The sequence below is a fragment of the Klebsiella sp. OBRC7 genome, from assembly GCF_000293135.1.
In the GTDB taxonomy this organism is placed as follows: domain Bacteria; phylum Pseudomonadota; class Gammaproteobacteria; order Enterobacterales; family Enterobacteriaceae; genus Klebsiella; species Klebsiella michiganensis.
The window spans coordinates 56,105-225,599 of the sequence record NZ_ALNJ01000024.1; the positions used below are offsets into that span (position 1 = coordinate 56,105).

The 169,495-nt window shown below is 57.4% G+C and carries 145 protein-coding genes, 1 other RNA gene and 3 pseudogenes (1 of these 149 only partly in view); 80 read left to right on the forward strand and 69 right to left on the reverse strand.

Annotated elements, in window-relative coordinates; translation table 11 throughout:
• A protein-coding gene (gene purT / locus HMPREF1144_RS04885) for a formate-dependent phosphoribosylglycinamide formyltransferase (protein WP_004852102.1) crosses the window boundary here: on the reverse strand, window positions 1-453 show its 5' portion. 726 nt of this gene lie to the left of the window's left edge; the window shows 453 of its 1,179 coding nt (coding positions 1-453); its start codon is at window positions 451-453; its stop codon lies beyond the left edge, outside the window.
• A gap of 135 nt (window positions 454-588) precedes the next feature.
• Between purT and HMPREF1144_RS04890 the strand changes: the two genes are divergently transcribed.
• The 3 genes from HMPREF1144_RS04890 to ptrB all read left to right on the forward strand — a co-directional run bounded on the left by HMPREF1144_RS04890 (window position 589) and on the right by ptrB (window position 3,967).
• Window positions 589-948 carry a YebG family protein gene (locus HMPREF1144_RS04890; RefSeq protein ID WP_009652029.1) on the forward strand — a complete coding sequence of 120 codons (360 nt, stop codon included), beginning with the start codon at window positions 589-591 and terminating at the stop codon, window positions 946-948.
• A gap of 144 nt (window positions 949-1,092) precedes the next feature.
• Window positions 1,093-1,773 carry a tellurite resistance TerB family protein gene (locus HMPREF1144_RS04895; protein ID WP_009652017.1) on the forward strand — a complete coding sequence of 227 codons (681 nt, stop codon included), beginning with the start codon at window positions 1,093-1,095 and terminating at the stop codon, window positions 1,771-1,773.
• Between the two features lie 133 nt (window positions 1,774-1,906).
• Window positions 1,907-3,967, forward strand: a complete 2,061-nt coding sequence (gene ptrB, locus HMPREF1144_RS04900) for an oligopeptidase B (RefSeq protein WP_009652043.1) — start codon at window positions 1,907-1,909, stop codon at window positions 3,965-3,967.
• A 6-nt stretch (window positions 3,968-3,973) separates the two neighbouring features.
• Here ptrB and exoX read toward each other — a convergent pair whose 3' ends face one another.
• Both exoX and HMPREF1144_RS04910 read right to left on the reverse strand, forming a co-directional pair.
• Window positions 3,974-4,633 carry an exodeoxyribonuclease X gene (exoX, locus tag HMPREF1144_RS04905; protein WP_004852093.1) on the reverse strand — a complete coding sequence of 220 codons (660 nt, stop codon included), beginning with the start codon at window positions 4,631-4,633 and terminating at the stop codon, window positions 3,974-3,976.
• A 78-nt stretch (window positions 4,634-4,711) separates the two neighbouring features.
• On the reverse strand, window positions 4,712-4,942 hold the full coding sequence (locus HMPREF1144_RS04910; protein ID WP_004103351.1) for a DNA polymerase III subunit theta: 231 nt from the start codon (window positions 4,940-4,942) through the stop codon (window positions 4,712-4,714).
• A gap of 135 nt (window positions 4,943-5,077) precedes the next feature.
• Between HMPREF1144_RS04910 and yobA the strand changes: the two genes are divergently transcribed.
• The 3 genes from yobA to HMPREF1144_RS04925 are packed head-to-tail and all read left to right on the forward strand — an operon-like array spanning window position 5,078 to window position 6,681.
• The gene (gene yobA / locus HMPREF1144_RS04915) at window positions 5,078-5,452 is read left to right on the forward strand and encodes a CopC domain-containing protein YobA (protein WP_004852090.1); all 375 of its coding nucleotides are present in this window, start codon (window positions 5,078-5,080) and stop codon (window positions 5,450-5,452) included.
• Window positions 5,453-5,456: 4 nt separating this feature from the next.
• Window positions 5,457-6,326 (forward strand): copper homeostasis membrane protein CopD, encoded by an 870-nt coding sequence (gene copD, locus HMPREF1144_RS04920; protein WP_004852088.1) that lies wholly within the window; start codon window positions 5,457-5,459, stop codon window positions 6,324-6,326.
• A 16-nt stretch (window positions 6,327-6,342) separates the two neighbouring features.
• Complete coding sequence (locus HMPREF1144_RS04925; protein ID WP_004103344.1) at window positions 6,343-6,681, forward strand: YebY family protein; 339 nt, start codon at window positions 6,343-6,345, stop codon at window positions 6,679-6,681.
• 384 nt (window positions 6,682-7,065) lie between these two features.
• Here HMPREF1144_RS04925 and HMPREF1144_RS04930 read toward each other — a convergent pair whose 3' ends face one another.
• The 7 genes from HMPREF1144_RS04930 to HMPREF1144_RS04955 all read right to left on the reverse strand — a co-directional run bounded on the left by HMPREF1144_RS04930 (window position 7,066) and on the right by HMPREF1144_RS04955 (window position 14,027).
• Window positions 7,066-8,025, reverse strand: coding sequence for a spore coat protein U domain-containing protein (locus HMPREF1144_RS04930; RefSeq protein WP_009652026.1), 960 nt, complete (start codon window positions 8,023-8,025; stop codon window positions 7,066-7,068).
• 14 nt (window positions 8,026-8,039) lie between these two features.
• On the reverse strand, window positions 8,040-10,370 hold the full coding sequence (locus HMPREF1144_RS04935; RefSeq protein ID WP_009652022.1) for a fimbria/pilus outer membrane usher protein: 2,331 nt from the start codon (window positions 10,368-10,370) through the stop codon (window positions 8,040-8,042).
• Between the two features lie 305 nt (window positions 10,371-10,675).
• On the reverse strand, window positions 10,676-11,137 hold the full coding sequence (locus tag HMPREF1144_RS33470) for a molecular chaperone (protein WP_009651980.1): 462 nt from the start codon (window positions 11,135-11,137) through the stop codon (window positions 10,676-10,678).
• 18 nt (window positions 11,138-11,155) lie between these two features.
• Entirely contained in the window at window positions 11,156-11,674 is a 519-nt protein-coding gene (locus tag HMPREF1144_RS04945; protein ID WP_004852079.1) for a spore coat U domain-containing protein, read from the reverse strand.
• A 22-nt stretch (window positions 11,675-11,696) separates the two neighbouring features.
• A complete protein-coding gene (locus HMPREF1144_RS04950; protein ID WP_009651998.1) occupies window positions 11,697-12,248 on the reverse strand; it encodes a spore coat U domain-containing protein in 552 nt (183 codons plus the stop codon).
• A 579-nt stretch (window positions 12,249-12,827) separates the two neighbouring features.
• Window positions 12,828-12,971 carry an Ecr family regulatory small membrane protein gene (locus HMPREF1144_RS32855; RefSeq protein ID WP_009651986.1) on the reverse strand — a complete coding sequence of 48 codons (144 nt, stop codon included), beginning with the start codon at window positions 12,969-12,971 and terminating at the stop codon, window positions 12,828-12,830.
• Between the two features lie 111 nt (window positions 12,972-13,082).
• Complete coding sequence (locus tag HMPREF1144_RS04955; protein WP_009651984.1) at window positions 13,083-14,027, reverse strand: VirK/YbjX family protein; 945 nt, start codon at window positions 14,025-14,027, stop codon at window positions 13,083-13,085.
• Window positions 14,028-14,191: 164 nt separating this feature from the next.
• Here HMPREF1144_RS04955 and pphA point away from each other — a divergent pair, with 164 nt between their 5' ends.
• Window positions 14,192-14,845 (forward strand): protein-serine/threonine phosphatase, encoded by a 654-nt coding sequence (pphA, locus tag HMPREF1144_RS04960; protein WP_009652051.1) that lies wholly within the window; start codon window positions 14,192-14,194, stop codon window positions 14,843-14,845.
• 11 nt (window positions 14,846-14,856) lie between these two features.
• Here the strand turns inward: pphA and HMPREF1144_RS31035 are convergent, their stop codons facing one another.
• The 5 genes from HMPREF1144_RS31035 to yebS form a co-directional block, all read right to left on the reverse strand.
• Window positions 14,857-15,033 carry a YebW family protein gene (locus HMPREF1144_RS31035; protein WP_009651991.1) on the reverse strand — a complete coding sequence of 59 codons (177 nt, stop codon included), beginning with the start codon at window positions 15,031-15,033 and terminating at the stop codon, window positions 14,857-14,859.
• A gap of 97 nt (window positions 15,034-15,130) precedes the next feature.
• The gene (locus tag HMPREF1144_RS04965; protein WP_004852069.1) at window positions 15,131-15,370 is read right to left on the reverse strand and encodes a YebV family protein; all 240 of its coding nucleotides are present in this window, start codon (window positions 15,368-15,370) and stop codon (window positions 15,131-15,133) included.
• A 115-nt stretch (window positions 15,371-15,485) separates the two neighbouring features.
• Window positions 15,486-16,919 carry a 16S rRNA (cytosine(1407)-C(5))-methyltransferase RsmF gene (gene rsmF, locus HMPREF1144_RS04970; protein ID WP_071532241.1) on the reverse strand — a complete coding sequence of 478 codons (1,434 nt, stop codon included), beginning with the start codon at window positions 16,917-16,919 and terminating at the stop codon, window positions 15,486-15,488.
• Between the two features lie 78 nt (window positions 16,920-16,997).
• A complete protein-coding gene (locus HMPREF1144_RS04975) occupies window positions 16,998-19,631 on the reverse strand; it encodes a PqiB family protein (protein WP_004852064.1) in 2,634 nt (877 codons plus the stop codon).
• Window positions 19,600-20,883, reverse strand: a complete 1,284-nt coding sequence (gene yebS, locus HMPREF1144_RS04980) for a membrane integrity lipid transport subunit YebS (RefSeq protein WP_032721497.1) — start codon at window positions 20,881-20,883, stop codon at window positions 19,600-19,602. Before yebS ends, HMPREF1144_RS04975 begins: the two co-directional genes overlap by 32 nt.
• Window positions 20,884-21,015: 132 nt before the next feature.
• Here yebS and HMPREF1144_RS04985 point away from each other — a divergent pair, with 132 nt between their 5' ends.
• The 4 genes from HMPREF1144_RS04985 to htpX all read left to right on the forward strand — a co-directional run bounded on the left by HMPREF1144_RS04985 (window position 21,016) and on the right by htpX (window position 25,481).
• Window positions 21,016-21,513, forward strand: coding sequence for a GAF domain-containing protein (locus tag HMPREF1144_RS04985; RefSeq protein ID WP_014229825.1), 498 nt, complete (start codon window positions 21,016-21,018; stop codon window positions 21,511-21,513).
• Between the two features lie 97 nt (window positions 21,514-21,610).
• On the forward strand, window positions 21,611-22,294 hold the full coding sequence (gene proQ / locus HMPREF1144_RS04990; RefSeq protein ID WP_004852059.1) for an RNA chaperone ProQ: 684 nt from the start codon (window positions 21,611-21,613) through the stop codon (window positions 22,292-22,294).
• A gap of 19 nt (window positions 22,295-22,313) precedes the next feature.
• Window positions 22,314-24,362: a carboxy terminal-processing peptidase gene (prc, locus tag HMPREF1144_RS04995; protein WP_009651971.1), complete on the forward strand. Its 2,049-nt coding sequence runs from the start codon at window positions 22,314-22,316 to the stop codon at window positions 24,360-24,362.
• A gap of 237 nt (window positions 24,363-24,599) precedes the next feature.
• Window positions 24,600-25,481 (forward strand): protease HtpX, encoded by an 882-nt coding sequence (gene htpX, locus HMPREF1144_RS05000; protein WP_004122003.1) that lies wholly within the window; start codon window positions 24,600-24,602, stop codon window positions 25,479-25,481.
• A gap of 71 nt (window positions 25,482-25,552) precedes the next feature.
• On the opposite strand, the gene HMPREF1144_RS05005 is transcribed toward htpX, so the two are convergent.
• Window positions 25,553-26,926 carry an MFS transporter gene (locus HMPREF1144_RS05005; RefSeq protein WP_009651974.1) on the reverse strand — a complete coding sequence of 458 codons (1,374 nt, stop codon included), beginning with the start codon at window positions 26,924-26,926 and terminating at the stop codon, window positions 25,553-25,555.
• A 177-nt stretch (window positions 26,927-27,103) separates the two neighbouring features.
• On the opposite strand from HMPREF1144_RS05005, the gene kdgR reads away from it, so the two are divergent.
• The gene (gene kdgR / locus HMPREF1144_RS05010; RefSeq protein WP_004103314.1) at window positions 27,104-27,895 is read left to right on the forward strand and encodes a DNA-binding transcriptional regulator KdgR; all 792 of its coding nucleotides are present in this window, start codon (window positions 27,104-27,106) and stop codon (window positions 27,893-27,895) included.
• 44 nt (window positions 27,896-27,939) lie between these two features.
• Here kdgR and HMPREF1144_RS05015 read toward each other — a convergent pair whose 3' ends face one another.
• Entirely contained in the window at window positions 27,940-28,179 is a 240-nt protein-coding gene (locus HMPREF1144_RS05015) for a YobH family protein (protein ID WP_004122000.1), read from the reverse strand.
• Between the two features lie 159 nt (window positions 28,180-28,338).
• Here HMPREF1144_RS05015 and mgrB point away from each other — a divergent pair, with 159 nt between their 5' ends.
• From mgrB to rlmA, 6 genes and pseudogenes are all read left to right on the forward strand, one after another.
• Entirely contained in the window at window positions 28,339-28,482 is a 144-nt protein-coding gene (gene mgrB / locus HMPREF1144_RS05020; protein ID WP_002911375.1) for a PhoP/PhoQ regulator MgrB, read from the forward strand.
• 74 nt (window positions 28,483-28,556) lie between these two features.
• Window positions 28,557-28,847 (forward strand): YebO family protein, encoded by a 291-nt coding sequence (locus HMPREF1144_RS05025; protein WP_004103312.1) that lies wholly within the window; start codon window positions 28,557-28,559, stop codon window positions 28,845-28,847.
• Window positions 28,848-29,455: 608 nt separating this feature from the next.
• Window positions 29,456-29,601, forward strand: a pseudogene (locus HMPREF1144_RS31045) (DUF2627 domain-containing protein).
• 12 nt (window positions 29,602-29,613) lie between these two features.
• The gene (cspE, locus tag HMPREF1144_RS05030) at window positions 29,614-29,823 is read left to right on the forward strand and encodes a transcription antiterminator/RNA stability regulator CspE (RefSeq protein ID WP_001062678.1); all 210 of its coding nucleotides are present in this window, start codon (window positions 29,614-29,616) and stop codon (window positions 29,821-29,823) included.
• Between the two features lie 188 nt (window positions 29,824-30,011).
• Complete coding sequence (gene ftsI, locus HMPREF1144_RS05035; protein WP_004852050.1) at window positions 30,012-31,757, forward strand: peptidoglycan glycosyltransferase FtsI; 1,746 nt, start codon at window positions 30,012-30,014, stop codon at window positions 31,755-31,757.
• Between the two features lie 60 nt (window positions 31,758-31,817).
• The gene (gene rlmA, locus HMPREF1144_RS05040; protein WP_004852048.1) at window positions 31,818-32,612 is read left to right on the forward strand and encodes a 23S rRNA (guanine(745)-N(1))-methyltransferase; all 795 of its coding nucleotides are present in this window, start codon (window positions 31,818-31,820) and stop codon (window positions 32,610-32,612) included.
• Between the two features lie 3 nt (window positions 32,613-32,615).
• Here the strand turns inward: rlmA and mntP are convergent, their stop codons facing one another.
• The 5 genes from mntP to manX all read right to left on the reverse strand — a co-directional run bounded on the left by mntP (window position 32,616) and on the right by manX (window position 36,812).
• Window positions 32,616-33,182, reverse strand: a complete 567-nt coding sequence (gene mntP / locus HMPREF1144_RS05045) for a manganese efflux pump MntP (RefSeq protein ID WP_004852046.1) — start codon at window positions 33,180-33,182, stop codon at window positions 32,616-32,618.
• Between the two features lie 424 nt (window positions 33,183-33,606).
• On the reverse strand, window positions 33,607-34,065 hold the full coding sequence (locus HMPREF1144_RS05055) for a DUF986 family protein (RefSeq protein WP_004852044.1): 459 nt from the start codon (window positions 34,063-34,065) through the stop codon (window positions 33,607-33,609).
• A gap of 53 nt (window positions 34,066-34,118) precedes the next feature.
• A complete protein-coding gene (locus HMPREF1144_RS05060) occupies window positions 34,119-34,970 on the reverse strand; it encodes a PTS mannose transporter subunit IID (RefSeq protein ID WP_004103307.1) in 852 nt (283 codons plus the stop codon).
• Window positions 34,971-34,982: 12 nt separating this feature from the next.
• Window positions 34,983-35,783 (reverse strand): PTS mannose transporter subunit IIC, encoded by an 801-nt coding sequence (gene manY, locus HMPREF1144_RS05065; RefSeq protein WP_004103305.1) that lies wholly within the window; start codon window positions 35,781-35,783, stop codon window positions 34,983-34,985.
• A 60-nt stretch (window positions 35,784-35,843) separates the two neighbouring features.
• Window positions 35,844-36,812: a PTS mannose transporter subunit IIAB gene (gene manX, locus HMPREF1144_RS05070; RefSeq protein ID WP_004103303.1), complete on the reverse strand. Its 969-nt coding sequence runs from the start codon at window positions 36,810-36,812 to the stop codon at window positions 35,844-35,846.
• Between the two features lie 446 nt (window positions 36,813-37,258).
• Between manX and yoaE the strand changes: the two genes are divergently transcribed.
• Window positions 37,259-38,818, forward strand: coding sequence for a CNNM family cation transport protein YoaE (gene yoaE / locus HMPREF1144_RS05075; protein WP_004852040.1), 1,560 nt, complete (start codon window positions 37,259-37,261; stop codon window positions 38,816-38,818).
• 38 nt (window positions 38,819-38,856) lie between these two features.
• Here yoaE and HMPREF1144_RS05080 read toward each other — a convergent pair whose 3' ends face one another.
• The 4 genes from HMPREF1144_RS05080 to pabB all read right to left on the reverse strand — a co-directional run bounded on the left by HMPREF1144_RS05080 (window position 38,857) and on the right by pabB (window position 44,018).
• The gene (locus tag HMPREF1144_RS05080; RefSeq protein ID WP_009652015.1) at window positions 38,857-40,422 is read right to left on the reverse strand and encodes an EAL domain-containing protein; all 1,566 of its coding nucleotides are present in this window, start codon (window positions 40,420-40,422) and stop codon (window positions 38,857-38,859) included.
• A gap of 131 nt (window positions 40,423-40,553) precedes the next feature.
• Window positions 40,554-41,918 carry an L-serine ammonia-lyase gene (gene sdaA / locus HMPREF1144_RS05085; RefSeq protein ID WP_004852036.1) on the reverse strand — a complete coding sequence of 455 codons (1,365 nt, stop codon included), beginning with the start codon at window positions 41,916-41,918 and terminating at the stop codon, window positions 40,554-40,556.
• A gap of 162 nt (window positions 41,919-42,080) precedes the next feature.
• A complete protein-coding gene (locus HMPREF1144_RS05090) occupies window positions 42,081-42,659 on the reverse strand; it encodes a CoA pyrophosphatase (RefSeq protein ID WP_004852034.1) in 579 nt (192 codons plus the stop codon).
• A gap of 3 nt (window positions 42,660-42,662) precedes the next feature.
• On the reverse strand, window positions 42,663-44,018 hold the full coding sequence (pabB, locus tag HMPREF1144_RS05095) for an aminodeoxychorismate synthase component 1 (protein ID WP_009652066.1): 1,356 nt from the start codon (window positions 44,016-44,018) through the stop codon (window positions 42,663-42,665).
• Window positions 44,019-44,108: 90 nt separating this feature from the next.
• Here pabB and HMPREF1144_RS05100 point away from each other — a divergent pair, with 90 nt between their 5' ends.
• On the forward strand, window positions 44,109-44,288 hold the full coding sequence (locus HMPREF1144_RS05100) for a YoaH family protein (RefSeq protein ID WP_004103292.1): 180 nt from the start codon (window positions 44,109-44,111) through the stop codon (window positions 44,286-44,288).
• A gap of 14 nt (window positions 44,289-44,302) precedes the next feature.
• Here the strand turns inward: HMPREF1144_RS05100 and HMPREF1144_RS05105 are convergent, their stop codons facing one another.
• A complete protein-coding gene (locus HMPREF1144_RS05105) occupies window positions 44,303-46,315 on the reverse strand; it encodes a heparinase II/III family protein (RefSeq protein WP_009651966.1) in 2,013 nt (670 codons plus the stop codon).
• The gene (locus tag HMPREF1144_RS05110) at window positions 46,315-47,553 is read right to left on the reverse strand and encodes an alginate lyase family protein (protein WP_004852026.1); all 1,239 of its coding nucleotides are present in this window, start codon (window positions 47,551-47,553) and stop codon (window positions 46,315-46,317) included. The genes HMPREF1144_RS05105 and HMPREF1144_RS05110 overlap by 1 nt, the downstream gene beginning before the upstream one ends.
• Before the next feature lie 525 nt (window positions 47,554-48,078).
• Between HMPREF1144_RS05110 and HMPREF1144_RS05115 the strand changes: the two genes are divergently transcribed.
• From HMPREF1144_RS05115 to HMPREF1144_RS05135, 5 genes are read left to right on the forward strand one after another with little or no spacing between them, the layout of a single operon-like run.
• Entirely contained in the window at window positions 48,079-49,368 is a 1,290-nt protein-coding gene (locus tag HMPREF1144_RS05115) for an ABC transporter substrate-binding protein (RefSeq protein WP_009652007.1), read from the forward strand.
• Window positions 49,369-49,379: 11 nt separating this feature from the next.
• Complete coding sequence (locus HMPREF1144_RS05120) at window positions 49,380-50,321, forward strand: carbohydrate ABC transporter permease (protein ID WP_004852022.1); 942 nt, start codon at window positions 49,380-49,382, stop codon at window positions 50,319-50,321.
• A 9-nt stretch (window positions 50,322-50,330) separates the two neighbouring features.
• Window positions 50,331-51,170 carry a carbohydrate ABC transporter permease gene (locus HMPREF1144_RS05125; RefSeq protein WP_009651976.1) on the forward strand — a complete coding sequence of 280 codons (840 nt, stop codon included), beginning with the start codon at window positions 50,331-50,333 and terminating at the stop codon, window positions 51,168-51,170.
• Between the two features lie 10 nt (window positions 51,171-51,180).
• The gene (locus HMPREF1144_RS05130) at window positions 51,181-52,275 is read left to right on the forward strand and encodes an ABC transporter ATP-binding protein (protein WP_009652005.1); all 1,095 of its coding nucleotides are present in this window, start codon (window positions 51,181-51,183) and stop codon (window positions 52,273-52,275) included.
• 7 nt (window positions 52,276-52,282) lie between these two features.
• Window positions 52,283-53,422 carry an alginate lyase family protein gene (locus HMPREF1144_RS05135; RefSeq protein WP_042927067.1) on the forward strand — a complete coding sequence of 380 codons (1,140 nt, stop codon included), beginning with the start codon at window positions 52,283-52,285 and terminating at the stop codon, window positions 53,420-53,422.
• Window positions 53,423-53,593: 171 nt separating this feature from the next.
• Here the strand turns inward: HMPREF1144_RS05135 and HMPREF1144_RS05140 are convergent, their stop codons facing one another.
• Entirely contained in the window at window positions 53,594-53,938 is a 345-nt protein-coding gene (locus HMPREF1144_RS05140) for a RidA family protein (RefSeq protein WP_004113724.1), read from the reverse strand.
• Window positions 53,939-54,070: 132 nt separating this feature from the next.
• On the opposite strand from HMPREF1144_RS05140, the gene HMPREF1144_RS05145 reads away from it, so the two are divergent.
• From HMPREF1144_RS05145 to rnd, 5 genes are all read left to right on the forward strand, one after another.
• A complete protein-coding gene (locus HMPREF1144_RS05145; RefSeq protein WP_004852011.1) occupies window positions 54,071-55,981 on the forward strand; it encodes an ATP-dependent DNA helicase in 1,911 nt (636 codons plus the stop codon).
• Between the two features lie 67 nt (window positions 55,982-56,048).
• Window positions 56,049-56,744: a tRNA (adenosine(37)-N6)-threonylcarbamoyltransferase complex dimerization subunit type 1 TsaB gene (gene tsaB / locus HMPREF1144_RS05150; protein WP_004852009.1), complete on the forward strand. Its 696-nt coding sequence runs from the start codon at window positions 56,049-56,051 to the stop codon at window positions 56,742-56,744.
• A 43-nt stretch (window positions 56,745-56,787) separates the two neighbouring features.
• Entirely contained in the window at window positions 56,788-57,372 is a 585-nt protein-coding gene (locus HMPREF1144_RS05155) for a Slp family lipoprotein (RefSeq protein WP_004852007.1), read from the forward strand.
• 208 nt (window positions 57,373-57,580) lie between these two features.
• Complete coding sequence (gene fadD / locus HMPREF1144_RS05160; protein ID WP_014229806.1) at window positions 57,581-59,266, forward strand: long-chain-fatty-acid--CoA ligase FadD; 1,686 nt, start codon at window positions 57,581-57,583, stop codon at window positions 59,264-59,266.
• Window positions 59,267-59,347: 81 nt separating this feature from the next.
• The gene (rnd, locus tag HMPREF1144_RS05165) at window positions 59,348-60,463 is read left to right on the forward strand and encodes a ribonuclease D (RefSeq protein WP_004852003.1); all 1,116 of its coding nucleotides are present in this window, start codon (window positions 59,348-59,350) and stop codon (window positions 60,461-60,463) included.
• Window positions 60,464-60,527: 64 nt separating this feature from the next.
• Here the strand turns inward: rnd and minE are convergent, their stop codons facing one another.
• The 3 genes from minE to minC are packed head-to-tail and all read right to left on the reverse strand — an operon-like array spanning window position 60,528 to window position 62,335.
• Complete coding sequence (minE, locus tag HMPREF1144_RS05170) at window positions 60,528-60,797, reverse strand: cell division topological specificity factor MinE (protein WP_002910902.1); 270 nt, start codon at window positions 60,795-60,797, stop codon at window positions 60,528-60,530.
• A gap of 3 nt (window positions 60,798-60,800) precedes the next feature.
• Complete coding sequence (gene minD / locus HMPREF1144_RS05175; protein WP_004103267.1) at window positions 60,801-61,613, reverse strand: septum site-determining protein MinD; 813 nt, start codon at window positions 61,611-61,613, stop codon at window positions 60,801-60,803.
• Between the two features lie 23 nt (window positions 61,614-61,636).
• On the reverse strand, window positions 61,637-62,335 hold the full coding sequence (gene minC / locus HMPREF1144_RS05180; RefSeq protein ID WP_004852000.1) for a septum site-determining protein MinC: 699 nt from the start codon (window positions 62,333-62,335) through the stop codon (window positions 61,637-61,639).
• A gap of 126 nt (window positions 62,336-62,461) precedes the next feature.
• Here minC and HMPREF1144_RS05185 point away from each other — a divergent pair, with 126 nt between their 5' ends.
• The 3 genes from HMPREF1144_RS05185 to HMPREF1144_RS05195 all read left to right on the forward strand — a co-directional run bounded on the left by HMPREF1144_RS05185 (window position 62,462) and on the right by HMPREF1144_RS05195 (window position 63,961).
• A complete protein-coding gene (locus tag HMPREF1144_RS05185) occupies window positions 62,462-62,743 on the forward strand; it encodes a YcgL domain-containing protein (protein ID WP_004138522.1) in 282 nt (93 codons plus the stop codon).
• Window positions 62,744-62,760: 17 nt separating this feature from the next.
• Complete coding sequence (locus HMPREF1144_RS05190) at window positions 62,761-63,420, forward strand: fumarylacetoacetate hydrolase family protein (protein WP_004851997.1); 660 nt, start codon at window positions 62,761-62,763, stop codon at window positions 63,418-63,420.
• Between the two features lie 94 nt (window positions 63,421-63,514).
• A complete protein-coding gene (locus HMPREF1144_RS05195; protein WP_004851995.1) occupies window positions 63,515-63,961 on the forward strand; it encodes a YcgN family cysteine cluster protein in 447 nt (148 codons plus the stop codon).
• Window positions 63,962-63,969: 8 nt separating this feature from the next.
• Here HMPREF1144_RS05195 and HMPREF1144_RS05200 read toward each other — a convergent pair whose 3' ends face one another.
• The 3 genes from HMPREF1144_RS05200 to nhaB form a co-directional block, all read right to left on the reverse strand.
• Window positions 63,970-64,314 (reverse strand): DUF1971 domain-containing protein, encoded by a 345-nt coding sequence (locus HMPREF1144_RS05200; protein WP_009651999.1) that lies wholly within the window; start codon window positions 64,312-64,314, stop codon window positions 63,970-63,972.
• Between the two features lie 116 nt (window positions 64,315-64,430).
• Window positions 64,431-64,961, reverse strand: a complete 531-nt coding sequence (gene dsbB / locus HMPREF1144_RS05205) for a disulfide bond formation protein DsbB (protein ID WP_004851991.1) — start codon at window positions 64,959-64,961, stop codon at window positions 64,431-64,433.
• Between the two features lie 128 nt (window positions 64,962-65,089).
• Window positions 65,090-66,643, reverse strand: coding sequence for a sodium/proton antiporter NhaB (nhaB, locus tag HMPREF1144_RS05210; RefSeq protein ID WP_009652052.1), 1,554 nt, complete (start codon window positions 66,641-66,643; stop codon window positions 65,090-65,092).
• A gap of 245 nt (window positions 66,644-66,888) precedes the next feature.
• Between nhaB and fadR the strand changes: the two genes are divergently transcribed.
• A complete protein-coding gene (fadR, locus tag HMPREF1144_RS05215) occupies window positions 66,889-67,608 on the forward strand; it encodes a fatty acid metabolism transcriptional regulator FadR (RefSeq protein WP_004851987.1) in 720 nt (239 codons plus the stop codon).
• 60 nt (window positions 67,609-67,668) lie between these two features.
• Here the strand turns inward: fadR and HMPREF1144_RS05220 are convergent, their stop codons facing one another.
• A complete protein-coding gene (locus HMPREF1144_RS05220; protein ID WP_004138526.1) occupies window positions 67,669-69,201 on the reverse strand; it encodes a SpoVR family protein in 1,533 nt (510 codons plus the stop codon).
• 321 nt (window positions 69,202-69,522) lie between these two features.
• On the opposite strand from HMPREF1144_RS05220, the gene HMPREF1144_RS05225 reads away from it, so the two are divergent.
• Entirely contained in the window at window positions 69,523-70,821 is a 1,299-nt protein-coding gene (locus HMPREF1144_RS05225) for a D-amino acid dehydrogenase (RefSeq protein ID WP_004851984.1), read from the forward strand.
• 12 nt (window positions 70,822-70,833) lie between these two features.
• Window positions 70,834-71,904 (forward strand): catabolic alanine racemase DadX, encoded by a 1,071-nt coding sequence (gene dadX, locus HMPREF1144_RS05230; RefSeq protein WP_009652041.1) that lies wholly within the window; start codon window positions 70,834-70,836, stop codon window positions 71,902-71,904.
• 16 nt (window positions 71,905-71,920) lie between these two features.
• Here dadX and HMPREF1144_RS05235 read toward each other — a convergent pair whose 3' ends face one another.
• Both HMPREF1144_RS05235 and ldcA read right to left on the reverse strand, forming a co-directional pair.
• Complete coding sequence (locus tag HMPREF1144_RS05235; RefSeq protein WP_004851981.1) at window positions 71,921-73,654, reverse strand: potassium/proton antiporter; 1,734 nt, start codon at window positions 73,652-73,654, stop codon at window positions 71,921-71,923.
• A gap of 92 nt (window positions 73,655-73,746) precedes the next feature.
• Window positions 73,747-74,661 carry a muramoyltetrapeptide carboxypeptidase gene (gene ldcA, locus HMPREF1144_RS05240; RefSeq protein WP_009652020.1) on the reverse strand — a complete coding sequence of 305 codons (915 nt, stop codon included), beginning with the start codon at window positions 74,659-74,661 and terminating at the stop codon, window positions 73,747-73,749.
• 95 nt (window positions 74,662-74,756) lie between these two features.
• On the opposite strand from ldcA, the gene emtA reads away from it, so the two are divergent.
• A complete protein-coding gene (gene emtA, locus HMPREF1144_RS05245) occupies window positions 74,757-75,368 on the forward strand; it encodes a membrane-bound lytic murein transglycosylase EmtA (protein WP_009651970.1) in 612 nt (203 codons plus the stop codon).
• Window positions 75,369-75,472: 104 nt separating this feature from the next.
• Here the strand turns inward: emtA and HMPREF1144_RS05250 are convergent, their stop codons facing one another.
• The gene (locus tag HMPREF1144_RS05250) at window positions 75,473-77,221 is read right to left on the reverse strand and encodes an alpha,alpha-trehalase (protein ID WP_004851976.1); all 1,749 of its coding nucleotides are present in this window, start codon (window positions 77,219-77,221) and stop codon (window positions 75,473-75,475) included.
• A 518-nt stretch (window positions 77,222-77,739) separates the two neighbouring features.
• Here HMPREF1144_RS05250 and HMPREF1144_RS05255 point away from each other — a divergent pair.
• The 8 genes from HMPREF1144_RS05255 (at window position 77,740) to HMPREF1144_RS05290 (ending at window position 88,518) form a co-directional block, all read left to right on the forward strand.
• Complete coding sequence (locus HMPREF1144_RS05255) at window positions 77,740-79,098, forward strand: glycoside-pentoside-hexuronide (GPH):cation symporter (protein ID WP_004851975.1); 1,359 nt, start codon at window positions 77,740-77,742, stop codon at window positions 79,096-79,098.
• 102 nt (window positions 79,099-79,200) lie between these two features.
• Window positions 79,201-80,592 carry a carbohydrate porin gene (locus HMPREF1144_RS05260; protein WP_004851973.1) on the forward strand — a complete coding sequence of 464 codons (1,392 nt, stop codon included), beginning with the start codon at window positions 79,201-79,203 and terminating at the stop codon, window positions 80,590-80,592.
• An 83-nt stretch (window positions 80,593-80,675) separates the two neighbouring features.
• A complete protein-coding gene (locus tag HMPREF1144_RS05265) occupies window positions 80,676-83,453 on the forward strand; it encodes a glycoside hydrolase family 3 protein (protein ID WP_009651982.1) in 2,778 nt (925 codons plus the stop codon).
• Window positions 83,454-83,474: 21 nt separating this feature from the next.
• Window positions 83,475-84,365: an alpha/beta hydrolase gene (locus tag HMPREF1144_RS05270; RefSeq protein WP_009652006.1), complete on the forward strand. Its 891-nt coding sequence runs from the start codon at window positions 83,475-83,477 to the stop codon at window positions 84,363-84,365.
• A gap of 207 nt (window positions 84,366-84,572) precedes the next feature.
• Complete coding sequence (locus HMPREF1144_RS05275; protein ID WP_009652002.1) at window positions 84,573-86,012, forward strand: circularly permuted type 2 ATP-grasp protein; 1,440 nt, start codon at window positions 84,573-84,575, stop codon at window positions 86,010-86,012.
• Complete coding sequence (locus HMPREF1144_RS05280) at window positions 86,006-86,935, forward strand: alpha-E domain-containing protein (protein ID WP_004103215.1); 930 nt, start codon at window positions 86,006-86,008, stop codon at window positions 86,933-86,935. The genes HMPREF1144_RS05275 and HMPREF1144_RS05280 overlap by 7 nt, the downstream gene beginning before the upstream one ends.
• A complete protein-coding gene (locus HMPREF1144_RS05285; protein ID WP_004851963.1) occupies window positions 86,932-87,747 on the forward strand; it encodes a transglutaminase family protein in 816 nt (271 codons plus the stop codon). The genes HMPREF1144_RS05280 and HMPREF1144_RS05285 overlap by 4 nt, the downstream gene beginning before the upstream one ends.
• A gap of 18 nt (window positions 87,748-87,765) precedes the next feature.
• Complete coding sequence (locus HMPREF1144_RS05290) at window positions 87,766-88,518, forward strand: proteasome-type protease (protein ID WP_004851961.1); 753 nt, start codon at window positions 87,766-87,768, stop codon at window positions 88,516-88,518.
• Here HMPREF1144_RS05290 and HMPREF1144_RS05295 read toward each other — a convergent pair.
• Window positions 88,503-89,270, reverse strand: a complete 768-nt coding sequence (locus HMPREF1144_RS05295) for an AraC family transcriptional regulator (RefSeq protein ID WP_009652031.1) — start codon at window positions 89,268-89,270, stop codon at window positions 88,503-88,505. The two genes, HMPREF1144_RS05290 and HMPREF1144_RS05295, sit on opposite strands and share 16 nt — an antisense overlap.
• Before the next feature lie 94 nt (window positions 89,271-89,364).
• On the opposite strand from HMPREF1144_RS05295, the gene HMPREF1144_RS05300 reads away from it, so the two are divergent.
• Window positions 89,365-90,504 (forward strand): Bcr/CflA family efflux MFS transporter, encoded by a 1,140-nt coding sequence (locus HMPREF1144_RS05300; RefSeq protein ID WP_009651988.1) that lies wholly within the window; start codon window positions 89,365-89,367, stop codon window positions 90,502-90,504.
• Between the two features lie 119 nt (window positions 90,505-90,623).
• On the opposite strand, the gene HMPREF1144_RS05305 is transcribed toward HMPREF1144_RS05300, so the two are convergent.
• Both HMPREF1144_RS05305 and HMPREF1144_RS05310 read right to left on the reverse strand, forming a co-directional pair.
• Window positions 90,624-90,944, reverse strand: a complete 321-nt coding sequence (locus HMPREF1144_RS05305) for an AzlD domain-containing protein (protein WP_004851955.1) — start codon at window positions 90,942-90,944, stop codon at window positions 90,624-90,626.
• Window position 90,945: 1 nt separating this feature from the next.
• A complete protein-coding gene (locus HMPREF1144_RS05310) occupies window positions 90,946-91,689 on the reverse strand; it encodes an AzlC family ABC transporter permease (protein WP_004851952.1) in 744 nt (247 codons plus the stop codon).
• A 129-nt stretch (window positions 91,690-91,818) separates the two neighbouring features.
• Between HMPREF1144_RS05310 and HMPREF1144_RS05315 the strand changes: the two genes are divergently transcribed.
• Window positions 91,819-92,643 carry an AraC family transcriptional regulator gene (locus HMPREF1144_RS05315; protein WP_004851951.1) on the forward strand — a complete coding sequence of 275 codons (825 nt, stop codon included), beginning with the start codon at window positions 91,819-91,821 and terminating at the stop codon, window positions 92,641-92,643.
• Here HMPREF1144_RS05315 and HMPREF1144_RS05320 read toward each other — a convergent pair.
• Both HMPREF1144_RS05320 and HMPREF1144_RS05325 read right to left on the reverse strand, forming a co-directional pair.
• On the reverse strand, window positions 92,640-93,326 hold the full coding sequence (locus HMPREF1144_RS05320) for an RluA family pseudouridine synthase (protein ID WP_042927055.1): 687 nt from the start codon (window positions 93,324-93,326) through the stop codon (window positions 92,640-92,642). The genes HMPREF1144_RS05315 and HMPREF1144_RS05320 overlap by 4 nt on opposite strands.
• Window positions 93,327-93,385: 59 nt before the next feature.
• Complete coding sequence (locus HMPREF1144_RS05325; protein ID WP_004851947.1) at window positions 93,386-94,279, reverse strand: LysR substrate-binding domain-containing protein; 894 nt, start codon at window positions 94,277-94,279, stop codon at window positions 93,386-93,388.
• Window positions 94,280-94,594: 315 nt separating this feature from the next.
• Between HMPREF1144_RS05325 and pckA the strand changes: the two genes are divergently transcribed.
• Together pckA and HMPREF1144_RS05335 are read left to right on the forward strand one after the other, a co-directional pair.
• Window positions 94,595-96,235 (forward strand): phosphoenolpyruvate carboxykinase (ATP), encoded by a 1,641-nt coding sequence (gene pckA, locus HMPREF1144_RS05330; RefSeq protein ID WP_009651996.1) that lies wholly within the window; start codon window positions 94,595-94,597, stop codon window positions 96,233-96,235.
• A 234-nt stretch (window positions 96,236-96,469) separates the two neighbouring features.
• A complete protein-coding gene (locus HMPREF1144_RS05335) occupies window positions 96,470-96,955 on the forward strand; it encodes a hypothetical protein (protein ID WP_004851943.1) in 486 nt (161 codons plus the stop codon).
• Window positions 96,956-97,051: 96 nt separating this feature from the next.
• On the opposite strand, the gene HMPREF1144_RS05340 is transcribed toward HMPREF1144_RS05335, so the two are convergent.
• Complete coding sequence (locus tag HMPREF1144_RS05340) at window positions 97,052-97,579, reverse strand: lipocalin family protein (RefSeq protein ID WP_004851942.1); 528 nt, start codon at window positions 97,577-97,579, stop codon at window positions 97,052-97,054.
• Between the two features lie 273 nt (window positions 97,580-97,852).
• Between HMPREF1144_RS05340 and uraH the strand changes: the two genes are divergently transcribed.
• On the forward strand, window positions 97,853-98,227 hold the full coding sequence (gene uraH, locus HMPREF1144_RS05345) for a hydroxyisourate hydrolase (protein ID WP_194247315.1): 375 nt from the start codon (window positions 97,853-97,855) through the stop codon (window positions 98,225-98,227).
• 80 nt (window positions 98,228-98,307) lie between these two features.
• Here the strand turns inward: uraH and HMPREF1144_RS05350 are convergent, their stop codons facing one another.
• Together HMPREF1144_RS05350 and HMPREF1144_RS05355 are read right to left on the reverse strand one after the other, a co-directional pair.
• Entirely contained in the window at window positions 98,308-98,742 is a 435-nt protein-coding gene (locus HMPREF1144_RS05350; protein ID WP_004851939.1) for a PTS sugar transporter subunit IIA, read from the reverse strand.
• Window positions 98,717-100,178, reverse strand: a pseudogene (locus HMPREF1144_RS05355) (sugar porter family MFS transporter). The gene HMPREF1144_RS05350 and the pseudogene HMPREF1144_RS05355 overlap by 26 nt, the downstream one beginning before the upstream one ends.
• A 989-nt stretch (window positions 100,179-101,167) precedes the next feature.
• Here HMPREF1144_RS05355 and HMPREF1144_RS05360 point away from each other — a divergent pair.
• The 3 genes from HMPREF1144_RS05360 (at window position 101,168) to HMPREF1144_RS05370 (ending at window position 105,523) form a co-directional block, all read left to right on the forward strand.
• Window positions 101,168-104,380: a molybdopterin cofactor-binding domain-containing protein gene (locus tag HMPREF1144_RS05360; RefSeq protein WP_009652016.1), complete on the forward strand. Its 3,213-nt coding sequence runs from the start codon at window positions 101,168-101,170 to the stop codon at window positions 104,378-104,380.
• A 12-nt stretch (window positions 104,381-104,392) separates the two neighbouring features.
• The gene (locus tag HMPREF1144_RS05365; RefSeq protein WP_009651983.1) at window positions 104,393-104,851 is read left to right on the forward strand and encodes a (2Fe-2S)-binding protein; all 459 of its coding nucleotides are present in this window, start codon (window positions 104,393-104,395) and stop codon (window positions 104,849-104,851) included.
• Window positions 104,852-104,917: 66 nt separating this feature from the next.
• Window positions 104,918-105,523: an NTP transferase domain-containing protein gene (locus tag HMPREF1144_RS05370; protein ID WP_004851932.1), complete on the forward strand. Its 606-nt coding sequence runs from the start codon at window positions 104,918-104,920 to the stop codon at window positions 105,521-105,523.
• A 65-nt stretch (window positions 105,524-105,588) separates the two neighbouring features.
• Here HMPREF1144_RS05370 and fdhF read toward each other — a convergent pair whose 3' ends face one another.
• Window positions 105,589-107,736 (reverse strand): formate dehydrogenase subunit alpha, encoded by a 2,148-nt coding sequence (gene fdhF, locus HMPREF1144_RS05375; protein ID WP_077598898.1) that lies wholly within the window; start codon window positions 107,734-107,736, stop codon window positions 105,589-105,591.
• 136 nt (window positions 107,737-107,872) lie between these two features.
• Entirely contained in the window at window positions 107,873-109,345 is a 1,473-nt protein-coding gene (locus HMPREF1144_RS05385; RefSeq protein ID WP_004851923.1) for a nucleobase:cation symporter-2 family protein, read from the reverse strand.
• Between the two features lie 512 nt (window positions 109,346-109,857).
• Between HMPREF1144_RS05385 and ygfT the strand changes: the two genes are divergently transcribed.
• Window positions 109,858-111,798 carry a formate-dependent uric acid utilization protein YgfT gene (gene ygfT, locus HMPREF1144_RS05390; RefSeq protein WP_009651992.1) on the forward strand — a complete coding sequence of 647 codons (1,941 nt, stop codon included), beginning with the start codon at window positions 109,858-109,860 and terminating at the stop codon, window positions 111,796-111,798.
• Window positions 111,795-112,271: a 4Fe-4S dicluster domain-containing protein gene (locus HMPREF1144_RS05395; protein ID WP_009651981.1), complete on the forward strand. Its 477-nt coding sequence runs from the start codon at window positions 111,795-111,797 to the stop codon at window positions 112,269-112,271. The genes ygfT and HMPREF1144_RS05395 overlap by 4 nt, the downstream gene beginning before the upstream one ends.
• Before the next feature lie 104 nt (window positions 112,272-112,375).
• Here the strand turns inward: HMPREF1144_RS05395 and ssnA are convergent, their stop codons facing one another.
• Both ssnA and ygfK read right to left on the reverse strand, forming a co-directional pair.
• Window positions 112,376-113,713, reverse strand: coding sequence for a putative aminohydrolase SsnA (ssnA, locus tag HMPREF1144_RS05400; RefSeq protein WP_009652038.1), 1,338 nt, complete (start codon window positions 113,711-113,713; stop codon window positions 112,376-112,378).
• Entirely contained in the window at window positions 113,710-116,814 is a 3,105-nt protein-coding gene (gene ygfK, locus HMPREF1144_RS05405; RefSeq protein WP_009651995.1) for a putative selenate reductase subunit YgfK, read from the reverse strand. Before ygfK ends, ssnA begins: the two co-directional genes overlap by 4 nt.
• A 533-nt stretch (window positions 116,815-117,347) precedes the next feature.
• On the opposite strand from ygfK, the pseudogene HMPREF1144_RS05415 reads away from it, so the two are divergent.
• Window positions 117,348-118,124, forward strand: a pseudogene (locus tag HMPREF1144_RS05415) (XdhC family protein); the annotation flags it as partial.
• Window positions 118,125-118,236: 112 nt separating this feature from the next.
• On the opposite strand, the gene arcC reads toward HMPREF1144_RS05415, so the two are convergent.
• The 5 genes from arcC to ygeW form a co-directional block, all read right to left on the reverse strand.
• Window positions 118,237-119,169, reverse strand: coding sequence for a carbamate kinase (gene arcC / locus HMPREF1144_RS05420; protein ID WP_009652037.1), 933 nt, complete (start codon window positions 119,167-119,169; stop codon window positions 118,237-118,239).
• Between the two features lie 12 nt (window positions 119,170-119,181).
• Window positions 119,182-120,588 carry a dihydropyrimidinase gene (gene hydA / locus HMPREF1144_RS05425; RefSeq protein WP_009652061.1) on the reverse strand — a complete coding sequence of 469 codons (1,407 nt, stop codon included), beginning with the start codon at window positions 120,586-120,588 and terminating at the stop codon, window positions 119,182-119,184.
• A 50-nt stretch (window positions 120,589-120,638) separates the two neighbouring features.
• The gene (locus HMPREF1144_RS05430; RefSeq protein ID WP_004851906.1) at window positions 120,639-121,850 is read right to left on the reverse strand and encodes a YgeY family selenium metabolism-linked hydrolase; all 1,212 of its coding nucleotides are present in this window, start codon (window positions 121,848-121,850) and stop codon (window positions 120,639-120,641) included.
• Window positions 121,851-121,913: 63 nt separating this feature from the next.
• Window positions 121,914-123,113 (reverse strand): diaminopropionate ammonia-lyase, encoded by a 1,200-nt coding sequence (gene dpaL, locus HMPREF1144_RS05435; protein ID WP_004851905.1) that lies wholly within the window; start codon window positions 123,111-123,113, stop codon window positions 121,914-121,916.
• Window positions 123,114-123,177: 64 nt separating this feature from the next.
• Window positions 123,178-124,365 (reverse strand): knotted carbamoyltransferase YgeW, encoded by a 1,188-nt coding sequence (ygeW, locus tag HMPREF1144_RS05440; RefSeq protein ID WP_004851903.1) that lies wholly within the window; start codon window positions 124,363-124,365, stop codon window positions 123,178-123,180.
• Window positions 124,366-124,854: 489 nt separating this feature from the next.
• On the opposite strand from ygeW, the gene HMPREF1144_RS05445 reads away from it, so the two are divergent.
• A complete protein-coding gene (locus tag HMPREF1144_RS05445; RefSeq protein ID WP_004851901.1) occupies window positions 124,855-126,645 on the forward strand; it encodes a sigma-54 interaction domain-containing protein in 1,791 nt (596 codons plus the stop codon).
• 71 nt (window positions 126,646-126,716) lie between these two features.
• Here HMPREF1144_RS05445 and ychF read toward each other — a convergent pair whose 3' ends face one another.
• Together ychF and pth are read right to left on the reverse strand one after the other, a co-directional pair.
• Window positions 126,717-127,811, reverse strand: coding sequence for a redox-regulated ATPase YchF (ychF, locus tag HMPREF1144_RS05450; protein WP_004851898.1), 1,095 nt, complete (start codon window positions 127,809-127,811; stop codon window positions 126,717-126,719).
• A gap of 117 nt (window positions 127,812-127,928) precedes the next feature.
• Entirely contained in the window at window positions 127,929-128,513 is a 585-nt protein-coding gene (gene pth / locus HMPREF1144_RS05455; RefSeq protein ID WP_004121831.1) for an aminoacyl-tRNA hydrolase, read from the reverse strand.
• A gap of 271 nt (window positions 128,514-128,784) precedes the next feature.
• On the opposite strand from pth, the gene ychH reads away from it, so the two are divergent.
• Entirely contained in the window at window positions 128,785-129,060 is a 276-nt protein-coding gene (gene ychH, locus HMPREF1144_RS05460) for a stress-induced protein YchH (RefSeq protein WP_004103160.1), read from the forward strand.
• Window positions 129,061-129,269: 209 nt separating this feature from the next.
• Window positions 129,270-130,316 carry a MerR family transcriptional regulator gene (locus HMPREF1144_RS05465; RefSeq protein ID WP_009652010.1) on the forward strand — a complete coding sequence of 349 codons (1,047 nt, stop codon included), beginning with the start codon at window positions 129,270-129,272 and terminating at the stop codon, window positions 130,314-130,316.
• Here HMPREF1144_RS05465 and dauA read toward each other — a convergent pair whose 3' ends face one another.
• The 4 genes from dauA to lolB all read right to left on the reverse strand — a co-directional run bounded on the left by dauA (window position 130,317) and on the right by lolB (window position 134,835).
• Window positions 130,317-131,996 carry a C4-dicarboxylic acid transporter DauA gene (gene dauA, locus HMPREF1144_RS05470; protein ID WP_071532240.1) on the reverse strand — a complete coding sequence of 560 codons (1,680 nt, stop codon included), beginning with the start codon at window positions 131,994-131,996 and terminating at the stop codon, window positions 130,317-130,319.
• Window positions 131,997-132,245: 249 nt separating this feature from the next.
• Window positions 132,246-133,193: a ribose-phosphate diphosphokinase gene (prs, locus tag HMPREF1144_RS05475; protein ID WP_004103157.1), complete on the reverse strand. Its 948-nt coding sequence runs from the start codon at window positions 133,191-133,193 to the stop codon at window positions 132,246-132,248.
• 182 nt (window positions 133,194-133,375) lie between these two features.
• Window positions 133,376-134,224 (reverse strand): 4-(cytidine 5'-diphospho)-2-C-methyl-D-erythritol kinase, encoded by an 849-nt coding sequence (gene ispE, locus HMPREF1144_RS05485; protein ID WP_009651969.1) that lies wholly within the window; start codon window positions 134,222-134,224, stop codon window positions 133,376-133,378.
• Window positions 134,224-134,835: a lipoprotein insertase outer membrane protein LolB gene (lolB, locus tag HMPREF1144_RS05490; protein ID WP_004851888.1), complete on the reverse strand. Its 612-nt coding sequence runs from the start codon at window positions 134,833-134,835 to the stop codon at window positions 134,224-134,226. The genes ispE and lolB overlap by 1 nt, the downstream gene beginning before the upstream one ends.
• Window positions 134,836-135,108: 273 nt before the next feature.
• Here lolB and hemA point away from each other — a divergent pair, with 273 nt between their 5' ends.
• The 6 genes from hemA (at window position 135,109) to kdsA (ending at window position 140,636) form a co-directional block, all read left to right on the forward strand.
• Window positions 135,109-136,365, forward strand: a complete 1,257-nt coding sequence (hemA, locus tag HMPREF1144_RS05495; RefSeq protein WP_004851885.1) for a glutamyl-tRNA reductase — start codon at window positions 135,109-135,111, stop codon at window positions 136,363-136,365.
• 42 nt (window positions 136,366-136,407) lie between these two features.
• Entirely contained in the window at window positions 136,408-137,490 is a 1,083-nt protein-coding gene (gene prfA, locus HMPREF1144_RS05500; RefSeq protein WP_004851884.1) for a peptide chain release factor 1, read from the forward strand.
• Window positions 137,490-138,329 carry a peptide chain release factor N(5)-glutamine methyltransferase gene (prmC, locus tag HMPREF1144_RS05505; protein ID WP_009652054.1) on the forward strand — a complete coding sequence of 280 codons (840 nt, stop codon included), beginning with the start codon at window positions 137,490-137,492 and terminating at the stop codon, window positions 138,327-138,329. The genes prfA and prmC overlap by 1 nt, the downstream gene beginning before the upstream one ends.
• Window positions 138,326-138,718 carry an invasion regulator SirB2 gene (sirB2, locus tag HMPREF1144_RS05510; RefSeq protein ID WP_009652064.1) on the forward strand — a complete coding sequence of 131 codons (393 nt, stop codon included), beginning with the start codon at window positions 138,326-138,328 and terminating at the stop codon, window positions 138,716-138,718. Before prmC ends, sirB2 begins: the two co-directional genes overlap by 4 nt.
• A 3-nt stretch (window positions 138,719-138,721) precedes the next feature.
• On the forward strand, window positions 138,722-139,534 hold the full coding sequence (gene sirB1 / locus HMPREF1144_RS05515; protein ID WP_004851879.1) for an invasion regulator SirB1: 813 nt from the start codon (window positions 138,722-138,724) through the stop codon (window positions 139,532-139,534).
• Window positions 139,535-139,781: 247 nt separating this feature from the next.
• Window positions 139,782-140,636: a 3-deoxy-8-phosphooctulonate synthase gene (gene kdsA, locus HMPREF1144_RS05520; protein WP_004851877.1), complete on the forward strand. Its 855-nt coding sequence runs from the start codon at window positions 139,782-139,784 to the stop codon at window positions 140,634-140,636.
• A gap of 87 nt (window positions 140,637-140,723) precedes the next feature.
• Here the strand turns inward: kdsA and chaA are convergent, their stop codons facing one another.
• Window positions 140,724-141,824 (reverse strand): sodium-potassium/proton antiporter ChaA, encoded by a 1,101-nt coding sequence (gene chaA, locus HMPREF1144_RS05525; RefSeq protein WP_004121802.1) that lies wholly within the window; start codon window positions 141,822-141,824, stop codon window positions 140,724-140,726.
• A 265-nt stretch (window positions 141,825-142,089) separates the two neighbouring features.
• Between chaA and chaB the strand changes: the two genes are divergently transcribed.
• Together chaB and HMPREF1144_RS05535 are read left to right on the forward strand one after the other, a co-directional pair.
• Window positions 142,090-142,320 carry a putative cation transport regulator ChaB gene (gene chaB / locus HMPREF1144_RS05530; RefSeq protein WP_009651994.1) on the forward strand — a complete coding sequence of 77 codons (231 nt, stop codon included), beginning with the start codon at window positions 142,090-142,092 and terminating at the stop codon, window positions 142,318-142,320.
• A 150-nt stretch (window positions 142,321-142,470) separates the two neighbouring features.
• Window positions 142,471-143,151 carry a gamma-glutamylcyclotransferase gene (locus HMPREF1144_RS05535; RefSeq protein WP_004851874.1) on the forward strand — a complete coding sequence of 227 codons (681 nt, stop codon included), beginning with the start codon at window positions 142,471-142,473 and terminating at the stop codon, window positions 143,149-143,151.
• A gap of 35 nt (window positions 143,152-143,186) precedes the next feature.
• Here HMPREF1144_RS05535 and HMPREF1144_RS05540 read toward each other — a convergent pair whose 3' ends face one another.
• The gene (locus HMPREF1144_RS05540) at window positions 143,187-143,429 is read right to left on the reverse strand and encodes a DUF1883 domain-containing protein (RefSeq protein WP_002910387.1); all 243 of its coding nucleotides are present in this window, start codon (window positions 143,427-143,429) and stop codon (window positions 143,187-143,189) included.
• A 238-nt stretch (window positions 143,430-143,667) separates the two neighbouring features.
• A complete protein-coding gene (locus HMPREF1144_RS05545; protein ID WP_004851872.1) occupies window positions 143,668-144,021 on the reverse strand; it encodes a DsrE/DsrF/TusD sulfur relay family protein in 354 nt (117 codons plus the stop codon).
• Between the two features lie 68 nt (window positions 144,022-144,089).
• Between HMPREF1144_RS05545 and nasR the strand changes: the two genes are divergently transcribed.
• From nasR to HMPREF1144_RS05580, 7 genes are all read left to right on the forward strand, one after another.
• Window positions 144,090-145,280, forward strand: coding sequence for a nitrate regulatory protein NasR (gene nasR, locus HMPREF1144_RS05550; RefSeq protein WP_009652036.1), 1,191 nt, complete (start codon window positions 144,090-144,092; stop codon window positions 145,278-145,280).
• A 246-nt stretch (window positions 145,281-145,526) separates the two neighbouring features.
• Entirely contained in the window at window positions 145,527-146,783 is a 1,257-nt protein-coding gene (locus tag HMPREF1144_RS05555) for a CmpA/NrtA family ABC transporter substrate-binding protein (RefSeq protein ID WP_009652009.1), read from the forward strand.
• Window position 146,784: 1 nt separating this feature from the next.
• Entirely contained in the window at window positions 146,785-147,669 is an 885-nt protein-coding gene (gene ntrB, locus HMPREF1144_RS05560) for a nitrate ABC transporter permease (RefSeq protein ID WP_004851866.1), read from the forward strand.
• Window positions 147,670-147,679: 10 nt separating this feature from the next.
• The gene (locus tag HMPREF1144_RS05565) at window positions 147,680-148,468 is read left to right on the forward strand and encodes an ABC transporter ATP-binding protein (protein ID WP_009652065.1); all 789 of its coding nucleotides are present in this window, start codon (window positions 147,680-147,682) and stop codon (window positions 148,466-148,468) included.
• Window positions 148,469-148,477: 9 nt separating this feature from the next.
• On the forward strand, window positions 148,478-152,548 hold the full coding sequence (gene nirB, locus HMPREF1144_RS05570; protein WP_009652008.1) for a nitrite reductase large subunit NirB: 4,071 nt from the start codon (window positions 148,478-148,480) through the stop codon (window positions 152,546-152,548).
• Window positions 152,548-155,148 (forward strand): nitrate reductase, encoded by a 2,601-nt coding sequence (locus HMPREF1144_RS05575; RefSeq protein ID WP_009652070.1) that lies wholly within the window; start codon window positions 152,548-152,550, stop codon window positions 155,146-155,148. The genes nirB and HMPREF1144_RS05575 overlap by 1 nt, the downstream gene beginning before the upstream one ends.
• Window positions 155,149-155,250: 102 nt before the next feature.
• Entirely contained in the window at window positions 155,251-156,630 is a 1,380-nt protein-coding gene (locus tag HMPREF1144_RS05580) for a YchO/YchP family invasin (protein WP_004851859.1), read from the forward strand.
• Here HMPREF1144_RS05580 and narL read toward each other — a convergent pair.
• Window positions 156,627-157,277, reverse strand: a complete 651-nt coding sequence (narL, locus tag HMPREF1144_RS05585; protein WP_004103129.1) for a two-component system response regulator NarL — start codon at window positions 157,275-157,277, stop codon at window positions 156,627-156,629. The genes HMPREF1144_RS05580 and narL overlap by 4 nt on opposite strands.
• Before the next feature lie 10 nt (window positions 157,278-157,287).
• Window positions 157,288-159,066, reverse strand: coding sequence for a nitrate/nitrite two-component system sensor histidine kinase NarX (gene narX / locus HMPREF1144_RS05590; RefSeq protein ID WP_009652001.1), 1,779 nt, complete (start codon window positions 159,064-159,066; stop codon window positions 157,288-157,290).
• Window positions 159,067-159,377: 311 nt separating this feature from the next.
• On the opposite strand from narX, the gene HMPREF1144_RS05595 reads away from it, so the two are divergent.
• From HMPREF1144_RS05595 to narI, 5 genes are all read left to right on the forward strand, one after another.
• Entirely contained in the window at window positions 159,378-160,766 is a 1,389-nt protein-coding gene (locus tag HMPREF1144_RS05595; protein ID WP_009652012.1) for a NarK family nitrate/nitrite MFS transporter, read from the forward strand.
• A 396-nt stretch (window positions 160,767-161,162) separates the two neighbouring features.
• A complete protein-coding gene (locus HMPREF1144_RS05600; RefSeq protein WP_009651977.1) occupies window positions 161,163-164,906 on the forward strand; it encodes a nitrate reductase subunit alpha in 3,744 nt (1,247 codons plus the stop codon).
• The gene (gene narH, locus HMPREF1144_RS05605) at window positions 164,903-166,438 is read left to right on the forward strand and encodes a nitrate reductase subunit beta (protein ID WP_004851850.1); all 1,536 of its coding nucleotides are present in this window, start codon (window positions 164,903-164,905) and stop codon (window positions 166,436-166,438) included. The genes HMPREF1144_RS05600 and narH overlap by 4 nt, the downstream gene beginning before the upstream one ends.
• Window positions 166,435-167,145, forward strand: coding sequence for a nitrate reductase molybdenum cofactor assembly chaperone (gene narJ, locus HMPREF1144_RS05610; RefSeq protein WP_009652069.1), 711 nt, complete (start codon window positions 166,435-166,437; stop codon window positions 167,143-167,145). The genes narH and narJ overlap by 4 nt, the downstream gene beginning before the upstream one ends.
• Window positions 167,145-167,822, forward strand: a complete 678-nt coding sequence (narI, locus tag HMPREF1144_RS05615; RefSeq protein ID WP_004103123.1) for a respiratory nitrate reductase subunit gamma — start codon at window positions 167,145-167,147, stop codon at window positions 167,820-167,822. The genes narJ and narI overlap by 1 nt, the downstream gene beginning before the upstream one ends.
• Here the strand turns inward: narI and HMPREF1144_RS05620 are convergent.
• Window positions 167,819-168,715: a DMT family transporter gene (locus HMPREF1144_RS05620; protein WP_009652042.1), complete on the reverse strand. Its 897-nt coding sequence runs from the start codon at window positions 168,713-168,715 to the stop codon at window positions 167,819-167,821. The genes narI and HMPREF1144_RS05620 overlap by 4 nt on opposite strands.
• Window positions 168,716-168,823: 108 nt before the next feature.
• Between HMPREF1144_RS05620 and HMPREF1144_RS05625 the strand changes: the two genes are divergently transcribed.
• On the forward strand, window positions 168,824-169,267 hold the full coding sequence (locus tag HMPREF1144_RS05625) for an Lrp/AsnC family transcriptional regulator (RefSeq protein WP_042927072.1): 444 nt from the start codon (window positions 168,824-168,826) through the stop codon (window positions 169,265-169,267).
• A gap of 175 nt (window positions 169,268-169,442) precedes the next feature.
• Here HMPREF1144_RS05625 and HMPREF1144_RS31065 read toward each other — a convergent pair.
• Window positions 169,443-169,495, reverse strand: a non-coding RNA gene (locus tag HMPREF1144_RS31065) — RtT sRNA; the annotation flags it as partial.

Consider the following 169,495-nt stretch of genomic DNA (forward strand, 5'->3'; position numbering starts at 1 on the left):
CGGCAGGCCTATCCCGGCGACGGCTTCGCGGAAGGCGGGTTCGCTGTCGGCAAAACGGTAGGCGGAGGTCGGCAGCTTCAGCTCTTCAGCGGCCAGGCGGCGGATCCCTTCGCGATTCATGGTGAGCTTTGCCGCGCGCGCGGTGGGGACGACTTTCTGCCCGGCCTGCTCCAGCGCGACCAGTGTATCGGTGGCGATGGCCTCGATTTCCGGTACGATAAAGTCAGGCTTTTCCTGCTCAATCAGCGCCTGCAACGTTTCGCCGTGCAGCATATTGATGACGTGCGAACGGTGTGCGACCTGCATGGCCGGAGCGTCAGGGTAACGATCGACGGCGATGGTCTCAATTCCCAGGCGCTGGCATTCAATGGCCACTTCTTTACCCAGTTCGCCGGAACCTAACAGCATTACCTTTGTTGCCGCAGGGCGCAGCGCCGTACCTAATACAGTCATAACTCTCTTCCGCAGTAAAAAAACATGCGCCGCATTATAAACGAAAACGTTTGCGCATGTCTTTATGCGCGTCATTTGAGTTCGGGGAAGAAATTTGATATACTGTATAAAAATACAGTACTGAGAGGCTGCATCATGGCGGTTGAAATTAAATATGTAGTGATTCGCGAAGGTGAGGAAAAAATGTCTTTTGCCAGCAAAAAAGAGGCCGATGCTTATGACAAAATGCTCGATCTGGCGGAAGTACTGAACGACTGGCTGGTTGAATGTCCGCTAACGCTCGAGGAAGAGCAGCGCGATAGCATGGCGATGTGGCTGGCCGAACGTAAAGACACCCTCAACCATATTTTGCGCTCCGGTAAGCTGCCGGAGGCCGAGGGCACCGCCGAGGCGCCAGCCGATCGCGCAGAAGCAGAAGAGGGCGACAAGACCGACGACGTCGTCGAATCTGAAGCCCCGGCCCCGGCGAAGCCGCGCAAAGCGAAAGCGGCCTGAGTTACGCTGCCGCCGCCAGCGCTTCTGGCGGCAGGCTCCCGCGCTTCCCGGCGCGACATTTGCTCATCTTTAGCTGCCGATAACGTTTCCTGACGTCGCGTCGTTTAGGCTGGTGGTATCGCTTATCGCGCAACGAGGAAATGTATGGCTAACTGGCTTAATCAACTGCAGTCTCTGCTGGGTCAGCAGGGGCGGTCTTCTTCATCTGACGAACAATCAAGCGGCAAAAATTTACTCCTGCCGGGCGCGCTCGGCGGGCTGGCCGGGCTGCTGGTCGCCAGCAAATCATCGCGCAAGCTGTTAGCCAAATACGGCACCGGTGCGCTGCTGGTCGGCGGCGGCGCGGTTGCGGGTAGCGTTTTGTGGAATAAATATCAGCAGAAGATGCGCGCCAGCGCGCAGCAGGCATCGGGTGATGTCGCGCCCGCACAGGCGCCATCTCCCGCACCAGCCGAACTCGACGCCCGCAGCGAACGGCTGATTATGGCGCTGGTCTTCGCCGCCAAAAGCGATGGACATATTGACGAACGCGAGCGGGCAAATATCGAAGAGCAGCTGCGTGCGGCAAACGTCGACGTCCAGGGCCGGGTGTTAATTGACCGGGCGCTGGCGCAGCCCCTCGACCCGCAGAGCCTGGCGCAGGGCATCAGCAGCGAGCAAGAGGCGCTTGAAGTTTACTATATCAGCTGCGCGGTCATTGATATTGACCACTTTATGGAACGCAGCTATCTGAACGCCCTCGGCGAAGCGCTGAAGCTCCCGCAGGAAGTGCGTGAAGATATCGAGCGGGATATTCAGGCGCAAAAACAGTCCGTAACGCTCTAAATCCGCACGTTTCGCTTGCATCGCTGGCGACTTTTGCCACCCTTATATATTGTGTAGTCACGTCACCCTTCAGGCTGCTTTGAAGCAGCCTGAAAATTTTAGTACTCAATACAAGCCGCAGAAGAATAAGCAGATGCCACCAAAAGCGAAACGGATCCCCCATGCCATGACATTACATGGCGACACGCGAATCGATAATTACTACTGGCTGCGCGATGACGATCGCTCGCAGGCGGAAGTGCTGGATTATCTGCGCCAGGAAAATGAGTACGGCAAAAAAGTGATGTCTTCGCAAAGTAGCCTGCAGGACAGGGTACTCAAGGAGATTATCGACCGTATTCCGCAGCGCGAAGTATCAGCCCCCTACAGCAAAAATGGCTATCGCTACCGTCAGGTCTACGAGCCGGGCTGCGAGTACGCGATTTATCAACGCCAGCCGGTAGTCAAAGAGGAGTGGGATGAATGGGACGTCCTGCTTGACGGCAACCAGCGTGCGGCCGGCAGCGAATTCTATACCCTCGGCGGATTAGGCGTTTCGCCCGACAACAGCCTGATGGCGGTGGCGGAAGACTATCTCTCCCGACGCCAGTATAGCCTGCGCTTCTTTTCCTTAAACGACGACCGGCAATTTGCGGAAGTGCTGGAGAACGTCTCGCCTGATTTTGCCTGGAGTAACGATTCGCAGACCCTGTGGTACGTGCGTAAACATCCCACCACGCTGCTGCCGTATCAGGTCTGGCGCCACCGTCTGGGGACGCCAGCCAGTGCGGATGTTCTGGTGTATGAAGAGCAGGACGACACTTTTTACGTCAGCGTGCACAAGACGACTTCCCAGCAGTTTGTGGTGATCTATCTGGCCAGCGCGACCACCAGCGAAGTGCTGCTGCTCAATGCGGAAATGACCGACGCCGAGCCGGTCTGTTTTCTACCGCGGCGTAAAGATCATGAATATAGCCTCGATCACTATCAGCACGCTTTCTATCTGCGCTCTAACCGTGAGGGTAAGAACTTCGGCCTTTATCGTACCACCCTGCGCGATGAGCAGCAGTGGGAGACCCTGATCGCGCCGCGTCACGAAGTCATGCTGGAAGGATTTACCCTGTTTACCGACTGGCTGGTTGTGGAAGAGCGCCAGCGCGGGCTGACCAGCCTGCGTCAGATCAATCGTAAGACAAGAGAGTCCCAGGGCATTGCCTTTGACGATCCGGCCTATGTGACCTGGCTTGCCTATAATCCGGAGCCGGAAACCGCCCGCCTGCGCTACGGCTACTCCTCTATGACGACGCCGGATACGCTGTTTGAGCTGGATATGAATACCGGCGAGCGGCGGGTGCTGAAACAGCAGGAAGTCAAAGGGTTCGATGCCAGCCACTACCGCAGCGAGCATCTGTGGATCAACGCCCGCGACGGCGTGGAAGTCCCGGTCTCGCTGGTCTACCGTCATGAACATTTCCGCAAGGGCGCCAGCCCTCTGTTGGTGTACGGCTACGGCTCCTATGGCGCAAGCATGGACGCGGATTTCAGCGCCAGCCGCCTGAGCCTGCTCGACCGCGGTTTTGTGTTCGCTATCGCCCATATTCGCGGCGGCGGCGAGCTGGGCCAGCAGTGGTACGAAGACGGTAAGTTTTTGTGCAAGAAAAATACCTTCAACGATTATCTCGACGTCTGCGATGCGCTGCTGGCGCATGGCTATGGCGATCCGCGCTTTTGCTACGGCATGGGCGGCAGCGCCGGCGGCATGCTGATGGGCGTCGCGGTGAACCAGCGGCCGGAGCTCTTCCACGGCGTGGTAGCCCAGGTTCCCTTTGTCGATGTCCTCACCACCATGCTCGATGAGTCGATTCCGCTGACCACCGGCGAGTTCGAAGAGTGGGGGAATCCCCAGGATGAAGCCTACTACCGCTATATGAAAAGCTACAGCCCGTATGACGGCGTGCAGGCTCAGGCGTATCCGCATCTGCTGGTTACCACGGGCCTGCATGACTCGCAGGTACAATACTGGGAGCCGGCAAAATGGGTAGCAAAACTGCGCGAGCTGAAAACCGACGATAACCTGCTGCTGCTGTGTACCGATATGGATTCCGGCCACGGCGGTAAATCCGGCCGCTTCAAAAGCTATGAAGGCGTGGCGCTGGAGTATGCGTTTCTGATTGGCTTGGCGCAGGGGACGCTGCCGGGCCAGGCGGAGGTATAGCGCCGGTTACTCCCCGAGATAGTGCTTCAGCGTCAGGCGCAGCTCGGGGCTCATGCGATCCAGGTTATTAAACAGCCAGCGTAAATAGCCAGGATCGTTTTCCGCCACTTCCGAGACCGGCTTGCCGCGGTATTTGCCAAAGGTAAAGGTGGAGAGCAGCGCCGGGCGGCCGGTAATGGTCGCCATCTCCTCAGGCGTCCAGCCGGAGGTGTTGATGATATCGAGCAGCAGGGCCGCGGTGATATAGCAATCGTACAGCGCCCGGTGATGATGCAGTCCCGGTGGCGTCGCAACGCTGAGCTTGCGCGATTTATACAGCCCCATATTGCTGTACTTGATGCCTGGCCACAGGCGGCGCGCCAGCTTCATCGTGCAGATCCACTCGCCCTGCATTTCCGGCAACACCCGGCGGTCAAAGCTGGCATTATGGGCGACATACCACGGACTGCCCATATACAGCGGCACAATCTCCTCGATCCACGGCTTATCGGCGACCATCTCTTCGGTGATATGGTGAATCGCCATCGCCTGCGGGCTGATAGGCCGGTCGGGGCGAACCAGGTGGCTCATGGGATTGGTGATGTGTCCGTCGATAATATCTACCGAGGCGATTTCAACAATGCCTCCCTGCAATCCGCAGGTTTCTGTATCGATTACGCGCAGCATGGCTCGCTCCAGGCCAAAGAAACCAGCGTAATAGAATGCGCGGGTCTTGCCAACGTGGATGTCCTCAGGGGACGGGAATTATTTCTGTTTCGGTTCATAGGGCAGGCGAGAGAGCGAAACGGAGGCCAGTCGATGGGCAATCAGACGTTCGCGAAACCAGCCGCGCAGATGCTCGGGCTGTTCTCTTTCGACTAAATCAGCCACCACCGGCATATTGTAGCGTTCTTTAAACGCGACGCCCGCCGCGGCGAGATCGACATTCACTTTGTCCATCTCCTCCTGGGATAGTTTAGCCAGGTTCTTTTCCATCGGTTTCTCCTCTGATAATGCCGCAAAAAGTACTAAGCACGCGGCAAAAAGGCAAGTCTCAGACGCTTAGCTCGACTGCGTCATTATACAGGGTTATCCTCTGTGCTACATACATAACAAAAAGGAATGACAACGATGCCAATCATCGCCGGGCGCGCGCTGCGTCTGTCTCTGTTTCTCGCCGGTTGCCTGACCGCAGCAGGCGCATCGGCCCACGCCCATCTACAACAACAGCTTCCGGCGGCCAATACCGTGGTGAACGCTTCACCGCAGGCGCTGACCCTGAACTTCTCCGAGGGCATCGAAACGCAGTTTAGCGGCGTAACCCTCACCGGGCCGCAGCAGAAGACCATCACCCTCGGTAAACCCGTCCGCAGCGACAGCAATAAGGTTCAGCTGACGGTACCGGTTGAGCAGGCGTTGACGCCGGGCGAATATACCGTTAACTGGCACGTGGTCTCCGTAGATGGCCACAAGACGAAAGGGCAATACACCTTTACCGTGAAGTAAGCCGATGCTGAGTGGAGTCTATGTCAGTTTACGCTTTATCCATTTCATTTCGCTGATCGTCGCTTTCGGCTGCGTCCTCTACGGCGCATGGTGGGCGCCGGTGGCCTTACGTCGTCTGATGATGCAGCGCTTCTATCCGCTGATGCGCTATTTATTATCAGCAAGCGCGCTGTCGGCGCTGCTGATGCTGATGGCGCAGGGCGGCTTGATGGGCAACGGCTGGCCGGACGTCTGGCAGCCGGCTATCTGGCAGGCGGTGGCCGGGACGCAGTTTGGCGGCGTGTGGGTATGGCAAATTTTACTCGCCTTTGTGGCGCTGGCGGTGGTCTGGCTGAAGCCCCGGCGACCGGGACGTTTGCTGCTGGTGCTGTTTTGCGCTCAGCTGCTGCTGCTGGCCGGCGTCGGGCATGCCGCAATGAACGATGGCTGGCTGGGGATAGTGCAGCGAACCAACCATGCGCTTCATCTGTTTTGCGTGGCCAGCTGGTTTGGCGGTCTGCTGCCGTTTATCTACTGTCTTCGCCTGGCGCACGGTCGTTGGCGGCAGGCGGCCATCTGCACCATGATGCGTTTTTCGCGCTATGGGCATCTGGCGGTTGCCGGCGCCATCGCCAGCGGCGTGGTAAATGCGCTGCTGATCCAGGGCGGACTTATCAGCGCCTCGCCCTGGGGGCGTATGCTGTTGTTCAAATGTGCGCTGGTGGCGGCAATGGTGGCAATTGCGCTGGTGAACCGGTATGTTCTGGTGCCACGCATGTCGGCAGGCGGAACGCGAGCGGAGCAGCTCATCGTGCGCAGCACGCAGATAGAAATTGCGCTGGGGGCGCTGGCGCTGTTTGCCGTCAGCCTGTTTGCCACCTGGGAACCTTTCTGAATAAACTGGTTAAATCATGAAAAAAATCGTTCTGACAATGTTGTTACTGGCAAGTTCTGGCGCTGCGCTGGCGGCACCGCAGGTGATTACCGTAAGCCGCTTTGAGGTGGGTAAGGAGAGCTGGGCGTTTAACCGTGAAGAGGTGATGCTGACCTGCCGTCCGGGCAACGCGCTGTTCGCCATCAATCCCAGTACCCTGGTGCAGTACCCGCTAAACGACATCGCCGAACAGCAGATGAAGGACGGTAAAACCAACGCGCAGCCGATTTCTGTGATCCAGATTGACGATCCGCAGCAGCCGGGACAAAAAATGAGCCTGGCACCCTTTATTGAGCGCGCGCAGAAGCTCTGCTGATCGCCGCCTGCATCCCGCTGTATTTACATGAAAAAAACCGCCATCCCCCGATACCGGGCGTGGCGGTTTTTTGTTGGCATCAGCAATTTTGATACGAATTATTCGTCCACTTTTGTCGCGGACTGGAAAACCTGACACGGTAAACTATTCTTATAAGGCAAGGCGACTTAGCCTGCATTAATGCCAACTTTTAGCGCACGGCTCTCTCCCAAGAGCCATTTCCCTGGACCGAATACAGGAATCGTGTTCGGTCTCTTTTTATCTGTTTTTCACAAACCGCAGATTCCATTGCAAAACCCCAGTCGCTTTTTTCGGGGCCTTTTTCTTATACCACAACAATAATTTCCTAAACATTTCTTTTACAAAAAATCGCCTGCTAACGTTTTAGTAGCTCACGGTCACCAGTACGGTATCGCTGTAGGTTCCCGCAGGCTGGTTGCTCTGGGTCGGGTTAATCTTGAGGGTGTAGTTCGCGGACTGCGCGGCGCCGGAGCCGGTTACGCTGAGATTGTTGCTTTCCGTCCAGGCGCTGCCGTTGGGCTGGTAAAACTGATACTGCAGCCAGGCGGTTGGTTGGTTCGCAATGGGCTGGCTCATCTGCCGCCAGTCGCCGACGCTGGCGTTAGTGCTGGTGAGGTTGACGGTGTAGGCCGCGTTTTTAGTGCAGCGGATGGCAAGCTGGCCGCTGTAGTGGCTAAAACCGGACGGAAGGGCGGCAGAGGCAAATTCGACGTCCGGCGCGCTGTCGATATAGCAAACATTGGTCACCTTCACCGACACGTTGACCGTAGAGGTCAGGGTTCCGTTATTCGGAATACATATCTTAATGCCCAGCAGATCGAGCCCGACGTAGCAGAATCGGTACACCCAGGTGATGGTTAACACATCGGTATAGGTACCGGCGGGGACGTTGGCTCCCGGTGTGGTTCTGAAGTAGAGCGGCATGGTGCCATCGCTTGAGTTAAATAAACCCAGCAGTTCGAGCAGCGTTGTTCTCGACCAGCTAATCACGCTGCCGTCCTGATAGGCCGGCGAGCACGAGGCGTCAGAACAGACGCTATAAGGGATGGCGTCGCCCGCGCCATTAAGCAGCCGCGGAACGCCGTTGCTCTTGTTGGCCGACGCCAGAGTGGCGCTTAACGTATTGGTTGAGTTCAGCGCCACCAGCTCCGGGGTGCAGTAAAACCCCGCGCCGGCCATCACGCCCTGAGGCGCGCTGTTGAGCGCAAAGGAATCGACCGGGCCGATCGCTGGCGCACTGGTTTTGATGCTGCAGGCGGCCAGCGCGGTGCTGGCTTGCCCGAGCGCTAAGAGCATCGCGAATACGAGAATAATACTTTTCAACGTTATCTCCGCTGTTAAGAGGGGCAGCTAACCGGACCTATCCGCTGCGGAACCGGCGTTGAGGACGGAAGTTCGAACTGGACGCTGCATCGAAGCTCTCCGGCGTTTATTTTGACTTCGTTGTGGCGTCCAAGGTGCGAGAACCAGACCACGCCGTCATAGCCCACCAGGCCGCGCTGCTTGCTGTTAACCTCCTCGACCGGCGTACCGACCGGCAGCGGTTGCCCCCTGGCATCGACGAAGACGAGGGTTGCCGAGCGCACGCGGTTCACCGGGAAATCGACCAGCGCGCCGCTGCCTTCGCGCACGGCCATGCGTTTCTCCACCGTGACGGCTTCGGTGTCCGTTGGCAGCGGTAGCGTATCGAGGGTGACTTTCCCCGGATACCACGCCGTCGCCCACGGGATCAGCAGATGACCATTTTTATCGGTCACGCCGACTTTGCGATTTTCATAATTCACCGCAATATTCGGGTAGTTGCCGGTGGAGACGACGATAAAGGCGTCGTTAATTTGCCGGGCGAAAAACAGACTGTTATCCATCAGCACCACCGAGCCCGCGGCCTCAAACCAGCTGTGACGATCGTCGCGCGACCCGTAGTAGCCTCCGCTCAGCGTTGACACGCGGTTGATCCAGGTCAGATCCGCCTGACTATAGTTATCGCCGCCGATCGAATGGGCGAGGTTCCAGCCCAGCCCGCCTTCTGCCGGAGCAGAGCGGCTGACGCTGATATTTTCTCCCCATTGTCCGGCGCTGGCGCGCTGGCCGCTTAGCTGGACAGAGGTTTGCGAATCGAAAGGGATGATGACCTGCAGCATGCTGGCGTAGCTACCTTCCTGCAGATCGCGGTTGACGCTCAGGCTGAGGCTGCTGCTGAGCCACAGGCCGCGGCTCCAGGAGAGGTTCAGCAGCCGGGTGCGCGAATTATCCTCGGCTTTGATATCAAAGTAGCCAATGCTAAAAGAACCGAGGGTTCGTCCCCACGGACTCAGGCTCAGCGTGGCCTGGTCTGACTGACGGCTGAGCGTGGCGGTAGACCCATAGGTGCTGAGGTTGTCGTAGCCGGCGCTGCGGCGGATATGTTGATAGCTCACTCCCCAGCTACTGCCATAGTAAGAGTAACCCGAGGTGAACTGGTTTCCGTCTCCCTCGCCACGGCTGGCGCTGCCCGACAGGCTGAGGGTGCCCAGATTCCCCACGCCGATATCGCTGCCAATGCCGGCATTGGTTAACCCTTCGCGGTCTTCAGTATGCGTCGAAAGCGTGAGCCAGTTGTTGAATCCGTAGCGATAAATAGCGCTTACCGCGCCGGCGCCATAATCGGCACTCCTGATACCGTAGTTGTTGCGCAGGGCGCCGAGGGTGAAATCAAAATCGCTCAGTCCTTCCCGCAGCAGGGTATTGGAGACATAAAAAGGGATGCTGGTGGAGACCTGGCGACCCAGAGCGTCGGTGGTCACCACGGTAGCTTCGCCGGCGCCGCTGATCCAGGGAACGTTGGTCAGCGTATAGGGGCCGCCATTGATTTGCGCAGAGCTGCTCTTATAGCCGTTAATAAACAGATCGACGCTTGAAGGAACCGCCGCGCTGCCGGATAAGTTAAGCAGCGGATATGTCACCAGATCCGGGCGAACGCTGAAGTTGCGGCTCAGGCGTAGCCCCCCCATGCGCACGGAACTGCTCCACGTCAGGGCGTTACTGACCACGTCCCCGGCCTGGTAGCTAATCATTTGGTCGCTATCGCTGTACTTCCACAGGGTGTCGTAGCGCATATAGCCCTGCTGCTCGTAGCCCGTCGAAGACCAGTTTTGCCGAATCACGGCGTTATTGGAAAGGACCCCCGGCGGGCCGAAAAGGCGCGTTTCGGTGAAGGTGCTGGTGGTTTGCGAACCGCCGGATGAAAAGAGGCTGTAAGCGTCGTAGTTAAATAAAATTCCCGGGCTGCTTATCGCGGTCTGGCCAGGTTGTTCCGTGATCCCCCCGATGTGCTGCTCGGGGAGCCATTTGTCCGGAACCTGGAGCTTGAGGATCTGACCCGGCTGGTCATATTCCACTTTCACCGAGGGGAGCGTCGTCACATCAACCAGCGCGTCGCCGGTTTGCAGGGGAATATGCGCTTGCTGCAACACGCTGGCCGCGATCCAGTAGTGGCCAGCGTTGACCTTTACCGGAACGGCGCCGGCCAGAATATTGCCGTTGACCGATACGCTGAGGTACAGCTCGTACTCCTGCTTTTCGCCGTAGGATGCTGCAGGCGCAGGCAGGGAATCATAGGTCGCGGCGCAGGCCGTTACCGACGCTATCGCCAGCAGCCCCCCGGACGCCGTCCTTCTCAGATCTCTCATTTTTAACGATTCGCCGGAATTTCCACCGCCTGACCGTTATCCGTTAATTTCGCGAACAGATGCATTCCTGACGGCACGGAAGCGTTTCCGGCGCTCGGGAAACAGCTCTTTTTCTGCGCCAGAACGTAGCCGAGAAGACCATTAGCCTGGGGAATGCGCCCCTTGCCGCTCGCGTTCGCCCAGTAAACCGCGCTGAGGCGCGCGTGCTGATTGCCTCTGTTATCGATGCACAGCGTCTGGCGGTTATTTTGCTGCGAGAGCGACCAGCGCAGCGTGGCCCTTACCGGTTCGACTGAACCCGCGTTCTATAGCGGCATGACGCCCTGCCCATAGGTAAACAGCGGCAGGACATAGCGCATGCGCATTTTCAGCCCGGCGGCGTTCTGTTCCGTCTGCGCCGCGGGTTGCGCGGCAGGGATCTCATCGATAACAATGCGGTAGGACTGCTCTTTGCCGTTTGCGATGGGGGCGACGCGCATGAGCCGCACAAGCTGGCGCTGCCCCGGCGCTACCGTGGTAAAAGGCGGGCTGGCGACAACATCCCGCTGATCGGCGTAGACGTCCGCTGACGCTTTTTGATCCCAGGCAAACACGCGCAGCTGCAAATTAACCGGCGCGCTGCCGCGATTCTCCAGCCACAGTTCGGACCCTGTTTCGTGGCTTTCGATCGTTTGAAATATCGGCCATACCAGAACGGAGCTGGCGGCCAGTACGGATGAGGGAAGCAATAAAGCGAATATAAACGGCGCAAATCTACAGCGAATCATAGTTAACCTGTGAATTATCTAATAGGTCAGCGTGACGGTGACCGTGTCGGTATAGGAGCCCACCGCCGGGAAGCCATTCGTGGCAAAAAGGCGGCCATAAACCGTGTAGGTTTGCGTGGTGCTCGGAAAGGATGCGACGCTCAGGGCCAGCGTACTGCTGCCCCAAACGTTAGCGCGGTTGGCGTCCTGATAGAGCTGGTACGCCAGCGTGCTGCTGTTGCCGTTCGACATGTAGCGCTGAGTGGCTGAGCCGCCGTTGACGCCATAGTCGAGGGCGATTGAAATAGCGGTGCCGGGCGTGCAGGTCACGATGATGGAACCTGCGCCGGCGGTACTCGCGACATCCACGTTGCTGTAAAGCGAAGACAGGGTGCCAAAATTCAGCGTGCCGAAGTCCGTCGTTTGGGAGCCGTCCCCGGCGCCCAGCGCGCAGCCTGCGGTTATCTGCGCGGAGACTTTGAATGTCTTTTGGGCAACGGCGGCATGGGCGCCCGAGGTAAAAAGCAGAAGTAATGTAAGCCACTCTGGTCGAAGCATGACGCCCATTTTCCTTATGCGGTTACCAGGCTAAGGTCGCGGTGACAATGTCGTCATACACATCGGCTGTCGGCGCGTTGACGCTCTGGTCTTCGGGGCGAATGCGGGCAAAAACAGGAATCGCCTGTGGATTCCCTGTGCCAACGATAGGTATCGTGCCGCCAGGCAGGATTTCGTTATTGCGGGCGGCATCCGAATAGAGCCGATAGGCAATCTGCTGGGTGCCAGCGGCGTTTTTCATATAGCGCAGGGCAGCATCGCCAGACTGACCGCCGTCAAGCGTCAGGGTCGAGGCAAGATCCTCGGTGCAGGTCACGGTTAGGGCGCTTCCGCCGCCGCTGCCGGTGATCTCCGCATCAATGGAGTTGGCTAAATCGCCATAGGAGCCGAAATTAATGTTGCCCCAGCGGTTGTTTTCGCCATTGCGGACATTCGATACGCTGCATCCGCTGCCGAGCGTCACCTGGACGCCAATCTGGCCGCTTAAGGTTCCCGCTGCAGAAGCCGGTTGAAGAATGACTATGGCGCTCAGTAAGCCGCCCAGGAGACTGCGCGAGATCGTTGTGACGTTCATAGAGAACCTCTTAGTGGAAAGCCGCTGAAGAAAAACAACAATGTAGCGATAGACGTTGGTCACCGATTAAGTGCCGCGGTTTTGTTGGTTAACGTATAACTACTCCTGCAAGATATGTGTAATTTTGTATTTATGGCTGGTTATGTATTTTTTATTGGATTGTTGTTCTGTATTTATGCCTTTTATGTGGATGCAAACTCTTTTTGTTAATTAATTGTTGGTGTTATGTTTTTTAATTGTGTTTTGAAGGGGCGTGAAAATAGGGCGATTTTTTCTTAAATCACTATCTGGCGCAAAGTTTGCAACAAAAAACCTGGACAAAAAGGCGGGTATAGACACTGGAGGCGCCGTTGAGCAAGGGCGAGGAGAAAACACCTGCACAAAATCAGGCCCATAGTGCAGGTGAACTTTACGGGCCAACATCGGAAGTGACCCAGTATACACATTTGTATGACAAATTAAATAATAGATAAGAGACAGTTTTTCACTTTTTTGGCGGTTATTCTTCTGACCGCGCTATGGGTTATTGTCAGGGAGGCGAAGGGGGCCAACGGCGGCGTGAAAATAATGGGCAACGATTTATTCTGGCGCCACAAAAGAGGGATACAGCCATGTTTCCAGAAAGCTCACCAGAAACCATATTTGTCCGCTAAAAATAAACCACAGAGCAGCGGTCAAAATAATCAACAGGATAGCCAGCAGGAGTAATTCTGTTTTGCTCATAACTTCTCTAGCCGTCCGCAAGGAGTACAACGAAGTTATGATAGTAACTAAAGCGCCGTTGAAGATGCAAACGCCGTTGTGCTAAACGGCGTTGGCGAAGCGGCGGGAGAGCTAATCCATGAGTATCGCCATCTGAGCGGCCATATCATCCAGCAGCTGGAAGCGGCGACGATATTCGGCGCGTTTCTTACTGGCGATGCTCTCAAGCGTCTTTCTTTCCAGCTGCAGCGGCAGACGCCAGCGCCAGGCGCCGTCGGCGACCCCATCGATAGAGTGCCAGAACTCATTATAGCTGGCGTGAAAATGGCGCCCTTTGCTCAACCGATAGCGCAGCGCGCGGAAGACGTGGCCGCTGTCGCTGACCCCGTAAATGTGATGAATGTTGCAACGCGCCGCCATTAACCAGATAAATTCCATCAGCAGGCGTTTCGGGAACAGGCCGTAACAGGCGCGGGTCGCCCGTTTAATCACTTCGTGCGGAACGGTGCTGCGCGGCCCCTGCAGGCCGCCGATAGTCAATTGCCATTGCTCCTGCTGGCGGGTGACGCTAAAGGTCGCGCTGGCAAGCACAATCTCATCGCTATCACGCAGCCACAGCGTCGTTTCGCCCTCGCGTTCGGCTTTGCCCGCCGAGGAAGCGGAGAGCGTAAACCGGCTGTCGTCTTTGCCTTTCAGCTCAAGCAGCGGCACATCTTTCGCGGCGGTCATGGCCCCGGCGAGGCGCGAGGCGCCCAGGGAATCAACGAACTGATAGTGGCTGATAATGGCCTGAGCGCGCTGGCTGGCGTTTAACCCGCGGGTTAAATACTGGCGATGGACTTTACCCGGCAGCGTCACCTGAGCGGCGAGCAGCTGATTGAAATCCGCACGCGCCGACAGGTTCTCCAGCATGCTGCGCGTTGGCGCATAAAATAATGCCGTGCGCAGTAAAAACTTAAGCCGGTAATGCCGTTGTTGCCAGATGGGGGCGGGGGTGATCCGGCCCATCACCAGATCGGCAATGAGATTTGGGCGTCGCTCAACTACGCTTGCTGAATGCAGGCTGTTATCCGTCACGATGAATACCTCGGTGTTATTTAGCCTCTATTCTATGGATATATCGTGGGGAGCTTAATGCCCGGCCAGACTATATTTGGCTTTCGTTTAAAATCGATTGAGGTGCCAATTTACGGGCGGTGAAGCCGCAGGGTTTTCCTATAATTATGCGAGGAGGACGAAATATGTATCAGCGTATTTACGGTTGCGACTGGCGTAATATCTGGCTGGTGGGTGACCTGCACGGCTGTTTCGCACGCCTGATGGCGGCCCTTCGTGAGCGCAAGTTTGACCCTTACCAGGATCTGCTCCTTTCGGTGGGCGATCTGATCGATCGTGGGCCACAAAGCGCGGAGTGTCTGGATTTACTGCGCTATCGCTGGGTTTACGCGGTGCGTGGAAACCATGAACAGATGGCGCTGGAGGCGCTTGCCGACGGCGATATGAGGCTCTGGGAGATGAACGGAGGCGACTGGTATACGCAGCGTGCGGCGAGCCAAAAGCAACGCCTTACGGCGCTCATTGCCCGCTGCCGCCGCCTGCCGCTGATTATTGAACTCCACAGCGGTGAGCAGGTGCACGTGATTGCCCACGCTGATTACCCCGCCGCGGTTTATCGCTGGCAGCGCGTTGTTGATGAGCAACAGGTGATGTGGCGTCGGCAGCGTCTTACCGACCACCTCGCCGGGCGTCACGGCGCGATTGCCGGCGCTGATCATTTCTGGTTCGGCCATACGCCGCTGAAACGACGCTACGACAGCGATAACCAGCACTATATCGATACGGGGGCCGTGTTTGGTGGAGAGCTAACCCTGGTGGCGCTACAGCTGGCAGACTAAAAATCGCTGTATTATCGGGCGGGAAGCCAGAAACTATCGATAAAATCTTCTACCGGAAAGCAGCCGCCGTGGCGTATCCGCTGATCGTCCATGGCCGTTGTGCACTGCCGCTCGTTATCGTAAACATCGACAACGATATCTTCACAGCCGCCGTCCAGGTAACAAATAAACAGCACTAAGGCAAACATCCGAGTCTCATATCCTGAAAAACATAGCGTTAAGTGTAGGAGATGACGGAGAAGCGGGGAAATAAATAACCCGTCTCAGGCGACGGGTTCAATTGAGTCAGGCGAGGCGCATGACCCAGGCATCGGACTGGCGATCGTAGTGCTTACGGTAGAGGACGGAATGTTCACCATCAAGTATGGCGGGTACGCTGGTGTCCGCGTCCCATGCATCAAGCTGCATGCATAAATCCGGATCGGATTTGCAGGGGATGCTTAACGTTCGCTCTCCCTGCTGTTCGCCGTGCAGTTCGGCGTCGTCTATCTCAAACGCGCCGATACGTACGTTAGTTTTGGCCATAAATTCACCCCGTTTGTCTGCTGAATTGTGGTACGACCAGTTAAGGCCGCCATTTTTCAGCGTAGACAACCGGGCGTAAAGCGCCAGTGAAAAAATGCTGTTTTTCGATGCGCCATCACGCTTTTTTGCTAAAAAGCTTACCGTCACGCACCAGTTCGCGGGGATAGCTATTTTTTAAACGCGACCCGACTTTTTTCGCCAGCCCGATCGGCGCGCCCTGATAGGTGACAATCGCATCATCCTTCTGCGGGAGCGTTTCAGGGTAGATATCGCGACCGCGATACCACGCTTCCGCTTCGGCCTCCGTCAGCGCCAGGGGAGCGGTCGGCGCGGCAAGCGCAATCACCGCTTCGTGCTGCCAGCGGTAGCCTTTGTTATGGGTTTCGGCGAGCCGGATGCCGATACGGGAAAAGCGCACTTTGCCGAATAACGCTTCGAGCGCCTGTGGGAATAACCAGATTTCTTTATCGCGCTGCCAGAGCGTATGGTCGGCGGTCCACTGCAAACCGACGGCGGCGGCGGCGGCAATCACGGCGGCGGATTCGCGGGTTTTAAGCGGCGTGAAGGGAAATTTCCCCACTTTATAACCCGGCGCCGGGAGCGGGTCGATGGCCGCAGTTTTACGTAAACGGGCGACGAAGAACCCTTCGCAGTCAAAAATCTGCGGGAAGACGTGCAGGAAGCCCTCCTCGGTGAGGGCTTCGCTGGCCTGCGGGAACAGTGAGCCGAGCGGCAAGACTTCTACCGCCTGCGGATAGCGCGCCAGCAGCCCGTTGACTACCTCTTCGTTTTCTTGCCGGTTCAGGGTACAGGTGGAGTAAACCAGCGTCCCGCCGGGGCGAAGGGCGTGAAACGCGCTGTCAATCAGCTCGCGCTGGGTCACCGCAATTTCCGCGTTGCTTTCCGGCGACCAGTTTTTCAGCGCATCGGGATCTTTACGTACTACCCCTTCGCCGGAGCAGGGGGCGTCGAGCAGGATCGCGTCAAAGCATTCCGGCAGCGCGGCGCCGAATACCCGACCATCGAAATGGGTCAGCGCCACGTTGCTGATTCCACAGCGGCTGATGTTGGCGTGCAGGACTTTAACCCGGCTGGCGGAATATTCATTGGCCAGAATGCCGCCTTCATTGCCCATGCGGGCGGCGATTTGCGTGGTTTTAGAACCCGGCGCGGCGGCGACGTCCATCACACGCTTCGGCATCTGGCCGTCGGCAAACAGCGCGGCGACCGGCAGCATGGAGCTGGCTTCCTGAATGTAAAACAGCCCGCTAAGGTGCTCGGCCGTGCTGCCCAGCGGCAGGTCGTCTTCATCTTCACGCTCGATCCAGAAACCCTCTTCGCACCACGGAACCGGCGTGAGCTGCCAGCGATAGGGGGCGACCAGCTGCAAAAAATCAGCCACCGTGATTTTCAGCGTATTGACGCGAATGCTTCGCCGCAGCGGGCGCTGGCAGGCGGCGATAAAGTCGTCAAAAGAGAGATGCGTCGGCATTGCCGCACGCATTTGAGCGAGGAATTCTTCAGGAAGATAGACAGCGTTTTGAGCCACGGGGAGCGCACCACAACGAAAAAAGGGGGCGTAGTTTACCATAAAGGCTCCGGCGGCGGACACCGGAGCCTGTTATGCTTAGCGCGGCAGGGCGGTGCCCCATTCGCGCCACTCTTTCGGTTCGCTCTCCAGCAGCAGGAAGTGTTTGCCATCCTGCGCTTTCGGCGCCAGCGGCGTACCCGGAGGCGTCGCAAACGCGATGCCGCCGCGAATGAACTGATTAAAGGTACCGGTTTTCACCACCCCGCCAATCAGGCCAAAGTCGAGGCTATAGCCGGAAGCCAGCCAGAACACCGAGTTGTTGCGCACCAGATACTGATAACGCTTGCTGATACGCAGCTGTACCATCACGCGATCCGACATCGAACCGAGCATCAGACCGGTCACCGTGCCGACTTCGAGCCCGCGGAACAGCACCGGCGTGCCGATACCCAGCGAACCCGCTTCCGGTACTTCGACGATAATGCTCAGGCCGTCGATATAACGTGAATCGCTGATCGTGGTTTCCTGTATTTCGAAATCACGGCGCGGCGCACCGCGTCCCGGCTCGACGTTGATATAGGCCTGGAAAAGGGTATCCAGATGTTCAACGCCCGCCGCGGATATCTGCGGCGTAATCACCGAGAAACGCGTCCCGGCGCGGGCAAAGGTATTGACGTATTCCGGGTAGAGAACCGCTTTCGCCTGCACTTCGTTTTTCGCGGTAATTAAATTCAGCGACTGGATCTGGCCAATATCAATCCCCAGGTAGCGAATTGGCATCCCTTCGGCGATTTTACCGGCGTCGAAGGCGTGCAGGGTTATCTGCCCACCCACCGCGCGGGCGGCGGTTTCTGACGCATACAGTACGCGTTTGTTATCGATCCGCGCGCTGGCGCTGGCGCCGCTGAGGTTATCAAAGCTAATCGCGCCCTTCAGCGCGCGGGAGAGCGGGGATGCCTGCACCGTCAGGCCGCTGCCGTTAAGCTGCACTTTTGCGCCGCCCTCGGCCCAGAACACGCTGTTGCTGGTCAGCAGATGGCGATACTCCGGCTTGATATGGATATTGATCTCAAAGGCGTTCTTGCGCGGCTGCACGGTGATGATTTCCCCGACCGCAAATTTACGGTACAGCACCACGGAGCCTGCCTGCACGTCCGGCAGCGTCTCGGCTGAGAGCGTAAGCGTGGTGGTCGGCAGATCGCTCATGCTGTTTTCCAGCGCCTTTTCCTGGTTCGCATACAGCGGATAGCGGCTTTGCATCGCCCCTTTGTCGCCCGGGATAATGCGGATCCCGCCGCTGACCCATTCGCTGGCGCTGGCCCCGAGGAACTCCACGCCATCGATGCCGACTTTAACGTCGATGCGGCTGTTGACCACGAATTTGCTATCGCCGCGTACCAGAGAACGGTACTCCGGCATCACCGCCACCTGGAACGTGACGCCATCGGCGTTCAGCTTGCGCTCCAGAACCTGGCCAATCTGCACGCCGTGCAGAATCAGCGGCTGCCCGGCGTCGATGCCGTAGCTTTCCGGCGCGGTGAGCGTGACGGTCGCGACATCCGGCTCTTCCAGAATGGATTTATCGGCAGGCAGCACGGCAAACTGGTTGCGGGGTTCACCCTCGCCGGGGACCAGCTCGAAGGTGGTGCCGGTCAGCAGGGCGCTGACGCTGGGGTTATCCAGCGAGATTTTTGGCTTCTTCATCTGAATCAGCGTCTTCTCGCGCAGCAGGCTGACGACGCTCGGGTCGACGGTCATTTCGCCGGTCACTTTCCCGTCGCCATTGAGATTCAGCTTACTGAGCTGGCCAACCTCGAGTCCCTGGTACATCAGCGGCGTAGAGCCCGCTTTTAAGCCTGCGCCATCCGGGAGATCCAGTTTAACCACCACGCCGCGCTGGCTGTGCGCCAGGTCTTCGTATAAGTGATAATCCGCGTTTTGCTGAGCCTGTGGAGAATCATCCGGGGAATCAAAGGCGATAGCGCCGTTCACCAGCGCCGAGAGGCTGTCCAGCTGGACTTTCGCTCCGCTCAGGCTGACGTCCGCCTTCACGCCGGATACGTTCCAGAAACGGCTCTCTTTTTTAACCAGGTTGGTGAAACGCCGCTCGATCAGCACATCAATGGTGACGCCCTGATTGTTCGGATTAATGGCGTAGTCATACACCCGGCCGACCGGAATTTTGCGGAAATAGACCAGCGAGCCGCTGGTTAAAGAACCCAAATCCGCTGACTTGAGATGAATCATCAGCTCGCCGTTATTGATGTGGTATTTCGGCTGGGTATCGAGGGCGACAAAGTGATCCTCGGGCTCACCCTGGCCGGGCATCATGCCGATATAGTTACCGCCCACCAGCGCATCCAGGCCGGACACGCCGGCGAGAGAAGCCTTCGGCGTTACCAGCCAGAACTGCGTCTCCTTGCGCAGCGCATCTTTCATATCGCCCTTGACGCTGGCGGAAACCTCAATTTTGCTCAGATCTTTACTTAGCGAAATGTTCTCCACCGTACCGACTTCTACCCCCTGATAGCGGATAGGCGTGCGGCCAGGGACGATACCGTTAGCGGACTGGAAGTCGATAACGATCGTTGTACCGCGATCCTGGTAGCTGGTCCATATCAGCCAGCCGGCAATCAGCAGCGCGATGACCGGCAGCAGCCAAAATGGCGAGATACGGCGTTTAGTTTTAATTTTGGCTTCAGTCGGCGAAGCGGGCGTTTCCTGACTCATGTGCGTCCCAAAGTAAGCGGCTGTCCAGCCATTCAACAGCAAGGATAGTTAATATTACCGCGGCGCCAAAATAGACCGCGGCGGGCCCCATCGTAAACGCGAGGAGCTGATCGCGGTTGATCAGCGACATGGTTAATGCGATGACAAAAAGATCCAACATAGACCAGCGGCCGATCCAGGTAATCAGCCGCAGTAGCAGGATGCGGGTACGTAATCCCTGTTCACACTTGAATTGTATGCTGACCAGCAGCGTAAACAATACAATTACTTTGGTGAATGGCACCAGAATACTGGCGATGAACACGACGCCGGCGATAGCGACGTTGCTGCTGGCCAGCGACATAATGCCGGAAAGGATGGTGTCATCCTGACGCGCGCCGTTGACGTAGATAATCGAGATCGGCAGCAGGTTGGCAGGCAACAGGAAAACCATTGACGCAATCAGCGCAGCCCAGCTCTTTTGCAGGCTCTGGCGGCGTCTGTGGCGCAGGGGAGTGTGGCAGCGACGGCAGCGGCCGCGCGAATCGCGATGGCCGGTATAATGGCAGCCGAGGCAAACCTGCAGGTTTTCATCCGGCCGCAGCGCCGGGCGCTGGGGGTAAAAACGCTCCCAGAGCTCCTCCACGTTCATATGGATAAGCGTCAGGATACTGAGCAGGGTGAGGGAGATATAGGCGATAAGCCCGATGCCCGGCTGCAGGAAGGCGTAATCCTGCACCTTAATGGAGGCGACGCCGATGCCGACCAGGTAAATATCCAGCATCACCCACTCTTTGAGCCGCTCCAGCATCAGCAGTATCGGGCGCAGATTCATGCCCAGCACGTTGCCCAGCCACAGATAGGCGATTGAGGCCACCAGCAGCACCGGCGCCACGACCGCGCAAAATAGCACCATCGCTGCCGTGAGCGGATCGCCCTGGCCGGTCATTTGCCAGATGCCCTGAAGGACGTTAGCGTCGATACGCACGCCCAGCAGATGCAAACGCAGCAGAGGTTCGCTCCAGGCAAAAGGCATCAGCAGCAGCATCGCGATTGCCATGCTGCCCAGCCGGGTAAGCGACCAGTCGCGGCCATCGCGCACTTTGGCGTTGCAGCGGGGACACCAGGCGCTTTGATTCTTTTTAAGGACCGGTAAACGAAACAGCAGGTCGCACTGCGGACAGCGCTGATAGTGAGCGTGCTCAACGGGGGCGCTGACCGAGTAGACGATCATTTTTTTTGCTGGCGTAATCCTGGGTGTTTTTAGTGGCATTTATAGCTTACAGAAATGAGTGTATCTCTCTATCTTAACTCAGGAATGAATTCATCTTGAGCATGAATGCATTTAAAGCTTATTTTATTAGGCTGTAAGTGTAAGGTAGTAAGACAACTAAGCGACCAAATAATGAACAAATCAGAATTCTACGCGGATTTGAACCGCGATTTTCAGGCGTTAATGGCAGGCGAAACCAGTTTTCTGGCGATGATTTCAAATACCAGCGCGCTGCTGTTCGAGCGGCTGACCGACGTGAACTGGGCCGGTTTCTATCTTCTGGAAGGTGACACGCTGGTGCTTGGCCCGTTCCAGGGCAAGCTGGCCTGCGTGCGGATTCCGGTCGGACGCGGCGTATGCGGGACTGCCGTCGCGCAGAATCGCGTGCAGCGGGTAGAGGATGTTCACGCGTTTGATGGGCACATCGCCTGTGACGCCGCCAGTAATTCGGAAATTGTCTTCCCGTTACGGGTGAACAATCAAACTATCGGCGTCCTGGATATCGATAGCACGGCGCATTCCCGCTTCACCGCTGAAGATGAGCAGGGACTGGCAGAACTGGTCGCGCATCTGGAAAAACTCATTTCTGCGACTGATTATCAAAAAATATTCACCCGCGTCGCAGGATAATCAACGGATAACGTAGCATTTACCGATGACGTCATTATAATGACGCCTGTTCATGCCTGCGGCTTGTTGGCTACGTCCGTTGTAATCAGGAAATTTCATGGAAAATCAACCTAAGTTGAATAGCAGTAAAGAAGTCATTGCGTTTCTGGCCGAACGTTTCCCTCAGTGTTTTAGCGCTGAAGGCGAAGCTCGCCCCCTGAAAGTCGGTATTTTTCAGGATCTCGTTGAGCGCGTTGGCGGAGAGATGAATCTCAGCAAAACCCAACTTCGCGCTGCTTTGCGTCTTTATACTTCGAGCTGGCGCTACCTGTACGGCGTTAAGCCTGGCGCAGTCCGCGTTGACCTTGACGGCAACCCGTGCGGCGAACTGGAAGAGCAGCACGTCGCTCATGCCCGTCAGCAGCTTGAAGAAGCAAAAGCCCGCGTTCAGGCGCAGCGCGAAGCGCAGCAGGCCAAAAAACGCGAAGCCGCTGCCGCAGCAGGCCAGCCGGAAGAGGGGGCACGTCGCGAGCGTAAACCGCGTCCTCAGCCTCAGGCGCGTCGTAAAGACGGCGCTGAGCAGCGTAAACCTCGCCCGGCAGCAGCAGCCAAAGCGCCGCGCGAAGAGCGTCATACCCCTGTATCAGATGTGTCTGTATTGACCGTTGGCCAGGCACTGAAGGTGAAAGCAGGCAATAATGCAATGGACGCCACCGTCCTGGAAATCACCAAAGATGGCGTTCGTGTACAGCTGACTTCTGGTATGTCAATGATTGTACGCGCAGAACACCTGGTGTTCTGAAACGGAGGCCGGGCCAGGCATGAACAAATTCTTTAAGCTCACCGCGATGGCGGGCCTGCTGGTAATCGCAGGCCAGTCGTTCGCCGTGGACGATATCACCCGGATCGATCAAATCCCCGTGCTGAAAGAAGAGCCGCAGCACGCGACGGTGAGCGAGCGCGTCACATCGCGCTTTACCCGCTCTCACTACCGGCAGTTCGATCTTGATAATGCCTTTTCGGCAAAAATTTTCGATCGCTACCTGAACCTGCTCGACTACAGCCATAACGTGCTGTTAGCCAGCGACGTGGCCCAGTTTGCCGCGAAAAAGAATCAAATCGGCGATGAGCTGCGCAGCGGGAAGCTGGACGTTTTTTACGACCTGTATAACCTGGCGCAGAAGCGTCGATTTGAGCGTTATCAATATGCATTGAAAGTGCTGGAACGTCCGATGGACTTTACCGGCACTGACAACTTCAACCTTGACCGCAGCAAGTCTCCCTGGCCGAAAGATGAGGCCGAGCTGAATGCGCTGTGGGATGCCAAGGTGAAGTTTGATCAGCTCAGCCTCAAGCTGGCTGGCAAAGATGATAAAGAGATTCGCGAGACCTTAACCCGTCGCTACAAGTTTGCCATTCGTCGCCTGGCGCAAACCAATAGCGAAGATGTTTTCTCGCTGGCGATGACCGCCTTTGCGCGTGAAATCGACCCGCATACGAACTATCTCTCACCACGCAATACCGAACAGTTTAACACCGAAATGAGCCTGTCTCTCGAAGGTATCGGCGCGGTACTGCAGATGGATGACGACTACACGGTGATCAACTCACTGGTGGCCGGTGGTCCTGCGGCGAAGAGTAAATCCATCAGCGTGGGCGACCGTATCGTTGGCGTTGGCCAGCCGGGTAAAGGCATGGTTGATGTCATCGGCTGGCGTCTTGATGATGTCGTGGCGCTGATTAAAGGTCCCAAGGGCAGCAAGGTTCGTCTGGAAATTCTCCCGGCGGGTAAAGGCGCGAAAACGCGGATTGTGACCCTTACGCGCGAACGCATTCGTCTTGAAGACCGCGCGGTTAAGATGTCAGTCAAAACCGTCGGCAAAGAGAAGGTTGGCGTGCTGGATATTCCGGGTTTCTATGTTGGCCTGACGGACGACGTCAAGGTTCAGCTGCAGAAACTGGAGAAACAGAACGTTAGCAGCATCGTTATCGATCTGCGCAGCAACGGCGGCGGGGCGCTGACCGAAGCGGTTTCGCTTTCTGGCCTGTTTATTCCATCCGGCCCGGTTGTCCAGGTTCGCGATAATAACGGTAAGGTGCGTGAAGACAGCGATACCGACGGCGTGGTGTACTACAAAGGCCCGCTGGTGGTGCTGGTCGACCGTTTCAGCGCCTCGGCTTCTGAAATTTTCGCCGCCGCGATGCAGGACTATGGCCGCGCGCTGATCGTCGGTGAGCCGACCTTTGGCAAGGGGACCGTCCAGCAGTATCGTTCGCTGAACCGCATTTACGATCAGATGCTGCGCCCTGACTGGCCGGCGCTGGGGTCCGTACAGTACACCATCCAGAAATTCTACCGTATTAACGGCGGGAGTACTCAGCGCAAGGGTGTGACGCCGGACATCATGATGCCGACCGGAACTGAAGAGCGTGAAACCGGCGAGCAGTATGAAGATAACGCGCTGCCGTGGGATAGCGTCAATGCGGCAACCTTCGTGAAGTATGGTGACCTGACGCCGTTTGGACCTGAGTTACTGAAGCGCCACGATGCGCGTATTGCCAGGGATCCTGAGTTCCAGTACATCATGAAGGACATTGCTCGCTATAACGCGATGAAAGACAAACGCAACATCGTCTCCCTGAATTACGCGCAGCGTGAAAAGGAGAATGAAGAAGATGATGCGATTCGTCTGGCCCGCGTTAACGATCGCCTTAAACGCGAAGGCAAGCCGCTACTGAAAAAGCTGGAAGATCTGCCGAAGGATTACCAGGAGCCTGACCCGTATCTTGATGAAACGGTTCATATTGCGCTCGACCTGGCCCATGAGGAAAAGGATCGGCCCGCGGTAGAGCCCCCGGCCAGTAAATAAATCCCCAACGGGCACAACAATTTGTGCCCGTTTTCTTTTCCGTCCTTGCCCGCTCCTGACGGCCTGAATTCAACAAAATGTCAACGCTTTTGCCCAGCGTCAGCAATATGCTACAAAATGTAAAGTTGTGTCTTTCTCGTGACTTAGCGGGGCCTGATGGTTGAAAATTGGCGTCCTACCCATACCATGTGGGTAATCGCATAGTGCGTTTTGTTAAATCGAGGTTAAAAGAAAATTATGATGCGAATCGCGCTTTTCCTGCTGACCAACCTGGCAGTGATGGTGGTGTTCGGGCTGGTGCTAAGCCTGACGGGAATTCAGTCAAGTAGCATGACCGGGCTGCTGATCATGGCGCTGTTGTTTGGTTTCGGCGGTTCAATCGTTTCGCTGCTGATGTCGAAATGGATGGCGCTGAAATCAGTGGGTGGGGAAGTCATTGAGCAGCCACGTAATGAAACCGAGCGCTGGCTGATGAATACCGTCGCGCAGCAGGCACGGCAGGCGGGCATTGGTATGCCGCAGGTAGCTATTTACCATGCGCCGGATATTAACGCCTTTGCGACCGGCGCGCGCCGTGACGCGTCGCTGGTGGCGGTCAGCACCGGGCTGCTGCAGAACATGAGCCGTGATGAAGCGGAAGCGGTCATTGCGCATGAGATTAGCCACATTGCCAACGGTGACATGGTTACCATGACGCTGATTCAGGGGGTGGTGAACACCTTCGTTATCTTTATCTCGCGCGTTATCGCGCAGATTGCGGCAGGCTTCCTCGGCGGCAACCGCGATGAAGGTGAAAACAGCAACGGCAACCCGCTGATCTATTTTGCGGTCGCCACGGTGCTGGAGCTGGTATTTGGTATTCTGGCCAGCATCATTACCATGTGGTTCTCCCGCTACCGCGAGTTCCATGCGGACGCCGGTTCAGCGAAGCTGGTAGGGCGTGAGAAAATGATCGCCGCGCTGCAGCGTCTGAAAACCAGCTATGAGCCGCAGGAGGCCAGCAGCATGATGGCGTTCTGCATTAACGGCAAAGCGAAATCCATGAGTGAGCTGTTTATGACTCACCCGCCGCTGGATAAACGTATTGAAGCCCTGCGCAGCGGCGAATACCTGAAATAACCGTCGCGCCTGGCCCTGAAAACAAAAATCCGCAACCTTCGGGCTGCGGATTTTTTTATGCCGGCTTTGCGTTACAGCCTGACGCGCGGCTGCGTGACGCGTAGCCCGCTGACGGCGGCCGCGACGACGGCAAACGTTCCGGCCAGCAGAAGCGCGGTGTGGGTTCCGCTATCGCCCAGCAGGTTAAACAGCAGAGCCACCAGCGCGGCGCCAGTGCTCTGTCCAAGCAGGCGCGCGGTCCCCAGCATGCCGCTTGCGCCGCCGCTGCGATGAGCCGGCGCTGACGAGACGATGGTGTGATTGTTGGGGGACTGGAACAGACCAAAGCCCGCGCCGCAGAGCGCCATTCGCCAGATAATATCCAGGTCCGACGGCGCGGAGGGCAGTAAAGCCAGGCCGAACAGGCCGCAGGCCATGATGATTAGACCCATCGCGCCCAGCAGCCCGGCGTGAACTTTCTCAATCAAATATCCCGCCAGCGGCGCCATGACCATAGTGGCCAGCGGCCACGGCGTCAGGAGCAGACCGGTTTCCACCTCGCTGCGTCCCATCATTGACTGCAGGAAGAACGGCAGCGAAACCATCGCCAGCATCTGGGCGCAAAAAGAGCATATCGACGTACAAATTGACAGAGAGAATAGCGGAATGCGCAGCAGGTCAACCGGCAGCAGGGGGACCGGCATTTTGAGCTGGCGGCGGACAAAAAAGAACCCGACGACCAGCACGGCCATAACCTCCGCCGCAACCAGCGCGCCTGACTGGCCCTGAGCGAACCCGCCAAGGGCGGTAATCAGTAAGCCAAAAGTGAGAGCATTCATGATGGCGCTCGGCAGGTCGAAGCGGGTGACCTTGCTGCGGCCGGTGTTAGCAGGCAGATAGCGCATCGCGAGAAGCAGTGAAATAATCCCCAGCGGAACGTTAATCAGAAACAGCCATTGCCATGAAGCCATTGAGAGAATCGCGGCGGCAATGGTCGGCCCCGCCGCGGAAGAGACGGCCACCACGAAAGAGTTGATCCCCATCCCGCGCCCGAGAAAACGCTGAGGATAAATCAGGCGAATCAGCGCGGTGTTCACGCTCATCAGCGCCGCGCCGCCGAGCCCCTGCGCCACGCGCGCCAGGGTCAGCATTTCCAGGCTTCTGGAGAGCGCGCAGGCCAGTGACGTGAAGGTAAAAAGCACCAGGCCGATTTTATAAATACGCCGGTAGCCGACCATATCGCCGAGGAAAGAGAGCGGCAGCAGCGCGATAACGATAGCGATTTGGTAGGCATTGACTATCCAGATTGAAGAGGCCGGGGATGCGTTTAAATCACTGGCGATGGTCGGCAGGGCGACGTTGGCGATAGCGCCGTCCAGCACCGCCATCGCCAGGCCTAATACAATGGTCAGAATGGCGCCGTAACGCTGCGGTAAAGGCAGGCCATCGGAGATGTTTTTATCCATGTGGAGTCTGTATCTTATCGGGAACTATTAACTGGTTAATAATTTTAGCATTGATTATTCAGCGGCATGTCGCAGATTTGTAACGAATCGGCAGAAGAACGATTGCGGGTAACGGGATGCGAATTTATAATAAAAACCGGTTCTAATTTTTATAAAACAGTTGCGATGAGGTGATAAATGGCAGTTGCAGATTTGGATAAACAGCCAGATTCTGTCTCTTCGGTCTTGAAGGTTTTTGGCATTCTGCAGGCGCTTGGCGAAGAGCGTGAAATTGGCATTACCGAACTGTCCCAGCGCGTCATGATGTCAAAAAGCACCGTTTATCGCTTTTTGCAGACCATGAAATCGCTGGGATACGTAGCTCAGGAAGGTGAGTCCGAGAAATATTCTCTGACCCTGAAACTCTTCGAACTTGGCGCGCGGGCTTTGCAGAACGTTGATTTGGTGCGCAGCGCTGATATTCAGATGCGCGAGCTTTCACGCCTGACGAAAGAGACCGTCCACCTGGGCGCCCTGGATGAAGACAGTATTGTTTACATCCACAAAATCGACTCAATGTACAATTTGCGCATGTATTCGCGCATCGGGCGTCGTAACCCGCTGTACAGCACCGCGATCGGTAAAGTGCTGCTGGCCTGGCGCGATCGTGCCGAGGTTGAGCAGATTCTGGAAGGGGTGGAGTACAAACGCAGCACCGACCGGACTATCACCAGCACCGAAGAGCTGCTGGCGGTTCTCGATAAGGTCCGCGAGCAGGGGTATGGCGAAGATAACGAAGAGCAGGAAGAGGGGCTGCGCTGCATCGGGGTTCCGGTTTTCGACCGCTTCGGCGTGGTTATCGCGGGTCTGAGTATCTCTTTCCCGACGCTGCGTTTCTCGGAAGAGCGCCTGAACGAGTACGTCGCGATGCTGCACACGGCGGCGCGTAAAATTTCAGAACAGATGGGCTACAACGATTATCCGTTCTGACCTTGTGCGTAAATCGGGCTACAGCGTCTGTAGCCCGATCGTGACTAGCCGTTATCGACTACCGTGGCGCTTTTTCGCAGGATAGGGCAATCGGTAATGCCGATAATACCGCTGCTGGAATGAACATATTGTGCGGTACTGATGCCGCGAGCCGTGAGATATTTACACTGCAATCCCAGCCCCCCGGCATTCTCACTGCTGCCCATTAATACGCCGTAGCCGCTTAATAATACGCCAATCCACAAGATAGCCAGCACCACAATGGTACGAATGATCAATCGCATTGTTGCCTCATTATTTGTATTATCCTTGCGTCCATTCTGGCATGAACATCGTTTGAAACAAGTCTATGATTCCTAAACTTGCCTTTCGTATTACAGTTAGCCGCGGTTTAAGAAGGTCATGTTATCCTGGCGACATCTGGTACTGATGCGGAGTGTGGAGTGAAAAAATTACGCTGGGTTTTGCTGATAGTCATCATCGCAGGTTGTTTACTGCTATGGACTCAGATGCTTAACGTAATGTGCGATCAGGATGTACAGTTCTTCAGCGGCATCTGCACTATCAATAAATTTATTCCCTGGTAAGACATTTTTAATATGACTGATTTTCTTCTGCCGCGCGGGTGGTAGAATAAACGCCTTCTCTTTGAGGTGGTGAAATGAGTGAGTTACTAAATCCTGGGATTGTAAGCCTGGCATCCGTGGCGCTTTCAGTTGTGCTGTTGCTTGTCGGCCTGTTGTTATGGTTTTTTGTTAATCGCGCCAGCTCGCGCGCTAATGAGCAGATAGCGCTGCTGCAGGCGCTGCTGGATCAGCAAAAGCGGCAAAACGCGCTGCTGCGCCGTCTCTGCGAGGCCAATGAGCCAGAGAAGGAGAGTGCCGCAGAACCTTCCATCGCCGAGAAGGGGAAAGGCGACGACGACTTCATTCGTCTGGTCGCAGAGCGCTAATCTGATTGTCAGGTGTACATCGTGACGGTGTGCGCCTGTATCTCCCCCGGTGTATAACGTATCCTTATCGATAAATTCTCTTCCGAACGTAAACCTGCCCACCGGCAAGCGGAGGCGGCGCGTTTATGCTCTCTTTAATTAGATTGTTTAATTCATCAAATAAAAGAACAGGAAAGACCTGACTGTCATCAGGCGTTCATTATTGCGGTGAAGTATAGACAATATTTTAAGTACTTCAATTAACGCGCTTCGATATTATGCCATGGGCCGGTAAAGCTTTTTTTCAACTATCGATATGAGCTTTTAAATGCATCTTTATGCAATGCTTTCTGACTCCCCCTAAAATTGGCAGTTTGGCTCTACGCGGGGCCCGGCAAGCTGAAGTCATTGAGCAATGGCGGATAAACTCCCAGGCTGGGGGCCGTCTCAGCGGCGCCAGCGCGGGGAGAAGGATAAGCCAGAGGAAGCAAAGTCGCATAAATGTGCAGGTGATCAAATGATTCCCTTATAATTTGTGCGAGCGATCGAGAGCCGTCTAAAAATGGCTTGCCATTATTTACGTAGTATGTGATAACACGTTTCGGGTTAAACGAGGTACAGTTCTGTTTATGTGTGGCATTTTCAGTAAAGAAGTCCTGAGTAAACACGTTGTCGTTGAATACCGCTTCTCTGCCGAACCTTATATTAGTGCCTCATGCAGTCATGTGTCAGTTTTATCTATGTAAGCGCCCCACGGGCGAAGAAAACAGTCTAAGGAATTTTGCAAATGGCAAAGATTAAAGGTCAAGTTAAGTGGTTCAACGAGTCTAAAGGTTTTGGCTTCATTACTCCGGCTGATGGCAGCAAAGATGTGTTCGTACACTTCTCCGCTATCCAGGGTAACGGCTTCAAAACTCTGGCTGAAGGCCAGAACGTTGAGTTCGAAATTCAGGACGGCCAGAAAGGTCCAGCTGCAGTTAACGTAACTGCTATCTGAGTAGACCACTGAATCTTGTAAGAAAGCCTCGCAGCCGCGGGGCTTTTTAGTTTTTATTGCAAATCATGTCATTTTACCTCCCTCTGTTGCGCTTTGTTGCAAAACAACATCCTTATTAGCACTGTTTAGCAACCTGTTTTGTATATATCTGTTAAATCAGGTGGTTGCAAAATAATGATGGAGCTAAGGTGCAAAAGAACAAACTTAAGTCAGCCGCCAACTTTACCCCTCTGCGGTTTGGGTTGTTATGCGTGGCCATTCTTTGCTGTATGGGGCTGCTGCTGGCCCGGGTAGGCTGGCTGCAAATTGTCTCTCCCGACAATTTGGTTAAACAAGAAGATATGCGCTCCTTGCGTGAAGAGCCTATCGACGTGCAGCGCGGTATGATTAGCGATCGCGAGGGCCGCCCGCTGGCGGTTAGCGTGCCGGTGAGCGCCATCTGGATCGATCCGCAAACAACTCTCGCAAAAGGCGGCGTCGGATATGGCCCGCGCTGGCAGGCGATGGCGCAAGCTTTACACCTCAACCTTAGCGAGCTTGCCCATCGCGTGCAGGCGCATCCTCATGCGCGTTTTCTTTATCTGGCGCGCCAGATAAACCCGGAGCAGGCGGAGTGGATCGACAAGCTGCACCTGCCGGGGATTAATCTGCGCGATGAGTCGCGTCGTTTTTATCCCGCGGGGCACGTTGCGGCTAATCTGCTGGGCTTTACCAATATCGATAATCAGGGGATCGAGGGGGTAGAGAAAAGCTTTAATGCCCAGCTAACCGGTCAGCCCGGACGCCGTCTGGTGCGCAAAGACCGGCATGGTAACGTCATCGAAAATATCACCGAAGTCCCGGCGGTCCCGGCCCACAATTTGCAGCTCAGTATTGATGAGCGTCTGCAAACGGTAACCGAGGACGCGCTGGATAACGCCGTGCGCTGGAACAAAGCGGAATCAGGGGCGGCGGTATTAATTAAAATTGATACCGGGGAAATCCTGTCGATGGCAAGCTACCCCGATTTCAACCCTAACAATCGCGATGACGCGAAGCTGGATGATTTCCGCAATCGCGCGATTAGCGATACTTTCGAGCCGGGGTCGACGGTTAAGCCGCTGGTGCTGATGACCGCGCTCCAGCAGGGCATTGTTCAGCCGGATAGCGTGGTGGATACCCATCCGTTTACCCTCGACGGTCATCGTATTCGCGACGTTGGTTACTACCCTGAGCTGTCCCTCACCGGCATTCTGCAAAAATCCAGCGATACCGGCGTTTCACATTTGTCGCTGGCCATGCCGATTCAACATCTTATCGATACCTATAAAGCGTTCGGTTTCGGCGACTCTACCGGTCTGGGATTAACCGGTGAAAGCGCCGGGCTGATGCCGCAGCGTCGCTACTGGGGAGAGCTGGACCGGGCGACATTCGCCTTCGGCTACGGCCTGATGGTTACGCCGCTCCAGCTGGCGCACGTTTACGCAACTATCGGCAGCTACGGTATTGAGCGTCCGCTATCGATCACGCGCATCGATCCGCCTGTCATGGGCACCCGGGTGATGCCGGAGCAGATTGTGCATGAAGTCGAACATATGATGGAGAGCGTTGCCTTGCCGGGCGGTGGGGGCACCAAAGCGGCGGTGCGCGACTATCGGGTGGCGGTAAAAACCGGTACCGCCAAGAAAATTGGCCCTGACGGGAAATATATCGACAAATATGTGGCCTACACCGCAGGGGTGGCGCCCGCCAGTAACCCAAAATTTGCGCTGGTAGTGGTGATGAACGACCCCAGCAACGGTTCGTATTACGGTGGGGCAGTGTCGGCGCCGGTATTCAGCCAGATCATGGGCGATGTCCTGCGCCTGGAAAACGTGATGCCAGATGGGATGCCGCAGGGTTCTGAAAACCTGATCGTCATGCATCATGACGGCGTGCTGCCGCCTGCGCTGTAACGGTGGCCTGGAGGGGCGAATAGCGCTACACTTTCGCCCTTTCAGCATACCGGAGTTGCCATGTCTTACAGTTGCCCACTTTGCCACGCGCCGCTTGAGCGCCGCGATAATAGCTTTATCTGCCCGCAGCGGCATCAGTTCGATCTGGCGAAGGAAGGGTACGTCAATTTACTGCCGGTGCAGTTTAAGCGCTCCCGCGATCCGGGCGACAGCGCTGAAATGATGCAGGCCCGGCGGGCGTTTCTCGATGCGGGTCATTATCAGCCGCTTCGCGACGCGATCTGCGCTTTTCTGCACACCTTCGCGCCGACCGATTTACTGGACATCGGCTGCGGGGAAGGCTACTACACCCACGCTTTTGCCGCCATCGCCAGCCGCAGCTGGGGGCTGGACGTGTCGAAATCCGCTATCCGCGCGGCGGCAAAACGGTACCCGCAGGTCAGCTTTTGCGTCGCTTCCAGCCAGCGTTTACCGTTTGAAGATGCAAGCCTCGATGCGATAGTACGTATTTACGCCCCCTGCAATGCCGTTGAGCTGGCGCGCGTTGTCCGGCCCGGCGGCTGGGTCATCACCGCGACGCCGGGGCCTCGTCATCTGATGGAGCTGAAAGGGTTGATATACGACGAAGTGCGTTTGCACGAGCAAAACGCGGAAGAGATGGCAGGGTTTACGCTACGTCACCAGCAGCAGCTGGCCTATCCGATGCAGCTTAACGGCAGCGAGGCGGAAGCTTTACTGCAAATGACGCCGTTTGCGTGGCGGGCTAAGCCGCCGGTTCGGGAAGCGCTGCGTCAACAGGTGGGATTTGACTGCCAGACCGATTTTGCCATTCACTGCTGGCAGCGCGACGCCTGAGGATCAGCCGGAGAAATGGCTCCAGAGGATCTGAGCGCCGATGCCAATCAGCACGATACCGCCGAGGATTTCCGCCCGTTTGCCGAGCAGCGGGCCGATAAAACGTCCCACCATCATACCGAGCGTCGACATTATCAGCGTGGCGCAGCCGATAGCCAGCGCGGTGGCGATAATGTTGACCTGCAGAAACGCCAGGCCAACGCCGACGGCCATGGCGTCAAGGCTGGTAGCGAAGGCGGTGGTCACCAGCAGCCAGAAACCGTGGCGTCGCGGAGTTTCGCAGTCGTCGTCGTTGCCGCCGCGAAACCCTTCGATAACCATTCGACCGCCGAGAAACACCAGCAGCACAAAGGCAATCCAGTGGTTCCACTCGAGAACGAACTGGCTGGCTAGCATCCCCATTCCCCAACCGACCAGCGGCGTGAGCGTTTCGATAGCGCCAAAGATGAGACCCGTGCGCAGGGCTTCAGAAAATTTAGGTTTATGGAGAGTGGCGCCTTTGCCAATAGAGGCCGCGAAGGCGTCCATGGACATGCCGAAGGCAAGAAGAATTGTAGCGGATACATTCATGAGAGCGTCCTGACCGGGGATAATCCATATGACACATCGCCGCCCCCAGTAAAAATACGCGGCCCATCCTGAAGATGAGGCGCCGCGTACAGCAGCGATGCGTCTATGGTCTCGCCTGATTGAAGACGTACTTCTTCAACCCGTACGTGCCACGTTTTGCAACGAGTATGTTGACACGTACATTTTCTGGCAGGCAGAAAATTGGCTACTCCCCAACGACGGGCGCAACCTTAACATAATTTTAGAATATAAAACAATAACAGAGTCAGGTTATTTTGCTAACCAAATGATAACGATTTTCATTTAAATTTGGAAGTGAATAATTCGTTAATAAATATCGGCGAATTAAACGAATGGAATATAGCCGCGGCTATATTCCATTCGCCGGGGAATGACAAAATATAGCGTAGGCTATATTTGTAACTCATTGAGTTGAAATGAGAAGTTTGTATATCTTTTCCAGATCGTCGATATTTTGTACGCGAATTAGCAGGCGACGCTGCTCTAATTGCATGACCAGCACGCCATCTTCCGATAAATTCATCTCTTTAATACGCTTATATTCGATCCAGATATTGGCGAAAAAAAAGCCTTCTTTTTTGAAGATGATTTTGGGTGAACGGATCCAGAAAAGATATAACCCCATCAAGGCCAGGGCAGATAATAGCCAGGTGGTGATAAGTTCGCCCTGGCTGGCAATATTGTTATAAATCAGGATAGCAATGAGGCCGACGAAGATAATGCCATCGACGCGATTGCGGCGGAGCAGGGGGATAGCCAGCAAAACGGGGCCATTGCGGCGCGGCATGATGAATTGATCGTAAATCGCAAACGCGAGCAGAACGAGAATAAACAGGATTAACACCAGGTCCGTGATTGTCATCCATCCTCCAAATAAAAAAGCCGGGGGCAAGCCCCCGGCGCACAGCGTGTAGATTACTGGCCCAGCAGGCCGACAGCGTAGCCCGCGATACCGATGACGAAGAAGCCAACGATGATCCACAGGGCGTTAACTTTCTTGCGCAGCAGCCACATACAGGCGAAGGTCAGCAGCAGCGGCACCAGGCCCGGCATCAGCTGGTCAAGGATAGTCTGCACGGTGGTCACGCGCGTCTGGCCATCCTGACCGGTGATGGTGGAAACCACCAGCGGGATGTTCACGTGCGTCCACTTGTTAACCAATGCCCCCATGACAAACAGGCCGAGAATTGACGCCCCCTCGGTCAGTTTCTGCAGGAAGCCGCCGCCCATATCTTTAACGATATCGATACCTTTACGATAACCGTACGCTACGCCGTAATAACGGGTCAGCAGACGCACCGCGTTAAACAGGATAAAGAACAGCAGAGGCCCGAGCAGACTGCCGCTCATGGCGATACCTGCGCCCAGCGCGGCGAACACCGGACGAACGGTACCCCAGAAGATAGGGTCGCCCACGCCGGCCAGCGGGCCCATCAGACCAACTTTGATACCGTTGATAGCACCATCGTCGATCTCTGCGCCGTTAGCACGCTGCTCTTCCATCGCCAGCGTTACGCCGAGAACCGGCGCCGCAACGTAGGGATGGGTGTTAAAGAACTCAAGGTGACGCTTAATCGCCTGTTTACGCGCATCGTTGTTCTCCGGATAGAGGCGACGAATAGCCGGCACCATGGAGAAGCAGAAGCCCAGCGCCTGCATACGTTCGAAGTTCCATGAACCCTGGAACAGGTTAGAACGAATGAACACGCCACGAATATCACTCTGAGTCAGTTTTTTCTCGGTGGTATTTTTAGTCATATCAACCATTTCGCTCACCTGTTAGTCCAGTTCGTTGTCGAGATCGTTATTACCAGCAGCCTGCACAGGCGCACCCGCTACGCGGTTGTATTTCGGGCTCAGCTGGATGTAGAGCACCGCCATCACGGTACCAATCACACCCAGAGCAACCAGGTTGAAATCGGTGAACGCGGCGGTAACAAAGCCCAGGTAGAAGAACGGCATCAGGTAGCCTGCGCGCATCATGTTGATGACCATCGCGTAACCGACGACCACGATCATGCCGCCCGCGATGTTCAGACCGCCGGTAACCACTTCTGGAATGGCGTTCAGCATACCCTGTACTTCGCTGGTACCGACGGAAATCGCCACGATAACGGCAGGGATAGCGATACGCATGGCCTGCAGGAACAGCGATGAAACGTGCAGCCAGGATATGGCCGTCAGGTTTCCATTCTCCGCGGCCTTATCCGCCGCGTGCTGGAAGGCAACGGTGATGGTACGAACGATAATGGTCAGAACCTGGCCTGCCGCGGCCAGCGGGATTGCCAGCGCGATACCGGCACCGATGCTTTGATGGCCGGCGATAACCAGAACGGTAGAGATGATGGAAGCAAGGGCGGCATCCGGCGCAACGGCCGCACCGATGTTCATCCAGCCCAGGGCGATCATTTCCAGGGTACCACCGATAATAATACCGGTTTTCATATCCCCGAGAACGGCGCCAATCAGCGTACAGGCCACCAGAGGACGGTGGAACTGAAATTCATCAAGTACCGACTCCATACCCGCAATACACGCGACGATGAACACCAGCACAATCTGAAGAAAGGTAATCTCCATTGTACTTCTCCTGTTGATTAAGTCTTAAGTTGAAAATTGCGTTGCGATCCGCAGGGTGACTTATTTCACCTTGGCGATCAGATCCATCATTTTCAGTTTCTGGTCGGTGGAAACTTTGCGGGCCTCCAGTTCGATACCGCGGGCATTCAGCTTTTTGAACGCTTCGATATCTTTCTCATCGACCGAAATGGCGTTGTTCACCTGCGTTTTACCCTGGCGGAAAGCCATGCCGCCGATGTTGACGCTGGTGATTTTCACACCGCCTTCAACCACGCGTTCAACGTCCGTTGGGTTAGTGAACAGCAGCATAATGCGCTCGCCTGCGTATTTGGGGTTGTTATAGACGCGGATCATTTTCGCGACGTCTACAACGTGGGCGGTAACGCCCGGAGGAGCAACCTGAGTCAGCAGCGTTTTACGTACGGTATCCGCCGCAACTTCGTCGCTGACAACGATAATGCGGGAAACGTTGGTTTCTTTAGTCCAGCGAGTGGCGACCTGGCCGTGAATTAAACGGTCATCGATACGCGCAAGCCCGATAACCATGTAGTCGTTTGGACCCATTGGCTTCAATGGCGCAGCCGCTTTCGGTGCAGCCGCCTGAACCGGAGCAGGGGCGGCCTTTTCCACCGGCTTCGCTTTCAGCGCCTTAACGCCTTCGCGACCGGTTTCTACCGCCAGGGCAACCAGCTCATCGAACGACGGGTTGTCGTCACGCGCCATTAGCGTTTCGACCAGCATGGGAATATTAACGCCCGCGATCACTTCATAATGTTCTTTATCGACGACAATGCGGCTGGCCGCGTTAAACGGGCTGCCTCCCCATGTATCGACGAGAAATAACACGCCTTTTGCTGTATCCAGCTTTGCCAGCTGAGCGTTGTACTTTTCGATTAACGTTTCTGCGTTTTCGCCAGGGACGAAATCAATCCAGCCAACGTTTTCCTGTTCGCCCAGCAGCATTTCTGCCGTTTTTAACAGCTGTTCTGCAGCCCAACCATGTGTGCCTATTACAATAGCAATCGTCACTTGCTACCTCCTTTATAATCGTGAATGCATCATCTGTTCTGATACATCCTGAATCACTCTTGCGAACAAAATCGATTCAGTAAGGGTGTAAGATATAAAGTAATTACTACAGCGAATTATTTTAGACAGTGAAAAAATAATTAATGTGATGAAGCTCCGCTAATTATGCATCTGTTGGTAATTATTTTGCAGCGCAAAAAATAGTCTTAGCTATTGCAAAGACAGGTAAATTTTTTCCAATTATGCTCTATATTTTGCTATGTTTACGTTCCGTTTAATTACTCAGGAGTATAGGGCATAGCCCGCTATATGGACCGTCACCGACGTCTTTTCACCTTCCGGCACGCGTTTGCCGCCGCCACCTGCTACGTCTTTTCACCAGCAACAAGTGTCTCGTCTGTGCATGACACAGCGATGACTACGCCTGTCGTTAACTGGAGCTGCTCATGGAATTCTTAATGGATCCCTCTATTTGGGCCGGTTTGCTGACGCTTGTCGTCCTTGAAATCGTACTGGGTATCGACAACCTGGTGTTTATCGCCATCCTTGCCGACAAGCTGCCGCCAAAGCAGCGGGACAAGGCGCGCCTGATCGGCCTCTCGCTGGCGCTGTTTATGCGCCTGGGTCTGCTGTCGGTTATTTCGTGGATGGTGACCCTGACGAAACCGCTTTTCAGTGTTGCCGATTTCTCGTTTTCCGGACGCGACCTGATCATGCTGCTCGGGGGGATATTCCTGCTGTTTAAGGCGACCACCGAACTGCATGAACGGCTGGAGAACCGCCAGCATGACTCCGGTCATGGTAAAGGCTATGCCAGCTTCTGGGTGGTGGTACTACAAATCGTGGTACTGGACGCCGTGTTCTCGCTGGACGCCGTGATTACTGCGGTCGGGATGGTTAACCACCTGCCGGTGATGATGGCGGCGGTGGTGATCGCGATGGCGGTGATGCTGCTGGCTTCGAAGCCGTTGACTAATTTTGTCAACCAGCATCCGACGGTGGTAGTGCTCTGTCTGAGCTTCCTGCTGATGATCGGCCTGAGCCTGGTGGCTGAAGGTTTTGGTTTCCATATACCGAAAGGTTACCTGTACGCTGCGATTGGCTTCTCGATAACCATCGAGTTCTTTAACCAGATTGCGCGCCGTAACTTTATTCGTCATCAATCGACCCTGCCTCTGCGCGCGCGCACTGCCGATGCGATCCTCCGTCTGATGGGCGGGCGTAAGCAAAGCGCCGCGGCGCATGATAGCGATAGCGCGTCGGTCGTGCCGATCCCCGAAGGCGCGTTTGCGGAAGAAGAGCGCTATATGATTAACGGCGTGCTGACCCTGGCCCAGCGTTCGTTGCGCAGCATTATGACCCCGCGCGGGGAAATTAGCTGGGTAAACGCCGAGCAAAGCGAAGAGGAAATTCGCCGTCAGCTGCTCTCTTCACCGCACAGCCTGTTCCCGGTATGCCGCGGCGAGCTGGATGAAATCATCGGTATCGTGCGGGCGAAAGAGATGCTGGTGGCGCTGGAAGCGGGTGACAACGTTGCCGCTCTGGCTTCCGCCTCGCCGGCGATTGTGGTCCCGGAAACGCTGGACCCGATCAATCTGCTGGGCGTGCTGCGCCGCGCCCGCGGTAGCTTTGTCATCGTGACTAACGAGTTTGGCGTCGTACAGGGGCTGGTCACGCCGCTGGACGTACTGGAGGCGATTGCCGGCGAGTTCCCGGACGCTGACGAAACGCCGGAAATTGTCATCGACGGCGACGGCTGGCTGGTGAAAGGTTCAACCGACGTGCATGCGTTGCAGCAGGCGTTGGGGGTAGACGATCTGGTCGATGAGGACGAAGATATTGCTACGGTTGCCGGCCTGGTGATTGCCGTCAACGGCCATATTCCGCGTCCGGGCGACGTGCTTGAGCTGTCACCTCTGCAGTTCACGATTGTTGAAGCCAACGACTATCGCGTCGATCTGGTACGCGTCGTCAAGCTGCGACAGTATAACGACGAAGAAGAGTAACGGCTGATGCCCGTCGGCCCTCGGGCCGACGGGCATTTTTACGCGTTCAGTTCCCGACGCTTTTCCGCCGCCAGCCACTGCGGAAAGTCCTCTACCGGCATCGGCCGGGCGTAGTAAAATCCCTGCAATAAATCGACGCCGTTGCCGCGCAGATACTCTTCCTGATCCCGGGTCTCTACCCCTTCCGCGACCGTCACAATCTTCAGCCGATGGGCGAGAGCAATGATCATGTCGGTCACCGTTGCGTTGACGCTATCAATCCCAATTGCGCTGGTGAAGGATTTATCGATCTTCAATACGTCAGGACGCAGCTTTTCCAGCCAGGAAAGGGAGCTGTTGCCTGTGCCGAAATCATCGATAGCCAGCTGCACCCCTTTGAAATGAAGATGCTCGGCCATATGGTGGTCGCCATCCTGAAGTACGTCGCGTTCGGTGAGCTCCACCACCAGCTGCTGTACCGGATGGGCGCTGAACCAGTAGTGATGCAGATCGCGCAGCAGTTCGCCGTTGGCGAAATGGCGGGCGGCGACGTTGATGCTGATGTGAAAATGTTTGTCCTGCGGAAAAAGAGCTAATCTGTGGGCCGTCTGGGAGATGACATAGCGGGTGAGGGGAACGATCAGATTATAACCTTCGGCTATGGGGATAAATACCTCCGGCGAAATAGCGCCTCTGCGTGGATTATTCCACCGCAGCAGTATCTCCACGCCGCAGCACTGACGGGTGCGCAAGTCCTGCAGAGGCTGGCACCAAAGCGTGAACTCGTGGGCGGCAATACCGAGATTAATTTCCCGGGAAAAGCTCATTCTTCCCGCGGTCGCCAGCCAGGCGATGCCGGTCATTAACAGGCTGATTATCAGCGCCAGCGGCAGTTCGGCGGGTAGCTCATTGAGGGCGACCGCTGAGGCGCCCGGCCCGCTGACGTTAATGGTGAAGGGAAACTGCGTCGACGACTGGCGGTAGATGATTTGCTCGCCCGGCAAGGATTCCTGTTTAATCAGCCCGGAACCGCTAATAAAGCTTTTATCGCCGATGCTGAGGCCAATTCCGGTAATTAATGGCGATTTTGCGTTAAAAATTAACTCGCCCAGCAGCTCGATATTGATCACCAGCAGCACGCCGTCGGCGCCGCTAAGCGAAGCGGGATACCACTGGATAAGCACCGGCGTCCCTTTAAGCAGCGATGCGTCGTAACTGAAGGTGAGCAGGGCGTGATTGGCGGGGAGCGCCGGCTGTAACTGGTGAACCGGAATATTTCGTTGGCCAAAAATACTCGAGCAATAGAGCAGGTTTGACTGGACCAGCGCGATGGAACGTACCGTTTGCAGCGATGCCGCCAGTTTACGTAACGTGAGGTGGACGTCCTGACAGGGCTGGTTCACAAGTTGCAGCAGCGTGGCGTGCTGGGCCGCCAGGGGCCGCAGAATATTATCCATCGCGGCCACCATTTTATTGGTGCTGAGCTGGACGCGCTGCTGATTTAAGCTACGCTGCGAAATAAATCGTATCACTAATGTTGTCGTCAGGGTCAGTAGCGCGACCAGCAAGCAAACCAGGATACGTTTCCTGCGGTAGGTTGTGATAACTTTTTGTGCAGTGTGCATGCGCGACGCCCTGTCGGCTAAAAGTGTTAATGAGAGTAACAGCCGTTATAGAGCAAGTGTAGAGGGCGCAGATAATAATATAGCGTCGAAAAAGGAGAATGCGCCCTTGGGCGCATTCTGTTGAGTCATGTTTAGTCGCACTGAACTTTAATCGCCAGGCCGCCGCGCGACGTTTCCCGGTATTTGGCGTTCATGTCTTTACCGGTTTCATACATGGTCTCAATGACCTTATCCAGCGAGACGCGCGGCTCGCTGGTGCGGCGCATGGCCATTCGGCTGGCGTTAATCGCTTTGACGGAGGCAATGGCGTTACGTTCAATGCACGGAACCTGTACCTGTCCGGCCACCGGGTCGCAGGTTAGTCCCAGATTATGCTCCATGCCGATTTCCGCCGCCACGCAGACCTGCTCCGGGCTGGCACCAAGGATTTCAGCCAGGCCCGCGGCCGCCATTGAGCAGGCCACGCCCACTTCACCCTGACAGCCCACTTCCGCGCCGGAAATGGAAGCGTTCATTTTGTACAGCGTGCCAATAGCCCCTGAAGCCAGGAAATAACGAATATAGATATCCGGACTGACGGGCTCGATAAAGTGGTCGTAGTAGGCCAGCACCGCCGGTACGATGCCGCAGGCGCCGTTGGTGGGGGCCGTCACCACCCGGCCACCGGCGGCGTTTTCTTCGTTGACTGCCAGCGCAAACATATTGACCCAGTCCACCACGTTCATCGGGTCGTTAGAGAGCTTATCGCTGGCAACCAGCATCCGCCGCAGCGCCGAGGCGCGACGAGGAACGCGCAGCGGACCAGGCAGAACGCCTTCGGTATTCATTCCGCGATCGATACAGGCGCGCATGGTCTGCCAGATATTGGCAAAATAGTCTTCAATCTCTTTTTTGCTGTGCAGCGCCAGCTCATTCTGCATCACCATGCCGGAGAGCGACATGCCGGTCTGTTTGCAGTAGCCCAGCATCTCCTGAGCGGATTTAAACGGATACGGAACGGCGAGTTCGCTGGCGCTCTCTTTGCCGAAATGCTCTTCATCGACGATAAAACCGCCGCCGATGGAGTAATAGGTTTTGCTGTAGATTTCTTTCTCGCCAGCCCAGGCATGAATGGTCATGCCGTTTTCATGCAGCGGCAGGTTGTCGCTGCGAAAACGCATGCCGTCATTCTGCGGGAAATCGACTTCATGCTGCCCCTGGGCCAGCAGCAGGCGACCGCGCGTTTCAACGTCGCGGATAAATGCCGGTATCGCGTCAATATCGACCGTATCGGGCTGATTGCCCGCCAGTCCCATAATAATGGCGATATCCGTATGGTGGCCTTTGCCGGTTAATGACAGTGAGCCGTAGACGTCAACCGCCACGCGCGTCACTTCATTAAGCAATCCCTTTTCGACCAGGTCATCGACGAACTGTTTACCGGCCTTCATCGGCCCTACAGTATGGGAAGATGAGGGGCCGATCCCCACCTTGAACATGTCGAATATACTAATCACGCTAACACTCCTGACAGGGTTGTCGCGGGTGCGACAACGATGTAATCACTGCGCATAGTGTAAGAGGGAACCGGGTCATCAGCTTATCTATTCACATGAATTAAACTAATGGATAACCCCGGATTTACTAATGCTGAGAACGCCGTCTCAGTTTGAGTATAGCTAAGGACGGGCGCCTATCTGTAGCGCCAGCTCGCGAATAATGCCGGCGGTCATTCCCCAGACAAAATAATGCTGGTACCAGGAGAGCCAGACGCGATGTGAATTGCCGCGGCGATGGATATCCAGCGGATGGTAGCGCCCCAGGCGCAGCGCTTCGGCCAGCGGCATTTCGAAGACCGCGGCCACTTCATCCTGGCTGGCGTGATAGTGCAAATTGGGTGGGATAATCCCTACCACCGGAGTAACCTGAAAGCCGGTCACGCTATCGACCGGCGGCAGAACACCAATCACCTCAACCGACTCCGGCGGGATCGCCACCTCTTCCTGCGCTTCACGCAGCGCGGCGGCGATTAGCGTTGCATCGCTGTTATCCACCGCGCCGCCGGGGAAGGCCACCTGACCCGCATGCTTGCGCATCAGCGGCGAACGCTGGGTCAGCAGCAGCCCCGGCTGCGGGCGGCGAACTATTGGTACCAGCACCGCGGCCTGGCGCTGGTTGAGCGCGTGGCGCGTGGGCTGCGGACGCAGAAGCTGAAAACGCGAGAGGAAATCGTCAAGTTCGAGGGCGCTATCCGCCATGTTCTAGCTCTCCAGTTGATGCAGGATACGATTAACTTTATCAAAAGTTTCCTGATATTCCGCTGCCTCTTCGCTATCGGCGACAATTCCGCCGCCGGCGGAGCAGTAGAGGTGTCCTTGCCAGGCCGTCAGAGTACGGATAGTGATACTGGTATCCATGTTGCCGCAGAAGCTGAGATAGCCGATGCTGCCGCACCACGCGTTGCGCCGCTGCGGTTCCAGTTCATCGATGATCTCCATCGCTCTGACCTTCGGCGCGCCGGTGATTGAGCCGCCGGGAAAGGCCGCGCGCAGCAGGTCGGCGGCGTGCAGATGAGTGGGCAGCCTGGCGGTGACGGTGCTTACCAGATGATGCACGGCGGGGAAGGGCTCGACCACAAACAGCTCAGGAACGCGAACGCTACCGGGTACCGCAACCCGGCCAATATCGTTACGCATTAAATCGACGATCATCAGATTTTCGGCGCGGTCTTTTGGCGAGTTCGCCAGCTTTTGCGCCTGCAGCGCGTCCTGCTCAGGGTCGGTCAGCCTGGGTAATGTCCCCTTGATGGGCCGGGTCTGAATGTCGCCTTGCCGGAGCTGAATAAAACGCTCGGGCGACAGGCTTAATACTGCCCCTTCATCCAGGCGAATAAAGGCGCTGAACGGCGCGCGATTGGCGCGGTTAAGCTGACGGAAGGCCTGCCACTCATCCCCGCGATAGCTCGCCGTAAACCGCTGCGCCAGGTTGACCTGATAGCAGTCGCCGCTGTGCAGATAAGCCTGAATCTGGCGGAACTTCTCGCCATACTCCTCGCGGCTCATATTAGCGCGCCACGCTGAGGTCAGGGTAAAGGTTGCAGCGACAGGCGCAGTCTGCGCTTCCAGCCACGCCAGGCGCGCCTGCGGATCGTCATAGCTGAATAACGACACCTCCCGGCGCTGATGATCGACGATTAACGCCCAGTCATAAATACCTACCGCCATATCCGGCAGTTCGATATCCGCGTCGGCCCGTGCCGGCAGATGTTCAAAACGACGACCCAAATCGTAGCCGAACAGCCCCAGCGCCCCGCCGAGAAACGGCAGATGCGGATGAGGCTGCGGCTGCAGGTTACAGCGCGCCAGCTGCTGATGCACCAGCGTCAGCGGATCGGCGGCGGAGGTTGAGACGGTTTCCCCTTCGCGTAGGGTGGTCAGTTGACCGTGAGTCACCAGCGTGGCGCGCGGCTGGGCGACAATGATGTCAAAACGGTTATGCGCATGTTCGGCAAAACCGGAATGCAGCAGCATCGCCCAGGGCTGGGAACTTAACGGGCTAAAATAGTATTCAGCGGCATCCGGACGCCAGGGCAGGGAAATCATTGCGGGGGACAACATCGTCTTCTTCAATCCTGATCGTTACCGTCCGCTGGTATACGCGCGGACGGCGTGAAATAATTACGCCCCACAATGTAGCAGGAGTCAGTCATGTTTGCAGGTTTACCTTCGCTGAGCCACGAGCAGCAGCAAAAAGCAGTGGAACGAATTCAGGAGCTGATGTCGCAGGGCATGAGCAGCGGCCAGGCGATTGCTTTAGTGGCGGATGAACTGCGCGCCTCGCATACCGGAGATCGGATTGTGGCGCGCTTTGAGGATGAAGACGAGTAAATCCCCCGTTGCGATCAGATGCCGCTTTCCGGGAGCGGAAGGATCGCATCAGGTTTTTTCCCGGGATCGTCGTACAGCGTCACGTGCGTTACGCGATCGCCGCGCCAGAAGGTAATGTGCGTACCGGCTGGCGTATGATGCACATTCACCTCCGTCAGCGGCGCGCGGTTAGCGAAATCCCACAGGCAGACGAAACGCGCCTGCGGCAGGTGATTACGCATCACCAGATAGCTGAGATCGCGAATCGCCGGGTTATCGGGCGCCAGCCCTTGCCAGAGTTCACCATCGCCGGAAAGCCAGAGCGCAACGGTCTCTTTGTCGCGCGCAAAGTGGCGCGGCTGGCAGCCGTTCAGCGGGGTCATGGTGGCATTGGCCATGTGCCGCAGCGGTCCGCTAAGCGAAAAAGGCTGCGGCGTACCGCTCTGGTCCAGCGCCCGCGCCGCCAGGTGCAGTGTCCAGTCGAGCTGCTGGCGATGCGGATTTTCCACGGTAGAGAGATCGATCAGCACCTCTTCAAGCCACAGCAGGCGACGGCGAAAGCGCACGCCTCGCCAGGCCGCCGCGTCCCACTCGACGCGGCTATGGCTGTTGAGCTCCGGCGGCGGCTTCCCCCAGTCAACCTCGCTATCCAGCCACAGAGAGTCGCTATCCATATGCCAGCCTAGCACCTGCGGATTGGCCGGAGGCTGGTTGGTCTGATTGACCGAAAGCGTATTGTGGGTGGCGCTGTTTTTGTAATAGTCATAGTGCATTTTCGCACCGTAGCCGGTGGTGCCCATATCCGTGAGCAGCCAGCCGTCGCGATGCCAGAGCATCAGCCCCAGCCTGTCGTAATGGTCGTGCTCGCCGCCCCAGGGGCTGTGCTTAATCAGCAGCGCCTGCTGCGGTCGCCGCCATAACGTCAGGCCGGCGCCGGCTGCAAACAGCGACTGCTGCGGGATCAGCGGCAGGGGCGTTTCCGGCAGGGGGTGTTCGCGCCACAGTAAGGTTTCACGCTCGTCGGGCGTCGTTTCGGTAAACTGCAGCACCGCGGCGTACTGCGGGTCACGCCAGATAAACCAGGCGAACTCGTAAATATCCCGATGGTTGAGCTTCTCCTGCCCGGCGAGGCAGTCATTAAGCCGCGGGAAGGTGCCGTCCGGCAGCAGCAGCGACAGCGGAAACGTCAGCATCGCCTGATACCACGGGCCGTCCAGCAGGCTCCAGCGGGTGCCGCGCGCCAGCTTCTCAAAGGCCAGAAAGCCCTGCAGCGCGTAGTAGTGATAGTGAATGGAGCCTTCAAACCATAGCCCCTCCGCCAGCAGGCCATTTTCCAGCTGCCAGCGCAGGCCGTACGGTTGGTTCACGGCAAACTCCAGCAGCGTCTCATCTTCGAGGATAAAACCCAGTACCCCAAGCGCCGCGCTGATTTTAACCTCATGGTTATGGATCTGCGGGCTACGATGGTCGCGCAAAAACGTGGCCGCACAGCGCAGCAGGTTTTCACTGATATGCCGCTGCTCGCCAGGCGCCAGGCTGTCGCGAATGAAGTCATAACCCAGCGCCATTTCCAGAATGCAGTTGGCTTCGCACAGCGTCTGGGCGTTCATCTTACCCGGTCCGTTGTTGGGAATATCGCCGTGGATCTCGTAGCCGGGATAGACATCCGCGTAGCCCATCAGCAGCGTGCGAACTTTATCGCGATACGCCGTTTCGCCGGTCAGCCGCCATAACAGGCCAAGCTGCTGACAGGCGCTGGCGTTACGGCCATTCATCTCGCGCCACCATGCGCCATCCCACGGTTCACCGCTAAATATTTCCCCATCGACCGGGCAGGCATGCTGGTGGGGCGTATCCGCCCGCCATGCCAGGCGCACGCCGTGGTGCGCACAAAAGTAGTAGAGATTCCAGCTGGCGATCCCTGACTGCGGAATGTGAACCGCTGCATCTAATACCGGCTGAGCATCCTTCACCAGCCGTTCAAGCAGTCCGCTATTCGCGGCTGCACGTCCGACAATGTCGGGCCAGAGCCCGGAGAATTGTTTCATTAGCGGTTATCCCTGACCTCTGACGATGCGGAAAGCGGGGCGATGAGCGTGGTGATATCGTCGGGGTATTTCGCCCGCAGCCACTGCGCTTTGTCACGGAACAGCGGATCTTCCGGCCAGGCGTGCGCGGCGGTGGCGATATTGCGCAGCGCTTTCTTGTCATCCATTTTATCCAGGTCCTTCCAGGGCCACGGCGTATCGCTGTTAATAAACCCGGCGATGTATTGATAGCCTTTGCGCAGGCTATGGTCGTCGAGGGTGAAGTTCCAGATATCGACGCCCGCCTTCTCGCCGAGCCTTCCGAGGCGGTTGTAGGCTTCAAGGTTAAAATTGCTGTAGTGCCACGGGCGCGTGCGTTCCAGTTCGGCCATCTGGCGGCCTTCAATATCAAATTGCCCCGCAATACGCCGCAGCTGGGTGATGTACAGGCGCTTCTTCGCCTCGTCGACTTTCCCGCTGAACAGGGCGAAGGCGGCGGCCTGCATATCGAAATAGCTGCCGTGATTGTTATGCCAGTTCTCTTCTTCAAAGCCGTTCTGGCTGGTGGTCATCCAGTGATAATAGTCACCAAACCACTGCTTCAATGCGCTAACGTCGTTTTCGCTCAGCGCATTGGAGGATTGCAGCAGGGCGATGGCGTCAACGACGTCAACCAGCGCGCGGCTATCAATAATGCCGATACCGCGTCCGGTATTGATGCCGGGAATGGCCTGGGCATGCTGCAGGTTGGGGGTCATGCGCGTTTTGGGATCGAGGAACCAGGTTTTTAACTGCGCCGCCGCCTTTTGCGCGTAGCGATCGTCGTGAGAGAAGTACCACGCCAGCGCCAGCGTTGACACGTCGTTACTCATCTTCACCAGCCGGTTCTTATCGGTAGCGTCGCTATTGGCGTCAGGGTTGGTTTGCCCATCTTTGCGGATATAGGGAAGCCCGTCCTGGGTATCAGGGTTTGGCCACCAGTAAGGTGGAAAACTGTAGTAGTCGTGCTTGTTGCCGCTGGCGGCGACCAGCGTTTTATCCATCACCGAGAACAGCGGATGCTTGAGCGCCAGATCGGCTTTTTTTAGCAGCGCCGCTTGCGCCTGAACAAATAGCGGATCTTTCGCGGCGATCTGCTGCCGGCTAAAGGCTAAATCCTTTCCATCTAGCGTGTACGGCTCGGCGGCATACGAGACGGCGCTCAGGCCGGAACAAAACAGCGCAATGCCTAACAAACCTCGGCGAGGTATTGAGTTCATCGTGATAACCCTTCTGCAAATATGAGAAAAGATAACAACAGAATTATACCTGACGCGTATTTCAAGAACGCGCGAAACAGGCGGTGTAATTAAAAATAATATATTTAAATATTCGATGGCGAGCAGTGTAAAAGACAAAGTGATTTTTTTTGTGATGCCCTTCAAGTTTAACGTTTTGGATAAATAATGACGCTTTTAATGCAGCGTACATCACGTTTTTTGCCGTTTTTCTCTATTTTTTGAATCTTTTAACAAAATAAGTAAAATTATAATCAATTGATTTTTATGATAATTTATTTTATGTCACTTTTTTTGTCACTTCTCTGTGTGATCTGTCTCAATTTTCTTGTTTTTGAAACGCAATTTCTTTTTTATACGGTTGTATTGGGAAATACATTTCTATCTAATGAGTGGAAATAATTCTTGCGCCAGCTGTATTAACGCCTGAGCGATATTCAAATTCTTTTTCGTGTATTAATTGAGAATTTAATTACCTTTGTGCCCTACAATAAAGGATATGCCATCATGTCTGCCTGTAAATTACGTTCACTGTTACTTCTCACCGCACTCGGGCTCGGCGTTAGTCAAAGTTACGCCGCCACCACTCTCAACGTCTGGATCCGCGCCAGCAATGACTCGAAGAATATCTACAAACAAGAGGCGGAAAAATTTGAAGAAAAAACCGGTATCAAAATCGCGTATTTCAACGCCACCACCGACTTTGAACAGCGGCTGGCGCGCGCCACGGCGGGCAACGCCTTACCCGATTTGATTTTTAACGATGCGGCGTCGCTGGGGCAGTTCATCCAGCTGGGTATTGCCGAAGAAATTGACCCGCAGGCGATCGCGGGCGGCGACCAACTATTCCAGACGGCATGGAAGAGTACCCGCTATATCGACGGTAAGTACTACGGCGTGCCGACCTCGGCGCAAACTTTCGCGCTCTTCGTGCGTAAAGACTGGCGTGAAAAACTGGGACTGCCGCAGCCTAAGAGCTGGGATGATATCCAGACGCTGGCGAAAGCCTTCACCACTCAGGATCCCGATGGTAACGGCAAAAATGATACCTACGGCTTTATCGTTCCCGCTTCCACGACGCGCGGCTACGCCAGCTGGTTTATGAGCAGCTTTATCTGGCAGGCGGGTGGTGATTTCGTTAAAGAAGAGAACGGAAAATTCAGCGCTTCGCTCAATACGCCGGAAGTGGCTCAGGCGATGACCTTTATGCGCACCATGATGTGCGACAAAGTCACCCAGCCGGGCGCGATTAACGCCACCACCGCCGACGTTATTCCCTCCTTCCGCTCCGGGCAAAGCGGCATGTTCTTCAGCGGGCCGTACCATATCGCGCTGTTCGATAAAGACCCCGGTAAAGATAACTTCGAAGTGATCCCGGTGGCGGGGCCGAAAGGCGAAGCCACCCTTGCCGAGGGCACCACGGTCTTTATGATGAAGAGCAGCATACAGAAAGAGGCCGCGCGAAAATTTATCGAATTTATGATCTCTTCGGAAGGCCAGGAGATCGGCATGGGTAAAGGCAGCCAGCATATTCCGGTAGTGCGTCTGCCGGTGAATAAGAACGTCGACGTCAAAGCCGTGTATCAGGATGCGCGCTGGGAAACTTTCGCCAGACTTTACAATGAACAGGGACGCTACGTGCCGCAAATTCCCAACTGGACGCCGGTGCGTCAGGTGGCCGCCGAGGGCTTTAACCGCATTTTTGCCGACTGCGGCAGCGATATTCCCGGCGAGCTGAAGACGCTCGACGGCAAGGTGAACGTTGAGCTGAAAAAACAAAATGTGCTGGCTAACTGAGGACATAGGTTATGACGCTGCATGAGACGAAGTCCTCGCCGATAAAGCAGGCCGCTTCGCCTGACTCGACCGGGTGGCTGAGCGCAAAGCGTAAGCGGGCGCTGATCCCGTGGCTGTTTTTAGCGCCTGCGCTGATTATTTTTAGCTGGTTTAAGTTTATCCCCATGATTCAGGGTCTGGTGATGAGCTTTTACAAGGTTAACTTTAATCAGCCCAACGAGTGGGTAGGGCTCGATAACTTCACCCGCGCTTTTGCCGACGCTGAGCTGCACGCGGCGGTGGTGAATACCCTGCTTTACGTGGTGGTAACAATGTTCGCCGCGGCTATCCTGGCGTTTTTCCTCGCCATGCTGCTGGAAGGCCCGGCGCGCCATCTGCGCTTTATTCGAACCGCCATCTTTTTACCGGCGGTTACCAGCGCGGCGATCGTCGCCGAAATGTGGCGCATTTTGTTTAACCCGACGCCCAACGGCGTGGTTAACCACATCCTCAGCTGGTTTGGCGTCGCCGATCAGGGCTTTCTTGCCAGTTCCGATCAGGCGCTGGGCGTCATCATGCTGCTGCATATCTGGAAAGCGGTGCCCTACAACATGGTGATTTTTATTGCCGGACTGGCGGGAATCAGCCGCGATTTATACGATGCGGCGAACGTCGACGGCGCCAGCTGGTGGAACCGCCTGCGCTACGTCACGCTGCCCGGCATGATCCCGGCGCTCTCGGTGGTACTGATGCTCTCCTTCATTCGTGGTTTCCGCGTGTTTGCCGAGGTGTACGCCACCACTGGCGGGGGACCTTCTAACGCCACGGAAATGGTTATGACCCACATCTACAAGCTGGGCTTTGAGCAGTTTGACTATGGCTACGCTTCGGCGGTGTCGTTCCTGCTGTTTACCTTCACCGTAATCTTAACCATTTGTCATTTGACGCTGAAAAAACGTATCGCCCGTTACTAAGGAGCCGCGATGTTAAGCAAACGTTGGGATACAGCAGGGCGCTGGTGCATCTACGCGCTGCTGCTGATTGTCTTTGTCGGGCCATTCTGGGGCATCGTCGCCACGGCATTCAGCGGCGCGCCGGTGAAGCCGGGCGAGCTGCTGGCCTGGCCGCATCAGTTCTCGTTGGAAAACTTCATCTTCGCGTGGATGGATATCGGCGTCTGGCAGTATCTGCTGAACTCCATTCTGGTGGTGTTCTTCGGCACCGTTCTGCAGGTGTCGGTCAGCGCGCTGGCGGCGTACGCCCTGGCGCGGAAGAAGTTTCGCGGCGTAGCGCTGGTGAGCCTGGTGATTTTGTCCACCATGATGCTGCCGGAAGAGGTCATCGCCATTCCGCTGTACATGATTATCAACTGGCGGCTGCCGCTGATCGACGCCTCGCTCTACAACAGCTATCTCGGAATGATTTTACCGGTCGTCGGCTGGGCGTTCTCCATCTTTGTCCTGACCGAATTTATGTCAGCGATACCGAAAGAGCTGGAGGAGGCGGCGCGGATTGACGGCGCGAACGAATGGCAGATTTTCTTCCACGTCATTCTGCCGCTGGTAAAACCGGCGCTCGGCACGGTGGTGACCTTCGGCTTTATTATGATTTGGGACCAGTACCTGCTGCCGCTGATTGTGGTCAACCAGGACAGCCTGAATACCATTCCGGTGATCCTCGGCACGCTGCGTACCGATGAGAGCATCACGCCGAACATTTTTATCGCCATTACGCTGCTGGCGATGCTGCCCAGCATCATCGTCTATCTGGGTCTGCAAAAACATTTCAATCGCGGGATTATGTCCGGCGCGGTCAAAGGATAAGGGGTTAACGATGGGATCGGTTGTATTAAATAGCGTGCGCAAATCATACGGGGATGCCCACGTCATTAAAGATGTGTCGCTGACGATTCCGGACGGCGAATTCTGCGTCCTCGTTGGCCCCAGCGGCTGCGGCAAATCCACGCTGCTGCGCATGATTGCCGGGCTGGAGGAGATCTCCGGCGGCGAAGTGCATATCAACGAGCGTAACGTCACCGAGGTGGAGCCGAAGCTGCGCGACATTGCGATGGTGTTCCAGAGCTATGCGCTCTACCCGCAGATGACGGTGCGTGAAAATATGGGCTTTGCCCTGAAGATGGCTAAGTTGCCGAAAGCGGAAATCAGCCAGAAGGTGAATGAAGCGGCGGCGCTACTGGGGCTGGAGCCGCTGCTGGAGCGCCTGCCCAAAGATCTCTCCGGCGGCCAGCGCCAGCGCGTGGCGATGGGGCGGGCGATCGTGCGTAAGCCGCAGGTGTTCTTGTTCGATGAACCGCTCTCCAACCTTGACGCCAAGCTGCGAACCCAGGTACGCGGTGAGATCCGCGAACTGCATCGTCGGCTGAAAACTACCTCGGTGTACGTCACCCACGATCAGATTGAAGCCATGACTATGGGGCAGATGATTGTGGTGCTGCGCGACGGGCGAATAGAGCAGGCGGGGACCCCGCTGGAACTGTACGACCGGCCGGCGAATCTGTTTGTCGCCGGGTTTATCGGCTCGCCGGAGATTAACCAGCTGCCGGGCGTCGTGGTCTTGAACGGTAGCGCCACCAGCCTGCGTCTGAAAGATGGCTCCCTGCTGGCTTTGCCCGCCGGTTTACGGGTCACCGACGGCCAGCAGGTGGTGTACGCCATTCGCCCCGAACAGGTCAACGTGGTTCATGAAGCGCGGGACGATGCGCTGGCGGCGAAGGTGACGGCGCTGGAGAACACCGGCTCGGATATGCAGCTGTTCTGCGATACCGGCGGCGGGGCGTTTACCTCGGTGTTCAAACAGCGTCTGGCCGTAAAAGAGGGCGATAAGATCTGGCTGCAGCCGAAGCTCGCCGGCGTGCACCTGTTCGATGCGCAAAGCGGCCAGCGCATAGCCTGCCGGGAGGGAAATTAAGGTGGCGATGAAGCTGTACACTCTTGACGAAACCTGCCTGGAAAACGCCCGGGCGGGTCTGAAGCAGCCCTTCTCGCCGCTGCAGCTGGCGCTAAGCAAGCTGGTATCGGAGGCGGATATCCTGCGTCGGGAAGCGCCGGAAAGCGTGGTACATAAAAAGCTGCGCCCGGCGAGCGGCGACGCGCACGATTACTACAGCCTGGGGACCTACTGGTGGCCAAACCCGCGGCGGCCCAACGGGCTGCCCTATATTCGCCGCGACGGGCATATTAATCCGCAGTGTGAGAACAACGACACGGATACCTCGCGCATTATCCGCATGTGCGAACGGTGCCTGACCCTCGGGCTGGCGTGGTACTTCACCGGTCAGCGCCAGTACGCGCAGGCGGCGGCTGCGCAGATCCGCTGCTGGTTCCTTGATGCGGAAACGCGGATGAACCCGCATCTGAACTATGGCCAGGCGATCCCGGGGATTGTTTCCGGTCGCGGTACCGGGCTTATCGATACCCGCTTAATTTGGATGGTGGTGGACACCATCGGTTTGATTAACGCGGCGAGCGTGCTTGATACCGACGATATCATCGGCCTGCACCAGTGGTTCCGTGACTTTAACCACTGGATGTACTATAGCGACATCGGCCACTCGGAGTACGTCTGGCACAACAACCACGGCACCTGGTACGACGCTCAGCGGACGGTTAACGCGCTATTTTATGGCGATAAAGGGCTGGCGGCGCGGATCGTCGAGCAGGGGATCACCCAGCGGATGGCGGCGCAGATTGACCAGGATGGCAGGCAGACGATGGAGCTGGAACGTACCATTCCGTTCCACTACTCGCTGTTTAACCTGGAGGCTCATCTGCTGCTCAACCGCTACGCCGAACACGTTGAGTTCGATCGCTGGAACGCCATCCGCGATGGGCGAGGCGTGAAGCAGGGGATTGATTACCTGGTGCCGTTTATCCGGGAACCGGATCTCTGGCCCTACAGCGACCTGCAGGGAATCGTGTGGGATAGCGCGCTGCGCGTGCTGCTGCAGTCGGTGCGGGGCTATGCAAAACAATCTGCCAGCTATCGTGAAGCGCTGAAATGTATGCCGCAGGAGACGCTGCAGCTGAAGGAACAGCTGATGTGGTGTCCGGGCTGATAGAACAATGCTTCTTGCCTCCCGACGGCGCTGTGCCCGATCGGCCTGGCTGCTATGTAGCCCGGATAAGGCGTTTATACCGCTATCCGGGGAATGCGCCGGATAACGGCTTTGGCGCGGCTTCTTCCCGGGCGGCGCTACGCTTGCCCGGGCTACGGGGCCACGGCTGTCTTACACGGCGGCGATGATTTTAATCTCGACTTTGTACTTAGGATTCATCAGCTTCGCCTGTACCGTACAGCGCACCGGGGCATGACCGGCGACGACCCACGCATCCCAGGCCTGGTTCATCGCCGCGAAGTCTGCGCCGTCGGCAAGAAAAATCGTCGCATCAAGAATACGCGACTTGCTGCTGCCCTGTTTCTCCAGCACGGCGTCAATCTGCGCCAGGGTATCGGCGGTTTGCGCGCAGGCATCGGCATCGAGGTTGGACGGAACGCCGGTGTAGTACAGCGTCTGGTTGTGAATCACCACATCAGACCAGCGGGCTTCGGCATCAATACGCGTAATGGTCATGTTTATTTCCTCTTTGTTCCGGTTCATTAAGCTGCGGCAAGACTGCCATAATGTTTCACCTGCGTCACTACCCGCACTGGCGAAAACGACTCCACCCTGACATAATCACTGTCCAAATAACCAGGGGGTAATGTGATCGACGATTTTGCAGCAGACGGCCAGCTGGCCAGCGCGATTGCGGGATTTAAACCACGCGAGCCGCAGCGTCAGATGGCTTTCGCCGTCGCCAGCGCGATTGAAGAAACCCGTCCGCTGGTGGTTGAGGCGGGGACCGGGACCGGGAAAACCTATGCCTACCTGGCGCCTGCGCTACGCGCGAATAAGAAAGTCATTATCTCCACCGGCTCGAAAGCGCTACAGGATCAGCTCTACAGTCGGGATTTACCCACTGTCGCCAAAGCGCTGAAGTACACCGGTAAGCTGGCCCTGCTGAAAGGGCGTTCGAACTACCTGTGCCTGGAGCGTCTGGAACAGCAGGCGCTCGCCGGCGGCGACCTGCCGGTGCAAATCCTCAGCGATGTCATTTTGCTGCGCTCGTGGTCTAACCAGACCGTTGATGGCGATATCAGCACCTGCGTTAGCGTGGCCGAAGATTCCCAGGCCTGGCCGCTGGTCACCAGCACCAACGATAACTGCCTCGGCAGCGACTGCCCGTTATATAAAGACTGTTTTGTGGTGAAGGCGCGGAAAAAGGCGATGGATGCCGACGTGGTTGTCGTCAACCACCATCTGTTCCTCGCCGATATGGTGGTCAAAGAGAGCGGATTTGCCGAGCTGATTCCCGAAGCGGAAGTGATGATCTTCGACGAAGCGCATCAGCTACCGGACATCGCCAGCCAGTACTTCGGCCAGTCGCTCTCCAGCCGCCAGCTGCTGGACCTGGCGAAAGATATCACCATTGCTTATCGCACCGAACTCAAAGACACCCAGCAGCTGCAGAAATGCGCCGACCGCCTGGCCCAGAGCGCGCAGGATTTTCGCCTGCAACTGGGGGAACCCGGCTATCGCGGCAATCTGCGCGAGCTGCTGGCGGATAATAACATTCAGCGTGCGCTGCTGCTGCTTGATGATGCGCTCGAACTCTGTTACGACGTGGCAAAGCTATCGCTGGGCCGCTCGGCGCTGCTCGACGCCGCCTTTGAGCGGGCCACCGTCTACCGCGGCCGCCTGAAGCGGCTCAAAGAGACCAATCAGCCCGGCTTTAGCTACTGGTATGAGTGCACTTCGCGTAATTTTACTCTGGCGCTGACTCCGCTGACGGTGGCAGATAAGTTTAAAGAGGTGATGGCGCAAAAATCGGGGAGCTGGATTTTTACCTCGGCGACGCTCTCGGTCAATGACGATTTGCACCACTTTACCGATCGCCTGGGAATTGGCGAAGCGCAAACGCTGCTGCTGCCCAGCCCCTTTGATTATGCCCATCAGGCGCTGCTGTGCGTACCGCGCAATTTACCTTTGCCGAACCAGCCCGGCGCGGCGCGCCATCTGGCGGCGATGCTCAAACCGCTGATTGAGGCCAACGACGGGCGCTGCTTTATGCTCTGCACCTCGCACGCCATGATGCGCGATCTGGCGGAACAGTTCCGCGCCACCATGACGCTGCCGGTGCTCCTGCAGGGAGAAACCAGCAAAGGTCAGCTTTTGCAGCAGTTCGTCAGCGCCGGGAATGCGCTGCTGGTGGCGACCAGCAGCTTCTGGGAAGGGGTGGACGTGCGCGGCGATGCGCTTTCGCTGGTGATTATCGACAAACTGCCGTTCACCTCGCCGGACGATCCGCTACTCAAAGCGCGGATGGAGGATTGTCGCCTGCGCGGCGGCGATCCTTTTGACGACGTCCAGCTACCGGACGCGGTGATTACCCTTAAACAGGGCGTGGGGCGTCTGATTCGCGACATCGACGATCGCGGGGTACTGGTTATCTGCGACAACCGTCTGGTGATGCGTCCCTACGGCGCGGTCTTCCTCGCGAGCCTTCCGCCTGCGCCGCGCACGCGCGATATCCGCCGGGCGGTGCGTTTTCTTGCGGTGCCGCCGGCGAGGTAATCCGGCGCAAAATGTGGTAAGCTGCGCGCCATTTTGTCAATCTGCTAGAGCGAGAGCGCGACAACCCATGCGAATTTTAGCTATCGATACCGCCACGGAGGCCTGCTCCGCGGCGCTGTGGAATGATGGCACCCTCAGTGCTCATTTTGAAATCTGCCCCCGTGAACATACCCAACGTATCCTGCCCCTGGTGCAGGATGTCCTCAATGAAAGCGGAACGCTATTGACCGAGCTTGATGCACTGGCCTTTGGCCGCGGGCCGGGGAGCTTCACCGGCGTGCGTATCGGCATAGGTATCGCGCAGGGGCTGGCGCTGGGGGCCGGGCTGCCGATGATCGGTGTATCTACGCTGGCGACCATGGCGCAGGGCGCGTGGCGGAAAAACGGCGCCACCCGCGTGCTGGCGGCCATCGACGCCAGAATGGGCGAAGTCTACTGGGCGGAATATCAGCGCGATGAGCAGGGCGTCTGGCACGGCGAAGAGAGCGAGGCGGTGCTGAAGCCGGAAGCGGTTCGCGAGCGTCTTCAGCGGCTGGAAGGCGAGTGGGCCACCGTGGGCACCGGCTGGCAGGCGTGGCCGGATATGGCTCGCGACTGCGGTTTAACGCTCGTCGATGGCGACATTCAGCTGCCTGAAGCGCAGGATATGCTGCCGCTGGCCTGCCACCTGTTTACGGCGGGAAAAACCGTGGCCGTCGAACACGCTGAGCCAGTTTATTTACGTAATGAAGTGGCGTGGAAGAAACTTCCTGGCCGCGAGTGAATCTCAGTAACTATATGTCTGAGAAGAAGGAAGGAGTCGCGTCATGGCGGGTCAAAAAAGGGTAGTGCGTTGGTTAGTCGCGGCAGCAGTCGTTGCTGCGCTGAGCGGGTGCGCTTCGGTGCCGGATGCCATTAAGGGCACCACCCCGACGCCGCAGCAGGATTTAGTCCGCGTGATGAACGCGCCGCAGCTGTATGTCGGCCAGGAGGCGCGTTTTGGCGGTAAGGTCGTCAGCGTGCAGAATCAGCAGGGTAAAACTCGCCTGGAAATTGCCACCGTTCAGCTTGACGACGCCGCGCGTCCGGAGCTGGGCGAAGCGTCGCGCGGGCGTATTTTTGCCGACGTGAACGGCTTTATCGACCCGGTGGATTTTCGCGGACAGCTGGTTACCGTGGTTGGCCCGATCGTCGGCGTCGTCGACGGCAAAGTGGGCAATACGCCGTATAAATTCATGCTGATGAACGCCACCGGCTACAAACGCTGGAACGTAGTCCAGCAGGTGGTCATGCCGCCGCAGCCAATGATGGACCCGTGGATGTTCGGCCCGCGCCCGTGGGGCTACGGGTACGGCGGCTGGGGCTGGTATAACCCCGGTCCTGCCGAAGTCAGAAACGTTGTAACCGAATGATTTTGTAGTCTTTGTAAGCAAAAAGAAACAGCGGCTGGTCCGCTGTTTCTTCGTTTTCAGTCAAATAAGAAAAATAAATAGTGACGCGCTTCGCAACCTGTACAACGGCTAATTAATAAACTGGTACGCTGAGTTAATATAATGTTAACAAAATGTTTGTTGATCAGGGGCTGTGATGACGACGAATAACTATTTCAGAGGTGATGCAGTGAAAAAGGTTTGGCTAAACCGTTATCCCGCGGACGTTCCTGCGGAGATAAACCCTGACCGCTATCAATCCCTGGTTGAACTGTTTGAACACGCCGTCCGCCGCTATGCCGATCAGCCGGCCTTTATCAACATGGGCGAGGTGATGACCTACCGTAAGCTGGAGGAGCGTAGTCGGGCGTTCGCCGCTTATCTACAGGAAGGGTTAGGCCTGCAAAAAGGCGACCGCGTCGCCCTGATGATGCCTAACCTGCTGCAGTATCCGGTGGCGCTGTTTGGTATCCTGCGCGCCGGCATGATCGTGGTGAACGTTAATCCGCTCTACACCCCGCGCGAACTGGAGCACCAGCTCAACGACAGCGGCGCCGCCGCCATTGTGATCGTTTCCAACTTCGCGCATACCCTGGAAAAGGTGGTTGATAAAACCCAGGTCAAGCACGTGATCTTAACCCGCATGGGCGATCAGCTTTCCACGGCGAAAGGGACGCTGGTTAACTTTGTGGTGAAGTACATCAAACGGCTGGTGCCAAAATATCATCTGCCGGACGCCATCTCGTTTCGCAGCGCGCTGCAGCACGGCTACCGTATGCAGTACATTAAGCCGGAAATCGTCTCTCAGGATCTCGCTTTTCTCCAGTACACCGGCGGGACCACCGGCGTGGCGAAGGGGGCGATGCTGACTCATCGTAATATGCTGGCGAACCTTGAGCAGGTCAACGGCACCTACGGGCCGCTGCTGCACCGCGGTAAAGAGCTGGTTGTTACCGCGCTACCGCTGTACCACATTTTTGCGCTGACTATGAACTGTCTGCTGTTTATAGAGCTGGGCGGGCAGAACCTGCTGATCACCAATCCGCGCGATATTCCAGGCCTGGTCAAAGAGCTGGCGAAATATCCCTTCACCGCGATGACCGGGGTCAACACCCTGTTTAACGCGCTGCTCAATAACAAAGAGTTTCAGCAGCTCGACTTCTCTTCACTGCATCTCTCCGCCGGCGGCGGAATGCCGGTACAGCAGGTGGTGGCGGAGCGCTGGGTTAAGCTGACCGGGCAATATCTGCTGGAAGGCTATGGCCTGACGGAGTGCGCGCCGCTGGTGAGCGTCAATCCGCACGATATTGACTATCACAGCGGCAGTATCGGCCTGCCGGTGCCCTCCACCGAAGCGAAGCTGGTGGATGATGACGATAATGAAGTCGCGCCGGGAGAACCGGGGGAGCTGTGCGTGAAAGGGCCACAGGTGATGCTGGGCTACTGGCAGCGTCCGGACGCGACCGCTGAAATTATCAAGGACGGCTGGCTGCATACCGGCGATATCGCGGTGATGGATGAAGAGGGCTTCCTGCGTATCGTCGATCGCAAAAAAGATATGATTCTTGTCTCGGGCTTCAACGTCTATCCGAATGAAATCGAGGATGTGGTGATGCAGCACGCCGGGGTTCAGGAAGTGGCCGCGGTCGGCGTGCCGTCCGGCAGCAGCGGTGAAGCGGTGAAGATTTTCGTGGTCAAGAAAGATCCGGCGCTGACGGAAGAGATGCTGATCGCTTTCTGCCGTCGCCAGCTAACCGGCTACAAGGTGCCGAAGCTGGTGGAGTTTCGCGATGAGCTGCCGAAATCCAACGTCGGGAAAATTTTACGTCGAGAACTGCGTGACGAAGCCCGCGCTAAAGTAGACAATAAAGCCTGAGCTAAGAGTGAATCGCCAGACGCCGGCTAAGCCGGCGTTTTTTATGGGCGCAAGTTAAGAGAGTATGATTTGAACTATCAGATGATCACCACCAACGATGGCCTTCGCGCCGTCTGCGACGCGGCAAGCGCGGTTTCCGCCATCGCGCTGGATACGGAATTTGTCCGTACTCGTACCTACTACCCGCAGCTCGGTCTGCTCCAGCTATTCGACGGCAGCCAGGTTTCGCTGATTGACCCGCTGGTCATCACCGACTGGGAACCGATGCGTGAACTGCTGCTGAATAAAGATGTGACCAAATTTCTGCACGCCGGCAGTGAAGATCTGGAAGTATTCCTCAATGCTTTTCATTTGATGCCGCAGCCGCTGATTGACACGCAAATTCTCGCCGCTTTTTGCGGCCGCCCGATGTCGTGGGGCTTTGCGTCGATGGTGGAAGAGTTTACCGGCGTGGCGCTGGATAAGAGCGAGTCCCGCACCGACTGGCTGGCGCGCCCGCTGACCGAACGCCAGTGCATTTATGCTGCCGCTGACGTCTGGTACCTGCTGCCGATTGCCGGAAAGCTGATGGCTGAAACCGACAGCGCAGGCTGGCTCTCCGCCGCCCTGGATGAATGTCAGCTGATGCAGCAGCGGCGTCAGGAGATTCAGGATCCCGCCGAGGCGTGGCGCGATATCGGTAATGCCTGGCAGCTGCGTACTCGTCAGCTGGGCTGCCTGCAGCTGCTGGCGGAGTGGCGTCTGCGCAAAGCGCGCGAGCGCGACCTGGCCGTTAACTTTGTGATCCGGGAAGAGCATTTGTGGAACGTGGCGCGCTATATGCCCACCAGCCTCGGGGAGCTTGACAGCCTCGGACTCTCGGGCAGCGAAATTCGTTTCCACGGCAAGACGCTGATCGGCCTCGTCGAGAAAGCGCAGGCGCTGCCGGAAGAGGCGCTGCCAGAGCCGCTGCAGAACCTGATCGACATGCCGGGCTACCGCAAGCTGTTTAAGGATATCAAAGCGCTTGTGCAGACCGTGAGCGCCGAGAAGGGCGTCAGCGCGGAGCTGCTGGCCTCAAGAAGACAGATTAACCAGCTGTTGAACTGGCACTGGGGGCTTAAAAACGGCAACGGGCAGCCTGAACTGGTTTCCGGCTGGCGCGGAGAATTGATGGCCGATCGCCTGAATGCGCTATTGAGCGACTACCCGCGCTAGCGCCGAACGGCATAATGAAAAACCGGCTTCGCACAGCGTTGCCGGTTTTTTTATACCTTCAGGCTCAGGACTTCGACTCTTCAGTTTCCGGCAGGGTCACGTTCAGCTCCAGAATCGAAATATCACCGTCCCTCTGCTCCAGCTGTACGCTGACCATTTCCGGGTCGATTTGCACATACTTGCAAATCACTTCGAGAATGTCTTTGCGCAGCTGCGGAAGATAGTGCGGTTCAGCGTCGCCGCGGCGGCGCTCCGCGACGATAATTTGCAGGCGCTCTTTCGCAATGTTGGCCGTGTTCTTTTTCCGCGAGAGAAAAAAGTCGAGTAATGCCATAATTTATCCTCCGAACAGGCGTTTGAGGAAACCTTTCTTCTCTTCTTCTACGAAGCGGAAAGGGCGTTCTTCTCCGAGCAGACGTTCAACGGTATCGGCATAGGCTTTACCCGCATCCGAGGCGTCATCCAGAATAACCGGTTCGCCCTGGTTAGACGCGCGCAGCACGGACTGATCTTCCGGAATCACGCCCACCAGATTGATGCGCAGAATTTCCAGCACGTCTTCCATGCTCAGCATGTCACCTTTGTTCACGCGGCCTGGGTTATAGCGCGTCAGCAGCAGATGCTCTTTAATCGGATCTTCGCCTCTTTCCGCGCGGCGGGATTTGGAGGCCAGAATGCCGAGGATACGGTCGGAGTCGCGAACGGAGGAGACTTCCGGGTTGGTGGTGATGATGGCTTCATCAGCGAAGTACAGCGCCATCAGCGCACCGGTTTCGATGCCTGCAGGGGAGTCACAGACGATAAAATCAAAATCCATTTTTTTCAGTTCTTCGAGAACTTTGTCTACGCCTTCGCGGGTCAGGGCGTCTTTGTCACGCGTCTGGGAGGCCGGAAGGATGTAGAGGTTCTCCGTGCGCTTGTCTTTAATCAGCGCCTGGTTCAACGTGGCATCGCCCTGGATGACGTTGACGAAGTCATAAACGACCCGGCGTTCACAGCCCATGATCAGATCGAGGTTACGCAGGCCGATGTCGAAGTCGATAACGACCGTTTTCTTTCCCTTCTGGGCCAAACCAGTAGCGATGGCCGCGCTGGAGGTGGTCTTGCCAACGCCTCCTTTACCCGAAGTCACAACAATAATGCGTGCCATAGAAATTCCTTGTTAAAAAGGGATTAATTCAACGATTGAATCGTCAAAGCGCTGTCGTCTAAACGTAGACGGGCCGCTTTGCCATAAAATTCGGCCGGAATGTTATCACTCAGCCAGTATTCCCCTGCGATGGAAACCAGTTCCGCCGAGAGGTTGCTGCAAAATATTTGGGCGTCTCTGTCGCCACCGGCGCCGGCAAGCGCACGTCCCCGCATCATGCCATATACATGGATATTACCATCGGCAATAAGTTCAGCCCCGGCACTCACATGGTTTGTAACAATTAGATCACAGTGTGGCGCATAAATACGCTGACCGGAACGTACCGGCTGATCGATTAAGCGCGTTTTTGTGATCTGATTAACAGCTGGCGGCGGGGCAACGGGTTCTGGCGCGGCCTGACGGGTAATTTTTTCTTTCCCTTCGGTTAATAAAGGGATCCCGGCGCGGTCAATTTCGGTTTTCAGCCGAGGAAGTTTACATCCGCTTACGCCCATAATACGCAGGCCGGTGGCCGCGATAGCCTCATGAAGAGGGCGCCAGTCGACGTCATCTTCAATGCTGCTGATATTCACCACCACGGGGGCATGACGTAAAAAGGCGGGAGCCTGGGCGATTTTGTCTTCTAACGCCTGACGAATAACCTCGGGATTTGCATCGTGCAAATGAATCACAGATAAGGTGAAGCTACTGCCCTTAAGTTCGATTGGCGTATTTGACATCCTGGCCTTACTCAATTTGCTGTTTATCACTCGCTGAAGTGCGGTGATATTCCGAAGACTAAAAGGCATGTTATAGTCACTCATATATAGAGGCAAGTGACCACAGGTCTAATTCCGAGTAAAACTATGTTTTGTGTGATCTATCGAAGTACTAAACGTGAGCAAACCTATTTATATGTCGAAAAAAAGGACGATTTCTCCCGCGTTCCTGACGAATTAATGTATAGCTTCGGTACGCCCAAACTGGCAATGATTTTACCGCTCGATGGGCGAAAAAAACTCATCCACGCCGATTTGGATAAAGTGAAACAGGCGCTGGCCGATCAGGGCTATTACCTTCAGCTCCCTCCTCCGTCTGAAAATTTACTCAAGAAACACCTGGCGGAACAGGGGAATAAATCTGATTAACCCATAGAGGGAAAACAATGTACCAACATCATAACTGGCAGGGTGCGCTACTGGATTATCCGGTAAGCAAAGTGGTGTGCGTGGGCAGCAACTACGCAAAACACATCAAGGAGATGGGCAGTGCGACGCCGGAAGAGCCGGTGCTGTTTATTAAACCTGAGACGGCGCTATGCGACATCCGCCAGCCGTTGGTGCTTCCTGAGGGGCTGGGGTCGGTGCATCATGAGGTTGAGCTGGCGGTGCTGATTGGCGGCACGCTGCGTCAGGCGACGGACGATCATGTGCTCAAAGCCATCGCCGGCTATGGCGTGGCGCTGGACCTCACCCTGCGCGATCTGCAGGGCAAAATGAAAAAAGCCGGGCAGCCGTGGGAAAAGGCGAAAGGCTTTGATAACTCCTGCCCGATTTCGGGGTTTATTCCCGCCGGCGAATTTCACGGCGACGCGCAGAATACGCCGCTGAGCCTGAAGGTAAACGGCGAGGTGCGCCAGCAGGGCACGACGGCCGACATGATTCATAAAATTGTGCCGTTGATCGCCTATATGTCGCGCTTCTTCACCCTGAAAGCCGGTGATGTGGTGCTGACCGGCACCCCGGAAGGCGTGGGGCCGCTTGCCAGCGGCGACGAGCTGGAAGTTGGTTTTAACGGGTTTTCGCTGACCACCCGCGTGCTGTAACGACCGCTTGCCGCCTTCTCCGGGCGGCAAAACTTGCATCGGCGTGCCAGACTGGTTATAAGGTGCACCCTGAACTGCAATGACGGACATCCCAATGAGCGAACAACCTTTCTGGCAACACAAAACACTGGATGAAATGAGCGATGCGGAGTGGGAATCACTTTGCGACGGCTGCGGACAGTGCTGCCTGCATAAGCTGATGGATGAGGATACCGACGAAATCTACTTCACCAACGTCGCCTGCCGTCAGCTTAATATCAAAACCTGCCAGTGCCGTAACTATGAGCGCCGTTTCGAATATGAACCGGACTGCATTAAGCTCACCCGCGACAATCTGCCTACGTTTGAATGGCTGCCGCCGACCTGCGCCTATCGTCTGCTGGCGGAAGGTCAACCGCTGCCGCACTGGCACCCGCTGTTAACCGGTTCGAAGGCGGCGATGCATGGCGAACGCATCTCCGTTCGCCATATTGCAGTGAAAGAATCCACGGTGGTTGACTGGCAGGATCATATTTTAAATAAACCAGACTGGGCGCAGTAGGCGCTCAGTTAGCCTTTCTTCGCGCGGAATAGCCCGCTTTCACCGTCGGCGTCATCTGCAACCCAAAAGTTAATATTGAACTGCGCGTCGTCGCTAAGCTCAATGCGGTGCCAGTACTGCGGCGGGCTGGTCGCGAACTGGCCGGCGTTGATAACGACCTTTGCTTCAGGCTCTGTCGCCTGTTCGTCGGCAAAACCATAATAGGTTACCGTACCTTCCATCACGCAAAGCTGGCCGAAAACACCCGCAGCGGTGTTGTGGTGCGTCAGCAGAGCGGCAGGGACGTTCTGTTTGGTAAAGAATGGGGTGGAGCGTTTTACCTTCCAGCTAGCGGGAATACGCAAATGAGACATCATGTGCTCCTTAGTTAACACCTGTAAGTTGCATTTAATATGCAACTTTATGTGACCGACGTCAACGTGCAGGCAAAAAAAACGCTCCCGGAGGAGCGCTTTATCAGCAATCGTTCTTAGCGGCCAAACAGATCGCGCTTTTTAGGTTTAAACGGCTGTGCAATAAGCACCAGCACGCCGACAACCAGATAGGCGGCGAAGATGCCGACCAGCCATTGCGGCATTTCCAGCGTCAGGAATTCCCACTGGCGCACGGAGCAGTCACCGGTTGCGACAAATACCTGAGGCAGCCATTTATCCAGCGGCAGCCACGTGGGAAAACGAGCGGCAAAATCGCAGGTCTGGAAGGGGGAAGGGTGAAGCTGAATCATGGTGTGTTCCCATGACAGCTGCAGTCCGCGCAGGGCGCTGTAGAGCCAGATAATAATCGCCACATAGCGCAGAGGCGATTTTGGCGCGATGGCGCCGACAATACCTGCCCCCATAATGCCAAAGAGCGCGCAGCGTTCGTAAATACACAGTACGCAGGGTTGCAGCAGCATGACGTGCTGGAACCACAAAGCAACCAATTCAAGAACAAACGCGGTAAGCGCCATCAGGAGCCAGGCACCGCGTCCCCTTGAGCACTGGTTTAAATATCGCAACATAATCATTTCCCTGGAACATGCTAAATCATGGCAGTGTAAACGAAAACCGAAGCGACGCCAGCAGCTAGTCTGAAAATATTACGTAAGCGAATATGGAATACCCGGATTTTTGATCCGGGTATTGCTTTTTATTTCAGCAGCTGAGGCGTCACCAGCCAACCCTGCTCCAGCATCCACTGGGTCGCCGGCATCAAGGTAAACTCGACGCATGCCAGGCCCACCAGAGTCAGGACGAGAGTATACGGCAGCGCCATCCACACCATACGGCCATAGGAGAGGCGAATCAGCGGGGCCAGCGCGGAGGTGAGCAGGAACAGAAACGCGGCCTGACCGTTCGGCGTGGCGACGGATGGCAGGTTAGTACCGGTATTAATGGCCACCGCCAGCAGCTCAAACTGCGGCAGGCCGATCGTCCCATGCTCCAGGGCCGCTTTCACTTCGTTGATGTACACGGTGCCGACGAAGACGTTATCCGAAATCGACGATAGCAGGCCGTTAAACAGATAGAACAGCGATAGCTGGGCGTGCGGCGAGGCCTGGAGAACAAATTCGATCACCGGGGCAAACAGGTGCTGATCGATGATCACCGCCACGACGGCAAAAAAGACCGTCAGCAGCGCGGTAAACGGCAGCGCTTCGGTAAACGCTTTGCCGATGGCATGTTCGTCGGTGACGCCGGAAAAAGTCGTTGCCAGAATGATGACCGACAGGCCAATCAGGCCGACTTCCGCCAGATGCAGCGCCAGCGCAACGATCAGCCAGAGGCCAATAACCCCCTGAGCGATAAGACGCAGGCGATCCTGACGGCTGCGGCTCTGACGGCTACGATCGTCGAAATCCTGTAGCACTTTGCGCACCGTAGGCGGCAGCGGTTCGCCGTAGCCAAACAGGCGGAATTTCTCCAGCAGCAGGCAGGTGAGCAGGCCGCATACCAGCACCGGTAAGCTTACCGGCAGCATGCGTATGAAGAATTCACCGAAGTGCCAGCCCGCGGCTTTGGCAATAATCAGGTTCTGCGGTTCTCCGACCATCGTCATTACGCCGCCGAGCGCGGTGCCGACCCCGGCGTGCATCATCAGGCTGCGCAAGAAGCCGCGAAACTGCTCCAGAACATCGCGATAGTGCTGCTCGATATGGCTGTCGTCGAGCATGTTGTCATCGTCCGGACGCGCCGAAGCGGCTTTGTGATAAATACCGTAGAAGCCAACGGCTACGCTGATCACGACGGCGACAACGGTCAACGCGTCGAGGAAAGCGGAGAGGAAAGCGGACGCGACGCAAAACGCCAGCGACAGCAGCATCTTGCTGCGAATGCCGAGCAGCAAACGGGTGAAGATGAACAGCAGCAGCTGCTTCATGAAGTAGATACCCGCCACCATAAACATCAGCAGCAGCAGGACTTCAAGATTACTGGCCACTTCTTCACGAATATGCCCGGGCGTGGTCATACCGATAAATACCGCTTCAATAGCCAGCAGACCGCCCGGCAGCAGCGGATAACATTTAAGCGCCATCGCCAGGGTGAAGATAAATTCGATAACCAGCAGCCATCCGGCAATAAACGGATGAAGATAAAAGACCAGCGGATTAACGATCAGGAAAATGATGAGGGTGAGTTTGTACCAGTCCGGGGACTGACCAAGAAAGTTGCGCCACAGGGCGCGGCCATACGACATTTCCACGACAGACATCCTTTCTCCGTCAAATTCTGAAACATGATTTTATGCGTAACTATACGCAAGATTACCAGTTGCGCAAAACGAGACGCAACTTTCTTCGCATCACGTTCTTTAGCCACAGAAAGTGTGAAATGAAAAGTTGAAAATGAAACGGCGATCCCTTTTTAATTACTTTCTGGCGCTATCTGCCTTATGGCCGCTCTGGTATGATGAGTCGAATAGCAACGCTGTGTAATGGAAATCTTATTATGGTCATTAAGGCGCAAAGCCCTGCGGGTTTCGCTGAAGAGTACATCATTGAAAGTATCTGGAATAACCGCTTCCCTCCTGGTTCAATTCTTCCCGCTGAACGTGAACTTTCTGAACTGATTGGTGTTACCCGTACAACCTTACGTGAAGTGTTGCAGCGTCTGGCCCGCGATGGCTGGTTAACCATTCAGCACGGTAAGCCTACCAAAGTGAACAACTTCTGGGAAACGTCAGGTCTGAATATTCTTGAAACCCTCGCGCGTCTCGATCACGACAGCGTTCCGCAGCTGATTGATAATCTACTGTCCGTGCGTACCAATATTTCGACTATTTTTATCCGCACCGCTTTCCGTCAGCACCCGGATAAGGCGCTGGAGGTTCTGGCGAGCGCGCGTGAAATTGAAGATCACGCCGATGCGTTTGCCGAGCTGGATTATAATATCTTCCGCGGTCTGGCCTTTGCTTCAGGTAACCCCATCTACGGCCTGATCCTCAACGGCATGAAAGGTCTGTACACCCGCATAGGTCGTCACTATTTTGCCAACCCGGAAGCGCGCAGCCTGGCGCTCGGTTTCTATCATCAGCTGGCGAAAGTATGTGAAGAAGGGCTTCATGAACAGGTTTATGAAATCGTTCGCCGCTACGGGCATGACAGCGGTGAGATTTGGCATCGTATGCAGAAGAATTTGCCGGGTGACCTGGCGATTAATATGCGCTAGACCCCGCCAACGAATAAACAACGCCCGGTGCTGTCACCGGGCGTTTTGCTTTTTTACGCGCTACAGCGGATTGGGCCGCGGCGGCGTGCGTTCCAGCAGCTCAACGCTACCATCGGCGTTTTGCTGTTCCAGAAGAACGTCAAATCCCCACAGGCGGTGGACGTGCTTCAGCACCTCGCGGCGGCCTTTATCCAGCGGCACGCGGTTGTGTGGCACGTAGCGCAGGGTGAGCGAACGGTCGCCGCGCAGGTCCACATTCCATACCTGAATGTTCGGCTCAAGGTTGCTCAGGTTGTACTGCGCTGAAAGCTTCGAACGAATCTCACGATATCCCTCTTCATTATGAATGGCGGATATTTCCAGATAGTTGTTGTGATCGTCATCGAGCACGGTAAAGAAGCGGAAATCGCGCATGATTTTCGGCGACAGGAACTGGCTGATAAAGCTTTCATCCTTGAAGTCGCGCATGGCGAAGTGCAGGGTTTCGAGCCAGTCGGATCCGGCAATATCCGGGAACCAGTACCTGTCCTCTTCCGTCGGCGACTGACAAATACGTTTGATATCCTGGAACATGGCGAAACCCAGCGCGTAGGGGTTAATGCCGCTGTACCACTGGCTGTTATAGGGCGGCTGGAACACCACGTTGGTGTGGCTGTGCAGAAACTCCAGCATAAAGCGCTCGGTGACTTTTCCTTCATCATAAAGATGATTCAGGATGGTGTAGTGCCAGAAGGTCGCCCAGCCTTCGTTCATCACCTGAGTCTGCTTCTGCGGATAAAAATACTGGCTGACCTTACGCACGATACGCAGGATCTCACGCTGCCATGGCTCCAGCAGGGGCGCGTTTTTCTCCATAAAGTAGAGCAGGTTTTCCTGCGGCTCAGAGGGATAACGGCGCGCCGCTTCAATGGTCTTTTCCTCTTCACGCTTCGGCAGGGTGCGCCACAGCATATTCACCTGACTTTGCAGATACTCTTCCCGGCTTTTTTGCCGCGCCTTTTCCTCCTGCAGCGAGATTTTCTGCGGGCGTTTATAGCGGTCAACGCCGTAGTTCATCAAGGCGTGGCAGGAGTCGAGCAGCTTCTCGACTTCATCAACGCCGTAGCGCTCTTCACATTCGGTGATGTATTTACGCGCGAAGATGAGATAGTCGATGATGGAACTGGCGTCGGTCCAGCTGCGAAAGAGGTAGTTATTTTTGAAAAACGAGTTGTGCCCGTAGCAGGCGTGCGCCATCACCAGCGCCTGCATAGTGATGGTGTTCTCTTCCATCAAATAGGCGATACAGGGGTTGGAGTTAATGACGATTTCATAGGCCAGCCCCTGTTGACCGTGCTTATAGGCCTGTTCGGTCTCAATGAATTTTTTACCAAACGACCAGTGCGGATAGTTAATCGGCATCCCGACGCTGGAGTAGGCATCCATCATCTGTTCGGAAGTAATGACTTCGATTTGGTGCGGATAGGTGTCAAGACGATACAGCTTCGCCACCCGATCGACTTCTGCCAGATAGGTCTCAAGTAGCTCAAAAGTCCAGTCGGGTCCATCGCTTAAACGGGTTGTGTCCTTGTTCATGGAATCAATCGTAGCCATTAGCGCGCCCTCGTTGTTGATGGTTCTCTCTGTACGGAAAACCTCTTAACAAGCATAGAACACGGCGCCGCAAACTGCGTGCATCCACATTTTCTTTTCTTCGCGATTTCACAATCTTAAAGGCGTTTTTTTACGGTTTAAACAGGATTTTATTCTGTAGAAAAATGAGGCGCAGCAGGAGATGGTAAACCGACGGGGGCAGCGCTGGCGCAGAACCCTGTGAGATAAGTCACCATAAATAAAGCGTATGTTGAATAATATTTTCATCTGAGTTATCAATTTGTAATCAGATGATTGTTCTTTAACGATTACGGAGCCGCTATGCGCGTCGTCATACTGGGAAGTGGGGTAGTTGGAGTCGCTAGCGCCTGGTACTTAAGCCAGGCAGGACATGAAGTGACGGTTATCGATCGTCAGCCGGGGCCGGCCGAAGAGACCAGCGCCGCTAACGCCGGGCAGATCTCTCCCGGCTACGCTGCGCCGTGGGCGGCGCCGGGCGTACCGTTGAAGGCGATTAAGTGGATGTTCCAGCGCCACGCGCCGCTGGCTATCGGGCTGGATGGCACGCCGTTCCAGCTGAAATGGATGTGGCAGATGCTGCGCAACTGCGACACTCGCCACTATATGGAAAACAAAGGGCGTATGGTGCGCCTGGCGGAGTACAGCCGCGACTGCCTGAAGGCGCTGCGCGAGAGCACAGGTATCCAGTATGAAGGCCGGCAGGGCGGCACGCTGCAGCTTTTCCGCACCGACAAGCAGTTCGAAAACGCGACCCGCGATATCGCGGTACTGCAGGAGGCGGGCGTGCCTTACCAGCTGCTGGAGGCAAACCGCCTGCTGGACGTTGAACCGGCGCTGGCGGAAGTTAGCCATAAACTGACGGGCGGTTTACGTTTACCTAATGATGAAACAGGCGACTGCCAGCTTTTCACCACGCGTCTGGCCCTGATGGCGGAACAGGCGGGCGTGACTTTCCGTTTTAATACACCGGTGGATGAACTGCTCTATGAAGGGGATCTCATTTCCGGTGTGAAGTGCGGCGCTGAAATCATCAAAGCCGACGCTTACGTGATGGCATTCGGTTCATATTCGACGGCCATGCTGAAAGGGCTGGTGGATATTCCGGTCTACCCGCTGAAAGGCTATTCGCTGACGATTCCGATCGCGGAAGAAGACGGCGCGCCGGTTTCGACTATCCTTGATGAAACCTACAAAATCGCCATCACCCGTTTCGACAGGCGTATTCGCGTTGGCGGAATGGCTGAAATTGTTGGATTTAATAAAGAACTGCTGCAGCCGCGGCGTGAAACCCTGGAGATGGTGGTGCGCGATCTGTTCCCGCGCGGCGGCCACGTTGAACAGGCAACCTTCTGGACCGGACTGCGTCCGATGACCCCGGACGGTACGCCGGTGGTGGGCCGCACGGCGTATAAAAATCTGTGGCTCAACACCGGACACGGCACGCTGGGATGGACCATGGCCTGCGGTTCAGGCCAGCTGATCAGCGATCTGATCTCCGGGCGTACGCCGGCGATCCCGTATGACGATCTTGCCGTCGCCCGCTACGGCCGCGGCTTTACGCCGGCCCGCGCTCAGCATCTGCATGGCGTTCACAATTAACAAGGAGCTTTCATGTCTCGTCCTGTAAAGGCCAGCATTGATATGTCAGCCTTACGCCAGAATCAACACATTGTTCGCCGCGCGGCGCCCGCCTCGCGCCTGTGGGCGGTGGTCAAAGCTAATGCTTATGGCCACGGCCTGGCAAGGGTCTGGAACGCGCTTAGCGCCGCGGACGGTTTCGCGATGCTGAATCTTGAAGAGGCGATCCTGCTGCGCGAGCTCGGCTGGAAAGGGCCGATACTGATGCTGGAAGGGTTCTTCCATGCCGATGAGCTGGCGCTGTTTGATAAATACCGATTGACTACCAGCGTGCACAGTAACTGGCAAATCAAGGCGCTCCAGCAGGCGAAGCTGCACGCGCCTCTCGATATTTACGTCAAGGTGAATAGCGGGATGAATCGGCTGGGTTTTATGCCGGACCGTTTGCACATCGTCTGGCAGCAGCTGCGAGCGCTCGGTAACGTCAGCGAAATGACGTTAATGTCGCATTTCGCTGAAGCGGAAAACCCGGACGGCATTGTCGAGCCGATGCGGCGCATTGAGCAGGCGGCGGAAGGGCTGGATTGCCCGCGCTCGCTGGCGAACTCGGCGGCAACCTTGTGGCATCCGGAGTCGCATTTTAACTGGGTTAGGCCGGGGATCGTGCTGTACGGCGCCTCGCCTTCCGGCCTGTGGCAGGACGTGGCCAACACCGGGCTGAAACCGGTGATGACGCTGAGTAGCGAAATTATTGCCGTACAGAACCTGAAAGCCGGTGAAGCGGTCGGCTACGGCGCAACCTGGCGCACAGCGGAGGAGCGGCGTATCGGCATCGTTGCCTGCGGCTATGCTGATGGTTACCCGCGGCTGGCGCCGAGCGGTACGCCGGTGCTGGTTGACGGCGTACGCACCGTGACGGTCGGGCGCATCTCAATGGATATGCTGACCGTTGATTTAACCCCATGCCCGCAGGCAGGGATAGGCGCGCCGGTCGAGCTGTGGGGCAAAGAGATCAAAATTGACGATGTCGCGGCCTCCTGCGGCACCGTCGGATATGAATTAATGTGCGCGCTCGCGCCGCGCGTACCGGTTGTGACGGTGTAACTTAGCCTGAGGCGGATCACTCCGCCTCATCTTCCGCCATCCGTACGCCGACCCGCAATACGTGATCTTCTTCTTTTTCCGCCACCGTCCACACCATCCCGGCAAATTCCACCTGGTCGCCGACCACCGGCGCGGCGCCTAACAGATGCTGTATGACATCACCCAGCGACTGCTGACGATCGCGAAACTCTTCTCCCCCGTCAATGCCGTAAATCTGCGCGACGTCGGCAAATCTGGCGCTGGCATCGAGGATAAAATCACCGAAGAAGCGCTGATCCAGCGCCACCGGCGGCGACTGGCTGAACAGTTTACCCAGCGCGGGCAGGTCACGTTCGCGGCCAATCACGCAGAGAATATCGCCTTCCAGCAGCCGGGTACTGCCGGTAGGGTGCAGGAGTACGTTGTCGCGAAACAGCGCGGCAATCCGCGTCTCCGGCGGCATATGCAGGTCGCGCAGCGCCGCGCCGACGCACCATTTTTCGGCGCTAAGCTGATAAACGAACTGCTCCCACGGGTTTTCCGGATGGATATCCAGCCCGACGCGGGAGATGGGCGAGCCGACCGGCGGCACCACCACTTTGGCTTTCTTCGCCGCCCAGGAGAGCGAGGTCCCCTGTAAAAGCAGCGAGACCAGCACCACGAAGAAGGCCACGTTAAAGAACAACCGCGCATTCTCCAGGCCCGCCATCATCGGGAAGACGGCGAGAATAATCGGCACCGCGCCGCGCAGGCCCACCCAGCTGATAAATATCCGCTCGCGCAGGTTGAAGCCGCGAAACGGCAGCAGACCGGCAAACACCGATAGCGGACGGGCGATAAAGATCATCCACATCGACAGAATGAGCGCCGGGATGGCGATAGGCCACAGGTCGGACGGGGTGACCAGCAGGCCGAGCACCAGGAACATGGCGATCTGCGCCAGCCACGCCAGGCCGTCGAAGTTTTGCAGGATACCGTGGCGGTTGCGAATCGGCCGGTTGCCGAGCAGGAATCCGCACAGGTAGACCGCGAGGATGCCGCTGCCGTCCAGCGAGGTGGTGGCGGCGAAAATCATGATCCCGCCGCTCAGCGCCAGCAGAGGATAAAGCCCGGCCGGCAGCACAATGCGGTTAATCATCTGCAGCAGCAGATAGCCGCCGCCGAGGCCGATAGCGATACCCAACCCAAACTGCTGCACGATATGCACCGCGAACATCCAGCTCAGGCCGGTCTCGTGCTGCTGAATCATCTCGATAAGGGTTATGGTCAGGAACACCGCCATCGGGTCGTTGCTGCCGGATTCAATTTCCAGCGTCGAGCCGACGCGTTCGTTCAGCCCTTTACCGCCGAGGAGTGAGAATACCGCCGCGGCATCGGTTGAGCCGACGATAGCGCCGATCAGCAGCCCTTCAATCAGGTTGAGATGAAACAGCCAGGCCGCCATCAGTCCGGTCAGGGCCGAGGTGATCAACACCCCGACCGTGGCGAGCGAGAGGGCGGGCCACAGCGCCACGCGAAAAGAGCTGGCCTGAGTGCGCATCCCGCCGTCAAGCAGGATAACCGCCAGCGCCAGGTTGCTCACCATGTAGGCGAAAGGGTAGTTGTCAAACGGAATGCCGCCGATACCGTCAATGCCCGCCAGCATCCCAATCGCCAGGAAGATAACCAGAATCGGGATACCGAGGCGTGAGGAAAAGGAACTTAATAAAATACTACAGGTTACTAAAACAGAACCCAGGATAAACAGACTGATGACCGCAGCGGCGTCCAATGTTGACGTACTCCTTACCGGCGTGAAGATAAATTAAAAACTACACCATTTTAACAATCTGACGCCGATCGGGATATGCGTTAGAGGAATTTTTATTCCGCCAGAACCGGGTGGCCGCTGATGCTTAGCGTGGTGATGGATGCGTTATTGACCAGCAATGCTCTGGCGCCAAGCGGCAGGGTGACCGTACGCTGCTCGTGACCGAAATCCAGGCCGCTGATGACCGGAATGTTAAGCTGCTGGCGAAGGTAGTCGTATACCATCGGCAGATCGTATCCGGCATCGTAGTCGTTGGCGTTTGCGCCGGTAAAACTGCCGAGGATAATCGCCCGCTGGCGCGCGAGAATACCGCTGTTGAGCAGCTGTAATAGCATGCGTTCGACGCGGAACGGGTGTTCGTTAATATCTTCCAACACCAGAATTCCATCGCTAATCTGCGGCATCCACGGGGTGCCGATAAGCGAAGTCAGCATCGCCAGGTTGCCGCCCCACAGCGTGCCGTCGGCGCGACAGTCCGGACCTTCACCGTGCCATTCGAGCGTAAACGCCGGGTTGTGCAGCGCCTGCCAGAAATGGTGCTCGGTAAATTCGTTCAGCGTTTCAGCGCCGAAGTTTCCCGCCAGCATCGGCCCGCTAAAAGTGATTATGCTACCCTTTGCCAGCAGCCCCAGCTGGATGGCGGTGAAATCGCTGTGGCCGCAAATAAGCAGCGGATCCTGCTGCTGGCGGGCGATCAGCGCCTGCCAGTCAATCTGCGGCAGCAGGCGAGTCGCGCCGTAGCCGCCGCGTACCGCCAGCACAATGCGGTTTTTACCGGCGAGGGCGGCGAGCTGGTTGATATCGGCAAGGCGTTCATTCTCAGTTCCGGCAAAGCGCAGCGCCCGGCGGGGAATGACTTCCTGGTGCGCGACCTGGTGCCCGGCCTCCTGCAGACGCTGTACGCCGCGAAACGCCGCCTCCTGGTTGATGCAGTAACCGGAAGGGGCGACGAGATAAAACTGAGACATGACAATTCCTTGCTAAGAATGAAAGGGTTATCATGCCGCCTGGAGCGTTTATTGTCATCTCCGTGCGGCAAACTTCAGCCAATAAGGATAGATGTGTGAAATTGAGATGGTGTGTTTTTTTATGTGTATTGTTGGCCGGTTGTAGTTCAAAACACGATTATCGTAACCCGCCGTGGAACCCGGAAGTCCCGGTTAAGCGGGCGATGCAGTGGATGCCAATCAGCGAAAAAGCCGGTGCGGCGTGGGGCGTCGATCCCCAGCTGATTACCGCCATCATCGCCATTGAGTCCGGCGGTAACCCGACGGTGGTCAGCAAATCCGGCGCGGTTGGCCTGATGCAGCTGAAGCCCTCGACCTCCGGTCGCGATGTTTACCGGCGGATGGGCTGGAGCGGGGATCCTTCGGTGAGCGAGCTGAAGAATCCCGAGCGCAATATTTCGATGGGGGCGGCCTACCTTAGCATCCTCGAAAACGGTCCGCTGGCGGGGATTAAAGACCCGCAGGTGATGCGCTATGCGGTGGTGGTGTCCTATGCCAACGGCGCGGGCGCGCTGCTGCGGACGTTCTCGTCCAATCGCCAGGATGCGATTGAAGAGATTAACGATATGGACGCCGATGATTTCTTTGAGCACGTGGTGAAAAAGCACCCGGCACCGCAGGCGCCGCGCTATATCTGGAAGCTGCAGAAGGCGCTGGACGCCATGTAAAGGGCGCTCCCCGCAGGCTCAGCTTGCCGGGGAGCCATCGGCCCGGCCGATTCTGGAACTGCAAATTGATAAAGACGCGCGGCGGGCCCCCGCCGCGCGGAGGTTTACGGCGCGACTTTTTTCTCCTCTACCGCAGCCGGCTGCTGAGCGGCAGGCTGCGCCGGGACGTCCGTCGCTTTGCCGTTGTCGTCATTCGCCGCCGGGCGCGCGGTGGGGACGGAGTCACACGGCTTCTCTTTCGGACACACCAGGTCCAGCATCTTCAGGGTGACGCCGTTGGTCCAGCCAAAGCCGTCCTGTAGCGGATACTCTCCGCCACCGCCGCCTGTTCCGGTCGAGCTGACATCATATTTTTCCACCAGCTTCTGTTCGCTGTTGTAGGTGTGCTGAACGTTGCTGAGGAACCGCCAGCTCACCTCCATCGCGATTTTCTGCTGGCCATACTTTTGCAGGCCTTCAGCGGCAACCCACTGCAGCGGCGCCCAGCCGTTCGGCGCATCCCACTGCTGGCCGCTATTGACGGTCGTGGTGGTCAGGCCGCCGGGCTTGAGCAGCCGCGCTTCGGTGGCGGCGGCGACCTTCGCGGCGCGTTCGCTGGAGGCGGCGTTGACGTACAGCGGGAACAGCGCCGCGGCGGTCAGCTGATTGCGCACCTTATGACTTTTCAGATCGTAATCGGCGTACCACCCCTCTTTATCGTTCCACAGATATTTCTCCAGCGCTTTCTGACGGGCGTTGGCTAATGCGTCATACTGCGCGGATTTAGCGCTATCTCCTGCCGCTTTACTGGCGCGGGCGATGGTTTTTTCCATGTGGAACATCAGCGAGTTCAGATCGACCGGAACAATCGAGGTGGTGCGGATGGTGCCGAGCTGCTGCGGGTTATCCATCCAGCGGGAGCTGAAGTCCCAGCCGGATGCCGCGGCGGAGCGAAGATCGCGGTAGATTTCAGTGGCCGGGCGGTTGGGATTGTTTTTGGCGGTCGTGACGTCGTCCAGCCAGGATTCCGGACGCGGCGTGTCGTTATCGTCCCAGTAGCGGTTGAGCAGGGCGCCGTCGGCCATCCGCACCACGCGCTTACTGGCGCTGCCGGGCTCAAGCGCCTCAGCGCCATCCATCCAGTACTGGTACTCTTTCTCCATCTGCGGCAGCCATTTTTTGAGCGCCTCATCGCCCTCGTGCGTAGCCAGCAGTTCAACCATAAACGGGAAGAACGGCGGCTGCGAGCGGCTCAGATAGTAGGTGCGGTTGCCGTTGGGAATATGGCCCCAGGCGTCGATCTCCGCGGCGAAGTTGGTCACCATATCTTCAATTTTATCCCAGTGGCCGCTCTCAGCCAGGCCGAGCATGGTGAAGTAGCTGTCCCAGTAATAGACTTCGCGAAAGCGTCCGCCGGGCACCACGTAGGGCTTAGGCAGCGGCAGCAGCGAATCCCATTTTTCGACGTCGACGGTACTGCGGGTCAGTACGGGCCATAATCCGTTGATATGCTGGCGCAGCGTTTGTCCTTTTGGCGGAACGTACTGGTCGTTTTCGCGAGGCAGGGTAAAGTTGAGTTCGACGAAGTGCCGCAAATCAAAGCTGGTCTGGCTTTTCTGCATACGATAATCGGCAAGGATCATCAGCGGGTCGCCGTTCGGAATGGCGTCAGCAAACGTTTTCTGGTCAGAAAAAAGTTTTGCGCTTTGCACATCGTTAAATAGCGGACCGAGCAGGATATCGGGTGATTGCGGGGTGGGACGGGTTTCTTCAGCCTGAGCCGTCAACGTCGCCAGGGCGACAAATGCGCCCCCTAGCGCCAGACGAAGAGCAAAAGGCAGGGTAGCGGGGCGACGGGAAACGGGACTCGTCATAGATTGTTCTCCTTATCATTGCAGACTATGTGCCACTGCATTCGGCCATCAGAAAACCTTAGACGAATATCCGCCGCTGCGCGTGTCCGAGGTAACATTTTACGTGAAAACAGAGTATTTACCGCCCACTGGCCGGCACCCAACCGGCACTATTACGCTAAGCACAATATTATAATCTTAATCATATGAAACTGACATGACGTTATTTGCGTTATGAATGTTTTTGCGCAAATAAAAAACACCATTCAATAGTGATGCCAGTAAATAGAAAACGGAACTGAAGTTTATCTGTGACAATAATGGTCATATTTATCACCTTTTAAGCATTGCGCAAAGGATGAAAACCTGTGATCTGTCGGGCAAAAACGCCGGGATTAATATGACTGAAGGCTGACAGGATCACATAAATTAAAAAACATAAATAATTAATTAAAAAACATAATGGCGCCCGCATAGCGGATAAGTAAAAAATGCAGACATTACAGGAACCGGTTTCATTTTGCATAAAGGAGTGGTGTATGTCTGCTGGCGACAAAATCTCTGTCAGAGAGAAAATAGGCTATAGCCTGGGGGACGCGGCCAGTCACATTGTATTTGACTCGTCCGTGGCTATTCTGGCTTATTTTTATACCGATATTTATGGCCTGCCGCCCGCCGTGATGGGGACGATGTTTTTGCTGGTTCGTCTGCTGGATGCGATTACCGATCCGATTATGGGCGCGATTGCTGACGCCACCTCAACCCGCTGGGGCCGCTTTCGCCCCTGGCTGCTGGCGATCTGCGTCCCCTTTGCGGTGAGCTGCGTGCTGGTGTATTCCATTCCCTCTTTCTCCGACTCAGGAAAAATTGCCTACGCCGTGGCGGCTTATATATTTATGACCCTGATGTATACGGCGATTAATATTCCTTACTGCTCGCTGGGCGCGGCGCTGACCTCCGATCCGCGCGAAAGCCTCTCGCTGCAGTCCTGGCGATTCGCTATCACCCCAATCGGCGGCGCGCTCGGTACCGCGTTTATTTTACCGCTGGCGGACTTTCTCTATCCCGGCGACCGCGCGACCGGCATTCAGGTTTCGATGGCCCTGTTTGGCGTTATCGGCTGCCTGATGTTTATCACCTGCTTTGCCACTACCAAAGAGCGCGTGCAGCCGATTAAAGAAGAGAACCTGAACGTAGCGCGGGACGTGAAAATACTTTTTCGTAACGATCAGTGGCGTATTCTTTCCGTTTACAATTTTATGATGCTGGTCGCCGTAGTGATTCGCGGTGGCGCCGTCGTTTACTATGTGAATAGCGTGCTGCATAAAGGCGCCGACGTGATAACGATATTCATGCTCGGCGGGATGTTTGCTTCCATGCTGGGTTCGGTGCTGGCCAAGCCCTTCGGGACGCGTTTTTGTAAGGTCCGACTCTCTTTCTGGATTAACCTGCTCACCGCCGCGCTGGGCGTGGTTTGCTTTATGGTTCCGGTGCAATACTGGATTGCGGTGCTCGGCGTGCATATTCTGATTTCTATTATTCAGGGCGGCAACGGCGCGCTGCAGTGGTCGATGATTACCGACGTGAATAACTATGGCGAATGGAAAACCCAGCGGCGTATTACCGGTATGAACGTTGCGGCAAATATCTTTGTTATCAAGCTGGGCGTCGCCGTTGGCGGGGCGATCCTCGGCTGGATATTGGCCTATTACCATTACGCCGCTAACACCGCGGTGCAGCCAGCTTCAGCGGTGCAGGGCGTGGTGCTGTTGTTCACCCTGGTTCCTTCTGTTTTTTATGTTCTTACCGCCGTCTCTATTAAATTCTATGGCTTAACGGAAAAGAGAATGAACGGCATCGTCGATGATTTAAACCACGGAACCTTCGCTGAATCCTGATTATTCAACGCCGTATTTAAAGGGCTGTACAGACTATTTCTCTGGATAGCCCTGGTTTTACCCTGGATGAAACAAATAATAATGTAATTAGGGATGTTGATAATGAAAGTAAAGTATATAGCTCTGGTTATTAGTGGCCTGTTCTCCTCTGGCCTTTGGGCAGCGACAAATAATGCTCCTGCGGATATTGAAAAGCGTTTAGCGCAGCTGGAACAGCGCTTAATAGATGCTGAGCAACGGGCGGCCGATGCGGAAGCGAAAATTCAGACCTTAACCCGGCAGCAGGCCGCTGTGGCGAAAAGCACGCCAACCGTAAAAGTGGAATCCGCCGAGCCCGTCGCTCCGGGCGCTGAGCCGACGAAACTGACGCTCTCCGGCTACGGCGATATCAAGTTTTATGGCGATGTGGAGTTCAACATGGATGGCGCCAGCAGCAGCGGCAGCCTGACCTCGGTAAAAACCACGGCGAATAAAGACTGGGCGCCAGGCAATAACGAACGCTGGGATATTAACGGCCGACTGCTGTTAGGTTTTGACGGCATGCGTAAAATGGATAACGGTAATTTCGCCGGTTTTTCCGTCCAGCCGCTGGCGGACCTGAACGGCAAAATGAACCTTGATGATGCGGTATTCTTCTTTGGCCAGGAGAACGACTGGAAGGTGAAGGTTGGGCGCTTTGAAGCTTACGATATGTTCCCGCTGAATCAGGATACGTTCGTGGAATACTCCGGGAACACCGCCAACGATCTCTACAGCGACGGCTACGGCTATATCTACATGATGAAGGAAGGCCGCGGCCGCAGCAGCAGCGGCGGCAACTTCCTGATGAGCAAAACCCTTGATAACTGGTATTTCGAACTCAATACCCTGCTGGAAAACGGCAGCACGCTGTTCCAGGACCAGCAGTATCACGGTACTGAACTGGAAAATGAGAAAAATGTCGCCTATTTACGCCCGGTTATTGCGTGGAACAGCGGCCGCTTCTCCACCGCCATCGCCATGGAGAGCAACGTGGTGAATAACGCCTATGGCTATCACGATGCGAAAGGGCGCTGGGTCGACCAGTCCAGCCGCACCGGCTATGGCTATACGATGACGTGGAACGGGCAAAAAACCGATCCGCTGGATGGCGTGGTGACCAACCTTAACGTCGCTTATATGGATGCCGAAGATGAAACTGACTTTACCGCGGGGGTGAACTCCCTGTGGCACGGTGTTGAGCTGGGCTACATTTACGCGCATAACAAGATTGAAAGCTTTAATACCGCTAACTTTATCGCTAACTGCGACGATAACTGCTGGATCGCCGATCCGGGGAAATATGATATCCACACCATTCACGCGTCGTATCTGTTTCCGAACGTGATGAATATGAAGAATTTCAACATCTATCTGGGTGCCTACGCATCCTGGATTGAATCCCACCCGAACAACGGCGACGGCCAGGAAGATTCCCGCTACGGCGGCCGGCTGCGCTTCAAGTATTTCTTCTGAGCACTGCGGAGCCCGCATTGCGCGGGCTCTGTTCATTATGCTATTAAGCCTCCTGTCGGGGCATGAGTTAACAGGACAACGCCATGTATGACAGTCAAGCGGGGACGCCGCTGGAAGGGTTTGCCGAATTTGCCGCCGCCGCCGCTGCCGAAGGCGCGGTGCTGTTGAGAAACGATGGCCAAATGCTACCGCTCGCTCCCGAACGGCCGCTATCGTTATTTGGCCGTACGCAGATTAACTACTATCGCAGCGGTACCGGTTCCGGCGGGGCAGTTAACGTAGTGAGCAGCACAACCTTGCTGCAGGCGATGCGTGCGCGAAACGGGGTGAGGCTGAATACGCAGCTGGCCGGACTCTACGAGCGCTGGGTTGAACAACACCCCTTTGATAATGGCGGAGGGGGCTGGGCAGCGGAACCCTGGTACCAGCAGGAGATGCCGCTGAGCGATGAGCAGATTCGTCAGGCGCGCGCTTTCTCCAGCCAGGCAGTGATTGTTTTCGGGCGTACCGCGGGAGAGGATCGGGACAACGCCGACGTGGAAGGTGGCTATCGGCTCACCGCCGACGAAATGAACCTGCTGCATCAGGTCTGCGGCGAATTTGATGACGTGGCGGTGGTGCTGAATACCGCCGGGCTTATCGATCTCTCATGGGCTGACGATCCGCTGCTGCGTCAACGCATTCGCGCGCTGCTCTACGTCTGGCACGGCGGCGCCGACGGCGCTCAGGCGGCCACTTCGCTGCTCTATGGTGAGGTGACGCCATCCGGCAAGCTGGTAGGCAGCATCGCGATCTCTCTCGACGACCATCCGGCATCGCCCTGCTGGGGGGCGGAAGCGCAAAGCCTCTATCAGGAGGATATTTACGTCGGCTATCGCTACTTCGAAACCTTTTGTCCGCAGCGTCTGCAGTTCCCCTTTGGCTTTGGTCTCTCATACACCTCTTTCACCCTGCAATCGGCGCGGGCGGAGGCCTTTGGCGACCTGATCAAGGCGACCGTCACCGTGACCAATCGCGGGGAGCGCTTCGCGGGCAAAGAAGTGGTGCAAATCTACCTCCAGGCGCCGCAGGGCGCGCTCGGCAAACCGGCCAAAGTGCTGGTGGCTTTTGCCAAAACTCGCCTGCTGCAACCGGGGGAAGGCGAAACCTTAACGTTATCGATCCCGCTGGAGCGTTTTGCCTCCCTGGACGATAGCGGAGCTACCGGACATCCACACTGTTATGTAATGGAGCCAGGGCTTTATCGCTTGTTGCTTGGTAACAGCGTGCGCGATCTACAGCCGCTGCCGGTTGACGGCGAGGCGGGGTACGCGCAGAAAACGCTGCGGATCCTCTCCTGCCATCAGCAGGTGCTGGCCCCTACGGTGCCTTTTGTGCGCATTAAACCCGCAGCCGGCGGCGATGGGCGCTATCAGATCGAGTGGGAGGACGTGCCGCGGCGGGAGATTAATCTGCGAACGCGCATTGAGGAACGCCTGCCGGAGAGTATTCCCCTTACCGGCAACCAGGGGCTGACTCTCAACGACGTGGCTGAAGGGCGTACCACGATGAACGCGTTTGTTGCTCAGCTGTCTGTTGAGGAGCTGGCCTGCCTGGTGCGTGGAGAAGGCATGTGTAGCCACAAAGTGACCCCCGGCGTCGCGTCGGCTTTTGGCGGCGTGGCCGACAGCCTGCTGGAAAAAGGTATTCCTCTGGCATCGACCGCCGACGGCCCATCCGGGATTCGCATGGATAACGGCGCGAAGGCCACTTTGCTTCCCAGCGGTACATTATTGGCCTCCAGCTGGGACCCGATCCTCGTGGAACGCTTATACGTGATGGAAGGTAAAGAGCTGCTGCGCAACGGCATTGATCTGCTGCTGGGGCCGGGGATGAACATCCAGCGCCATCCGCTGAACGGGCGTAATTTTGAGTACTTTTCCGAAGATCCGCTGCTCACCGGGATGATGGCGGCGGCGGTGGTTCGCGGCATTCGCAGCGGCGGCGGGATTGCCACCCTCAAGCACTTTGCCTGCAACAATCAGGAGTTCGCCAGAGCCAAAGCGGATTCGGTGGTGTCAGAGCGCGCGTTGCGTGAAATCTATCTCAAAGGTTTTGAGTATGCGGTCAAATCCGGCGGCGCAAATGCGGTAATGACCGCTTATAACCCGGTCAACGGCCATCACGCCGCATCCAACTACGATCTCACCACCACCGTACTGCGCGAGGAGTGGGGCTTTCGCGGGATCGTGATGACCGACTGGTGGGCAACGATGAACGATCCCGTCGATGGCGGCGCGGCGAGCACCCACAACACCGCGGCGATGATCCGCGCGCAGAACGACCTTTACATGGTGGTCAATAATAACGGCGCGGAAGTTAATGCGGGGGGAGATAACACCCTGGCGGCGCTGGCGACAGGCGAGCTAACGCTCGGTGAGCTTCAGCGCTGCGCGATAAACATCCTCGACTTTATGATGCAGACGCAGGTCTTTAAGAGCGGGGAGATGCCGCGGGCGGGGATTATTCGCCTGGCGGCGGATCCTGCGTGCGATGGGGCCTGTCCTGGCGCAATTAAAATTGCCGAGCAGTCGCGGCTGCGCTACGACGAGGAACTGGTGCTGAGCGTTGAGCGAACAGCGGTTTATGACGTGCTGGTGAGCGTTCACGCTAATGGTGCGCCGCTCGCACAAACCGCCTGCAATCTGCTGCTTAATGAACAATTTGTGGCGACGATCCAGACCAACGGTACGCTCGGTCGTGAGATTGTGCAGAAGCTGTGTCGGATTGAGCTACAGTCGGGGAAATATCGCGTAGGCTTTGATTTTATCAAGCCGGGTCTGGTGGTGGACTGGCTGGAGCTCAGGCTCGTTAATGACTAATTTCCGTCTCAGGAACCGCCGATGAACCGACGCCATTTTTTGTTTTTAAGCGCCGCCGCGCTGCTGGCGGGCGGCCGTCTTCGCGCCGCTGAAAGCCAGCAAACGATCCGCCTGTGGCCTGGCGTGCCTCCCGGCGGCGGCGGACCGGACGGCCCCGTCCGCTTATCGACACGCGGAGCGCTAAGCCATATCGCCCAGCCTGAACTGACGGTATGGCGTCCCGCAGCGCCACGCGGCCACGGCGTATTAATTGCTGCCGGCGGCGGCTATCGATGCATTGAAATGGCGAAGGAGGCCTGGCCCGCCGCGCGCTGGCTAACGATGCGCGGCTATACCGCGTACGTGCTGACCTATCGTCTTCCCGGGGAGGGATGGCAAGCGGGCGGCCTTGCTCCGCTGCAGGACGCTCAGCGGGCGCTGCGCCTGATTCGTCAGCGGGAAGCCAAAGTCAGCCTTCTGGGGTTTTCCGCCGGCGGACATTTGTCGGGAATGGCTGCCTGTCGCGCCGATTTTGCCTCTTACTCGCCGGTCGACGGCGTGGACGACGCCCCGCCCCGGGCCGACGGCGCCGCGCTGATTTATCCGGTGATTTCCCTCGAACCTCCGTACACCCATACCGCCACCCATCGGCTCCTCGCCGGGCCTCACGCCGCGGAGGAGGTCGATCGCGCCTGGTCGGTACAAACCTGGGTCAGCGCGCGGACGCCGCCCTGTTTTCTGGTTCAGGCGGAGGACGATAATGTCTCCGATCCGCACAATACGTTGATAATGGCCGCCGCCTGCCGTCAGCATCAGGTCCCGGTCACCCTGTATCGTTACGCCAGCGGCGGTCACGGTTTTGCGCTGGGCCGGGCCGGTACGCCCAGCGTCGAGTGGCCCGAGCGCTACGCAGCGTGGCTCGCGGTGCGTTAGTATCGCGTGAATCGACTTGCCCCAAATTGGTGCGCTTTAAGCGAAAAACAGGCCATAAATAAGCAAAGCGTCTGATTGTTTTTTATTCAATTCAGCGTCATGGCATAACAGCGTAACGCCGCGCCGCCGCGCTGCGTTACCTGGCATAATTAATGCTTATCTCTTACCGGGATTACCTCAAAGTGAGTACAACCGGAGGAGACGGCCATGATAAAAATAACGCTTCCTGACGGGCATTATTATGATGAGATGCTTACCGCACAGGGAGAGCAGCGTCAGCACTATAACGCCTGGTGGCAATGGTTTCGCAGTACCGATCAATTCTCTATCCGGCAGAAGAAAGAGCAGGCGGAGCTGCTCTTTCACCGCATCGGCATCACCTTTAACGTCTACGGCGAGGATGAGGGCACCGAACGACTGATCCCTTTCGACAGCGTGCCGCGTATTATTCCCGCCGGCGAGTGGCAGCGGATTGACCGCGGCATCCGCCAGCGGGTGAAAGCGCTCAACGCTTTTCTTTACGATATCTACCACGATCAAAATATCCTTCGCGCGGGGCTGATCCCGGCCGAACAGGTGCTGGCGAACGAACAGTATCAACCCTGTATGCAGGGGATAAATTTACCCAATAACACCTACGCCCATATCACCGGGGTCGATATGGTGCGCAACAGCGACGGCCAGTATTACGTGCTGGAGGATAATCTGCGCACCCCCTCCGGCGTCTCCTATATGCTGGAAAACCGCAAAATGATGATGCGGCTGTATCCCGAAATGTTCGAACAGCACCATATTGCGCCGGTAGAACGCTACCCCAGCTATCTGCTGCAAACGCTGCGCGAAAGCTCGCCGGTGGACGATCCGTGCGTGGTGGTGATGACCCCGGGGCGGTTTAACAGCGCCTATTTTGAACACAGCTTTTTGGCCCAGCAGATGGGCGTTGAGCTGGTGGAAAGCGCGGATCTGTTTATTAAAACCGGGGCGGTGTACATGCGCACCACCGAAGGACCGCGGCGCGTGGACGTCATTTACCGGCGTATCGACGACGCATACCTTGACCCGCTGGCCTTCAAGGCCGACTCCATGCTTGGCGTTCCGGGCCTGCTGTCGGTGTATCGCGCCGGGGGCGTGGTGCTGGCCAACGCCATCGGTACCGGCGTTGCCGACGATAAATCGATCTACCCCTTCGTGCCGGAGATGATCCGCTTCTACCTGGGCGAGCAGCCGATCCTGAGCAATATTCCCACCTGGCAGTGCCGTAAAGCGGAGGATCTTAGCTACGTGCTGAGCAATCTTGAACTGATGGTGGTGAAGGAGGTTCACGGCGCGGGCGGCTACGGCATGCTGGTTGGCCCGCGCTCGACCAAAGAGGAGCGCGACGCGTTTCGCCATCGCCTGCTGGCGAATCCGGCCAACTATATCGCCCAGGACACCCTGGCGCTGTCGACCTGCCCAACCTTTGTCGATGAGGGGCTGGCGCCGCGCCATATCGATTTACGTCCCTTCGTGCTCTCCGGCCAGGAGATCCGCCTGGTTCCCGGCGGCCTGACCCGGGTGGCGCTAACCGAAGGCTCGCTGGTGGTGAACTCGTCGCAGGGCGGCGGCACCAAGGATACCTGGGTGATGGAGGATGATGAATCATGTTAAGCCGCACAGCGAGTGAACTCTTCTGGATGGCGCGCTACCTTGAGCGCGCGGAAAGCTATGCCCGGGTGCTGGACGTGACCTGGAAGCTGTCGATGATACCCCGCCACAGCCAGCAGTCGCGGGATTTAGCCTTGCCGCTGAATCTGTCGCTGACCCATGAGCTGTTTCAGGCGCGCCACGCGCGTTTCACCATGAGCAACCTGCTTAATTTTTTCGCGCTCGACGGCAACAACCCGTACAGCATTTTCAGCTGCGTCGAGATGGCGTGGAACAACGCCCACGCGGTGCGCGGCAGCCTGTCGGCGGAGGTGTGGGAAAGCATCAATGCCACGCGCATTGAGCTGCGAAAGCTGCGTCAGCAGGGGATCGGCGAGCTGGGCAACGACGCTTTCTTTGAGTGGGTAAAAGAGCGGGTACATCTGTTTCGCGGAGCGATCCTCGGCACGCTGCTGCGTAACGACGCCCTGAGCTTTATCGGGATCGGGACGCTGATCGAGCGGGCATCCGCCACCGCGCAGCTGCTGTTGATTAAGGATCAGCAGTTGAACAGCGATCCCGATCCGGTACGCGAGTACTACCGTCTGGATACGCTACTTAATGCGGTCAGCGCCCGCGAGGCCTACAACAGCATTTACCGCCAGCCGGTCAGCCGCGAAACGGTGATGGAGCTGCTGATCCTGCGCAACGATGTGCCGAGATCGCTGAGAGCGAGTATTTCCGACCTCGTCGGGCAGCTGGAACAGATTGCCAACGACCGCTCGCACCTGCCGCTACGCCTGGCACACCAGCTCAACGTCGACCTGCGTTTCAGCACCCGCGACGATCTGGCGCAGGCCGATTTACAGGTCACCCTTAATGCACTGCTGGCGCGGATTAACGCGCTTTCCGACAGCATCAGACAAACCTATCTGGAGGCGTTATGAAACTGGTTATCGATCACCTGACCCGCTACGGCTACGATGAAGAAGTGAAGTTTTCGACCCAGTATCTGCGCCTGACGCCGCGCAGCAGCGGTCGGCAGAAGATTACCGCCTGGACATTAACCCTGCCGGACGGTTCCGCCGTCGCCACCACCGACGCGTGGGGCAACGTATTGCACGTGCTGACGCTGGATAATCCGCATAAAGAGATAACCATTCGCGCCAGCGGGATCGTCGATATCGCGGAAGAGGGGGACGATATCGGTGCGGAGCCGCAGGAGCTGCTGTCGCCGCTGGTTTTCTTGCGCTGTACGCCGCTTACCCGCGCCGACGGCCCGATCCGCGAATTCGCTCAGCGCTGGTATCAGCCGGAGGCGCAGGAGGAGAGCCTGAACCGGTTAATGGCCGAGCTGCTGCTGAGAATGCCCTATTCGCCGGGAGCCACCCAGGTGCAGGACTCCGCCGCCGATGCTTTTGCGCGCGCGAAAGGGGTTTGCCAGGATCACACCCACGTGTTTCTCGCCTGCTGCCGGGCGCTGGCGATCCCGGCGCGCTACGTCAGCGGCTACGTTTACAGCGATAACGCCGAGCATGTCGCCATGCACGCCTGGGCCGAAGTGTGGCTCAACGAGCGCTGGCAGTCGTTTGATATCACCAATAACACGCGCAGCCTGAATCAACATTTGCGGCTGGCGACCGGGCTGGACTATCTTGATGCGTGCCCGGTTCGCGGCACCCGCCTCGGCGGCGGGGGAGAAATCATGTTAACTAACGCTGAAGTGCGCGAGCATTCGCAGCAGGCGCAGCAGCAATAACGGCAGGAACGAAAAACGATGACCTACTGTGTGGCCATGTGTTTGTCAGATGGACTGGTATTTGCCTCAGACTCCCGCACCAACGCGGGAGTGGACCATATTGCAACGTTTAAAAAACTGCACGTTTTCCATCAGGATGGCGAACGGGTCATGGTGCTGCAGTCGGCGGGCAACCTGGCCACCACGCAAAGCGTGATTAGCCTGCTCAGCGCCCGCATTCGTACCCAGCAGGAGCCCAATCTCATGCAGGTGACCTCGTTATACGACGCGGCGATGCTGATCGGTAAAACCTTGCAGGAAGTGATTCAGCGCGACAGCAGTAATCAGCAGAACTGCGGCAATACCAACTTCAACTGCAACCTGCTGCTCGGTGGGCAGATCGCCGGGGAAACGCACAGGCTGTTTCATATCTACCCGGAAGGCAACTTTATCGAAGCCACGCGCGACACGCCCTATTTCCAGATTGGCGAGAGCAAATACGGCAAGCCAATCATCGACCGGGTTCTGACCATCGATACTCCGCTGGAGCAGGCGATGTGCTGCGCGCTGATCTCGATCGACTCCACCCTGCGCAGCAATCTTTCTGTGGGGTTGCCGCTGGACACCCTGCTGTACCGCAGCGGTAGCCTGAGCAGCGCCGAACAGCATCGGATCACCGAAAACGATCCCTATTTCAATACCATTCGCAAAGCGTGGTCCGAGGGGCTGCAAAGCACCTTTCTCAAGCTGCCGCCGTTTACGCCGGGCGGCCAGAATCAAGCGGAAAAATAACGCCCCGGGGTCATGCCGGTCATGGTGCGGAAAAAGTAGATAAAAGCGCTATCGCTGGCGAAGTCGAGCGCCTGTGCCGTATCGGTGATGCGCTCCCCGGTTGCCAGCATCTCGACCGCTTTCATTAATCGCCACTGTTGACGCCACTGCTGGTAGGACATTCCGGTATCGCGGCGAAACAGTCGGCTGATGGTTTTTTCGCTGGCGCCGCAGCGGGCAGCGAGCGCCCCAAGCGGCGGCGGCAGTGCGTCGCCGCAAATCATCGCCAGCCGTTTATCCTGCGGCAGCGCGAGCATCATCGGCTCCCGCGCGGCGGCGCGAATTTCCGCCTGGCACAGGGCGGCGAGATGCCGCGCCGGCTCGGCATCCCAGTCGGTATCCCAGGGGCTGGCGCTGATGCGCTCTAATAGCTCGCGCAGCAGCGGCACCACGTTGAGTATCGCCGACTGCGTTGGCAGCTGAGGGTAACGCTGCGGCTGAAACCAGACGGAACGATAGTCGACAATGTTTTTCATCTCTGCGCGATGGCTGACCTGGGCGGGGATCCACGCCGCGCGCCCCGGCGGAAGCAGGCACAGAAGGGCGCCACCGTCGAGCGTTAAACGCACGCATCCCTGACGGGTAAACAGGATCTGCGCCATCTTATGCCGGTGGCTGCCGGAGTCGTGGTTACCGAGCGCCGACTGCACGCCAATCAGGCTACTTTTCAACGCATCAGGATCGAATGCCGCGTCAGCGTCAAGCCAGGCCATAATGTCTGATTTCCGATATTTAAAGTCATTATGTTTATAATGTTCGATAAACGGCTTCCCTACAATAGCGCCTCTTGTTAATCAGGAGGTGGATATGTTGGGACGTGCCGCGCTGGTGCTGGTGACCGCGCTACTGATGTTTCCGCAAATAGCGGAAACGATTTATAGCCCGGCGCTGACCGATATCAGCGCCCAATTTTCCGTGAGCGCGCCGCAGGCGGCGCAAACCCTCTCCGTCTACTTTATCGGTTTTGCCGTCGGCGTTTTGCTGTGGGGCGGATTCAGCGATCGCTACGGCCGGCGTCCGGCGCTGCTGGCGGGGTTAGGGGTTTACGCATTGGGATGCCTGATGGCGCTGTGGGTGACGGATTTTTCGCTGCTGCTGGCGGCGCGGATCGTCACGGCCGCTGGCGCGGCAACCGGTTCAGTGGTGACGCAGACGGTCCTGCGGGACTGCTATAGTGGGCGGCAGCTGGCGGGGATTTTTTCGTTTATTGGCCTGGCGCTGGCGGTGAGCCCGGCCGTCGGAGTCTATATCGGCGGCGGGTTGACCGCCATCTGGGGGATGCGCGGCGTCTTCAGCGCGCTGGCGCTTCTGGCCGCCGCGCTCCTGCTGGGCTGCCTGGCATTGATGCCGGAAACGCGTCCGCAAAACCTCAGGAGAGGGCCGTTTCTTCACGTGCTGCGGCGGATGATGGGCGATACGCGTATCGCCCTGGCGGCAATCCTGGTGGCGGCATTTAACGTCAGCCTGTTCAGCTATTACAGCCTGGCCCCGTTTCTGTTCGCCCGATTCGATCTTGATGCCCTCACCTTTGGCTACAGCGGCATGGCGCTTGCGGCCGGTTCGCTGCTCGGCGCGCTGCTTAACCACCGGCTGCTGCGTCAGCATGTCCCGCTGGGGCGGATACTCGCCATCGCCTGCATTCTGCACTTCGTCGGCGGCGTCGCGGTGTACGTGCTGCGGGAATCAATCTGGTTTGTGGCGCCGGTGGCGCTGGTCACCCTTGCCTGGGCCATGGCGATCCCGCTGGTGCTGGGGTCGGCGCTGAGCGCCTACGGCGACTGTCGGGGCACCGCCGGCGCCTTTTTCGGCCTGTTTTATTATGTGCTGATTGGCGCCGGTCTGCTGGCGGCCGGGTGGGGGCAATCGCTGGGAACGTCGCTGCTGGTTTGCGCAGGCGTGAGCATGCTCGCCGGGTGGCGATATATCATCGTGCTCAACGAGGGCTAAGGTGATTTTCTGGCAAAGCTAAGCGATTTAACTTCTTTGTTATTTAATGCGTTATCTCACATCTTCGGAGGATCAAACGATAACGCGAAAGGCAGTGGCAGATGACCACTGCCCGGAGTCTAGAGCAGGAAATAGCTGAAGGATGAAAAGGCTACCATACCTACGATCACGGTGGCGAAAAGACTGCGCGTGACCAGCCCAACAAGCGTCGCGGCAAGAGCGGCCAGCGCTGAAATACTGATACCAGACGAGGTTAATACCGGCTTGCCAACCAGTTCTGCCGTCACAATAGCCGCCATAATGGCAGACGGAATAAAGCTAAGCCATTGCTGCTGAGCTGATGGCAGACGAAAGCGTGAAAGGAGAAGAATCGGCGCCGTACGCATGAGTGCGGTTACCAGCGCTGAAGCAAGAATAGCCAGGATAATATTGCGATCCATTTTATTTCCCCTCTTTGTTACTGAACAGATACAACCCAGCGGTAGCCAGCGTTGCCGCTACAGAGGCTGCGGCGATAACGACGAGACTCATATCGATATGTCCGGAGGTAAATAGCGTGATGAGTACCGCGATACTAATGCTGAACATTTCCAGCATTTTGCGCTGGCTGGCAAACCACAGGGCCAAAACCAGGCCGATGAACATCGACACCAGACTAAAGCTCAATCCTTCCATCAACGATGATGGAAGCGCTGAGGCTAATATGGCGCCTGACACGCAGGCGAGGATCCAGTTTAGCCATGCAGTCAGATTGAGTCCGAGCATCCATGGGTAAGTGATAATGTTTTTCCCTCCACCATGTTGTACCGCTACGCCGAAGGTTTCATCCGTCAGCAGCAGTCCGCTGATGATTTTTTGCAGCACCGTGTAGGGACGAAAGAAGATGCTTATGGCTGAACTCATCAACAGATAGCGCAGGTTAACCAGCAGTATGCTTAACACAACGGATGCAATTTCTGCACCGGTCGCCCAAAGCGAATAAAACAGGAACTGCGCCGAACCTGCATACAGGGCGCTGGCCAGCAGCGCCGTTTGAAGAGTGGAAAAACCGGATAGTGTCCCGATAGCGCCGGCGGCGAAACCGATGCTCCAGTAACCGGGAATGGTGGGGAGACAAGCGATGACGCCCTCACGGAATTGCGCTGATGCCCCATTCTTTGCCGAAGTTTTGATTGTAATTAACATTGATGACTTCCATTTTATGCGTTGCTGAATGGTAATCTTAAGAATTGGCCAGGAGCGCGATAGTAAAATCCTGCGCATTTGCGCAACGATCACGATATATATGGGAAAGGTACAACGTGGGGAGATGAGATGCGTGACGATATCAAACTCTGGCGGGACAGCAAACTCCACGGTGGGATGGAGATCCTGCGAGCATCCTGCTATGAACATAGCTATCCCCCGCATTTCCACAATGAATATGTGATCGCTGCTTTTGCACGCGGCGCACAGCGTACCCGTATTTGCCGTGAACGAGGCGTTGCGGCTGCGGGTACGGTGATGGTCATCATGCCTGGCGAGGTGCATACCGGTGAAGCAGTGCAGCGCGATGAGGGGTGGGATTACTGCGCTATTTATCCCTCCGCAAGCCTGATTGACGAAGTCGCGGAAACGGTGATGGGTGGAAAGGGAGAAGTCAATTTCGGCGGTGAAGGAATGCGATACGATCCGCTTATGGCACGGAGCGTACTTAAGGCTTCCGCCGTGCTGGGCGCCAGCCGCGATTCGCTGGAAAAAGAGTGCACTCTCTATCAGGTGCTTAATCAACTAGTGGGGCGCTATGCTGAACGCAGCGTGCGCGGAGGGCGAAGACCCGCTGTGAGGGCTGATATTCGTCGGGCGATAGATTTTTTGCACTGCGCATATCCGCAGTCGCTGTCGGTCAAAGAGATCGCGACGGTCGCCGGGCTGAGCGAGTTTTATTTTATGCGCACTTTTCAGGCACAGACGGGGTTATCGGTGCATCAATATTTGACCCAACTGCGACTGGTCAGAGCAAAAGGATTATTAGCGAAAGGTGCAGGAGCTGCGCAGGTCGCAACGGAGGTCGGTTTTTATGACCAAAGTCATTTGATTAAGTACTTCCGCTTGCATTTTGGCACCACTCCGGGCCTCTTCGCCGCCGCGTCTATTTAAAACCCGCTGGGGCTTATCGCATCAATTCGCTCCCCGCTAACCGGATGCACGAAATGCAGTTCGCTGGCGTGCAGCATCAGGCGCGGCGCCTGTTCTGTTCCCGGAAGCAACAGACCGCCGTACAGATCGCAGCCCAGAATAGGGTGGCCAAGCCACTGGCAGTGAATACGCAGCTGGTGGGTGCGGCCAGTTTCCGGCGTCAGCTGGACCCGCGTCACCGGCACGCTACCTTGATAGCGCAGGCGCTCAGCCACCCGATAGCCCGAACGGGCTGGCTTGCCGCGGCGCGGGCAAATCGCCATCAGCGGAAACAGCGCCGGATCTTTGGCTATCGGGGCGTCAATGGTACCTTCGTCGTCCGCCAGATGCCCGCACAGCAGCGCGCTGTAGACTTTGCTCACCGCACGCTGGCTGAACTGCTGGCAGAGGGCGGCGTTGATGGCCTTGTTGCGCGCAATCACCATCAGTCCGGAGGTGCCGAAATCAAGACGATGCGCCAGAGTGCAGCCGGGAAACTGCCGTACCAGCCGATAATGTACCGAGTCGAGATTACGCGGATTTTTCCCCGACAGACTCAGCAGGCCTGAGGGTTTATCGATTAGCAGCAGATGGTCATCCTCGTAGAGGATGTCGATTTCAGCGTGGCACGGCGGGGCGATAAAGTTATCGATAATCGTAGACATCAGGCTGCACGGAGAGAGAGTGGAGGCGGATGATAGCGAATTTCCCGCCGCCATGCGAGTTATGCGGTCACGGTATTCATAGACTTAATATGCTGCCAGAAGCGCTCGGCTGACTGGTTGAGCCGCGCGCCGGAACGGTAAATATAGGCGCCGATCGGCAGCGACAGGCTCTCATCCATAATCGTCAGGCGGCCCTCCTCAAGCTCGCGCTTGATAGAGTACTGCGGCAGCCAGCCCACGCCGTCGCCGTTGAGGATCATGCGTTTTAACAGCTCGCTCATCGAGGAGACAAAGGTCAGCGAGAAGGTGATCTCCGGCTTGCGGTCGATCACCTGATTCACCTGGCGCCCCATATAGCTGTCGTTGGCGTATTTCATCAGCGGCAGCACCCCGCGGTGTAAATGAAAAAGCGGCCTGCCGTGTTTATCGCAGGGAGAAACGAGGTGCAGCGCCGAGTCAAAAATTTTGTGATTGATAAACGGATAGTTCATCAGCTCTTCATTATAAAACGACAGGATAAAATCACTTTTGCCTTCTTTCAGGTTGAACACCGCATCGTTGACGTTAATCGATTCAACATGAAAAGTTTTATTCTTTCGGTCGGTATAACCGGCGATGATTTCCGGAAGTAATAAAACGGAAAGTGACGGCGCCGCGTCGATTCTTATTTTCTGGGTGGTGTTGTTCAGCCCTTTAATTCGGCTAATCTGGAAGTCCATGTCGTCGAGCATATTTCGCGCATAGCCGACAAAAATCTTCCCGCGGTTGGTCAGCTGCAGCGGGTTTGCCGAACGATCGAAGATGCTGAAGCCCAGCGACGCCTCGAGCGCCTGGATGCGGCGGCTGAAGGAGGACTGGGAAATATTGCGGCTTTTTGCCGCCAGGGTAAAGCTTCTGGATTCCTCAAGGGCAATCACATCGTAAAGCCATTTTACTTCAAGATTCGCCAGCACCGATCCGTTCCTCTGCCCTGCAATAATAGCTATGCAATTTTAGCATGACGTATAGAAACTATGCAATTAACATAATTATCTACAGGTGTTAACATTTTTTGCAGAGTTAGCTTATGACTTATTCGTGCAAACGATATTTCTAAAGTTCAGGCGACACCCTACACGAGCACGATTTTACATCGCCGGCTCTGATCTGTTCATCCTGTTTATTTAATTTCACGATGGTTTTTTTATTAAAATAAATCCATCCGCTTAGCTGACAGGTTGAAATAGCCTAATAGCATCTTATCCAGCCAATAGTTTGTCAGGAGTGCCATGTCACGTATTGAATCAGTAAAAGACGCTCTTCTTTCGCTCGGTATTCAGGAGAGCAGCGAGCTGTTTTATAACCCCGATTACGACTTGCTGATTGCGCATGAAACCAGCCCGGAATTAACCGGCGCGGCGCGCGGCGTCATGACCGAGTCCGGGGCCGTTGCCGTGGATACCGGGATCTTTACCGGGCGCTCGCCGCGCGACAAATATATTGTCAGGGACGATCTGACGCGTGATACCGTCTGGTGGGCCGACTCCGGCCTTGGCCGCAACGACAATAAGCCGCTATCCACCGAGATATGGGCAGATCTGAAGGCGCTGGTCGCCGGACAGCTGAGCGGCAAGAAATTATATGTCGTTGATGCGTGGTGCGGCGCCAGCCCGGCAACGCGCCTGGGCGTCCGCTTCGTCACCGAGGTGGCCTGGCAGGCGCACTTTGTGAAAAACATGTTTATTGCGCCGAGCGCAGAGGAACTGGCTGAATTTACGCCGGACTTCGTTGTCCTCAACGGCGCCGGCTGCACCAACGATAAATGGCAAGAGCAGGGGCTTAACTCCGAAAACTTTGTCGCGTTTAACCTGAGCGAAAAAATTCAGCTGATCGGCGGCACCTGGTACGGCGGCGAGATGAAGAAAGGCCTCTTCTCGGTGATGAACTATCTGCTCCCGCAGCAGGGCATCGCCTCGATGCACTGCTCGGCGAACCGCGGCGAAGCGGGCGACGTGGCGCTGTTCTTCGGCCTTTCCGGCACCGGTAAGACCACGCTTTCCACCGATCCGCTGCGTCAGCTGATCGGCGATGACGAGCACGGCTGGGATGATGATGGCGTGTTCAACTTCGAAGGCGGTTGCTATGCCAAGACCATTAATCTTGACCCGCAGGCCGAGCCGGAAATCTATCGCGCGATTCGCCGTAACGCGCTGCTGGAAAACGTGGTGGTCAGAGCCGATGGCAGCGTGGATTACGCCGACGGCAGTAAGACTGAGAATACCCGCGTCTCTTATCCGTTATCGCATATTGAAAACATCGTGAAACCGGTGTCGCGCGCGGGCCATCCGTCGAAGGTGATTTTCCTCGCCGCCGATGCGTTTGGCGTGCTGCCGCCGGTATCCCGCCTGACGACCGATCAGATGCAGTATCACTTCCTGTCCGGTTTCACCTCGAAGCTGGCCGGCACCGAGCGCGGCATTACTCAACCGACGCCGACGTTTTCCGCCTGCTACGGCGCGGCGTTCTTGCTGCTGCACCCGACGCAGTACGCCAGCGTTCTGGCGGCCAAAATGGCGGAGGCCGGCGCTGAAGCCTGGCTGGTTAACACCGGCTGGAACGGCGAAGGCAAGCGTCTTTCGCTGCGTGATACGCGCAATATCATCAGCGCGATTTTAAACGGGACCACCGGCGAGCTGCGCGAAGAAACGGTACCGGTATTCGGTCTCGCTATCCCGCAAAGCGTGCCTGGCGTCGACAGCACGCTGCTCGACCCGCGTAGCGGCTGGCCTTCTGCCGACAAATGGCAGGAGAAGGCCGAGAGTCTGGCGCAACTGTTTATGGATAACTTTAAGCAATATAGCGATACCGATGCCGGCGCCCGGCTGGCGTTAGCCGGCCCAACGCTGGTCAAATCCGCCGTCTCCGCATAAGCTATTTTTTCAGCGTACAAGCCCGGGCAACCGCCCGGGTTTTTTACGTCAGCCCTCGCCGGGGGAGTGGCGCAGGAACTTGACTCTGCCTGGTTAGCGATTATAAATAAAGGGATGCAGGGCTAAGTATTGGGGCTAAATAATTTCATGACATCATTGTTATGCGAATTATCCTGGCAACCCTGCGGCGATGACTTCCCCGATACGCTGATATTAATAAATAAAGGAATGACTATGAAACTCTGGAGTAAAACGCTGATCGCTTCTGCCGTTTGCTTAATTCTCGCCGGCTGTGATGATTCATCAAAAGTTGATGCCAATCTGGATAAAGCTAAAGATAACGCGCAGCAAATTAAAGAGGCGGCGTCCGATAAAGCCGAAGCAATTAAGGATCAAGCCGATAAACACATCGACGCGATAAAAAAACAGGCGGCGGACGAGGCGAACAATCTCAGCAGCCAGGCCTCCAGCATCAAGGCGGAAGCGGATAAAAAAGCGGAGGCTATAGCCCAACAGGCGCAAGCCCAGGCTGATGCGGTTAAGCAGGATGCCCGACAGAAAAGCGACCAAATTGTCCAGGAAGCGGGAAAAATTAAAGACAGCGCGATTGTTGATGCCAATAACCTGGCCAACGATGCGGCGAATAAAACCAAAGAGATTAAAGAGAGCATCGCTCCCGCGAAAAGCGCTGACGATGCGGCTGCAACTCCCCAACAATAACTCTGTCATCATCACCACCTTTTACGACATTATCTTCAGACCTCAGGTTGGCTGAAGATAATGTTCGTAAAAGAGGCCCGCGAACTATCCCCGGCGTTATCGATGATTCACCCAGACGAGCTTTTCGACCGGGAAACCGAGTTCCCGCGCAATGCTGAGATACTCCTGCTTCACGGATTCCGGGATGGTCGGCGTGCGCGACAGGATCCATAAATAGCCGCGATCGGGACCGCTGACCAGTGCATACTGATACCGGCTATCCAGCGCGATCACGTTGTAGCCGCCGTAAAACGGGCCAAAGAAGGAGACTTTCAGCGCGGCGGTGGTCGGCGCGCCGGTGAAATACGCTTTACCTTCGCTCTCGCTCCATTTCTGTTTCCGCGGATCGTAACCGCGGTTGAGAACGCTGATTCCGCCGTCTTTCCGTTGACCGTAGGTCGCGGTAACCCGCTCCAGGCCCCGTTCAAAGCGATTTTCTAGCCGGGCAACCTCATACCATTTCCCCAGATAACGGCTTGCGTCAAAGTTATTTATCGGCTGGACGCCCTTGGGGGGCGTAGGGGATTTACAGGCGACGAGCGTTAATGCGATAGCCACACCCGTCAGAACTGGCCATATCTTCATGTGAATTCCTTTTTGAACGCGGTGGAACATAAGTATAGCGCAAGCGAGCGGGCCTTTATTCACACCCCAGGGATGCACCTTATATTCAGATAATTCTATCACTTCGAATGGGCTGTTGCCCTGCTCGCTATTTTCCTCGTTCTGTTTGCGTTAAGGCGATTATCACAAAAAGTTGAATATATTTTAGCGGCCCAGGTGCTAACGTTTGAACGTTATTATTCACAACGGGAAAACATCGTGAAAAAATTATCCAGTCTGATTCTGTTATCTGCTATGTCTGTCGCTCCAGCCGCATTTAGCGCCCCCGTCGGGACGCTCAGCGTACATATTCTCAATCAGCAGACGGGTTTGCCTTCATCGGGCGTGACGGTTACCCTTGAAAAACAGCAGGCGAATAAATGGACAGCGCTGGCCACCGGCGTTACCGACAACGATGGTCGTATTAAATCGCTCTATCCAACTGAAGGGGATATGCAGCCGGGGATTTATAAAGTGACCTTCAAAACCGGAGATGATTTCAGCAAACAGAAGCTGGCCTCGTTTTTCCCGGAGATCCCGGTTCTCTTCACCGTCACGCGCACTAATGAAAAGCTGCATATTCCACTACTGCTCAGCCAGTATGGTTACTCCACCTATAAAGGCAGCTAATCGCTACGTCCATCCTGAATAAGCAAAAAGCCTGCGCGAAAGCAGGCTTTTATCGGGCGACTATCGGGCGATAGCCGTGCTTAGTGATTCTGCTGGAGGATCCTTAAAAAATCCTCTTTATTGGCAATCAACGACAGCGCTCTGGCGATGACTTCGTCGCTAAAGATCGACGCCACCTCTCTCAGCACATCAATATGCTCACTCTCTTTGGCGATCACGCCAATGGCAATAAACATGACGTTATTTCTGTCCCAGATCACGCCGTCAGGGAATTGATAAATCTCCACCCCCGTTTTGACAATGATGCTGGTGGCTGATTTAGGCAGGTGCGGCAGCGTAATGCCATTGCCTAAAAAGGTGGAGACCTGACGCTCTCTTTCAGCAAGAAACGCCACGCAATCTTCGCTGACGTACCCTCTGGACTTAAAGTCCGCGCCAATCATGGCCAGCACTTCTGCTTTATTTTTCGCCCGGCACGACAGATGGAGATTATCCTGCGTAATAGTATCGATCATAATCCGTTTTCCTTGGTGGCCGTATTGAATCCTGCAGTAGATTTATTTGCCGACAGCTCCTCTTCCAGCTGCTCCAGCGATTTATTCGATGTTTCTGGCAGCGCTGTTATCACAAAGACAATCGCCAGGTAGTTGATCGCGGCAAAAATCAGGAATACCGGACCTAAACCGAGCTTGGCCTGCAATAATGGGAACAGATAGCTGACGATGGCGTTCATCACCCACATGAAAAATACCGATATGCCCATCGACAGTCCGCGGAACTTGAGCGGGAACAGCTCAGCCAGCACCACCCAGGTGATAAAGCCCATCGTTCCCTGCATAACGCCAACGAACATCGCGCCGAGCAGCCAGATGGCCGTGGCTTTGACGTCGCCGACCAGCGTGTAGTCTACGCCGGCAATGATAAGGTGCAGGGTGGCCATCAGCGCGAAACCATAAATAATGATGGTTTTACGTTTAAAACGATCGACGAGGTACAGCACGCCAAATAGCATGCCGCCGACGGAGAACACGCCATTGAGTACGTTGCAGATGAGGGAGGTTCTTTCTGAGAATCCGGCGCTGCTGAGGATCTCAGTACCGTAGTACATAATGACGTTGACCCCGGTGGTCTGCTGCAGCGCCGCCCAAATGATGCCCACCAGCAGGAGTTTGAAAATCCACGGCGTCTGAAGAATGGTGATAAAGGCGTTCTGGGAATGCAGCTTTTTGTCCGCCTCGGCCTTAATCAATGTAGTGATATCGTTGAACTCTTTGGTTGCACGTTCAAGCGGGCGGATTTGCTTTAATATTTCCAGCGCTTCTTCATGACGGTTTTTACTGATTAACCAGCGCGGGCTTTCCGGTGACCGCAGCATACCGATAAACAGGCAGATGGCGGGAATGGTCTGCACCATCAGCATATAGCGCCAGACGTCGGGGAGATGGCCCCAGAGGATGCCAATAATGGCGTTGATGGCAAATGCGGCGAGCTGCCCGATAACAATGGCGACTTCGTTTAAGCCGGTCAGTTTACCGCGCATTTCGGTTGGCGCCACTTCGGAAATAAAGGTGGGGGCGGTCACCGAGGCGCCACCCACGGCATAGCCGAGGATGAAACGTGAAATAAGCAGTACGGTGATATCCGGCGCCAGAGCGGACATTAATGCGCCGATGAAAAAGATAAAGGATAAAAAGAGCAGGTACTTTCTTCTGCCAAAGAAGTCCGCGAATTTTCCCCCGAATACGCTGCCTAACGCGGCGCCGATCAGCAATACGCTCATGACCAGACCTTCTGTGGTCGGGGTCAGGGCCATATATTGTTTCAGAGAGGAAAATGCGCCATTAATAACGCCGGTGTCATAACCGAATAGCAGGCCGCCAAATGTCGCAACCAGGGTTATCTGGTGTAATCGTTTTCTCTGCTGTAGGTTCAGATTCATAATAAGAGACATTTTTATACCTTTTGTTTTGATTAACGGCACGAGATAAAAACGTGTCATCCCATCCTTGTCACGGCCTGCCTTTGCGCCTGGCGAAGCACGGCCGGGATGAAATAATTTTTGTTCTTAGTGCAACTATTTAGCGCGATTGCTATGCGCTAAATAAAACCGATCAAAGAGGTTTCTTCTTGCTTAACGATGAATCATCGGTAGATGCGGGGCTGGGGCCTCCGGGGTGGTTGACGTTCAGAAAGTCCCCGGCAGCGTGAGGGTGGAAAAGGGGCGGGCCAATATAAACGGTTCGGATAAGTCCTGATCTCACTTCCTTCATTGCATCCTCCGGGGGGTTAGGATTTCTGCTGCGCCATCAAGGCGGGCAGAGTGCGTTTAGTGAGAGGTGATTATTACCGCTATAAGTGAAATAAAAATACAAACAGATCACATTTTGAAAGTTTTATTTCGGTTTGGTTTTGTGGGCTATGTGTAACAGTCATGTGTATAGAATAGCTATTTTTATAATTAATTGATATATATAGCAATTTTTAGGATTGTTTAAGCGGTTCTGGCCCGGTGGCAGGAAAATGAATTGTTAAAATTATGATATATATCACATTTGTTAATATACCTGTTTATGAAATTTAAATTTCATTAATGTGTTGTTTTTATTTTTTATTCGAAATTGGGGCGCCAAAAAGCTTCATCACCTCGATACGCGTTTTGCCGCAGGGTGACGGTTGCGCTCAATGCCCGGCGGCGGCATGAGCTGCGGATGTACCGCTGGCGTCACCCTGGAAACACAATTGAGAACCGCCAATTATCATTGTGATACGCATGCTCTCGTTTTGATAATCAGCGGCGACCTCATTCGCTTTTTATTCTTTAACCGGCCGCTATTTTTAGATACGCCTCACATAACTCAGCCTGAAATAACCCTTTATTTATAGGTGGCATAGCCATTGCTTTAATCCGTTATCTTTCTTTGTGAGTGGAGACTGAAAAATATGGATACATTGCTGGTTGGCAGTGAGGTGCCCCGCGTAGACGGGCTCGCCAAGGTGACGGGTAAAGCGGTCTACGGCGATGACATTATTATGAACAATATGCTGTATGGCGTCTGTCGCTACGTGGATATTCCTGCCGGGCGCATCGATGCGCTCGACCTGTCGGAGGCGGAAAAAGTACCCGGCGTCGTACGTATTGCCACCTGGAACGATATCCCCGGTCAGCGCAAACTGGGAGCGATTGTTCCCGATCATCCGCCGATTATCGACAAGGAGATCGCCTACCGCGGCGACGTGGTTGCCGTTGTGGCGGCGGAAACCTACGAGGCAGCCTGCATCGCCGTCGATAAAATCAAAATCACCTACAACCCGTGGGAGCCGATTACCTCCCCGGAAGAGGCGATGAAGCCCGGAGCGCGCCTTATTCACAGCGAACTCGATAGTAATATCATCAACCGCCACCACACGGCGAAGGGCGATATTGATGCCGGTTTTGCCGCCTCCAGCCATATTTTTGAACGTGAGTATGAGGTGGGGTTCCAGGAGCACGGCTATATTGAGCCGGAATCGATTACCGCCTACCTGGACAATAATGAACAGATCATGACCATCGAAGGGTCGATTCAGAACGCTCACCGCACCCGGGCGGTGATTGCCAAATATCTCGACCTGCCCCAGGCGAAAGTCAACATTAAGCGCTCCGTCCTCGGCGGCTCCTTCGGCGGTAAAGATGACATTATCGATAACGTCTCCTGCCGCGCGGCGCTGCTGGTGCACCTGACAGGGCGGCCGGTTAAGATCTCCTATAACCGCGAACAGTCGATGCGCGAGAGCTACAAGCGCCATCCCTATAAGATGAAATACCGCATTGGCGTGGACGACGATGCGCGCATTCAGGCGATTAAAATTGACATTATCGCCGATGGCGGCAGCTACTGCGGCCAGACGGTGTTTGTCACCTGGCGCAGTTCCGTGCAGGCGGCGGGCCCCTACAACATTCCTAACGTACGCGTCGATCTGGTGGGCGTTTACACCAACAACAACTATACCTCGGCCTACCGCGGCTACGGCGCGCCGCAGGTCATTTTCGCCAACGAATCGCTGATGGATGACGTGGCGGGCGAACTGGGCCTGTCGCCCGTTGAGTTCCGCCTGCGCAATATTCTCAAGCAGGGCGATACCAGCATGGCCGGGCAGGTCTTCAGCGAGCATACCGTCTCCGCGCAGGAGGTGCTGGAGAAGACGCTGCTCAAAGCCGAATACGAGGCCAAACGCGAGCACTACAAAAAGCTTAACGCGGAAGGCGGCCCGATCCGCTACGGGATTGGCTTCGCGCTGAGCCATCGCGGCTGCTCTCTGGGGGCCGAGGGGCTGGATGCCTCCTCGGCGCTGATTCAGGTGAATGCCGACGCCAGCGTGAACATCTCCACCTCGGTATCCGAGAACGGGCAGGGGCTGCAGACCACCATGTCGCTGCTGGCGGCGGAAGCCTTTGGTATTGGGCTCGACCGGGTGATGTTTAGCGAACCGGCCACCGCGATGATCGCCGACGGCGGCTCAACGGTCGCTTCACGCGGTACCCTGATGGGCGGGCAGGCGATTCTGAGCGCGGCGAACAAAATTAAACAACGTATGGCGGACGCCGTCAGGGAAACGCTGAAAGCGCAGAGCATCGACGATATCGCCTGGCAAAATGGCAAGGTGTTCAACCGCCACAGCCCGGCGCTGAGCCTCAGCTTCCAGCAGGTGTGCGATATGACCCGGGCTACCGGGGCAAACCTCTCCGCCTACGGCTGGCACGTGGCGCCGAATATTCATTGGGATGAAGAGAAGGGCTGCGGCAGCCCCTATTTCACCTGGGTGTACGGCTGCCAGCTGGCCGACGTGGCGGTGGATATGCGCACCGGCAAAATCACCGTCAAAAACGTCGTCGCCACCCACGATGTCGGTAAAGTCATTAACCCGGTTGGTTTTAGCGGTCAGGTCTACGGCGGCGTGCTGCAGGGGATGATCGGTTACGGCATGCTGGAGGATTTCAACACCGAGCACGGCGTGGTGAAATCGGAAAACTTCGATACCTATCTGCTGCCGACCATCAAGGATATGCCGCACATCGATATTATTGCGGTGGAAAACTACGATAAAGCGGGCCCGATGGGGGCGAAAGTTATCGGCGAACCGGTACTTGAACTGGGCGCTGCGGCTCTCAATAACGCGGTGAGCTTCGCCATCGACCGCCCCAACCGGATCCTGCCGCTGACTCTCGAGCAGGTTCGCCTGGGTTATAACCTCAAGAAGCCGGAGCGCCAGAGTGAGCAGATGCTGGAGTCTGGCGATAAGAAACAGGTTCACCGCCTCAACACCCTGTCGCTGAGCGTCCCGCAAACCCTGAAAGAGGCCCTGACGCTGATGGCCGAGAAGGGGGCAATGCCTATTGCCGGCGGCACCGATGTGCTGGTGCAGGCCCGGATGCTGTCCGGCGAGGTGCCGCTTGTCAATATCGCCGGGCTGGCGGAGCTGAAAGAGATTTTTGACGTTGAGGGCGGGATCTCCATTGGCTCCGGCGTCTGCTTTACCGACCTGGTTAAGCATCCGTTGATTCAGCAGCGCTATCCGCTACTGGTTACGGCCTGTAAAACCGTCGGCTCCCTGCAGCTGCGCAACCGGGCAACGATCGGCGGCAATATCGTCAACGCCGCCCCGTGCGCGGACTCCATGCCGCCGCTCATTATCTACGATGCGGAAGTAGAGCTGCGCAGCGCGCGCGGAACGCGCCGGATGCCGGTCAGCGAATTTGTCGTGGGCGGCTATCGCACCCTTCTTGAACCCGATGAGCTGGTTGTCCGCTTTATCCTGCCGGCGCCGACGCAGCAGCCGCTGATCAATCGCTATCTGCAGCTTGGCCGGCGCAATGCGTTGAACATTACGCGCCAGAGCCTGACCGGCCAGTTCATGGTCGATAAGGGCGTGGTTCGCCTGTGCCGTCTGGTGGATGGTGCGCTGATGGCCAAACCGCAGCGGTTGACTGAGGTTGAGCAGGCGCTCACCGGGAAGGCGTTAGACGCTGCCGCCATTGACTATGCGGCCGGGGTACTGCACGACAAGGTAGAAAAAGCCATCGGCGGACGCTGGTCTGCGCCTTATAAAGTCCCCGTATTTATCGATATGTTCCGGCAGATGCTGCAGGAAGTTATGACAGAGCAGAAAAAATAAGGAGCCATGAACATGAACCATATTGAGCTAAAAGTGAATGGCATCCGCATTGCCCGCGATGTGAAAGACAATGTCCGCCTGATCGATTTTCTGCGCGAGGAGCTGAAGCTCACCGGCACCAAAGAGGGCTGCTCGGTGGGCGAGTGCGGAGCCTGCACCGTGATTATGGACGGCAAATCCGTCTGCTCCTGCCTGCTGCTGGCCGCCCAGTGTAACGGGGCGGAGGTCACTACCGTCGAAGCGCTGCATCACGATCCGGTCGGTAAAAAATTGCAGAACGCCTTTATTCGTCACGGCGGCGTTCAGTGCGGCTTCTGCACGCCCGGCGTGTTGATGAGCGCCAAGGCGCTGCTGGATGCCAACCCGGCCCCCAGTGACGATGAGCTGAAAGAGGCGCTGGAGGGGAACATCTGCCGCTGTACGGGATATCAGCCGATCATTACCTCGATTAAAGCGGTGCTGAAATCCTGATCGCCGCAAGCGCCGCCGTCGCCAGCCGACGGCGGCGTTGTATTCGGCTTCAGGGGGAGGATGACGATGAGCAAAAAAATGGATAAACAGTGCGTTATGCTGGCCGCCGGGCTCTCCAGCCGGATGGGCAAATGGAAAATGATGATGCCGTGGGGCGAGGGAACGATTCTCGATAGCGCCCTTGCCAGCGCCCTGGCGTTCTGCGATCGGGTGGTGCTGGTGACGGGATTTCGCGGCGACGAACTGGCCGCGTGCTATCGGGATCATCCGGGCGTTGAGGTGGTCTTTAACCCGCAATATCAGGACGGTATGTTCTCTTCTATTCAGTGCGGGGTAGGCCATATTCGCGCTTCGCGCTTCTTTCTGGCGCTGGGCGATATGCCGGAGGTCACGCCCGGCGTCTACCGCCGGCTGTGGGCCAACGCCGACGCCGGGAGCTGCATTATTCCAGCCTACGATCGCGGTAAAGGCCATCCGGTTCTTCTGCCCCAGCGGGCGATTTCTCTGATTCGTCGCGCGCAGCAAGGGGCCACCCTGCGGGACGTTATCGGTCAGATGGCGGCGCGCGTTATCCCCGTGGCGAATCAGGGGATTCACTGGGATGTTGACACTCCGCAGCAGTATCTTGAGGTCGCGCGCCGCTGCCGCAAAGATCTGGCCGCCGTCGGTTAGCGCTGGCGGAGGGAAGAAGCAGAAACAATATCGCCCCGGGGCGCACAGCGCCGGGGCGATATTTTTTACCCCGCGGCGCTTTCACGCAGACGGGCTTTCAACTGGCTGTATTCCTCACTGACGTACCGTTCGGCGGCTCGCTGATCGGCAATACGCTCAACGTTAACGGCGCAGTACTTGTACTCCGGGGTTTTGGTTATCGGGCTGAGATTCTCCGTGACCAGCTCGTTGCAGGCGCCGATCCACCACTGATAGGTCATGTAGACCGCCCCTTTATTCGGCCTGTCGCTGATTTTCGCCCGGGAAATCACCTTGCCTTTGCGCGAGTTAACCCACACCAGCTCTTCGTCCTCGATGCCGAGCCGTTTGGCGTCGGCGGTGTTGATCTGGATGTAGCCCGGTTCGTCCGCCAGTTTGGCCAGCGCAGCGCAGTTGCCGGTCATCGAACGGCAGGAGTAGTGGCCCACTTCGCGCACCGTGGAGAGCACCAGCGGATAGGCATCGCTCAGCTTATCGACCGGCGCCTGCCATTCGCAGGTGAAGAACTGCGCCAGCCCGTTCGGCGTGGAGAACCGTTCCGCAAACAGATACGAAGTGCCCTGGTCCGCCTCGGACTCGTCGCGGCACGGCCACTGCACGTAGCCCAGTTCTCCCATCTTCTCGTAGGTTGCGCCGAAGAAGTTGGGGCACAGATGGCGGAGTTCATCCCAGATCTGCTGCGTGTTGTCGTACTTCATCGGATACCCCATCCGGGTGGCGATTTCGCAGATGATTTGCCAGTCGGTCTTCAGATCCCACTTCGGCTCCACCGCCTTGAAAAAGCGCTGGAAGCCGCGGTCCGCTGCGGTATAGACGCCCTCATGTTCTCCCCACGAGGTCGAGGGCAGAATCACATCGGCCGCCGCGGCGGTTTTGGTCATAAAGATATCCTGGACGATGACCAGCTCCATCTCTTCGAAGGCCTGACGCACGGCGGAAAGCTCGGCATCGGTCTGGAGCGGATCTTCCCCCATGATATACGCCGCCCGCACTTCGCCGTGCGCCACGCGGTGCGGCAGCTCGCTGATGCGGTAGCCAGGGTTCTCCGGCAGGCTCTCAACGCCCCAGGCGTTGGCGAACTTCTCCCGGTTTTCCGGGAATTTCACGTACTGATAGCCGGGATAGGTGTCCGGCAGTGCGCCCATATCGCAGGCGCCCTGGACGTTGTTCTGGCCGCGCACTGGATTGACGCCGACGTGCGGTTTCCCCAGATTCCCGGTAAGGATCGCCAGGCTGGTCAGGGAACGCACCGTTTCGACGCCCTGCCAGAACTGGGTTACGCCCATCCCCCACAGAATCATGGCGTTTTCGGCGCGGGCGTACAGCCGCGCGCATTCGCGGATCTGCCTGGCGCTGATGCCGGTGATGGCTTCCACCGACTCCGGCGTATAGCCTTCGACGATGTTGCGATACGCTTCGAAGCCTTCGGATCGCCCGGCGACGAAGGATTTATCGTAGAGATCTTCTTCGATAATCACCTGCCCGATGGCGTTGAGCAGCGCAATGTTAGAGCCGTTTTTCAGAGCCAGATGCAGGTCGGCGATGCGCGCGGTTTCGATTTTACGCGGATCGCAGACGATGATTTTGGCGCCGTTGCGTTTGGCATTGAGGATATGATTCGCCACGATCGGGTGCGAATCCGCCGGGTTATAGCCGAAAATAAACACCAGATCGGTATTATCGATCTCGGTGATGGCATTACTCATCGCGCCGTTGCCGACCGACTGGTGCAGACCTGCAACCGAAGGGCCGTGTCAGACGCGTGCGCAGCAGTCGACGTTATTGGTACCAATAACGGCGCGCGCAAATTTTTGCATGATGTAGTTGGTTTCATTGCCGGTGGCGCGCGAAGATCCGGTGGTCTGAATCGCATCCGGCCCGTACTTCGCTTTTATGTCGCTGAGGCGGTTTGCCACGTAATCGAGCGCTTCCTCCCAGGAGACGGATTCCAGCTTACCGCCGCGCCGGTGGCGGATCATCGGCGTTTTCAGGCGCGGGGTGAGGATCTGCGGGTCGTCAATAAAATCCCAGCCGTAGTAGCCCTTCAGGCACAGGGTGCCCTGATTATTTTTCCCCATCGCAGCGTCGGCGCGGGTAATTTTTCCCTCTTCTACCGTGAGCTGCATTTTGCAGCCGGAGGCGCAGTAGGGGCAGACGGTCGTGACTCTTTTCATAGCAGTGGTCCTTAAACTTAGAACAGCAGGGCATAGCTAAAACGGCCGTTCAGGCCCTGCGCGATACCCTGCTGCACGACGGGAATCGCCAGCAGCAGCAGGGTGATCAAGGCAAACAGGAGTCTGGTGAGCATCATTACCCCTCCTGCGCTTCTTCAGGCTGTCTCTCCTTCTGAACTTTGCGCAGCAGGAGCCACATTCTGACGGTTCTGACGGCCATGTTGCGCGCCGCCGAGCTTGGCGGGGCCGGATCGGGGACCGGCGTTTCGTGGTTAACGCGGAATGGCACGCTGCCGTTGAGGGTGAGGTTGGCGACGATAGCCGTCAGGGTGCCAATCGTAATCCCGCTGTGCAGAAACAGCTGAACCATCGGCGGAAACTGGGTAAACAGATTGGGCACCAGCACCGGCATCATGCCGAGGCCGAGCGTTAATGCCACCACCATGCCGTTATTATTGTTGCGGTAGTTCACCTGTCCCAGGGTACGAATACCCGACACCGCCACCATACCGAACATGACAATGCCCGCGCCGCCGAGGATCGGTTTCGGTATCAGCACCACCAGCGCCGCCATCCTCGAGAACACGCCCATCAGAATCAGAATGATGCCGGAGACCGACACCACAAAACGGCTGCGCACCCCGGTTAAACCGATCAGGCCAACGTTCTGCGCGAACGCGGCGTAGGGAAACAGATTGAAGAAGCCGCAGATAGTGGTCGCGATACCGCAGGTGTTGAGGCCGTTGCGCAGCATCTTCGCGTCCACCTTTTTCCCGACGATATCCCCGGTCGCCATCATCGAGGACATGGTTTCCACCATCACCACCACCATCACCATCGACAGCAGGGCGACGGGGATAATATGAAATTCAGGTTTGGCGAAGGGCATCAGGGTCGGCAGATGGAGCCAGGGGGTGGCGTGGACGAGGCTAAAGTCGAGAGGCTTAAAGCAGCTCCAGAGTACGGTGCCGATGATAAGGCCGATCAGCACCGACGTGTTTTTCACGACGCCGGAGGCAAAGGTGTAAATATTGAGAATAATCACCAGCGTGATTGCCGCCATCAGCAGCGAGAAGGGGGCGCCAAAGCCGCTCATTTCGCTGCTCCCGCCGCCAATCCACCCGCCTGCCACCGGCATAATAGACATGCCGATAAGCGTGACGATGCTGCCCATCACCACCTTGGGAAAGAAGCGGATGAGCTTGCTAATCCACGGCGCGCAGCAGAGGATAAAAATACCGGACACGATCACCGCCCCGGAAATACCGCCGATCCCGTACTCCTTACCGATCAACACCATCGGGATCAGCGCGGCGAAGGTACAGCCCTGGATAAGCGGCAGCCGACAGCCGAGCCACTTACCGACCCCCAGCGACTGCACGATGGTGGCCGCGCCGCAGATAAACAGGTCGGCGCTGATCAGTAAAATAATGTGCTCCGGCGGGAGCCCTACCGCATTACCCACAACGAGCGGAACCGCCACGGCGCCCGCGTACATCACCAGCACGTGCTGAAGCCCATAAAGAATCATTTGCGTAACGGGTAATATTTCATCGACCGGTGCGGTCGAGCTCCCGTTATGTGAGGCGGAATTGGCGATATCTTTCATGAAGTTGTTATCTCCTGTACGACTTCACTCTGTATAAACATGAACAGAGCCGAAGTTACGATTCGAAGGCCGCTGCCTCCCTGAGCCGATGCGTTCATCAGCGTGTTGCGCGCACGAGAAGTAATATGCGTAAGCTGTGCCAAAAATAAGCGCCTGGAGAATTGAAGGAGAATTGTGTGAAATAACTCACGAGAAAAAGGCGGGAATATCGACGCGCTGCGAAACTTCACAAATAAATCTCGTGGTGAATAAACGCGCGCTATCACATTGAGACAGGGAGCGTCTCATTTTGGTATCACGCGCGATACGTTGAATTATCAACATGATTAAACCCTGAGCGCGGAGAATCATTTTTGTTCAGCGAGAGCGGATATATATCGCGCCGCTAAGCGGGAGTGGGCCTGTTTTTTTGAGACGGCTCGCAAAAATAAGCACCATATGAATACCCTGAACAAAAGCGCCTGATTATTGCATTGCTTCCCGGTGAGTCCTGGAATAATAAAGGGAAGCAAATGAATAAATTTATTGTTGCCGATTCTGCAAACTGTATTGGCTGCCACGCCTGTGAAGTGGCCTGCGTCACCTCTCATCGCCAGGACAGCTGGCCCCGGCAGCGCAGCGACTTTCTGCCGCGCATTCGGGTGTTCTTCCACCGCCACGCCAGCAGCGCGACGACCTGCCGCCACTGCAACGACGCGCCCTGCGTCGGCTCCTGTCCGACCCAGGCGCTGCGCGTGGCGAACGACAGCGTTCAGTTTACAGAGGCGCTGTGCATCGGCTGTAAAAACTGCGTCATCGCCTGTCCCTTTGGGGCCATTGAGATGGTGGCCAACGATGACGACGCGCCGCAGCTGGCGCAGAAATGCGATCTTTGCAGCCAGCATCCTTCCGGTCAGCAGGCGTGCGTGGCCAGCTGTCCAACCCAGGCGCTGCAACTGATGGATGAGGCCGCCGTTAACCGGCTGCGTAGCGCGCGGCAGATTCGCTCCGCGCTGGAAACCCCGCTGGGCGCCGTTCGCGGCGCCAGACGCAGCGCGATACTCAATAAACCTCCGCGGGTGGGCGCGAAAAAAGTGCCCGCCGATGACCGCATGCAGCACTTCGGCGAAATCTATCAGCCGCTGAGCGAGTGCGATGCGGAGTATGAGAGCGAACGCTGTCTCTACTGTGCGCAGAAAGCGTGGTGCAACTGGACCTGTCCTTTACATAATCATATTCCCGATTTCATCCGCCTGGTGAGCGAGGGCAAGATTATCGAGGCGGCGGAACTATGCCATCAGAGCAGCTCCCTGCCGGAGATTTGCGGCCGCGTCTGTCCGCAGGACAGGCTGTGCGAAGGGGCCTGCACCTTAAAGAACGAAGGCGGCTCGGTCGCCATTGGCAACCTTGAGCGCTATATCACCGATACCGCGCTGGCGATGGGCTGGCGACCGGCAATCGGCACAGTGGCCCCGCGCCCGGAGCGGGTGGCGGTGATTGGCGCCGGGCCCGCCGGACTGGGCTGCGCCGATATTCTCGTGCGCGCGGGCGTGCACGTTGACGTGTTCGATCGCCATCCGGAAATCGGCGGCCTGCTGACCTTCGGTATTCCGCCGTTCAAGCTGGATAAAAACGTGCTTGAGAAACGACGCGACATTTTTAGCGCCATGGGCGTCAATTTTCATCTCAACCAGGAGGTGGGGCGCGACGTGGCTTTTGCCGATCTGCTGAAAAACTATGACGCTGTCTTCCTCGGCGTGGGCACCTACGGTCTGATGGCCGCCGGCCTGGAGGGAGAGAACGCCCCCGGCGTGATTCAGGCCCTGCCGTTCCTGATTGCCAGCACCCGCGAGGTGATGGGGCTCGAAGAGAGCCCTGAGTATCCGCTGACCGACATTAAGGGGAAACGGGTGGTGGTGCTTGGCGGGGGAGATACGGCGATGGACTGCCTGCGCACCGCCGTTCGCCGCGGCGCAGCGAGCGTGACCTGCGCCTATCGTCGCGATGAGCTGAGCATGCCCGGGTCGAAAAAAGAGGTGGTGAACGCCCGGGAAGAGGGGGTGAAATTTGAGTTTAACGTGCAGCCGCAGCGCATTCAGCTCAACCGCAAGGGGCAGGTCTGCGCGGTGGAGATGATCCGCACGAAGATGGGCGAGCCGGGCCCGGACGGCCGCCGCCGGCCGCAGCCTATCCCGGATTCCGGGTTTGAACTTAAAGCCGATGTGCTCATTATGGCGTTTGGCTTTCAGGCTCACGAGATGCCGTGGCTGCGCGGCCACGGGATTAAGCTGGACCGCTGGGGGCAGATAGTGACCGGCGGCAAAGGGCGCGGAACGACGCAAACCAGCCATGACAAAATCTTTGCCGGCGGCGATGCCGTGACCGGCGCGGACCTGGTGGTCACCGCCATGGTTGCCGGGCGGCAGGCGGCCAGCGAGATGTTGATGCAATTCACGGCCCGGGAGGAGATATGACTCGTTTTATCGTTGCCAGTTCGCAGGCCTGCATCGGCTGCAGGACCTGTGAGGTAGCCTGTGCGCTGGAACACGTGGCGCCGGGGGCGGAGTTTCATCCCCGCCTGAAGGTGATGCGCCTCAACGAGCTTAGCGTGCCGGTGATGTGTCATCAGTGCGAGAATGCGCCCTGCGTGGGCGCCTGCCCGACCGGGGCGCTGAGCATGGGGGCGGAGAAAGTGGAGGCCGACGGCGGGCGCTGCATTGGCTGCCAGAGCTGCGTGGTCGCCTGCCCGTTTGGGGCGATTACCATTGAGGTAGAGGCCGGTGTGACGCCGGTTATCGTTAAGTGCGATCTTTGCGGTAACCGGGAGCGCGGCCCCGCCTGCGTTGATGTCTGCCCGACGGCGGCGCTGAGTATCATGACCGAAGAGCAGCTCAGCGCGCTGCAAAAGCAGCGCAATATCGCCACCGCCGCGCTGCTGTCGCTGTAAACCTTGCGTCCGGCGGCGCGGAAGCTGCCGGGCAATTTCATACGCCCGCGTTCTGTCAGCAAAAAAAACCGGCCTGCCAGGCCGGTTTAGCGTTTTTACGCGGGCTACGCGGGGAGCGCATCCATTCGCGCCCACATTTTTTTCGCCACTTTCTGCGCTTCGCGGAATATCGGCCCGCAGTCGAAGCTGAACTGGCGATCCTCGTAGATCATCACGCCGTTCACCATGACGCTGCGCACGCTGTTTGCCCCCAGGCCGAAGGCGATATGTCCGGCGATGTTTTCCGCGATCAGCGGCGTCGGCGCCATATAGTCGCAAATGGTGAGGTCCGCTTTATAGCCCGCCTCAAGGCGGCCAAAGCGGGCGCTGAAGTTGCGATTCAACAGTTCATTGCCGTTGCTCAGCGCCTTCGCGAAGCTGTCCGGCCACAGCGGCCCGCCGGCGTCGCGGTGTTTAAAGAAGGCAAACTTCATCTCCTCGAACATGTCGGAACCGATGCCGTCGGTGCCGAGCGCCAGATTGCGCATCTGCGGCAGGCGGGGGTTGTAGCCGACGTGGTTGTTCATGTTGGAGCGGGCGTTGTGCACCAGGAAGCCGTCCTGCGCGTTGAGCAGCTCGACGTCGGCATCGGAGATGTACAGGCCGTGGGCAATCAGCGTCTTACTGTTGATAAGGTCGAACTCCGCCAGCCGCACCAGCAGGTCCTTGCCGTAAAGGTGATGGCTGTGAGAGACATCGTAGCGGTCTTCCGCCGCGTGGATATGCAGGCCGCGGCCGGTGGCTTTTAGCGCTTCGCGCAGCATCGCCAGACCTTCATCCGGCACGGTGAACGGCGCATGGGCGCCGATATGGGCCTCGACCAGATAAGGCTGGTCGCCTTTTTCGCGCGCGGCGTCGATCTCTCTCGCGAAGCGAATGTTCTCCTCAACGCTGTCGCGCAGCTCGCGGCTGCCAAAGTTGCGGTCGGTGGTTTCGAAGCAGGTCATCCCGCGCAGCCCGATTTTGAGGAAGGCGTTGCGCAGCTGGCTCAGGGAGCCCGCGATATAGTGGGGCGACGCATGATGATCGACAACCGCCGTGCAGCCGCTGCGCACGGCCTCCATGGCGCAGATCAGCCCGCTGTAGTAGAGCGACTCTTCGTCCAGCGCCCGGTCGAGGCGCCACCACAGGTTTTTCAGCGTGGAGATAAAGTCCGGGCTGGGGGCGATATTGGCCTGAATCCCCCGGGACAGGCCGGAATAAAAGTGATTGTGGGAGCAGACCATGCCGGGCATTACCAGCTGCCCGCGCATCTCTTTCACCTGCGCCTGCGGATAGCGCTGGCACAGGCCGGGGCCGACAGCGAGAATTTTATCATTCTCAATGGCGATATCGACGTTCTCCCACACTTTCGCCGGATAGATCTGCGCGGCGGTGGCATTTTTCAGGATCAGGACACTCATACTTCAACGCCTCCCAGAAGATAGCTTTGGTGCTGATGAATATGGCTTATGATGCGGCACATGGCGTCCAGCTGGGCCGGTACCTCGTTAAACTGGCCGCGGTCGTTAATTTCCAGCTGCCACGTCTGGTCGTCCTGACGCACTTTGACGCTGGCGCCCGCGACGAAGAAGCCCGGATTGGTGCTGTTGACAAAATCCTGCTCCAGGCTGAACACGGTGATTTTGTCTTTATACGGTTTTCCCTGCCACGGGCAGAACTGAGCGCAGTTGCCGCATTCGTTGCAATAAGCGTCCAGATGCAGGGTCTGGAAGCGATTCTGGAAGCCCGGCACGGCCACGGAAATATTGGCGCGGTTCGGACAGACGTCGACGCACTTGCTGCACACGTAGTTGCACTCCAGGCAGCGGCTGGCTTCCTGCTCGACAAAAGCCTCGCGCTGGTTTTTATCCACCAGCGTGATGGCGATAGCGCCTTTACGCTGGTACACCTTCGCCGGATCGACGTTGTTCCAGACTTTGTTTCCGTAGCTGCTGGCGATATTTTCCCGCGCCAGGATCGCGTCCGTGGCCCGTCGCGCGTTGCCGATAGCGGAGACGATAGAAGAGGGGCCGCGCTGAACGTCGCCGATCAGGAAGACGTTCGGCTTGCTGGTCTCGCCATCGGCGTTGACCACCGGCCAGCCCTGCGGGTCGAGCGGGATCCCCATTGCCGACAGCGCTTCGCCGTCCTGCTGCTCGCCGATGGCGGTAATCAGAGAGTCGACTTGCAGGGTGCGAATCTCATCGGTTTCCACCGGGCGGCGGCGGCCTTTCTCATCCGGCTCGCCCAGCTTCATCACGCGTACGACGAGCGTTCCGTCGGCGTTAAACTGTTCCGGGTTGCATAGCCATTCGAAGTCGACGCCGTCGAGCAGCGCCTCATCGTACTCTTCGCGCCAGGCGGGCATCTCTTGCTGCGAGCGGCGATAGACGATGGTCGCGCTCTGCACGCCGGGTACGCGCAGCGCCGCGCGGGCGCAGTCCATGGCGGTGTTGCCGGCGCCGACCACGGCCACGCGTTTGCCCAGGTTCAGCTCGGCGCCGCGGTTAAACTCGCGCAGGAACTGCAGCGACTTATGCACGTTCTGGTTATCGCCACCCAGCTTCACGCCGCTGTTTTTATCGGTACCGGTGCCGACCAGCACGTAACGAAAACCTTTCGCCTGCAGTTTTTCCACGCTCAGATGCGGATCGCAGCCGTACTCAATTTTGACGCTGTGGGCGACGACAAAATCGATATCGTGCTGGATAAGCTCGCCGGGAATGCGGAACTGCGGAATGATATTCTTCACCACGCCCCCGGCGCTGGCTTCGCGTTCAAAAACCGTGACCGGATGCCCGGCGCGGGCGAGGAAGTAGCCGGCGGCGAGACCGGCAGGGCCCGCGCCGATCACCGCTACCGGGTGCCGGGAGCCGGATCCCGCGGGCTTATGCCAGCGGCTGCGGTACTCGTCCCAGCCTTTCTCCAGCGCCACTTTTTTCAGCTCACGGATGTTGAGCGCGCTGTCGTAATCCAGACGCGTACAGTTGTACTGGCACTGGTGGTCGCAGATATGACCGGTGATGGCCGGCAACGCGTTGCGCTGATAGATCAGCTCCAGCGCGTCGGCGTAGCGATGCTCGCCCAGCAGGCGGATATACTCTGGAATATCCTGCTTGATGGCGCAGGCCGTCACGCAGGGGGCGACGTAGCAGTCCAGCAGCGGCAGCGGCTCGCCGGTATCAATGCGCTCTTCCGGCTTCCACTGTTTCTGGGTGTAGTCCATGCTCACCGCTTTTTCCGCCAGCGCGTTGAGGCGCTCGACGTCGATCTGCGTCATGTTCCAGCCGCCGGCTTTCTCCAGCTCGCGCATGCACTCGCTCAGGCGTAGATATCCTCCCGGCTTCAGCAGGTCGGTGGCCATGGTGATAGGGCGAATGCCGGTGTCGAAAATTTCGCGAATGTTGAGCTGGCTGGCGCCGCCGGAGTAGGAGATCGGCAGCTTGCCGTCAAACGCCCGCGAGAGCAGGGCGGCTACGTTGATCGATAGCGGGAATAGCGCGCGGCCGGACATATACATTTCATCTCCCGGCAGCGCGCCTTTGTTGTTGACGGTGCCGAGGGTGTTGGTCAGCTTGACGCCAAAGCCGAGGCTGCGCGCTTTCGCCAGCGCCATCAGGCGCGTCAGCATCTCCAGCGCCCGGTCTATCTTAAGGTCGTGGTCAAACGACGCTTCGCTAAGGCCGATATAGCCGAAGCCGCAGGCGTCGAGGATCTGGCGAACGCGCGGATAGCCGAGCAGGGTCGGGTTGAGCTTCACAAAGGTATTGAGATTTTTCTCCGTCAGCATATAGCGGCAGATGGCTTCGATCTCGTCCGGCGGGCAGCCGTGCATGGTTGAGAGGGTGACGCCCTGAACCAGCCTGGCCGGCACGCGTTGAGCCAGATTGTCCAGCCCGTCTTTGCGCGCGCAAGTTGGCAGGCTGTCGATAAAGGTTCTATTTTGCAGCCAGCGGTTCAGGGTGTCGCGGTACTGGGCGAATTTAGGATGGGCGGAGGCGTCCATCATGTTGTCGATAAATTCCTGCATTGGCGGCTGCTTAATACCGTCAAGGTTGTAGCCGACGCTCATATTGAAAATAAACGACTTGCTCTCTTTATGGGTGCCCAGCGGAAAGACCTGCTCCAGCAGATGCAGCGTGAACCAGGCTTTCAGGTACTCATCCCAGGCTTTTTTGAGGGTAAATTCGGTGGACCACTCGGTGTTGAAGCACTCATCTTCGGCATCGATGCAGGGCTTTTCCAGCTCCAGGCGGTCAAGGATCTGTACGGTTTTCAGCTCAATAAACCGCCCGCCGGTTAGCCAGGCGGTAATAATGTTCTGCGCCAGCTGGGTATGCGGCCCGGCTGCCGGGCCGAGCGGCGTCGCGCAGCTTTCGCCGAATACGCCGATCGACCGCTGCGCCTGCGGCGTATAAAACTGTTGCTCGGGAATGCCAAAAATAGTCCGCTGACTCTGGTACTCGTCGAAAATGCGCGTTAAAAGCTCCTCAAACGGCACGGGACGCATTATATCTCCCATAACCCTCTCCTTAGATATCATTGTAAGATCGACATTGCCGGTGGTAATCATCCCGACGGATAACGAAAGAGGAGCAACAATCACACCAGTTATTCAAACGGCGGCGGCGGAATAATTAATTTGTGAACCAGGTCGAAACTCAACGCCGCGGCGTGAATAATTCCATAGCGGGTAAATGAGAACTCAAATCAATACGCTTTATCATTCGGCGAGATTTCTCAAAATCAGATCCGGAATATCAGAATGATAATTTATGTCGGCTATTCGGCGGTGATTTCAGCGGGCGGCGGGAATTTGGCCCGGCGGTTGACGAAATAATCGGCGCGATAGCCCAATTTCAACGTCGCCAGGGCTAACAAAATGACCTGATTCACAATTCGCGATAAAAAACGGCGGGGCAGTATAAATATTGCATAGCCATAATCGGTCGCTGCGACGGTATTCTCAACGGAGGGTGAGCTCTCAAACTGAGAAGCCGGGCGACATCGCAGACAATCCCCAAAACCGTAAAAGAAATTGCCTTTGAGGTTGGTATGAATATTTTCGCAGAAGCAGCACGGCTTGAAGAACAGAACCGCCCCTTTGCCCTGGCGCAGATTGTCGAAAGTCGGGGCTCCACCCCCCGACACTCCGCTCAGATGCTTATCCGGGAGGACGGCTCGATTGTGGGCACCATCGGCGGCGGGATGGTGGAGCGTAAAGTCATCGATGCGGCGCTGGAAGCGCTGCGCGAACGGGCGTCGCGAATGTTTCACGGCCGCATGGCGCGCACCGGCAGCGACGCCGTGGGCTCCGACTGCGGCGGCGCGATGTCGGTTTACATCAGCGTGCACGGCCTGCGCCCGCGCCTGCTGCTGGTCGGCGCCGGGCACGTCAACCGCGCGGTTGCCCACGCCGCGGCGCGGGTGGATTTTGACATCTGCGTCGGCGATATCTATTCCGCCAGCCTTTGCCCCGACGCTTTTCCGCTTTCGGCGCGGCTGGTGCACGCTGCCAGCTTTACGGACGTGGTGGAGGCGATGGCGGTCAGGCCGCAGGATTTCGTGCTGATTGCCACCAACAACCAGGATCGGGAGGCGCTGGACAGGCTGATAACCCAGCCGGTGGCGTGGCTGGGGCTGCTGGCCAGCCGGCGGAAAGTGCAGGCCTTTGTCCGCCAGATGCGGGAAAACGGCGTGACGGAGGCGGATATCAGCCGTCTGCGGGCGCCGATTGGCTATGACATCGGCGCCGAGACGCCAAACGAGATTGCCATCAGCGTGCTGGCGGAGATCCTGCAGGTGAAAAACGGCGCGCCGGGGGGGCTGATGAACCAGGTGAGGCAAGCGTGCCAGCCGGATTGTCTGGCTGAGGCGGTGGAGGTCTGAGCTTCTGCGAGGGGAAATGTTGCCGGGAGGTTCCCGGCAACCCGTGGCGTACAGCTTATTGGCTAATAATGGTGCCCGTTTTTCCTTCAATCCCCTCTTTGGCTTTGCTCAGCATCGTGATCAGCGCTTTACGCCCCGGCCCTGAGCGGGCGAAGGCGGCGGCGGCTTCCACTTTTGGCAGCATTGAGCCTTTGGCAAAGTGCCCCTCTTCGATAAAGCGTTCGGCATCGCGCAGGGAGAGGTTATCCAGCCACTGCTCGTCAGGTTTACCGAAGTTGATCGCCACCTTTTCTACGGCGGTGAGAATGATCAGCAGGTCGGCGTCGATCATCTCCGCCAGCTTCGCGCTGGCCCAGTCCTTATCGATAACCGCGCTGGCGCCGCGCAGATGGTTACCCTCGCGAATCACCGGAATGCCGCCGCCGCCGACGGTGATCACCACGTGGCAGTCATCCATCAGCGCTTTTACCGTTTGCTTCTCGATAATATCTACCGGCATGGGCGACGCGACGACGCGACGGTAGCCGCGCCCGGCGTCCTCTTTCATGATGTAGCCGTTTTGGCTCAGCTTTTCGGCCTCTTCTTTGCTGAAGAACGAGCCGATGGGCTTGGTCGGATTTAGAAATGCCTTATCGTTAGCATCCACTTCCACCTGGGTTATCAGGGTCGCCACCGGGATATCCAGCTGGCGCGACAGCAGTTCTTCACGAATCGCGTTCTGCAGGTCGTAGCCGATGTAGCCCTGGCTCAGGGCCACGCAGACCGACATCGGCAGCATGGGCGTATGGGTCTCGGTTTTTGCCGCGGCCTCGAAGGCCTGGTTGATCATGCCCACCTGCGGACCGTTGCCGTGAGTGACCACCACCTGGTGGCCAAGGGCGATAAGATCGACGATCGTCCGGGCGGTGTGTCGTACGGCCTGCATCTGTCCGGCGAGATCGTCGCCCAGCGCATTCCCGCCGAGAGCGAGAACAATTTTTTTACTCATAGCTTCCTCTCATTACGTTTCTGTTCCGCTGACGGCCCGGTGAGCGGTGGAAAAGGGTTGTCGGCGTAAAAAGCGGCCCTGTCCGGCGATGCCGGTAAAGGTGCCGTTATCAAAGATCACTCTGCCGTGGGAGAGCGTCTGGCGAATCGCGCCCTGACAGATAAAGCCTTCATAGGGTGAATAGTCGGCGTTGTCGTGCAGCATGGCATGACGGATGGTGGTGGTACGCTGCGGATCGATGATAACCACGTCGCCATCGGCGCCGGGCGCCAGCAGCCCTTTCTGCGGCCACAGGCCAAACAGCTTCGCCGGGTTGGCGCTGGTGAGCGCCACAAAGCGCTCAGGGGTGATGCGCCCGGTCATCACGCCGTGCGAGAACAGCAGCAGTAGCCGGTTTTCCACCCCAGGCAGGCCGTTCGGGCAGCGGCTAAAGTCGCCGCCGGAGATCTGCCTGCGCTGCTGCGCAGAGAACGCGCAGTGGTCGGTGGCGACCGTGTCAATATCTCCATCATGGATACCGCGCCATAGCGCATCGTTGTTGCTGGCGTTGCGCAGGGGAGGGCTGAGCAGATAGTTAAGCGCGTCTTCGCGCTCGTAGCAGCGCTCGTCCAGCAGCAGATACTGCGGACAGGTCTCCACCCACACCGGCTGGTGGCGTCTTCTGGCCAGGCGCAGGTACTCCAGGCCCAGGGCGTTGGAAAGATGCACGATATACAGCGGCGCGTTTCCCGCCAGCTGAGCGAGGTTGATCGTTCGGGCGATGGCTTCCGCCTCGCACTCCAGCGGGCGGCTCAGGGCGTGATAGCGCGGCGCGGTTTTACCGGCGTTGATAAATTCCGCCCGGCGCTGGGCGATGGCGGCATCGTTTTCCGGATGCACCGTCGTCAGCGCGCCGGCGCGCTGCAGGTGGCGCATCGCCTGCAATATCTCATCATCACTGAGTTTGTACTGGTAGGTCAGATAGAGCTTAAAGCTGCTGATGCCGCTATCCACCATCATCGGGATCTCGTCGAGAATGCCGTGGTTAACGTGCTGGATAACGCCGTGAAAACTGTAGTCTATAACGGCTTTATAGGCGGCATAGCCGCGATAGACCTCGAACTGGTGGCGCAGGTGGCAGCCGACGGGCCCGAAGCCCATATGATCAACAATGGTGGTGGTACCGCCGCAGGCCGCGGCCCGGGTGCCGGTAAAGAAATCATCGCAGCTGCGGGCGAGACCCACATCAATATTGAAATGCGTATGAACGTCGACGCCGCCGGGCATCACGTAGCAGCCCTCGGCATCAATCACTTCGCAGGGGCGTTCTGCCTCAATAGAACTGGCAAGGCGCTTGACGAGGCCATCTTCAATGAGCAGGTCCTGCTTTACCTGTCCGTCGGCGTTGACGACGAGGCCATTTTTAATCAGTACGCGCATAGAAACCTCAACATACCGCCGCAGAGCGCGGCGGCAGACAGGACAAACAATTACTCCGTGGCCAGCCAGCTCAGCGGGATAGCGGCATACATCGCGGCGCAGGTTACCAGGTGCGATTTCCAGGTTTTCTCATTCGGCGCATGCGCCTCCGGCTCTTTCCCAGGCCCAAAGCCGATAACCGGAATACCGTGGCGGCCCATAATTGACACGCCGTTGGTGGAGAAAGTCCACTTATCCACCACCGGCGCTTTGCCGAACAGACCTTCGTAGGCGTTGCTCAGGGCGCGGACGGTGAAGTGGTTCTCTTCCACTTTCCAGGTCGGGAAGTAGCATTCGGTCGGGTAGACCAGGCCGGTCCAGGAGGGGCGCTCGTAGTTGTACATCGAGACCACCGCGGCGGCTTTTTTCACGGCCGGCAGCGCGCGGATCTCTTCCAGCGCGCCTTCCCAGGTTTCGCCCCAGGTCAGACGGCGGTCAATGGAGACGGCGCAGCTATCCGCTACCGCGCAGCGGCTCGGCGAGGTGAAGAAAATCTCTGACACGGTCAGGGTGCCTTTGCCGAGGAACTCGTCATCGCCCAGCTTGTGCGAAAGCTGTTCCAGCTCGGTGAGAACGGGCGCCATTTTGAAGATGGCGTTATCGCCGCGCTCCGGAGCGGAGCCGTGGCAGCTGACGCCCTGAACTTCCACGCGGATCTCCATACGCCCGCGCTGGCCGCGGTAAATCTGGCAGTCGGTAGGTTCGGTGCTGACCACGAATTCCGGACGTATGCCGGATTGTTCAATAATGTACTGCCAGCACAGGCCGTCGCAATCCTCTTCCTGAACGGTACCGGTTACCAGCAGGGTATACTCATCTTCCAGCCCCAGATCTTTAATGATTTTACCGGCGTAAACCATGGAGGCCATTCCGCCCTCCTGGTCAGACGCGCCGCGTCCGCCGATCAGCTCATCGGTCTCCATACCTTCGTACGGGTCGAAGTTCCAGTTCTTGATGTTGCCAATGCCGACGGTATCAATGTGCGCGTCCATGGCGACCAGGCGCGGGCCGTGGCCGATGTAGCCCAGCACGTTACCCATCGGATCGATTTCCACTTTGTCGAACCCGACTTTCTCCATCTCCTCTTTGATACGGTGCACCACGCGCTTCTCATCGCTGCTTTCGCTGGGGATGGCGATCATATCGCGCAGGAAGCGGGTCATCTCTTTTTCGTATTGTTTTGATTTTTCCAGGATCGCGTTGAACGGAATTTGCTTAGCCATAAGGATGTTCTCCAGTTCTGAATACGGGGGTCCCGCCGGGCGGGAGGAATGTTGATCAATCGGCTACTGCGCGGCCGGATGTTTGCCTTCCCAGACGACTTCCCGATAGTGCTTAACGTCGGTGTCGCCTTCGGTGCTAATCACCAGCACCACGGAATCGCTATCCAGCTTGAGCTTGTGCATCAGCGCTTCGCGCTGCGGATGGAAATGAATCGCCGCCAGCAGGCCGAGACCGACGGCGCCGGATTCGCCGGAAATAACGCGCGGATCCTGGCCCGCCGGGTTTCCCAGCACCCGCATGCCGAGGGCGGCGACGGCGTCCTGACAGGAGACGAACTGCGTGGCGCAGTTGCGCAGCACTTCCCAGCCCAGCGGGTTGGGCTCACCGCAGGCGAGACCGGCCATAATGGTGGCCATATCGCCGCTGACGTTGACGATCTGGCCCTTCAGCGCAGAGCGGTAGAGACAGTCGGCCAGCTCCGGCTCGACGATAATGGAATGGAGATGCTTCGCGCCGTAGACATCGGCCAGGTAGCCCAGCACGCCGCCCGCCATCGCCCCCACGCCGCCCTGCAGAAGCACGTGCGTCGGACGGGCGATACCCATTGAGGAGAGCTGTTCTACCGTTTCATCGGCGAGGGTGGCGTAGCCCTGCATAATCCAGGTCGGAATTTTTGTGTAGCCTTCCCAGGCGGTGTCCTGCACCACCTCCCAGCCGTTTTTCTGCGCGGTCTGCATGGTAAAGCGGACGGTGTCGTCGTAGTTCATGTCGGTGACGATACACTCGGCGCCGAGGCGCAGTATGGCGTCAACCCGCTCCTGCGCGGAGCCTTTCGGCATATAGATGACGGCGTTCTGGCCTAACTGGCGGGCTGCCCACGCCACGCCGCGGCCGTGGTTGCCGTCGGTGGTGGTGGCGAACGTCATCTTCTCTTTGATGCTGGATTTAAGCGTTTCGAAGGAGAGATCGTTGATATCTAAATGATATTTTTCACACAGCAGCCGGGCGATAGCATAAGAGCCGCCGAGCATTTTAAAGGCATTGAGGCCAAAGCGCCGGGATTCATCTTTAACGAGGATTTTTTGTACCCCAAACAGCGCGGAAAGTTCGTTCAGCGCCACCAGCGGTGTAGGCTGATAGCCGGCGATTTTTTGATGAAAGCGGCGAGCCTGCTGCGCCTGCTGGCGTGAAAACAGCGGTGAAGTCTCTCCGTTAAAAAAACGGTTTTCGGCAATATCCATTTTCAGTGAGAAAGCAGACATACTCGATCCTTATCCTTTTTGAAATGCGAAAGTCGTGGGGCTGGCCCGCAGGCCAGCCTGGGGATTATTTGATGCGTTTCTGCGCTTCCTTGAGCAGCTGCTCCAGCACCTTGCCCGGGTTCGCGTATTTGCGGCAGACGATCATCGCGGCGATGATGTACGGTTTCCAGCTGGCCTCTTTGTAGGTCGGGATCCGGTACTTCTCGAAGACTCCCTCGGTGACTTCGCCCGCGTCGCAGGAGACGCCGGTGATATCCGCCGGCAGGCAGTGCATATACAGCGCGTCGCCGTCGCGGGTGTGCTTCATCATCTCTTCCGTACAGTGCCAGTCTTTATGGCCGGCGTTCTGCTCAAGGCAGGCTTTCTCCAGCGCCTTCAGCCCTTCATGGTCATTTGCGCGCAGCAGCTCGGTGCGTTTTTCCATTACCTTGTACGGCGCCCAGGATTTCGGATAGACGATATCGGCGTCTTTAAAGGCTTCCTCCATGCTGTTCACCTGGCGGAAGCTGCCGCCGGAGGCCTGGGCGTTGTTTTTTGCCACCTCGATAACGTCAGGGATCAGGTCGTATCCTTCCGGGTGGGCGAGGGTGACGTCCATACCGAAGCGGGTCATCAGGCCGATAATGCCCTGCGGTACCGAGAGGGGTTTGCCATAGCTCGGCGAGTAGGCCCAGGTCATGGCGATCTTCTTACCTTTCAGATTCTCCAGCGAACCGAAGTGCTCGCGCAGCCAGGCGAGATCGGCCATGGATTGCGTCGGGTGGTCGATATCGCACTGCAGATTGATCAGCGCCGGTCGCTGCGGCAGGACGCCCTGCTTGTGGCCGTCGTCCAGCGCTTCGCCGACTTCGCGCATGTAGGCGTTGCCCGCGCCAAGGAACATGTCATCGCGAATGCCGATGGCGTCGGCGCAGAAGGAGATCATGTTGGCGGTTTCACGGACCGTTTCGCCGTGGGCAATCTGTGATTTCCCCTCATCCAGATCCTGTTGCGCCAGCCCTAACAGATTAAGCGCGGAAGCATAGGAGAAGCGGGTACGGGTTGAGTTATCGCGGAACACGGAAATGCCCAATCCGCTGTTAAACACTTTGGTGGCGATATTTTCAGCGCGTAGCGTTTTTAGCGCGGCGGCGACGTCCAGTACCTGTTTCAGCTCATCCGGCGATTGTTCCCAGGTCAGCAGAAAGTCTTTCTCGCTGAGATGAGAGTTAAGTTTATTGATATCCTTAATCAGTTCGTTAACAGTTTTCATGTTTCAATCCTGGTCGTGAATGACGGCTTATTGATTGCTGTGCGGTCGGATATGCAGAGTTGCCGAATTAGCGACTGCCAGCGCTGTATTACCACTAACAATAAGCGTGCCAAATCCTCCGGGGGAGACGGCGGAGAGGATTGAATCGTTAAGATTATGCCAGGTCTGTCACGAATTCAGGCGAGTTATCCCGGGAAGAGAAAGGTGAAATTTTCCCCCCGCCGTCCATTTCAGCGGGACAGGCGCGAGTTGCCGCCGTAAATAATGCGATTATCATCTTCACATTGCGCCAATATGATAAAAACCGCTGCAAATTTATCATAATGATAAGAAACTGTGATAGCTCTTGCATATTTAAGATAAGGTGGGGGAATTGGCCCTATCTATATCAACGCGGGTGGCTAAAAGGAGTGGTATCATTCCCCGCAGATAAATAAAGCCGCTTCGCTTGACGCCGAACAGGTGAGCAATAATAGAAGGCCGATAGACATGATACCGTCCAAAGCACCCTCCATTTTAATGCAGATTCAGCCTACAATTCAAAAGTTTGCAAGGATGTTATCCAGCGTGCTGCAGCTGGAGGTCGAGATTGTTGATAACGAATTATACCGGGTCGCCGGAACTGGCGCTTATAGTAAACAGATTGGCTATAAATTAAATTCAAATTCACGGCTTCTGCGTTACATTATTGAAACGCAGACCGAGAAGGTCGTCACCCATTCCCGCTTCGACCCCCTGTGTAAAGACTGTAACAATAAGGAGAAATGCGAAGAGAAAGCCTTTCTTGGCACGCCGGTGATGTATCACGACCGCTGCGTCGGCGTTATTAGCCTGGTTGCGCTGACGCGTGAGCAGCAGGAACGTATAAATGCGAATATCCAGGAGTTTTCTGATTATGTTCGTCATGTCTCAACCATATTTGTTTCCCGCTTTTTGCAGGAGCGGGCGGTCGGCGACAATATCCATAAAATATTTTTAACCATGATCGAAAATATGGATCAGGGCGTTCTGGTCGTTGGCAACGATCAAAGAGTCAAATTTGCCAACCAGGCCGCTTTGAAAATAATGAGCGTCACTCAGGGACAGGTGATTGGTAAGTCAATCCAGTTTCAGCCGTTGACCTTCGAAGATAATTTCAAGCACGGCCATATGCAGCACATTATCTCCTTTGACGATCGCAAGGAGCTCATTATCGGCCAGCTGCACGCGGTGCAGGATCAGTGGTTATTTTTAATGGCGTTCCATCAGTCGCACTCTTCGGCCGATTTCAGCTGCGGGCAGGAAGGGCCGCAGATTGAGGCGATGGTGGGAGAATGTCGACCTATGCGGCAGCTTAAAAAGCTGATCAGCCGCGTGGCCCCGAGCCCCTCCAGCGTGATGATTGCCGGTGAAAGTGGGACCGGGAAAGAGGTGGTTGCCCGCGCTATCCATAAGCTCAGCGATCGCCACGCGAAGCCCTTTATCGCGATTAACTGCGCCGCGATACCCGAGCAGCTGTTAGAAAGCGAACTGTTTGGCTACGTGAAGGGGGCGTTTACCGGCGCATCGGCAAACGGTAAGACCGGCCTGATTCAGGCGGCCAATAGCGGGACGCTGTTTCTTGACGAAATTGGCGATATGCCGCTCACTCTGCAGGCCAAGCTGCTGCGGGCCATTGAGTCACGTGAGATTCAGCCGGTGGGCGCCAGCCATCCGGTTCAGGTCGATATTCGTATCATATCCGCGACTAACCAAAATCTGGAACAGTACATCGCGGAAGGGAAGTTCCGCGAAGATCTCTACTATCGTCTGAACGTGATTCCTCTGCGTCTGCCGCCGCTGCGCGAACGTCAGGACGATATTGAGCTGCTGATTCACTATTTCCTGCATTTGCATACCGGTCGTCTCAATCTGGTTTATCCGGGCGTCGCGCAGGACGTGATCGATTTCCTTAAGCGCTATCGCTGGCCGGGCAATATTCGCGAACTCAGCAACCTGATGGAGTACCTGGTCAACGTGGTGCCCTCGGGAGAAATCATCGATATGTCGCTGCTGCCGCCGAATCTGTTAAGCAGCGGTGGAGCGGCGAGCCAGGCGACGTCGTCGGCTTCAGCGCCAGCGACAGCGACCCTCACTCAGGAGGAGAACGTGACGGCGCTGGAGGAGATGGAGCGGCAGATGATCCGCGATGCGCTCTCTCGCTACAGTAATAAAAAGCAGGCGGCGGATGAGCTGGGCATCGGCATTGCCACGCTGTATCGCAAAATAAAGAAATATTCGCTGGCGGCGGGTCAGAACTGACGGGAACAGCGGGCAATAAAAAATCCACGCGAGCGCGTGGATTTTGTGGATGGCATGACGCGAAGAAACGCTTAGACGTTGAACAGGAAGTTCATCACATCGCCATCTTTCACGATGTAGTCTTTACCTTCAGCGCGCATTTTCCCGGCTTCTTTGGCACCCTGTTCGCCTTTATAGGTAATAAAGTCTTCATAGGCGATGGTCTGCGCGCGGATAAAGCCTTTTTCAAAGTCGGTGTGGATTTTACCCGCGGCCTGCGGGGCAGTGGCGCCGACGGGGATAGTCCAGGCGCGCACTTCCTTCACCCCTGCGGTAAAGTAGGTCTGCAGGTTCAGCAGCTCATAGCCAGCGCGGATAACGCGGTTCAGGCCCGGCTCTTCGAGACCCAGCTCAGCCATAAACTCATCGCGGTCGGCATCGTCCAGCTCGGCGATATCGGACTCAACGGCGGCGCAAACGGCGACCACCACAGAACCTTCGGCGGCGGCAATTTCGCGAACTTTATCGAGATAAGGGTTGTTCTCAAAGCCGTCTTCGTTGACGTTGGCGATATACATGGTCGGCTTCAGGGTCAGGAAGCTCAGGTATTTAATCGCCGCTTTGTCTTCTTCGGTCAGGTTCTTCAGCGAACGCAGCATGCCGGCGTTCTCAAGGTGCGGCAGGCATTTTTCCAGCGCCGCCAGCTCGGCTTTCGCGTCTTTATCGCCGCCTTTGGCTTTCTTCTGCACGCGGTGGATAGCGCGCTCGCAGGTGTCCAGGTCGGAGAGCGCCAGCTCGGTGTTGATAACGTCAATATCGTCAGCCGGATCCACTTTATTGTTAACGTGGATGATGTTGTCGTTTTCGAAGCAGCGCACCACGTGACCGATAGCTTCGGTTTCGCGGATGTTGGTCAGAAACTGGTTGCCCAGGCCTTCACCTTTCGACGCGCCTTTAACGAGGCCTGCGATATCAACGAATTCCATCGTGGTCGGCAGAATACGCTGTGGTTTGACGATTTCAGCCAGTTTGTCCAGACGCGGATCGGGCATCGGCACGACACCGGTGTTCGGCTCAATGGTACAGAAGGGGAAGTTGGCCGCTTCAATACCCGCTTTTGTGAGCGCATTGAACAGGGTGGATTTGCCAACGTTAGGCAAACCGACGATACCGCATTTGAATCCCATGATTTAAATCACCTTAATCTTTGGATAATCAACCTGTTACAGTGAACAGATTGCAGAAAAGTAAATAGCTTCGCCTATTATACACGGTGCGTGACAAAAATTCCGCACGCCGACCGGTTATTGCGCTTTAAAAGCGTGTAAACGGTTGGTCGCCTTAGTCAGGCCATCCTTCAGCCACACCTCGGTGCAGCGTGCCGCTTCGTCAACGGCCTCATCAATCAGCTTCTGTTCGCTGGCGGGGGGCTTGCCCAGCACAAAACCGACAACTTTATTTTTATCGCCCGGATGGCCGATTCCCACGCGTAAGCGGTGAAAGTTCGGGTTATTGCCCAGCTTGCTGATGATGTCTTTCAGGCCATTATGGCCGCCGTGGCCGCCGCCCAGCTTGAACTTAGCCACGCCTGGGGGTAAGTCGAGCTCATCGTGGGCGACCAGGATTTCGTCCGGGTTGATGCGAAAGAAGGTCGCCATCGCGCCGACGGCTTTGCCGCTCAGGTTCATAAAGGTGGTCGGCACCAGCAGGCGGACATCCTCGCCGGCAAGGTTAATCCGCGAGGTGTAGCCGAAGAATTTGCTCTCTTCGCGCAGCGGCGCGCGGTGGCGTTCAGCCAGTAAATCCACGTACCAGGCGCCGGCGTTATGTCGGGTCGCTGCGTATTCAGCGCCGGGGTTCGCCAGGCCGACAATTAATTTTATGCTCACTTTTTTATCCTGCTTGGTCGTTCTCTGGCGCGTAGTGTACTGTCTGCGCGCGCGGTTGACAAAGTTCTGCCAGCGAAGCGTGGCTAACAGAGGTAATAACAGGTTTGAATAATTAGAATTTGATGTTGTTCAGTGGGTTATTTGTAAACTTTTGTTGGCAAGATGTTCGCTTCTGTGATCGTCCACGCAATCGCTATATTGGCCATTGTCTATACTACACCTATAAGATTTGGGGATATTCCCATGCAACCCAAGGTTCCGGAGGTGACATATGAAACGCAGAAACGCTTCGTTACTCGGTAATGTGCTGATGGGGTTGGGGTTGGTCGTCATGGTTGTCGGCGTTGGTTATTCTATTTTAAACCAGCTTCCGCAGCTTGACCTGCCGCAGTTTTTCGCACACGGCGCGATCTTGAGTATCTTTGTCGGCGCGGTACTGTGGCTGGCTGGCGCCCGTATCGGCGGTCATGAACAGGTTAGCGATAGATACTGGTGGGTTCGCCACTACGATAAACGCTGCCGCCGCGATCAGCATCGCCACAGCTGAGTGAATTCCAGACCGCCAGCCGTTGTGAACGGCTGGTGCGTTTTCATGCCGCCCGTTCAGGCTGCCCGCCTGTTGGTGTCTCAAATCCTCCTTTCTCTCTTCGTCTTTCTTCGCCACCGTCTGCCTAATACAATTCCTGTACAGAACGCTTGACCCTGACGTCACGTCAGGCAGCAGAGTGGCGCCACTGGTAAACGAAAGGAGCAGTCATGTTAATTCAGGTGGGTGAACTGGCGAAGCGCGCCGGCATAACCGTCCGCACGCTACATCACTATGAACAAACGGGACTGCTGACGCCTTCGGCCAGAAGCGCGGCGGGTTACCGGCTCTATAATCTGGCGGCCGTTCAGCGACTGCATATGATCAAAGCGCTGGCGCAGGCCGGGCTGGAACTCGCCACTATCAAGGACTATCTCGACCGGGACGCCTTCTCGCTGTCCGACCTGCTGGTCAAGCAGATCGCCACCCTCGACCGGCAGCTACAAACCCTCTCCACGCTGCGCCAGCGCCTGGCGCTGCTGCGTGAAGAGCTGGACAGCGGAGACGAGCCCGACCTGGAGTCCTGGCTACAAACGCTGGAGCTGATGAAAATGTACGATCGCTGGTTTAGTCAACAGGAATTACAGGTGCTGCCGTTCGCAGAGCAGGATGCGCAGCGTAACCAGATATGGCTGAAGCTGGTAGGTGAAGCGCAGCAGCTTATGGGCGAACGATGTCCGGCCGATGAGCCTCGGGCGATTGCGCTGGCCACCCGCTGGATGGCGCAGCTGGAGCAGGATACCGCCGGTAAGCCGGAGTTTCTGACTCGCCTGAATGAGATGCACGCCGCCGAACCGCAGATGCGCGAACAAACCGGGGTGACGCCGGAGATGATTGATTTCATTACCCGTGCTTTTGCCGAAAGCAAGCTGGCCATCTGGGCGCGCTATCTGAACGCCGAAGAGCTGGCTTTTACACGGCAGCACTATTTCGATCGCCTGATGGAGTGGCCGGCGCTGGTTGCCGAGCTGCATCGGGCCTGTCGTGAGAAGCGGGAGCCTGCCTCCGCGGAAGGTCAGCAGCTGGCGCAGCGCTGGCTGGCGCTGTTCCAGTCTTACGCGGGAAAGGATCCGCACACGCAGCAGAAGTTTCGTTATGCCATGGAGCGGGAGCCGCATTTGATGAAGGGAACCTGGATGACGCCGGAGGTGCTTGGCTGGCTTCAGCAGGCGATTGGCGTAATGATGCGGCAGGCGCCGGGGCCTGCCGCCGGGTAATTAAATATCCGCCAGCGCGGCGCTGCGGTCCGGGTAGAAGCTCAGGCGGCCCGGAATCGGCTTAACGCCTGCCCGCGCCAGGGTACGCAGGGGCTGAAATTCCAGGTTCGACACGCGTAGCTCACAGCCTTCCGGCAGCTTATTCACGAAGCGCTGGAAGGCATCCAGTCCGCCGGCATCCAGCACCGGCACCGCATCCCACTTCAGCACGACGATACGCTTGCCAGCAATCCGCGTTTCCAGATCGGTAAACAACCCTTCCGCGGCGGCGAAAAACAGCGGACCAATGACGCGCAGCACCAGTACGTCATCGGGAACCTCGACGTTGACCGGCGCGAGGCGGGTCATCCGCGCGATCCGGCGCATAAACAGCAGGGAAGCCAGCACAATACCGACGCTAATAGCGATGACCATATCAAACAGGACGGTCAGCGACATACACATCAGCATGACGATAATGTCGTCTTTTGGCGCATAGCGCAGCAGGTTAACGACCTTGTGCGCTTCGCTCATATTCCATGCCACCATCAGCAGCAGCGCCGCCATCGCGGAAAGCGGCAGCCAGGAGAGCAGAGGGGCAAGCACCAGCAGCGCCATGATCACCAGCAGCGCGTGGATCACGGCGGAAACCGGTGAGGTCGCCCCGGCGCGAACGTTGGCCGCCGAGCGGGCGATAGCGGCGGTGGCGGTAATGCCGCCGAAGAACGGCGCGACGATATTGCCGAGCCCCTGGCCAATCAGCTCGCTATTGGCCTTGTGTTTGGTGCCGGTCATGCCGTCCAGCACCACGGCGCACAGCAGGGACTCAATCGCCCCGAGCATGGCCATGGAAAACGCCGCCGGCAGCAGCGCCTGCAGCGAGGACCAGCTGAGGGTGAAGTCTGAACCGGGCATATCCCACGGCAGCACCAGCTGCGGCAGCAACTGCGGGATACCGTTGCCCTGGCTGCCGTCGGCGAGGATATAGTGGAACTGAGAGCCGATGGTGGCGACGTGCCCGCCAAACAGGTTGACCACGCCCATCACCGCGCAGCCCGCCAGCAGGGCCGGCAGGTGGCCCGGCAGACGAATCCCCAGACGCGGCCAGATAATCAGCGTGCCCAGCGTGACAACGCCGATGGCGGCATCGCCGGGGTTAATGGTCGGCAGCGCCATCGCCAGCGCGCCGACTTTCTGCAGATAATGTTCAGGCACGTGGGCCATCTGCAGACCGAGAAAATCTTTAATTTGCATGGTACCGATGGTGATACCGATCCCGGAGGTGAAGCCGAGGGTGACCGATAGCGGAATATACTCAATCAGGCGGCCAAAGCGCGCCAGGCCGAAAAGAATCAGGAAGATCCCCGACATCAAGGTGGCGACCAGCAGCCCGGCGAGCCCGAACTGCTGCGAGACCGGGTAGAGGATCACCACGAAAGCGGCGGTTGGCCCGGACACGCTGAAGCGCGAGCCGCCGGTTAACGCAATTACGATCCCCGCCACCGCGGAGGTATAGAGACCGTACTGCGGCGCCACCCCGCTGCCAATTGCCAGCGCCATCGCCAGCGGGATAGCGATAATCCCGACGGTAATTCCGGCAATCACATCACGAGTAAACCGCGAAGCGGTATATTTTTCTTTCCAACAAGCGTCGATGAGGGCGCGGAAAGGCATCACATGTGAGGAAAATAATCTGTTCACAATAATGTTTCATCCATGAGCGCATCATCTGTCAACTAAATGGCAGGTGAAGGAGGCATCGGTCATTTCCACGTCATCCTTCGGGATGCCTCTGTGTTGGCTGCGTTCATTTACCCCGATCTCGTACTACCTGTACGCTGCCGGAGATTCATTCACTTGCCGCCTTGACGCATGCCGAATGATTTTGTGGAGAATAAAAGGTTCAGAGACAAAAAAACCCGCCGCAGCGGGTTTTTGAGCCGGGCTCGATTAATGTTCGAACATAGCAGAGATAGATTCTTCGTTGCTGATACGACGAATCGCTTCGGCCAGCATACCAGACAGCGTCAGAGTACGTACCTTTTCCAGCGCTTTGATTTCCGGCGTCAGCGGAATGGTATCGCAGACGACGAATTCGTCAATCACAGAGTTTTTGATATTCTGGATGGCGTTGCCGGAGAAGATCGGGTGCGTGGCGTAGGCGAATACGCGTTTCGCGCCGCGCTCTTTCAGCGCTTCCGCAGCTTTACACAGGGTACCGCCGGTATCGATCATATCGTCAACCATTACGCAGTCACGGCCGGCGACGTCACCGATGATGTGCATCACCTGAGAAACGTTAGCGCGCGGACGGCGTTTGTCGATGATTGCCATATCGGTATCGTTCAGCAGCTTGGCGATAGCGCGAGCGCGAACCACGCCGCCGATGTCCGGAGAAACCACGATAGGGTTATCCAGGTTCAGCTGCAGCATATCTTCCAGCAGGATCGGGCTGCCGAATACGTTATCCACCGGAACGTCAAAGAAGCCCTGAATTTGTTCTGCGTGCAGGTCAACGGTCAGAACGCGGTCAACGCCGACGCTGGACAGGAAGTCAGCAACCACTTTCGCGGTGATAGGCACACGAGCAGAACGAACACGACGGTCCTGGCGAGCATAACCGAAGTAGGGGATAACAGCGGTGATACGACCTGCCGAAGCACGACGCAGAGCATCAACCATAACAACCAGTTCCATCAGGTTGTCGTTGGTGGGAGCACAAGTGGACTGGATGATGAAAATATCACCACCGCGTACGTTTTCATTGATTTGTACGCTGACTTCGCCGTCGCTAAAACGACCTACAGCGGCGTCGCCAAGAGAAGTGTACAGGCGGTTGGCAATACGTTGTGCTAGTTCCGGGGTGGCGTTACCAGCAAAAAGCTTCATATCAGGCACGAGAAGAACCTCAGGCATGCGTCCAGTGGTGGATGAAATGGGCCAAAAACGGTGCGGGTGGGCACGATTTCATCCAGGCGGTGTATTTAAAGAGCCCGATGCAACGTCTGGAACAGGGTGACGTTGTCACCGTAACTCAGTTTCCCCGGCGTTTTCACCAAATTTGCTATAAGGAGCAGAACTTAGCGTAGCGCCTGCTTGAGCGGAGAGATATTAACACCTCGCGCTACGAAGCCATGCAGCCATGCCGGGGCTTTTTCAAGCACCTGACGAGCGGCGGATTCAGTGTCAAATTCAGCAAACACACATGCACCGGTGCCAGTCAGGCGCGACGGCGCATATTCTAACAGCCAGGAAAGCGCTGCATCAACCTCACGAAAACGTTTTCTTGCGATAACCTCGCAATCATTGCCGAATTTACATTTTAATAACGTATTAATTGACCTTGACGGGGTGTTGCGCGGGAGTTCCGGATCGCGAAAAATGATCGGCGTGGGAATGCTCACTCCCGGATGGGCCACCAGATACCATTTTTCCTCCGGTTCGGCCGGGGTGAGAATTTCCCCGACGCCTTCAGCAAAGGCCGCATGGCCGCGCACGAACACCGGCACGTCGGCGCCCAGCTGCAGACCCAACGCCGCCAGCTCATCTTCCGAGAGATGGCAGCCCCATAAGTGATTCAGCGCCACCAGTACGGTCGCGGCGTTGGACGAACCGCCGCCGAGGCCGCCGCCCATCGGAAGAACCTTGTCGATGCTGATATCGGCGCCGCTGCCCGCAGGAAGCTTCCCGGCCTGTGCTGCGGCCTGCATTAAAAGCCTGGCCGCGCGAATAATCAGGTTCTCTTCATCCGGCACGCCGTCAACCGGCGTCAGCAGACGCAGCTGGCCATCGTCGCGCGGTTCAATCGTCAGCGTGTCGCCATAATCCAGAAACTGAAACAGCGTCTGCAGGGTGTGGTAACCATCGGCGCGCTGCCCGGTAATATACAAAAACAGATTCAGCTTTGCGGGAGAAGGCCAGCGGGTCATCATTTCACAATCCAGTTATCCATTTTCAGCTTGATGCGCTGACTGCCGTCGTTAAGCTCCATATTGGCCGGTAGCGAAGGTTTGGTGTCCGAGGTGTAGCCACCGTAAGTGACGTGCCAGGTTTTGCCGTTTTGCGTGTAGTTCAGCTCGCGCAGGCGGTACTGGTCATCAAGCGAGTAGTCGGTGGCCTCGCCCGGCAGGCCAATAATCCACTGGCGCAGGCTGTTGAGCGGAATCGGCATGCCGGTTAGGCGGCCAATCATCTCTTCGGCGTCGGTCGCCGTGTAGGTTTGTCCTTTATTGTCAATCAACTGCACGCTGCCCGGCTGGGCGGTTAACGACAGTTCGGTGCTGCCGAGGGGGTTAGTCAGCAGCAGGCGGTAGCGGTCCTGGCCGGTTTGCTGCCAGAAGAAGCGGGCATACACCTTTTGCTCATCCGAGAGATAGGCAAAAGCGCCGCGCGTCTGGAATTGATTAAGATTGCGGACATCTTGCTGGTGCTGACGCCACTGTGGAGAATCCGGGCTTTTACCCGGCCCTTTCGGAGCATTAATCGCACAGGCGGTCAGAACGAGGCTTGCCAGCGGCAACAGGCGGAACAGTCGATTCATAATGATGACAAATCCTTGATGTCTACAGTGAAATGCGGCGAATGAGAGAAACAGGCGGCCGATTTGTGTAGCGGGTTACAATTATAACCATTAATGCTAGCGTTGCCGGACGGTAGCGTCTACGTTCAAGTTGTCTGAAATCAAAAAATTACCGTTAATGGCTATTACAGATTAGCTATTACTCCAAAAGGGGAGCCTCTCTTTTATTGATTACGCGCATCCTGTATGATGCCTGCAGACTAACCTTAGCAACGCTGGTACTACTCCCTCACAATGACGCTTTTAGCTCTTGGCATTAACCACAAAACAGCTCCTGTAGCGCTGCGAGAACGCGTAACGTTTTCGCCGGATACGCTCGATCAGGCGCTGGAGAGCTTGCTGGCCCAGCCAATGGTGCAGGGCGGGGTGGTGCTGTCGACCTGTAACCGCACGGAACTCTATCTCAGCGTCGAAGAGCAGGATAACCTTCAGGAAGTGCTTATCCGCTGGCTGTGCGACTACCACGGTTTAAATGAAGACGACCTGCGGAAAAGCCTCTACTGGCATCAGGATAACGAGGCGGTTAGCCATCTGATGCGCGTCGCCAGCGGCCTGGATTCGCTGGTGCTGGGCGAGCCGCAGATCCTCGGGCAGGTAAAAAAAGCCTTTGCCGACTCCAGCCGTGGTCACCTGAACGTTAGCGAGCTGGAGCGCATGTTCCAGAAGTCGTTCTCGGTGGCCAAACGCGTGCGTACCGAAACCGATATCGGCGCCAGCGCGGTCTCCGTGGCGTTTGCCGCCTGTACCCTGGCGCGACAAATCTTCGAATCACTCTCCAGCGTGACCGTGCTGCTGGTTGGCGCCGGTGAGACTATCGAGCTGGTGGCCCGCCATCTGCGCGAGCATAAGGTGCGCAAGATGGTGATTGCTAACCGCACCCGCGAGCGCGCTCAGGCGCTGGCCGATGAAGTCGGCGCGGAGGTGATCGCCCTGAGCGACATCGACGAACGGCTAAAAGAAGCGGATATCATTATTAGTTCTACCGCCAGCCCGCTGCCGATTATTGGCAAAGGGATGGTGGAGCGCGCGCTGAAGGCGCGCCGCAATCAGCCGATGCTGCTGGTGGATATTGCCGTTCCGCGCGATGTCGAACCGGAGGTTGGCAAGCTGGCGAACGCCTATCTCTACAGCGTGGACGATCTGCAAAACATCATTCAGCACAATCTGGCACAGCGTAAAGCCGCGGCGGTGCAGGCGGAAACCATTGTCGAGCAGGAAGCCAGCGAATTTATGGCCTGGCTGCGCGCTCAGAGCGCCAGCGAGACTATCCGCGAATATCGCTCCCAGGCCGAGCAGGTCCGCGAGGAGCTGACGGCAAAAGCGCTGGCTGCGCTCAATCAGGGCGGCGATGCGCAGGAAATCATGCAGGATCTGGCGCGTAAGCTGACTAACCGCCTGATCCACTCGCCAACCAAATCTCTTCAGCAGGCCGCCCGTGACGGGGATGATGAACGCCTGCATATTCTGCGCAACAGCCTCGGGCTGGAATAGCGCACCTTTCTCTCTTTTTTAGGACAGGGTGAATTCACGCCTATGAAGCCTTCTATTGTTGCCAAACTGGAAGCCCTTTACGAACGCCATGAGGAAGTTCAGGCGCTACTCGGCGATGCCGCAACCATCGCCGATCAGGATAAATTTCGCGCATTGTCGCGCGAATACGCACAGCTGAGCGACGTCGCCCGCTGCTACACCGACTGGCGTCAGCTGCAGGATGATATCGAAGCCGCGCAGATGATGCTCGACGACCCGGAAATGCGCGAAATGGCGCAGGAAGAGCTGCGCGAAGCGAAAGAAAAGGGTGAGCAGATGGAGCAGCAGCTACAGGTTCTGCTGCTGCCAAAAGACCCGGACGACGAGCGTAACGCGTTTGTTGAAGTTCGCGCCGGTACCGGCGGCGATGAAGCGGCGCTGTTCGCGGGCGATCTGTTCCGTATGTACAGCCGTTACGCGGAATCACGCCGCTGGCGCGTGGAAATCATGAGCGCCAACGAGGGCGAGCACGGCGGCTTTAAAGAAGTGATTGCCAAAATCAGCGGCGACGGCGTCTATGGGCGACTGAAGTTCGAATCCGGCGGCCATCGCGTACAGCGCGTACCGGCCACCGAATCCCAGGGGCGTATCCATACCTCCGCCTGCACCGTGGCGGTCATGCCGGAGCTGCCGGAAGCCGAAATGCCGGATATCAACCCGAGCGATCTGCGCATCGATACCTTCCGCTCCTCCGGCGCGGGCGGTCAGCACGTTAACACCACCGACTCGGCTATCCGTATTACCCACCTGCCGACCGGCATCGTCGTCGAGTGTCAGGACGAACGTTCTCAGCACAAAAACAAAGCCAAAGCGCTGTCGGTGCTTGGCGCGCGTATTCGCGCCGCGGAAGTCTCCAGGCGCCAGCAGGCGGAAGCCTCAGAGCGTCGTAACCTGCTGGGCAGCGGCGATCGCAGCGATCGTAACCGCACCTATAACTTTCCGCAGGGCCGCGTGACCGATCACCGCATCAACCTGACGCTTTACCGTCTGGACGAAGCGATGGAAGGCAAGCTGGATATGCTGATTGAGCCGATCGTTCAGGAATATCAGGCCGATCAGCTGGCCGCCCTTTCCGAGCAGGAATGATGACTTTTCAGCAGTGGCTGACGCAGGCCATCGTCCGCCTGAGCCAAAGTGAAAGCCCGCGCCGGGATGCCGAAATCCTGCTGGGTCACGTGACCGGCAAAGCGCGGACCTATATTCTCGCCTTTGGCGAAACGGCGCTGACGGCGGCGCAGGCCGCCGAGCTGGAAACGCTGCTCAGCCGTCGCGCCCGGGGCGAGCCGGTGGCTTATCTGGTGGGCCAGCGCGAATTCTGGTCGCTGCCGCTGTTCGTTTCTCCCGCCACGCTGATCCCGCGTCCGGATACCGAATGCCTGGTTGAACAGACGCTGGCGCGGTTATCCGACAAGCCGTGCCGCATTCTCGATCTCGGCACCGGCACCGGCGCCATCGCTCTGGCGCTGGCCAGCGAACGCCCCGATTGCCACGTCACCGCCGTTGACGTGATGCCCGACGCGGTGGCGCTGGCGGCGCGTAACGCTGAACATCTCGCTATCCCTAACGTCAGGGTACTGCAAAGCCACTGGTTTAGCGCGCTCGCCGGGCAGCAGTTCGACATCATCGTCAGCAATCCGCCCTATATCGATGAAACCGACCCGCATCTTGCGCAGGGCGATGTGCGCTTTGAGCCGAAAACGGCGCTGGTCGCCGCCGATGGCGGTCTGGCCGATCTGGCGCATATCATCCGCGAAGGCCGCCGCTATCTGGCTGCCGGCGGCGTGATGCTGCTGGAACACGGCTGGACGCAGGGGGAAGCGGTGCGCGCAATCTTTCGCGCGGCGGGTTATGGCGATATTGCCACCTGTCGCGACTACGGAGACAACGAGCGTCTGACGCTCGGGCAATATCAGGGAGGCGTATGAATCTGTTTAACGCGGTACTGTATCTGCATATCGCCTGCGTGGTGGTTTCGGTGAGCCTGTTCGTGCTGCGCTACTGGTGGAGCTGGAGCGGTAACCGTCTGCTCGACCAGCGCTGGGTTCGTATCGCGCCGCACTGTAGCGATACGCTGCTGTTTCTCAGCGGCGCCGGATTAATGGCAATAACGCACTATCTGCCGTTTACCGAAGAGGGTACATGGCTGACTGAGAAGCTGTTTGGCGTTATCATTTATATCGCATTGGGATTTATCGCGCTGGGCCGTCATCGCCAGCGCAGTCAGCAGAGCCGGTTTGTCGCCTTTCTGCTGGCCCTGGTGGTGTTGTTTATCATTATTCAACTCGCCATCACAAGAACACCGTTACTGGGGTAAGGCATGAGGTCGTTAGCTGATTTCGAATTTAATAAAGCGCCGTTATGCGACGGCATGGTCCTCATTTCTGAATTAATCCGCGATGATTTTCCGACGCACTATGTGCAGGATGAGCTGGAGCGGCTGCTGGGCCTGGCGCGTGAGGAGATTGCCGCTTCGTGGGACCAGGAGCGCCAGATAGAACGTCTGCTGGAGCTTTTCTATCATGACTGGGGCTTTAGCGATTCGCGCGGCGTTTACCGCCTGTCCGACGTGCTCTGGCTTGATAAAGTCCTGAACAATCGTCAGGGTAGCGCGGTATCGCTAGGCGCAATCCTGCTGTGGATTGCTCAGCGTCTGGCGCTGCCGGTGGTACCGGTGATTTTTCCGACCCAGATGCTGCTTCGCGCCGACCCTGAAGAGAGCGAAGAGATGTGGCTCATTAATCCATTTAACGGCGAAACGCTTAACGAGCATACGCTGGAAGTGTGGCTGAAGGGCAATATTAGTCCGGTCGCCGAGCTGTTTAACGAAGACCTTGATGAAGCCGACAACGCGGAAGTGATCCGCAAGCTGCTCGACACGCTCAAATCGGCGCTGATGGAAGAGCGGCAGATGGAGCTGGCGTTACGCACCAGCGAAGCGCTGCTGCAGTTCAATCCGGAAGACCCGTACGAAATTCGCGACCGGGGACTGATATACGCCCAGCTGGATTGCGATCACGTGGCGCTGCAGGACCTCAGTTACTTCGTTGAACAGTGCCCGGAGGATCCCATCAGCGAGATGATCCGCGCGCAGATCAACACCATTTCGCACAAACAAATTACATTGCATTAAAGCCAATCCCAGCAGGCGTTCTTGGCGCAGCCAGTTTGGACACGGACAGCGCGCGGAAACCGGAGCGTACACGTAGTACGTGAGGATTGACTCGCGACGCTCGCCCTCCGGGCCGCCCTGAAGGGCGTTCAAAATACTTTCGTATTTTGTCGAGCACTGCCCAGGTCCAAAATGGCAAGTAAAATAGTCCTGATTGGATAGGCTTTAGTCTGAAACCATTCCGGTTACACCCTGATAAGGCGAACTTATGAAACAAAAAGTGGTTAGCATTGGTGATATCAACGTAGCAAACGACCTGCCATTCGTGCTGTTTGGTGGCATGAACGTGCTCGAATCCCGCGACCTTGCGATGCGTATCTGCGAACACTACGTGACCGTCACGCAGAAGCTGGGTATTCCTTACGTGTTTAAAGCCTCTTTTGATAAAGCTAACCGTTCTTCCATCCACTCCTATCGCGGGCCGGGTCTGGAAGAAGGGATGAAGATTTTCCAGGAGCTGAAACAAACGTTCGGCGTGAAAATCATCACCGACGTTCACGAAGCCAGCCAGGCTCAGCCGGTCGCTGACGTGGTGGACGTTATTCAGCTGCCTGCGTTCCTCGCCCGTCAGACCGATCTGGTTGAAGCGATGGCGAAAACCGGCGCGGTGATCAACGTGAAAAAACCGCAGTTCGTGAGCCCGGGCCAGATGGGCAATATCGTCGATAAGTTCATCGAAGGCGGCAACGATAAAGTGATCCTTTGCGATCGCGGCGCGAACTTCGGCTACGATAACCTGGTGGTCGACATGCTGGGCTTTGGCGTGATGAAAAAGGCCTCCAATAACTCACCGGTTATCTTCGACGTTACTCACGCTCTGCAGTGCCGCGACCCGTTTGGCGCCGCTTCCGGCGGACGCCGCGCGCAGGTTGCCGAACTGGCGCGCGCCGGGATGGCGGTGGGTATCGCCGGCCTGTTTATTGAAGCGCACCCGGATCCGGAACACGCGAAATGCGACGGTCCGTCCGCGCTGCCGCTGGATAAACTGGAGCCGTTCCTCAAGCAGATGAAAGCCATCGACGATCTGGTTAAAGGCTTTGATGAGCTGGATACCAGCAAGTAACCGTCGCTGAAATGACAAAAGCCTGCCCGTTGCAAAACCGGCAGGCTTTTTTTATCTCCCCGACAGGCGGACGCCGCCGGGGGAGGTTCAGGCAAAAATGGTCATCAGGTAGGCGGCGAACAGCGCCAGGTGCGCCGCGCCGTTCAGCACGTTGGTACGCCCGGTAGAGAACGATATCTGGCACAGCAGCAGCGAGGCGACCATCACCACCATTTCCGGCGCGCCAAGGCCAAAGCGCAGTTCGTTGCCGGTGAGGAAGGCGATAAGCGTCACCACCGGTACCGTCAGGGAAATGGTGGCCAGCACGGAGCCGAAGAACAGGTTCATCGCCCGCTGGACCTGATTGTTCAGGACCGCTTTCAGCGCGCCAAGGCCTTCCGGAGAGAGGATCAGCAGCGCGACCAGGAAGCCGGTAAAGGCGACGGGGGCATTCATGCTGGTCAGTAGCGTCTCCAGCGGATTGGCGTTCATTTTAGTCACGGCGATAACCGCAACCAGGTGTACCAGCAGCCAGGCGGTGTGCCACTTGCTGCTATGGGCCGACGGTTTGCCGTGATGCGGGTCATCGTCGTCGCCGTCATCCTCGTGTTCGTAAACAAACAGGCTCTGGTGCGTTTTCGTTTGAATCAGCAGGAATACGCCGTACATGGCGGCGGAGATCAGCGCAACCAGCAGCGCCTGGCCAGTGGTGAAATTAGCCCCGGGCAGCGCCATGGGAAAGACCAGGACGATGATCGCCAGCGGAAAGAGGGCGATGAGGTACTGTTTAAGGCCGAACAGATTCATATACTGGGTGGCGAATTTGCGCCCGCCCAACAATAAAGAAAAACCTACCAACCCGCCGGTAACAATCATGATGATTGAATAAAGCGTATCTCGCATCAGGGTCGGCGCGGCGTCGCCGGTGGCCATTAATGCGGAAATCAGGCTGACTTCAAGAATAACCACTGAAAGGCTTAAAATTAACGAACCATAGGGTTCGCCAAGGCGGTGCGCCAGAACGTCGGCGTGGCGAACAACGCTGAACGCGCTGCTCAGAATCCCGACCAGCGCCAGGATATTAATGGCAACAACCACTGGCAGTGACTGGCTGCTTCCCCAGAAAAACAGCACCGCCAGCGCCAGAACCGGAAAGGCGAGGGTGGTCTCCTTATGGCGGGTTTTCACCGCCTCATGTGCATCGGTCATGAATTATCTCCAGGTATGCAGGTGTTATAATTATAGATACTGTAAGTTAATAAAATAACAGACATTGCGGGGATTATTTTGTTTTTTTACTTAAATTTACCACTCTGGCTCTATAAAAGTGGTAGATTGCCATAAAATGCGGTTACTATTTTTTTGTATTTATTATTCAGATAATTACTAAAACATCTTTCTCATTTATCTGTCGCCTTGCCAGCCGATTGAACCTCTACCAGACTCACTATTCACCCTTAAACCGGAGGTTGCCATGCCCTATAGCAACAAAAGTGAATTGCCCGATAGCGTTCAGCACGTTCTGCCTGCGCATGCCCAGGAGATTTACAAGGAAGCCTTTAACAGCGCCTGGGACCAGTATAAGCATAAAGAAGACCGACGCGATGACGCCAGCCGTGAAGAGACGGCGCACAAAGTCGCCTGGGCGGCGGTGAAAAATGAGTACCAAAAAGGCGATGATGATAAGTGGCATAAGAAGAAGTAATCGCTTTTGCTACGCTATGTGCTGCCTGAGCCCTTGCCCGCGGCTCGTTCATTGCTTATTGTCAAATAAAGCTGGATAATAATTCGGCAATACTTCACGGATGGCACCAGATCATCGCCGGGAAGCGGGCAGTGGCGGAGGTAGTAGAAAGTGTTAACGCGTGATTTCTTACTGAATGCGGATTGTAAAACGGCGTTTGGCGCTATTGAGGAATCGCTTCTTTGGTCGGCAGAGCAGCGGGCAGCCTCTTTAGCGGCGACCCTGGCCTGTCGTCCGGACGATGGCTCGGTGTGGATCTTTGGCTACGGTTCGCTGATGTGGAACCCGGCGCTGGAGTATCGTGAATCCTGTACCGGTACCCTACCGGGCTGGCACCGTGCGTTTTGCCTGCGGCTCACCGCCGGGCGCGGTAGCGCCACTCAGCCGGGTCGAATGCTGGCGTTGAAAGAGGGTGGACGCACCACAGGCGTTGCCTACCGCCTGCCTGATGACACTCTCGAAGAAGAGCTAACCCTGCTGTGGAAGCGGGAGATGATCACCGGCTGCTACCTGCCGACATGGTGCAAGCTGGATCTGGACGATGGCCGCACCGTCAATGCGTTAGTTTTTATTATGGACCCGCGTCATCCGCTGTTTGAGGCGGACACCAGCGCGCAGGTGATTGCGCCGCTGATAGCGCGCGCCAGCGGCCCGCTTGGTACCAACGCTCAGTATCTGTTCTCGCTCGATCAGGAGCTGCGCAAACTCGGGATGTACGATGCCTGCCTCGACGATTTAGTCGGCAAGGTGCGTCATCTGCTGGGGGAAAGCAGCCAGCCCGGGCTGGCTTAAGAGTATATCGCCCGGGTTTCCCCGGGCGTTTGCTATCAGGCGGGAACGTAGCTGATGGAGTGCTCCAGCGACTGGCTGTGGCTGTCGATGAGAACGTTCCAGGTGCCGCTGTAAGGCACGGTCAGATACGCGCTATCTCTGTCCTGCACACTCAGAATATCCGCATGACTATCGCCAGGCACTTTGGCGCTCATCAGGTGAATGTGGCAGCGTTCGGAACAACGTACCACCAGCGTATCACCGCCAAACAACGTTAAACTTGCTTTTACCATTGCCATTTAATCTCGACCCCGTTTCTGTCTACAGCATCCTGCCAGCCCATTAACCCGCGTGATATTGTTCACACTTTGCTCTGTGCATAACACCAAAGGGGAGGGGGGCAGATGCTGATTTTGATCAAAAAAAGGAATAAAGATTAAACAAAAATGACGTTGTGCCTGAAAGCATTCAGCTGACATTGTTTTCGGTTAACAAACGCCGCCAGCTTAATATTTAATCCCGTTGAATAGCGGATTTTTAGAAGGTCAGGACTTTATCCGCCGCCAGCGTCCACTGCGCCAGCTCGACGAGGGTACCAATCTCCACGCCGTCAATCAGCGGCAGCGCACCGATTCCCCGACCGTCAGCGCAGGTTTTACACAGCTTCACCGGCACGTTTTGCGCGGTGAGGATCTCCAGCATCTGCTGAATGTTGTAGCCTTCCGCTGGCTTCTGTCCGCGCAGGCCGGCGGTCACCGCATCGGACATTAAAAACAGCTTCAGTTCGAGGTCTGCCTGCTGCTCGCGCAGGGCGATAGCCAGACGCAGGCTATTAAACAGGGATTCACTGCCGTAGGCGGCACCGTTAGCGATAATCACAATACGTTGCATAAGGACTCCTTCTATAAGGCACGGTTATTGCTTGGCTCAAGTATAAAGCGTTAACCCGGGGGAAGGGTATGAATAATATGGCGGGTAATACGCCTGAGGTGGTCGACTGGTTTGCGCGCGCGCGTCGCTTACAGAAGCGGCAGCTGCACCAGCTGGCGCAGCAGGGAGCGCTGGCAGGCCAGATAAGCGCGCTGGTGCATATGCTGCAGTGCGAGCGCGGCGCGTCAAATATCTGGCTATGCTCGGGTGGCAGACTATACGCGGCGGAGTGCCGGGCGGGCGCGGCGCTGGTTGATGAGCAGCTCACGCGGTTTTATGCGGCGCTGGAACCTGCCCGCGATGCCGCCAGCAGCGCGCTCTGCTGGCGCATTGCCTGCGCGGTGTGGTATCTGACGCAGCTTGTCGCGTTGCGTAAACGCGTGCGCGGCCTGGAGATTGCCGCAGAAGAGGCCACCGGGCAGTTTAGCCGCATTATCCGCCACCTGTTGAATATCGTTCCGCAGCTCAACGACAGTATCGACGATCCGCAAATCGCCGGGCGGATGGTCGCGCTTTACAGCTTTATGCAGGGGAAAGAGCTGGTCGGACAGGAGCGCGCGCTGGGCGCGCTGGGCTTTGCCCGCGGACAGTTCAGCGATGAGCTGCGCCAGCAGCTGGTGGACCGCATTGACGGCCAGCAGCCCTGTTTTGACACTTTTCAGGCTTTAGCCAGTTCGCCGCAAAGCGTTATGTTTGTTGAGCAGTGCCAGGCCGGCCTGGAAATAGAACAGCTGCGGCGGGTCGCCTGCACCCGCCAGCCGCCGCCGGACGAGGGAGAAACGGCGCTGCGCTGGTTTTGCGTTCAGACCCAGCGTCTTGAGCAGCTGCGCGGTGTGGAAGAGCGGCTGATCGCAGACCTGCTCAACGCGGCCGATGGGCTGCTGGAGGGCAAAGATCGGGAGGTCCAGGTACCGCCCGCCGACTGGCAGGAGGACGGTATAGCCCTGCGGCTGGATAAGCAGCTGTTGCCGCTGGTGCGCCAGCAGGCCCATGAGCTACAGCAGCTCTCCGCCCAGCTCGCGTCGTTAAAAGATGCGCTTGAAGAGCGCAAGCTGATTGAAAAAGCCAAAAGCGTGCTGATGACCCACCAGGGAATGCAGGAGGAGCAGGCCTGGCAGGCGCTGCGTAAAATGGCGATGGACAAAAATCAGCGCATGGTTGAGATAGCCCGCGCGCTGCTGACGGTGAAGTCGCTATGGCAAGTACCCCCTAAGGAGTAGATGCACAATCAGCGGGCATATATTGCCAGCCGACGGTGCAGTTTTTGCCTCAAACGCCCCCGACAAGTGAGCCAACGCGCGTGAACCGGGCCTCTGCAAATCTGGCATTGGCTTTGCATTAAATAAAACGAGTGAATAAAGGTTTTGGGCAGCGGGCCAACGGCGGCACGTATGTCTAAGGATAAAGGCGTCCAGCGGTGCGTAAGCACCGCCGGGCGCTTTTTTTTGCGCGTTTCTGGAGCGGGTATGGGCGATACGTTTTCAATTTCACGGCGGCGTTTATTACAGGCAGGGGCGGCGCTGGGCGGCGCGATGCTGCTCCCCGGCATGATGCAGGCGGCATGGGCGGCAGGGTCGGATAAGCCGGAACAGACTACCGTGCGGGTCGGTTTTATTCCGCTGACCGACTGCGCCCCCTTAGCTATCGCTTCCCTGAAGGGATTCGATAAAAAGTACGGCATCACCCTCGTCCCGAGCAAGGAGGCCAGCTGGGCGGCGGTGCGCGATAAGCTGGTTGCCGGGGAGCTGGACGCCGCGCACATTCTGTACGGCATGCTCTACGGCCTTGAGCTGGGGATCGCCAGTAAACCGCAGGCGATGGCCAATCTGATGACCCTTAACCGCAACGGTCAGACGATAACGCTCTCCAGCGAGCTGCAGGAGAAGGGCGTCACCGACCTGGGCGGGCTGAAAAAACTGATCGACCTGCAGGCGCCGGGCAGCTACACCTTCGCCCACACCTTCCCAACCGGCACCCACGCGATGTGGCTCTACTACTGGCTGGCGAGCGGTGGAATTAATCCCTTTGACGATATTCGCACCGTCGTTGTGCCGCCGCCGCAGATGGTAATGAACATGCGCATCGGCAATATGAGCGGCTTTTGCGTCGGCGAACCGTGGAACGCGCGCGCGATTAACGATCGTATCGGCTTCACCGCCGCCACTTCTCAGGATATCTGGCCGGAGCACCCGGAAAAAATTCTCGGCACTCGCAGCGAATGGGTTACGCGTCATCCCAACACCGCGCGCGCGCTGGTGGCGGCGCTGATAGAGGCCCAGCGCTGGATTGACGCATCCGCCGAGAACACTCGCGAAACGGCGCGCCTTCTCGCCAGACGCGCATGGCTGAACACCAAAGAGCAGTACCTCAGCGGGCGCATGCTCGGCGAATACGACAACGGTATCGGCCGCCGCTGGCAGGACGCGCACCCGATGCGCTTCTACGAACGGGGAGAAGTGAGTTTTCCGTGGCTCTCGGACGGCATGTGGTTTTTAACCCAGTTTCGCCGTTGGGGATTGCTGAAGTCGGCGCCGGATTATCTGGCGGTGGCCCAGCGCATTAACCGGATTGACGTCTGGAAAGAGGCCGCGCAGGCGGTCGGCGGCATCAGCGCGCCGACGCAGGCGATGCGCAGCAGCACGCTGATCGATGGCAAGGTCTGGAATGGGGCCGATCCGGAAGGCTACGCCCGCAGTTTCGCGATTCAACGTAAGGGGGCATGAGATGAAACACGCATATAAACCGCAACCGCAGGCCGGCGCCGACAGCGCGCCCGGCGAAGTCATTACCCTGCCGCCGCTGCAGGTGCGCAAAACCACGCCTCCGCTCAGCCGCTGGCTGCGCGATGTTACCCAGCGTCTTCTGCCGCCGCTGCTCGGGCTGGGATTACTGCTGCTGGGCTGGCAGCTGGCGGCGATGAACAGCAAAGGTTTCCCGACACCGCTTAGCACCCTGGATTCGGCGTTGACCATTTTTGCCGATCCGTTTTATCAGGACGGGCCCAACGATATGGGCATCGGCTGGAACGTGCTGGCGTCGCTGCAGCGGGTGGCGGTGGGATTTGGCCTCGCCGCGCTGGCGGGAATTCCGCTTGGCTTCCTGATTGGCCGCTCGCTGTTTTTCGCCCGCATGTTTAACCCACTGATCGCGTTGCTGCGCCCGGTGAGCCCGCTGGCCTGGCTGCCCATCGGCCTGCTGCTGTTCCAGAAAGCGGAACCCGCCTCCAGCTGGACCATTTTTATCTGCTCGATCTGGCCGATGGTGATTAACACCGCCGAGGGCGTGCGGCGTATTCCGGAAGATTACCTCAACGTCGCCCGGGTGCTGCAGCTTTCCGAATGGACGGTGATGCGCAAGATCCTCTTTCCGGCGGTATTGCCGGCGGTGCTGACCGGGGTTCGTCTCTCCATCGGTATCGCCTGGCTGGTGATTGTCGCCGCCGAAATGCTCACCGGCGGCTTAGGGATCGGCTTCTGGATCTGGAACGAGTGGAACAACCTCAACGTCGAAAACATCATCATCGCCATCGTCATTATCGGCGTGGTCGGGCTGCTGCTGGAACAGGGGCTGATGCTGCTCGCCCGTCGTTTTAGCTGGCAGGAAAAATAGGGAGTCGCAGATGAAACCATTAATTCAGGTCCAGGGCGTCAGCCAGCGTTTTAACACCGCCAGCGGCGAATTCCTGGCATTGCAGAACGTCTCCTTCGACATCTACGAAGGGGAAACCATCAGCCTGATCGGCCACTCCGGCTGCGGTAAATCAACCCTGCTGAATCTGATAGCCGGGATAGCCCTGCCGACGGAAGGCGGCCTGCTGTGTGATAACCGTGAAATCGCCGGGCCGGGGCCGGAACGCGCGGTGGTGTTTCAGAACCACTCCCTGCTGCCGTGGCTGACCTGCTTTGACAACGTGGCGCTGGCGGTGGACCAGGTCTTTCGCCGCAGCATGAGCAAAGGCGAGCGCCAGGAGTGGATTGAGCACAACCTCGAACGGGTACAGATGGGACACGCCCTGCACAAGCGCCCGGGAGAAATCTCCGGTGGGATGAAGCAGCGCGTTGGCATTGCCAGGGCGCTGGCGATGAAACCGAAAGTGCTGCTGCTGGATGAACCCTTTGGCGCCCTTGATGCCCTGACGCGGGCGCATTTACAGGACGCGGTGATGCAGATCCAGCAATCATTGAATACCACCATCGTCATGATTACCCATGATGTGGATGAGGCCGTGCTGCTTTCCGACCGGGTGCTGATGATGACCAACGGACCGGCGGCGACGGTCGGGGAGATCCTCGACGTCAATCTGCCGCGACCGCGCAATCGCGTGCAGCTGGCGGACGACAGCCGCTATCACTATCTACGCCAGCAGATCCTGCACTTCCTCTATGAAAAACAGCCGAAAGCGGCATAGGGGGCGGCGATGACGCGGCAACTGGTGATTATCGGCAATGGCATGGCGGCCACGCGTCTGGCGCAGGCGCTGGTGGAGCGGGATGCGCGGCGGTTTAGCATCACCATTATCGGCGATGAACCTTGCCAGGCCTATAACCGCATTCAGCTCTCGCCGGTGCTTGGCGCGGAGAAAACCGCAGGCGCGACGCGACTGCTGCCCGCAGAGTGGTATTCGCAACAGAACGTCACGGTACGTGCCGGTGAAACGGTTACGGCGGTGGATATGGCGGCGCGTACGCTGCAAACCAGCGCAGGCGAACTTGGCTGGGATGAACTGGTGTTTGCCACCGGTTCGCTGCCGTTTCTGCCGCCGCTGCCGGGCATCACGCTGCCGCACGTTTTTGCTTTCCGCACCCTGGCGGACGTTGAGGGCATCCTGGCCATCGACGGCCCGGCGGTGGTTATCGGCGGCGGCATTCTCGGTGTGGAGGCCGCCGCGGCGCTACGCCGTTATGGTGACAGTGTCACTTTACTGCACCGCGGAAACTGGCTGATGGAGCAGCAGACTGATGCCTTTGCTGGCGAACAGCTGCAAATACTGCTCGCCGAGCGTGGGATCGGCTGCGTGATGGAGAGCCGTATCGCCGCCATTGATGAACGTCAGGTACTGCTGGAGGACGGACGCGCGTTTGCCGCCTCGCGGGTGGTACTGGCGACCGGCGTGCAGCCGAACAAAGGGCTGGCCGAGCGCAGCGGGCTGGCGTGCGGTCGCGGAATTCTCGTCGATCGCCGGCTGGCAACCGCGCAGCCGGGGGTTAGCGCCCTCGGCGAGTGCTGTGAAATTGACGGTCAGACCTGGGGGCTGGTGGCGCCGTGTCTGCGCCAGGCGGAGGTGCTGGCGGACCGCCTGTGCGCGATCCCAGGCGAGGATTTCAGCTGGCAGGACAGCGGCACCCGCCTGAAGGTCACCGGCATTGAACTGTTCAGCGCCGGCGCGCTGCGGGCCGATGAGCAGGATGACGTATATACCAGTTGGGATCCGCTGGACCGCCACTACCGTCACCTGCTGCTGCGCGACGGCAAGCTGCGCGGCGTACTGCTGCTGGGTGATTGCAGCAGCGCCGCGCCCCTGACCGCTCTGCTGGGGGCGCATGCGCCAGCGCCGGCAGAGTGGCTCTTCAATCCCTCTTCAACGATGCAGCCGCGCGCTGCGGGACAAACGACGATGACAAAACCTGTATTAGTGCTGGTCGGACACGGTATGGTCGGCCACCATTTTCTTGAGCAATGCGTCAGCCGTGACCTTCACCAACAGTACCGGATTGTGGTGTTCTGCGAGGAGCGCTATGCCGCCTACGACCGGGTTCATCTGACGGAATATTTCGCCGGACGCAGCGCGGAATCGCTGTCGCTGGTTGAGGGCGATTTTTTCGCTCAGCACGGTATTGAGCTGCGCCTGAGCGAATCGGTCGCCAGCATCGACCGCGAAGCGCGGGTGGTGCGCGATGCCTTCGGCCACGAAACCCACTGGGATAAGCTGGTGCTGGCGACGGGCTCTTACCCGTTTGTTCCGCCGGTGCCGGGCCATAATCTCGAGGGCTGTTTTGTTTACCGTACGCTGGACGACCTAGACCAGATTGCCGCCCGCGCCGCAACCGCCCGACGGGGTGTGGTGATCGGCGGCGGCCTGCTCGGGCTGGAAGCGGCCAACGCGCTGAAGCAGCTGGGGCTGGAAACTCACGTTGTCGAGTTTGCGCCGAACCTGATGGCGGTGCAGCTGGACAACGGCGGCGCGGCGATGCTGCGGGAAAAAATCAGCGAGCTGGGCGTCGGAGTGCATACCAGCAAGGCGACGACGGAAATTGTTCGCAATGAGCAGGGGCTACAGCTGAACTTCGCCGACGGCAGCTCGCTGGCGACCGATATGCTGGTGTTCTCCGCCGGTATTCGCCCCCAGGACGCGCTGGCGCGCAGCGGCGGACTGAGCGTAGGCGAACGCGGCGGGATTTGCATCGACAACCAGTGCCGTACCTCCGACCCGGACGTGCTGGCGATCGGCGAATGCGCCTTGTGGGACAACAAAATTTATGGTCTGGTGGCGCCCGGCTATCAGATGGCGCGCGCCGCGGCGGCTACCCTGGCGGGCGAAGCGGGCAGCTTTAGCGGCGCGGATATGAGCACTAAGCTGAAGCTGCTGGGCGTTGATGTCGCCTCGTTCGGCGACGCCCAGGGGCGCACGCCGGGCTGTCAGAGCTATCAGTGGACTCACGGGCCGCAGCAGATCTACAAAAAAATCGTGGTCAGCGCGGATGGCAAAAACCTGCTCGGCGGGGTGCTGGTCGGGGATGCCAGCGACTACGCCACGCTGCTACAGATGATGCTTAACGGGATGGCTTTACCCAAACACCCGGAAAGTCTGATCCTTCCGGCGCTGGAGGGCAGCGCGCCGAAGGCGCTCGGGGTCGCGGCGCTGCCGGACGGCGCGCAGATTTGCTCCTGTCACAACGTCAGCAAAGGCGATATCTGCCAGGCGGTGAGCGGCGGCGCGGGCGACATGGCGGCGATAAAAAGCTGCACCAAAGCGGCGACCGGCTGCGGCGGCTGTAGCGCGCTGGTGAAACAGGTGATGGAGTACCAGCTTGCCGGGCAGGGCGTCGAAGTCAAAAAGGATATCTGCGAGCACTTTCCGTGGTCGCGGCAGGAGATCTATCACCTGGTACGCGTCAACCATATCCGCACCTTCGAACAGCTGATTGCCCGCTATGGACACGGCCACGGTTGTGAGGTCTGTAAACCTCTGGTGGCCTCGGTGCTGGCCTCCTGCTGGAATGAATATCTGCTGAAGCCGGCGCATCTGCCGCTTCAGGACACCAACGATCGCTACTTCGCCAATATTCAGAAAGACGGCACCTATTCGGTGGTACCGCGCATGGCGGCAGGAGAGGTGACGCCGGACGGGCTGATTGCGATCGGCCAGATCGCCAAACGCTATCAGCTATACAGTAAAGTGACCGGCGGCCAGCGTATCGACCTGTTCGGCGCGCGCCTGGAGCAGCTCCCGGCAATCTGGCGCGAGCTGGCCGAGGCGGGATTTGAAACCGGCCACGCCTACGGCAAATCCCTGCGGACGGTGAAATCCTGCGTCGGTTCGACCTGGTGCCGCTACGGCGTCCAGGATTCCACCGGCCTGGCGGTCACCCTCGAACATCGCTACAAGGGGTTGCGCGCGCCGCACAAAATTAAAATGGCCGTCTCCGGCTGTACCCGCGAATGCGCGGAAGCCCAGGGGAAAGATATTGGGGTTATCGCCACGGAGAAGGGCTGGAACCTGTACGTTTGCGGCAACGGCGGTATGAAGCCGCGCCATGCCGACCTGTTCGCCAGCGATCTTGATGAAGCCACGCTTATCCGCAGTATTGACCGGCTGCTGATGTTCTACATTCGTACCGCCGATCGCCTGCAGCGCACCAGTACCTGGATGGACAATCTTGAGGGCGGGGTCGACTATCTGCGCGAGGTGATCCTCGAAGACAGCCTTGGCATCGGCGAAGAGCTGGAACAGGAGATGGTGCGGGTGGTCGAGAGCTACCAGTGCGAATGGCAAACCACCCTTAACGATCCGCAGCGGTTGGCGCTGTTCCGCTCCTACGTGAACAGCGATGAGCCGGACGAAAGCGTACAGCGGCAAACCCTGCGCGGCCAGCCGCAGCTGGCCGCCTTCGCGGCGCAGGGCGAACCGGCGCTGCCGTCCCGCCCGTGGCAGGCCATTTGCGATCTCGACGCCATTCCACAGCAGGCGGGGATTGGGGCGCGGCTCGGCGAGCGGCAGATTGCGCTGTTCCGCTTTGGCGATCAGGTGTATGCCCTCGATAACCTCGAACCGGGCAGCGAGGCCAACGTTTTGTCGCGCGGCCTGCTTGGCGATGCGGGCGGCGAACCGATAGTGATTTCGCCTCTGTATAAGCAGCGTATCCGCCTGCGCGATGGCCGCCAGTGCGACGGCGGCGAACAGGCGGTACGCGCCTGGCCGGTTAAAGTGGAGAACGGTAAAGTGTGGGTTGGCAACCAGCAGCTGCTGGCGCGCGCGGAGGCCTCCTGATGACGGAAACCAGGACCACGTGTCCCTATTGCGGAGTCGGCTGCGGCGTTATCGCCAGCCTGAATGCCGATGGCCAGGTTACCGTACGCGGGGATGAGCAGCATCCGGCAAACGTTGGCCGTCTGTGCGTGAAGGGGGCGGCGCTGGGCGAAACCGTCGGCCTGGCGGGAAGATTGCTCTTCCCGGAAGTCGACGGCGAGCGCGCAACCTGGACCCAGGCGCTGGCGGCGGCGGGTTCGCGCCTGCGGGAGATTATCGACCGTCACGGGCCGCAGGCGGTGGCGTTTTATGCCTCCGGCCAGCTGCTGACCGAAGACTATTACGCGGCGAATAAGCTGATGAAGGGGTTTATCGGCGCGGCAAATATCGATACCAATTCGCGGCTGTGCATGTCTTCAGCGGTCACCGGCTACAAACGGGCGCTGGGCGCTGATGTGGTGCCGTGCAGCTATGAGGACGTGGAAAACAGCGATCTGGTGGTGCTGGTCGGGTCGAACGCCGCCTGGACGCATCCGGTACTCTATCAGCGGCTGGCGCAGGCGAAGCGCGACAATCCGCAGATGCGGGTGGTGGTCATCGATCCGCGTCGGACCGCCACCTGCGATATCGCGGACCGGCATCTGGCGCTGGCTCCCGGCAGCGACGGCGGGCTGTTTGTCGGCCTGCTGAACGCCATTGCCGCCAGCGGCGCTATCAGCGGTGATTTCAGCGATGCGCCGCAGGCGCTGGCTATCGCCCGGAACTGGGACCTCGACAAAGTAGCGCAGTTCTGCGGCCTGCCGCGACAGCAGGTCGCCGATTTCTACAGCGAGTTTATCGCCGCTCCGCGCGCCATCACGCTCTATACCATGGGGATTAATCAATCCGCCAGCGGCAGCGATAAATGCAACGCTATCATCAACGTTCACCTGGCGAGCGGGAAATTTGGCCGCCCGGGCTGCGGGCCTTTTTCGCTGACCGGACAACCTAACGCCATGGGCGGGCGCGAGGTGGGCGGGCTGGCGACCATGCTGGCGGCGCATATGAATTTTGAAACCGATGATTTACGGCGTCTGGCGCGCTTCTGGGGGACCGAACGTCTGGCGCAAACGCCGGGGCTGGCGGCGGTGGATCTGTTCGCCGCCATTGGCCGCGGCGAGGTGAAAGCGGTGTGGATTATGGGCACCAATCCGGTGGTGTCGCTGCCGGACAGCCATGCGGTAAGCGAAGCGCTGGCGGCCTGTCCGCTGGTCATCGTTTCCGACGTCGCCGCCGCTACCGATACCGGACGCTTTGCCCATATCCGCTTTCCCGCGCTGGCGTGGGGAGAGAAGAGCGGCACGGTAACCAACTCCGAACGGCGGATCTCACGCCAGCGCGCTTTCATGCCGCCGCCGGGGGAGGCCAGAGCCGACTGGTGGATCGTCGCCCGCGTGGCCCAGGCGCTGGGCTTCGGCTCCGCCTTTGCCTGGCAGCATCCGCACGAGGTGTTCAGCGAACACGCCGCGCTTTCAGGATATGAAAACGATGGCCAGCGGGCGTTTGATATCGGCGGACTGGCGGAACTCAGCCGCGAAGCGTGGGATGCGCTGGAACCGGTGCGCTGGCCGGTGAGCCGCAGTGAAGCAGCCTGGAGTGTGCATAAGGGCTGGCATCGCGACGGTACACTGCGGATGGTACCGGTCGCGCCGCAACCTACCCGGGCGACCACCGATGCGTTCTATCCGCTGATCCTCAACAGCGGGCGGATCCGCGATCAGTGGCACACCATGACCCGCACCGGCGCGGTGCCGCGTCTGATGCAGCATATTAGCGAACCGGTGGTGGAAGTCGCGCCAGCGGACGCGTCGCGCTATCAGCTGGTGGAGGGTGAACTGGCACGGGTCCGCTCACCGAATGGGGTGATGGTAGCAAAAGTGACGATCGGCGATGGCCAGCGTCCCGGGTCGCTGTTTGTGCCGATGCACTGGAATAATCAGTTTGCTCGCCAGGGACGGGTGAATAACCTGCTGACGGCGGTCACCGACCCGCACTCCGGGCAGCCGGAAAGTAAACAGGCGGCGGTAGCGATAGCCGCCTGGCTGCCGGCGTGGAAAGGCGAGCTTTTTGCTCGCCAGCCGGTTCCGCTCCCCGCCTCGCTGCACTGGCGGCGGCGGGCGGCAGAGGGCGTTATCCATCTTTCGCTGGCGGGGGATATCCGCTCCCGCGACTGGCTTGTGGGCTGGTGCCAGCGGCAGGGATGGCAGATGCAGGTAGCCGAAGGCGGCAACGTCTGGAACCTGCTGGCGTGGCAGGGGGGAGAGCTGATGCTCGGCTGGTGGAGCGACGCCAGCGAGCCGGCTATCGATGCCGAGTGGATTCACGCCGCGTTTCGCACCCCGCCGCAGAACGCCGCCCGGCGTCATGCACTATTGAGCGGCAGAAAAGGCGGTGACGAGATGCCGCGCGGGCGCATTATCTGCAGCTGCTTTAGCGTGGGCGAACGAGCGATAGGCGAAGCGATTGCCAGCGGCTGCCGTACGCCTGCCGCGCTGGGGGAGAAACTCAAATGCGGCACCAACTGCGGTTCTTGTCTCCCGGAGCTTAAGGCGCTGCTGGCGGCGAAGCGGGTTCAGGCCTGAGATTCAGCATATTCCTGGAATCGCGCCAGAGGCTGCGAGGGCGGGCAAAAAACGATAAACTTAGCTTTTGCCGCCACCACTTCGTGAGTAGACGTAACCGATTTGAGCTCCTTGTCGTTCCGCATAACCCCGTATTTACCGCTTCTCCTGCTGCTGGCAGGCGCGCCCGCGCGCGCGCTGCAGGATAATCAGGCGTTCTCCGGCGCGCCTGAGAGCTTACCCGACCTCGGCCTGGCGCCGCAGGTCGACGACGACGCAAAGCACTTTGCCGAGATGGCGAAGAAATTTGGCGAAGCCAGTATGAGCGATAACGGGCTGACAACCAGCGAACAGGCGCGAGTATTTGCCATCGGTAAACTGGGGAACGAGGTCAGCCACCAGCTGGAGAACTGGCTTTCGCCGTGGGGCAACGCCAACGTCGATCTGCTGGTGGATAAAGAGGGCAATTTTACCGGCAGCAAAGGGAGCTGGTTTGTCCCTCTGCAGGATAACGGCGACTACCTTACCTGGAATCAGTACTCAGTCACCCAGCGGGATACGGGTCTGGTCGGCAATATTGGTCTCGGCCAGCGCTGGCGGATGGGCTCCTGGCTGCTGGGCTACAACTCTTTCTACGATAAAGCCCTGGACGATCGGATGGCGCGCGGCAGCGTCGGGGCCGAAGCCTGGGGCGAGTCGCTGCGCCTGTCGGCGAACTACTACCAGCCGCTCGGCGGCTGGCAGCAGGGGAGTAGCCTGACCCAGCAGCAGCGTATGGCGAGCGGCTACGATGTCACCGCCCAGGCGCGGCTGCCGTTTTATCAGCACATTAATACCAGCGTCAGCGTGGAGCAGTATTTTGGCGATAGCGTCGATCTGTTCCATTCGGGTACCGGCTACCATAACCCGGTCGCGGTGTCGGTGGGGCTGAATTACACTCCCGTTCCGCTGGTCACGGTGACGGCTAAGCATAAGCAGGGCGAGAGCGGCGTCAGCCAAAATGATGTCGGGCTGAAGCTGAACTATCGGTTCGGCGTCCCGCTGAAGCAGCAGCTGGCGGCCGATGAAGTCGCCGTTAGCCGATCGCTTCGCGGCAGCCGCTACGACAGCCCGGAACGGGATAACCTGCCGGTGGTTGAATATCGGCAGCGTAAAACGCTGTCGGTTTATCTGGCGACGCCGCCCTGGGATCTTCAGCCCGGGGAGACGGTGCAGCTGAAACTGCAGATTCGCAGCCTGCACGGCATTAAGTCGCTGAGCTGGCAGGGGGATACCCAGGCGCTAAGCCTGACTTCGCCAATTGAGGCGAACAGTACGGACGGCTGGACCGTGATTATGCCGCGCTGGAGCAGCGAAGCCGGGGCGAGCAACCGCTGGCATCTTTCGCTGGTGGTGGAGGATAAAACGGGTCAGCGCGTCTCATCCAATGAGATCGCACTGGTGCTGACTGAGCCGTTGGTACGGGTACCGGCCGAGGGCGTGTCGTGGCAGCATCAGCCCTAAAATACGCGCTCCTGATGGACCCAAACCGCCGCTTCCACGCGCGATTTCAGCTTCATTTTCTTGAGCATATGCTTGACGTGGACTTTGACGGTACTTTCGGTGATATCCAGACGGCGGGCGATCATTTTGTTCGGCAGGCCTTGGGCAATCAGCTTGAGAATATCGCGCTCGCGCGGGGTCAGCTGGCTGATGTCGCGGTCCGAGGTGGCGCGATTAGCGCGCAGGCTGGCAGCCAGCACCGGGGTTAACGCTTCGCTGAGCACCATTTCGCCTGCCGCGGCCTGCTGCAGCGCCTTCAGCAGATCTTCCGGTTCCATATCCTTCAGCAGATAGCCGTCGGCGCCGCGTTTCAGGGCGGTCACCACATCTTCTTCATGATTGGAGACGCTAAATACCACCACGCGGCCGGAAAGCGACTTTTCGCGCAGCTTGTCGAGGGTTTCCAGACCGTTCATGCCCGGCATATTGAGATCCAGCAGAATCAAATCGGGATCTAATGATTCCGCCATCGCAATCCCTTGCTCGCCGTTGCTGGCTTCACCGATAACCTGGATGTCCGGGGCCATGCTGATCAGCTGTTTGACGCCGGTGCGCAGCATCGGGTGATCGTCGATGAGAAGGATGGTTGCCCGTTCCTGTTGACTCATGAAGTTCTCCTTATTGGATTGAAAACGATTTTTCAGGGATAAAAGTGACCACCACTTCGGTACCGCCGGTTTCCCGACGCCGAACCTGACAGTCCCCGCGCAGGCTCTGCGTGCGATCGCGCATGATAATCAGGCCGTAGTGGTTGCTGCGCTCCGCATGGTCCGGTACGCCGCGACCGTTATCGGCCACCGTCAGCCGGACCTGATTGTCCCGCAACGCCACGGTAACGCTGACGTCGGTGGCATTGGCGTGTTTCAGCGAGTTGCTGAGCGCTTCCCGGGCGATTTGTAGCAGATGAATGGCCTGATGCGATGGAACAAAACGCGGCGGCAGCTGATAATCCAGGCGTACCGTAAAACCAAAGTGGGCGCTGTATTCCCGGCAGCTGGCCTCCAGCGCCGGGCGCAGCCCCGGTTCGGTGAGCTGTAGCCGGAAGGTTGTCAGCAGTTCGCGCAGCTGGGCCCAGGAGGTATTGAGTTCATTACGGATTTGCCCCAGCAGCTGGCGGCTCGCTTCCGGCAGATCGTCGCCCTGCATCTGCAGGCAGCTAACCTGCATTTTCATACAGGAGAGCGACTGGGCGATGGAGTCGTGGAGCTCGCGGGCGATAGTGGCGCGCTCCTCCATCACGATAAGCTGCTGCTGGCGCTCCTGATGGCGATCGAGGGCGAGGGTGCCGGTGAGTTGTTCAACCAGCGTATCCACCAGCTGCTGCTGATCGTGGCTCAGATGCCGCCCGGCGGGCAGAGTGGCCAGCAAAATACCGTACTGATTATGGGCATCCGACAGCCGCCATTTTAAGGTGGTGCCGGTATCCGGCAGCGGCGGCAGATCGCGCGGACACAGATAGCAGCCTCTGTCGTCGCACTGAATATCGGAGTGGCAGGAAAACTCCTGATGGTTGTCTTCATCTTCCATATCGTAAACGCGAACTTCAATATCGCGCAGCAGGGTTAGCCCCTGTAACCCGTTAAGAACGGGCGAAATGCGCTCGCAGAGCGGCGCGTTCGAGTGCAGTCGGCGGTTGGCCTGCCACAGGAAGGCGAGGATCTCGTTTTTCTGCTCCAGGCCCGCGGTTTTTTCCTGCACCCGGCGTTCCAGCACCGAATAGCTCTCCGCCAGCTCTTCAGACATATTGTTCAGCGCCATACCGAGCGTCGCCATCTCGTTGCGTCCGCTAATCTGCGCGCGGTGGGTAAAATCGCGTCGGCTCACCGCTCGGGCCATGCCGAGCAGCTGTTTCCACGGGCGCAGCAGGCGGGCGCGCAGCCAGACGATGGTAAACACCAGCAGCAGCGCCATCCCCACGGCCATGATGCGCTGGATCCAGACCACGTGTTTAATCCGCTCCTCGGTGGTGTGATCGAAAGCGGTCACCAGCTGGTCGATGCGATCGACAAAGCCGGCGACATCCGTCGCGACCGAGGCCTGATTTTGCGCCCTGCGCATTCCCGGCGCCAGCTCCAGCTGCCAGTAGTGCTGTAACGCCTGAAGCTGGCGCTGCTGATCGTCATGGCGAGCGGCGTACTGCAGTTCCGGGCTAAAAACGGTTGCCGTCATTTCATCAAGCAGCTTTTGATCGTTTTCGCCCAGCGGTACTGCCGCCAGCAGGCGGTAGCTCTGCATGCGCAGCGAGCCGGCTTTGTTAATCGCATGCGCGCTGCCCTGAACGCCGTGCACCAGGCGAGAAGAGATCGCCATTCCGGCGACGCCGATGACCGTGGCTAACAGAACGATTAACGCGAGTTGATTAACCAGCGTTAGCGGCGTAAAAAGACGTTTCAACATGGGGTATGAGGCTCCTGACCGGCAAATCATCCGGGAGTGGCGCTTATTCTCGGACATCCCCTGGAGTATACCCATACCCCTAAAGGATTACCCCTTAATTGTCAGGGTGTGATGGTCTGGTGGCAGACGTTCGGGCAATGCCAGCACTGGCGTGAAAAACCACACTTTTTTACGCAGAAATAGCTACTCACTTCGGGTGATGCGTTTTTTTTAGCCAAATTAGCGCCAACTTTTCCTTTGATTTATATCAACTTACCGCCGCCTGTAACCCATAAGGTAGCCAGGGTTAATATGAATTATTAGAGGTGTCTATGAGTCACTCTTCAATCCCGGAGAAGACTAACAGTTCAGTCATTAGCGACTGGCGTCCCGAAGATCCTGAATTCTGGCAGCAGCGCGGTCATCGCGTCGCCAGCCGTAATCTGTGGATCTCCGTCCCGTGTCTTTTGCTGGCATTCTGCGTCTGGATGTTGTTCAGCGCCGTTGCCGTCAACCTGAATAAAGTCGGATTTCAGTTTACCACCGACCAGTTGTTTATGCTGACCGCGCTCCCGGCGCTTTCCGGCGCGCTGCTGCGGGTGCCTTACGCGTTTATGGTACCGCTGTTCGGCGGACGTCGCTGGACCGCGTTCAGTACCGGGATCATGATCGTGCCCTGCGTCTGGTTAGGCTTTGCGGTACAGGATACCTCTACGTCCTTCAGCGTTTTCGTGATTATTTCTCTGCTCTGCGGTTTTGCGGGGGCGAACTTTGCTTCCAGTATGGCTAACATCAGCTTCTTCTTTCCGAAACAGAAGCAGGGCGGCGCGCTGGGCATCAACGGCGGCCTCGGGAATATGGGCGTCAGCGTAATGCAGCTGGTTGCTCCTCTGGTGATTTCGCTGTCGATCTTCGCCGTCTTTGGCGGTACCGGCAGCGAGCAGCCGGACGGTTCCATGCTGTATCTGGAAAACGCGGCGTGGATCTGGGTGCCGTTCCTGATTATCTTCACTCTGGCGGCGTGGTTCTTTATGAACGATCTGTCGGCGTCGAAGGCGTCGCTGAGCGAGCAGCTACCGGTACTGAAGCGCGCCCATCTGTGGATTATGGCGCTGCTCTATCTTGCCACCTTCGGATCGTTTATCGGCTTCTCGGCGGGCTTCGCAATGCTGTCGAAAACCCAGTTTCCGGATGTGCAGATTCTGCACTATGCCTTCTTCGGGCCGTTCATCGGCGCACTGGCGCGCTCAACCGGCGGGGCGATCTCCGACCGCCTTGGCGGGACGCGCGTGACGCTGGTTAACTTTGTGGTGATGGCTATCTTCTGCGGCCTGCTGTTCCTGACGCTGCCGACCCACGGCGAGGGCGGCAACTTTATTGCCTTCTTCGCGGTATTTATGGTGCTGTTCCTGACCGCCGGTCTGGGCAGCGCATCTACCTTCCAGATGATCTCGGTTATCTTCCGCAAAATGACCATGGATCGCGTTAAGGCGCAGGGCGGCAGCGAAGCGCAGGCCATGCGTGAAGCGGCGACCGATACGGCGGCGGCGCTGGGCTTTATTTCGGCGATTGGCGCGATTGGCGGCTTCTTTATTCCAAAAGCGTTTGGTATTTCGCTGGATTTAACCGGCTCACCGGCCGGCGCCATGAAGGTCTTCCTGGTGTTCTATATCGCCTGCGTGGTGATTACCTGGGCAGTCTACGGACGCAAGCAGAAATAATATTTCTTTCTGAGTTTCTGCAAAGGGCGCAACGGTATTTGCGCCCTTTTTAGCGTTTATTTGTTAGTTACAACATACTAATGGTGTGGGGTAATTTTAAAAGCCGCCTGAAGTCACAGAAAAAATGACTTCAGGGGTATCTACCCCTTAATACCATGGCGGATCGCTAATCCTTATTTTTCGCAGGCTTTTATAAAAAATATCTTTGTTAATCAATAAAATAAAAAATAGAAATAAATACTACTTTGGTGGTAATTACTGTGTTAACCCGTTTTTATAAGCCATATCGTCTTGATCGTTATCAATTCTCACCCTCTTTCATAGCGTTACCTTCGCTGCAAATCCAGCAATGTCGATTTATCAGAGAGCCGTCAGGCTCCACACAGGAGAGACCCGATGAGTAAATTCCTGGACCGGTTTCGCTACTTCAAACAGAAGGGTGAAACCTTTGCCGATGGGCACGGCCAGCTTCTAAAAACCAACCGGGACTGGGAGGATGGATACCGTCAACGTTGGCAGCACGATAAAGTTGTGCGCTCCACCCACGGTGTCAACTGCACCGGTTCGTGCAGCTGGAAGATTTATGTCAAAAATGGCCTGGTTACCTGGGAAACCCAGCAGACCGACTATCCGCGCACCCGTCCGGATATGCCAAACCACGAGCCTCGCGGTTGCCCGCGCGGCGCCAGCTACTCCTGGTATCTTTACAGCGCCAACCGCCTGAAGTATCCGCTGATGCGCAAACGCCTGATGAAAATGTGGCGTGAAGCGAAAGTTCAGCACAGCGATCCGGTGGATGCCTGGGCCTCTATTATTGAAGACGCCGACAAAGCGAAAAGCTTTAAGCAGGCGCGCGGCCGCGGCGGTTTCGTGCGTTCGTCCTGGCAGGAAGTGAACGAGCTGATTGCCGCCTCAAACGTCTACACCGTCAAAACCTACGGCCCGGACCGCGTGGCGGGCTTCTCGCCTATTCCGGCGATGTCGATGGTCTCCTATGCCTCCGGCGCGCGCTATCTGTCGCTGATCGGCGGCACCTGCCTGAGCTTCTACGACTGGTACTGCGACCTGCCGCCTGCGTCACCGCAGACCTGGGGCGAGCAGACCGACGTGCCGGAATCCGCCGACTGGTATAACTCCAGCTATATTATCGCCTGGGGTTCCAACGTTCCGCAGACCCGTACCCCGGATGCCCACTTCTTTACCGAAGTGCGCTACAAAGGTACCAAAACCGTTGCCATCACCCCTGACTACGCCGAAATCGCCAAGCTCTGCGATCTGTGGCTGGCGCCGAAGCAGGGTACCGATGCGGCGATGGCGCTGGCGATGGGCCACGTCATGCTGCGTGAGTTCCATCTCGACAAACCGAGCCAGTATTTCACCGATTACGTGCGCCGCTACACCGACATGCCGATGCTGGTGATGCTTGAAGAGCGCGACGGCTATTACGCGGCGGGCCGCATGCTGCGCGCGGCTGACCTGGTGGATGCGTTAGGTCAGGAAACGAACCCGGAATGGAAAACCGTCGCTTTTGATGAGAAGGGCGAAATCACCGTACCGAACGGCTCTATCGGCTTCCGCTGGGGCGACAAAGGCAAGTGGAACCTGGAACAGCGCGACGGCAAAACCGGCGAAGACGTTGAGCTGCGCCTGAGCCTGCTGGGCGGCCACGACGATATCGCCAACGTCGGCTTCCCGTATTTTGGCGGCGAAGGCACCGAGCACTTTAATAAAGTCGAGCTGGAAAACGTGCTGCTGCACAAACTGCCGGTCAAACGCCTGCAGAAGGCCGATGGCTCTAGCGTGCTGGTCACCACCGTCTACGACCTGACCATGGCGAACTACGGTCTGGATCGCGGTCTTGGCGATGAAAACTGCGCCAGCAGCTACGATGACGTCAAAGCGTATACCCCGGCGTGGGCGGAGAAAATCACCGGCGTTTCCCGGGCGCACATTATCCGTACCGCGCGGGAGTTTGCCGATAACGCCGATAAGACCCACGGCCGTTCGATGATCATCGTCGGCGCCGGTCTGAACCACTGGTTCCACCTCGATATGAACTATCGCGGTCTTATCAATATGCTGATCTTCTGCGGCTGCGTCGGTCAGAGCGGCGGCGGCTGGGCGCACTATGTTGGCCAGGAAAAACTGCGTCCGCAGACCGGATGGCAGCCGCTGGCGTTTGCTCTCGACTGGCAGCGTCCGGCGCGTCATATGAACAGCACGTCGTACTTCTATAACCACTCCAGCCAGTGGCGCTATGAAACCGTGACCGCGCAGGAGCTGCTGTCACCGTTAGCGGATAAATCCCGCTACAGCGGCCACCTGATTGACTTCAACGTGCGCGCTGAACGTATGGGCTGGCTGCCGTCGGCGCCGCAGCTGGGCACCAACCCGCTGCGCATCGCGGAAGAGGCGAAGAAAGCGGGCATGACGCCGGTCGATTATACCGTCAAATCCCTGAAAGAGGGTTCCATTCGCTTTGCCGCAGAGCAGCCGGAAAACGGTAAAAACCATCCGCGCAACCTGTTTATCTGGCGTTCTAACCTGCTGGGCTCTTCCGGTAAGGGTCACGAGTACATGCTGAAGTACCTGCTGGGTACGGAAAACGGTATTCAGGGCAAAGATCTCGGTAAGCAGGGCGGCGTGAAGCCGGAAGAAGTGGAGTGGAAAGACAACGGTCTCGACGGCAAGCTGGATCTGGTGGTGACACTCGATTTCCGTCTGTCGAGCACCTGCCTCTATTCCGACATCGTGCTGCCGACCGCCACCTGGTATGAAAAAGACGACATGAATACCTCGGATATGCATCCGTTTATTCATCCGCTGTCAGCCGCCGTCGACCCGGCCTGGGAATCGAAAAGCGACTGGGATATCTACAAAGATATTGCGAAGAAATTCTCTGAAGTCTGCGTGGGGCACCTCGGCAAAGAGACCGATGTGGTGACGCTGCCTATCCAGCACGACTCCGCCGCCGAACTGGCGCAGCCGCTGGACGTTAAGGACTGGAAAAAAGGCGAATGTGACCTGATTCCTGGGAAAACCGCGCCGCATATTCTGACCGTCGAGCGCGATTATCCGGCGACATACGAACGCTTTACTTCTATCGGTCCGCTGATGGAGAAAATCGGCAACGGCGGTAAAGGCATCGCCTGGAATACCCAGAGCGAAATGGATCTGCTGCGCAAGCTCAACTACACCAAAGCGGACGGCCCGGCGAAAGGCCAGCCGATGCTTAACACCGCGATTGATGCGGCCGAGATGATCCTGACCCTGGCACCGGAAACCAACGGCCACGTGGCGGTGAAAGCCTGGGCGGCGCTCAGCGAATTTACCGGTCGCGACCATACGCACCTCGCGACGAATAAAGAAGAGGAAAAAATCCGCTTTCGCGATATTCAGGCCCAGCCGCGCAAAATTATCTCCAGCCCCACCTGGTCAGGCCTCGAAGATGAGCATGTGTCCTATAACGCCGGCTACACCAACGTTCACGAACTGATCCCGTGGCGTACGCTGTCCGGTCGTCAGTCCCTGTATCAGGATCACCAGTGGATGCGCGATTTCGGTGAAAGCCTGCTGGTGTACCGTCCGCCAATCGACACCCGCTCCGTGAAAGCGGTGATGGGGGCCAAATCCAACGGCAACCCGGAGAAGGCGTTGAACTTCCTGACGCCGCACCAGAAGTGGGGTATCCACTCCACCTACAGCGACAACCTGCTGATGCTGACCCTGTCGCGCGGGGGGCCGATTGTGTGGATGAGCGAAGCGGACGCTAAAGATCTGGGGATTGAGGATAACGACTGGATCGAAGTGTTCAACAGCAACGGCGCGCTGACCGCCCGCGCGGTGGTCAGCCAGCGCGTGCCGGCCGGGATGACCATGATGTACCACGCTCAGGAGCGTATCGTAAACCTGCCGGGTTCCGAGATCACCGGGCAACGCGGCGGGATCCACAACTCCGTGACCCGTATTACGCCGAAGCCGACCCATATGATCGGCGGCTATGCCCAGCTGGCCTACGGCTTTAACTACTACGGCACGGTAGGGTCTAACCGCGATGAGTTTGTGGTGGTACGTAAGATGAAGAATATTAACTGGTTAGATGGCGAAGGTAACGACCAGGTACAGGAGAGCGTAAAATGAAAATTCGTTCACAAGTCGGCATGGTGCTGAATCTCGATAAGTGCATCGGCTGTCATACCTGCTCGGTCACCTGTAAAAACGTCTGGACCAGCCGCGAGGGTATGGAGTACGCGTGGTTCAACAACGTTGAAAGTAAACCGGGCATCGGTTTCCCGAACGACTGGGAGAATCAGGAAAAGTGGAAGGGCGGCTGGATCCGTAAGATCAACGGCAAGCTGCAGCCGCGCATGGGCAGCCGCGCGATGCTGCTCGGTAAAATCTTCGCTAACCCGCATCTGCCGGGCATCGACGACTACTACGAGCCGTTTGACTACGACTACCAGAACCTGCACAACGCGCCGGAAAGCAAACACCAGCCGATCGCCCGTCCGCGCTCGCTGATCACCGGCCAGCGGATGGATAAAATCACCAGCGGTCCAAACTGGGAAGAAATTCTGGGCGGCGAGTTCGAGAAGCGCGCCAAAGACCAGAACTTTGAGAACATGCAGAAGGCGATGTACGGCCAGTTCGAAAACACCTTCATGATGTATCTGCCGCGCCTGTGCGAGCACTGCCTGAACCCGGCGTGCGTGGCGACCTGCCCGAGCGGCGCCATCTACAAACGTGAAGAAGACGGTATCGTACTGATCGACCAGGACAAGTGCCGCGGCTGGCGTATGTGCATCACCGGCTGTCCGTACAAGAAAATCTACTTCAACTGGAAGAGCGGGAAATCGGAGAAGTGCATCTTCTGCTACCCGCGTATCGAATCCGGGATGCCGACCGTTTGCTCGGAAACCTGCGTGGGGCGTATTCGCTACCTCGGCGTGCTGCTGTACGACGCGGACGCCATTGAAAATGCCGCCAGCGCGGAGAATGAGAAAGACCTGTATCAGCGTCAGCTGGACGTATTCCTCAACCCGAACGACCCGAAAGTGATTGAGCAAGCGCTGAAAGACGGCGTGCCGCAAGGCGTTATCGACGCTGCCCAGCAGTCGCCGGTGTACAAAATGGCGATGGACTGGAAGCTGGCGCTGCCGCTGCATCCGGAATATCGCACCTTGCCGATGGTCTGGTACGTGCCGCCGCTGTCGCCGATTCAGTCGGCCGCCGACGCGGGGGAACTGGGCAGCAACGGTATTCTGCCGGACGTAGAAAGCCTGCGTATCCCGGTTCAGTATCTGGCCAACCTGCTGACCGCGGGCGATACCCAGCCGGTGCTGCTGGCGCTGAAACGCATGCTGGCGATGCGCCACTTCAAACGCGCGGAAACCGTCGATGGCGTACTGGATACCCGGGCGCTGGAAGAGGTAGGCCTCACTGAGGCGCAGGCGCAGGAGATGTATCGCTATCTGGCTATCGCTAACTACGAAGACCGTTTCGTGGTGCCGAGCAGCCATCGCGAACAGGCCCGCGACGCCTTCCCGGAGAAAAACGGTTGCGGCTTTACCTTCGGCGACGGCTGCCACGGTTCTGACAGCCAGTTCAATCTGTTTAACAGCCGCCGTATCGATGCTATCGACGTCACCAGCAAAACGGAGCCGCACCCATGATTGAACTCGTCATTGTGTCGCGCCTTCTCGAGTACCCTGACGCTGCCTTATGGCAGCATCAGCAGGAGCTGTTTGACGCTATCGCCGCTTCGGAAAAGCTCGCGCCGGAGGATGCCCATAAGCTGAGCGTTTTCCTGCGTGACCTGACCGCTCAGGATGTGCTGGACGCGCAGTCTCGCTACAGCGAACTCTTCGATCGCGGCCGCGCGACCTCGCTGCTGCTGTTTGAGCACGTGCACGGCGAATCCCGCGATCGCGGCCAGGCAATGGTTGACCTGATGGCGCAGTATGAACGCCACGGCCTGCAGCTGGATAGCCGCGAATTGCCGGATCATCTCCCGCTGTACCTGGAGTATCTGGCGCAGCTGCCGGAAGCGGAAGCGCTTGGCGGATTGCAGGACGTCGCGCCGATTCTCGGCCTGCTCAGTGCTCGCCTGCAGCAGCGCAAAAGCGGCTACGCGGCGCTGTTTGAGCTGCTGCTCAAGCTGGCTAACGCGCAGGTCGATAGCCAGAAAGTGGCGGAAAAAATCGCCGATGAAGCCCGCGACGATACGCCGCAGGCGCTGGACGCCGTCTGGGAAGAAGAACAGGTGAAATTCTTTGCCGATCGGGGCTGCAATGATTCGGAGATCTCCGCTCACCAGCGTCGTTTTGCCGGAGCCGTTGCCCCGCAATATTTGAATATCTCTAACGGAGGACAGCAATAATGCACTTCCTGAATATGTTCTTCTTTGACATCTATCCGTATATCGCCGGTACGGTGTTCCTGGTCGGCAGCTGGCTACGCTACGACTACGGGCAGTACACCTGGCGTGCGGCCTCCAGCCAGATGCTGGACCGTAAAGGGATGAATCTGGCCTCGAACCTGTTTCATATCGGGATTCTGGGGATCTTTGCCGGTCACTTTCTCGGTATGCTGACGCCGCACTGGATGTACGAATCCTTCCTGCCGGTCGACGTGAAGCAGAAGATGGCGATGATTGCGGGCGGCGCCTGCGGCGTGATGACGCTGGTGGGCGGTCTGCTACTGCTGAAACGTCGTCTGCTGAGCCCGCGCGTGCGCGCCACCACCACCGGAGCGGATATTCTGATCCTCTCCCTGCTGATGGTGCAGTGCGCCCTGGGCCTGCTGACTATTCCGTTCTCCGCTCAGCATATGGACGGTAGCGAAATGATGAAGCTGGTCGGCTGGGCACAGTCGGTGGTGACCTTCCACGGCGGGGCTTCGCAGCATCTGGACGGCGTGGCGTTTATTTTCCGCGTGCACCTGGTGCTGGGCATGACGCTGTTTGTGCTGTTCCCGTTCTCCCGTCTGGTGCATATCTGGAGCGCGCCGGTCGAGTACCTGACGCGCAAATACCAGATTGTTCGCGCCCGTCGCTAATTCGCTGTTTTGATACCCACCCCGCATTGGCGGGGTTTTTTTTCGCCCCAGCCCAGGTTATTGCCCGCCGCGGCAAACAGAATCAGCGCGCCGCCCGCCAGCTGCGTCAGGTTCAGCGAGTGTCCGAATACCAGATTATCGACAATAATCGCCACCACCGGATAGATAAACGACAGCGAGCCGGTAATGGGCGTAGGCAGCTTCTGAATCGCGCTATAGAGGAGCTGATACATAATGCCGGTATGGACGATGCCCAGCGTCAGCAAGACAGGCCATGGAAAATCACCGGAAAATGACGGCATGCGGGCAAACGGCAGAAGCATCGCGACGCCCGTCAGCACCTGAATAAAGGCAATATGCTGCGGCGCAATGGATTTGAGCTTGCGGGCAATCATCGCCGTTAGCGCATAGAAGAAGGCCGCACCCAGCGCCAGACCGATACCGGTGAGCCAGCCAGCGCGATGTGAACCCGTCAGCTCGCTGGACAGTAAGATGACCACGCCGGCAAAGGCGAGAACCAGCCAGCCCCATTTCACCAGACTCACGCGCTCACCTGACAGCATTCCCATCATCACCAGCATAAACGGCTGCGTGTTGTACACCACGGTAGAGAGGCCAATCGAGAGGCGCTCGTAGGCGGCAAACAGCAATAGCCAGTTCACCACTAAGGCTATGCCGCCAAGAATAGCCAGCAACAGCGTGGCGGTTGTCAGCGGGCTGAATGGCTGTTTACTGAACCGAATAAAAATCAACAGCGCAACAGCCCCAATCAGACAGCGCCAGAACACGACTTCCGTCACCGGCAGGCCGGAGAGTAAAACAAACGCGCCAATCGAGCCGGAAATTAACATCGCCAGGCTCATTTGCCAGACGCCTTTTTGTCTTTCACGCATCGCACACCTCCTGATTGAGAGAGGCTATTGTCGGAAAAGAGTGTCGGGTTTTACAGTCATGATATAAGGTTGAATAGTCCAATCTCTTATTAAAGTTAGGTGAAAATGATGGATTACCTTATTGATGATATCGACCGACAAATTTTGGCCTGCCTGGTGGAAGATGCGCGCGTATCGCTGAAGGTGCTGAGCGGTCGTATTGGCCTGACATCGCCCAGTACCGCGGAGCGTCTGAAAAGGCTTGAGGAGCGGGGCGTGGTTCAGGGTTACGGTGCGCGGGTGAATCTGGCGGCGCTGGGGTATACCTTACAGGCGCTGGTACGCGTGCGGCCGCTGCCCGGGCTGCTGCATAAAGTGGATAAATATATCCAGGCGATGCCGGAGTGCATTGAGAGCGACAAGGTGACCGGAGAGGACTGTTTTGTGATCAGGCTGGTGGTGCGGTCGATAGAGCAGCTGGATCAGCTGCTGGACGGGCTGGCGGAGCATGCCCAGTGCAATACGTCGATTGTGAAAAGCTCGCCGGTGAAGCGCCGGCTGCCGCCGATGTAGCCGCGCGTCGCCGGGGTACGGCTGCGCCTTACCCGGCCGACAACGGTGGTAAGGCCTGCGGCAACGCTTTCTCGCTTCGCTCGAATCGAACCTTAGTCGAAGCTTCTCATCCTTCCCGCATGGGATGAATATGGGGCACTGAGCGAAGTGTGAATCCAATACGATATAGAAGTGATGGTGGTGGGGGAAGGATTACTCGGCGCGTTGCGCCTCGCCCTTCGGGTCGTT

What these genes read in the sequence shown, in the direction of transcription:
- pckA (WP_009651996.1), top strand. Translation starts at nt 94,595, where the DNA reads ATGTCACGTATTGAATCAGTAAAAGACGCTCTTCTTTCGCTCGGTATT.
- rnd (WP_004852003.1), top strand. Translation starts at nt 59,348, where the DNA reads ATGATCACCACCAACGATGGCCTTCGCGCCGTCTGCGACGCGGCAAGC.
- uraH (WP_194247315.1), top strand. Translation starts at nt 97,853, where the DNA reads ATGTCTGTCGCTCCAGCCGCATTTAGCGCCCCCGTCGGGACGCTCAGC.
- HMPREF1144_RS05300 (WP_009651988.1), top strand. Translation starts at nt 89,365, where the DNA reads ATGTTGGGACGTGCCGCGCTGGTGCTGGTGACCGCGCTACTGATGTTT.
- yoaE (WP_004852040.1), top strand. Translation starts at nt 37,259, where the DNA reads ATGGAATTCTTAATGGATCCCTCTATTTGGGCCGGTTTGCTGACGCTT.
- HMPREF1144_RS05385 (WP_004851923.1), bottom strand. Translation starts at nt 109,345, where the DNA reads ATGAAAGATATCGCCAATTCCGCCTCACATAACGGGAGCTCGACCGCA.
- prmC (WP_009652054.1), top strand. Translation starts at nt 137,490, where the DNA reads ATGACTTTTCAGCAGTGGCTGACGCAGGCCATCGTCCGCCTGAGCCAA.
- HMPREF1144_RS05090 (WP_004852034.1), bottom strand. Translation starts at nt 42,659, where the DNA reads ATGGCGGATAGCGCCCTCGAACTTGACGATTTCCTCTCGCGTTTTCAG.
- HMPREF1144_RS05105 (WP_009651966.1), bottom strand. Translation starts at nt 46,315, where the DNA reads ATGAAACAATTCTCCGGGCTCTGGCCCGACATTGTCGGACGTGCAGCC.
- narX (WP_009652001.1), bottom strand. Translation starts at nt 159,066, where the DNA reads ATGTTGAAACGTCTTTTTACGCCGCTAACGCTGGTTAATCAACTCGCG.
- narH (WP_004851850.1), top strand. Translation starts at nt 164,903, where the DNA reads ATGAAAATTCGTTCACAAGTCGGCATGGTGCTGAATCTCGATAAGTGC.
- HMPREF1144_RS05305 (WP_004851955.1), bottom strand. Translation starts at nt 90,944, where the DNA reads ATGGATCGCAATATTATCCTGGCTATTCTTGCTTCAGCGCTGGTAACC.
- ptrB (WP_009652043.1), top strand. Translation starts at nt 1,907, where the DNA reads ATGCCACCAAAAGCGAAACGGATCCCCCATGCCATGACATTACATGGC.
- narL (WP_004103129.1), bottom strand. Translation starts at nt 157,277, where the DNA reads ATGAGTCAACAGGAACGGGCAACCATCCTTCTCATCGACGATCACCCG.
- HMPREF1144_RS05620 (WP_009652042.1), bottom strand. Translation starts at nt 168,715, where the DNA reads ATGCGTGAAAGACAAAAAGGCGTCTGGCAAATGAGCCTGGCGATGTTA.
- sirB2 (WP_009652064.1), top strand. Translation starts at nt 138,326, where the DNA reads ATGAATCTGTTTAACGCGGTACTGTATCTGCATATCGCCTGCGTGGTG.
- yebS (WP_032721497.1), bottom strand. Translation starts at nt 20,883, where the DNA reads ATGCCACTAAAAACACCCAGGATTACGCCAGCAAAAAAAATGATCGTC.
- HMPREF1144_RS05060 (WP_004103307.1), bottom strand. Translation starts at nt 34,970, where the DNA reads ATGGTTGATATGACTAAAAATACCACCGAGAAAAAACTGACTCAGAGT.
- ychH (WP_004103160.1), top strand. Translation starts at nt 128,785, where the DNA reads ATGAAACGCAGAAACGCTTCGTTACTCGGTAATGTGCTGATGGGGTTG.
- HMPREF1144_RS04895 (WP_009652017.1), top strand. Translation starts at nt 1,093, where the DNA reads ATGGCTAACTGGCTTAATCAACTGCAGTCTCTGCTGGGTCAGCAGGGG.
- HMPREF1144_RS05295 (WP_009652031.1), bottom strand. Translation starts at nt 89,270, where the DNA reads ATGGCCTGGCTTGACGCTGACGCGGCATTCGATCCTGATGCGTTGAAA.
- HMPREF1144_RS05225 (WP_004851984.1), top strand. Translation starts at nt 69,523, where the DNA reads ATGCGCGTCGTCATACTGGGAAGTGGGGTAGTTGGAGTCGCTAGCGCC.
- HMPREF1144_RS05055 (WP_004852044.1), bottom strand. Translation starts at nt 34,065, where the DNA reads ATGACAATCACGGACCTGGTGTTAATCCTGTTTATTCTCGTTCTGCTC.
- minD (WP_004103267.1), bottom strand. Translation starts at nt 61,613, where the DNA reads ATGGCACGCATTATTGTTGTGACTTCGGGTAAAGGAGGCGTTGGCAAG.
- HMPREF1144_RS05340 (WP_004851942.1), bottom strand. Translation starts at nt 97,579, where the DNA reads ATGAAGATATGGCCAGTTCTGACGGGTGTGGCTATCGCATTAACGCTC.
- ygeW (WP_004851903.1), bottom strand. Translation starts at nt 124,365, where the DNA reads ATGAAAACTGTTAACGAACTGATTAAGGATATCAATAAACTTAACTCT.
- HMPREF1144_RS05370 (WP_004851932.1), top strand. Translation starts at nt 104,918, where the DNA reads ATGAGCAAAAAAATGGATAAACAGTGCGTTATGCTGGCCGCCGGGCTC.
- narJ (WP_009652069.1), top strand. Translation starts at nt 166,435, where the DNA reads ATGATTGAACTCGTCATTGTGTCGCGCCTTCTCGAGTACCCTGACGCT.
- HMPREF1144_RS05265 (WP_009651982.1), top strand. Translation starts at nt 80,676, where the DNA reads ATGTATGACAGTCAAGCGGGGACGCCGCTGGAAGGGTTTGCCGAATTT.
- HMPREF1144_RS05250 (WP_004851976.1), bottom strand. Translation starts at nt 77,221, where the DNA reads ATGACGAGTCCCGTTTCCCGTCGCCCCGCTACCCTGCCTTTTGCTCTT.
- HMPREF1144_RS05285 (WP_004851963.1), top strand. Translation starts at nt 86,932, where the DNA reads ATGAAACTGGTTATCGATCACCTGACCCGCTACGGCTACGATGAAGAA.
- HMPREF1144_RS05465 (WP_009652010.1), top strand. Translation starts at nt 129,270, where the DNA reads ATGTTAATTCAGGTGGGTGAACTGGCGAAGCGCGCCGGCATAACCGTC.
- pphA (WP_009652051.1), top strand. Translation starts at nt 14,192, where the DNA reads ATGTATCAGCGTATTTACGGTTGCGACTGGCGTAATATCTGGCTGGTG.
- prc (WP_009651971.1), top strand. Translation starts at nt 22,314, where the DNA reads ATGAACAAATTCTTTAAGCTCACCGCGATGGCGGGCCTGCTGGTAATC.
- kdsA (WP_004851877.1), top strand. Translation starts at nt 139,782, where the DNA reads ATGAAACAAAAAGTGGTTAGCATTGGTGATATCAACGTAGCAAACGAC.
- tsaB (WP_004852009.1), top strand. Translation starts at nt 56,049, where the DNA reads ATGCGAATTTTAGCTATCGATACCGCCACGGAGGCCTGCTCCGCGGCG.
- sirB1 (WP_004851879.1), top strand. Translation starts at nt 138,722, where the DNA reads ATGAGGTCGTTAGCTGATTTCGAATTTAATAAAGCGCCGTTATGCGAC.
- HMPREF1144_RS05555 (WP_009652009.1), top strand. Translation starts at nt 145,527, where the DNA reads ATGGGCGATACGTTTTCAATTTCACGGCGGCGTTTATTACAGGCAGGG.
- HMPREF1144_RS05015 (WP_004122000.1), bottom strand. Translation starts at nt 28,179, where the DNA reads ATGCGATTGATCATTCGTACCATTGTGGTGCTGGCTATCTTGTGGATT.
- HMPREF1144_RS05195 (WP_004851995.1), top strand. Translation starts at nt 63,515, where the DNA reads ATGAGCGAACAACCTTTCTGGCAACACAAAACACTGGATGAAATGAGC.
- dpaL (WP_004851905.1), bottom strand. Translation starts at nt 123,113, where the DNA reads ATGTCTGCTTTCTCACTGAAAATGGATATTGCCGAAAACCGTTTTTTT.
- HMPREF1144_RS05540 (WP_002910387.1), bottom strand. Translation starts at nt 143,429, where the DNA reads ATGGCAATGGTAAAAGCAAGTTTAACGTTGTTTGGCGGTGATACGCTG.
- dsbB (WP_004851991.1), bottom strand. Translation starts at nt 64,961, where the DNA reads ATGTTGCGATATTTAAACCAGTGCTCAAGGGGACGCGGTGCCTGGCTC.
- HMPREF1144_RS05100 (WP_004103292.1), top strand. Translation starts at nt 44,109, where the DNA reads ATGTTTGCAGGTTTACCTTCGCTGAGCCACGAGCAGCAGCAAAAAGCA.
- HMPREF1144_RS05290 (WP_004851961.1), top strand. Translation starts at nt 87,766, where the DNA reads ATGACCTACTGTGTGGCCATGTGTTTGTCAGATGGACTGGTATTTGCC.
- narI (WP_004103123.1), top strand. Translation starts at nt 167,145, where the DNA reads ATGCACTTCCTGAATATGTTCTTCTTTGACATCTATCCGTATATCGCC.
- pabB (WP_009652066.1), bottom strand. Translation starts at nt 44,018, where the DNA reads ATGTTGTCCCCCGCAATGATTTCCCTGCCCTGGCGTCCGGATGCCGCT.
- exoX (WP_004852093.1), bottom strand. Translation starts at nt 4,633, where the DNA reads ATGCTGCGCGTAATCGATACAGAAACCTGCGGATTGCAGGGAGGCATT.
- HMPREF1144_RS05115 (WP_009652007.1), top strand. Translation starts at nt 48,079, where the DNA reads ATGTCTGCCTGTAAATTACGTTCACTGTTACTTCTCACCGCACTCGGG.
- HMPREF1144_RS04935 (WP_009652022.1), bottom strand. Translation starts at nt 10,370, where the DNA reads ATGAGAGATCTGAGAAGGACGGCGTCCGGGGGGCTGCTGGCGATAGCG.
- hemA (WP_004851885.1), top strand. Translation starts at nt 135,109, where the DNA reads ATGACGCTTTTAGCTCTTGGCATTAACCACAAAACAGCTCCTGTAGCG.
- ychF (WP_004851898.1), bottom strand. Translation starts at nt 127,811, where the DNA reads ATGGGATTCAAATGCGGTATCGTCGGTTTGCCTAACGTTGGCAAATCC.
- prfA (WP_004851884.1), top strand. Translation starts at nt 136,408, where the DNA reads ATGAAGCCTTCTATTGTTGCCAAACTGGAAGCCCTTTACGAACGCCAT.
- HMPREF1144_RS05025 (WP_004103312.1), top strand. Translation starts at nt 28,557, where the DNA reads ATGAGTGAGTTACTAAATCCTGGGATTGTAAGCCTGGCATCCGTGGCG.
- ygfK (WP_009651995.1), bottom strand. Translation starts at nt 116,814, where the DNA reads ATGGGAGATATAATGCGTCCCGTGCCGTTTGAGGAGCTTTTAACGCGC.
- hydA (WP_009652061.1), bottom strand. Translation starts at nt 120,588, where the DNA reads ATGCGCGTACTGATTAAAAATGGCCTCGTCGTCAACGCCGACGGACAG.
- ispE (WP_009651969.1), bottom strand. Translation starts at nt 134,224, where the DNA reads ATGACCCGCTGGCCTTCTCCCGCAAAGCTGAATCTGTTTTTGTATATT.
- HMPREF1144_RS05335 (WP_004851943.1), top strand. Translation starts at nt 96,470, where the DNA reads ATGAAACTCTGGAGTAAAACGCTGATCGCTTCTGCCGTTTGCTTAATT.
- HMPREF1144_RS05275 (WP_009652002.1), top strand. Translation starts at nt 84,573, where the DNA reads ATGATAAAAATAACGCTTCCTGACGGGCATTATTATGATGAGATGCTT.
- HMPREF1144_RS04950 (WP_009651998.1), bottom strand. Translation starts at nt 12,248, where the DNA reads ATGAACGTCACAACGATCTCGCGCAGTCTCCTGGGCGGCTTACTGAGC.
- HMPREF1144_RS04890 (WP_009652029.1), top strand. Translation starts at nt 589, where the DNA reads ATGGCGGTTGAAATTAAATATGTAGTGATTCGCGAAGGTGAGGAAAAA.
- HMPREF1144_RS05595 (WP_009652012.1), top strand. Translation starts at nt 159,378, where the DNA reads ATGAGTCACTCTTCAATCCCGGAGAAGACTAACAGTTCAGTCATTAGC.
- HMPREF1144_RS05360 (WP_009652016.1), top strand. Translation starts at nt 101,168, where the DNA reads ATGGATACATTGCTGGTTGGCAGTGAGGTGCCCCGCGTAGACGGGCTC.
- HMPREF1144_RS04910 (WP_004103351.1), bottom strand. Translation starts at nt 4,942, where the DNA reads ATGGAAAAGAACCTGGCTAAACTATCCCAGGAGGAGATGGACAAAGTG.
- HMPREF1144_RS04985 (WP_014229825.1), top strand. Translation starts at nt 21,016, where the DNA reads ATGAACAAATCAGAATTCTACGCGGATTTGAACCGCGATTTTCAGGCG.
- HMPREF1144_RS05120 (WP_004852022.1), top strand. Translation starts at nt 49,380, where the DNA reads ATGACGCTGCATGAGACGAAGTCCTCGCCGATAAAGCAGGCCGCTTCG.
- HMPREF1144_RS05445 (WP_004851901.1), top strand. Translation starts at nt 124,855, where the DNA reads ATGATACCGTCCAAAGCACCCTCCATTTTAATGCAGATTCAGCCTACA.
- HMPREF1144_RS04975 (WP_004852064.1), bottom strand. Translation starts at nt 19,631, where the DNA reads ATGAGTCAGGAAACGCCCGCTTCGCCGACTGAAGCCAAAATTAAAACT.
- HMPREF1144_RS04945 (WP_004852079.1), bottom strand. Translation starts at nt 11,674, where the DNA reads ATGCTTCGACCAGAGTGGCTTACATTACTTCTGCTTTTTACCTCGGGC.
- HMPREF1144_RS05315 (WP_004851951.1), top strand. Translation starts at nt 91,819, where the DNA reads ATGCGTGACGATATCAAACTCTGGCGGGACAGCAAACTCCACGGTGGG.
- proQ (WP_004852059.1), top strand. Translation starts at nt 21,611, where the DNA reads ATGGAAAATCAACCTAAGTTGAATAGCAGTAAAGAAGTCATTGCGTTT.
- HMPREF1144_RS05270 (WP_009652006.1), top strand. Translation starts at nt 83,475, where the DNA reads ATGAACCGACGCCATTTTTTGTTTTTAAGCGCCGCCGCGCTGCTGGCG.
- ygfT (WP_009651992.1), top strand. Translation starts at nt 109,858, where the DNA reads ATGAATAAATTTATTGTTGCCGATTCTGCAAACTGTATTGGCTGCCAC.
- HMPREF1144_RS33470 (WP_009651980.1), bottom strand. Translation starts at nt 11,137, where the DNA reads ATGATTCGCTGTAGATTTGCGCCGTTTATATTCGCTTTATTGCTTCCC.
- HMPREF1144_RS05575 (WP_009652070.1), top strand. Translation starts at nt 152,548, where the DNA reads ATGACGGAAACCAGGACCACGTGTCCCTATTGCGGAGTCGGCTGCGGC.
- yobA (WP_004852090.1), top strand. Translation starts at nt 5,078, where the DNA reads ATGCCAATCATCGCCGGGCGCGCGCTGCGTCTGTCTCTGTTTCTCGCC.
- HMPREF1144_RS05320 (WP_042927055.1), bottom strand. Translation starts at nt 93,326, where the DNA reads ATGTCTACGATTATCGATAACTTTATCGCCCCGCCGTGCCACGCTGAA.
- mntP (WP_004852046.1), bottom strand. Translation starts at nt 33,182, where the DNA reads ATGAATGTATCCGCTACAATTCTTCTTGCCTTCGGCATGTCCATGGAC.
- HMPREF1144_RS05545 (WP_004851872.1), bottom strand. Translation starts at nt 144,021, where the DNA reads ATGCAACGTATTGTGATTATCGCTAACGGTGCCGCCTACGGCAGTGAA.
- HMPREF1144_RS05080 (WP_009652015.1), bottom strand. Translation starts at nt 40,422, where the DNA reads ATGCACACTGCACAAAAAGTTATCACAACCTACCGCAGGAAACGTATC.
- HMPREF1144_RS05260 (WP_004851973.1), top strand. Translation starts at nt 79,201, where the DNA reads ATGAAAGTAAAGTATATAGCTCTGGTTATTAGTGGCCTGTTCTCCTCT.
- HMPREF1144_RS05280 (WP_004103215.1), top strand. Translation starts at nt 86,006, where the DNA reads ATGTTAAGCCGCACAGCGAGTGAACTCTTCTGGATGGCGCGCTACCTT.
- HMPREF1144_RS04925 (WP_004103344.1), top strand. Translation starts at nt 6,343, where the DNA reads ATGAAAAAAATCGTTCTGACAATGTTGTTACTGGCAAGTTCTGGCGCT.
- ntrB (WP_004851866.1), top strand. Translation starts at nt 146,785, where the DNA reads ATGAAACACGCATATAAACCGCAACCGCAGGCCGGCGCCGACAGCGCG.
- ssnA (WP_009652038.1), bottom strand. Translation starts at nt 113,713, where the DNA reads ATGAGTGTCCTGATCCTGAAAAATGCCACCGCCGCGCAGATCTATCCG.
- HMPREF1144_RS05110 (WP_004852026.1), bottom strand. Translation starts at nt 47,553, where the DNA reads ATGAACTCAATACCTCGCCGAGGTTTGTTAGGCATTGCGCTGTTTTGT.
- HMPREF1144_RS05600 (WP_009651977.1), top strand. Translation starts at nt 161,163, where the DNA reads ATGAGTAAATTCCTGGACCGGTTTCGCTACTTCAAACAGAAGGGTGAA.
- manY (WP_004103305.1), bottom strand. Translation starts at nt 35,783, where the DNA reads ATGGAGATTACCTTTCTTCAGATTGTGCTGGTGTTCATCGTCGCGTGT.
- HMPREF1144_RS05395 (WP_009651981.1), top strand. Translation starts at nt 111,795, where the DNA reads ATGACTCGTTTTATCGTTGCCAGTTCGCAGGCCTGCATCGGCTGCAGG.
- HMPREF1144_RS05190 (WP_004851997.1), top strand. Translation starts at nt 62,761, where the DNA reads ATGTACCAACATCATAACTGGCAGGGTGCGCTACTGGATTATCCGGTA.
- kdgR (WP_004103314.1), top strand. Translation starts at nt 27,104, where the DNA reads ATGGCAGTTGCAGATTTGGATAAACAGCCAGATTCTGTCTCTTCGGTC.
- HMPREF1144_RS05255 (WP_004851975.1), top strand. Translation starts at nt 77,740, where the DNA reads ATGTCTGCTGGCGACAAAATCTCTGTCAGAGAGAAAATAGGCTATAGC.
- HMPREF1144_RS05185 (WP_004138522.1), top strand. Translation starts at nt 62,462, where the DNA reads ATGTTTTGTGTGATCTATCGAAGTACTAAACGTGAGCAAACCTATTTA.
- lolB (WP_004851888.1), bottom strand. Translation starts at nt 134,835, where the DNA reads ATGAATCGACTGTTCCGCCTGTTGCCGCTGGCAAGCCTCGTTCTGACC.
- HMPREF1144_RS05155 (WP_004852007.1), top strand. Translation starts at nt 56,788, where the DNA reads ATGGCGGGTCAAAAAAGGGTAGTGCGTTGGTTAGTCGCGGCAGCAGTC.
- HMPREF1144_RS31035 (WP_009651991.1), bottom strand. Translation starts at nt 15,033, where the DNA reads ATGTTTGCCTTAGTGCTGTTTATTTGTTACCTGGACGGCGGCTGTGAA.
- HMPREF1144_RS05310 (WP_004851952.1), bottom strand. Translation starts at nt 91,689, where the DNA reads ATGTTAATTACAATCAAAACTTCGGCAAAGAATGGGGCATCAGCGCAA.
- minE (WP_002910902.1), bottom strand. Translation starts at nt 60,797, where the DNA reads ATGGCATTACTCGACTTTTTTCTCTCGCGGAAAAAGAACACGGCCAAC.
- HMPREF1144_RS32855 (WP_009651986.1), bottom strand. Translation starts at nt 12,971, where the DNA reads ATGAGCAAAACAGAATTACTCCTGCTGGCTATCCTGTTGATTATTTTG.
- chaA (WP_004121802.1), bottom strand. Translation starts at nt 141,824, where the DNA reads ATGACCGATGCACATGAGGCGGTGAAAACCCGCCATAAGGAGACCACC.
- HMPREF1144_RS05565 (WP_009652065.1), top strand. Translation starts at nt 147,680, where the DNA reads ATGAAACCATTAATTCAGGTCCAGGGCGTCAGCCAGCGTTTTAACACC.
- fadR (WP_004851987.1), top strand. Translation starts at nt 66,889, where the DNA reads ATGGTCATTAAGGCGCAAAGCCCTGCGGGTTTCGCTGAAGAGTACATC.
- rlmA (WP_004852048.1), top strand. Translation starts at nt 31,818, where the DNA reads ATGTCTTACAGTTGCCCACTTTGCCACGCGCCGCTTGAGCGCCGCGAT.
- HMPREF1144_RS05625 (WP_042927072.1), top strand. Translation starts at nt 168,824, where the DNA reads ATGGATTACCTTATTGATGATATCGACCGACAAATTTTGGCCTGCCTG.
- HMPREF1144_RS05125 (WP_009651976.1), top strand. Translation starts at nt 50,331, where the DNA reads ATGTTAAGCAAACGTTGGGATACAGCAGGGCGCTGGTGCATCTACGCG.
- HMPREF1144_RS05430 (WP_004851906.1), bottom strand. Translation starts at nt 121,850, where the DNA reads ATGGCTAAGCAAATTCCGTTCAACGCGATCCTGGAAAAATCAAAACAA.
- HMPREF1144_RS05005 (WP_009651974.1), bottom strand. Translation starts at nt 26,926, where the DNA reads ATGGATAAAAACATCTCCGATGGCCTGCCTTTACCGCAGCGTTACGGC.
- HMPREF1144_RS05220 (WP_004138526.1), bottom strand. Translation starts at nt 69,201, where the DNA reads ATGGCTACGATTGATTCCATGAACAAGGACACAACCCGTTTAAGCGAT.
- htpX (WP_004122003.1), top strand. Translation starts at nt 24,600, where the DNA reads ATGATGCGAATCGCGCTTTTCCTGCTGACCAACCTGGCAGTGATGGTG.
- HMPREF1144_RS05200 (WP_009651999.1), bottom strand. Translation starts at nt 64,314, where the DNA reads ATGTCTCATTTGCGTATTCCCGCTAGCTGGAAGGTAAAACGCTCCACC.
- chaB (WP_009651994.1), top strand. Translation starts at nt 142,090, where the DNA reads ATGCCCTATAGCAACAAAAGTGAATTGCCCGATAGCGTTCAGCACGTT.
- ldcA (WP_009652020.1), bottom strand. Translation starts at nt 74,661, where the DNA reads ATGTCTCAGTTTTATCTCGTCGCCCCTTCCGGTTACTGCATCAACCAG.
- HMPREF1144_RS05135 (WP_042927067.1), top strand. Translation starts at nt 52,283, where the DNA reads ATGAAGCTGTACACTCTTGACGAAACCTGCCTGGAAAACGCCCGGGCG.
- copD (WP_004852088.1), top strand. Translation starts at nt 5,457, where the DNA reads ATGCTGAGTGGAGTCTATGTCAGTTTACGCTTTATCCATTTCATTTCG.
- cspE (WP_001062678.1), top strand. Translation starts at nt 29,614, where the DNA reads ATGGCAAAGATTAAAGGTCAAGTTAAGTGGTTCAACGAGTCTAAAGGT.
- HMPREF1144_RS04965 (WP_004852069.1), bottom strand. Translation starts at nt 15,370, where the DNA reads ATGGCCAAAACTAACGTACGTATCGGCGCGTTTGAGATAGACGACGCC.
- HMPREF1144_RS05130 (WP_009652005.1), top strand. Translation starts at nt 51,181, where the DNA reads ATGGGATCGGTTGTATTAAATAGCGTGCGCAAATCATACGGGGATGCC.
- HMPREF1144_RS05140 (WP_004113724.1), bottom strand. Translation starts at nt 53,938, where the DNA reads ATGACCATTACGCGTATTGATGCCGAAGCCCGCTGGTCTGATGTGGTG.
- nirB (WP_009652008.1), top strand. Translation starts at nt 148,478, where the DNA reads ATGACGCGGCAACTGGTGATTATCGGCAATGGCATGGCGGCCACGCGT.
- arcC (WP_009652037.1), bottom strand. Translation starts at nt 119,169, where the DNA reads ATGAGTAAAAAAATTGTTCTCGCTCTCGGCGGGAATGCGCTGGGCGAC.
- HMPREF1144_RS05350 (WP_004851939.1), bottom strand. Translation starts at nt 98,742, where the DNA reads ATGATCGATACTATTACGCAGGATAATCTCCATCTGTCGTGCCGGGCG.
- nasR (WP_009652036.1), top strand. Translation starts at nt 144,090, where the DNA reads ATGAATAATATGGCGGGTAATACGCCTGAGGTGGTCGACTGGTTTGCG.
- HMPREF1144_RS05365 (WP_009651983.1), top strand. Translation starts at nt 104,393, where the DNA reads ATGAACCATATTGAGCTAAAAGTGAATGGCATCCGCATTGCCCGCGAT.
- minC (WP_004852000.1), bottom strand. Translation starts at nt 62,335, where the DNA reads ATGTCAAATACGCCAATCGAACTTAAGGGCAGTAGCTTCACCTTATCT.
- dadX (WP_009652041.1), top strand. Translation starts at nt 70,834, where the DNA reads ATGTCTCGTCCTGTAAAGGCCAGCATTGATATGTCAGCCTTACGCCAG.